This is a genomic window from Pantoea sp. FN0302 (assembly GCF_050113775.1).
Classification (GTDB): Bacteria; Pseudomonadota; Gammaproteobacteria; order Enterobacterales; family Enterobacteriaceae; genus Mixta; species Mixta alhagi.
Map to the genome: position 1 here is coordinate 115,343 of NZ_JBNJSM010000003.1, position 228,615 is coordinate 343,957.

The 228,615-nt window shown below is 52.9% G+C and carries 215 protein-coding genes, 6 tRNA genes, 1 other RNA gene, 2 pseudogenes and 1 riboswitch (2 of these 225 only partly in view); of the genes and pseudogenes, 148 read left to right on the top strand and 76 right to left on the bottom strand.

Annotation, left to right across the window (positions count from 1 at the left end; genetic code table 11):
* The 20 genes and pseudogenes from tssH to ACQE32_RS13540 all read left to right on the top strand — a co-directional run.
* Positions 1 to 1,288, top strand: a pseudogene (gene tssH / locus ACQE32_RS13445) (type VI secretion system ATPase TssH) (its annotated part extends 1,316 nt beyond the left edge of the window); the annotation flags it as partial.
* 199 nt (positions 1,289 to 1,487) lie between these two features.
* Positions 1,488 to 2,021 (top strand): fimbrial protein, encoded by a 534-nt coding sequence (locus ACQE32_RS13450; protein WP_426973195.1) that lies wholly within the window; start codon positions 1,488 to 1,490, stop codon positions 2,019 to 2,021.
* Positions 2,022 to 2,122: 101 nt separating this feature from the next.
* Positions 2,123 to 2,896 carry a fimbria/pilus periplasmic chaperone gene (locus ACQE32_RS13455; protein ID WP_427021926.1) on the top strand — a complete coding sequence of 258 codons (774 nt, stop codon included), beginning with the start codon at positions 2,123 to 2,125 and terminating at the stop codon, positions 2,894 to 2,896.
* A gap of 165 nt (positions 2,897 to 3,061) precedes the next feature.
* Positions 3,062 to 5,629, top strand: a complete 2,568-nt coding sequence (locus ACQE32_RS13460) for a fimbria/pilus outer membrane usher protein (RefSeq protein WP_426973199.1) — start codon at positions 3,062 to 3,064, stop codon at positions 5,627 to 5,629.
* A complete protein-coding gene (locus ACQE32_RS13465) occupies positions 5,620 to 6,207 on the top strand; it encodes a fimbrial protein (protein ID WP_427021927.1) in 588 nt (195 codons plus the stop codon). Before ACQE32_RS13460 ends, ACQE32_RS13465 begins: the two co-directional genes overlap by 10 nt.
* Before the next feature lie 89 nt (positions 6,208 to 6,296).
* Positions 6,297 to 6,824, top strand: a complete 528-nt coding sequence (gene tssB, locus ACQE32_RS13470; protein ID WP_426973203.1) for a type VI secretion system contractile sheath small subunit — start codon at positions 6,297 to 6,299, stop codon at positions 6,822 to 6,824.
* Between the two features lie 15 nt (positions 6,825 to 6,839).
* The gene (gene tssC / locus ACQE32_RS13475; protein ID WP_426973205.1) at positions 6,840 to 8,339 is read left to right on the top strand and encodes a type VI secretion system contractile sheath large subunit; all 1,500 of its coding nucleotides are present in this window, start codon (positions 6,840 to 6,842) and stop codon (positions 8,337 to 8,339) included.
* A gap of 186 nt (positions 8,340 to 8,525) precedes the next feature.
* Complete coding sequence (locus ACQE32_RS13480; RefSeq protein WP_426973206.1) at positions 8,526 to 9,011, top strand: Hcp family type VI secretion system effector; 486 nt, start codon at positions 8,526 to 8,528, stop codon at positions 9,009 to 9,011.
* 153 nt (positions 9,012 to 9,164) lie between these two features.
* On the top strand, positions 9,165 to 9,650 hold the full coding sequence (gene tssJ, locus ACQE32_RS13485; protein ID WP_426981900.1) for a type VI secretion system lipoprotein TssJ: 486 nt from the start codon (positions 9,165 to 9,167) through the stop codon (positions 9,648 to 9,650).
* Between the two features lie 2 nt (positions 9,651 to 9,652).
* The gene (tssK, locus tag ACQE32_RS13490; protein WP_426973208.1) at positions 9,653 to 10,999 is read left to right on the top strand and encodes a type VI secretion system baseplate subunit TssK; all 1,347 of its coding nucleotides are present in this window, start codon (positions 9,653 to 9,655) and stop codon (positions 10,997 to 10,999) included.
* The gene (tssL, locus tag ACQE32_RS13495) at positions 10,999 to 12,366 is read left to right on the top strand and encodes a type VI secretion system protein TssL, long form (RefSeq protein WP_426973210.1); all 1,368 of its coding nucleotides are present in this window, start codon (positions 10,999 to 11,001) and stop codon (positions 12,364 to 12,366) included. The genes tssK and tssL overlap by 1 nt, the downstream gene beginning before the upstream one ends.
* Positions 12,367 to 12,413: 47 nt before the next feature.
* On the top strand, positions 12,414 to 16,211 hold the full coding sequence (tssM, locus tag ACQE32_RS13500) for a type VI secretion system membrane subunit TssM (protein WP_427021928.1): 3,798 nt from the start codon (positions 12,414 to 12,416) through the stop codon (positions 16,209 to 16,211).
* 28 nt (positions 16,212 to 16,239) lie between these two features.
* A complete protein-coding gene (locus ACQE32_RS13505; RefSeq protein ID WP_426973214.1) occupies positions 16,240 to 16,929 on the top strand; it encodes a T6SS protein Cts1T in 690 nt (229 codons plus the stop codon).
* Between the two features lie 27 nt (positions 16,930 to 16,956).
* On the top strand, positions 16,957 to 19,581 hold the full coding sequence (locus ACQE32_RS13510; protein ID WP_427021929.1) for a type VI secretion system Vgr family protein: 2,625 nt from the start codon (positions 16,957 to 16,959) through the stop codon (positions 19,579 to 19,581).
* Between the two features lie 68 nt (positions 19,582 to 19,649).
* Positions 19,650 to 19,913 carry a PAAR domain-containing protein gene (locus ACQE32_RS13515; protein WP_426973218.1) on the top strand — a complete coding sequence of 88 codons (264 nt, stop codon included), beginning with the start codon at positions 19,650 to 19,652 and terminating at the stop codon, positions 19,911 to 19,913.
* 4 nt (positions 19,914 to 19,917) lie between these two features.
* Positions 19,918 to 20,760 (top strand): TagK domain-containing protein, encoded by an 843-nt coding sequence (locus ACQE32_RS13520; RefSeq protein WP_427021930.1) that lies wholly within the window; start codon positions 19,918 to 19,920, stop codon positions 20,758 to 20,760.
* A 17-nt stretch (positions 20,761 to 20,777) separates the two neighbouring features.
* Positions 20,778 to 21,575, top strand: coding sequence for a type VI secretion system accessory protein TagJ (locus ACQE32_RS13525; RefSeq protein WP_427021931.1), 798 nt, complete (start codon positions 20,778 to 20,780; stop codon positions 21,573 to 21,575).
* Entirely contained in the window at positions 21,562 to 22,053 is a 492-nt protein-coding gene (locus tag ACQE32_RS13530; protein ID WP_426973222.1) for a type VI secretion system baseplate subunit TssE, read from the top strand. The genes ACQE32_RS13525 and ACQE32_RS13530 overlap by 14 nt, the downstream gene beginning before the upstream one ends.
* Before the next feature lie 1,105 nt (positions 22,054 to 23,158).
* The gene (locus ACQE32_RS13535; RefSeq protein WP_427021932.1) at positions 23,159 to 23,767 is read left to right on the top strand and encodes a helix-turn-helix domain-containing protein; all 609 of its coding nucleotides are present in this window, start codon (positions 23,159 to 23,161) and stop codon (positions 23,765 to 23,767) included.
* A gap of 25 nt (positions 23,768 to 23,792) precedes the next feature.
* Positions 23,793 to 26,654, top strand: coding sequence for an autotransporter outer membrane beta-barrel domain-containing protein (locus tag ACQE32_RS13540; RefSeq protein ID WP_427021933.1), 2,862 nt, complete (start codon positions 23,793 to 23,795; stop codon positions 26,652 to 26,654).
* 199 nt (positions 26,655 to 26,853) lie between these two features.
* On the opposite strand, the gene ACQE32_RS13545 is transcribed toward ACQE32_RS13540, so the two are convergent.
* The 6 genes from ACQE32_RS13545 to aspA form a co-directional block, all read right to left on the bottom strand.
* A tRNA-Phe gene (locus ACQE32_RS13545) sits at positions 26,854 to 26,929 on the bottom strand.
* 109 nt (positions 26,930 to 27,038) lie between these two features.
* Positions 27,039 to 27,617, bottom strand: coding sequence for a division control transcriptional repressor DicD (gene dicD, locus ACQE32_RS13550; RefSeq protein WP_426973225.1), 579 nt, complete (start codon positions 27,615 to 27,617; stop codon positions 27,039 to 27,041).
* A 75-nt stretch (positions 27,618 to 27,692) separates the two neighbouring features.
* Positions 27,693 to 29,432 (bottom strand): protein-disulfide reductase DsbD, encoded by a 1,740-nt coding sequence (locus ACQE32_RS13555; protein ID WP_427021934.1) that lies wholly within the window; start codon positions 29,430 to 29,432, stop codon positions 27,693 to 27,695.
* On the bottom strand, positions 29,408 to 29,731 hold the full coding sequence (cutA, locus tag ACQE32_RS13560) for a divalent cation tolerance protein CutA (RefSeq protein WP_426973229.1): 324 nt from the start codon (positions 29,729 to 29,731) through the stop codon (positions 29,408 to 29,410). Before cutA ends, ACQE32_RS13555 begins: the two co-directional genes overlap by 25 nt.
* Positions 29,732 to 29,837: 106 nt before the next feature.
* On the bottom strand, positions 29,838 to 31,139 hold the full coding sequence (locus tag ACQE32_RS13565; RefSeq protein WP_426981889.1) for an anaerobic C4-dicarboxylate transporter: 1,302 nt from the start codon (positions 31,137 to 31,139) through the stop codon (positions 29,838 to 29,840).
* A gap of 123 nt (positions 31,140 to 31,262) precedes the next feature.
* A complete protein-coding gene (gene aspA / locus ACQE32_RS13570; RefSeq protein WP_250650988.1) occupies positions 31,263 to 32,699 on the bottom strand; it encodes an aspartate ammonia-lyase in 1,437 nt (478 codons plus the stop codon).
* Positions 32,700 to 33,085: 386 nt separating this feature from the next.
* Here aspA and ACQE32_RS13575 point away from each other — a divergent pair, with 386 nt between their 5' ends.
* The 4 genes from ACQE32_RS13575 to ACQE32_RS13590 all read left to right on the top strand — a co-directional run bounded on the left by ACQE32_RS13575 (position 33,086) and on the right by ACQE32_RS13590 (position 36,290).
* The gene (locus tag ACQE32_RS13575; protein ID WP_250650987.1) at positions 33,086 to 33,547 is read left to right on the top strand and encodes an FxsA family protein; all 462 of its coding nucleotides are present in this window, start codon (positions 33,086 to 33,088) and stop codon (positions 33,545 to 33,547) included.
* Positions 33,548 to 33,765: 218 nt separating this feature from the next.
* Positions 33,766 to 34,059: a co-chaperone GroES gene (locus ACQE32_RS13580; RefSeq protein ID WP_275555655.1), complete on the top strand. Its 294-nt coding sequence runs from the start codon at positions 33,766 to 33,768 to the stop codon at positions 34,057 to 34,059.
* 46 nt (positions 34,060 to 34,105) lie between these two features.
* Positions 34,106 to 35,752 carry a chaperonin GroEL gene (gene groL / locus ACQE32_RS13585; RefSeq protein WP_085069825.1) on the top strand — a complete coding sequence of 549 codons (1,647 nt, stop codon included), beginning with the start codon at positions 34,106 to 34,108 and terminating at the stop codon, positions 35,750 to 35,752.
* 190 nt (positions 35,753 to 35,942) lie between these two features.
* Positions 35,943 to 36,290: a DUF4156 domain-containing protein gene (locus ACQE32_RS13590; protein WP_085069827.1), complete on the top strand. Its 348-nt coding sequence runs from the start codon at positions 35,943 to 35,945 to the stop codon at positions 36,288 to 36,290.
* A 77-nt stretch (positions 36,291 to 36,367) separates the two neighbouring features.
* On the opposite strand, the gene ACQE32_RS13595 is transcribed toward ACQE32_RS13590, so the two are convergent.
* The 3 genes from ACQE32_RS13595 to epmB form a co-directional block, all read right to left on the bottom strand.
* A complete protein-coding gene (locus ACQE32_RS13595; protein ID WP_427021935.1) occupies positions 36,368 to 38,320 on the bottom strand; it encodes a fimbria/pilus outer membrane usher protein in 1,953 nt (650 codons plus the stop codon).
* A 70-nt stretch (positions 38,321 to 38,390) separates the two neighbouring features.
* A complete protein-coding gene (locus tag ACQE32_RS13600; RefSeq protein WP_427021936.1) occupies positions 38,391 to 38,819 on the bottom strand; it encodes a DUF1090 domain-containing protein in 429 nt (142 codons plus the stop codon).
* 437 nt (positions 38,820 to 39,256) lie between these two features.
* The gene (epmB, locus tag ACQE32_RS13605; protein ID WP_250650983.1) at positions 39,257 to 40,285 is read right to left on the bottom strand and encodes an EF-P beta-lysylation protein EpmB; all 1,029 of its coding nucleotides are present in this window, start codon (positions 40,283 to 40,285) and stop codon (positions 39,257 to 39,259) included.
* A gap of 40 nt (positions 40,286 to 40,325) precedes the next feature.
* Between epmB and efp the strand changes: the two genes are divergently transcribed.
* A complete protein-coding gene (gene efp / locus ACQE32_RS13610; protein WP_085069833.1) occupies positions 40,326 to 40,892 on the top strand; it encodes an elongation factor P in 567 nt (188 codons plus the stop codon).
* 133 nt (positions 40,893 to 41,025) lie between these two features.
* Positions 41,026 to 41,160 (top strand): entericidin A/B family lipoprotein, encoded by a 135-nt coding sequence (locus ACQE32_RS13615; RefSeq protein ID WP_085069835.1) that lies wholly within the window; start codon positions 41,026 to 41,028, stop codon positions 41,158 to 41,160.
* A gap of 89 nt (positions 41,161 to 41,249) precedes the next feature.
* Here the strand turns inward: ACQE32_RS13615 and ACQE32_RS13620 are convergent, their stop codons facing one another.
* On the bottom strand, positions 41,250 to 41,789 hold the full coding sequence (locus ACQE32_RS13620) for a lipocalin family protein (RefSeq protein WP_426973236.1): 540 nt from the start codon (positions 41,787 to 41,789) through the stop codon (positions 41,250 to 41,252).
* Positions 41,790 to 41,987: 198 nt separating this feature from the next.
* Between ACQE32_RS13620 and ACQE32_RS13625 the strand changes: the two genes are divergently transcribed.
* A complete protein-coding gene (locus tag ACQE32_RS13625; protein ID WP_427021937.1) occupies positions 41,988 to 43,436 on the top strand; it encodes a flagellin in 1,449 nt (482 codons plus the stop codon).
* Positions 43,437 to 43,440: 4 nt separating this feature from the next.
* Here ACQE32_RS13625 and frdD read toward each other — a convergent pair whose 3' ends face one another.
* The 4 genes from frdD to frdA are packed head-to-tail and all read right to left on the bottom strand — an operon-like array spanning position 43,441 to position 46,728.
* Positions 43,441 to 43,794, bottom strand: coding sequence for a fumarate reductase subunit FrdD (gene frdD, locus ACQE32_RS13630; RefSeq protein WP_426973239.1), 354 nt, complete (start codon positions 43,792 to 43,794; stop codon positions 43,441 to 43,443).
* A gap of 10 nt (positions 43,795 to 43,804) precedes the next feature.
* Positions 43,805 to 44,200, bottom strand: coding sequence for a fumarate reductase subunit FrdC (frdC, locus tag ACQE32_RS13635; protein WP_427021938.1), 396 nt, complete (start codon positions 44,198 to 44,200; stop codon positions 43,805 to 43,807).
* Positions 44,201 to 44,210: 10 nt separating this feature from the next.
* Positions 44,211 to 44,945: a succinate dehydrogenase/fumarate reductase iron-sulfur subunit gene (locus tag ACQE32_RS13640; RefSeq protein ID WP_250650978.1), complete on the bottom strand. Its 735-nt coding sequence runs from the start codon at positions 44,943 to 44,945 to the stop codon at positions 44,211 to 44,213.
* On the bottom strand, positions 44,938 to 46,728 hold the full coding sequence (gene frdA / locus ACQE32_RS13645; RefSeq protein WP_427021939.1) for a fumarate reductase (quinol) flavoprotein subunit: 1,791 nt from the start codon (positions 46,726 to 46,728) through the stop codon (positions 44,938 to 44,940). Before frdA ends, ACQE32_RS13640 begins: the two co-directional genes overlap by 8 nt.
* A gap of 210 nt (positions 46,729 to 46,938) precedes the next feature.
* Here frdA and epmA point away from each other — a divergent pair, with 210 nt between their 5' ends.
* Entirely contained in the window at positions 46,939 to 47,916 is a 978-nt protein-coding gene (gene epmA, locus ACQE32_RS13650) for an elongation factor P--(R)-beta-lysine ligase (RefSeq protein ID WP_085069850.1), read from the top strand.
* 53 nt (positions 47,917 to 47,969) lie between these two features.
* Here the strand turns inward: epmA and mscM are convergent, their stop codons facing one another.
* From mscM to rsgA, 3 genes are all read right to left on the bottom strand, one after another.
* A complete protein-coding gene (gene mscM / locus ACQE32_RS13655; protein WP_427021940.1) occupies positions 47,970 to 51,296 on the bottom strand; it encodes a miniconductance mechanosensitive channel MscM in 3,327 nt (1,108 codons plus the stop codon).
* A gap of 9 nt (positions 51,297 to 51,305) precedes the next feature.
* Entirely contained in the window at positions 51,306 to 52,205 is a 900-nt protein-coding gene (gene asd / locus ACQE32_RS13660; RefSeq protein WP_427021941.1) for an archaetidylserine decarboxylase, read from the bottom strand.
* Between the two features lie 104 nt (positions 52,206 to 52,309).
* Positions 52,310 to 53,365 (bottom strand): small ribosomal subunit biogenesis GTPase RsgA, encoded by a 1,056-nt coding sequence (gene rsgA / locus ACQE32_RS13665; protein WP_426973245.1) that lies wholly within the window; start codon positions 53,363 to 53,365, stop codon positions 52,310 to 52,312.
* A 158-nt stretch (positions 53,366 to 53,523) separates the two neighbouring features.
* Between rsgA and orn the strand changes: the two genes are divergently transcribed.
* From orn to ACQE32_RS13690, 5 genes are all read left to right on the top strand, one after another.
* Complete coding sequence (orn, locus tag ACQE32_RS13670; protein WP_250650972.1) at positions 53,524 to 54,066, top strand: oligoribonuclease; 543 nt, start codon at positions 53,524 to 53,526, stop codon at positions 54,064 to 54,066.
* A 150-nt stretch (positions 54,067 to 54,216) separates the two neighbouring features.
* Positions 54,217 to 54,292 (top strand) — tRNA-Gly (locus tag ACQE32_RS13675).
* Between the two features lie 147 nt (positions 54,293 to 54,439).
* A tRNA-Gly gene (locus ACQE32_RS13680) sits at positions 54,440 to 54,515 on the top strand.
* Between the two features lie 148 nt (positions 54,516 to 54,663).
* Positions 54,664 to 54,739 (top strand) — tRNA-Gly (locus ACQE32_RS13685).
* 149 nt (positions 54,740 to 54,888) lie between these two features.
* Positions 54,889 to 54,964: transfer RNA gene (locus ACQE32_RS13690), tRNA-Gly, on the top strand.
* Positions 54,965 to 55,276: 312 nt separating this feature from the next.
* Here the strand turns inward: ACQE32_RS13690 and ACQE32_RS13695 are convergent.
* Both ACQE32_RS13695 and queG read right to left on the bottom strand, forming a co-directional pair.
* Entirely contained in the window at positions 55,277 to 55,648 is a 372-nt protein-coding gene (locus ACQE32_RS13695; RefSeq protein ID WP_426973246.1) for a hypothetical protein, read from the bottom strand.
* A 360-nt stretch (positions 55,649 to 56,008) separates the two neighbouring features.
* Complete coding sequence (queG, locus tag ACQE32_RS13700) at positions 56,009 to 57,148, bottom strand: tRNA epoxyqueuosine(34) reductase QueG (RefSeq protein ID WP_250650971.1); 1,140 nt, start codon at positions 57,146 to 57,148, stop codon at positions 56,009 to 56,011.
* On the opposite strand from queG, the gene nnr reads away from it, so the two are divergent.
* The 15 genes from nnr (at position 57,147) to ACQE32_RS13775 (ending at position 75,425) form a co-directional block, all read left to right on the top strand.
* Positions 57,147 to 58,670, top strand: coding sequence for a bifunctional ADP-dependent NAD(P)H-hydrate dehydratase/NAD(P)H-hydrate epimerase (gene nnr / locus ACQE32_RS13705; protein ID WP_426973248.1), 1,524 nt, complete (start codon positions 57,147 to 57,149; stop codon positions 58,668 to 58,670). The genes queG and nnr overlap by 2 nt on opposite strands.
* Positions 58,667 to 59,143 carry a tRNA (adenosine(37)-N6)-threonylcarbamoyltransferase complex ATPase subunit type 1 TsaE gene (tsaE, locus tag ACQE32_RS13710; protein WP_426973249.1) on the top strand — a complete coding sequence of 159 codons (477 nt, stop codon included), beginning with the start codon at positions 58,667 to 58,669 and terminating at the stop codon, positions 59,141 to 59,143. The genes nnr and tsaE overlap by 4 nt, the downstream gene beginning before the upstream one ends.
* A complete protein-coding gene (gene amiB, locus ACQE32_RS13715; protein ID WP_426973251.1) occupies positions 59,143 to 60,798 on the top strand; it encodes an N-acetylmuramoyl-L-alanine amidase AmiB in 1,656 nt (551 codons plus the stop codon). The genes tsaE and amiB overlap by 1 nt, the downstream gene beginning before the upstream one ends.
* An 85-nt stretch (positions 60,799 to 60,883) precedes the next feature.
* Complete coding sequence (gene mutL / locus ACQE32_RS13720; RefSeq protein ID WP_426981884.1) at positions 60,884 to 62,824, top strand: DNA mismatch repair endonuclease MutL; 1,941 nt, start codon at positions 60,884 to 60,886, stop codon at positions 62,822 to 62,824.
* The gene (miaA, locus tag ACQE32_RS13725; protein ID WP_427021942.1) at positions 62,817 to 63,767 is read left to right on the top strand and encodes a tRNA (adenosine(37)-N6)-dimethylallyltransferase MiaA; all 951 of its coding nucleotides are present in this window, start codon (positions 62,817 to 62,819) and stop codon (positions 63,765 to 63,767) included. Before mutL ends, miaA begins: the two co-directional genes overlap by 8 nt.
* Positions 63,768 to 63,869: 102 nt before the next feature.
* Positions 63,870 to 64,181: an RNA chaperone Hfq gene (gene hfq / locus ACQE32_RS13730; RefSeq protein WP_103059170.1), complete on the top strand. Its 312-nt coding sequence runs from the start codon at positions 63,870 to 63,872 to the stop codon at positions 64,179 to 64,181.
* Positions 64,182 to 64,261: 80 nt separating this feature from the next.
* Positions 64,262 to 65,542 carry a ribosome rescue GTPase HflX gene (gene hflX / locus ACQE32_RS13735; protein WP_426973256.1) on the top strand — a complete coding sequence of 427 codons (1,281 nt, stop codon included), beginning with the start codon at positions 64,262 to 64,264 and terminating at the stop codon, positions 65,540 to 65,542.
* A gap of 68 nt (positions 65,543 to 65,610) precedes the next feature.
* Positions 65,611 to 66,849: an FtsH protease activity modulator HflK gene (gene hflK, locus ACQE32_RS13740; RefSeq protein ID WP_250650965.1), complete on the top strand. Its 1,239-nt coding sequence runs from the start codon at positions 65,611 to 65,613 to the stop codon at positions 66,847 to 66,849.
* Positions 66,850 to 66,852: 3 nt separating this feature from the next.
* On the top strand, positions 66,853 to 67,860 hold the full coding sequence (hflC, locus tag ACQE32_RS13745) for a protease modulator HflC (protein WP_250650964.1): 1,008 nt from the start codon (positions 66,853 to 66,855) through the stop codon (positions 67,858 to 67,860).
* Between the two features lie 228 nt (positions 67,861 to 68,088).
* Positions 68,089 to 68,289 (top strand): DUF2065 domain-containing protein, encoded by a 201-nt coding sequence (locus ACQE32_RS13750; protein WP_085069869.1) that lies wholly within the window; start codon positions 68,089 to 68,091, stop codon positions 68,287 to 68,289.
* Between the two features lie 155 nt (positions 68,290 to 68,444).
* On the top strand, positions 68,445 to 69,743 hold the full coding sequence (locus ACQE32_RS13755; RefSeq protein WP_085069870.1) for an adenylosuccinate synthase: 1,299 nt from the start codon (positions 68,445 to 68,447) through the stop codon (positions 69,741 to 69,743).
* A gap of 207 nt (positions 69,744 to 69,950) precedes the next feature.
* The gene (gene nsrR / locus ACQE32_RS13760; RefSeq protein WP_426973259.1) at positions 69,951 to 70,397 is read left to right on the top strand and encodes a nitric oxide-sensing transcriptional repressor NsrR; all 447 of its coding nucleotides are present in this window, start codon (positions 69,951 to 69,953) and stop codon (positions 70,395 to 70,397) included.
* Positions 70,398 to 70,413: 16 nt separating this feature from the next.
* Positions 70,414 to 72,846: a ribonuclease R gene (rnr, locus tag ACQE32_RS13765; RefSeq protein ID WP_426973260.1), complete on the top strand. Its 2,433-nt coding sequence runs from the start codon at positions 70,414 to 70,416 to the stop codon at positions 72,844 to 72,846.
* Positions 72,847 to 72,921: 75 nt separating this feature from the next.
* The gene (rlmB, locus tag ACQE32_RS13770; RefSeq protein WP_085069873.1) at positions 72,922 to 73,656 is read left to right on the top strand and encodes a 23S rRNA (guanosine(2251)-2'-O)-methyltransferase RlmB; all 735 of its coding nucleotides are present in this window, start codon (positions 72,922 to 72,924) and stop codon (positions 73,654 to 73,656) included.
* A gap of 143 nt (positions 73,657 to 73,799) precedes the next feature.
* On the top strand, positions 73,800 to 75,425 hold the full coding sequence (locus ACQE32_RS13775) for an isovaleryl-CoA dehydrogenase (RefSeq protein ID WP_426973261.1): 1,626 nt from the start codon (positions 73,800 to 73,802) through the stop codon (positions 75,423 to 75,425).
* Here ACQE32_RS13775 and bsmA read toward each other — a convergent pair.
* Together bsmA and ACQE32_RS13785 are read right to left on the bottom strand one after the other, a co-directional pair.
* Positions 75,399 to 75,731, bottom strand: a complete 333-nt coding sequence (bsmA, locus tag ACQE32_RS13780; RefSeq protein WP_426973262.1) for a biofilm peroxide resistance protein BsmA — start codon at positions 75,729 to 75,731, stop codon at positions 75,399 to 75,401. The two genes, ACQE32_RS13775 and bsmA, sit on opposite strands and share 27 nt — an antisense overlap.
* Positions 75,732 to 75,786: 55 nt before the next feature.
* Complete coding sequence (locus tag ACQE32_RS13785) at positions 75,787 to 77,718, bottom strand: methyl-accepting chemotaxis protein (RefSeq protein ID WP_426981882.1); 1,932 nt, start codon at positions 77,716 to 77,718, stop codon at positions 75,787 to 75,789.
* A 147-nt stretch (positions 77,719 to 77,865) separates the two neighbouring features.
* Between ACQE32_RS13785 and yjfP the strand changes: the two genes are divergently transcribed.
* The 5 genes from yjfP to rplI all read left to right on the top strand — a co-directional run bounded on the left by yjfP (position 77,866) and on the right by rplI (position 80,321).
* Entirely contained in the window at positions 77,866 to 78,669 is an 804-nt protein-coding gene (gene yjfP, locus ACQE32_RS13790; RefSeq protein ID WP_427021943.1) for an esterase, read from the top strand.
* A 210-nt stretch (positions 78,670 to 78,879) separates the two neighbouring features.
* Entirely contained in the window at positions 78,880 to 79,275 is a 396-nt protein-coding gene (gene rpsF / locus ACQE32_RS13795; RefSeq protein WP_104958681.1) for a 30S ribosomal protein S6, read from the top strand.
* 6 nt (positions 79,276 to 79,281) lie between these two features.
* On the top strand, positions 79,282 to 79,599 hold the full coding sequence (gene priB / locus ACQE32_RS13800) for a primosomal replication protein N (protein ID WP_085069878.1): 318 nt from the start codon (positions 79,282 to 79,284) through the stop codon (positions 79,597 to 79,599).
* A gap of 4 nt (positions 79,600 to 79,603) precedes the next feature.
* Entirely contained in the window at positions 79,604 to 79,831 is a 228-nt protein-coding gene (rpsR, locus tag ACQE32_RS13805) for a 30S ribosomal protein S18 (protein ID WP_000135199.1), read from the top strand.
* 40 nt (positions 79,832 to 79,871) lie between these two features.
* The gene (gene rplI / locus ACQE32_RS13810; protein ID WP_085069879.1) at positions 79,872 to 80,321 is read left to right on the top strand and encodes a 50S ribosomal protein L9; all 450 of its coding nucleotides are present in this window, start codon (positions 79,872 to 79,874) and stop codon (positions 80,319 to 80,321) included.
* Positions 80,322 to 80,403: 82 nt separating this feature from the next.
* Here the strand turns inward: rplI and ACQE32_RS13815 are convergent, their stop codons facing one another.
* On the bottom strand, positions 80,404 to 80,952 hold the full coding sequence (locus ACQE32_RS13815) for a LysM-like peptidoglycan-binding domain-containing protein (RefSeq protein WP_427021944.1): 549 nt from the start codon (positions 80,950 to 80,952) through the stop codon (positions 80,404 to 80,406).
* Between the two features lie 216 nt (positions 80,953 to 81,168).
* On the opposite strand from ACQE32_RS13815, the gene fklB reads away from it, so the two are divergent.
* Both fklB and ACQE32_RS13825 read left to right on the top strand, forming a co-directional pair.
* Positions 81,169 to 81,789 (top strand): FKBP-type peptidyl-prolyl cis-trans isomerase, encoded by a 621-nt coding sequence (gene fklB, locus ACQE32_RS13820; protein ID WP_085069883.1) that lies wholly within the window; start codon positions 81,169 to 81,171, stop codon positions 81,787 to 81,789.
* Positions 81,790 to 81,926: 137 nt separating this feature from the next.
* Positions 81,927 to 82,310 (top strand): class IIb bacteriocin, lactobin A/cerein 7B family, encoded by a 384-nt coding sequence (locus tag ACQE32_RS13825; protein WP_427021945.1) that lies wholly within the window; start codon positions 81,927 to 81,929, stop codon positions 82,308 to 82,310.
* Between the two features lie 146 nt (positions 82,311 to 82,456).
* On the opposite strand, the gene ACQE32_RS13830 is transcribed toward ACQE32_RS13825, so the two are convergent.
* Positions 82,457 to 84,397: a bifunctional 2',3'-cyclic-nucleotide 2'-phosphodiesterase/3'-nucleotidase gene (locus tag ACQE32_RS13830; RefSeq protein ID WP_426973275.1), complete on the bottom strand. Its 1,941-nt coding sequence runs from the start codon at positions 84,395 to 84,397 to the stop codon at positions 82,457 to 82,459.
* Between the two features lie 325 nt (positions 84,398 to 84,722).
* Here ACQE32_RS13830 and cysQ point away from each other — a divergent pair, with 325 nt between their 5' ends.
* Positions 84,723 to 85,466 carry a 3'(2'),5'-bisphosphate nucleotidase CysQ gene (gene cysQ / locus ACQE32_RS13835; RefSeq protein WP_426973277.1) on the top strand — a complete coding sequence of 248 codons (744 nt, stop codon included), beginning with the start codon at positions 84,723 to 84,725 and terminating at the stop codon, positions 85,464 to 85,466.
* 7 nt (positions 85,467 to 85,473) lie between these two features.
* Here cysQ and ACQE32_RS13840 read toward each other — a convergent pair whose 3' ends face one another.
* Complete coding sequence (locus tag ACQE32_RS13840; protein ID WP_427021946.1) at positions 85,474 to 86,028, bottom strand: YtfJ family protein; 555 nt, start codon at positions 86,026 to 86,028, stop codon at positions 85,474 to 85,476.
* Positions 86,029 to 86,348: 320 nt separating this feature from the next.
* Between ACQE32_RS13840 and ACQE32_RS13845 the strand changes: the two genes are divergently transcribed.
* A complete protein-coding gene (locus tag ACQE32_RS13845) occupies positions 86,349 to 86,555 on the top strand; it encodes a DUF1107 domain-containing protein (RefSeq protein ID WP_085069893.1) in 207 nt (68 codons plus the stop codon).
* 84 nt (positions 86,556 to 86,639) lie between these two features.
* Here ACQE32_RS13845 and ACQE32_RS13850 read toward each other — a convergent pair whose 3' ends face one another.
* Positions 86,640 to 87,962, bottom strand: coding sequence for a hemolysin family protein (locus tag ACQE32_RS13850; protein WP_250650954.1), 1,323 nt, complete (start codon positions 87,960 to 87,962; stop codon positions 86,640 to 86,642).
* 508 nt (positions 87,963 to 88,470) lie between these two features.
* Between ACQE32_RS13850 and tamA the strand changes: the two genes are divergently transcribed.
* The 3 genes from tamA to ACQE32_RS13865 are packed head-to-tail and all read left to right on the top strand — an operon-like array spanning position 88,471 to position 94,336.
* Complete coding sequence (tamA, locus tag ACQE32_RS13855; RefSeq protein WP_427021947.1) at positions 88,471 to 90,210, top strand: autotransporter assembly complex protein TamA; 1,740 nt, start codon at positions 88,471 to 88,473, stop codon at positions 90,208 to 90,210.
* Positions 90,207 to 93,977, top strand: a complete 3,771-nt coding sequence (tamB, locus tag ACQE32_RS13860) for an autotransporter assembly complex protein TamB (RefSeq protein WP_427021948.1) — start codon at positions 90,207 to 90,209, stop codon at positions 93,975 to 93,977. The genes tamA and tamB overlap by 4 nt, the downstream gene beginning before the upstream one ends.
* Positions 93,978 to 93,979: 2 nt before the next feature.
* Positions 93,980 to 94,336 carry a gamma-glutamylcyclotransferase family protein gene (locus tag ACQE32_RS13865; protein ID WP_426973282.1) on the top strand — a complete coding sequence of 119 codons (357 nt, stop codon included), beginning with the start codon at positions 93,980 to 93,982 and terminating at the stop codon, positions 94,334 to 94,336.
* Positions 94,337 to 94,397: 61 nt separating this feature from the next.
* On the opposite strand, the gene ppa is transcribed toward ACQE32_RS13865, so the two are convergent.
* Both ppa and ACQE32_RS13875 read right to left on the bottom strand, forming a co-directional pair.
* Positions 94,398 to 94,928, bottom strand: coding sequence for an inorganic diphosphatase (gene ppa, locus ACQE32_RS13870; protein ID WP_250650950.1), 531 nt, complete (start codon positions 94,926 to 94,928; stop codon positions 94,398 to 94,400).
* A gap of 102 nt (positions 94,929 to 95,030) precedes the next feature.
* The gene (locus ACQE32_RS13875; protein WP_426973283.1) at positions 95,031 to 95,480 is read right to left on the bottom strand and encodes a DUF441 domain-containing protein; all 450 of its coding nucleotides are present in this window, start codon (positions 95,478 to 95,480) and stop codon (positions 95,031 to 95,033) included.
* 238 nt (positions 95,481 to 95,718) lie between these two features.
* On the opposite strand from ACQE32_RS13875, the gene ACQE32_RS13880 reads away from it, so the two are divergent.
* Positions 95,719 to 97,284 carry a methyl-accepting chemotaxis protein gene (locus tag ACQE32_RS13880; protein ID WP_427021949.1) on the top strand — a complete coding sequence of 522 codons (1,566 nt, stop codon included), beginning with the start codon at positions 95,719 to 95,721 and terminating at the stop codon, positions 97,282 to 97,284.
* A 70-nt stretch (positions 97,285 to 97,354) separates the two neighbouring features.
* Here ACQE32_RS13880 and fbp read toward each other — a convergent pair whose 3' ends face one another.
* A complete protein-coding gene (gene fbp / locus ACQE32_RS13885; RefSeq protein ID WP_426973286.1) occupies positions 97,355 to 98,362 on the bottom strand; it encodes a class 1 fructose-bisphosphatase in 1,008 nt (335 codons plus the stop codon).
* A 168-nt stretch (positions 98,363 to 98,530) separates the two neighbouring features.
* On the opposite strand from fbp, the gene mpl reads away from it, so the two are divergent.
* Complete coding sequence (gene mpl / locus ACQE32_RS13890; RefSeq protein ID WP_427021950.1) at positions 98,531 to 99,886, top strand: UDP-N-acetylmuramate:L-alanyl-gamma-D-glutamyl-meso-diaminopimelate ligase; 1,356 nt, start codon at positions 98,531 to 98,533, stop codon at positions 99,884 to 99,886.
* Between the two features lie 95 nt (positions 99,887 to 99,981).
* Here mpl and yjgA read toward each other — a convergent pair whose 3' ends face one another.
* Positions 99,982 to 100,527, bottom strand: coding sequence for a ribosome biogenesis factor YjgA (yjgA, locus tag ACQE32_RS13895; protein ID WP_085069914.1), 546 nt, complete (start codon positions 100,525 to 100,527; stop codon positions 99,982 to 99,984).
* 175 nt (positions 100,528 to 100,702) lie between these two features.
* On the opposite strand from yjgA, the gene pmbA reads away from it, so the two are divergent.
* The 11 genes from pmbA to ACQE32_RS13950 all read left to right on the top strand — a co-directional run bounded on the left by pmbA (position 100,703) and on the right by ACQE32_RS13950 (position 110,281).
* A complete protein-coding gene (gene pmbA, locus ACQE32_RS13900) occupies positions 100,703 to 102,043 on the top strand; it encodes a metalloprotease PmbA (protein ID WP_426973289.1) in 1,341 nt (446 codons plus the stop codon).
* Between the two features lie 406 nt (positions 102,044 to 102,449).
* Positions 102,450 to 102,779, top strand: coding sequence for a glycine dehydrogenase (locus tag ACQE32_RS13905; RefSeq protein WP_426973291.1), 330 nt, complete (start codon positions 102,450 to 102,452; stop codon positions 102,777 to 102,779).
* A 55-nt stretch (positions 102,780 to 102,834) separates the two neighbouring features.
* Positions 102,835 to 103,191 carry an SFCGS family glycine-rich protein gene (locus ACQE32_RS13910; protein ID WP_085069919.1) on the top strand — a complete coding sequence of 119 codons (357 nt, stop codon included), beginning with the start codon at positions 102,835 to 102,837 and terminating at the stop codon, positions 103,189 to 103,191.
* A gap of 2 nt (positions 103,192 to 103,193) precedes the next feature.
* Entirely contained in the window at positions 103,194 to 103,493 is a 300-nt protein-coding gene (locus ACQE32_RS13915; RefSeq protein ID WP_250650944.1) for a DUF4312 family protein, read from the top strand.
* 33 nt (positions 103,494 to 103,526) lie between these two features.
* Positions 103,527 to 104,303, top strand: a complete 777-nt coding sequence (locus tag ACQE32_RS13920) for a DUF4311 domain-containing protein (protein ID WP_085069922.1) — start codon at positions 103,527 to 103,529, stop codon at positions 104,301 to 104,303.
* A gap of 13 nt (positions 104,304 to 104,316) precedes the next feature.
* Positions 104,317 to 104,961 (top strand): DUF4310 family protein, encoded by a 645-nt coding sequence (locus ACQE32_RS13925; RefSeq protein ID WP_426973293.1) that lies wholly within the window; start codon positions 104,317 to 104,319, stop codon positions 104,959 to 104,961.
* Positions 104,962 to 105,008: 47 nt separating this feature from the next.
* Entirely contained in the window at positions 105,009 to 106,142 is a 1,134-nt protein-coding gene (locus ACQE32_RS13930; protein ID WP_426973294.1) for an amidohydrolase/deacetylase family metallohydrolase, read from the top strand.
* On the top strand, positions 106,126 to 107,247 hold the full coding sequence (locus ACQE32_RS13935) for a DgaE family pyridoxal phosphate-dependent ammonia lyase (protein ID WP_426973296.1): 1,122 nt from the start codon (positions 106,126 to 106,128) through the stop codon (positions 107,245 to 107,247). The genes ACQE32_RS13930 and ACQE32_RS13935 overlap by 17 nt, the downstream gene beginning before the upstream one ends.
* Complete coding sequence (gene dagF, locus ACQE32_RS13940) at positions 107,244 to 107,984, top strand: 2-dehydro-3-deoxy-phosphogluconate aldolase (protein WP_426973298.1); 741 nt, start codon at positions 107,244 to 107,246, stop codon at positions 107,982 to 107,984. The genes ACQE32_RS13935 and dagF overlap by 4 nt, the downstream gene beginning before the upstream one ends.
* Before the next feature lie 46 nt (positions 107,985 to 108,030).
* A complete protein-coding gene (locus tag ACQE32_RS13945; protein ID WP_426973299.1) occupies positions 108,031 to 108,330 on the top strand; it encodes a beta-propeller fold lactonase family protein in 300 nt (99 codons plus the stop codon).
* Between the two features lie 40 nt (positions 108,331 to 108,370).
* Entirely contained in the window at positions 108,371 to 110,281 is a 1,911-nt protein-coding gene (locus ACQE32_RS13950; protein ID WP_427021951.1) for a BglG family transcription antiterminator, read from the top strand.
* Positions 110,282 to 110,349: 68 nt separating this feature from the next.
* Here the strand turns inward: ACQE32_RS13950 and rnpB are convergent.
* Positions 110,350 to 110,727, bottom strand: an RNA gene (rnpB, locus tag ACQE32_RS13955) — RNase P RNA component class A.
* A 32-nt stretch (positions 110,728 to 110,759) separates the two neighbouring features.
* A complete protein-coding gene (gene rsmI / locus ACQE32_RS13960) occupies positions 110,760 to 111,623 on the bottom strand; it encodes a 16S rRNA (cytidine(1402)-2'-O)-methyltransferase (protein ID WP_426973302.1) in 864 nt (287 codons plus the stop codon).
* A 61-nt stretch (positions 111,624 to 111,684) separates the two neighbouring features.
* Here rsmI and ACQE32_RS13965 point away from each other — a divergent pair, with 61 nt between their 5' ends.
* Genes ACQE32_RS13965 through dolP form a run of 4 tightly spaced genes read left to right on the top strand, consistent with a single transcriptional unit; the run spans position 111,685 to position 115,289 of the window.
* Positions 111,685 to 113,748, top strand: coding sequence for a penicillin-binding protein activator (locus ACQE32_RS13965; RefSeq protein WP_427021952.1), 2,064 nt, complete (start codon positions 111,685 to 111,687; stop codon positions 113,746 to 113,748).
* On the top strand, positions 113,706 to 114,101 hold the full coding sequence (locus ACQE32_RS13970) for a YraN family protein (RefSeq protein ID WP_250650936.1): 396 nt from the start codon (positions 113,706 to 113,708) through the stop codon (positions 114,099 to 114,101). The genes ACQE32_RS13965 and ACQE32_RS13970 overlap by 43 nt, the downstream gene beginning before the upstream one ends.
* A gap of 14 nt (positions 114,102 to 114,115) precedes the next feature.
* Positions 114,116 to 114,703, top strand: coding sequence for a DnaA initiator-associating protein DiaA (gene diaA, locus ACQE32_RS13975; protein WP_426973305.1), 588 nt, complete (start codon positions 114,116 to 114,118; stop codon positions 114,701 to 114,703).
* A gap of 13 nt (positions 114,704 to 114,716) precedes the next feature.
* Positions 114,717 to 115,289 carry a division/outer membrane stress-associated lipid-binding lipoprotein gene (gene dolP, locus ACQE32_RS13980; protein WP_426973306.1) on the top strand — a complete coding sequence of 191 codons (573 nt, stop codon included), beginning with the start codon at positions 114,717 to 114,719 and terminating at the stop codon, positions 115,287 to 115,289.
* A gap of 39 nt (positions 115,290 to 115,328) precedes the next feature.
* Here the strand turns inward: dolP and ACQE32_RS13985 are convergent, their stop codons facing one another.
* Positions 115,329 to 116,033 carry a pirin family protein gene (locus ACQE32_RS13985; RefSeq protein ID WP_426973308.1) on the bottom strand — a complete coding sequence of 235 codons (705 nt, stop codon included), beginning with the start codon at positions 116,031 to 116,033 and terminating at the stop codon, positions 115,329 to 115,331.
* A gap of 132 nt (positions 116,034 to 116,165) precedes the next feature.
* Here ACQE32_RS13985 and ACQE32_RS13990 point away from each other — a divergent pair, with 132 nt between their 5' ends.
* Complete coding sequence (locus ACQE32_RS13990) at positions 116,166 to 117,065, top strand: LysR family transcriptional regulator (protein ID WP_085069943.1); 900 nt, start codon at positions 116,166 to 116,168, stop codon at positions 117,063 to 117,065.
* An 80-nt stretch (positions 117,066 to 117,145) separates the two neighbouring features.
* Here the strand turns inward: ACQE32_RS13990 and ACQE32_RS13995 are convergent, their stop codons facing one another.
* From ACQE32_RS13995 to ACQE32_RS14040, 10 genes are all read right to left on the bottom strand, one after another.
* Positions 117,146 to 118,132, bottom strand: coding sequence for a glutathione S-transferase family protein (locus ACQE32_RS13995; RefSeq protein WP_426973310.1), 987 nt, complete (start codon positions 118,130 to 118,132; stop codon positions 117,146 to 117,148).
* A gap of 69 nt (positions 118,133 to 118,201) precedes the next feature.
* On the bottom strand, positions 118,202 to 118,594 hold the full coding sequence (locus tag ACQE32_RS14000) for a DoxX family protein (protein ID WP_426973312.1): 393 nt from the start codon (positions 118,592 to 118,594) through the stop codon (positions 118,202 to 118,204).
* A 204-nt stretch (positions 118,595 to 118,798) separates the two neighbouring features.
* A complete protein-coding gene (locus ACQE32_RS14005; RefSeq protein ID WP_426973313.1) occupies positions 118,799 to 119,086 on the bottom strand; it encodes a YqjK-like family protein in 288 nt (95 codons plus the stop codon).
* Positions 119,083 to 119,481, bottom strand: a complete 399-nt coding sequence (locus ACQE32_RS14010; protein WP_250650930.1) for a phage holin family protein — start codon at positions 119,479 to 119,481, stop codon at positions 119,083 to 119,085. The genes ACQE32_RS14005 and ACQE32_RS14010 overlap by 4 nt, the downstream gene beginning before the upstream one ends.
* A gap of 2 nt (positions 119,482 to 119,483) precedes the next feature.
* Positions 119,484 to 119,789: a DUF883 family protein gene (locus ACQE32_RS14015; protein ID WP_085069951.1), complete on the bottom strand. Its 306-nt coding sequence runs from the start codon at positions 119,787 to 119,789 to the stop codon at positions 119,484 to 119,486.
* A 42-nt stretch (positions 119,790 to 119,831) separates the two neighbouring features.
* Positions 119,832 to 120,203 (bottom strand): DUF1090 domain-containing protein, encoded by a 372-nt coding sequence (locus ACQE32_RS14020; protein WP_157130164.1) that lies wholly within the window; start codon positions 120,201 to 120,203, stop codon positions 119,832 to 119,834.
* Positions 120,204 to 120,388: 185 nt separating this feature from the next.
* Positions 120,389 to 120,763, bottom strand: a complete 375-nt coding sequence (gene mzrA, locus ACQE32_RS14025; RefSeq protein ID WP_085069955.1) for an EnvZ/OmpR regulon moderator MzrA — start codon at positions 120,761 to 120,763, stop codon at positions 120,389 to 120,391.
* A complete protein-coding gene (locus tag ACQE32_RS14030) occupies positions 120,763 to 121,440 on the bottom strand; it encodes a DedA family protein (protein WP_426973316.1) in 678 nt (225 codons plus the stop codon). Before ACQE32_RS14030 ends, mzrA begins: the two co-directional genes overlap by 1 nt.
* A gap of 339 nt (positions 121,441 to 121,779) precedes the next feature.
* Positions 121,780 to 122,550 (bottom strand): transcriptional regulator ExuR, encoded by a 771-nt coding sequence (exuR, locus tag ACQE32_RS14035; RefSeq protein ID WP_426973317.1) that lies wholly within the window; start codon positions 122,548 to 122,550, stop codon positions 121,780 to 121,782.
* A 161-nt stretch (positions 122,551 to 122,711) separates the two neighbouring features.
* Positions 122,712 to 124,016 (bottom strand): MFS transporter, encoded by a 1,305-nt coding sequence (locus ACQE32_RS14040; RefSeq protein WP_426973319.1) that lies wholly within the window; start codon positions 124,014 to 124,016, stop codon positions 122,712 to 122,714.
* 421 nt (positions 124,017 to 124,437) lie between these two features.
* Between ACQE32_RS14040 and uxaC the strand changes: the two genes are divergently transcribed.
* Genes uxaC through ACQE32_RS14055 form a run of 3 tightly spaced genes read left to right on the top strand, consistent with a single transcriptional unit; the run spans position 124,438 to position 128,810 of the window.
* Complete coding sequence (uxaC, locus tag ACQE32_RS14045; RefSeq protein ID WP_426973320.1) at positions 124,438 to 125,847, top strand: glucuronate isomerase; 1,410 nt, start codon at positions 124,438 to 124,440, stop codon at positions 125,845 to 125,847.
* A 14-nt stretch (positions 125,848 to 125,861) separates the two neighbouring features.
* Entirely contained in the window at positions 125,862 to 127,307 is a 1,446-nt protein-coding gene (locus ACQE32_RS14050; protein ID WP_426973322.1) for a tagaturonate reductase, read from the top strand.
* A 12-nt stretch (positions 127,308 to 127,319) separates the two neighbouring features.
* Positions 127,320 to 128,810: a UxaA family hydrolase gene (locus ACQE32_RS14055; protein ID WP_427021953.1), complete on the top strand. Its 1,491-nt coding sequence runs from the start codon at positions 127,320 to 127,322 to the stop codon at positions 128,808 to 128,810.
* Between the two features lie 60 nt (positions 128,811 to 128,870).
* On the opposite strand, the gene sstT is transcribed toward ACQE32_RS14055, so the two are convergent.
* The 3 genes from sstT to ACQE32_RS14070 form a co-directional block, all read right to left on the bottom strand.
* Complete coding sequence (gene sstT, locus ACQE32_RS14060; protein ID WP_427021954.1) at positions 128,871 to 130,109, bottom strand: serine/threonine transporter SstT; 1,239 nt, start codon at positions 130,107 to 130,109, stop codon at positions 128,871 to 128,873.
* Between the two features lie 243 nt (positions 130,110 to 130,352).
* Positions 130,353 to 131,330: a TerC family protein gene (locus tag ACQE32_RS14065; protein WP_426973328.1), complete on the bottom strand. Its 978-nt coding sequence runs from the start codon at positions 131,328 to 131,330 to the stop codon at positions 130,353 to 130,355.
* Between the two features lie 260 nt (positions 131,331 to 131,590).
* Complete coding sequence (locus ACQE32_RS14070; RefSeq protein ID WP_426973329.1) at positions 131,591 to 132,583, bottom strand: Gfo/Idh/MocA family protein; 993 nt, start codon at positions 132,581 to 132,583, stop codon at positions 131,591 to 131,593.
* 158 nt (positions 132,584 to 132,741) lie between these two features.
* Between ACQE32_RS14070 and ACQE32_RS14075 the strand changes: the two genes are divergently transcribed.
* On the top strand, positions 132,742 to 134,427 hold the full coding sequence (locus tag ACQE32_RS14075; protein WP_426981862.1) for a chloride channel protein: 1,686 nt from the start codon (positions 132,742 to 132,744) through the stop codon (positions 134,425 to 134,427).
* On the opposite strand, the gene ACQE32_RS14080 is transcribed toward ACQE32_RS14075, so the two are convergent.
* Complete coding sequence (locus ACQE32_RS14080; RefSeq protein ID WP_427021955.1) at positions 134,424 to 134,927, bottom strand: M48 family metallopeptidase; 504 nt, start codon at positions 134,925 to 134,927, stop codon at positions 134,424 to 134,426. The two genes, ACQE32_RS14075 and ACQE32_RS14080, sit on opposite strands and share 4 nt — an antisense overlap.
* Positions 134,928 to 135,012: 85 nt before the next feature.
* Between ACQE32_RS14080 and rlmG the strand changes: the two genes are divergently transcribed.
* Positions 135,013 to 136,131: a 23S rRNA (guanine(1835)-N(2))-methyltransferase RlmG gene (rlmG, locus tag ACQE32_RS14085; RefSeq protein WP_427021956.1), complete on the top strand. Its 1,119-nt coding sequence runs from the start codon at positions 135,013 to 135,015 to the stop codon at positions 136,129 to 136,131.
* Between the two features lie 15 nt (positions 136,132 to 136,146).
* Here the strand turns inward: rlmG and ACQE32_RS14090 are convergent, their stop codons facing one another.
* Entirely contained in the window at positions 136,147 to 138,162 is a 2,016-nt protein-coding gene (locus ACQE32_RS14090) for an FAD-dependent oxidoreductase (protein ID WP_427021957.1), read from the bottom strand.
* A gap of 184 nt (positions 138,163 to 138,346) precedes the next feature.
* The gene (locus ACQE32_RS14095) at positions 138,347 to 141,910 is read right to left on the bottom strand and encodes an ATP-binding protein (protein ID WP_426981858.1); all 3,564 of its coding nucleotides are present in this window, start codon (positions 141,908 to 141,910) and stop codon (positions 138,347 to 138,349) included.
* A gap of 518 nt (positions 141,911 to 142,428) precedes the next feature.
* On the opposite strand from ACQE32_RS14095, the gene ACQE32_RS14100 reads away from it, so the two are divergent.
* Complete coding sequence (locus ACQE32_RS14100) at positions 142,429 to 143,130, top strand: response regulator (protein ID WP_426973339.1); 702 nt, start codon at positions 142,429 to 142,431, stop codon at positions 143,128 to 143,130.
* Positions 143,131 to 143,205: 75 nt separating this feature from the next.
* Here ACQE32_RS14100 and ACQE32_RS14105 read toward each other — a convergent pair whose 3' ends face one another.
* The gene (locus ACQE32_RS14105; RefSeq protein ID WP_426973340.1) at positions 143,206 to 143,922 is read right to left on the bottom strand and encodes a polyphenol oxidase family protein; all 717 of its coding nucleotides are present in this window, start codon (positions 143,920 to 143,922) and stop codon (positions 143,206 to 143,208) included.
* A 665-nt stretch (positions 143,923 to 144,587) separates the two neighbouring features.
* On the opposite strand from ACQE32_RS14105, the gene ACQE32_RS14110 reads away from it, so the two are divergent.
* The 3 genes from ACQE32_RS14110 to ACQE32_RS14120 all read left to right on the top strand — a co-directional run bounded on the left by ACQE32_RS14110 (position 144,588) and on the right by ACQE32_RS14120 (position 148,367).
* A complete protein-coding gene (locus ACQE32_RS14110) occupies positions 144,588 to 145,232 on the top strand; it encodes a carbonic anhydrase (protein WP_426981856.1) in 645 nt (214 codons plus the stop codon).
* The gene (locus ACQE32_RS14115; RefSeq protein ID WP_426973342.1) at positions 145,229 to 146,704 is read left to right on the top strand and encodes a SulP family inorganic anion transporter; all 1,476 of its coding nucleotides are present in this window, start codon (positions 145,229 to 145,231) and stop codon (positions 146,702 to 146,704) included. Before ACQE32_RS14110 ends, ACQE32_RS14115 begins: the two co-directional genes overlap by 4 nt.
* A gap of 229 nt (positions 146,705 to 146,933) precedes the next feature.
* Positions 146,934 to 148,367 carry a diguanylate cyclase gene (locus ACQE32_RS14120; protein ID WP_427022041.1) on the top strand — a complete coding sequence of 478 codons (1,434 nt, stop codon included), beginning with the start codon at positions 146,934 to 146,936 and terminating at the stop codon, positions 148,365 to 148,367.
* Between the two features lie 71 nt (positions 148,368 to 148,438).
* On the opposite strand, the gene ACQE32_RS14125 is transcribed toward ACQE32_RS14120, so the two are convergent.
* Complete coding sequence (locus ACQE32_RS14125; protein ID WP_426973344.1) at positions 148,439 to 148,651, bottom strand: hypothetical protein; 213 nt, start codon at positions 148,649 to 148,651, stop codon at positions 148,439 to 148,441.
* 309 nt (positions 148,652 to 148,960) lie between these two features.
* A complete protein-coding gene (locus ACQE32_RS14130; protein WP_427021958.1) occupies positions 148,961 to 150,397 on the bottom strand; it encodes a PLP-dependent aminotransferase family protein in 1,437 nt (478 codons plus the stop codon).
* Between the two features lie 205 nt (positions 150,398 to 150,602).
* On the opposite strand from ACQE32_RS14130, the gene ACQE32_RS14135 reads away from it, so the two are divergent.
* The 9 genes from ACQE32_RS14135 (at position 150,603) to ACQE32_RS14175 (ending at position 161,792) form a co-directional block, all read left to right on the top strand.
* Positions 150,603 to 151,589 carry a hypothetical protein gene (locus ACQE32_RS14135; RefSeq protein ID WP_426981854.1) on the top strand — a complete coding sequence of 329 codons (987 nt, stop codon included), beginning with the start codon at positions 150,603 to 150,605 and terminating at the stop codon, positions 151,587 to 151,589.
* 122 nt (positions 151,590 to 151,711) lie between these two features.
* Positions 151,712 to 153,850 carry an iron-containing redox enzyme family protein gene (locus ACQE32_RS14140; RefSeq protein ID WP_427021959.1) on the top strand — a complete coding sequence of 713 codons (2,139 nt, stop codon included), beginning with the start codon at positions 151,712 to 151,714 and terminating at the stop codon, positions 153,848 to 153,850.
* 19 nt (positions 153,851 to 153,869) lie between these two features.
* A complete protein-coding gene (locus tag ACQE32_RS14145) occupies positions 153,870 to 155,702 on the top strand; it encodes a carbamoyltransferase family protein (protein WP_427021960.1) in 1,833 nt (610 codons plus the stop codon).
* Between the two features lie 11 nt (positions 155,703 to 155,713).
* Entirely contained in the window at positions 155,714 to 155,866 is a 153-nt protein-coding gene (locus tag ACQE32_RS14150) for a hypothetical protein (RefSeq protein ID WP_426981851.1), read from the top strand.
* Between the two features lie 4 nt (positions 155,867 to 155,870).
* Entirely contained in the window at positions 155,871 to 157,193 is a 1,323-nt protein-coding gene (locus tag ACQE32_RS14155) for an aspartate aminotransferase family protein (protein WP_427021961.1), read from the top strand.
* Positions 157,194 to 157,225: 32 nt separating this feature from the next.
* Positions 157,226 to 157,828 carry a formyltransferase family protein gene (locus ACQE32_RS14160; RefSeq protein ID WP_427021962.1) on the top strand — a complete coding sequence of 201 codons (603 nt, stop codon included), beginning with the start codon at positions 157,226 to 157,228 and terminating at the stop codon, positions 157,826 to 157,828.
* A gap of 33 nt (positions 157,829 to 157,861) precedes the next feature.
* Entirely contained in the window at positions 157,862 to 158,488 is a 627-nt protein-coding gene (locus ACQE32_RS14165; protein WP_426973347.1) for a LysE family translocator, read from the top strand.
* A gap of 959 nt (positions 158,489 to 159,447) precedes the next feature.
* Positions 159,448 to 160,524 (top strand): ParA family protein, encoded by a 1,077-nt coding sequence (locus ACQE32_RS14170; RefSeq protein ID WP_427021963.1) that lies wholly within the window; start codon positions 159,448 to 159,450, stop codon positions 160,522 to 160,524.
* Between the two features lie 128 nt (positions 160,525 to 160,652).
* Positions 160,653 to 161,792 (top strand): YaaC family protein, encoded by a 1,140-nt coding sequence (locus ACQE32_RS14175; protein WP_427021964.1) that lies wholly within the window; start codon positions 160,653 to 160,655, stop codon positions 161,790 to 161,792.
* 128 nt (positions 161,793 to 161,920) lie between these two features.
* Here ACQE32_RS14175 and ACQE32_RS14180 read toward each other — a convergent pair whose 3' ends face one another.
* The gene (locus ACQE32_RS14180) at positions 161,921 to 162,949 is read right to left on the bottom strand and encodes a phage integrase (protein WP_427021965.1); all 1,029 of its coding nucleotides are present in this window, start codon (positions 162,947 to 162,949) and stop codon (positions 161,921 to 161,923) included.
* A gap of 8 nt (positions 162,950 to 162,957) precedes the next feature.
* Positions 162,958 to 163,563 (bottom strand): phage repressor protein CI, encoded by a 606-nt coding sequence (locus ACQE32_RS14185; protein WP_427021966.1) that lies wholly within the window; start codon positions 163,561 to 163,563, stop codon positions 162,958 to 162,960.
* Between the two features lie 89 nt (positions 163,564 to 163,652).
* Here ACQE32_RS14185 and ACQE32_RS14190 point away from each other — a divergent pair, with 89 nt between their 5' ends.
* From ACQE32_RS14190 to ACQE32_RS14240, 11 genes are all read left to right on the top strand, one after another.
* Complete coding sequence (locus ACQE32_RS14190; RefSeq protein ID WP_239315397.1) at positions 163,653 to 163,889, top strand: regulator; 237 nt, start codon at positions 163,653 to 163,655, stop codon at positions 163,887 to 163,889.
* A gap of 35 nt (positions 163,890 to 163,924) precedes the next feature.
* The gene (locus ACQE32_RS14195) at positions 163,925 to 164,434 is read left to right on the top strand and encodes a phage regulatory CII family protein (protein ID WP_427021967.1); all 510 of its coding nucleotides are present in this window, start codon (positions 163,925 to 163,927) and stop codon (positions 164,432 to 164,434) included.
* Positions 164,435 to 164,441: 7 nt separating this feature from the next.
* Positions 164,442 to 164,633: a phage filamentation protein Fil family protein gene (locus ACQE32_RS14200; protein WP_426981838.1), complete on the top strand. Its 192-nt coding sequence runs from the start codon at positions 164,442 to 164,444 to the stop codon at positions 164,631 to 164,633.
* Positions 164,597 to 164,938, top strand: a complete 342-nt coding sequence (locus ACQE32_RS14205; RefSeq protein WP_427021968.1) for a DUF5347 domain-containing protein — start codon at positions 164,597 to 164,599, stop codon at positions 164,936 to 164,938. Before ACQE32_RS14200 ends, ACQE32_RS14205 begins: the two co-directional genes overlap by 37 nt.
* A gap of 68 nt (positions 164,939 to 165,006) precedes the next feature.
* Positions 165,007 to 165,237 carry a DUF2732 family protein gene (locus tag ACQE32_RS14210; protein ID WP_426973399.1) on the top strand — a complete coding sequence of 77 codons (231 nt, stop codon included), beginning with the start codon at positions 165,007 to 165,009 and terminating at the stop codon, positions 165,235 to 165,237.
* The gene (locus tag ACQE32_RS14215; RefSeq protein WP_427021969.1) at positions 165,237 to 165,464 is read left to right on the top strand and encodes a TraR/DksA family transcriptional regulator; all 228 of its coding nucleotides are present in this window, start codon (positions 165,237 to 165,239) and stop codon (positions 165,462 to 165,464) included. The genes ACQE32_RS14210 and ACQE32_RS14215 overlap by 1 nt, the downstream gene beginning before the upstream one ends.
* The gene (locus ACQE32_RS14220) at positions 165,461 to 165,775 is read left to right on the top strand and encodes a DUF5405 family protein (RefSeq protein WP_427021970.1); all 315 of its coding nucleotides are present in this window, start codon (positions 165,461 to 165,463) and stop codon (positions 165,773 to 165,775) included. Before ACQE32_RS14215 ends, ACQE32_RS14220 begins: the two co-directional genes overlap by 4 nt.
* A complete protein-coding gene (locus tag ACQE32_RS14225) occupies positions 165,768 to 167,771 on the top strand; it encodes a replication endonuclease (RefSeq protein ID WP_427021971.1) in 2,004 nt (667 codons plus the stop codon). The genes ACQE32_RS14220 and ACQE32_RS14225 overlap by 8 nt, the downstream gene beginning before the upstream one ends.
* A 100-nt stretch (positions 167,772 to 167,871) precedes the next feature.
* A complete protein-coding gene (locus ACQE32_RS14230) occupies positions 167,872 to 168,060 on the top strand; it encodes a hypothetical protein (protein ID WP_316551918.1) in 189 nt (62 codons plus the stop codon).
* A gap of 647 nt (positions 168,061 to 168,707) precedes the next feature.
* The gene (locus tag ACQE32_RS14235) at positions 168,708 to 168,947 is read left to right on the top strand and encodes a hypothetical protein (RefSeq protein ID WP_427021972.1); all 240 of its coding nucleotides are present in this window, start codon (positions 168,708 to 168,710) and stop codon (positions 168,945 to 168,947) included.
* A gap of 174 nt (positions 168,948 to 169,121) precedes the next feature.
* Positions 169,122 to 169,757, top strand: coding sequence for a hypothetical protein (locus ACQE32_RS14240; RefSeq protein WP_427021973.1), 636 nt, complete (start codon positions 169,122 to 169,124; stop codon positions 169,755 to 169,757).
* 36 nt (positions 169,758 to 169,793) lie between these two features.
* Here the strand turns inward: ACQE32_RS14240 and ACQE32_RS14245 are convergent, their stop codons facing one another.
* Both ACQE32_RS14245 and ACQE32_RS14250 read right to left on the bottom strand, forming a co-directional pair.
* A complete protein-coding gene (locus ACQE32_RS14245; protein ID WP_427021974.1) occupies positions 169,794 to 170,834 on the bottom strand; it encodes a phage portal protein in 1,041 nt (346 codons plus the stop codon).
* Positions 170,835 to 172,601 carry a terminase ATPase subunit family protein gene (locus ACQE32_RS14250; protein ID WP_427021975.1) on the bottom strand — a complete coding sequence of 589 codons (1,767 nt, stop codon included), beginning with the start codon at positions 172,599 to 172,601 and terminating at the stop codon, positions 170,835 to 170,837.
* Between the two features lie 142 nt (positions 172,602 to 172,743).
* On the opposite strand from ACQE32_RS14250, the gene ACQE32_RS14255 reads away from it, so the two are divergent.
* The 11 genes from ACQE32_RS14255 (at position 172,744) to ACQE32_RS14305 (ending at position 178,173) form a co-directional block, all read left to right on the top strand.
* Entirely contained in the window at positions 172,744 to 173,577 is an 834-nt protein-coding gene (locus ACQE32_RS14255; protein ID WP_427021976.1) for a GPO family capsid scaffolding protein, read from the top strand.
* Between the two features lie 16 nt (positions 173,578 to 173,593).
* Positions 173,594 to 174,649 carry a phage major capsid protein, P2 family gene (locus ACQE32_RS14260; RefSeq protein WP_427021977.1) on the top strand — a complete coding sequence of 352 codons (1,056 nt, stop codon included), beginning with the start codon at positions 173,594 to 173,596 and terminating at the stop codon, positions 174,647 to 174,649.
* A 3-nt stretch (positions 174,650 to 174,652) separates the two neighbouring features.
* Positions 174,653 to 175,303: a phage terminase small subunit gene (gpM, locus tag ACQE32_RS14265; RefSeq protein WP_427021978.1), complete on the top strand. Its 651-nt coding sequence runs from the start codon at positions 174,653 to 174,655 to the stop codon at positions 175,301 to 175,303.
* Between the two features lie 100 nt (positions 175,304 to 175,403).
* Positions 175,404 to 175,868: a head completion/stabilization protein gene (locus ACQE32_RS14270; RefSeq protein WP_427021979.1), complete on the top strand. Its 465-nt coding sequence runs from the start codon at positions 175,404 to 175,406 to the stop codon at positions 175,866 to 175,868.
* Complete coding sequence (locus ACQE32_RS14275; protein WP_427021980.1) at positions 175,868 to 176,071, top strand: tail protein X; 204 nt, start codon at positions 175,868 to 175,870, stop codon at positions 176,069 to 176,071. The genes ACQE32_RS14270 and ACQE32_RS14275 overlap by 1 nt, the downstream gene beginning before the upstream one ends.
* A gap of 4 nt (positions 176,072 to 176,075) precedes the next feature.
* A complete protein-coding gene (locus tag ACQE32_RS14280; RefSeq protein WP_427021981.1) occupies positions 176,076 to 176,291 on the top strand; it encodes an HP1 family phage holin in 216 nt (71 codons plus the stop codon).
* A complete protein-coding gene (locus ACQE32_RS14285; protein ID WP_427021982.1) occupies positions 176,272 to 176,784 on the top strand; it encodes a lysozyme in 513 nt (170 codons plus the stop codon). The genes ACQE32_RS14280 and ACQE32_RS14285 overlap by 20 nt, the downstream gene beginning before the upstream one ends.
* Positions 176,784 to 177,209: an Rz-like lysis system protein LysB gene (gene lysB, locus ACQE32_RS14290; protein WP_427022042.1), complete on the top strand. Its 426-nt coding sequence runs from the start codon at positions 176,784 to 176,786 to the stop codon at positions 177,207 to 177,209. The genes ACQE32_RS14285 and lysB overlap by 1 nt, the downstream gene beginning before the upstream one ends.
* A complete protein-coding gene (gene lysC, locus ACQE32_RS14295; RefSeq protein WP_427021983.1) occupies positions 177,100 to 177,342 on the top strand; it encodes an Rz1-like lysis system protein LysC in 243 nt (80 codons plus the stop codon). Before lysB ends, lysC begins: the two co-directional genes overlap by 110 nt.
* Positions 177,305 to 177,730 carry a phage tail protein gene (locus ACQE32_RS14300; RefSeq protein ID WP_427021984.1) on the top strand — a complete coding sequence of 142 codons (426 nt, stop codon included), beginning with the start codon at positions 177,305 to 177,307 and terminating at the stop codon, positions 177,728 to 177,730. Before lysC ends, ACQE32_RS14300 begins: the two co-directional genes overlap by 38 nt.
* A complete protein-coding gene (locus ACQE32_RS14305) occupies positions 177,730 to 178,173 on the top strand; it encodes a phage virion morphogenesis protein (RefSeq protein WP_427021985.1) in 444 nt (147 codons plus the stop codon). The genes ACQE32_RS14300 and ACQE32_RS14305 overlap by 1 nt, the downstream gene beginning before the upstream one ends.
* Positions 178,174 to 178,258: 85 nt before the next feature.
* Here the strand turns inward: ACQE32_RS14305 and ACQE32_RS14310 are convergent, their stop codons facing one another.
* Positions 178,259 to 179,098: a DUF4435 domain-containing protein gene (locus ACQE32_RS14310; RefSeq protein ID WP_427021986.1), complete on the bottom strand. Its 840-nt coding sequence runs from the start codon at positions 179,096 to 179,098 to the stop codon at positions 178,259 to 178,261.
* The gene (locus tag ACQE32_RS14315) at positions 179,091 to 180,350 is read right to left on the bottom strand and encodes an AAA family ATPase (protein WP_427021987.1); all 1,260 of its coding nucleotides are present in this window, start codon (positions 180,348 to 180,350) and stop codon (positions 179,091 to 179,093) included. The genes ACQE32_RS14310 and ACQE32_RS14315 overlap by 8 nt, the downstream gene beginning before the upstream one ends.
* A 99-nt stretch (positions 180,351 to 180,449) precedes the next feature.
* Here ACQE32_RS14315 and ACQE32_RS14320 point away from each other — a divergent pair, with 99 nt between their 5' ends.
* The 6 genes from ACQE32_RS14320 to ACQE32_RS14345 are packed head-to-tail and all read left to right on the top strand — an operon-like array spanning position 180,450 to position 184,521.
* The gene (locus ACQE32_RS14320) at positions 180,450 to 181,028 is read left to right on the top strand and encodes a phage baseplate assembly protein V (protein ID WP_427021988.1); all 579 of its coding nucleotides are present in this window, start codon (positions 180,450 to 180,452) and stop codon (positions 181,026 to 181,028) included.
* Complete coding sequence (locus ACQE32_RS14325) at positions 181,025 to 181,384, top strand: GPW/gp25 family protein (protein WP_427021989.1); 360 nt, start codon at positions 181,025 to 181,027, stop codon at positions 181,382 to 181,384. Before ACQE32_RS14320 ends, ACQE32_RS14325 begins: the two co-directional genes overlap by 4 nt.
* Positions 181,371 to 182,291, top strand: coding sequence for a baseplate J/gp47 family protein (locus ACQE32_RS14330; RefSeq protein WP_427021990.1), 921 nt, complete (start codon positions 181,371 to 181,373; stop codon positions 182,289 to 182,291). Before ACQE32_RS14325 ends, ACQE32_RS14330 begins: the two co-directional genes overlap by 14 nt.
* Positions 182,288 to 182,902 (top strand): phage tail protein I, encoded by a 615-nt coding sequence (locus ACQE32_RS14335; protein WP_427021991.1) that lies wholly within the window; start codon positions 182,288 to 182,290, stop codon positions 182,900 to 182,902. The genes ACQE32_RS14330 and ACQE32_RS14335 overlap by 4 nt, the downstream gene beginning before the upstream one ends.
* On the top strand, positions 182,899 to 184,095 hold the full coding sequence (locus ACQE32_RS14340; protein ID WP_427021992.1) for a phage tail protein: 1,197 nt from the start codon (positions 182,899 to 182,901) through the stop codon (positions 184,093 to 184,095). The genes ACQE32_RS14335 and ACQE32_RS14340 overlap by 4 nt, the downstream gene beginning before the upstream one ends.
* Positions 184,096 to 184,521 (top strand): tail fiber assembly protein, encoded by a 426-nt coding sequence (locus tag ACQE32_RS14345; RefSeq protein ID WP_427021993.1) that lies wholly within the window; start codon positions 184,096 to 184,098, stop codon positions 184,519 to 184,521.
* A gap of 83 nt (positions 184,522 to 184,604) precedes the next feature.
* On the opposite strand, the gene ACQE32_RS14350 is transcribed toward ACQE32_RS14345, so the two are convergent.
* The gene (locus ACQE32_RS14350; RefSeq protein ID WP_427021994.1) at positions 184,605 to 185,771 is read right to left on the bottom strand and encodes a hypothetical protein; all 1,167 of its coding nucleotides are present in this window, start codon (positions 185,769 to 185,771) and stop codon (positions 184,605 to 184,607) included.
* 223 nt (positions 185,772 to 185,994) lie between these two features.
* Here ACQE32_RS14350 and ACQE32_RS14355 point away from each other — a divergent pair, with 223 nt between their 5' ends.
* The 8 genes from ACQE32_RS14355 (at position 185,995) to ACQE32_RS14390 (ending at position 193,093) form a co-directional block, all read left to right on the top strand.
* Positions 185,995 to 187,167, top strand: a complete 1,173-nt coding sequence (locus tag ACQE32_RS14355; RefSeq protein WP_427021995.1) for a phage tail sheath protein — start codon at positions 185,995 to 185,997, stop codon at positions 187,165 to 187,167.
* A gap of 12 nt (positions 187,168 to 187,179) precedes the next feature.
* A complete protein-coding gene (locus ACQE32_RS14360; protein ID WP_427021996.1) occupies positions 187,180 to 187,695 on the top strand; it encodes a phage major tail tube protein in 516 nt (171 codons plus the stop codon).
* Between the two features lie 57 nt (positions 187,696 to 187,752).
* Positions 187,753 to 188,076: a phage tail assembly protein gene (locus tag ACQE32_RS14365; RefSeq protein WP_427021997.1), complete on the top strand. Its 324-nt coding sequence runs from the start codon at positions 187,753 to 187,755 to the stop codon at positions 188,074 to 188,076.
* Positions 188,077 to 188,090: 14 nt separating this feature from the next.
* Positions 188,091 to 188,213: a GpE family phage tail protein gene (locus ACQE32_RS14370; protein ID WP_084971544.1), complete on the top strand. Its 123-nt coding sequence runs from the start codon at positions 188,091 to 188,093 to the stop codon at positions 188,211 to 188,213.
* On the top strand, positions 188,206 to 191,235 hold the full coding sequence (locus ACQE32_RS14375) for a phage tail tape measure protein (protein ID WP_427021998.1): 3,030 nt from the start codon (positions 188,206 to 188,208) through the stop codon (positions 191,233 to 191,235). Before ACQE32_RS14370 ends, ACQE32_RS14375 begins: the two co-directional genes overlap by 8 nt.
* Positions 191,232 to 191,717 (top strand): phage tail protein, encoded by a 486-nt coding sequence (locus ACQE32_RS14380; protein ID WP_427021999.1) that lies wholly within the window; start codon positions 191,232 to 191,234, stop codon positions 191,715 to 191,717. The genes ACQE32_RS14375 and ACQE32_RS14380 overlap by 4 nt, the downstream gene beginning before the upstream one ends.
* Positions 191,718 to 191,722: 5 nt before the next feature.
* Positions 191,723 to 192,811 (top strand): phage late control D family protein, encoded by a 1,089-nt coding sequence (locus ACQE32_RS14385; RefSeq protein WP_427022043.1) that lies wholly within the window; start codon positions 191,723 to 191,725, stop codon positions 192,809 to 192,811.
* A 63-nt stretch (positions 192,812 to 192,874) separates the two neighbouring features.
* Positions 192,875 to 193,093 (top strand): ogr/Delta-like zinc finger family protein, encoded by a 219-nt coding sequence (locus ACQE32_RS14390; protein WP_427022000.1) that lies wholly within the window; start codon positions 192,875 to 192,877, stop codon positions 193,091 to 193,093.
* Between the two features lie 143 nt (positions 193,094 to 193,236).
* On the opposite strand, the gene ACQE32_RS14395 is transcribed toward ACQE32_RS14390, so the two are convergent.
* Positions 193,237 to 193,312 (bottom strand) — tRNA-Ile (locus ACQE32_RS14395).
* 213 nt (positions 193,313 to 193,525) lie between these two features.
* On the opposite strand from ACQE32_RS14395, the gene mug reads away from it, so the two are divergent.
* Entirely contained in the window at positions 193,526 to 194,044 is a 519-nt protein-coding gene (gene mug / locus ACQE32_RS14400) for a G/U mismatch-specific DNA glycosylase (protein WP_427022001.1), read from the top strand.
* Between the two features lie 132 nt (positions 194,045 to 194,176).
* Here mug and rpoD read toward each other — a convergent pair whose 3' ends face one another.
* The 3 genes from rpoD to rpsU all read right to left on the bottom strand — a co-directional run bounded on the left by rpoD (position 194,177) and on the right by rpsU (position 198,382).
* Positions 194,177 to 196,021 carry an RNA polymerase sigma factor RpoD gene (rpoD, locus tag ACQE32_RS14405; RefSeq protein ID WP_426973453.1) on the bottom strand — a complete coding sequence of 615 codons (1,845 nt, stop codon included), beginning with the start codon at positions 196,019 to 196,021 and terminating at the stop codon, positions 194,177 to 194,179.
* Positions 196,022 to 196,299: 278 nt separating this feature from the next.
* On the bottom strand, positions 196,300 to 198,045 hold the full coding sequence (gene dnaG / locus ACQE32_RS14410; RefSeq protein ID WP_426981955.1) for a DNA primase: 1,746 nt from the start codon (positions 198,043 to 198,045) through the stop codon (positions 196,300 to 196,302).
* Positions 198,046 to 198,166: 121 nt separating this feature from the next.
* Positions 198,167 to 198,382: a 30S ribosomal protein S21 gene (gene rpsU, locus ACQE32_RS14415; protein WP_001144069.1), complete on the bottom strand. Its 216-nt coding sequence runs from the start codon at positions 198,380 to 198,382 to the stop codon at positions 198,167 to 198,169.
* Positions 198,383 to 198,683: 301 nt separating this feature from the next.
* Between rpsU and tsaD the strand changes: the two genes are divergently transcribed.
* On the top strand, positions 198,684 to 199,700 hold the full coding sequence (gene tsaD, locus ACQE32_RS14420) for a tRNA (adenosine(37)-N6)-threonylcarbamoyltransferase complex transferase subunit TsaD (protein WP_426981956.1): 1,017 nt from the start codon (positions 198,684 to 198,686) through the stop codon (positions 199,698 to 199,700).
* A 314-nt stretch (positions 199,701 to 200,014) separates the two neighbouring features.
* Here the strand turns inward: tsaD and ACQE32_RS14425 are convergent, their stop codons facing one another.
* The 4 genes and pseudogenes from ACQE32_RS14425 to plsY all read right to left on the bottom strand — a co-directional run bounded on the left by ACQE32_RS14425 (position 200,015) and on the right by plsY (position 201,970).
* Positions 200,015 to 200,224 (bottom strand): hypothetical protein, encoded by a 210-nt coding sequence (locus tag ACQE32_RS14425; RefSeq protein WP_426973467.1) that lies wholly within the window; start codon positions 200,222 to 200,224, stop codon positions 200,015 to 200,017.
* A 392-nt stretch (positions 200,225 to 200,616) separates the two neighbouring features.
* Positions 200,617 to 200,721, bottom strand: a pseudogene (locus tag ACQE32_RS14430) (hypothetical protein); the annotation flags it as partial.
* Between the two features lie 5 nt (positions 200,722 to 200,726).
* Entirely contained in the window at positions 200,727 to 201,014 is a 288-nt protein-coding gene (locus tag ACQE32_RS14435) for a hypothetical protein (protein WP_426973469.1), read from the bottom strand.
* A 356-nt stretch (positions 201,015 to 201,370) separates the two neighbouring features.
* Positions 201,371 to 201,970, bottom strand: a complete 600-nt coding sequence (gene plsY / locus ACQE32_RS14440; protein ID WP_427022002.1) for a glycerol-3-phosphate 1-O-acyltransferase PlsY — start codon at positions 201,968 to 201,970, stop codon at positions 201,371 to 201,373.
* 107 nt (positions 201,971 to 202,077) lie between these two features.
* On the opposite strand from plsY, the gene folB reads away from it, so the two are divergent.
* Both folB and bacA read left to right on the top strand, forming a co-directional pair.
* Complete coding sequence (gene folB, locus ACQE32_RS14445; protein ID WP_085070019.1) at positions 202,078 to 202,452, top strand: bifunctional dihydroneopterin aldolase/7,8-dihydroneopterin epimerase; 375 nt, start codon at positions 202,078 to 202,080, stop codon at positions 202,450 to 202,452.
* Positions 202,453 to 202,604: 152 nt separating this feature from the next.
* Positions 202,605 to 203,423 (top strand): undecaprenyl-diphosphate phosphatase, encoded by an 819-nt coding sequence (bacA, locus tag ACQE32_RS14450; RefSeq protein WP_427022003.1) that lies wholly within the window; start codon positions 202,605 to 202,607, stop codon positions 203,421 to 203,423.
* Positions 203,424 to 203,475: 52 nt separating this feature from the next.
* Here bacA and ACQE32_RS14455 read toward each other — a convergent pair whose 3' ends face one another.
* Both ACQE32_RS14455 and ACQE32_RS14460 read right to left on the bottom strand, forming a co-directional pair.
* Positions 203,476 to 204,711 (bottom strand): multifunctional CCA addition/repair protein, encoded by a 1,236-nt coding sequence (locus tag ACQE32_RS14455; RefSeq protein WP_426973475.1) that lies wholly within the window; start codon positions 204,709 to 204,711, stop codon positions 203,476 to 203,478.
* Between the two features lie 190 nt (positions 204,712 to 204,901).
* Positions 204,902 to 205,522, bottom strand: a complete 621-nt coding sequence (locus tag ACQE32_RS14460; RefSeq protein WP_085070024.1) for a TIGR04211 family SH3 domain-containing protein — start codon at positions 205,520 to 205,522, stop codon at positions 204,902 to 204,904.
* Between the two features lie 208 nt (positions 205,523 to 205,730).
* On the opposite strand from ACQE32_RS14460, the gene ACQE32_RS14465 reads away from it, so the two are divergent.
* From ACQE32_RS14465 to hldE, 3 genes are all read left to right on the top strand, one after another.
* Positions 205,731 to 207,035 (top strand): inorganic triphosphatase, encoded by a 1,305-nt coding sequence (locus tag ACQE32_RS14465; RefSeq protein ID WP_426973477.1) that lies wholly within the window; start codon positions 205,731 to 205,733, stop codon positions 207,033 to 207,035.
* A 19-nt stretch (positions 207,036 to 207,054) separates the two neighbouring features.
* Positions 207,055 to 209,913, top strand: coding sequence for a bifunctional [glutamate--ammonia ligase]-adenylyl-L-tyrosine phosphorylase/[glutamate--ammonia-ligase] adenylyltransferase (glnE, locus tag ACQE32_RS14470; protein ID WP_426973479.1), 2,859 nt, complete (start codon positions 207,055 to 207,057; stop codon positions 209,911 to 209,913).
* An 86-nt stretch (positions 209,914 to 209,999) separates the two neighbouring features.
* Positions 210,000 to 211,421, top strand: coding sequence for a bifunctional D-glycero-beta-D-manno-heptose-7-phosphate kinase/D-glycero-beta-D-manno-heptose 1-phosphate adenylyltransferase HldE (hldE, locus tag ACQE32_RS14475; RefSeq protein WP_426973480.1), 1,422 nt, complete (start codon positions 210,000 to 210,002; stop codon positions 211,419 to 211,421).
* Between the two features lie 53 nt (positions 211,422 to 211,474).
* Here hldE and ubiK read toward each other — a convergent pair whose 3' ends face one another.
* Complete coding sequence (ubiK, locus tag ACQE32_RS14480; protein WP_426973482.1) at positions 211,475 to 211,951, bottom strand: ubiquinone biosynthesis accessory factor UbiK; 477 nt, start codon at positions 211,949 to 211,951, stop codon at positions 211,475 to 211,477.
* Between the two features lie 146 nt (positions 211,952 to 212,097).
* Positions 212,098 to 212,249: riboswitch (FMN riboswitch) on the top strand.
* Between the two features lie 96 nt (positions 212,250 to 212,345).
* Between ubiK and ribB the strand changes: the two genes are divergently transcribed.
* The gene (ribB, locus tag ACQE32_RS14485) at positions 212,346 to 213,002 is read left to right on the top strand and encodes a 3,4-dihydroxy-2-butanone-4-phosphate synthase (RefSeq protein WP_250650902.1); all 657 of its coding nucleotides are present in this window, start codon (positions 212,346 to 212,348) and stop codon (positions 213,000 to 213,002) included.
* 51 nt (positions 213,003 to 213,053) lie between these two features.
* Here ribB and ACQE32_RS14490 read toward each other — a convergent pair whose 3' ends face one another.
* The 5 genes from ACQE32_RS14490 to tolC all read right to left on the bottom strand — a co-directional run bounded on the left by ACQE32_RS14490 (position 213,054) and on the right by tolC (position 218,062).
* Positions 213,054 to 213,437: a cell wall hydrolase gene (locus ACQE32_RS14490; protein WP_426973484.1), complete on the bottom strand. Its 384-nt coding sequence runs from the start codon at positions 213,435 to 213,437 to the stop codon at positions 213,054 to 213,056.
* 142 nt (positions 213,438 to 213,579) lie between these two features.
* Positions 213,580 to 214,347 (bottom strand): zinc transporter ZupT, encoded by a 768-nt coding sequence (zupT, locus tag ACQE32_RS14495; protein WP_426973485.1) that lies wholly within the window; start codon positions 214,345 to 214,347, stop codon positions 213,580 to 213,582.
* Between the two features lie 210 nt (positions 214,348 to 214,557).
* Positions 214,558 to 215,718: a glutathionylspermidine synthase family protein gene (locus tag ACQE32_RS14500; protein WP_427022004.1), complete on the bottom strand. Its 1,161-nt coding sequence runs from the start codon at positions 215,716 to 215,718 to the stop codon at positions 214,558 to 214,560.
* Between the two features lie 8 nt (positions 215,719 to 215,726).
* Positions 215,727 to 216,386 (bottom strand): DUF1190 family protein, encoded by a 660-nt coding sequence (locus ACQE32_RS14505; protein WP_085070042.1) that lies wholly within the window; start codon positions 216,384 to 216,386, stop codon positions 215,727 to 215,729.
* A 197-nt stretch (positions 216,387 to 216,583) separates the two neighbouring features.
* Positions 216,584 to 218,062, bottom strand: coding sequence for an outer membrane channel protein TolC (gene tolC, locus ACQE32_RS14510; RefSeq protein WP_426981960.1), 1,479 nt, complete (start codon positions 218,060 to 218,062; stop codon positions 216,584 to 216,586).
* Positions 218,063 to 218,276: 214 nt separating this feature from the next.
* On the opposite strand from tolC, the gene nudF reads away from it, so the two are divergent.
* Genes nudF through parE form a run of 5 tightly spaced genes read left to right on the top strand, consistent with a single transcriptional unit; the run spans position 218,277 to position 222,735 of the window.
* A complete protein-coding gene (nudF, locus tag ACQE32_RS14515; protein ID WP_250650896.1) occupies positions 218,277 to 218,912 on the top strand; it encodes an ADP-ribose diphosphatase in 636 nt (211 codons plus the stop codon).
* Entirely contained in the window at positions 218,909 to 219,334 is a 426-nt protein-coding gene (locus ACQE32_RS14520; protein ID WP_426973488.1) for a DUF1249 family protein, read from the top strand. Before nudF ends, ACQE32_RS14520 begins: the two co-directional genes overlap by 4 nt.
* Before the next feature lie 42 nt (positions 219,335 to 219,376).
* Positions 219,377 to 220,204, top strand: coding sequence for a 3',5'-cyclic-AMP phosphodiesterase (cpdA, locus tag ACQE32_RS14525; protein ID WP_426973489.1), 828 nt, complete (start codon positions 219,377 to 219,379; stop codon positions 220,202 to 220,204).
* 2 nt (positions 220,205 to 220,206) lie between these two features.
* Positions 220,207 to 220,788 (top strand): esterase YqiA, encoded by a 582-nt coding sequence (yqiA, locus tag ACQE32_RS14530; RefSeq protein WP_250650893.1) that lies wholly within the window; start codon positions 220,207 to 220,209, stop codon positions 220,786 to 220,788.
* Between the two features lie 51 nt (positions 220,789 to 220,839).
* Positions 220,840 to 222,735 (top strand): DNA topoisomerase IV subunit B, encoded by a 1,896-nt coding sequence (gene parE, locus ACQE32_RS14535; protein WP_250650892.1) that lies wholly within the window; start codon positions 220,840 to 220,842, stop codon positions 222,733 to 222,735.
* A gap of 102 nt (positions 222,736 to 222,837) precedes the next feature.
* Here parE and ACQE32_RS14540 read toward each other — a convergent pair whose 3' ends face one another.
* A complete protein-coding gene (locus ACQE32_RS14540) occupies positions 222,838 to 223,173 on the bottom strand; it encodes a putative quinol monooxygenase (RefSeq protein WP_426973491.1) in 336 nt (111 codons plus the stop codon).
* A gap of 34 nt (positions 223,174 to 223,207) precedes the next feature.
* A complete protein-coding gene (locus tag ACQE32_RS14545; protein WP_427022005.1) occupies positions 223,208 to 223,789 on the bottom strand; it encodes an NAD(P)H-dependent oxidoreductase in 582 nt (193 codons plus the stop codon).
* A gap of 275 nt (positions 223,790 to 224,064) precedes the next feature.
* Here ACQE32_RS14545 and parC point away from each other — a divergent pair, with 275 nt between their 5' ends.
* From parC to ftsP, 3 genes are all read left to right on the top strand, one after another.
* On the top strand, positions 224,065 to 226,338 hold the full coding sequence (parC, locus tag ACQE32_RS14550) for a DNA topoisomerase IV subunit A (RefSeq protein ID WP_426973493.1): 2,274 nt from the start codon (positions 224,065 to 224,067) through the stop codon (positions 226,336 to 226,338).
* A gap of 113 nt (positions 226,339 to 226,451) precedes the next feature.
* Positions 226,452 to 227,189 (top strand): 1-acylglycerol-3-phosphate O-acyltransferase, encoded by a 738-nt coding sequence (locus ACQE32_RS14555; RefSeq protein WP_426973495.1) that lies wholly within the window; start codon positions 226,452 to 226,454, stop codon positions 227,187 to 227,189.
* 99 nt (positions 227,190 to 227,288) lie between these two features.
* Positions 227,289 to 228,615 carry the 5' portion of a cell division protein FtsP gene (ftsP, locus tag ACQE32_RS14560; protein ID WP_426973496.1) on the top strand. 98 nt of this gene lie beyond the right edge of the window, so the window shows 1,327 of its 1,425 coding nt (coding positions 1-1,327); it begins with the start codon at positions 227,289 to 227,291; the stop codon falls past the right edge of the window.

A 228,615-nucleotide genomic window follows, 5' to 3' on the forward strand; every position in this document is an offset into this window, starting at 1 on the left:
GGCACAGCACACGCCTCCGACGGAGCTGCAAATACTGAAATTCCGCAGCCAGTCCGCACAGGCTGAACTGTCGCTCCTTGAAAAGGCGATTGATTTCGGAAAAGAAGACGAGCAGCGTCTTACGCCAATCCAGAGCATGATTACGGAACATGCGGAAGAGGCGAAAATTCTCGATCGCCGTTGGACGCAAGAGTCTGAACTGGTTGCCAGCATTAACGATACGCGTCAGCAACTTCTGTCCGCTACGAAAGAAGAGTCAGGCGTACCAGAGCAAGAGACCGTGGCCTCTTTACAGGCTCGACTTAACCAACTGGAGGCGGCACTGAGCGAGATACGCGGCGAACAGCCGCTGGTTCAGGCGGAGGTGAATGCCGCAGTCGTCGCCTCAATTGTGGCTAACTGGACGGGTATACCTGTAGGGCAGGTACTGAAAGATGATGTCAGCACAGTCATGGAGCTGCCGCAGCGCCTGTCAGAACGGGTCATTGGCCAGCCGTATGCATTGACGTGCCTAAGTAAGAATATTCAGACTGCGCGTGCTGGCCTTGCCGACCCGCAAAAACCGTTTGGCGTCTTTTTGCTGGCGGGACCATCCGGCGTTGGTAAAACCGAAACCGCGCTGGCGATTGCAGGTCAGCTTTATGGCGGCGAACAGAATCTTATCACCATCAACATGAGTGAATATCAGGAAGCGCATACGGTTTCTTCACTGAAAGGTTCTCCACCGGGTTATGTAGGTTACGGTGAAGGTGGTGTTTTAACCGAGGCGGTACGCCGTAAACCTTATAGTGTGATTTTGCTGGATGAAGTGGAAAAAGCACATCCGGATGTTCATGAACTGTTTTTCCAGGTCTTTGATAAAGGAACGATGGAAGATGGCGAAGGCAGGCAGATAGACTTCCGTAATACCATTATTCTGCTTACCAGTAATACTGGCAGCGATATTATTAGCAGTGCTTGTGCCGATCCTGAAACCATGCCGGATGAAGAGAGCTTATTAACGATATTACAGCCTTCATTGTTAAAAGTATTTCCGGCAGCATTTTTAGGGCGGGTGACGGTGATACCTTATTTGCCGTTATCTATTTCTTCATTGCAACATATTGTCAATATTCATTTGAGTCGTATCGCAGCACGCGCGAAGGCCAATCATGACATTGCGTTAACGTTTAGTGATGAGTTGGTTCAGCATATTGTAGAACAATGTCCAGTAGCAGAAACAGGTGCAAGAATGCTGATTAGGTTTATTGAGAAAAATATTCTTCCTGAAATCGGCAGGGCTGTTCTCAATATGGCAGGGGAAAATTTTTCTAAAAATAAAAATTTTGCTATGCATGTAGTCCTGTCACATAGCAAGGATATCGAAATTATTAGAAACACGGAGGAAATGGCAACAGACTAACTGTTAAGAAAACAGGGCATAAATGGAGATGATAGCAGTCTCCTTTTACTTAACGTTTAATAATAAGCATATAAGGGATTATCACATGCGTAATGTAAAACTGACACTGTGCGCAATGGCGTTGGCGGCTACATCGGCTTCGGTGCTGGCTGAAACTCAGGGCACTGTAACCTTTAATGGTGAATTAATTACGGAAACCTGCTCTATCGCCAGCGACTCTATTGACCGTCAGGTACAGTTGCCGACAGTATCCGTTCAGACGTTGAAGACGGCCGGTGCGACCGCAGGTTCAAAAGGTTTCGACCTGAATGTTGAAGGTTGCCCGCAGGGTATCAGCAAAGTGGCAGCGCACTTCGAAGCGATCGGCTCAAGTGGCGTGGATAGCGTTACTGGTAACCTGACTAACCAATTCACTGGAAGCGCGACGAAGGCGACAAATGTAGAGGTTCGTCTGTACAACTCTGATGAACAGCCCCTGAAACTGGGCGAAATGGGTCAAGAGTTCACCGTCAATAGCGGCAAGGCAACCATGCGTTACTATGGAGGTTACTACGCAACAGGTGCCACCACTGCAGGGAAAGTATACGCGCAGGCGCGTTATACCCTGGTTTATCCATAACTGTTGGTTTTTAGCTTGAAGCAGGGCGAGTAATCGCCCTTTTATTAAAAAACTTTGTTGCTATTTAATGTGATGGGATGTCATACATGCAGGGTAGCGCTATGAAATATCAATATGCGATTATTTTAAAATTAATCACTGCTTTTGTTTCTCTGGTTTTTATAACACAGAGCGCTTTTGCAGGTATGACGATTTCCGGAACCCGTATTATTTTCCCAGGGAATACTCGCGAAAAAACCGTACGAACAACCAATAAAGGCTCGGTACCGTTGCTGGCGCAGGTATGGGTTGATGATGGCGGCAAAAATGACGATATCAATAGCATAAAAGTACCGTTCACTGTCACGCCTCCGATTTACCGCGTCGAGCCAGGTAAAGGGCAGAGTGTTCGCCTTATTTATAATGGTATGAGTCTTCCTCAAGACCGTGAATCAGTGTTTTGGTTTAATTTACTGGAAATTCCGCCGGAAAATGAAGCAGTGAAGGAGTTGGATCGTCTTGAACTGGCATTCAGAACGCGTATTAAAATTTTTTATCGCCCGTCAGCACTGAAAAGCGGGAGTATTCAGGAAGTTGAGCAGCTGAAATGGGAAATTATTAGTCCTGCCAGGGGAATTAAAGTCATCAATCCGACGCCTTATTATATTTCATTCGATTCGGCTTATATTACATCCGGTAGTACGAAATCTTCGCTGGCTGTCGATATGATTCCTCCTTTTGGCAGCAAAGAAATGTTAGTTAATAGTAAGGCATCTCGACCAGCAACTATTGACAGCGTCACGGTTCGCCTGATTAGCGATTATGGCAGCATTGCGGAATATCAATTGCTTCCGACGATAGCTAATGGATTAACGATAAGTAAGCTACTCAAATAAACGTATCAGAAATTTTTCTGCAGGCTGAAATAGTTTTTTATTTGAGGTCAGGGAACGGAATTTTCTGCTCAGGGAGGCGGGGAAGTGAAATCAAAAGAAACCAGGGTATACGCACAGCGAATAATACGCGAATCGAAGATTACGTATGCTATCCGACGTACCTTCATGGCTTCTTTAGTTTTAATCGCGAGATTTTCGATATTCGCTTACGGCAGCGCCAATGCTTTACCTGCCAAGACGGACCCGGACATACGTGCAAAAATTGTAAAATTCAACAGTGCTTTTATTCATGGGCAGAGTGTGGATGTTTCCCGATTCTATAAGGGCAATCCAACGCCTGTTGGCGAGTATGTGGTACAGGTTTCCGTTAACGGAGAAAGCCGTGGGCAGCACAAGGTGTTGTTCAGATCAATAGAGAATAGTATTAGCGCACAACCCTGCTTTACGAAGGATGAATTGACCAGCCTGGGTATAAAGTATTCCGTCGAACCATTATCGACGGCACCTGAACAGCAAGATCAAAATAAAGAAGAATATATTCAATGCGCCACGATCGATAAATGGATTGCGGGTGCCGGGGCTAACTATACGGTCGGAGATTTTTACCTTGACCTGACGATTCCCCAGGCCTGGCTTGTACGGTATCCGCGCGGTTATACCGATCCCAACTCCTGGGATTCAGGCGTAACAGCAGCGTTGTTCGACTATAACGGTAACTTTTATGTCCAGCAGAACTCAGGCAGCTTTGTCAGTAATGAGGGCCGCTCGGTCAATGGCAACCTTACAATGATGGCCGGGTTAAACTTTTACGACTGGCGTTTGCGTAAACGGCTTAATACTAACTGGAGCAGCGTTGGCTCAAAGCATACAGAGTCTTTCCTTACTTATCTTCAGCGGGATGTTACGGCGCTGAAAAGTCAGTTGACCCTGGGCGACAGCACAACCAACGGCGATCTCTTCGACAGCCTGCTCGTACGCGGCATTCAGTTGCAGTCAGACGATCGTATGCTGCCAGACGGGCTTCGTTATTATACTCCGCTGGTACGCGGCATCGCTGAAACGAATGCCAGGGTTCAGGTCACGCAGCGTGGGAGGATCCTTTATGAAACCACCGTTCCGGCGGGGCCATTTGAACTGAGCGATATTGGTGCGATGGGCTATGGCGGCGACTTGCAGGCAACAATTATCGAGGCGGATGGCCGCCAGCGAACGCAGATTGTGCCTTTCTCGGCGCCGCCCATGTTGCTGCATGATGGTGTTTTTCGTTTTGGCGTTGCCGTGGGTAAAGTGCAGGACAAACCGTTGTCTGAAAAGCCGAGCCTGGCGCAGCTCTTCTGGCAGTATGGTTTGGGTAATATGTACACGCTATACGGCGGTGGTCAGTTTTCCGAAAATTACACCGCCGCTGGAATGGGTAACGCTTTCAACACACCGTTAGGTGGCTTATCGATAGATGTTATCCGTGCGTATAGCGAACTGGAGAAGGGTAAATCCTCCTCAGGAAACAGTTACAACATTAGTTTCAGTAAGTATTTGGATACAACCTCGACAGATGTCACGCTTGCCGCCTGGCGTTATTCCTCTAAGGGATTTTACAGTTTGAGGGATGCAATGCTGGAGCGCTACGGCACAAGAATCGATGATTATATGGTGGACTATCGGACCCGCCAGCGCTTTACCGTCAGCGTAGGTCAGCCGCTCTGGAATGGCGGAAGAGTGAATTTTTCCGGTAATTTTTACCAGTACTGGAAAGATCGTTCGGCGACCAGCCAATATATGCTCTCCTATAGCAAATCCGAGCGCTATTTTTCGTGGTCGCTTTCCGCTTCGCGCGCCTATAACAGCAATGGGCACAATGTAAACAGCGTTATGTTTTCTATCAGCGCACCTCTTGGCCGCAGCAATATGATAGATAAACCGGTTTTTAACACGATGTATTCCACCGTCTATCATGATAACGATGGTCGCAGCACGTTACAGGTTAACGCTATTGGCAGCCAGGGTGAGCAAAATGAGCTGAGCTATGGCGTTGCTACCTCAGTGAGCAACGCGAAGAATAACGTAGCGCACAGCACCTTTAACGGTAACGTCAATTATAGCTCGCCGGTCGGGCAGTTTGGTTCGACAGCATCGGTGGGGAACAAATCGAGCCAGTTATCGTTTTCGGCAAACGGCAGTGTAGTGGCGCACAACGGCGGCATCACCGCCGGGCCGCGATTGGGGGATTATCCCTTTGCGTTAGTGGAAGCGCCAGGTGCCGAAGGTGCCAGGATGTTGAATGGTTATGGCTCGCAAATTGATGCCAATGGTTATGCCATCGTGCCGTCGCTGACGCCATATCGTAAGAATACCATTGCGGTAAACACACAGGGCCTTCCGGACACAGTTGACATTCTGGAGAGCGAAAGCTCTGTTATTCCTCGCATGGGCGCGGCGGTTAAGGTCAATGTAAAAACACAGGTGGGCGAACCTGTCGTGTTAATTATCAAAGATTCGAAGGGTAAACCGTTACCGATTGGCTCTGATATCTACGATGAACGCAATAACAGTCTTGGTATTATTGGCCAGGGTGGTATGGCCTTTATTCGGGGATGGCAGGCGGAGAAAAATAACCTGTATGTTAAAAACGCCTCCGGTCAGCGCCTCTGCACTATTTATTCTAATGCTACTGTTACCCGGAAAATTATGGAAGCAATGGGACTTGTTACTCAGGTAGGAGTGTTATGTCACTAATTACCATCACCACTGCGAACTATAAATATCTTCGCAACTTGTTATATGCAACCCTGGTCAGCGGTATATTCATTTTCTCGGCCCGGGCATGTTTAACCAATTGCTCGATAGATTTAAATTTTACCGGGATCTATATAGATGAAACCTGCGAAGTTGTGATAAATAATGACAGCAGTAATGAGATAATAACGTTACCCCGAATCTCAACCGCATCGCTGCAAAATAATGGCAGTGAAGCTGGCAGCGTACCGTTTGATATTACGCTAAAGAATTGCCCCGCAAGCCACACAGTGACTCTTTTCTTCGATAGCAGCGTCACTGCGGCGGATAATAAAACAGGTAATTTAGTGAACCGTACCGGATTAACATATAGCGACAATGTGCAGATCAGATTAAGAAAGGAAAATAGTTCGCAGGTTATTATTGATGATGCCGCTTCAGGACAGGATTATATTATTTCTTCTGCGGCTGAGCCAATAAGCCACAGATTTACAGCGAGCTATTATGCAAATGGGGACGCGGTGGTAACTGCCGGGAAGGTTTATGCGATAGCAGGCGTCGAGCTTGTTTATAAATAAAGGGAGGTTGGGCTGGCTGATTATTTTAAGTTAACCATCAAACGAACAACAATTTATCCATGAACGGTTATTGAAGAGTATTGACTACTATGAGCAAAAGCAATTCGCAGAAATTTATCGCACGTAATCGTGCTCCGCGCGTACAAATTGAGTACGACGTGGAAATTTATGGCAGTGAAAAGAAAATTGAACTGCCATTTGTAATGGGGGTTCTGGCCGATCTGTCGGGTAAACCGTTAGAGCCATTGCCGCCGATTGCCGACAGAAAATTCCTTAGCATCGATATCGATAACTTTGATGAGCGTATGAAAGCGATGCGTCCTCGCGTGGCATTTGCAGTACCAAACACGCTAACAGGAGAAGGTCAGCTAATGGTCGATATGACTTTTGAAAGTATGGATGATTTTTCTCCAGACGCTATTGCGCGCAAAGTCGATTCTTTAGCACAGATGCTGGAGGCCCGTACTCAACTGGCTAACCTCCAGACCTATATGGATGGTAAAGCTGGTGCGGAAAATCTGGTCATGAAAGTACTGAATGACAAATCGCTGCTGAATACGCTGGCTTCGGCGCCGAAGCCGAAACAGGCTGATGAAGCCACGTCCCAAAAAAATTGATGTAGAGAGAGAACTATGGCTACCCAAGTAGAAACTTCAAAACAGACAGCCACGAAGGAAGCGTCGCATAGCGATTTCAATACGCTATTAACCCGTGAGTTTAAGCCGAAATCCGAACAGGCGAAAACGGCGGTTGAACTTGCGGTTAAAACCCTGGCGGAACAGGCGTTAACCACGTCGATCACCATGGCTGACGATGCGTATAAGAACATCGCGGCGATTATCGCGGAGATCGATCTTAAGCTTTCCGAGCAAATTAACCTGATTCTGCATCACGAAGAGTTTCAGCGTCTGGAAAGTGCGTGGCGCGGTCTGCACTATCTGGTCAACAACACAGAGACTGATGAAAAGCTGAAGCTGCGCTTTATGGATATCTCCAAAGATGATCTGCGTCGCTGCATGAAGCGTTATAAAGGCATCGCCTGGGATCAGAGTCCGCTGTTTAAGCAAATTTATGAAGAAGAATATGGTCAACTCGGCGGCGAGCCTTATGGATGCCTGGTTGCGGATTACTATTTCGATCATAGCGCGCCGGATGTGGATCTGCTCTCGTCTATTGGCAAAGTCGCGGCTTCCGCTCATATGCCATTTATTACCGGAGCTGCGCCGTCCGTGATGCAGATGGATTCCTGGCAGGAGCTGGCTAATCCTCGGGATCTGACGAAAATCTTCACCCAAAACCTGGAGTATGCGGCATGGAACTCGTTGCGTCAGTCTGAAGATTCCCGTTATATCGGCCTGGCGATGCCGCGTTTCCTTGCTCGCCTGCCATATGGCATCAATACCAACCCGGTGGATGATTTTAACTTTGAGGAGACCACTGACGGTGCCGATCATAACAAATACGCCTGGGCGAATGCCGCGTATGCGATGGCAGTAAATATTAACCGTTCGTTCAAGCATTATGGCTGGTGCACCATGATTCGCGGCGTTGAAAGTGGCGGCGTGGTGGAAAACCTCCCTTGCCACACTTTCCCGACTGATGACGGCGGCGTGGATATGAAGTGTCCGACAGAGATCGCAATTTCTGACCGTCGTGAGTCCGAACTGGCGAAAAATGGTTTTATTCCGCTGGTGCATCGTAAAAATACGGATTATGCGGCGTTCATTGGTGCGCAATCGCTGCAAAAGCCAGCTGAGTACTACGATCCGGACGCCACGGCAAACGCCAATCTGTCTGCCCGTTTACCATACCTGTTCGCTTGTTCACGCTTTGCACATTATCTGAAGTGTATCGTGCGCGATAAAATTGGCTCTTTTAAAGAGCGTGAAGATATGCAGCGATGGCTGAACAACTGGATAATGAATTATGTGGATGGAGACCCTGCTAACTCTTCTCAGGAAACCAAAGCGCGTCGCCCACTGGCGGCAGCGGAAGTGGTAGTGGAAGATGTTGAAGGTAATCCGGGTTATTACCAGGCGAAATTCTTCCTGCGTCCACATTTCCAACTGGAGGGGCTGACCGTTTCTTTACGTATGGTCGCGAAATTACCTTCGCTGAAAAATGTTGCCTGATATGGGCAATTAAACCAAAGAATAATCACGTCATTATTCTTTAAAGATGCGGATGCGTCGGGGATTACTGCGCTCCGTGAAAAGTCAGGAATTAATTTTTTTATTAAATAAGTTATATTCCTGGCGAAAACTTGCTGTTACACATTGTGTAACTTTATCCAATGAGAGCTGAAAAAAGGAAATATTATGGCTCAAGATATGTTTATTAAAATCGATGGCATCGAAGGCGAATCTCTGGATGCTACCCATAAAAATGAAATCGAAGTGCTTTCATGGTATTGGGCCAGCAGTCAGCATGCTAATATGCACAGTGGCTCTGGCGGCGGTTCTGGTAAAGCGACCGTTGAAGATTTCTGCTTTGAGCATTACGTTGATAAAGCCAGTACCAACCTTCTGAGCTACTGCTTGTCTGGTAAGCATATCAAGGAAGTTCAATTTGTTATGCGTAAAGCGGGTGGCGACCCTCTGGAATACCTGACCATTAAATTCACCGATGTCATTATTACTCGAGTGGAAACCGCAGGCTCCAGTGCAGATGAAACGCGTCCGCGTGAGCGAGTAACCTTTGCGTTTACCAAAGTTACTCAGGACTATGTCATGCAGAATGCTGAAGGCGCTAAATCCGGCGTTATTTCTACAAGTTACGACGTTAAAGCTAACCAGCGCAGTTAATCCTGCCCTGGTAAGCAATGAATTTTGCCGCTTCGGCGGCAAAATTCTCATCAGCTATATCGAACAAACCGTTTCATATTATGAAAAAATAGCGTGGTCAGGGATATGTTTTGCAGAACAGACATCAACCAATATCGGCCGAGAATGCTACAGATGCTGGCAGCAATTATGTTGGCAGTGGTTCTGGTTTCCTGTAGCAGCAATAATGAGAGAAAAACAGCAGCCGGTGAAATAAAAATAAATCTAATTGCAGACAAAGATATTAACCCGAACGCCAGTGGACATCCGGCCCCGCTAAGTATTTTTATTTATAACATCAAGGAAACGGATGTTTTCAGTAACGCTGATTTTTTTGAAATTACTGATGGTAGCAGCAAACCTTTGTTGGCCGCTTCATCAAAAATCTATGAAGCGATATTACAACCAGGGGAAGCACGCAGTATTTTTATTAATCTCAATAACGATACGCGAACCCTTGGGTTTATTAGCGCATATCGCAATCTCAACGATTCGATCTGGTTAGCTACGTGGGATTTACCAAAGAAGACATCGTGGTGGGAAAAAGTCTTTAGCGACGATTCGCTTGAGTTGAATGCGCACTTTCATAAAACAGCAATGACAATTAAAAAAGTGGATTAACCATGAGAACAAATAAAGTCGTCTGGAGCGAAGGATTGTTCCTGCGCCCTCAGCTTTTTCAGCAGCAAGAACGTTACTTTGAGTATTACGCACACAAGCGAGCATCGACATTGAGTCCATTTTTCTGGGGATTCTCGCAGTACGAAATCGACCACGAAGCGCTGACTTACGGCAAACTTGTACTCCGTACCGCCCGCGGCGTTCTGCCGGACGGCACACCGTTTGACGTACCCGACCACGCCGACTTACCGGAACCGCTGACTATTCTGCCTGAACATCTTGGCAAGATGCTTTATCTGGCGGTTCCGCTGCGTCTTGATAACAGCGATGAAACCATCTTTAACCAGCACGATGCCAGTTCACTGGCGCGTTTCCGCGCCCAGGAAGCGGAGCTATGCGATACCAATGCTATTCGCCAGGGGCCGAAGCCAGTTCAACTGGCAATGCTTCGGCTGAAGTTGGTTTCGGAAACTGAGATGACAGAATCATGGATCGGTCTACCCCTGGCCCGGGTAAAGGCTATTCAGCCGGACGGCAGCATACTCTTGCATACGGATGATTATATCCCGCCTGTGACCGGATATGCCGCAAGCCTGCTGCTCAGAGAGTGGCTGACGCACCTTAACGGCCTTGTAAAAATGCGTGCTGAGATGCTGGCGAATCGCCTCTCTACCTCGGATGGCAAAGCCAGCGCCAGCGCGGAAGTCGTGGACTATCTGCTGCTACAAATTTTCAATAAATATGAGCCGATTCTGGACCATTTACGGCATATTCCTGAAATGCCGCCGATCGTTTTGTATGAAGAACTGGCAAAACTGGCGGGTGAGCTTTCAACATTTGTCCGTACCAAAACGCGTCGTCCGAAAACGGCACCCGGCTATGACCACGCCAGGCTGTATCCCTCAATTCGCCCGCTGGTGGATGACGTTCATGATTTGCTGAACCAGATCCTGGTACGGGCTGGGCAGCTTATCGACCTGCACGCTAAGGGTAATGGCGTCTGGTCCGCTTCGGTTCTGCCCAATGAACTGCAGTCGTTCTCAAACCTGGTGCTGGCGGTGCATGCTCAGCTGCCAATGGATGTCCTGCACCAGCAGTTCCAGGCTCAGACCAAAATCAGCGCTCCGCAACAACTCCATGAACTGGTTCGCTCGCACTTGCCGGGGTTGGTATTGCAGGGACTGCCGGTACCGCCGCGACAGATCCCCTACAGCACAGGTTATGTCTATTACGAACTGCTTAAAAGCGGCCCTTTTTGGGACAAAATCTCGACGACCGGAGCGCTGGCGTTACATGTTGCCGGTGACTTCCCGGGCCTGAAAATGGAACTTTGGGGTATCCGGAGCTGATGAAAGACGATATCAACCCGCAGGGAGCGAATGCTTCAGAGAATGTTCACGACGAGAATGCTTCGCCGCAGGCGATGGGGAAATTTCTGCTGGATGATCAGGGCGACTGGATTCAGGATTCTGAAGCAGCGCCCATCAGTCGTAGCGATATGGCCGGTATGCACCAGCAGCCATTTAAAGATGACCGCTCCCTGCGAAGCGAAAGCGTACAGCAACGTGTATTAAAGGTAAAAGCCGCCAGGAACTCATTACTGGAAGCCGCTCAGCCTTTGTTGCGCGCACTGAGTGATATGCCTGAACAGATTAGCGACATTTCCCAAGTTGAACTCCTGAAAAACATGCTCAAAAGCCAGATTAATCTTTTCAGCATTGTCTGCGATGAGGTCAATATCCCCTGGAAAAAAATGGCTATTGTTCGCTATTGCCTTTGTACCGCGCTTGATGAAGCCGCTCACGCAACACCGTGGGGCCTTGAGGCTGGCTGGTCACAGAGCAACCTGTTGAACTACTTTGAAGGGGACAACGACGGCGGAAATAAATTCTTCCTGTTGATTGGGCGTCTATCGATGAATCCCAATGAGTTCGCTGACGTGCTGGAGGTGCTGTTACGCATTCTCGGCCTTGGTTTTGAGGGGCGCTACAGCATTATTGAAGACGGCGATCGACAGCTGACCAAAATTCGTCAACGTTTACTGACGCTGATTCAAAGTACGCGCAATACCACGCAATCGATCTTATCACCGCATGGGCTACAGCCTCCAGGTCCGGTGTTACGTGAAAAAAACATCATCCCGGTTCGGCTGACAGCCCTGTGCGCGGGCGTGCTGATTGCATCTACTTTTATCTGGTTTAAGTACTCGCTATTGAAACGCCTCGACGGTATCACCAGTGAGATCTACGCCATGCACAATATCAAAGTCACCACACCACAGCTCAAAATACGTCTCAGACTGGCTGTCTTGCTACGCAATGAAATCAAGAAACAACTGCTCAGCGTTGATGAAACCCAGAAGCAAAGCAAAGTGGTATTCAACGGAGATTCGTTGTTCCTCTCCGGCTCCACCTCGGTGCAACCAGAGATGGCGGAGATAATTAAACGTGTCGCCCACGAAGTTCGCCGCGTGAATGGTGAAGTACTGATTGTTGGCCATACCGATGCTACGCCTATTCATCGTCCGGAATTGCCCAATAACATCGTACTGTCGCAAAAACGTGCAGCAGAAGTGGCTCGCTATTTTGTTGCCGCAGGCCTGCCAGAGGACAAAGTAAAAGTCGAAGGGGCGGGCAGCAGTCAGCCGCTGGCATCTAATGATACTGCTCAGGGACGGGCGAAGAATCGCCGCGTAGAGTTTTTTGTCACGTATTAACGAGAACAACAATGCCTTATTTTAATAGAATCTTTGCGGCACGATTTTTGAAAACGCTGCTGATTGTATGTTGTATCGGGTTATTAATCGCTGCTATCTGGTTTCTTGGACCCTTTTTTGGTTTTGGCGATTCTCGTCCGTTACAGAGTGTTGAATCGCGCGTAGTTTTTATCCTGCTGGCCGTGCTGTGTCTGGTTATTTTCTGGTTACGCTGGCCACTATTTATCGCGATAACCGCAACGCTGTGCGTGATGGTTTGGGTCTTTGGCCCGTTCCTGCTTGCGGGTGAAAACCATCCGCTGGCGCCGGTGAGCGTCAGGCTAGCGATTATTGCGATTTTTCTGGCCGGTGCACTACTGTATGGCCTGTGGTTGCTTCTGTTGGCGTTAAAAGACAATCCGGCGCTGTTGGATAAGTTTGCCCGCCGCAAGACCCCTGCTGCGGAAAGCGATACGTCCGAAATCTCTGCGGTTATTGCCAGCGCTATAGATTATGTGAATAAAAGTTGCAGCAATCTCTCTTTCTTTCAGCGTGTAATTTTAGCGCGTAAGCCCCTGGATCTTTTGCCGTGGTATATGGTTCTCGGTACACAAGGTGCAGGTAAGACTTCTGCAATTCTGGGGGCAGGGCAGAACTTCCCGCTGCCCGAGCAACTGAATCAGGTTGGAAAACCGGCGCAGCAAACACGTAACTGCGAATGCTGGTTTACTAATGACGCGGTCTATGTTGATACCTCCGGGAAATACGTTAGCGAGCCGGAAGCAAATATCAACGAATGGCACGCAATACTCAAAGCCCTGAAAAAATATCGGCCTGTGAAAGCGTTAAACGGAGCGGTAGTGACATTTACTGCCGCTGATGTGCTGGAGCGAAGCCAGGCTGAGCTGTTTGAACTGGCGGCAAGCCTGCGTGCCAGAGTGGATGAACTGCGCCAGACGCTGGGCGTACGTTTCCCTGTGTATGTCATGGTGACCAAGCTGGACCAACTGCCGGGGTTTGCTGAGTATTTCAGGATTTTAACTGAGCAGGAACGCGAGCAGGTCTGGGGAGTAACTTTTCCCTATGGCGATGCCAGAACGGCGTCAGTCGGCGAACTGAACGATCAGATAAAAGAAGAATTTTCTTTGCTTGAGGATCGTATTGAGCGGGACATGATCGTTCGCCTGCAGGAAGAGTATGACAACCGCGATCGCAAGAAGATGTATGCACTGCCGCAGGATTTCCTTCTGTTGTCAGAGCGGGTAGCCGAGGTTGTTCACAATATCTTTTTTGCTTCCCGCTACGATGAAACGCAAAGCTATACTCTGTTGCGCGGTATCTATTTTTCCAGCAGTCATCAGCCTGTAGGATTAAGTCTGCTGAATAACCAGAGCATCATACATAAATGGTCAAACTACGTTGAGGGCAAAACGCCAACGGCGGTGGCTTCGTTAACTGCCCAGCCGGAAGAGAGTAATTTTTTAATCAATAACGTGTCGTACGGTCGTCAGTATTTCCTCAAACAGCTGTTTAGCGAAGTGATCGTCAAAGATCTGGGGCTGGCGCGGTATAACCTGGCGAATGAATCGAAATATCGCCTGCAGCGTTTTTTGGGGCATACGTTCTCTATTTTGCTGGCTTTCATACTACTGAACGGTTTCTGGAATAGTTACCAGTATAACAACGATTATCTGGACGCTGTGGATACGAAAGTCAGTACGCTGGGTGGCGAAGTAAAACGTTTTGCCGATACCACAGCGGACAACTTGTTGCCGCGCCTGCTTACGCTTTCGCAATACCTTCCGGAATATCGCTCGCTGGATATATTCAATCCGCCGCTCAATTGGCGCTACGGCCTTTATACCGGTGACGAAGTTGCCAGGGCTTCTGATTCGTTATATCAGTTTTTCCTGCAACGACTATTATTGCCGCAGATTGAACACCAGGTTGCTCTGGCGCTTCAGGAGACGATTGATAACGGTAATTCCGAACAAATTTATCGTCAATTGAAAATTTATTTGCAGGTATACGGCCAGGGTGAATTCGATAAGCAGTACATGATCGCCAGTATTACCCATTTGTGGGAAATGACGAATAAGCTTCAGCCCTACGAAGAGCGTCGAATTTTTATCTCACACCTGAATAATCTTTTTGATTCTCCTGAGTGGCGACGCTTCGGGCAGGAGCCGGATGAAGGATTAGTGAAGTACGCTCGAGCCATGCTCGAACGTAAGGATCTGGCCGGCCGTTTGTACGAACGTATTAAAGACTCGGTGGCGCAGGATGTGCCTGCTGATTTGACGTTAAGTGCGATGGCTAAATCACGCGGCGGAGAGTTATTTTCGCCGCTCGACGAAAATGGAACAACGGTTATCCCCGGTCTTTTTACCCATGCCGGTTATTACGAGGCGTTTAAAAAAAAAATGGGTCCTAACCTGATTCCGCTGGTTCGTGAGGATGCCTGGGTGTTGGGTAAAACGGAACCTGACAATGCAGTCGCGCCCGTTATGCAGGTCAAAATGACTAACAGCGGCGCCTTGGTTAACCCCGTACAACAACAGATCCTGACGCTCTATTTGGATGAGTATACGCGGCACTGGCAGGATTTTCTGGGCAATATCCGCATCAAAATGCATGCGTTGTCTTTAGACTATGGTCATGCAGGTATGACGGCGGATATCTATATGCTGCGACAGTTGAGCGCATCGGACTCGCCGTTGGTTAACTTCATTACTCGCGTAGTCAGCGAAACCACGCTGATTAGTAAAGAGAATAAATCGCTGCTCGATAATGTCAGCAACAAGGGGCAAATCTTAAATGCGGCCGCCAAAGTAAATCTGGCCTATGCGGCGATGGAAAAGAAGTTGCTTCAGGAACGGGTAGATAATCATTTTGCTCCGCTGCGTGAGTTTGTGACCGGAGCCCGCGAGTCGGCGGGCGGAGCCTCTGCAATGGGGGGCGGCGCGGAGCTGAGCAAGCTGATGGGTGCGCTCAGTGAGCAATACACGTTGTTCGTTATCTATAACGATGCGCTGAAAAATGGCAATGCGATGGCACTTTCTGATTCCATGCGTCAGCTAAGTGCAGAATCGCAAACCTGGCCCGACCCGCTGCCAAACTTGATTGTGCCGTTACTGGAAGGCGTGTGGCATCGGGCGAGTGAGGGGGCTGTTGTCAGAAGTAATCGAGATATTGATGAGAAACTTGGCCGGGTATGTCGTGCTACTTTGCAGGGGCGCTATCCCTTTGCGAATAGCCAGCGAGAGGCGAAGCTCGCTGATTTCGAACGTTTCTTTGCCTCTGGCGGGCTGGTGGACGAGTACTTTAAAACTCATCTGACGAACATCGTGGATACCTCATCACGACCATGGCGCTACAAAGGCGATGTGGCGGATAGCGCAAACACCCTGGATATGTTCGAAAGAGCGGCGGAAATTCGAAATGCTTTTTTTCAGGACGAAGGAGGGCGTCGTTTTTCGCTCACTTTTGATATCTCGGTGCCTTATTTAGCGCCAGAAATTACGCAGTTGAATATGAATTTCGACGGTAAGCAGGTGAATTATGCGCACTGGCCTGTTTCTCCAGTTTCGGTTATTTGGCCTGCGTCGCGTATGACCTCAAGAGTGACGCTTAATGCCACGCCGCGTGTTGCGTCAGGAAATTCATCGTTAATGTTTACCGGTCCGTGGTCCCTGTTTCGCTGGATAGACAGCGCCAGTGATATTGTGGCGAACCATTCCGACGATATGCAGCTGGTATTTGATTTAGATTCACGACGGGCAAATATCGAAGTCACGGGGTTAACTTATAAAGACCGGCCTGTAATGGAACTGTTGAAAAATTTCCGCTGCCCCAGCGATTATTAAAAAGTGGCGACTATATATAGAGGGAACTATGTCGATACGCCTGTGTTTACTTGTCGATGAATCGTGTGCAGGTCAGTTTCGCAGGTTGAGTAAAACGCAGCGCGAAGTGCGCTCGATTATTACGCAGCAAATACTGCCAAGCATCGGATCCTCAATACTTGATAAATATTTACCGGAACATTATCCATGGTGCTTTGTTATTTCCGCTGCCTCACTTCGACAAAGGCATTCCTGCGTCGGCGCGTTTATGGTACTGCCGGATAAGCAAGGGAAAAAATTACTTGTTGTTGTTTATAGCCCGGTCTCTTATTCATGGTTGCAAAAAAATATGCATGTTGAATTTCCTCTGACATTCTGGGCTTCAAGAATTTTAAACATGGCACGGAAAAATGATCTGGTGAAAAAAGACTGGCAGCTGTTATGGCAATGGGTGAGGGCGCTCGGACGAAGTTATTCCCCCTGGTGGGAAAGGGTGCTGACACCAGCCTGGCAATTTAAAAATCAATCTCAGGTGTTACTCAGGGAGGGATCGCAGGAAGACTATTGCATTCGAAATAACGATGGTGTCGAGATTATGCCGTGGAAAAACTGGCCTGACTGTATTCAACAGGATGCAGGCATCTGGATTTGGCGGCAAAGCCGACACGGGAAAATATTAGATTCGCGGAGAATTCCGTTACAGCGCGCTGAGGCTAAATTGCCTGACGCATCATTTTAAGCTACTCACAACGCATCAGGTGATCGTATGTCACGAACCATTAAATTAAGTAGCCCGGCGATGCCACTGCTGCTTGGAGAGCCAGCGTTGATAATTTCAAAGCTGGATGGTGAAGAATCGCTTTCTTCGCTCTATTCTTACCTGATTACTGTCAGGACACCTTCTAATCCGCTTATTCCCTGGCAGGAGGCGTCGAATGTTGATTTGAAGTCATTAATCGGCAAAGAGATGACTGTTGAAATTGAGCTTGATGGTAATGGGCTTGGGGATTTTACTGGCATTGGCAAAGGTATCCGTGAAATATCCGGTATAGTGCAAAGAGCGCGATATATTGGTCGCGATGGCTACCAGGCGCTTTATGAAATTATCCTGCGGCCCTGGCTTCATCTTGCGGAATTAACTACCGACTTTAAAATATTTCAGCAGAAATCGGTGGTAAATATTATCGATGAGGTATTAGGCGATTATAACTTCCCCTTTGAGAAACGACTGTCAGGAAGCTATCCACTGCTTGATTTTCAGGTGCAGTATGGCGAGACGGACTTCGCTTTTATTGAACGACTGATGGAAGAGTGGGGGATTTACTGGTTCTTTGAACACAGTGAAAAAAGTCACAAGCTAATTCTGGTTGATAATGTCGGTGCGCATAAGCGTTTCCCAAGCGAAGCCTACCACGTTATTCAATATGCTTCCGACAATCCGAAGATGGATGAAGAATACATCAACCAATTCCATTTACAGGAAACGATTACCTCTGGAAAGTGGGTAACAAATGATTATGACTTTACTAAATCCCGAGCCGATATTATGGCGCTCGACAGTAAACCGCGGAAGACCAGTTTTAACCAGATGGAGATTTTTCACTGGCCAGGAGATTACGAGCAACCTGCTGTCGGTGAGCATCTGGCACGGGTGCGGATGGAAGAACGTGGAGCGTTAGGTTCGCGCTGCGAAGGTTCTGGCGAGTTGCGTGGTATAGCCTGTGGTTGCAGTTTTGAACTCGTGAATTACCCCGTAGAAAAAGCTAATCGTGAATATATGATAATGCGCAGTCATCTGTTGGTGGAGGAAATTAATCAGCTTTCTTCACAGGATGAATTTCGCTACAGCTGTGATTTTACCGTTCATCCAATGACCAAGATTTACCGGCATCCGGTGACGGTAGCAAAACCAAAAACCAGTGGCCCACAGACAGCAATCGTCGTTGGGCCTCCGGGTGAGGAAATTTGGACAGATAAATATGGCCGCGTCAAAGTCCGTTTTCTTTGGGATCGCTACGGTAAGAATCGTGAATCTGATTCCTGCTGGCTGCGCGTCAGCCAGGCATGGGCAGGGAATAAATTTGGCGGGATCTATATTCCTCGTATTGGTCACGAAGTGATTGTCGACTTTATTAATGGCGATCCAGACAGACCCTTAATCACAGGCAGCCTTTATAACAACGTGACGATGCCGCCGTGGGATTTGCCAGCTAACGCGACACAAAGCGGGCTTATCACTCGTACCGTTGGCGGCGGGCTCAGTAACTACAATGGCATTCGTTACGAAGATAAACCGGGGCAGGAGCATTACTGGGAGCAGGCTGAACGGGATATGTCCCGTCTGACTAAGCAAAACGAAGTACAGACCATTGGTATGAACTCTGACGTCAATGTTGGCCAGTCGCGCAATCTGTTTGTTGGCGGGGACTATAAGTCTGATGTTGTCGGTAATAGCAGCGCTATGATTGGCGCTGCGTTGGCGATTCAGGTTGGTGGAAATCAGGACGACAATGTTATAGGAGCGAAAGGGATCAATGTCGGCGGCGCCTTTATGACTGCCGTCGGAGGATATCACTCGCTTTCCGTTGGCGGCGCTCATCAGGTGAATGTGGGAGGCTATCACTCCCTTGCCGTAGGCGGCGCGAGCACCATGGTAGCAGGCGGCGCAATGACACTCACAGCGGGGGGCGAGTTGGTTATTGCGGCTAAAAAAATAAAAATCATCGGTTCCAGTCAGGTGGTTATCCAGGGAGGACAAGTTGATATTAATCCCGGTGATAACTCTGATGGCGGCGGCGGCGGTGGCGGTGGCGGTGGTGGCGGGATGATAGGTTTACCGGGATTACCGGCCGTTTCCGCGCTGTTTGGCGTAATTATCCCATTACCGCCTATACCAACACCAACGCCGACCGTGTCGCCGACCGTGACGCCAACCGTGACGCCGACCGTGACGCCAACCGTGACGCCGACCGTGACGCCAACCGTGACGCCGACCGTGACGCCAACCGTGTCGCCGACCGTGACGCCAACCGTGACGCCAACCGTGACGCCAACCGTGACGCCGACCGTGACGCCAACCGTGACGCCGACCGTGACGCCGACCGTGACGCCGACCGTGACGCCGACCGAGACGCCGACCGAGACGCCGACCGTGACGCCAACCGTGACGCCGACCGTGACGCCGACCGTGACGCCAACGGAGACGCCGACCGAAACGCCGACCGTGACGCCAACCGTGACGCCGACCGTGACGCCGACCGTGACGCCAACCGTGATGCCGACCGTGATGCCGACCGTGATGCCGACCGTGATGCCGACCGAGACGCCGACCGAGACGCCGACCGAGACGCCGACCGAGACGCCGACCGGGAGTGAAACCATCGAACCTTAATTGTTTATTGAACTTAGTGGCGAGTCGCTTGCGCCCTCGCCATATTATTCCAACAAGGAGAATTAATAATGCAAAACGCAGGACGAGTAGGTGATGCCACCTCGCATGGTGGTGCGTTATGTTCTGGATCTGGAAATGTCTATATTAATGGCCTGCCCGCCGCAGTTGCCGGAGCAAGCGTAGCACCCTGCGCGCTGGGACACGGAGCCGCGCCAGTCGCGACAGGGGCTGTCACGGTTTTTATTAATGGTTTACCGGCAGCTCGCCTTGGTGATGTCACGGGTTGCGGTGCCGTTGTTGTGTCGGGGTCTGCTAATGTTTATATAGGCTGATGTCGTGAATATTCAATTTGAATGGCCCGCGTCGCGGGAAGCGATGAGTATTTCCAGAAATCTGACTGCTGACAATGCTGTCACGTTTGATGCGGTCAATGGAAACTTTAACGATCATAATAGTCATTTGGGTCATGATGCCGTTATTTTCTACTGGCGCATGGCCAGGCCCGTAATGCTGAGTTTGTGCGCGAGTCATGTCTGTTATCTGGATGGTATTGAGGTGTCATACGGAAGTGTTCATCCGTTGCGTGAGGCAAGCAAAATTCAGGTCGGGCACTTCAAGTTAGTTATAGTCGGCGAGGGCAATGACGAGATCGATGATCAGTCGTTCTTTCGGCTCATTTATCCCAATGGCGTTTGGCAGACGAGTGATAAACTTCCTGAGGTTGAAAACATTCTTCCTAACGGCGGGAGTTACGTTAATGATCTGCGCTATTTCAATGACGTCATACTCGCTCAGAATAAAGGCGACGATATTCTGAAAATGCTGGAATTAGAATATAAGCGATTTCTGATCTGGCAGGAGCAGGATAGCGGTTGCTTTGACGGAACTTCTCATCAGACTAGTCACATTTTTAAAAAGGACTATCGGTTTGAAAGAATTAGAGAGCAGCTCAAAGACAAAACGCTGACTGAATGTGTTGTCGACAGAACTTTTCTGATGGAGAAAGTATGGCCGGAGCTGGAGCAGGGTGAACAGTGGGATGAACTTTTCGGGGAAGAAGAGAAATCCGATCTGCTTCGCTCTTTGTCTCCTGAACACATTGTTGCGAAAAGCAGATATCAAGTCCCTGAACTGGTATTTCAGGACTTCTATAAAGTGGGTCTGGACACTTATTATTAATCGAAGGAATCGATACTATGCAAAATTTTACATCTCTTACTCAAATGCTCAAAACTTCATCGTTGAATGAGCTGCAGAAACAGATACTGGAGCAAGTTAAATCGCAGCCCCAGGATCTGAAAGCACGAGAAATACTGTTCAAACTCTATTGTGTTGATGGTGCCTGGGATAAAGCGTTACTGCAGCTACAAACGCTGGCTCTGATAGATGATGGATTGAAAACACAGACTGAACTTTACAAAAACCTGGTATTCAGTGAAATGCAGCGTCAACAGGTATTAACCGGCGGGCGTCTGGCCGCAACCTTGCAGGATGATATGCCGGCGTGGATGTTGAAATTACATGAAGCGAACGCGGAGCATTATCAGGGCAACACCGAGCAGGCAGTTATATTGCGGGAAGAAGCGTTTGACCTGGCACCCGAAAGCGCCGGGAAAAGCGACACCTTAGGGAACTTTTCATGGATAGCCGACAGTGATGGTCGTCTTGGTCCGATATGTGAGTTTATTTGTGCAGGCGGATACCGTTGGCTGCCTTACTCTTCCATCCAACAATTGAGCGTATCCAAACCTGAAGATCTTCTGGATTTACTATGGCTGCCTGCAACGATAAATGCAGATGGTGAAACATACTCCGGTTATATCCCGGCACGTTATCCCGTGGAAAACGCAGATCCCCAGGATAATAAATTAGGATTAAAAACGGAGTGGCAGCAATGGTCTGAAGTACTTTCTACAGGGAGCGGTAGGAAAGTTGTCATTACCGATATCAGTGAGCACTCAATTATGGAAGTTGGCGAAATTGTTTTCGGATAATAAGCGACAATATCTTCCCATCTTACTGGAGCGTCTTCAGGATGATGAGCCCAGAAGTCCTCACGATCGTGTCAGATCAATTGATATCAGAAAGATGCGCAGCATTGTTCAAAAGGATATTACCGATCTGATTAACCATACTAATATTGAGGATACACTGAATGAACGCCAACATAAGTTAGTTATGGAGTCGGTACTCAATTATGGCGTTTCGCCTTTGATCGGTAACATGGAGAATCATCGTAACTGGAATGTAATAGAGAAAACTATTCGTGATGCAATTTTACGTTTTGAGCCTCGGATAATTCCTGAGACGTTTCTTGTTCGCTCTTTACAGGACAAAGATGGGCTGGCCCGGCATGCTGTGGTTCTTTTTGAAATCAGAGCGATGATTTATTGGCAACCCAGGCCCATTGATCTATGTATGAATGGTCATTATGACTTTGAGTCCGAAAAAGTAGATCTGAAACTGCTGTGATTATTTTTTATTTTCTCTTTTAACAGACTATTTCTGAGTTTTGGGGAATACCATTAATATTTTTCTTGATTATTTATCCCAAAATGGCTCTAAATTATATTTTAAGGAGGGGTTATATTCCGAAAGAAATTTTTTCGGAATACACCCTTAAAAATTTTTAACTAATTATATGCTTATTGTTTATTTTATTGGTTATAATTTAATATATAGTTATTTTTTTAGATATATTTTATCGTTATTTATATAAGATGTAAAAGGAGAGCCGTTGGATAAAATTCCAGGTAGTGAGAGTAAAAACAAAAATGTATTTTAAGCCTTTTCTTATAGTCTTTCTTTATCTGTTTTCTTATAATTCTCCTCCGTCTGTTATACATCGCTTCTGATCGTTCATTTTTTTGCTGGCTGGCTTTTGCTGTGCATGGAGTAATTGCAAGTGTATGGAAATCACGATGTATGGGTGTGATGTATGTTAAATATACTATTGATGGATTGAAACTTTTATCAGATATCAGGATTAATTTTCTTAATCTTTAACCAGTTCGCTGATGATCGTAAAGGGCAGGTTATTTTTTATTGTCATTAGAGGAAAAAAACGTGATATTGCGTGTGTCATTTTTAGCGATGACATAGTGACAATTTGTACTGTTAATAAAAGAACTGTCGCAATCTGAATGTTGCTTATTTTATAGACTGTAATTTTCGGGGTTTTATTTTTTCTGATATTTTCTATTACTTTCTATGCCAAATGTAAACAGAGGACTATTGGACAGGATGTCAGGTAGTGAGTGTGAAGAGGAATTTTGAGCCTTTTCTTATGATTTTTCTCTGTCTATCTCCATGTAATTTATGTCTCTGGTTTATTTAATTCAATAGGTATCTTTCTGTCTGATCTGTAGTTTGTCTTAACTATTTTAATATAGATGGTGCACCATGATGCGGGAGGGTAGCGTTTAAAAGACCATTATATTGTGACCCAAACAGGTTGCGCCTGAATGGCCTGGCTTAGTAAGCCATTTCTGTTCGTTTGTTTTGTTTGCACTGTCTGGTGTTCGCTGTACTTGAGTAATTGTAAGTGGGTTGAAATTACAACGCATGGATGTGATGTATGTTGAATATATTATTGATGGATTCAAACTTTTACCTGATGTCAGGATTGAGCGCCTTAATTTTCAACCAGTGCACCGATGTCCATAAAGAGGAAGTTCTTTTTTTATTGCCATCACAAGAAAAAAACCATGATATTGCGGATATTATTTTCCGCGATGACATGGTGACGATTCGGATTTTTAATCAAAGAAGTATCTGCACTAGCCATGGATCAGGCCGGAAAGGGGATGAAGGGATGACAATTCACGTTCCATTTATAACTAAAAACCTGACCCTGGATGAAATTTCCATAAAGATCGGCAAAATACTTTCAATAGCCAGAGCCGATTATAACGTGTTGGTCAACAGGGAAGAGGCGTACTGGAATTTTGGCTTAAAAAAATATGCTCAGCTTTCAGATACTGAAAATGATGTAATGATTTTGGTTGGACGGGGTTACGACAGCACGGACATATCAAGAATTCTGAATCGTTCACGGAAAACAATCAGTACTCATTACCGTAATGCCAGCCGCAAGATGGGAGCGGTTAATCGGGCGGAATTTTACCGATATGCCTCATTTATTGCAAATTGCCGTCGGGATGAAAGAAATACGCTTTGCCTGTAGCTGAACAACTTAAAAGGAATTGACTATGAATAAGGACTTACATAATAAACGGCATTTGTATCTTTCTTCGCATTGCCAACTGTATATTTTACCCGTTTATCTTGTTTCATGTTCATACGTATGGGCAGTGAATACTGATGCAATTATAGCTAATGGGACTGTACGCACAATTGAAAATATAACCCTTGCCAATGGCACTAACGGCAATTTTATTATTGAGGCAAAAAACGGCGCAGATTTAACTGCCACAAATGTTGAACTGAATAGTTCCAGCATTCATGGAGGCGGAGCCTGGGTTGATAATAGCAAGCTCACGGCTCAAGGGTTGCAAATTAATGTCACCGGTCATCGGGGTGCCGGATTATATCTGGCAAACAGCAGTGTTGCCGCGATTGATAATATGACCATCACAGGCCAGGGAAGCGCAAATGGATTGGTGCTTGATGGTAGCTGGTCTGGCATGGGTAGCCTGGCAAAGGCAGACGTCACTGATGGAACGATTACGATCGATTCTGGCGAAGCCATTCGAGTCAACGCGGGCGAACTGACCTTAAAGAATGTATCGGCCAGTACCCAGGGCAATAGCAGCTATGCAGTCAATGTTAACTCAAATGCAAAAGTCGTTATTGAGGGAGGAGATTATTTTACGCAGGGCGCATATAGCGATGCAGTTTGGGTCGCCTCATCGGATTCCTCCGTTACGGTGGACAACGCTACCATTACTACTCAGGGTGACCGATCTATTGCGGTTAATGCTCAGCGAGGAAGAGCAAGCGTCACGAATAGTACTCTTGAAGCGCAAGGTGAAAACGCCTACGGATTGTATACCGAAAGCCGGATCCAGGGGGATGGACTGGCGGTCACAACCACGGGAACAGGTGGCGCGGGGATGTTTACGGCGTCTGGAGGGCAAGGGAGGCTGAATAACAGCACAATTGCAACGTACGGTAAGCTGGCTCCCGGCCTGCTGGCTTACCCTGGCTCGAAAATTACCGCCAATAATGTGGAGGTCAATACCGCAGGTAATGAAAGCTTCGGGTTATGGAGCCATGCCGGCACGCTGGATATCAGCAATAGTCTTATCTCCACTTCTGGCTATGGGGCTAGTGGATTGTTTGTGAATGGCTATTCCTCATCGCTGAAAAATGATGTATCGCTGGACAATGTGATGCTTCACGCAGATCAGGCACAGGCGATTCAAGTTGATACCACCAATCTGGTGCTGGAAGTAAAAAACTCCGTACTGACAGGAGGGAATGGTCAATTGATGACAGTCAGCAATTATGAAGATGCGCTCGATCCTGCCAATAACCTCTACAGCGACGTAACGTTTAGCGCAGTAAATAGTACGCTAAATGGCGATATCTCTGTGTCAGATCCAGGTAACGCGGTAGTGGTGAATCTTGCATCTGGCTCGGTGCTGACGGGAGCGGTTACTCATACAACTTCTCTCGTGCTTGATGACAGTAGTCGCTGGAACATGAGCAACAGCTCAAACGTCGGGCAACTGATAAATAACGGCACTATTACATTTTCTGACGTAAACAAGTTCGACACCCTAACCGTAACGGGCAATTACTTGGGTGATGGTGGTCTGTTGGTGATGAATAGTGTATTAGGCGATGACGGTTCACCGTCAAACAAACTGATTGTCGGAGGGGACGTTCTCCAGGGAACAACCCGTATTTCCATTAATAATCTTGGTGGATATGGCGCAAAAACCGTTGAAGGTATTGAAATTGTTGATGTTAGCGGTACTTCCATCGGCAACTTTGTTAAGTCGGGCCGTATTGTTGCCGGGGCATATGATTACGATCTCGTTCGTAAGGGGGAAAGCTGGTATCTGACCAGCCAGTTAACGCCGGTTGACCCCGCGCCGACACCCGATTTCGGGTCGACGGCTGTTGTTCGCCCGGAAGGTGGAAGCTACATCGCAAATCTGGCGGCGGGAAATACCCTGTTTATGATGACGCTGCACGATCGACTTGGAGAGCCGCAATTTAGCGATACGCTCCTGAGTCAGAGGGAAATCACCAGCCTGTGGCTACGACAGGTCGGCGGGCATAACGTGTGGCGCGACGGTAGCGGGCAGTTAAAAACCCAAAGCAATCGTTATGTGGCACAGCTAGGAGGAGATGTCGCGCGCTGGAGTACCGATGGTACAGATCGCTGGCATGTCGGGTTTATGACAGGCTATGCCAATAGCCACAGCACGACAGATAATCGCGTAAACGGTTATCACTCGAAGGGCTCTGTTAAAGGGTATAGCGTCGGGGGTTATGCAACATGGTATGCGAACCAAGAAAACCATACCGGGGCCTGGCTGGATAGCTGGTTACAATATAGCTGGTTTAATAATGAAGTGAGCGGCGAAAAACTGGCGGCTGAAATTTATAAGTCGCACGGATTTACCGCTTCGCTGGAAGGCGGTTACACCTGGAAAACCGGCCAGTTCTGGGGCAGTCATGGCACACTTAATGAGTGGTTTGTTCAACCGCAGATTCAGGCGGTGTGGATGGGTGTACGCGCCGATGATCATCAGGAAGCAAATGGCACCCGAATACAGGGCAAGGGCGACGGGAACTGGATGACCCGAATGGGCATTAAAACCTGGCTTAACGGTCATCACATGCGCGATAACGTTAAGCAGCGTGAATTCCAGCCTTATATCGCGTTGAACTGGTTGCATAACACGCGAAATTTCGCCACGAAAATGGATGGTATACGGGTAAGCCAGAATGGCGCGACAAATCTGGCTGAAGTGAAGATCGGGCTAGAAGGAAAAATTAATCCACGCTTGAATGTCTGGGGTAATGTCGGCGTACAGATAGGCGATGCTGGCTATAACGACACTGCCGCGATAGTAGGAATGAAATATAACTTTTAACAACCAGCTCTTGTCATGCAACAATTTGATGACGATGAAGCGGATAAACATGGTCCGGGACTTGCCTTCCTGCTGACACAGCGCTTGCGCTGGCCCTGTAGGATCAGCCTCAGGAGAGGGCGAATAATCGAATGCGTTCGATGAGGAGTCCGTACGCAGGAAAGCAAAAACCCGCCTTGTGGGCGGGTTCTTTAAATAGTGGTGCCCGGACTCGGAATCGAACCAAGGACACGGGGATTTTCAATCCCCTGCTCTACCGACTGAGCTATCCGGGCAACGGGGCGCATTAAACCGTAAAGGCTAACAGGGGTCAACGGCTTTCTGTGAAAAAGTTACGGAAATGCGGCCGATCGCCTGCTTTTCGCGCAGAGTGACGAAAAATTGTCAGGTTAGCGCGCCGTTTCGACGACAAAGCGCGATATGCAATACATCTTCCGCCAGCTGACGAGCAATAGCCACATCCTGCTGATTGCGTTTCACCAGCAGCTTGCTCAGACAGCCTTCCAGCACCAGCTCCATCTGATCGGCTATCAGCGTTGGATTATCCGTGCCCAGCATTGTTAACAGCTCATGGGTGTATTGCCAGGAGGCGCGTTTTTGCTGCTCGGCCAGCTGATGCACCGGGTGATCGGCCTGCGGGTAAAAACTACAGGCGGCAATAAACAAACAGCCCGGAAAGCGACCATTGCCGACGGATTCTTCCAGCACTTTATAACGTGCCAGCAGTTTCTCCTCGGCGCTGAGGGTGTCATCCAGCAGGAGCTGACGACGCCAGCTATCGATCTGTTGACCATGATAGCGCAACGCGTCATACAGCAACGCCTCACGGTCGGGCCAGAAACGTTTTAGTTGATCATAAGGGACCGCAACCTGACCAGCCAGCTCCTCCAGCGAGACGGTGCCCGCAAGACCATTTTGTTCCAGTACGTTTAGTGCGTGGTCGAGTACCTGTTCACGTTGCACGTAAAACCTCTCCTGTAAGCGTTTTTCTGTCGGTAAATCGGCAGTCACGTTCATTGAACCAGACTCCAGTGTCGTTTACCGCGCCAGTTTCTGCAAATGCGCCTGAAACGCGGCGGCGTCCAGATAACCTGTTATACGCGAGCCAGGGATCTCTTTGCCCTGTGCATCAAAAAACAGAATAGTGGGCAGCCCCAGCACCTGTGAATGCTGCAACAGCGCGCTATCCTGCTGGCTGTTGGCAGTGACATCCGCCTGCAGCAGCACCATCGACATCAACGCCTGCCGCACTCCGGCATCGCTGAAGGTATATTTGCTGAACTCTTTGCAGGCAACGCACCAGTCGGCATAGAAATCCAGCATGGTTATTTTGCCGTGCGCCTGCTGTAGCCGGGCATCCAGCTGCGCGACGCTGCTCACGCGAGTGAAGTTCAACTCCGTATGCGCAGCGGCAGACGTCTGCGTGCCGAAGGCCCACTGCTGCAAAGGCTGTGCGCTGACCAGCGCCGCCGCCAGCAGCAGTACCTGCGCCACGCGTAACCAGCCACGCCGCGCCTGCAGGCTGATAATAAAGGCCCAGGCAAAAAAGCTGACTGCCAGCAGGCTCCAGAGCCGCAGCCCCCAGCTATCGCCAAGGATACGCTCCAGCAGAAACACCGGCAGTGCCAGAATCACAAAGCCAAATCCTTCTTTAACCGTCTGCATCCACGGGCCGCTTTTCGGCAGCAGGCGATTGCCAAACAGCGTAACGGCAATCAGCGGCAGGCCCATGCCAAAAGCGTACAGCCACAGCGTGCCAGCGCCCGCCAACATATTGCCGCTTTGGGCAATATAAAGCAGGATGGCGCTGAGCGGCGCGGTGGTGCAGGGGGAACAAATCAAGCCCGCCAGCGCGCCCATCAAAAATACGCCGGGCAGCGAACCACCGCGTTGACGGTTGCTCCAGAGCGTCAGTCGCGTTTGCAGGCTGGCAGGCAGCTGCAGAGTAAAGAGGCCGAACATTGATAACGCCAGCAGCACAAACAGCAGCGAGAGCGCGATCAGCACATACGGATGCTGCAGCGCCGCCTGAAAGCGTAAGCCTGCGGCGGCAACCACCACGCCCAACAGCGTATAGGTCAGCGCCATGCCCTGTACGTAGACCATAGACAGCGCCAGCAGGCGGCCGCTCGATAGCTGACGGTTGCCGCCAAGAATGATGCCGGAAATCAATGGATACATTGGCAATACGCAGGGCGTGAAGGCAACGCCGATACCAATCAGCAATGCCCACAAGGGTGAGAAAGGCAGCGGCGTGCTCTCCGTTAGCGGCTTCTTGGCGGCGGAAGAGGTAACCGGCGCTGCAGCGTCGAAAGCGGGGGCTGGCTTCGTGAATGCCGCCGCGACCGCCGACAGCGGGATTTCACGCGTTTCCGGCGGATAGCAAAAGCCCGCTGCGGCGCAGCCCTGATAGCGCAGCGTCACGCTGGCATTATCGCCAGCTTCCGCAATGGTTACCGGGATGGTGAGATCCTGCGGATAGATTTCACTCTTGCCGTAAAACTCATCCTCATGCGGCTGGCCTGTCGGCAACTGCAGCGGAGCCAGCTTCGCCTGCCTGGCGGTCAGGCTGATTTGCTGCCGGTAGAGGTAATAGCCGGGTTTGACCTGCCAGCGCAGCGTCAAACGATCGCCCTGCTGACTGAAATCAAAGGAGAAGGCCTCATTAACCGGCACAAAGCCGCTTTGTGAATCTTTATCAAACAGTCCGGCTTGCGCGGGCAAACAAAGAATGGCGCTAATGAATAATAATATTATCGAAGCGATGCGCTGAGCCATGACAGGTAATCACTCTCTCCATGTTGTACCGGCAGCACCAGCAGTTCGGGCGTATCGTAGGGATGTTCCGCTTTCAGCAATTCGATTAGCGCCTGCTGATGAGTGACATCGCTTTTAAGCAGCATCTGCACTTCGCTGGCGCTTTCGCGCTGCCCCTGCCAGACATAATAAGAGGTCGCGCCTGGTAAAACGGTTACGCAGCCAGCCAGCCGCGCCGAGAGCGCTTTATCAGCCAGCTGTTGGGCGGTGGCGCTGTCGGGGGCGGTACAAAGAACAATGACGGCGGTAGATAAAGTCATGGCTCGCTCCTGAGACTAAAAGTGCAATCATAGCACGGGCCGATGCGGATATTTTTGACTGGCGGTAAGCAGAGGTAACCCGGCGTGCACCGGGTTACCGGGGATGCTACAAAAACAGCTGTCCGAACAGAAAACCAAACGCCACCGACAGCACAATCGCGAGCGTGCCGGGGATCAGAAACGAGTGGTTAAAAACAAACTTGCCGATGCGCGTGGAGCCGGTGTCATCCATCTCAACCGCAGCCAGCAGCGTTGGGTAGGTAGGCAACACAAACAGCGCGGAAACGGCAGCGAAAGAGGCCACGGCAGTGATCGGCGAGACGCCCAGCATCAGCGCAGCAGGCATCAGTGCTTTCGTGGTTGCCGCCTGGGAATAGAGCAGGGTGGAAGCAAAAAACAGCACCAGCGCCAGCATCCACGGATGATTATTCAGCAGCTCTCCGGCCAGCATCTGAATATCATTGATATGCCCTTTTACAAAGGTATCCCCCAGCCAGGCGACCCCCATCACACAGATACAGGCGCTCATGCCCGATTTAAATGTGCTGGCGCTGAGGATAGCGCTGGTATCCACTTTACAGCTCAGGCAAATCAGCGTGGCGATGGTCAGCATAAACACCACAATCGCTTCGTTGCGCGGCAGCAGCGGATTCTGGATCAGACCGACATTTTCGCTGATTGCGGTGGCATAAAGCATGACGGCCACAATACCGATCAGAAACAGCAGCACCGAGCGTTTTGCGCCCGGCTTCTCTTCGAAAACCTGCGAGCCGCGCAGCGTCACTTCCCCTTTTGCCAGACGCGCCTGGTAAATTGGATCGTCCTGCAACTCTTTGCCGAGAAAGTTCGTTACCAGCGCCGCCACGAAAATCGCCGCCATGGTAGAAGGAATTGCCACGCCCAACAGCGCCAGATAGCCGATACCGCGCGGCTCAAGAATCCCGGCGAAATAGACCACGGCGGCAGAGATCGGTGAGGCGGTAATGGCAATCTGCGACGCGACAACAGCGATAGATAGCGGGCGTGACGGACGCACGCCTTGCTCTTTGGCGACTTCGGCAATAACCGGCAGCGTAGAGAACGCAGTATGGCCGGTGCCTGCCAGCAGCGTCATACAATAGGTCACCAGCGGCGCGAGGAAAGTAACGTAGCGGGGATGCTTACGCAGCAGCCGCTCAGCAAGGCTCACCAGGTAATCCATACCGCCCGCCACCTGCATAGCGGCAATAGCGGAAATCACGGCCATAATAATTTCGATAACATCGAAAGGAATGGCCCCCGGCTTCATTTGGCACAATAGCGTCAATACCAGCACGCCCAGACCGCCTGCAAAGCCGATGCCGATACCCCCCAGCCTGGCACCCAAATAGATTGCCAGCAGGACGATAACCAGCTCTACTCCCACCATAATATGACCCCTTATAAAGATGATAAAAATAATAAAAAGAAGTTAAAAATTTGTATGCTGCGGCAATAAAAAAGGCACGTTGTTCAGCGAACAGACGTGCCTGCAATGCGTTAAGAGTCGGGCTTAATTTTCATTTTCATCGGTATAGCGTTTTGCTTTATAAACAGGACGCATCAGGTTAGGAACGGAAAAGATATCGTCCAGTTCGGCTTCGGTCAGCAGACCGCGCTCCAGCACCACGTCTCTGACGCTTTTGCCGGTTTCAGCACAGATTTTTCCGACAATATCACCGTTATGGTGACCAATGTAAGGGTTGAGATAGGTCACGATACCGATAGAGTTAAACACGTACGCTTCACAAACCGCTTTATTGGCGGTAATGCCGTCAACGCATTTTTCCAGCAGGTTATAGCAGGCATTGGTCAGGATCTGAATAGATTCAAACATCGCCTGGCCGATTACCGGTTCCATCACGTTAAGCTGAAGCTGGCCTGCCTCGGAGGCCATGGTCACGGTAGTGTCATTGCCGATCACTTTAAAGCAAACCTGGTTTACTACTTCCGGCACCACTGGGTTCACTTTGGCTGGCATAATAGAAGAACCTGCCTGCAGCTCCGGCAGGTTGATTTCGTTCAGGCCGGCGCGCGGACCCGAAGAGAGCAGACGTAAATCGTTGCAGATTTTCGACAGCTTGACCGCAAGGCGTTTCAACGCGGAATGCACCATCACATAGGCGCCGCAGTCGGACGTTGCTTCGATCAGATCTTCAGCAGGCGTAACCGGCAGGTTGGTGACCTCGGCCAGTTTTTCTACCGCCAGTTGCTGATAGCCCTCCGGCGTATTCAGACGCGTGCCGATGGCCGTGGCGCCAAGGTTAACCTCCAGCAGCAGCTCGGCGGTTCGGGTAATGTTTTTAATCTCTTCTTTCAGCAGGACGTTAAAGGCGTGGAATTCCTGGCCCAACGTCATCGGCACGGCATCCTGTAGCTGCGTGCGGCCCATCTTCAGAATCGTTTCAAACTCGATGGCTTTACGCTCAAAACCATCGCCCAACTGGGCGATCGCATCCAGCAGTTTCAGAATGGAGGCGTAAACCGCGATACGAAAGCCGGTAGGATAAGCGTCGTTGGTGGACTGGCATTTATTGACATGGTCATTCGGGTTCAGAAACTGATATTCCCCTTTCTGGTGCCCCATCAGTTCAAGCCCGATATTAGCCAACACCTCATTGGTGTTCATATTTACCGAGGTGCCTGCGCCCCCCTGATAGACATCAACCGGGAACTGGTCCATGCATTTGCCGTTATTCAATACCTCATCACACGCCTGGATAATGGTATTGGCAATATGACGAGGGATGGTCTGCAGCTCTTTATTGGCCAGCGCTGCCGCTTTCTTCACCATTACCATGCCGCGCACAAACTCAGGAATGTCGCTGATTTTATGGCTGCTGATACAGAAATTCTCAATCGCACGCAAAGTATGAACGCCGTAATACGCATCCGCCGGAACTTCACGCATGCCTAGCAGGTCTTCTTCGATACGAATGTTATTTGCCATGGGAACCTTCTTGTTAGAGCTACCGGTTACATCGTTACAGGTGATGTGGTTATCGTGTCGGATTAAGCCCGGCAGATAAATTGTCCCTTATCGGCCTGGCCGCACGATCATAGGCTTAAGCGACACAAATATCTGAGTCCAGATCGCGATTCGAAGAAAAGCTGACGCAGAGCCAGCTTTAGGCTGTGATCATAATCCCAAAATCGCCGCAGGTGGGAAAAATCCAGCACCCTGGTTGAAAATTAACGTGCGCGCACCCATCTCTGTAGCTTATCTGCGCCATAGTTTGCTATGACGTTAACGCGACAACGCAGGTTGATCGCGTTTGAACTAAAGAATATCGCCGCTGCGCCGCAGGCGTGGCAGCCCGACTAAAGGAGAATACGGTGCGCTGGTTACCGTTACTAATACTGTTTTTATTCGCCTGGATTGAGATCACCCTGTTTATACAGGTGGCGCACGTAATGGGCGTTTTACTGACGATGCTGCTGGTGATCTTTACCTCCGCCATCGGCGTGTCGCTGGTAAAAAATCAGGGCGTGAAGAACTTTCTGCTGATGCAGCAGAAGCTGGCGCAGGGAGAAAGCCCGGCGGAAGAGATGATCAAAAGCGTTTCGCTGATTATCGCTGGTTTCCTGCTGCTGCTGCCGGGATTTTTTACCGACTTCCTTGGCCTGCTGTTACTGCTGCCGCCGGTACAAAAACATCTGACCCTGAAGCTGATGCCGCACCTGCGCGTCTGGCGCGGGCCAGGGGCAGGCCCGGACAGCGGCTACACCATGGAAGGCGAATACGAGCGCAAAGACAGCGATCGTATTGGCCACGATAAAGATCATCAGGATCGTTAAAATTTTCACTCTGAACATGGCGGCAATGAGCCGCCATGTTTTTTTCTGCAGCCGCTTAGCCGGGTCGGCAAATTGATCCCAAACAAAAATTTTTTTTGTGTTGCCCCTTGAAAGCGATAACGGCTGTCCCTATCTCTTGAGCCACGAGGCCGGAAGCCCATAAGCCCGGCATTCATCCCTAAAATGACTGATTGGACTTCTCAAAGGAGAGCTATCAAATGAACATTCGTCCATTGCACGATCGCGTAATCGTCAAGCGTAAAGAAGTTGAATCCAAATCTGCTGGCGGCATCGTTCTGACCGGCTCCGCTGCGGCTAAATCTACCCGTGGCGAAGTGTTGGCTGTGGGCAATGGTCGCATCCTGGAAAACGGCAGCGTGAAGCCGCTGGATGTGAAAGTGGGCGACGTTGTGATTTTTAACGAAGGTTACGGCGCGAAAACCGAGAAGATCGATAACGAAGAGGTGTTGATCATCTCTGAAAGCGACATTCTGGCAATCGTTGAAGCCTAATTAGGCAAAAACCACATCGAACATACGAATTTAAGGGAAATTTCAAATGGCAGCTAAAGACGTAAAATTCGGTAATGACGCGCGTGTAAAAATGCTGCGCGGCGTGAACATCCTGGCAGACGCAGTTAAAGTTACCCTGGGCCCGAAAGGCCGTAACGTAGTGCTGGATAAATCTTTCGGTTCGCCGACCATCACCAAAGATGGCGTCTCCGTTGCACGTGAAATCGAACTGGAAGACAAGTTCGAGAATATGGGCGCGCAGATGGTGAAAGAAGTCGCCTCTAAAGCAAATGACACTGCAGGCGACGGTACCACCACCGCAACCGTACTGGCTCAGTCTATCGTTAACGAAGGCCTGAAAGCTGTTGCTGCGGGCATGAACCCGATGGACCTGAAACGCGGTATCGATAAAGCCGTTATCGCCGCTGTGGAAGAGCTGAAAGCGCTGTCCGTACCTTGCTCTGACTCTAAAGCCATCGCTCAGGTTGGTACCATCTCTGCTAACTCCGATGAGTCTGTCGGTACCCTGATTGCTCAGGCAATGGAAAAAGTGGGTAAAGAAGGCGTTATCACCGTTGAAGAAGGCACCGGTCTGCAGGACGAGTTGGACGTGGTTGAAGGTATGCAGTTCGATCGCGGCTACCTCTCTCCTTACTTCATCAACAAGCCGGAAACGGGCGCAGTAGAACTGGACAGCCCGTTCATCCTGCTGGTTGATAAGAAAGTCTCTAACATTCGTGAACTGCTGCCGGTACTGGAAGCAGTAGCGAAAGCCAGCAAGCCGCTGCTGATCGTTGCTGAAGACGTTGAAGGCGAAGCGCTGGCTACCCTGGTAGTGAACACCATGCGCGGCATCGTGAAAGTAGCTGCGGTGAAAGCGCCGGGCTTCGGCGACCGTCGTAAGGCGATGCTGCAGGATATCGCTATCCTGACCGGCGGTACCGTTATCTCTGAAGAGATCGGTATGGAGCTGGAAAAAGCAACGCTGGAAGACCTGGGTCAGGCTAAACGCGTTGTGATCAACAAAGACACCACCACCATCATCGATGGCGTGGGTGAAGAAGGCGCTATCCAGGGCCGCGTTTCTCAGATCCGTCAGCAGATCGAAGAAGCAACCTCTGACTACGATAAAGAAAAACTGCAGGAGCGCGTAGCGAAACTGGCAGGCGGCGTAGCCGTACTGAAAGTTGGCGCAGCAACTGAAGTTGAAATGAAAGAGAAAAAAGCACGCGTTGAAGACGCCCTGCACGCGACCCGTGCTGCGGTGGAAGAAGGCGTGGTAGCTGGCGGTGGTGTTGCTCTGGTTCGCGTTGCAGCGAAACTGTCTGAGCTGACTGGCCAGAACGAAGACCAGAACGTGGGTATCAAAGTTGCGCTGCGCGCAATGGAAGCTCCGCTGCGTCAGATCGTTTCCAACGCCGGTGAAGAGCCGTCCGTTGTGGCTAACATGGTTAAAGCTGGCGACGGTAACTACGGTTACAACGCGGCTACCGAAGAGTACGGCAACATGATCGACTTCGGTATCCTGGATCCGACCAAAGTAACCCGTTCTGCGCTGCAGTACGCGGCTTCTGTCGCTGGTCTGATGATCACCACCGAATGTATGGTGACTGACCTGCCGAAAGACGACAAAGGCGACTTAGGTGCTGCTGGTGGTATGGGCGGCATGGGCGGTATGGGCGGCATGATGTAATTGCCCCCAACGGCTTAGATTGTCTTAACCCCCTGTCAGAAATGGCAGGGGGTTTTTCTTTTGCCGCTGAAAAAGGTATAAGTAAACGCGCAGGTTTATACTGAACGTTTGTGGCAAGGGATGTTTAAGAAAACGCTCTCTTTTCTGATACGCTCAGACCGGATACTGACGATAATAAATGAGGAATCACATGCGGATTAAAGTCTTGCTGGGGCTTTCTGCAGCAGCGTTGCTGCTGGCGGGTTGTAGCACCTCCAAAGATCTAAGTGCGGCTGGCCAGCGCGTCACCTTTACCGATCAGCAACCGGGCAGTACCTGCCAGCTCCTGGGTGAGCTTACCGGTAGCCAGAGCAACTGGCTGAGCGGCGCTGGTGGTGAAAACAGTTCTCTGCGCGGCGCGGCAAATGATCTACGCAACCGGGCGGCGGAGATGGGCGGCAATGTGATTTATGGCGCAACCAGTCCTACGCAAAATATCTGGTCCAGCTTCGCTCCGCTCGATAGCAAAATGACCGGCCAGGTCTATAAGTGCCCGTAAGCCTTTTTTACCAGCCATAATCTGTAGCGTTATGCCGGTGCCTGTTGTGATATTTCCGGCTTAACGCTGTTATAAACTTATCTCCCTTCACCTCTCTCCGCCGGTAAAAAAACCGCTTTTACAATTGCGCCTTTGCTCGGCATCACGCTGTATTCCGTTTCAGGTAAAGAGACATTGTCCGGTAGCTGCCAACTGTTCAGCACTAACGGGTTAGCGCGCCAGGGCACCAGATAACCCACCAGCGCTTCACCTTTGGCGTTAGTGGTTACGCCGAATTGTTGATAGTTACCGATTCCCGGAGAATTCGGCACCACGATAAGCGCCATGGTATCGCTCATTGCCTGACCGAAGGTCACACCCTCTGAATGCAGTAAAACCGAACCGCTAATATCAAGATGATATTCGCTGGCCTGATTATCCTGCACAAAGCGCAAGGTGCTTTCTCCTGCATTGTACTGGTAACCCAGAGAAGCATCATACCGGCTGGCGTTGCGCGCAAAGTGCATCGCAGTTAGCTGGTAACGCAGGCTGTAATCAGGAAACATCGCGCCGCTCAGGCCAATCTCCTGGCTGGATAGCGAACCCCGGCTACGATTATGGCTGTAACTCAGACTGGGCGAACCGCCACCGGGGAGCGCTGGCAGCGACAGGCTAAAGGTTAATCCCAGCGTGGTTTCACTGCGGCTGTATCGCTCACGGCTGTGTCCCAGCCACAAACTGATATCGAAATTATCCCGCGTCAGCAGGTAGCTCAGTGACAGCTCGCGTCGCTCTCCCGCCAGCCGCCGCCAGGTTTGTTGGGTATAGCGTAAGCTCAGGCTCTGATCTTCGTCTAGATAGCGGTTAATCCAAAATTCCTGCGTCAGCAAACGATACGGGAGGTCATCACTCCACCAGGCGCGCTCTTCTCCGACGTAGGTAATCTTTTCTTCCAGCGAACGATACTGCTGGCCGGATGGATAATAACGAAACAGGGCATTAAAGCTGGTGGCGCTGTCAAAAAACGCTTTAGCGTAGCGTAAACGCCAGACGCTGCCCTCCTGGCTTTGCGCGGAGGAACGATAACGTGCCCAGGTGACATCGGTTGAAAATGCGCCCAGTCTGTGCAAATTAACACCTGCGCCTGCGAGATAGCTGGCATATCTTTCACTATGTTGTACACCGGCATAGAGTGTGATATCTGAGGCTACTCCCCGCGCCAGGCTGGCCTGAACAAAAACAGGGCGCGGCAGCGCGCTGCCTCGCCATGGCCGGTATTGTCCGGCCACCAGTTCATAACTGCTATGGTTCTGTTGAACCAGAGCGGGCATATCAGTCCAGGGCAGATAACGGTTTGATTCGCTGCCGTCGCTCTCTTTTACCGTAAGCACCAGCGTTCCATCACGGGTGGAGGGGTAAAAATCCTGAATAACAAAGGAGCCAGGCGGAACGCGCCGCCGGTACAGGATCAGGCCATTCTGGCTAAGGGTTACTTCAGCATGATTTTTAGCGTAACCCTTTATCCAGGGAGAATAAGGACGCCATCTGTCGGGAAACATCGCCTCACTGGTCGCCAGGGTTATGCCGCGAAAAGGAAGAGAATCAAACAAGGTGTGGGTTGTTTCACTATCGCCTGCCAGCAGTTCTGCTCGCCAGGAAGTAATACTGCGCCAAAGGGTGGCCGAGCGGGTATATATGCCATGTTGGCCGGTGGGGCCCCGCCAGAGGGTATTTTGATAACGCAGTCGCCACGGACCGTAATTAAGGCCGTTATCAAGTTCTATTTCCAGCTCAGCGCCGGAGACAGTACAGCAACGTCCGCTCTGAAGATGGGCCAGCCGGGCGCGATAATCAATGAAAAATGCGTTAATGCCATCATCCCAGCGGCTGAAGCTGACCCTGCTCTGCCGTGGAGACATGGTGTTTTCAGGAATAACCCGCGTTAGCAGCCTGGCTTCTGGCTGATAGTTGTCATTTACTATTACCGGTACCGGCAGACTGGCATTGCCCTGCTGGTCAAACGCTATACCGAACAGCAAAATTAATGGCAAAAATTTCATCACAGAGGGAGGGCGGTCAGAAAACGGAAGCAGGGCGCTTCCGTTTATCAAAGCAGTAAGGTTATTTCCTCAGGGCAGCCAGTTCAGCACGGGCCTGTGCCAGTTCTTGCTCAATTTCCCGCAGGTCGGCCTGTTTTTCTTTTAGCTTGCGCTGATATTTTTTTACCTTATCCTGTCGGCCTGATGCCTGCGCTTCATGTAAATCCGCCTGTACTTCTCGCAGTTCATCCTGTTTTTTAGCCCGCTTTTTCTCCAGTTTGGCAACATCCTTTTGCGCACTGGCGATAACCCTGTCATGGGTACAGTGGGCTTTAACTTCTGCCAGCGCCTGTTTCAGGCCATTAACTTTATGGATATTGCCATGATGCTGGGCAATTTCGATCTCTCTTTCCAGTACGGCGCGCTTAGTTGCACAGTCACTGTTACTGGCATGGGCGATATTAGCTATGCCGGTGAAAATAATGGCGGAAAATAGCGCAAGCTTTATCATCGTAACTCCTTGTAAAAAAATATTATCCGAACTTTTTCTTTATATTTACCAACAGCAGTGGAGTAAACGGTAAATAAAAAAGGTAAAATCCGGCAATGCTTTCTCTTCCCCAATCACAGCGTTTACCCTGAACATCTGGCGCTATTTACATGATTATCGGCAAAGATTATTTATCTCTGGAGGGGAAAGGCCAGACTATTGTCGGGCAAAAACAGCTGTGCTGGCTATTTAATTTTCGTTATGGGTTATTTGAATGAGCTTTAGCGATTGTTGGTAACAGAAAATACTTAAAATAAATAATATTTTGTAGCTTATTTAATAAGTGAGAAAAATAGCGTTAAATGAATTTTCTGTTTCTTAAAAAATGAAGCTGGCATTGGCATAATTTTGGTCAGGGAAAATATTGTCCGGTAATAAGATCATTACCGGACGTCCAGTCAGGATTGTCTGAGCTGTAAATCGAGCGGTGTTTTGCTTGGCTCGCCACCGATTTCCCGCGCCAGTTTCGGCACCAGATAACCGGAGACCAGCGCCAGCAGCTGTCGCATGATGGCACGCGCCGTCTCGTCTGGAACATAAAAATGCGCTGCGCCCTGCACTTTATCCAGCACGTGCAGGTAATAAGGCAGTACGCCAGCATCAAACAGCGCATTGCTGAGCGCCGCCAGCGTGTGTGCGTCATCATTGATGCCGCGCAGTAAGACGCTTTGATTAAGCATGGTTACGCCAGCGCGCTTCAGCATGGCGATACCGTGGCGTAGCGCGTCATCAATCTCCTGCGCATGGTTGATATGGGTCACCATAAGCACCTGCAGACGCGAGCTTGCCAGACGCTGGCACAAACTCTCTGTGATCCGCGCCGGGATCACTACCGGCAAACGGCTGTGAATACGCAGACGCTTTAAATGCGGGATCGCTTCCAGTTCGCCGATCAGCCAGTCCAGCTCATGATCCTTTGCCATCAGGGGATCGCCGCCGGAGAAAATGATCTCATCCAGCTCCTGATGATCGCGGATATAGTCCAGCGCGCGCTGCCAGTTGCGCTTGTTGCCCTGATTATCCTGATAGGGAAAATGACGACGGAAGCAGTAGCGGCAGTTCACCGCACAGCCGCCTTTTACCAGCAGTAGCGCCCGATTTCTGTATTTATGCAGCAGCCCAGGCACAACGCTGCTCTGCTCATCCAGCGGATCGGTACTGTAGCCGGGCGCATCAATAAACTCCTGGCGATCGGTGATCACCTGCAGCAGCAGGGGATCGTTGGGATCGCCTTTTTTCATGCGTTGCGCAAAGGCACGCGGCACGCGCAGGGCAAAAAGCCGACGCGCATCCTCTCCGGCAGCCAGATGTGGATGGTGATCCAACGCTAAAAAGCGTAGTAATTCATGGGGTTCAGTGATGACGTCTGCAAGTTGTTGCAACCAATCTTCTCTGGATGGGGTATTTAGGGTTACAATGTGTGCCATTTTTTTGGCTAAGTACCAGTATTAATTGTAGAGGGCCTTTATGGCGACTTATTCTAGCAACGATTTTCGCAACGGTCTCAAAATCATGTTCGAAGGCGAACCTTACGCTATCGAATCCAGTGAGTTTGTTAAACCGGGCAAAGGCCAGGCGTTCGCACGCGTTAAGATGCGTCGTCTGCTGACCGGCAAGCTGATCGAAAAAACTTTTAAATCTACCGACTCCGCCGAAGGCGCTGACGTGGTGGATATGAACCTGACTTACCTCTATAACGACGGTGAGTTCTGGCACTTCATGAACAATGAAACCTTCGAACAGCTGGCTGCTGATGCGAAAGCCGTAGGTGAAAATGCGAAATGGCTGCTGGATCAGGCCGAGTGCATCGTGACCCTGTGGAACGGTAGCCCGATTGCCGTTACGCCGCCGAACTTTGTTGAGCTGGAAATCGTTGATACCGATCCGGGCCTGAAAGGCGATACCGCAGGTACTGGCGGCAAACCGGCCACCCTGACCACCGGCGCGGTGGTGAAAGTTCCGTTATTTGTGCAGATCGGCGAAGTGATCAAAGTCGATACGCGCTCTGGCGAATACGTATCTCGCGTAAAATAAGCTTTTATCAGGCGCATCTCCCGGATGCGCTTTTTTATTGCGAGTCATTTCCTTTGCGGTTACGGGCAAGCTGTTAATTTCCGGCTATGCTTTATTTGCTGTACTTTCAACTGTAACCAACAAGGAAATGGCTATGTCTAAGAAAAGTATTGTTGCTATCTTTTCCGCTCTGATTCTTACTACTCTGCTCTCCGCTTGTAATACTACGCGCGGCGTAGGCGAAGATGTTGAAGCTGGCGGTGAGGCGATTCAGCGCGGCGCCCAGTAAATTGAACGGTGCGGAACGCTGTTCCGTACCGGCATTTTAGCCTGCCCGCACCGTTAATACTCGCTCACCACTCTGCTTTAATTACCCGTTTACGGTGCCGTCACGCCGTCCTGTTTTACCCATATCAGCTTATCCACCGGGAAACCGGCCGTGCGCGCCTGTGCGGTGAGTTGCTGTTTAATGGACTCATCCAGTTGCGGAGTTCGCGACAGGATCCACAGATAATTATGGTTCGGCCCGCAGACCAGTGCATAGCGATAGTCGCTGTCGAGCGCAATCACGTTATAACCAGCATAAAACGGGCCAAAAAAAGAGACTTTGAGTGCCGCACGCTGCGGCGAACCGGTAAAGTAAGCTTTTCCGATGCTCTCTTTCCAGCGCTGCTTTTCAGGGCTGTAACCGCGATTAATGACCTTCAGACCGCCATCGTCCCGTTTGCTGTAAGTGGCAGTGACGTGATCAAGCCCGCGTTCGAAGCGGTGATCGAGACGGGCAATTTCATACCAATGTCCCAGATAGCGATCGGCCTCAAAGTTCTCCACTACCGTGACATTTTTGGGCGGCGTCGTACTGCAGGCGACCGAGAGCAGGGCACCTACGCTGGCAATAAAGCTTTTCCACAATGACATAATGCTTTCCTGATAAGTTTTAACGGCTTAAGTATAGGACGTCAAAACGTGACGCGCCGTTAACTCAAAAAAAATCAGTGGATCTGCAAAAAAGCCGCGCGATGCCTGGCGGTAAGCCTGTGTAAACCCGTTAAAGCCATCTGTTTCTGCGCCGATAACCTTTCTACTCTAATAACAGTCAGTGAAGAATTTCTTATCATGGCGACCATTAACACCAATCTGTTATCAGCCAATGTGCTGAAAAATCAGGCAAAGGACGCCTCACAGCTTAGTCAGACTATTGCACGACTTTCATCGGGACTACGTATTAATAACGCGAAAGATGATGCTGCCGGTCAGGCAATTGCTAATCGTATGACTGCCAATCTTGGTGCCGATAAGGTTATTGGCCGTGGGCTGGATGATGGCATCAGCCTGTCGGAAACCGCTGACGGCGGACTGGACTCTATTTCCCAGCTGTTGATCCGTGCGAAAGAGCTGGCAATCCGTTCGGTGAACGATGCGTTATCTGACAGCGATCGCCAAAGTTTGCAGGATGAGTTTCAGCAAATCAGCGACACTATCGATCAGATCGCCGGTAACACAGAAATTTTCGGTAAGTATCCGCTGGCTCCGGCGCAGGCGGAACTGCCGCTGAAGCTGGGCAATGTGTCGTCAGCAAACAGTAAATTTCCGGTGCCAGGTGCCAACTATAGTTTTACGTCCGGGATCGTTTCACTGACTTATATTCCGGCGGGCGCAACCAATATTAATTTGCGCATCGACTCTTACTCTTACGATGACGATATCCAGATTTTTACCCGTGACGGCAAACATCTGACCGGCACGGCGCTGCAGGGCAGCGATGCTGATTCCACCTGGCTCAGCAAAGGGGTTTCCAGTGCGGCCCAGGCTGACAGCAGCGTGATTACCGAAGCGAATGGCTTTTTGCCAGGCGCCAGCTATGATGACTCTCTGTTGTCGCAGGGAGGCAGCAGCTATAACATCAATGGCAGCGCCACTCAGAATTATAACGGCATGACCATTACCTATAGCGGCGATGGTGATCGTTATGAAGATGCCAGCACCGGCGGCTACAACGATGGCACCGTCTCCACCGGCAATTCACGGGAAAATATCGCGATTGATAACGTGACCGAAGACCTGCTGATCATGGTGGTGGGCAATGGCTCTTTTGCGGCGCGTATGACCTGGGGAAATATGCCAACGCCAACCTATACGCCCGCAGAACCGGTCAAGGTCAGTACCCCCACGCAAATTGTAACCAGCGCCAATTTTGGCGACGATTTGCAAACCAAAACCATCCCGCCGACGCCTTCCGATAGCGCCTCGTTAGGACTGGCAGCAACGCGCCTTAATCCAAAAGAAGAGGCGTCAAAAGCGCTGGGCGCGCTGGATACGGCGCTGCAAACCGTTAGCGGCTATCGTGGCGAATATGGCAGCACGATAAATAGTCTGGAATCAACCCGGGCAACGCTCTCCGCGCAAACGCAGGCGACCACCGCAGCGCGCAGCCGTATCATGGATGCAGACTATGCGCTGGAAGCCAGTAATCTGACGAAAGCGCAGATTATTCAGCAGGCCAGCAATGCGGTGCTGATCCAGGCGAACCAGCAGCCGCAGATGATGCTATCGTTGTTGAAATAACGGCTTACAGCGTTAAAACGCCGATAGCGGCCACCACCGTAAGGATCGCCGCCAGCCCATAGAACCACCATTTGCTGGCGGGAATAGAAAACTGAAGATCGTGCGCGCCATGATGCAGGCGATGCAGCGCGCACCATAACGGCAGGACGATCGTCAGCAAAATCAGCCCGCGACCGGGCATGGTAGCGGCAAACTGCCGAATACGCTCATAGCTTAGCGCGTCCTCCGGCCACCAGCCCAGCGGCAACAGCAGACCAATCAGCAGAACCGCAACCGGCGATACCACGGCCGCCCACATTCCTCCCGCGCTAAACAATCCCCAAAACAGCGGCTCATCCGATCGTTGTGGTTGTTGCATTGTTTCCTCCTTATTGCGCCAGAGCCAGCCACAGTGCTGTCAGCGTTACCAGCAGAGTGACGATCCACAGAGCGAAAATAATCGGCTGCGGCTTCAGCTTTTCACCTTTCACCATCACAATGGCTGCCCTGGGCGCCAGCCCAAACCAGGTTTTGCTGTGCAGCAGCGCGGCGGCCAGCGTCGCCAGGTTGAACAGCAATATCGCCGGATGCTGGAGAAAATCCACAAAGCTCGCCCAGGATTCAGGGCCTCCCTTCAGGGCATAGAGGCCGAAAATCAGCTCCAGGCTAAACCATAGCGCAGACAGAGCGGTGCCTTCACGCAGCATATAAAAGCGATAAAAAGCCAGCTGCCGCCACCAGTTGGTTGATACCGGCGCCAGATAAGGTTTGCGTTTACTTATCATTCACAGCTCCTTAGTGCGGTTTCAGTCGGGCAATCAGATAATCTTTGGCGCTAGCCACCTTGCCCTGCTGGATAGCCGCAGCCGGATCGACATGTTTAGGGCAGACTTCAGAGCAAAAGCCAACAAAGGTACAGGGCCAGACGCCATTGTCGCCGTTTAACAGCGGCATACGTTCAGCCTTGCCGCGATCGCGGCTGTCCAGATTGTAGCGATGCGCCAGGGCGATAACGGCCGGGCCGATGAACTGCGGATTAAGGGCAAACTGCGGGCAAGCGGCATAGCACAGGCCGCAATTAATACAGCCGGAAAACTGATGATAGCGCGCCATCTGCGCCGGGGTTTGCCGGTTGGCGCCCTGCGCCGGAACGCGTGGATTGCCAATAATGTACGGCTTAATCGCCTCCAGGCTGGCGATAAAGTGGCTCATATCCACCACTAAATCGCGCTCAACCGGGAAATTAGCCAGCGGTGCAATGCGCAGGCCCTCCGGGTAATCACGCAAAAAGGTTTTACAGGCGAGTTTAGGAATACCGTTAACCATCATGCCGCAGGAGCCGCAAATCGCCATGCGGCATGACCAGCGCCAGGCCAAGTCCAACGCCAGGTTATCTTTGATATAACCCAGCGCATCCAGTAACGAGGTTTGTTCATCCCATGGCACCGCAAAGTGTTCATCATGCGGTTTAACGTCCTGTTCCGGGTTATAGCGCTGGAGAGTGATATTCAGAGTCGGCTGTTTATTCATGAGGCGTCTCCTGCGCCTGCGCGGCGTCCGCCTGTGCGCCATATAAGCGCTGGGCAGGCGGCAGGCGGGTAATGGTTACCGGGGAGGTTTCGATGCGCGGCGCGCCATCGGCGTTAAAGAAGGTCAGCGTATGATGCAGATAATTTTGATCGTCGCGCTGTCGGCAGCCCTCATCCAGCCGCTGATGAGCGCCGCGGGACTCTTTGCGATGCATCGCCGCATGCGCCATACATTCGGCTACGTTCAGGCTATGCTCCAGCTCAAGGCTGTAAAGCAGTTCCGTATTGAAAACGCTGCTGCTGTCGCTGATATGCAGGCGCTGGTAGCGCGCTTTTAAATCCGCCAGCGTATCGATCGTCTGCTGCATCAGCTCAGGGGTGCGATAAATCCCGCAGCCCAGTTCCATACTGCGGCCCATCTCATCACGCAGCGCGGACCAGCGCTCTGTGCCTGGCTGATTAACACGCGCCAGCAGGCGCTGTTCCACATCTTTCGCCTGCGCGGTTAACGCCCGCTCGCTGCTGGCAGGATTCTCCAGAGCCCGTTCCGCCGCCTGTTCGCCAGCCAGACGCCCAAACACCACCAGCTCCGCCAGCGAGTTAGATCCAAGCCGGTTAGCACCATGCAGGCCGATGGCGGCACACTCTCCGGCGGCAAACAGCCCATTGATACGCGTTTCGCCGCGCGCGTCGGTTTCAATGCCGCCCATGGTGTAGTGCGCCGTCGGACGTACCGGAATCGGGGCGGTAACCGGATCCACGCCAACGTAGGCTTTGCTCAGCTCACAGATAAAAGGCAGCCGCTCATGCAGTTTCCTGGCACCGAGATGACGCAGATCGAGATGAACCACTTCGCCGCGCGGGCTGGAGAGGGTGCGGCCCGCCTGCCACTCATGCCAGAACGCCTGCGACACTTTATCGCGCGGCCCCAGCTCCATATATTTGTTTTTGGGCTGGCCGGGCGGCGTTTCCGGCCCCAGGCCGTAATCCTGCAGATAGCGATAGCCATCCTTATTCACCAGAATTCCGCCTTCGCCACGGCAGCCTTCCGTCATTAAGATGCCGGAGCCAGGCAGGCCGGTAGGGTGGTACTGCACAAACTCCATGTCGCGCAGGGGAACGCCGTGACGCAGCGCCATGCCCATGCCGTCACCGGTAACGATGCTGCCGTTGGTGTTATAGCGGTAGACACGTCCGGCACCGCCGGTGGCCAGCACTACGGCGTTGGCGCGCAGCGTGACCAGCGTGCCTTCCATCATATTCAGCGCCACCAGACCGCCGACACGCCCCTCATCCACCAGCAGATCCAGGACAAAGTGCTCATCGAAGCGGCGAATTTGAGGATATTTCAGCGAGGTCTGAAACAGCGTATGCAGCATATGAAAGCCGGTTTTATCAGCGGCAAACCAGGTACGCTCGATTTTCATGCCGCCGAAGCGACGCACGTTAACCGTACCGTCCTGTTTGCGGCTCCATGGGCAACCCCATTGTTCCAGCTGGATCATCTCCTGCGGACAGTGCTGTACAAAGTAATCCACGACATCCTGCTCGCACAGCCAGTCGCCGCCAGCAACCGTGTCGTGGAAATGGGCATCAAAACTGTCATGCTGCTGGGTAACGGCGGCGGAGCCCCCTTCGGCAGCCACGGTATGGCTACGCATAGGATAGACTTTTGACACAAGGGCAATGGACAGCTGCGGTTGCGCAACGGCAGCGGCAATCGCCGCTCGCAAACCCGCGCCGCCCGCGCCGACAACCACCAAATCGGCCTGAATGCTCTGCACGGTGACCTCCCGTCGAATGTTTGATAACTCTTTTGGGGTAGGAAGTATATGCCACCTGGAGAGGCGCAAAATTGACCTGCTCAGGTATTACGGTGGGAAAGCCGGCCTGGTCCGGCGGAATAAAGTTTGTTGGATTTATCAGCCGATATTTGTTTGATAACCATGATACGAGTAGACTGCATCCCCTTGTTTGACTGAGGAGTAAACCCCATGAGCGAGACGGCAAGCTGGCAGCCGAGCGCACCCATCTCTAACCTGTTGAAACGCGCGAAAATCCTTGCGGAAATTCGACGTTTCTTTGCCGATCGCGGCGTACTGGAGGTGGAAACCCCGGCAATGAGTCAGGCAACGGTAACCGATATTCATCTGGTCACCTTCCAGACCCGTTTTGTCGGACCCGGCGCTTCGCAGGGGTTAGATCTCTGGTTAATGACCAGCCCGGAATATCATATGAAGCGTCTGCTGGCGGCAGGCAGCGGGCCGATCTACCAGATGGGCCGCAGTTTCCGTAATGAAGAAGCGGGACGTCACCATAATCCGGAGTTCACTATGCTGGAGTGGTATCGCCCGCATTATGATATGTACCGCCTGATGAATGAGGTAGACGATCTGCTACAGCAGGTGCTGGAGTGCCAGCCGGCGGAATCGCTCTCTTATCAGCAGGCGTTTATCCGTCATCTGGAGATTGATCCGCTCTCGGCGGATAAGGCACAGCTGCGTGAAGTAGCCGAGAAGCTGGGCGTAGGCGATTTAGCGAATGCCGAAGAGGATCGCGACACGCTGCTGCAACTGCTGTTTATGTTGGGTGTGGAAACAAAGATTGGTCAGGATAAACCCACCTTTATTTATCATTTCCCGGCAACGCAGGCTGCGCTGGCGGAAATCAGCACCGAGGACCATCGTGTCGCGGAGCGGTTTGAAGTCTATTTCAAAGGGATCGAGCTGGCGAACGGCTTCCGTGAACTGACCGATGCGCGCGAACAGCGTCAGCGCTTTGAACAGGATAACCGTCGTCGCGCCGCGCGAGGCCTGCCGCAGCAGCCGATTGACAACAATCTGCTGGCCGCGCTGGAACATGGCATGCCCGCCTGTTCTGGCGTCGCGCTTGGCGTTGATCGTCTGGTAATGCTGGCGCTGAAGGCGGAATCCCTGAGCGAAGTGATCGCTTTCCCGGTTGACCGCTGTTAAACCCATCCGGCAGGCGTGCGTTTAACGCCGCCTGCCGTTAAGCCAGCGATCGACTACAGCCCGCCCGATTTAAAGGTATGCGAGGCGGGTGAGCCGTTACTGGCTGGATTCCGCTTCGCCGCCGTCTCCATACGTACCTGGAATGGCGGGAACGGCATCTCAATATCGTGCTCACGAAAGCCCTTCAGGATCAGCTGATGCAGCTCATGACGCAGCGGCATACGATGTACCATCTCCGCCGCGTGAATACGTAGCTCAAACAGCTGGATCCCCTGCTGCAAATCCACCAGAAACACTTCCGGCACGGGCGTATCCAGCACATAGGAACAGCGTTCGCAGGCGCGTTGCAAAATCGTCGTAACCTGTTCGCTGTCTACGCCCGCTGGCGCAGGCACGGTAAGCACCACGCGCGTTACCGAGTCAGAAAGCGACCAGTTAACAAATTGCTCGGTAATAAACGCCTTATTCGGCACGATAATCTCTTTGCGATCCCAGTCGGTAATGGTGGTTGCACGCGTATTAATGCGCGTAATGCTGCCGGTGAGATCGCGGATAGTCACCGTATCGCCAATGCGAATCGGCTTTTCAAACAGAATAATCAGGCCGGAAATAAAGTTGGCGAATATCTCCTGCAGGCCGAATCCCAGCCCTACGCCCAGCGCCGCCACCAGCCACTGCAGTTTCGACCACTCAATACCGATCATGGAGAAGCCCATCAGGCCGCCAATCAGCAGCAGCAGATATTTGGTCAGCGTGGTAATGGCGTAGCCGGTGCCGGGCGTCAGGTTAAGATGCTGTAACAGCGCCAGCTCCAGCAGAGCGGGCATGTTACGCACCAGCTGCGTGGTTACAATAAAGATCAGAATCGCGATCAGCACCGAGCCCAGCGTAATCGGATGCAGGCTCTCCACGCCCTGTACCGTACTACTGACGTCCCACAGGCGAATATTCTCCAGGAAAGCGAAGGCTGAATGGATTTCAGACCACAGTACTATTACCGAGAGCAGCGCTATCAGCGTCAGTATCGAACGCACCAGACGCAGCGACTGCGCGCTAATGGCATCCAGATCGATCACCGGTTCGTCAATCTCGACGGCGTCCGCCGTTTGTGCGGTGGTTTCTTCTTCACCGCGCGCGCGTTGTGCCAGCATTTCAGCACGACGCTGACGCGCGCGATCAAAGGCGATGCGGCGGCGCTGAATCAGCATCCAGCGGCGAATAATATGGTAAATCACCAGCAGCAGGAACCAGATGGCGACGGAGGTTTCCAGCCGCGCCAGCAGCGCCTGGGCCGTAGCCAGGTAGCCGGTGCAGGAGGCGAGTGCCGCCGCCAGCGGAATACAGATCAGGATATTCCAGAAGATCCGGTTAAGAACGTTATCACCGCTGCCTTCATTATCCAGCCAGAGCGGAATACCGGCGCGTTTCAGGCTGACCGTAACCAGGCTCAGCGCCCCACAGATCAGAATAAAGCACAGTCGTCCCAGCGTGGCGGAAAACTGGCGATCCTCCAGATTTGCGAAGGTGATCAGTAACATAATCAGCGGAACCATCAGACCGATAGAGAGCGAGTAGTAGCGCATCGCGCGTGCGACCCGCAGCTGCGGCCAGCGGAAATGAACGATAAATAAGCCGTTCGAACGCGCAAAGGCGGCGCTGATCATAAAGGCCCACAGCAGCGGCAGCGTGGCGGTAACGCCATCGCCAATGGCGACCGCCACCGGATAAGGCCAGGCATGTTGCAGACCAAAACCAAAGGCGGCCCACAGTACCGGCAGGGGCAGGGCAACCAGAATGGACCAGAAAACGGTGCGCAGCGTCAGGGTGAAATGATCCTGCGTTACTTTGCCCACGCGGCTGGCGGAGCGCGCCAGAAAAGCGTTGTAATGACGGCGCGAGCTGATGCTGAAGCCAACCAGCAGCACGGCGCCCAGAATCGGCAACACCGTTTCACGATTGGTTATCATCATCATCAGCGCGCCGCCCAGCTGGCCCAGCGTATCCAGCGACAGCAGCCTGGTCAGGTCACGCGCCACTTCCAGCGGGTAGCTCAGGCTCAGAGGATTGACATCGGCGGTCCAGAAAAGATAGCGGTGGGCGGCCTCTTTGATTTCACCCAGTGCATCCTCCAGCTGGCTGTTGGCGACCTTCAGCTTGGTAACTTCCAGAATCAGGGTGTCGCAGCCGGAAATCAGCGAGCCGAGCAGCTCCCGCTGGGTTTTGATCTGAGCATCAAGAATACGGTTCTGCTCACTGGTCAGCGGCTGGCCGTTTTCCTGCTTCAGCTGGCGCAACTGCTGCTGCTGACTGAGCAAGTCTTCATAATGCAGGCGCTGTACCCGTAGCTGCCCCATCTCACTATCCAGCTGCTGTGAAATCGGCATTTCCGGCAGGCGCGCCACCTGGGCGCGCAGCGCCTCGCCAAGTAAATTAGACGCGCCAAGCCACTGCGACTGCTCGCGAATAGTGCTGAGCGCCTGACGTACCTGAATGGTTTGGTTGGTGGCCTGCCGCTGTTGCGAAGCAATTAGATCAAGGCGTTGGGCCTGCTGATTGAGCGCGGCGGAAAGCTCACGGTTAACATGAAACTGCTCGGTGATAGATGCTGGCAGATCGCCGCTGTTTTCCGCCAGTTGTTCGGTACGCGCCAGCGCCAGCTCCGCTTCATGCTGGCGCAGACTGTTTAACTGATTACGCAGTGCCTGCAGGTAATCATCCAGCTGCTCCGCTTTTTTCTGATGCACTTCGGCGCGCATGCGCGCCAGCTCCTGGCGATTGTTCGCCGACAGCTGTGCCAGCTCTAATTCGTTAACGCGCGCTTTTAAGGCCGCCGACTCCGCCTGGCTTGCATAACTTTGTGCGTGAGCGAGAGCGCCCGATGCGGCAGAAGGGGCCTGCAGGGCGCGATCGCTTTCGCTTAGCGCACGCCGCGCTTCGGTTTGCTGCTGCGGTAGCTGACCAAGCGAATCACTGATCTCTCTGGCGCGATCCTGCTCCTGCTGCGCCTGACGCCCTTCCTCCAGCAGCTGGCTGCTGATTTGCAGGATCTCCTGCTCCAGCTCAGCGCTGCTCATCCCGTTGCGTAGCGAGCGCGCACTATCGTTCAGACCGGCAAGCTGCTGGCGCAGTTCACGCGCCAGTTTAGGAAAATCATCAATGACTTGCTGATATTGCTTTGCCCGCTCCAGCGACTCGTTGCGGGCTTCAAGAAAGCTCAACGCTGATTCCAGCGTTTGTATCACTTCAGCCTGAGCAGGCGTGGAGCGGGCGGATTTCGCCAGCTCCAGCTCCTGGCGCACCAGCGCCGCATCGGGTGCGCTGGCAGCGAAGGCGGACAGGGTGAAAAGCGAGAAAAAAAGAAAACAGAGAATCAGGCGCACGCTAGAGTCTTATTGGTGATGTAAAACGGTTTCCGCATCGGTACGCGCCAGAGCTATAGCCATCGGCTGGCCAAGACGCGTTTTGCTTTCAGCCTCCAGACTTTCTGCCAGCTTAATGCGACCCGGTGCGAACAGATTAATAACGGTGGAGCCAAGCTTGAAGCGACCCATTTCCTGACCTTTCAGCAGCACTACCGCGCCTTCTGCATCGGCACCCGGCCAGCTCCAGCGTTTAATCACCCCTTCACGCGGCGGCGTAATGGTGCCCGCCCACGCGGTTTCAATACTGCCGACAATGGTAGCGCCAACCAGAATCTGCACCATCGGGCCAAACTCGGTATCGAAATAGCAGACAACGCGTTCGTTACGGGCAAACAGGTTGGGAATATTACGGGCAGTAAGTGGATTTACTGAATAGAGATCGCCCGGCACGTAAATCATTTCGCGCAGGATACCGTTGCAGGGCATATGTACGCGGTGGTAATCACGCGGTGCAAGATAAATAGTGGCGAATTCGCCGTCGCGGAACTGAGCCGCCATCTGACGATCGCCTGCCAGCAGCGCTTCCAGGGAATAGTAGTGGCCTTTTGCCTGGAAAATGGTTTCGCCTTCAATATGGCCTAACTGGCTGATGGCGCCGTCGGCCGGCAACACCAGCAGGTTCGGATCGGCATCAATCGGACGCGCTTCATCGCGCAGCGGACGGACAAAAAAGTCATTGAAGGTACGATAGCTGGCGGTATCTGGCTTTTGCGCTTCGGACATATCGACCCGGTAGAACCAGACAAAGATATCGATCACTGCTTTAGTCAGCCAACCGGCACGTTTGCCAGCCGCCCAGCCAGCCAGCTCGGTGAGCCACTTTTTAGGGAGCAGATGATTCAGGCCGAGTTTAATTGAATCCAACACGTTAGCCTCCTGGCTTAATCACACGACGTTGAAGAAAAAGGGGGCGAATTGTAGCAGCGACAGCCCGTTTAGGCTAACGCGCCGATGATGCCATAATTGCAGCATTAGTCTTCGCTGTTACCAAAGTTTTTACGCGTTTTTACCTGCGCCATGCTCTCCAGAATGCGGTGATAATTTTCGAAGCGGGATGCATGAATCATCCCGTTTTCCACGGCTTCACGGATGGCGCAGCCGGGATCGTTATCATGCTTGCAGTCACGGAATTTGCAGCCGCCTAAAAATGCACGAAACTCGATAAAACCCTGAGTAATTTGTTCCGGCTCCAGATGCCACAGGCCGAACTCGCGCACGCCGGGCGAATCAATCACGTCGCCGCCATGCGGGAAATGGTACAGGCGCGCGGCGGTGGTGGTGTGCTGGCCTAATCCGGAGACGTCAGAGACATCATTGGTCAGGATCGTTTGGTCGATCAATTCCAGACCGAGCAGCGCGTTAAGCAGGCTCGATTTCCCCACGCCTGACTGACCGGCGAAAATACTTATCTGACCGGTTAACGCGGCTTCAAGATCGGCAAGACCCGATTTTTCATAGCTGGAAACCATCAGCACGCGATAGCCGATATGGCGATAAATATCCATCTGCTCATTGACAAAAGCGCGGCCTTTATCATCCAGCAGATCGGTTTTATTCAGCACCAGCACCGGTTCAATACCGAGCGTTTCACTGGCGACCAGATAGCGATCGATAATATTCAGCGACAGTTCAGGCACAATAGCGGAAACAATAATAATCTGATCAATATTGGCCGCAATGGGTTTGACGCCGTCATAAAAATCGGGACGCGTCAGCACCGTACGACGCTCATGTACCGCTTCAACAATGCCTTTTACCGTTGCGCCGCCTTCAACGCCAGGACGCCAGAGAACACGATCGCCGGTAACCAGAGAGCGAATGGTGCGGCGAATATTGCAGCGGTGAACCTCGCCCGCGCTATCTTCCACGTCCGCATGCATGCCGAAGCGGCTAATGACAATGCCGTCCTGCGCTTCACCAAACAGGCTGTCATCTGGTTCAGGCTTATCCGCACGCTGTTTTAATCGACGTTCGTGGTTGGCGTTAACGCGACGCTGCTGGCCTTTAGACAGTTTATTTTTACTCACTCTTCCTCACAGGGATTCCGACGGTTTCGCCTTGTCAGGCAAAACGTCTATGATACACCGTGGGCTGAATTACGGCGAGCGACGCGGCGCGGCTTTGCGCGGTCTCTTGCCGTTCAGCCTGATAAACCAGACTGAGACTGCCAACTGCGGGATAAAACATGGGAAATGAAAACAACCTTATCTGGATCGACCTGGAAATGACCGGGCTGGATCCGGAACGCGATCGTATTATTGAAATTGCGACGCTGGTAACGGATGCCAATTTAAATATCCTGGCGGAAGGGCCAGTGCTGGCAGTACATCAGAGCGCGGAACAACTGGCGCTGATGGATGAATGGAATGTGCGCACTCATACGCAAAGCGGGCTGGTGGAGCGCGTCAAAGCAAGTGAATATGGCGATCGCGAGGCGGAGCTGGCTACGCTTGAGTTTCTGCGTCAGTGGGTGCCAGCTAACGCTTCGCCGATTTGCGGCAACAGCATTGGGCAGGATCGTCGCTTCCTGTTTAAATATATGCCGGAGCTGGAAGCCTATTTCCACTATCGTTATCTGGATGTCAGCACGCTGAAAGAGCTGGCGCGACGCTGGAAGCCCGAAATTCTGGCGGGCTTTAAAAAAGCAGGCACCCATCAGGCGCTGGACGACATCCGTGAATCAGTAGCGGAGCTGGCCTACTACCGCAGCCATTTTTTACAGCTGTAGCGCCAGAATAGGCTAAAAAAGCGGCGTTTTGCCGCTAAAATCAGCAAATGCATCGAAAGCGCAAATTTTTGCCCTCAAGGGCTTGCAGGGCAAAAGTTTTCTCGTATAATGCGCTCCCCGTACCGATGAAGATTTTAATCGGCTACGCAGGCGGGAATAGCTCAGTTGGTAGAGCACGACCTTGCCAAGGTCGGGGTCGCGAGTTCGAGTCTCGTTTCCCGCTCCAAATTTGAAGGGTGTTGAAAAAACACAACGTATCCTGGTCAGGATTTTGGGTCGCAGCAAAACGGCAACGGAACGAACTCAGGAGCTTACTGAAGTAAGCAACCGGAGTGAGTGAAGAGAGCCAGCGCAGCCTGAAAAGAAAGATTATGCGGGAATAGCTCAGTTGGTAGAGCACGACCTTGCCAAGGTCGGGGTCGCGAGTTCGAGTCTCGTTTCCCGCTCCAAATTTGAAAGGTGTTGAAAAAACACAACGTATCCTGGTCAAGGTTTTGGATTGCAGCAAGGCGGCTACGGATCAAACCTCAGAAACTTACTGAAGTCAGCGCCTGTGGTAAGTGAAGAGAGCCGGTACAGCCTGAAGAAAAAGATTATGCGGGAATAGCTCAGTTGGTAGAGCACGACCTTGCCAAGGTCGGGGTCGCGAGTTCGAGTCTCGTTTCCCGCTCCAAATTTGAAAGGTGTTGAAAAAACACAACATATCCTGGTCAGGATTTTGGGTTGCAGCAAAACGGTAACGAAACGAACCGCCAGGAGCTTACTAAAGTAAGCAACCGGGGTGAGTGAAGAGAGCCAGCACAGCCTGAAGAAAAAGATTATGCGGGAATAGCTCAGTTGGTAGAGCACGACCTTGCCAAGGTCGGGGTCGCGAGTTCGAGTCTCGTTTCCCGCTCCAGTTTCATCATCGGTTTACCTCCTTTTATCCTTATCTTCCCTGCTATTATTTTATCTCTGTTTTGTCGTTGTGTTTCCGTCACCGTTTCTCCTGTACGATTTCATCCGTTTTAGCACATCTCACGTCTCTTTTTGCTGCCGTTGCATGGCGCTGAAAAACGTTATGCGTTAACCCGGCCGCATCCATCGCATAGAACATACCGTTTGCGCACTGATTGTCCCTTAAGCCAGCGCAGCCGTCTTCAGGCAAACCGGCTGTCACGCAGCCAGCAAGAAGGGATTCTGGACGGCTCGCCAGATCCTGACCGACGGTTCAGCCAAACACCTCTGCTGTAACCAGCATGGGATCATTCAGTCGTCCGGGGCTTTTCAACGGCAAAAAGACCACAACATCAACGGCGAATTCAGTCAGGAAAGTGGAGAACGTATCCATAGCGAAGAGGAAAAAGTAATTTTTAAAGGCTGATATTTTATTGTGATACAGGCATTTTTTTAACGGAAGTATCCTGGAGTAATAAGGGATCTCCTGCCTGGCAATGGAAAAAATGGCGGGTTGAATATTGCCAGGGAAAAGGGCTTGTATTTGCCTGGCAATACGTCCATAATCCGTGCCCTCTTCAGTGCCAGCGAAGGGCGCGGATTCAATTTCACTAGTGCCATACCGCCGCTTTTGGGTGAGATTCATTCGCAGTGAAAGGGTATCAGGCTACTCACTATCCTTGCTATAAGAATGATGGTTTTCTCGTTCATAAGGTGTAAATGTTATCCACAGCGGTAAGCGGCGTCACACAAGACACAACACCAGAAGTCAAATCTGTTTAAACAGACTTATCCACAGGATAGGTTTCTCTTCGCTTGCATGAAGCCATTATTGTTTGCTTACAATATTCTGATAACCATTTGAAATATATGAATATGATAATATTTCAATTTGTTATGCTGGCCGCTTGCGCTTCTTGTTTCAGTTGAATGACAACGACTTTTTATTTTTATACACAGCTTGTGGAAAAGTCATTGCGCTTAGCGCGGGTGATTATATAAGCAGTTATGCATCACGCGGCAATCCCTTTTCAATGGCGCGCACCAGACGTTTTTGCTGTGGTCGCTGCACCTCAATAGCGTTTTCTGCCCGTTTAATCTTTTGCTGCTCCAGCGCCCAGTGAATATGCTCATCCAGCATGGGATTTTCGCCCAGACGGCTGGAAAGCGCCGCGATATTTTCCGTATCCCAGGGCGCATTGCCCAGCGCGACGGCGATATTACGCAGCCAGCGTAAATGTCCGATACGGCGAATTGCCGAGCCTTCCGTAACACGTAAAAATTTCGCCTCATCCCAGGCAAAAAGCTCGGTTAACGGTGGCGCATGCAACGCGGCGCGCGGGCTAAAGTCATCCTCATCGCTTAACTGACCGAAACGATTCCACGGACAAATCAGCTGGCAATCATCGCAGCCGTAAATACGATTGCCGATAAGTGGGCGAAACGCCTCCGGGATCGCACCTTCCAGCTCAATTGTCAGGTAAGAGATGCAGCGGCGCGCATCCACCACATAAGGTTCAACAATCGCACCGGTTGGGCAAGTGGTGATACAGGCGACGCAGCGGCCACACTGTTCTTGCTGAGGGCGATCGACCGGCAGCGGCAAATCGATCAGCAGCTCGCCAAGGAAAAACCAGGAGCCCGCTTCGCGGTTAAGTATAAGTGAGTGCTTACCTGTCCAGCCGAGACCTGCTTTGGCCGCCAGCGGGCGTTCCAGAATTGGCGCTGAATCAACAAACGGGCGAAAATTAACCGTTTCGCAGCGCTCACGTATTAAATCGCCGAGCTTTTTCAGTCGATTGCGTAATACTTTGTGATAGTCGCGGCCTAAAGCGTAGCGGCTGACATAACCCAGGCGGGGATTTTTTAGCGTGCTGGCAAAGGCGGCTTTTGCCGGCAAATAATTCATCCGCACGCTAATTACGCGCAGGGTGCCTGGCAGCAGTTCATGCGGGCGGGCGCGCATCATGCCATGCCGCGCCATCCATTCCATCTCGCCATGATACTGCTTATCCAGCCAGGCCTGCAGACGCGGCTCTTCCAGGCTGAGATCGGTATCGCAAATGCCGACCTGCTGAAAGCCGAGCGACAGTCCCCACTGTTTTATATCCTGAGCAAGCTGTTGAAGATCGAGAGGGTGTGACATGACTGACCATACTGAGAGAGAAAACGCCCACAGTTTACCACACTCCGTGTGGCCTGCGCAGGCGCTGCGTCAGCTGGAAACCGAAGGCGCTGATCATCTTGGTATCACGCTTTATGAACTGATGCTGCGCGCCGGTCACGCTGCTTTTGATACGGTTCGCCAACGGTGGCCGCACGCCAGACACTGGCTAATATTATGCGGGCAGGGGAATAACGGCGGCGATGGCTATGTTATTGCGCGACTGGCGCAGGCGGCAGGCTGCCAGGTGACGCTGCTGGCCTGCGAAAGCAGCCGTCCGCTGCCGGAAGAGGCCCAAAGCGCGCGCGCGAGCTGGCTGGAGGCGGGCGGAGAAATTCATGCGGCGGATGCTATCTGGCCAGAGCAGGTGGATATTATCGTGGATGCGCTGCTTGGTACCGGACTAAATCGCGCGCCCGCTGTGCCTTATGATGCGTTGATTGAGAAGGCGAACCGGCATCCGGCACCGATATTTTCTGTGGATATGCCTTCCGGGCTGGTCGCGACCAATGGCAGCGCGCCGGGCGCGGTGATTGAAGCCGCCATGACGCTGGCGCTGGTGGCGCTTAAGCCTGGCCTGCTTACCGGCAAAGCGCGCGACTATGTCGGTGAGTTGCGTTATCACGCGCTGGGGCTGGAAGAGTGGCTTAGCGGCCAGCAGGCGCCAATGGCGCGCTACGATGCGCCATTCCTGCCCCACTGGCTCCAGCCGCGCCGTGCAACATCCCATAAAGGCGACCATGGACGCCTGCTCGTCGTGGGCGGCGATCGTGGAACGGCAGGAGCGATTCGCATGACCGCAGAAGCGGCTTTACGCACCGGCGCGGGTTTAGTGCGAGTGCTTACTCACAAGGACAATATTATTCCCATTCCTGGCGCACGCCCGGAGATTATGGTTGATGAATTAACCGACGAGGCGCTACAGCAACAGCTGGAATGGGCCGATGTGATTGTTATCGGACCGGGACTCGGTCAGAAAGCGTGGGGTAAAAAAGCCCTCAGCCAGGTAGAAAATTCTCAGAAACCGATGCTATGGGATGCTGACGCACTTAACCTGCTGGCATTCAATCCCGATAAACGTCAGAATCGTATCATTACGCCGCACCCCGGTGAAGCAGCGCGGTTGCTGAACCTGAAAACCAAAGAAATTGAAAGTGACCGCTTACTTGCAGCTCAGCGTCTGGTAAAACGCTATGGCGGTGTCGTGGTGCTGAAAGGCGCGGGCACCATTATTGCCAGTGAGAGCGGAGAAATGGCGTTTGCCGATGTGGGAAATGCCGGCATGGCCTCGGGCGGTATGGGCGATGTTTTGTCGGGCATTATTGGCGCACTGTGCGGCCAGCATTTGACGCTGTATGATGCTGCCTGTGCGGGCTGTGTCGTACATGGAGCGGCAGCGGATGCTGTGGCGGCGCGCGTTGGCACGCGTGGTATGTTAGCCACTGACCTGTTTTCCGAGCTGTATCAATTCGTTAATCCTGAGATGTTAAACATTAAAGCATGAATACCTGTGTTATCGCATTGCCTGACGAGGCGGCAACCCTCGCTCTGGGCGCACATCTGGCCCGCGCCTGCGACAGCGCGGCGGTCATCTATCTTTATGGCGATTTAGGGGCAGGGAAAACCACCTTTAGTCGCGGCTTTTTACAGGCGTCAGGTCATCAGGGTAATGTCAAAAGCCCTACCTATACGCTGGTTGAGCCTTATCAGCAGCTTGCCCGGCCGGTTTATCATTTCGATCTCTATCGCCTGGCCGATCCGGAAGAACTGGAGTTTATGGGCATTCGCGACTATTTTGCAGGCGATGCCATCTGTCTGGTGGAGTGGCCGCAGCAGGGCGCGGGCGTGCTGCCTGAACCCGATCTCTCTTTGACGTTAAGCTACGTTAATCAGGCGCGCGAGGCGGCGCTGGTGGCGCATTCACCGCTGGGAGAACGCCTGATTTCACAGGTGTTAAACCATAAGGATTCCGCATAATGGCACGCATCAAGGTTATGCTGTTGATGCTGCTGTGCCTGTTATCCTGTACCACGCTGGCAGCTAACCTGTCCGATATTCAGGTATCAAACGGTAACACTCAGGCCACGATAACCCTTAGCTTTAACGGGCAGCCAGTCTACGGCTTTTTCCCGCTGCATAACCCGGATCGCGTGGTGCTGGATATTCGTCAGTCCGGCGTGATCAAAGGTTTGCCGCTTAATTTTAGCGGCGATAACCTGGTCAAGCGTATCCGCACCAGCCAGCCCAAAGATAACCAGAGCATTCGGTTGGTATTTGAATTGACGCAGCGCGGCAAAACCCGCGCATCCACGCAGCGCGACGGCAATAATTATAAGGTGGTATTTACCATTACCGGCAAGCCAGCCGCCGTTACGCCTGCGCCGGTCAGCAGCGCCCCACGCTCTCGCCCTCAGCCAACCGCACCGGCGCATAATCCCTTTGACGGCAATAAAGTGACGGCGGTGTCCAACACCAACAGCCGGGTTTCGCCGGGCCGGAGCAACAGCGTTGCCAGTGATACGGTGATTGTCGCCATTGATGCCGGACATGGCGGTCAGGATCCGGGCGCGATTGGCATGAACGGCCTGAAAGAGAAAAACGTCACTATCGCTATCGCCCGTAAGCTAAAAGCGATGCTTAATGACGATCCGATGTTTAAGGGCGTGTTAACCCGCGATGGCGACTATTTTATCTCGGTTATGGGGCGTTCCGATGTGGCGCGTAAGCAAAACGCCAATCTGCTGGTATCCATTCACGCGGATGCCGCACCGAACCGCAGCGCACGCGGCGCTTCAGTTTGGGTGCTGTCAAACCGACGAGCGAACAGCGAAATGGCCAACTGGCTGGAGCAGCATGAGAAACAGTCGGAACTGTTGGGCGGAGCGGGCGATTTGCTGGCCAACAGCCAGGCAGATCCCTATCTGAGCCAGGCGGTGCTGGATCTGCAGTTCGGTCATTCGCAGCGCGTGGGTTACGATGCGGCTACCAAAGTGATTCAACAGCTACAGCAGGTAGGGGCGCTGCATAAACGCCGACCTGAGCATGCCAGCCTTGGTGTACTGCGCTCGCCGGATATTCCGTCACTGCTGGTTGAGACGGGCTTTATCAGTAACCCTTCGGAGGAACGTCTGCTGGGCAGCAGTGCGTATCAGGAGAAGATTGCCAGGTCGATTTACCGTGGCCTGCGTAATTATTTCCTGGCGCATCCGTTACAATCTGTCCCAAAGCAGGAAAACCGACCGTTGGTGTCCTCAACGGCGGTTGAAGCAGAAGCGAACAGCAGCCGCTCCTCGCTAAGCTATAGCGGCCCGGTGAAGCGTCATGTGGTAAAGCGTGGCGAGACGTTGTCTGGTATTGCGGCGCACTATGGCGTTTCGATGAGCACCCTGACGCAGCTGAACAAGCTTAAAAAACAGAGCGTTTGGGTAGGCCAACGGCTTAAAGTACCGACCAGCGGCACGGTAAGCTCAGCGGCAAACCGTGGTCCGCTGCGTCATAAAGTGGTGCGCGGTGACTCGCTGACCGCTATCGCGGTACACTATGGCGTCAGCGCGCAGGCTATTATGCAGGTCAATAATATGAAGTCGACTAACGTTATGCTGGGACAAACGCTGAAAATCCCCGCCTCCTGATAATAGCTTTGCTTGCCGCGCGTTTGTTTCTCGCCAGCCTCTACGGAGGCTGGCGCCATTTCCGCCCGATTAAGGATACTGCGCTATGCCCATTCAGATCCTGCCTCCTCAGTTGGCTAACCAGATTGCTGCCGGTGAAGTGGTTGAACGTCCAGCGTCGGTGGTGAAAGAACTGGTAGAGAACAGCCTTGATGCTGGCGCCACGCGCATTGATATTGATATCGAAAAAGGCGGCGCAAAGCTGATCCGCATCCGTGATAACGGCTGCGGCATCGATAAGGAAGAGCTGGCTATGGCGCTGGCGCGTCACGCCACCAGTAAAATTACCTCGCTGGATGATTTAGAAGCGATCATGAGCCTCGGCTTTCGCGGTGAGGCGCTGGCCAGTATTAGCTCGGTTTCACGTCTGACGCTAACCTCGCGCACCGCCGATCAAAACGAAGCCTGGCAGGCGTACGCGGAAGGGCGCGATATGACAGTAACGGTAAAACCGGCAGCGCATCCGGTCGGCACCACGCTGGAAGTGCTCGATCTCTTCTACAATACGCCCGCCCGACGCAAGTTCCTGCGTACAGAGAAAACCGAGTTCACCCATATCGATGAAGTGGTGCGCCGGATTGCGCTGGCACGCTTTGATATCGCCATTTCCCTGACGCACAACGGTAAACTGGTGCGACAGTATCGTGCGGCGACCCAGGAGAGCCAGCAGTTGCGGCGTCTGGGCGCAATCTGTGGCGCAACCTTTATGGAACATGCGCTGAAAATCGAATGGCAGCATGGCGATTTAATTCTGCGCGGCTGGGTTGCCGATCCGGCTGGCGCACGTCAGATCAGCGAGCTGCAGTACTGTTATGTAAATGGCCGCATGATGCGCGATAAGCTAATCAATCATGCGATCCGCCAGGCCTATCAGGAAAAGATAAGCGGAGAGCATCAGCCCGCCTATGTACTCTATCTGCATATCGATCCTCATCAGGTGGATGTGAATGTGCATCCTGCCAAGCATGAGGTACGTTTCCACCAGTCACGCCTGGTACATGATTTTATCTATCAGGGCGTGATTTGCGCCTTGCAGGAAAGCGGGGCGGAAAGTCTGCCGTTAACCGCAGAATCAGAGACGCAGCCGCGCTGGCAGCCGGAGAATCGCCCGGCAGCGGGCGGTAATCATTTCTCCAGCCCGCCTTCGACGCCAGAGGCAGTACGCCCGCCAACGCAGCTGTCGTCGCGTCATCTTGATTCCCCGACGGAGCACCACGCCGCGCAACCGGCAGGGGCGGCTGCGCGTGGGAACCACGGCGGCGGAACGGCGCGCGCCGCCGGCGGCCCGTCAGGCTGGCCGCAGCAGCAGCCGGGCTATCAAAAGCGCGAAGGCGCGCTTTACCAGCAACTGTTGCAAACGCCCGCACCCCGCACAGAAGAAGCCGCGCCTGTCACATCGCCTGCGGCGGGCCCGGCACCTTTACCCGCGCATAGCCAAAGCCTGGGACGACTACTCACCGTGCTGCATGATAACTATGCGGTGGTGGAGCGTCAGGGCGGACTGGCTCTGGTGGCCTTGCCCGTTGCGGCGCGCTGGCTAAGGCAGGCTCAGCTGGAGCCGGGAACGGAAGGATTGAAACCGCAGCCGCTGCTGATTCCGGTGCGGCTAAAGCTGGCTGCGCCAGAGCGTCAGGCGATGCAGCAGCGTACCGAATTGTTGCAACAGTTTGGTATTGATTTGCAAAGTGATGGACAGCATGTGACTCTGCGCGCGGTGCCTTTACCTTTGCGCCAACAAAATTTACAAAACTTGATTCCAGAACTGTTAGGCTATCTCGCCCGTCAGCAGGAAATTTCTTCGGGCCAGCTTGCACAATGGCTGGCACGACAGGCTGAGGCAGAGCTTACGCCCTGGAATCACTCGCGGGCGATTGCGCTGCTGGCGGAAGTCGAACGGCTTTGTCCGGCGCTATTAAAATCGCCGCCTCCAGGTTTATTACAACCGATCGACACAGAAACGGCGTTAAGCGCTCTGAAGCATGAGTGAAAGTGAAATGGCGGGCCGGCCTAAGGCTATTTTTCTGATGGGGCCAACGGCCTCTGGCAAGACAGCGTTAGCGATGTCGCTACGTCAACGCTTGCCGGTTGAGCTGATTAGCGTGGATTCTGCTCTGATTTACCGTGGTATGGATATTGGCACCGCCAAGCCAACTGCGGAAGAGCTGGCGTTGGCGCCTCATCGTCTGCTGGACATTCGCGATCCGTTGGAAGCCTACTCGGCTGCTGACTTTCGGCGTGATGCGCTGGCGGAAATGGCGGATATCGTTTCAAAAGGGCGAATTCCGTTGCTTGTTGGTGGAACCATGCTCTATTTCAAAGCGCTACTGGAAGGATTGTCGCCGTTGCCCTCGGCCGATCCGGAAGTACGCGAACGAATTGAGCAAACGGCGCGTGAACTGGGTTGGGACACGCTGCACCGTCAGTTATGTGACATCGATCCCGTTGCTGGTGCTCGTATTCATCCGAATGATCCCCAGAGACTCTCGCGAGCACTGGAAGTTTTTTTCATTTCGGGTAAAACTTTAACGGAACTGACGAAAACCGCGGGTGAGGCTTTGCCTTACGATGTGGTTCAGTTTGCTATCGCTCCGGCGAGCCGTGAATTATTGCATCAGCGTATTGCGTTACGTTTTGAGCAAATGCTGGCTTCAGGTTTTGAAGCGGAAGCGCGTGCGCTGTTTGCACGAGGAGATTTGCATACGGATTTGCCTTCCATTCGTTGTGTTGGCTATCGCCAGATGTGGTCATACCTTGAAGGCGACATTAATTACGACGAAATGGTTTATCGGGGAATTTGCGCCACCCGGCAACTCGCGAAGCGCCAGATTACCTGGCTTAGAGGCTGGCAGAATGTTCACTGGCTTGACAGCGAACATCCAGAGCTGGCTCTCAGCAAGGTATTACAGGTTCTTGGTGCGAACCTTGGGTGAATGTGTACAATTGAACCGTTATCGTGCGCAAATTTTTTTACGCAGTATTTAGAGCCGTAGGGTTCTCAGTAATAAACAACAAGCATATAAGGAAAAGATAGAATGGCTAAGGGGCAATCATTACAAGACCCGTTCCTGAACGCACTGCGTCGCGAGCGTGTTCCGGTTTCAATTTATTTGGTGAATGGTATCAAACTGCAAGGTCAAATCGAGTCTTTCGATCAGTTTGTTATTTTGTTGAAGAATACGGTAAGCCAGATGGTGTATAAGCACGCTATCTCCACCGTTGTCCCGTCCCGTGCAGTCTCCCATCATAGCAACAATGCAGGTGGCAGCAGCAACTATCATCACGGCGGCAATAATCAGGCAGCGCAATCGCAGCCACAACAGCAAGACGGTGACAGCGCTGAGTAAGCCTTTTCATCGTTCTGCCAAAACGGGGAATGCATTAATGACCTTCCCCGTTTTGGTCAATCTATTAGAGAGGTTTAAGCTTGTTTGACCGTTATGATGCCGGTGAGCAGGCCGTACTGGTACACATCTGGTTCTCGCAAGACAAAGAGACGGAAGACCTGCAAGAATTTGAAACGCTGGTCTCTTCCTCAGGCGTCGAAGCGCTGCGCGTGATAACCGGTAGCCGCAAAGCGCCACATCCCAAATATTTTGTCGGTGAAGGTAAAGCTGTCGAAATCGCTGAAGCGGTGAAAGAGACCGGAGCATCAGTGGTGCTGTTCGATCATGCTTTGTCACCCGCTCAGGAACGTAATCTTGAGCGTCTATGCGAATGCCGTGTGCTGGACCGCACGGGATTGATTCTGGATATTTTTGCCCAGCGCGCCCGCACTCACGAAGGTAAATTACAGGTAGAGCTGGCTCAGCTTCGCCATCTCGCTACGCGTCTGGTACGTGGCTGGACCCACCTTGAGCGTCAAAAAGGGGGGATAGGCCTGCGCGGACCGGGTGAAACCCAATTAGAAACTGACCGCCGGTTGCTGCGTAATCGTATCAGTCAGATTTTGTCGCGCCTGGAACGCGTAGAAAAACAGCGTGAACAGGGGCGTCAGGCACGTGCCAAAGCGGATATTCCAACGGTTTCGTTGGTGGGCTATACCAACGCCGGAAAATCCACGCTGTTTAATAGCGTCACCTCTGCGAATGTTTATGCCGCCGACCAGCTATTTGCTACTCTCGATCCAACGCTGCGCCGTATCGACGTCGCGGATGTGGGCGAGGTGGTTCTGGCCGATACGGTAGGCTTTATCCGTCATCTGCCGCATGACCTGGTCGCAGCCTTTAAAGCGACGCTGCAGGAAACGCGCGAAGCAACGCTACTGCTGCATGTTATCGACGCTGCCGATGTCCGGCTCGATGAAAATATCGAAGCGGTAGAGGCGGTGCTGGAAGAGATCGAAGCCGATGATATTCCCGTACTGCAGGTAATGAACAAGATCGATATGCTGGACGGCTTTGAGCCGCGCATCGATCGCAACGATGAAAACCAACCGGTTCGGGTCTGGCTCTCTGCCCAAACGGGCGTAGGTTTGCCGCTGCTGTTTCAGGCGCTAACCGAACGGCTCTCTGGTGAAATCGTACAGCAGCAGCTGCGTTTGCCTCCTGAACTGGGACGTCTGCGTAGCCGTTTTTATCAGCTGCAGGCGATTGAGAAAGAATGGAATGAAGAGGATGGCAGCGTAAGTATGATGATACGCATGCCCATTGTTGACTGGCGCCGCCTGTGCAAACAGGAACCGACGCTGGTGGATTATATTGTTTGAATGATGTTGCCTGAGAGGCGTATCCCGGACTGGGATACCACCGCACACACAATAAATGGAGTATAAACATGGCGTGGAATCAGCCCGGGAATAACGGACAAGACCGCGACCCGTGGGGAAGCAGCAATAATAAAGGCGGCAACTCTGGGGGTAATAAAGGAGGACGCGATCAGGGACCTCCCGATCTCGACGATATCTTCCGTAAGCTGAGCAAAAAGCTTGGCGGTCTGGGTGGCGGCAACAAGGGCGGCGATAGCTCGCGCAGCTCAGGTAACGGCGGTAAGCTGGTTGGTATTGTGGCCGTAGCGGCCGTGGTTATCTGGGCCGCAAGCGGCTTCTATACCATCAAAGAAGCGGAGCGAGGTGTGGTGACGCGCTTTGGTCAGTTTAGCCATCTGGTTGAGCCGGGCCTGAACTGGAAACCGACCTTTATCGATCAGGTTCGTGCCGTTAACGTTGAAGCGGTACGTGAACTGGCTGCTTCTGGCGTGATGCTGACGTCGGACGAAAACGTGGTGCGCGTCGAGATGAACGTGCAGTATCGCGTGACCGATCCGGAGCGCTATCTGTTTGCGGTCACCAGTGCTGATGACAGCCTGCGTCAGGCCACCGACAGCGCGCTACGTGGCGTTATCGGCCGCTCCAGCATGGATCGTATTTTGACTGAAGGACGTACCGTGGTGCGTAGCGAAACGCAGCGCGAAATCGATGAGACCATCCGTCCTTACGACATGGGTATTACCGTGCTGGACGTAAACTTCCAGGCGGCGCGTCCGCCAGAAGAAGTGAAGGCCGCGTTTGATGACGCGATTGCCGCCCGTGAAAACCGCGAGCAGTACGTTCGCGAAGCAGAAGCCTATGCGAATGAAGTTCAGCCGCGCGCTAACGGTCAGGCGCAGCGTATTCTGGAAGAGGCACGCGCGTATAAATCCCGCACCGTGTTAGAGGCTCAGGGTGAAGTCGCGCGCTTCGCTAAAATTCTGCCGGAATACAAAGCCGCACCGGAAATTACCAAAGAACGTTTGTATATCGAAACCATGGAGCGCGTGCTGAGCGGTACACGTAAGGTTTTGGTAAACAGCAACAACAATAATCTGATGGTGTTGCCGCTGGATCAACTGATGCGGGGCGCGGGTTCAACCAATGCCGCTGGCAGCCAGGAGAGTAGCAGCCTGATGCGTCTGCCGCCGGCGACCGGCAGCAACGATCGCGCCAACAGCGGTTCGTCCTTCTCACAGGATGACATTATGCAAAGCCGCCGTGCTAACGCACAGCGCAATGACACCCAGCGCGAAGGGAGAGAGTAAGCGATGCGTAAGCCATTAATCGTATTAATTATCGTTGTGCTGGTGGTGCTTTACGCGTCATTGTTTGTGGTTCAGGAAGGTCAGCGTGGAATCGTGCTGCGTTTCGGCAAAGTTCTGCGTGATGATGAAAACAAGCCGCAGGTTTTTGAACCGGGCCTGCATTTCAAAATTCCGTTCCTGGAGTCGGTGAAGACGCTCGACGCACGTATCCAGACCATGAATAACCAGGCCGATCGCTTTGTGACCAAAGAGAAAAAGGATCTGATTGTGGATTCTTATATCAAATGGCGCATCAGCGACTTTAGCCGTTACTACCTCGCAACCGGCGGCGGTGATATTTCACAGGCCGAAGTGCTGCTGAAGCGTAAATTCAGTGACCGTCTGCGTTCAGAAATGGGCCGTCTTGATGTTAAAGACATTGTGACCGATTCCCGTGGACGCCTGACCACTGACGTACGCGATGCGCTGAACACCGGTAGCGCCGGACGTGATGATGAAGTCCAGACCCCGGCAGCGGATGATGCTATTGCCAGTGCGGCAGCGCGCGTAGAGCGTGAAACCAACAGCAGCGGACCGGCAATTAACCCGAACAGTATGGCTGCGTTGGGTATTGAGGTGGTTGATGTGCGCATTAAGCAGATCAACCTGCCAACTGAGGTTTCCGATGCGATTTACAACCGTATGCGCGCTGAGCGTGAAGCGGTAGCGCGTAGTCAGCGTTCGCAAGGTCAGGAAGAGGCAGAAAAATTGCGTGCTCAGGCGGACTATCAGGTCACCCGCACTCTGGCAGAAGCGCAGCGTGAAGCTTTAATCACACGTGGTGAAGGCGATGCCGAAACGGCTAAGCTGTATGCCGATGCGTTTAGTCAGGATCCCGATTTCTACGCCTTTATTCGTAGCCTGCGCGCCTATGAGAAGAGCTTCAATAACAATCAGGATGTGATGGTGTTAAGCCCGGACAGTGATTTCTTCCGTTATATGAAATCGCCTTCTGGTGCCGCAACACGCTAAACCCGTGAAAAGAGCCGACAGCCTGTCGGCTCTTTTTTTGCCTCTTTTTCGGCTCCCGCTTCTTTATCGCACAACGTGATCCCCCTGTTTAGCCTGATAAAATTCAACAGATGACGTCATGATATATCCCGTCACTCTTTTTACATCCGCTTCAGCTAACCCTGTATTTACTGATTCTGTATCCGTGTGCATAATCGCCTGCTTCTGCCCGTTTGCTACTGAGAAATAATGAATACAACCATTTGGATGGCGCTGGCGTTAGTGCTGGTATTAGAAGGCCTTGGGCCAATGCTGTGGCCGCGTGTCTGGCGGCGTATGATCCTGGCCATGGCACAATTACCGGATCGTCTGCTGCATCGCTTTGGCGGTGGGATTGTGGTGGCTGGCGCGGTGGTTTACTACATGTTGAGTGTTCACGGCGGCAGTTAATGCCATATCCAGGAAAGGCTTTTCACAGAGGCAAAATGGCAGGGAACGCCTGGTGAAATCAGCCGTAAAAAACTGCGCAATCGTATGCTAAAAGTGCTGAAAGTGGAAAATCATGGTGGTAGAATCCTTTTTTAAGCAATCGGTGGTTTCAAAAAATGGGTAAGAACGTTGTCGTACTGGGCACCCAATGGGGTGACGAAGGCAAAGGTAAGATTGTTGACCTTCTGACAGAGCGCGCTAAATACGTTGTGCGCTATCAAGGCGGCCATAATGCGGGTCATACGCTTGTCATCAACGGTGAAAAAACCGTTCTCCACTTAATTCCTTCTGGCATCCTGCGTGAAAACGTCACCAGCATCATCGGCAACGGTGTAGTGCTGTCTCCGGCTGCGCTGATGAAAGAGATGAAAGGTCTGGAAGAACGCGGCGTCCCGGTACGTGAACGTCTGTTAATTTCTGAAGCTTGCCCGTTGATTCTGCAATATCATGTTGCGATGGATGTGGCGCGTGAAAAAGCGCGTGGCGCGAAGGCGATCGGCACCACCGGACGCGGCATCGGCCCCGCTTATGAAGATAAAGTTGCCCGCCGTGGCCTGCGCGTAGGCGATCTGTTTAACAAAGAAACCTTCGCCGTGAAGCTGAAAGAGATCGTTGATTTCTACAACTTCCAGCTGGTTCACTACTACAAAACAGATGCGGTCGACTATGACACCGTGTTGAAAGATGTCATGGAAGTCGCTGATATTCTGACCAGCATGGTTGTTGATGTCTCCGATCTGCTGGATAATGCGCGCAAGCGTGGCGACCTGATCATGTTTGAAGGCGCTCAGGGTACGCTGTTGGATATCGATCACGGCACCTACCCGTACGTGACTTCCTCTAATACCACCGCAGGCGGCGTAGCTACCGGCTCTGGTATTGGCCCGCGTTACGTTGATTATGTGCTGGGTATTATCAAAGCCTACTCAACCCGCGTTGGCGCCGGTCCGTTCCCGACCGAGCTGTTTGATGAAACCGGCGAGTTCCTGTGTGAAAAAGGCAATGAGTTTGGTGCCACCACCGGGCGTCGTCGTCGTACCGGCTGGCTGGATATCGTTGCCGTGCGCCGTGCGGTGCAGATTAACTCGCTGTCTGGCTTCTGCATGACCAAACTGGATGTGCTGGACGGGCTGAAAGAGGTTAAAATCTGCATTGGCTATCGTATGCCGGATGGTCGTGAAGTGACCACGACGCCGCTGGCTGCAGAAGGTTGGGAAGGCATTGAGCCGATCTATGAAACCCTGCCAGGCTGGAGCGAAAGCACGTTTGGCGCGAAGTCCGTTGATGCGCTGCCGCAAACCGCACGTGATTACATCAAGCGTGTTGAAGAACTGACGGGCGTACCGGTTGATATCATCTCTACCGGCCCGGACCGCAGCGAAACCATGATCCTGCGCCATCCATTTGACGCCTGATTATGTAAAAGGCCGGACACGCTCCGGCCTTTATCTTCTGACTTACTGCAGACGCACCGCGCTTTATTCCCATCCTTTTGCTTACCGCTTTTTCCTGAAATCCGGCTTGCTTAAAAAAATGCCCTTAATCTTATGGGCTGGTTTATCATCATTAGATAATAATTATGCTAAACGGATGAAATTCACCGGAAATTCACCGAGGTTATTGTGCAACTGACGAGCTTTACCGATTTTGGCCTGCGTGCGCTGATTTACATGGCGTCTTTACCCGCCGGGCAGATGACGAATATTACCCAGGTTACCGACACTTACGGCGTGTCGCGCAACCATATGGTCAAAATCATTAACCAACTGAGTCGTCTGGGCTATGTGGCTGCCGTTCGTGGCAAAAACGGTGGCATTCGCCTCGGAAAACCGGCATCAGAGATTGTTATTGGGCATGTTGTTCGGCAAATGGAGCCACTACAGCTGGTGAACTGTGATGCTTGCGCTATCACTTCCGCCTGCCGTCTACGTCAGGCGTTGAAAACCGCCACCGAACAATTTTTGCGTGAGCTGGACAACTACACGTTGGCCGATCTGGTGAAGGATAACCATCCGCTTTATAAAATTTTATTGCCGGAGCCTGGGATCCCCACGCTAACCGGCTACTGACAACGGAGGAACCGCTATGTCAAAAGATCCTTTTCAGGAAAGAGAAGCTGAAAAATATGAAAACCCTATTCCCAGCCGCGAATTTATCCTCGCCCATTTAGAAAAACGTGAAAAACCTGCCAGCCGGGAAGAGTTGGCTGTTGAAATGAACATTAGCGGTGAAGAGCAGCTTGAAGCGCTGCGCCGCCGACTGCGTGCCATGGAGCGTGACGGGCAACTGGTGTTCACTCGTCGTCAATGTTATGTGCTGCCTGAACGCCTGGATCTGCTGCGCGGTAAAGTAATGGGTCATCGCGATGGCTACGGCTTCCTGCGCGTGGAAGGGCAAAAAGATGATCTCTATCTCTCCGCTGAACAGATGAAGTTCTGCATGCACGGCGACGTTATCCTGGCGCAGCCGCTGGGTGCCGATCGTAAAGGCCGCCGTGAGGCTCGTGTGGTCCGTGTGCTTGAGCCGCGTAACAGCCAGATTGTTGGCCGCTATTTTACCGAAGCTGGCGTGGGCTTTGTGGTACCGGATGACAGTCGTCTGAGCTTCGATATTTTGATCCCGCCGGAAGAGATCATGAATGCGCGTATGGGCTCGGTGGTAGTGGTCGAGCTGGTGCAGCGCTCAACGCGTCGTACCAAAGCCATTGGCAAGATTACCGAAGTGCTGGGTGACAATATGGGCACCGGGCTGGCGGTGGATATGGCGCTGCGTACGCATGAAATCCCGCACGTCTGGCCGGCAGAGGTAGAAGAGCAGGTCGCTAAACTGCGTGAAGAGGTGCCGGAAGAGGCGAAGCAGGGCCGCGTGGATTTACGCCAGCTGCCGCTGGTAACCATCGACGGTGAAGATGCCCGCGACTTTGATGATGCGGTTTACTGCGAGAAAAAACGTGGCGGCGGCTGGCGTTTATGGGTTGCGATTGCAGACGTCAGCTATTACGTGCGCCCCGGCACGCCGCTGGACAACGAAGCGCATAATCGCGGCACCTCGGTTTATTTCCCGTCGCAGGTCGTCCCGATGCTGCCGGAAGTGCTCTCTAACGGCCTCTGTTCTCTGAACCCGCAGGTAGATCGTCTCTGCATGGTCTGCGAAATGACCATCTCCTCCAGCGGTAAGCTGACCGGCTATAAGCACTATGAAGCGGTGATGAATTCCCATGCGCGTCTGACCTACACCAAAGTCTGGTCGATTTTGCAGGGCAATCCGGAGCTGCGTGAACAGTATGCGCCGCTGGTGGGTCATCTCGAAGAGCTGCACCGTATGTATGAAGTGCTGGAAAAAGCGCGTGAGCAGCGCGGCGGCATCTCTTTCGAAACGGACGAAGCGAAATTTATTTTCAACGCCGAACGCCGTATTGAGCGCGTGGAGCGCACCGTACGTAACGATGCCCATAAGCTGATTGAAGAGTGCATGATCCTCGCCAACATCGCCTCGGCACGTTTCGTTGAGAAGCATAACGAGCCTGCGCTGTTCCGCGATCACGATCGTCCCAGCGATGAGAGCATCAAAAGCTTCCGCTCGGTGCTGGCCGAACTGGGCCTGTCGCTGCCTGGCGGCAACAAGCCGCAGCCGCTGGACTATGCCGAACTGCTGGAAACCATCGCTGACCGTCCCGATCACGAAATGCTGCAAACCATGCTGCTGCGCTCCATGAAGCAGGCGGTTTACGATCCGGAAAACCGTGGTCACTTCGGCCTGGCGCTCGCCTCCTATGCGCACTTTACGTCACCGATCCGCCGCTATCCCGATCTGCTGCTGCATCGGGCGATTAAGTATCTGCTGGCGCAACAGCAGGGCACGCTGCAGGGCAACAGCACGCCGACCGGCGGCTATCACTATGAAATGCAGCAGATGCTGCAGCTGGGCCTGCACTGCTCCTTAACCGAACGCCGTGCTGATGAAGCCACGCGTGACGTCGCTGACTGGCTGAAGTGTGACTTTATGCAGGATCAGGTGGGCAACACCTTTACCGGCGTGATTGCCAGCGTAACCGGCTTTGGCTTCTTTGTCCGTCTGAACGATCTGTTTATCGATGGGCTGGTGCATGTGTCGACGCTGGATAACGACTATTACCGCTTTGATGCGGTAGGGCAGCGCCTGATTGGCGAATCTGGCGGACGCACTTATCGTCTCGGCGATACCGTAGAAGTACGCGTTGAGGCGGTGCATATGGACGAGCGTAAAATCGACTTTGCGCTGATCTCCAGCCAGCGCAGCCCGCGCGGCGAAGGCAAAACCGCGCGTGAGAAGGCGAAGAAAGGCGCTTCCGGCAGCCATAACAAGCGCCGCCGCGAAATGCGGAAAACCGCGAATTTCGAGCCGGATGCAGCGTTCCGTGGCGACAAAAAACCTGCGAAGCCAAAAGGCGAGAAAAAAGCGAAAAAACCGTCGGAAAAAACGCGTAAAATCGCCGCCGCAACCAAAGCTAAGCGTGCATCGAAGAAAAAAGAGGCATAAGCGGTAACAGGCAATCCCTGTCGCGCCGCAGGCCAAAGGGCGGCAGGGCCGCCCGTAACCAGCATCGGATAACATATGAGTGAAGTAGTTTTCGGCATTCACGCCGTACAGGCGCTTTTAGAGCGCGATCCGCAACGTTTCCAGCAGGTCTGGATCCTGAAAGGCCGTGACGATCGTCGTCTGCAGTCGCTGATTACTGCGCTGGAAGCGCAGGGGATCGTGATTCAGGTTGCTACGCGCCAGTGGCTCGACAGTAAATCAGAAGGCGCTGTGCATCAGGGTATCGTGGCGCAGGTAAAACCAGGAAGGCAGTATCAGGAAGGCGATCTGCCGGATCTGCTGGCGTCGATTGAATCGCCGCTGCTGTTGATCCTGGATGGCGTCACCGATCCGCATAACCTTGGTGCCTGCCTGCGCAGTGCGGATGCCGCTGGCGTGCATGCGGTTATCGTACCGAAAGATCGTTCTGCTGCGCTGAACGCCACGGCGAAAAAAGTTGCCAGCGGCGCGGCGGAGAATGTCCCGCTGATTCGGGTGACCAACCTGGCGCGCACCATGCGTCTGCTGCAGGAGTATCATGTCTGGATTGTCGGCACTGCAGGCGAAGCGACCCATGAAATATGGGAAAGCAAAATGACCGGTCCGCTGGCACTGGTGATGGGCGCGGAAGGCGAAGGCATGCGCCGTCTGACGCGTGAGCACTGTGATGATCTGATCAAACTGCCTATGGCGGGCAGCGTCTCTTCACTGAACGTTTCGGTAGCGACCGGCATTTGCCTGTTTGAAGCGGTACGTCAGCGTCGCGGCTGATCGCTGCGGGGCGTGATGAGCGCCCCGAATATCCTCTCTGTTACGGGCATCTTCTGCGGCTTTCTGCATAATGACTCTACTGCTGGATAATTCAAAGCCCTGGCCGCTGGCTCATCGGGCTTTCCGCATGGAGATCCCCGCTTATGTCCGTTACCCATACCGTTTTTAATCAGCCTCGCCCACTCAGCAATAGCAACCTGTTTCTTTCCGATACGCCGCTGCGTGAAGCCGTGGCGCGCTTTGGTGCGAACTGGGACCAGGATCTGCTGGCATCGGTAGGGCAGCAGCTTGGCAGCAGCGAGTCGCTGGAGCTGGGAAGGCTGGCTAACGCTTTTCCCCCTGAGCTGCTGCGCTACGACGCGCGCGGCGAACGGCTGGATGATTTACGCTTTCATCCTGCCTGGCACCTGTTGATGCAGGGGCTGTGCGCTAACCGCGTGCATAACCTGCCCTGGCAGGCCGGGGCGCGCTCAGGCGCGTTTGTGGCCCGCGCTGCGCGTTTTATCCTGCACGGGCAGGTAGAAGCTGGCACGCTTTGCCCTGTTACCATGACTTTTGGCGCGACGCCGCTGTTGCAGACCAGCCTGCCGTCCCTGTTTGCCGACTGGCTGCCGCCGTTATTAAGCGATCGTTACGATGCACACCTCCACGCTGCGCCGCAAAAGCGCGGGCTGCTGATCGGCATGGGCATGACGGAAAAGCAGGGCGGTACCGATGTCCTGAGCAATACCACGCGCGCAGAACCTGTTGCAGCGCGCGGTAACGGCGAGAGTTATCGTCTTACCGGCCATAAATGGTTCTTTTCTGTGCCGCAGAGTGATGCGCATCTGGTGCTGGCGCAGGCGCCGGGCGGCATCAGCTGTTTTTTCTTGCCGCGCCTGCTGCCGGACGGTACGCGCAACGCGGTACGCATTGAACGCCTGAAAGATAAGTTGGGCAATCGCTCTAACGCCAGCAGTGAAGTAGAGTTTGACGGCGCAACAGGCTGGCTGTTAGGCGACGAAGGCGACGGCGTGCGTCAAATTTTAAGAATGGGCGGCTATACCCGTTTCGACTGTGCGCTGGGCAGCCATAGCCTGATGCGGCGCGCCTTCTCAGTGGCGCTCTATCATGCGCATCAGCGTCAGATGATGGGAAAAACGCTGGTTGAGCAACCGCTGATGCGTCAGCAGCTCTGTCAGCAGGCGCTGCAGCTGGAAGGGCAGACCGCCCTGTTAATGCGTATCGCTCATGCCTTTTCGCAACCGGCGGATGAACAGCAGCGTGCTTATGTGCGTCTGTTTACGCCTGCCGCGAAGTTTGCAGTGTGTAAAAACGCGACGCCTTTCATCGCTCAGGCGATGGAGATATTAGGCGGCATCGGCTATTGCGAAGAGAGTGAGCTACCGCGTCTTTATCGCGAAGCGCCGGTAAACAGCATCTGGGAAGGCGCAGGTAATGTTATGTGTCTGGATGTGCTGCGGGTGTTGAGAAAGCAGCCAGCGGTAACAGAGATGCTGGCTGCTCAGTTTGATGAGGTTAAAGGCCTTAACCGCCATTTCGATAGCTGCTGGCGTCAGCTCAAACTGCGGCTGCGGAAGCCGCAGGAGGCGCAGGCGCGCGCGATAACCAGTCAGCTGGTGTTATTAGCGACTGGCCAACAGCTTTTGACCACCCTGGAACCACCGTTGGCGGATGCCTGGTGTCAGCACTTTTTAGATACGCGCGGCGCGGTATCTGTTGCAAACGCTGTTGGCGAACGTTTATTGCTGCGTGCCAGCGGTGGATGAGCCCGCCGGGCCATACAGCACCGCTGAGGCGTACCACATTCCCGGCATCACCGTTTCGCTGAGCGCCACTATCTGATAATAGGTGGCGCCAGCCTGATTGGCCTTTCGCGCAATTTCGCGCTGGGCATCGTCCGGCGAGCCGCGCGTAGTGCTGGTAATGCTGCCCAGCCTTGGCAGGTTAGCGGTCTGCGCCCGGTGAATCTCTTGGGCCTGCGGCAACGGCGGCGGCGGCGCTTCCGGCGTCGAACGCAGCGTACTGCAGGCGCTTAAGGTCAGAGTTAACAGCAGTAAAGGCCAGTAACGCATCGTAAACTCCTCACGGTAGGGGATCGCTAAAGTGTATGCGATCCCCACTGTTCCGTTAGCCTTTCAGGGTAAAAACACTCACCAGCTCGGTCAGATGATGACCTTTTTTGCTAAGCTCATGCGCTGTTTCTTCTGACTGGGCCACCAGCTCGGTATTTTGATGCGTTGCCTGGCCGATCTGCGTCATCGCGATATTGACCTGACCGATCCCGGCGGACTGCTCCTGAGAGGCGATATTAATTTCGCCCATCAGCGCTTTAACCTGCTCAATGCGGGTAACAATATTTTCCATCGCGCTGCGCGTTTGTTCGGACAGGATATGGCCCTGATTCACGCTGCTAATAGAGTTACTGATCAGCCCATCGATCTCCTTCGCTGCCTGCGCGCTACGGCTCGCCAGCGCGCGGACTTCAGCCGCAACAACCGCGAACCCTTTACCATGCTCGCCTGCGCGTGCTGCTTCTACCGCTGCGTTCAGTGCGAGGATATTGGTCTGAAAGGCAATGGATTCAATGACGTGGGTGATATCAGCAATGCTCTGTGAGGAGACCTTGATCGCCGACATGGTATTGACCGAGTGCGCGACCGTTTCGCCGCCTTGCTGCACGGCGCTTGCGGCTTCCGCTACCAGCTGTAGCGCCTGCGCAACGTTCTCCGCATTCTGTCCAACGGTAGCGCCCAACTGCTCCATACTGGCGGAGGTTTCTTCTACGCTGCTGGCCTGGCGGGTAATTTGCTCGCTGATATTTTCACTGCTGACGGCAATCGCGTCGGTGCCCTGACTAATATCCTGCGCGGCGGTGCGCACCTGGGAAACGATTCGTTCCAGCCCGTCACCGATGCCGTTGATGGCGGTAATCAGCTGGCCTACCTCATCTTTACGCTGCGTTTGCAACGTTGCCTGCAGGTTGCCGTCCGCATACTGTTCAGCCAGATGGATCACCTTCTGTAGCGGAACGCTAACCCAGCGGCGCGTGATAACGACAAAACCTACGGCAAACAGGATCACCAGTCCCATCCCAAGCAGCAGGAAAGTATTGCGGGCCGAAGTAATGGGCGCCAGCAGGCTGTCTTTATCCACATCACCAAGAATGATCCAGTTCCAGCCAGGCAGATGCTGCCAGGCAACGATACGCGGTTCGCCATCCTGTACCGTTTCCAGCGTGCCGCTCTGCTGGGTGGTGAGCTGCTGCATGGTTTCCGGCGACCAGTGCGCCATTTTCCCCTCTTCTTGCGGATGGAACAGCCAGGTACCGCGAGAAGTTCCTGCCGCGCCGTTCATCACCATAAAGCGGCCGGTATCGCTGAAGGACTTATCCAGCACTTTATCGCGCATCAGCGCGATCTGCTTACCGATCTCCACGCCGACAAACAGGATGCCAACAACCGTCCCGCTGGCATCTTTTACCGGCTGGTACTGGGTGATGTAGCGTTTGCCGAACAGGGAGGCCAGGCCGCGATACGCTTCACCTTTACTTACCTGGGCGAAGGCCGGGCTTTGGCGATCGAGCTGAGTTCCCATCGCACGCGAACCGTCTTCCTTCAGCAGTGAGGTGGCAACACGCACGTAGTTATCGCCGTCACGGACAAAAATCGTTGAAATAGCGCCGGTACGCGCTAAAAAGTCATCAACAACGGTTTCATCCAGATTCAGGGTTTTTAACCCGGCGCGTAAAGTTGGCGTAGAGAAGTCGCCTACCGTAATACGAGCGCTTTCATCACGGCTAAACTCTTTCGGCAGGAAGCTTTGGAACAGCCTGGTATAATTGGCTACTTCTTCGCTTAGCGTGGCGTTAAACATGCCCGCCATGTCGCCAATCCCTGCCACCTGGTTTTGCATATTTTCCAGCGTTAATGCCTGCAGCTGTTTGGCTGCATTATTGCTTAAAGCGAGCGTGAGGATAAAAAACAGCACGGCCACGCTCAACGAGGTCATGACAGACAGCTTGACGCCCAAACTGGCGCGGCTGAGTGAGAGACGCTTCATGAGTTCTACCTTTTGGTAATATTATGGGATCTCGTTAAACGGCAAAAAATGATGAATTTTTACCCTACAAACTGCAGGGAGAAGGATCTTTTTTTCTGCAGCTGATTGAGAAATCGCGCAATCCCTTATAATCAAAGGCTATTTTCCATGCATAGTGAACGGATCATGACGGCAATGACGCAGAAAAAAATCCCCACAGGTAGGGCGATCGATATTGTTACCGAATCTTTTAGCGGCATTGAGTGCCTGCATGCCGCGCCGGCTGGTCAGCGCGCTACCGCTCTGCCTGTGGTGATTTTCTGGCATGGTTACCTCTCATCCAAAGAAGTCTATGCCTGGGCTGCCGTCGCGCTGGCGCAGGCAGGCTGTCGCGTGATTATGCCGGATGCCGATCAGCATGGTTCCCGTTATGGCGGCAACAGCGCATACCGGCTGGCCCATTTCTGGGATATTTTGCGCAGCAGTATCGATGAGCTGCCGCAGCTGGAAGCCGCGTTGCGAACGCAAGGCTTAATAGCCGAAGGCCGCTTCGGCGTGGCGGGCGCCTCAATGGGCGGCATGACCGCGTTAGGGGCCATGGCGCGCTATCCGCATATTAACCGCGTCGCCTGCCTGATGGGATCGGGCTATTTTATGTCGTTAAGTCAGACGCTCTTTCCGCCCATGCAGGCAGAAACGCCGGAAGAGCAGGCGGAACGGGCGCGCCTGCTGGCACCGCTCGCCGGATACGATCCCAGCCGTCAGCTGGAGCGGCTGGCGGATCGTCCGCTGCTGCTGTGGCATGGCGAAGCGGATGACGTTGTTCCGGCAGCGGAAACTCAACGGTTGGTTCAGGCGCTGACCAGCGCGCAGCTTGACCAGCAGCTTAGCTGGCTAACTGAACCAGGAGTAGGGCATAAAATAACGCCGCAGGCGTTAGAGGCGCTGGTCAATTTTTTCGCATCTCTTTGATAGTTGAGATGAAGGGCGCAGGCGGGAGAGCATAATGCGCTGCCGCCCCGACCCGGCGCTTTTTTTCCGTGATTCCCGCTTGAGTTTCCCCCGCCATGCCAGTATGATTACGCGTCAATTTTTTCAGCCGTACACTTAAAACGTTCCTTGCTTCCATGGGCCGCGGTTGACCCTGACAGGAGGCTGAATAATCCGTAAGGAGCAAATTCGATGCGTCATTACGAAATCGTCTTTATGGTTCATCCTGACCAGAGCGAACAAGTTCCGGGCATGATCGAGCGCTACACTGGTGCCATCACTGGTGCAGAAGGTAAGATTCACCGTCTGGAAGACTGGGGTCGCCGTCAGCTGGCTTACCCGATCAACAAACTGCACAAAGCGCATTACGTTCTGCTGAACGTAGAAGCACCGCAGGAAGTGATCGATGAGCTGGAAACTAACTTCCGCTTCAACGACGCCGTTATCCGCAGCATGGTTATGCGTACCAAAAACGCAGTAACCGAAGCATCTCCGATGGTTAAAGCGAAAGACGAGCGCCGTGAGCGTCGTGAAGATTTCGCTAACGAAACCTCTGACGATGCAGATGCCGGGGATTCTGAAGAGTAATCGACCGTGACGGCGAACCGGCTGCGTTTGTCTGGCACTGTGTGTCGGGCACCGTTGCAAAAAATAAGTCCGTCAGGGATTCCACACTGCCAGCTGGTGCTTGAGCATCGCTCGCAGCAGGAAGAGGCCGGATTCTTCCGGCAGGCCTGGTGTCGTATGCCCGTGATTATTAGCGGTAAGACGCATCAGGTGATTACTCAACATATAACGGTCGGCACGCAGCTTACCATTGAAGGCTTTATTTGCAGTCATCAAGGGCGCAATGGCCTCAGTAAAATTGTGCTGCATGCCGAGCAGATTGAATTGATAGATTCTGGAGACTAGCCAAATGGCACGTTATTTCCGTCGTCGCAAGTTCTGCCGTTTCACCGCGGAAGGCGTTCAAGAGATCGACTACAAAGATATCGCTACGCTGAAAAACTACATCACTGAAAGCGGTAAGATTGTACCGAGCCGTATCACCGGTACTCGCGCCAAATACCAGCGTCAGCTGGCTCGTGCTATCAAGCGCGCGCGCTACCTGTCTTTGCTGCCGTACACTGATCGTCATCAGTAATCGGCCACTGTCCAATTATCGACTTTGAGAGGATAAGGTAATGCAAGTTATTCTGCTTGATAAAGTAGCAAACCTGGGCGGCCTGGGCGATCAGGTTAACGTTAAAGCGGGCTATGCTCGTAACTTCCTGGTTCCGCAGGGCAAAGCTGTGCCGGCAACCAAGAAAAACGTTGAGTTCTTCGAAACTCGCCGTGCTGAACTGGAAGCCAAACTGGCTGACGTTCTGGCAGCAGCCAACGCTCGTGCTGAAAGCATCAATGCACTGGGCACCGTAACCATCGCTTCTAAAGCGGGTGACGAAGGCAAACTGTTCGGTTCTATCGGTACCCGTGACATCGCTGACGCTGTAACTGCAGCTGGCGTTGAAGTGGCTAAGAGCGAAGTTCGCCTGCCGAACGGCGTTCTGCGTACCACTGGTGAGCACGAAGTGAGCTTCCAGGTTCACAGCGAAGTGTTTGCTAAGCTGAACGTGAACGTAGTTGCTGAATAAGTTATTTCAGTAACATGAAAATGCCGGCCCTGGGCCGGCATTTTTGTTTTTGCATCTAACCACTGCTTGTTTCTGCTGCGTTTTATTGTGCTCGCAAAAAAGAGCCGTCCGGCTGGCGGGTAAACAGCACCGGGCCGTTCTCGCCCTCTACCGTAAGCCCGGTCACCACGCCATTGCTGTCCTGACGAATTTTCACCTGCTGTCCACTTTGCAGGCTGCTTAGCGGCTTATCATCGCCTTCAACGCGCGCCATCGCGAAAACATCGTTCACCTGGAGATTATTATCCCGGAATAGCTGCGCCAGCGTTTGACCAGAGGCGATCTGATAGCTGCGCCACTGACCATTATCCTGGGTGGGTTGCGCAGGCTGAGCGGGCGGCGTCGCAGGTGGGTTATCATAAATTTCCGCCTGCAGCGGCACCTCTTTACTGCCATTGTCGCTGGCCGGGCGCGGCGCACTGTCACGCGGCGCTGAGACTGGCCAGAGAAAAGCCAACAGCACCACGATAAGCACCAGAATAATGCCACGCCGATGCGCTGGCGGCAGTGGCTGCATCCAGCTAATACCATCCGGCAGATGCCAGAGGCGGGTCAGCCATAAGCGAATGCCAGAATGGGAGTCCTTGAGCATAATATTACCTCCGGCACCTTGTGCGCGTCGCGGTTGCTTTCCTCGATGCAGTATGGGCAAAAAAGACGCAAAGTGCCTGTCTGGGTTATAAAAATTGCGATGGCGTTATTGTTTCCTTTTCATTACAAAAAGTCATCGAAAGAATGCAGATTTTACCCCTGCAACGCAGGCTGTTATGCTGCGTCTTCTTTTGATTGATTGGTGAAAGGATAAAATATGACAACCCCTTCTTTTGACAGCCTTGAAGCGCAGGCAAGCTACGGTATTGGTTTGCAGGTAGGGCAGCAGTTGCTGGATTCTGGCCTGCAGGGATTACTGCCGGAAGCGATGGTAGCGGGCCTGCGTGATGCGCTGGAAGGGAATGCGCCAGCGGTACCGGTTGATGTAGTGCATCGCGCGCTGCGCGAAGTACATGAGCGTGCGGATGCCGTACGTCGTGAGCGTCAGCAGGCGATGGCGGCAGAAGGTCAAACCTGGCTGCAGGAAAACGCCCAGCGTGAAGGGGTAAACAGCACCGAATCCGGGCTGCAGTTCCGTGTCATCAATCAGGGTACCGGCCCGATTCCTTCTCGTCAGGACCACGTGCGCGTTCACTACACCGGTAAGCTGATCGACGGCACGGTATTTGACAGCTCGGTCGCGCGTGGCGAGCCAGCAGAGTTTCCGGTAAGCGGCGTGATTGCTGGCTGGATTGAAGCCCTGACGCTGATGCCGGTGGGTTCTAAATGGGAGCTGACGATTCCACACAATCTGGCCTATGGCGAGCGTGGCGCAGGCGCATCGATTCCACCGTTCAGTACGCTGATATTTGAAGTGGAATTATTAGACATTATCTAACCACTCTTATTTAATAATATAAAGGCAAAAAGGATAAACTTTTTGCCTTTATTATAATGTAGTAAAATTGCCTGTTGTTTCCCCTGCTTTGATTTTATTTATCCTTATTTATATATTTCCTAATTCGATGTATCCGAATGTTGCTTTATGAAATTGATTTTCACTATACTTTGCTTGCCTTAATAATAAGGAATTTAGTAAATCAACCTACACATAAAAGAGGGACTATTATGCGTCAGCTAAACGAAAAGGAAATGGAGCAAATCTCCGGTGGCCTGCTTGGTGTATTCGATAAAATCGGTTTGAATATTGGGGCCGCTATTGGCAGCATTGTAGATAAAGGGACTGCACTGGGCGGTCTGGTCACAAACGCAACAGAAGCAGGTACCCTGTTAGGCTCAGGCATTGGCAAACTGCTGGATTTGAACATCACAGGCGCAATCACCGATATCGGTAATGGTGTAGTCAGTATTGTCGATAACGGTTTGAGCGCTATCAAACAACTGTTCGGAAAAAAATAATGCTGTTTTACTCCAGATAATATTTTATAGCTTCCTTGATTATGTAAAACGGGTCATTTGTTTTCACGCTATGGGAGCTAATGGGATATTATTGCCTGGTGTTAATTCAGGAATCATAAAAAGCCAGCCGAAGCTGGCTTTTTATATTATTTTTGCAGGTCGATGCGATAAATAGCAAAGCCATTTTCGTCCTGGCTGATATAGCTTAGCGGATAACGACCATAGCGGGAAATAAAATCTGCGGCTTTCGCTGAGGGCGAGGTTTCAAAACGAATATCCAGCGGTACAGCGCTCTGAACAGGAGCCAGACGCCAGTTATTATCCGCCTGCGGATGCACTTCCCCCTGCGCTTTGGTTTGCGCGCTAATCCAGGCTGAAACGATCGCGCGGTTCTCATCAGGTGAAGAGAAAGCAATATATTTTTCTCCGGTCCCGGCAAACTTGCCGCCCCAGGCACGATAGTTATTGGTTGCGATCAGGAAGGTGGCGCTGGCCTCGATGGGTTTACCCTGCCAGGTGAGATTTTTAATGCGTGACGCTTGCGGATGAATTAACTGACATTCCTCATCATAACGAGCTGGTTGCGTCACATCTATCTGATAGTTCACGCCATCAATCACATCAAAATTATAGGTGCGGTAGTTCCAGTTAATCAGCGCCTGCGGCTGCCGCTGTTGCGGGTCGATCTGATTAAACTGTCCGGCAGAACATTCCAGCCATTGCTTTACCTGCTCGCCGTTAACTTTCATCACCACCAGCGTATTGGGATAGAGGTAAAGGTCTGCAGCGTTACGAAACGTGAGTTCGCCCTTTTCCACTTCCACATAGCTGGCCGGATCGTTTTTACGCCCTCCCGCTTTAAAAGGCGCGGCGGCGGAAAGCACCGGAATATTGGCCAGATCGGGGTCGCCCTGAATAAAATGCTCAACGTAAGCGCGCTGCGCGTTATTCACGATTTGCACCGTAGGATCGTCCTGCACCAGCGACAGATAGCTGTACATCACGTCTGAAGATTTACCGATCGGCTGTGCGACAAAATCACGCGTGGCGCGATGAGCGTCAGCCAGCACCTGCACCAGGGCGCGATCTTCCTGCGCCAGCGATTTTTTCGCCGCCTTATCATAAATTGGGCGCGCCTCGGCACGTGCCTGGGTCACTTTCCATTGTCCTTCGTCATTATTTAGCGTCAGATCCACTATGCCAAGGTGATCGCCCCACATGCCCGGCATGACCGCCGGTATTCCGTTGAGCGTGCCCTGTTTGATATCCGCACCGGGAATAGCGGCAAAATCGGCGCTGGGGAAGACGGCGTGCGCATGGCCAAACATAATGGCGTCAATGCCCGGCACTTTGCTGAGATACCACACGGAATTTTCAGCCAGCGCATGATAAGGTTCGCTCGATAAACCAGAGTGCGCGACGGCGATGATCACGTCCGCGCCCTGTTGACGCATCACAGGCACCCAACGTCTGGCGCTTTCAGTTATATCATCAACCGTTATTTTTCCCTGCAGGTTCGCCCGGTCCCAGACCATAATTTGTGGCGGTACAAAACCGATATAGCCCACGTTCAATGTGTAGCTTTTTCCGTCCCGCCCGATCACTTTCTCTGGTTTAATCAGCCAGGGAGTAAAGCGTGGTTTGCCCGTAGCGGTATCGATAATGTTGGCGTTGATATAGGGGAAATGTGCTCCTGCCAGCGCCTTCTGCAGATAGTCCAGACCATAGTTAAATTCATGATTACCCAGATTGCCGACGCTGTAGCCCAGCGTATTCATCGCCTGATAGACCGGATGCGTTTCTCCCGCCTTTAGTCCCTTTGCGGCCATGTAATCACCAAGCGGGCTGCCCTGGATAACGTCGCCGTTATCTACCAGCACGCTATTTTTAACTTCCGCACGCGCGCCAGCGATCAGCGTGGCGGTGCGCACCAGGCCAAATTTATCGCTGGGTTTGTCTTTGTAATAATCGAAATCCATCATGTTGCTGTGCAGATCGGTGGTTTCCATAATGCGAAAATCCACCGTGGCAGCGGAAAGCGGAATCGAAACCGTGGCCATCACCAGAAGCGCAGTACCCTTAACCATTTTTTCCTCCTGAAAGTAATCGCTACAAACTTCTCAAATTAATCTGCAAAGGTTACGTTTCATCGCACGAATTTGTGATAGCGAACAGATAAATAACCCTTATTAAGGTCTGTGACCGTTATGCGCGAAATGGCCCAGGGAAAGGGTAATGCAGTAATGCGTGAATTATGCTATTGATAACTAAACGATCTACAAATACGACTGGCTGGCAGCCGCTGACTGTGGCATCTGAATGCCAGCTGCTATGCTTAAACAGCATGATCAATCATCGTAAGTCCCGGCACTGTCGTCAGGCTTACTTCGGTCATCGACAAAGAGGTGAAAAATGTTAGAGCAAATCTGCCAGCTGGCGCGTGAAGCGGGCGACGCCATCATGAATATTTACGATGGTCAGGCGCCGCTCGACGTTTCTCACAAATCTGACGATTCGCCCGTGACCACTGCCGATATTGCGGCGCACCGCGTGATTATCCGGGGGCTGCAGCAGCTTACGCCCGAGGTGCCGATTGTTTCCGAAGAGGATCCGCCTGCTTTTGAGGTACGTCAGCACTGGCAGCGTTATTGGCTGGTCGATCCGCTGGATGGCACCAAAGAATTTATTAAACGTAACGGTGAGTTTACGGTAAATATCGCGCTGATCGATCAGGGCAAACCGGTACTTGGCGTTGTCTATGCGCCGGTGCTGGGCGTGATGTATTCCGCTGCGGAAGGTAAAGCCTGGAAAGAAGAGAACGGGCAAAAAACGCAGATTAAAATCCGTGATGCGCGACCGCCGCTGGTGGTTGTCAGCCGTTCTCATCAGGATGGCGATGAGCTGACGGAATATCTCAAGCAGCTGGGCGAACATCAAACGGTGGTCATTGGCTCCTCGCTTAAATTTTGCCTGGTTGCGGAAGGTAAGGCTCAGCTCTATCCGCGCTTTGGGCCGACCAACAGCTGGGACACCGCTGCTGGTCACGCGGTAGCGCTGGCCGCAGGCGCGCATGTTCATGACTGGAAAGGGCGCTCGCTGGACTATACGCCGCGCGAGTCCTTCCTCAACCCTGGCTTTCGCGTCTCTATTTTCTGAGGTGCATCTATTTAAGCAGCTGATGCAGCAGGGAGATAACCTGCTGCGTTTCTTGCGCCGTCAGCGCACCATCTTTTGCAAAGCGCACCCTGCCATATTTATCTAACACCACTACCGCAGAGCCGCCATCCTCCAGCTGCCAGGCCCGTTTCGCCGCACCGTTGCTGTCGACGATAAACTGTGACCAGGGATACTGTTTCTTATTGCTCTCAATGCTGCTGCGCACAAACATACCGGTACCGGGGATAGCGTCGTCAGTATTGATAATGGTGGTAGTTTGATAGCGATCCTGCGGCAGATGCGCCTGTTTTATCGCTTCCACCAGCGCAGCATTTTTCTCTTTAGCGGATGAGCGTCCGGCCATATGTTGCACCACGCGCACTTTACCGATCAGCTGCGCGCTATTCCACGGCTGATAGCTAAAATTATCCTGTTGATAGTTAAGCTCTCCTTTATCACTGATGCCTACCGGCGCAACGCGCTGGCCGTTGACAAAATCATGAGCATGGCTGCTAAAAGGCAGCAACAGGCTAAATACGAGGGCGAGCGGGGCGTGTCTCATTATTATCTCCATGTTGGAAGGTGATCCGACCAGTTGGTCATGTTTTTGAAATAATAAGCAGCCATTATGCTGCTGTCGCATCAACTTGCCAGCTTTGCGGCTGACTGCACAAATTGGCTCAGGCAGGGGGTTTATACTGCTTTATACGAGTGCATTAACAGAGTCTCCTGTAATGATGTGTCAATACAGTAAAAAAAGTTAATTTTAGGAACACAGGAAGCGGACGATGTTCTATAGTTTACCGGCACTTTGCGCTTCAAGGGCTCGTACCGATTTTGGCAACGGCGGAGCGTATTAATTTTTCAGGAGTTGAAAGCAACATGAAGATTTTTCAGCGTTATAATCCTTTCCAGATCGCCAAATACGTTAAAACACTGTTTAAAGGAAGGATTTACATCAAGGATGTAGGCGCGTTCGAGTTCGATAAAGGCAAAATCCTCGTTCCACGCGTTAAAGACAAGCAGCATTTTAGCGTAATGTCGGAAGTCAACCGTCAGGTGCTTCGGCTGCAGGCAGAGTATCAGTAATAAAACAGGGCGCGATTAACGCGCCCTTGTGCTGTCTGGCGGCAAACAATTGGCTGAGCCGCCTGAAAAATCCTGCAAACCTTCCTATTCTTCCATATCTTTGTTTATCGTCAGGGTTGCCGGACGTTCATCAATACGCGTAACCAGTAGCTGATCGATACGATAGCTATCAATATCCACCACTTCGAACTTATAGCCTGCAAACTTAACAAAATCGGTACGCTTGGGGATTTTGCGCAGCATGTACATCATGAAGCCGCCGATGGTTTCATAGTTGCCCGACTGCGGAAACTCGTTGATATCCAGCACGCGCATCACATCATCAATCGGTGTGCCGCCTTCTACCAGCCAGGAGTTTTCATCACGGGCGACAATCTGTTCTTCCAGCCCTTGCCCTACCAGATCGCCCATCAGCGTGGTCATTACGTCGTTCAGCGTAATAATGCCCACTACCAGCGCGTACTCGTTCATGATAACCGCAAAATCTTCACCGGCGGTTTTGAAGCTTTCCAGCGCTTCGGAAAGCGTCAGGGTATCAGGAACAATCAGCGCAGAACGGATTTGCAGGCCGCTGTTGAGCGCCATGCTTTGATTACCCAGCACGCGCAGCAGCAGCTCTTTGGAATCGACATAACCGACGATATGGTCGATATCGCCGTTACAGACTAAAAACTTGGAGTGGGGATGCAGCGCAATCTTCTCTTTCAGGCTGCTTTCTTCTTCATGCAGATCGAACCAGATAATGTTCTCACGCGAGGTCATTGAAGAAGGGACCGTGCGCGATTCCAGCTCAAACACATTCTCAATCAACTCATGCTCCTGCTTGCGCAGCACGCCCGCCAGCGCGCCCGCTTCCACAACGGCATAAATATCGTCAGAGGTGATGTCGTCTTTACGCACCATGGGAATTTTAAACAGGCGGAAAATCATGTTCGCCATACCGTTGAAGAACCACACCATCGGGCGGAACATCAGCAAACAGAAACGCATGGGATTAATAATGCGCAGCGCGATAGCTTCCGGCGAGATCATCCCGATACGCTTTGGCGTCAAATCGGCGAACAGAATAAACAGGCTGGTCACCAGGGTAAAGGAACAGATAAAACTGAGCTGTTCCGCCAGTTCAGGCGAAACCAGACCATCGAACAGTTTCTGGAAAGAAGGAGAAAAAGCGGAGTCGCCAACGATACCGCCAAGAATAGCCACGGCGTTCAGGCCAATTTGCACCACGGTAAAGAACATCCCCGGCGTTTCCTGCATTTTCAGCACGCGCTGCGCGTTGATATTGCCATCATCGGCCAGCAGTTTGAGTTTAATTTTACGCGCGGCGGCCAGCGATATTTCTGACAGAGAAAAGAAGGCGCTGATCGCAATCAACACGAGTATGACAAGCAAGCTATCTAACATAAAGATTCCGTTGGTTTTTGATACTTGTCATTTTTGGCCTGGGCAGCGCGCGTTGCGGCATCACTGCAGCTTTCCATTTATGCTGGGCTATCCGTGCCAAAAATGTCTGCGCCGGTTCGACACACAGGTCGGGGCAGAAAGGGATGATAACAGCCGCATAAGCGGCCGCTGTGGATTATAGCAGTAGCTCTGCTCAGCCCGCCAGCGCTGTTGCTGCGCCATCTTGTTTAATAAACAAGCGGACATTCACGGGGCATTAAAACAACCATATTCGCCGTTATTGCGCGAACAAGCAGCATTGTTGGTTGTAACGCGGCGCAGCTTTGCCGACAATAACGGCAAAATTTGCTTTTGGGGCGCTTTTTTATTTGCTGTGCGCATAGTCGCAACGGCAAGAGGAAAGCTATGCTGTTAACCAAACTCGACATCGACATTAGCGCCTGTTGGTTCGCAATGTTATTTGTCCCCTGGGAAAAAGGGGGATTCGGCAACATTAACAGGAGTAAGCGTGCCACGATTTCATCTCTATTGCATAGCCTGTTTGCTGATAGCAGCGCCTGGCGCTCAGGCCGCGAACATTCGCTTACAGCTCGAGGGATTAACCGGAGATTTGCAGAAAAACGTCAGGGCACAGCTTTCCACAATCGATACCGATGAAGTGAGTGCTGACGGCCGTTTTCGTGCGCGGGTTAAAAAAGCCATTGAAGAAGGGCTGCGCGCGCTGGGCTACTACGAACCTGATATCAATTTTGAAAGCCGTCCGGCTCCGGCAAAAGGCGGCAGACCGGTACTGATTGCACGCGTTTCAGCAGGCGAGCCGGTAAAGATCGCCGGTAGCACCATTATTCTGCGCGGCGATGCGCGTAATGATGCGGAGTATCAGCAGTGGGTAAGAGAGGGACGTCCTGAAAACGGCACCATTCTTAATCACGGCAAGTATGAAAGTTTCAAAAAAGGCTTTACCAATCTGGCGCTGCGCAACGGCTATTTTGACGGTGATTTCAAGAAAAGTCAGCTGGGCGTATCCGTAGAGCGCCGCGAAGCGTTCTGGGATCTCGATTACGACAGCGGCAAGCGCTATCGCTTTGGCGACGTGACCTTTGAAGGATCGCAGATCCGCGATGAGTATCTGCAAAACCTGGTGCCGTTTCACGAAGGCGATTATTACAGCTCACGCGATCTGGCTGAGCTAAACCGTCGCCTGTCGGCGACCGGCTGGTTTAATTCAGTGGTGGTCGCGCCGGAATTCGATAAAACCACGGCGGATAAAGTTTTACCGCTGAGCGGCGTGGTCTCGCCGCGCACCGAAAACACCATTGAAACCGGCATCGGCTACGCTACTGACGTCGGGCCGCGGCTGAAAACCACCTGGCGTAAGCCGTGGGTGAATTCACGCGGACACAGCCTGTCGACCAGTGCCAACCTATCAGCACCTGAGCAGCAGCTTGATTTTAGCTATAAGGTGCCGCTGCTGAAAAATCCGCTGGAACAATATTATTTGGTTCAGGGCGGCCTGAAGCGCACCGACCTGAACGATACCAAAGCAGATTCCAGCACGCTGGCGCTGTCGCGCTACTGGGATAACAGCTCCGGCTGGCAAAAAGCCATCAATTTGCGCTGGAGTCTGGATCACTTTACCCAGGCGAACGTCACCAACACCACCATGCTGATCTATCCCGGCGTCAGCGTTAACCGCACCCGCTCGCGCGGCGGGCTGATGCCAGACTGGGGCGACTCCCAACGCTATTCTGTCGATATTTCTGATACCACCTGGGGATCGGATGTCGATTTTCTTGTTTTACAGGCGCAAAACGTCTGGATCCGTACGCTGGCGGAGCGGCATCGCTTTGTGGCGCGCGGCAACCTCGGCTGGATTGAAACCAACGACTTTGAAAAAGTGCCGCCCGATCTGCGTTTCTTCGCCGGAGGCGACCGCAGTATTCGCGGCTACAAATATAAAGGCATCTCTCCACGCAATGATGACGGCAAGCTGACCGGGGCGTCGAAACTGGCGATCGGCTCGCTGGAGTATCAATACAACGTGACCGGCAAATGGTGGGGCGCGGTATTTGTGGATTCCGGCGAAGCGGTGAACGATATCAAGCGAAGCAACTTTAAAACCGGCGTCGGTATAGGCGTACGCTGGGCCTCGCCGGTAGGGCCGATTAAGTTCGACCTGGCGCGGCCTGTGGGTGATAAAGAGGAACACGGTTTGCAGTTTTACATCGGACTGGGGCCTGAACTATGAAGCTATGGAAAAAGGTCCTGATTGGGATTCTGATTTTTTTAGCAGTGCTGGCAGGCGGCGGGCTGCTGCTGGTGGGCACTACGCCCGGCCTGCATCTGCTGTTGAACGGCGCAGCGCGCTGGGTGCCAGGTTTATCTATTCAGCAGGTGAATGGCGGCTGGCGTAACCTGACGTTGAAAGGGGTGCGCTATGAAATGCCGGGCGTAACGCTGAACGCTGGCGAATTCCACCTGGCCGTACAGCTGGGCTGTCTGAAAAACTCCGCGTTCTGCGTTAACGATCTTGGGCTGAAAGATCTCAATGTTGTGGTGGACAGCAGCAAAATGACGCCATCCAACGCACCGCCGCCGGAAGAAGAGAGCGGCAGCGGTGAGATCAGTACGCCTTATCCCATTACGCTGCGTCATCTCAGCCTGCACAATATCAATCTTAAAATTGATAATACCGCAATTTCCCTGCTCGATTTTTCTACCGGCCTGCACTGGCAGGAGCGTGCGCTTACCTTAACGCCAACGCGTATTCAGAGCCTGCTTATCGCGCTGCCGAAAGCGGCGCAGGTGGCTAATGAACAGGTGGTACAACCCAAGATCCAGCAGCCTCAGGCGCAGGAGAAACCGCTGGGCGAAACGCTGAAAGCAATGTTCGAGCAGCCGCTGCTGCCAGCGATGCCTGATTTCCGCCTGCCGCTTGATATTGAGGTACAGGAGATCGTGGGCGAACAGCTGCGGATCACCGGCGATACCGAGCTGGCAGTCAATCGTTTACTGCTGAAAGCGAAAACGCAGGATCGTCTGTTACAGTTGCAAACGCTGGATATTGATTCGCCGCAGGGGCAGCTTAAGGCCAGTGGACAGGCGCAGCTTGCCGGTAACTGGCCGGTAGCTTTCAACCTCAACGGCGCGCTGAACGTCGAGCCACTGAAAGGCGAGAAGATCAAAATGACGCTTGGCGGCGCTATGCGTCAGCAGCTTCAGCTGGGAGTGAATCTCTCCGGCCCGCTGAATGCACAGCTTACCGGCCAAACCGAGCTGGCCACCGTTGGTCTGCCGCTGCAGCTAAAATTAACCAGTCCACAGCTGCGCTGGCCGCTCAGTGGCGCAACGCAGTATCAGGCGGATAATCTGGATTTCAGCTTTAGCGGCAAGGCAACCGACTATGTGATGTCGTTGCGCACCGCTTTGCAGGGCGAAGCCATTCCGCCAGCCGATCTGGCGCTGGACGGCAAGGGCAATGTTGAACAGTTCAGCCTTGATAAATTGCGGCTGTCGACGTTACAAGGCCATGCCGATCTTAGCGGTCTGGTGGACTGGAGCAAAGCGATCAGCTGGCGCAGCGAACTCACGCTGAACGGGATTAATACTGCCCGGCACTATCCTGACTGGCCCGCCACGCTGGAGGGTAAAGTCACCACGCGCGGCAGCCTGTATGGCGGGAGCTGGCAGATGCGCGTGCCGGAACTCCGGCTGCGCGGCAAAGTGCGGCAGAACGCAGTTTCGGCAGATGGCTCGCTGTATGGCAACAGCTACAACCAGTGGAATATTCCCGGGATTAAACTGGTGCTGGGACGCAACAATATCGATCTGAAGGGGGAACTGGGCGATGCGCTTAACCTGGATGCCAATATTGACGCGCCGCATCTGGACAACGCGCTGCCTGGTCTGGGCGGCGTGGCGAAAGGCACCATCAAAGCGCGCGGAACGCTACAGGCGCCGCAACTGCTGGCAGATATTACCGCCACCGGCCTGCGCTGGCAGGAGCTGACCATTGCCCGCGTGCGGCTGGATGGTGATGTGAAATCAAGCGAACAGGTGGCAGGCAAGCTACATCTGCGCGTTGAACAGCTGAAGCAGGCATCGCTGGCGATTAATCAGCTAACGCTGAACGCAGACGGCAATGAGCAGAAACACCAGGTGAAGCTTAACGTCAACGGCGATCCGGTTTCGGGCCAGCTGGCGCTGAACGGCAGTTTCGATCGTCAGCAGCAACGCTGGCAGGGGACGCTGAATAACACCTTCTTTGATACGCCGGTAGGCGAGTGGCGACTCACCCGCGCCATCTCAATTGATTATCAGAACGCGCGACAAACCGCGACCATTGGCGCGCACTGCTGGCGCAATCCCAATGCGCAGCTCTGCGTGCCGCAGCCGATTGAGGCGGGGCCGGACGGTCATGCACGCGTAACGCTAAACCGCTTCGACCTGGCGATGATTAAGCCTTTCCTGCCGCAAGAGACGCAGCTGGTAGGCGTGTTCAGCGGCGATGCCGATGTTAGCTGGCATAGCGACGGCTCGCTGCCTACCGGACGGGTAGCGCTGAAAGGCAACGGCGTTAAAGTCACGCAGGATGTGCAGGGTAATGCGCTGCCGATCGCCTTCGATACCCTGAATCTTAACGCTGCCATGCGTAACGGCCAGGCGCAGCTAGAGTGGCTGCTGCGCATTGCCAATAACGGGCAGTTTGACGGCAAGGTTCAGATTAGCGATCCACAAAACCGCCGTAATCTCTCCGGCAATATCAATATCAACAACATGTCGCTGGCGCTGTTTAATCCGGCGCTGATGCGCGGCGAACAGGTGGCAGGTATGCTCAACAGCAATCTGCGCCTTGGCGGTAACCTGCAAAAGCCGCTGGTTTATGGGCAGCTGGGGCTGCGTGATGTGGACGTGGAAGGCAGTTTTATGCCGGTTGATCTGACCAGCGCTAACCTGACGATGGCATTTAACGGCATGAGCTCAACGCTGGCGGGGTTAATCCAGACTGCGCACGGACAGATTAACCTGGACGGCAATGCCGACTGGAGCCAGCTGGATAACTGGCGCGCTCATATTGCCGCACGCGGCGATCGCGTGCGGGTGACCGTTCCGCCGATGGTGCGCATGGATGTTTCGCCAGATCTGACGTTCGATGCTTCGCCCATCGCCTTTACGCTTGACGGTAAGGTGGATGTGCCCTGGGCGCGAATTACGGTTCAGGAGGTGCCAGAGAGCGCCGCCGGCGTCTCTTCCGATGAGGTGCTGCTGGATGAAAATCTACAGCCAGTAACCCCACAAACGGCGGCAATCCCAATTAACAGTAATCTGATTATTCACGTGGGCGATGATGTCCGTCTCAGCGCCTTTGGCCTGAAAGCGAAGCTGAATGGCGATCTCAAGCTGGTACAGGATAAACGCGGGCTGGGACTGAATGGTCAGATCAATATCCCCTCCGGTCGTTTCCATGCTTATGGACAGGATCTGCTGGTGCGTAAAGGCGAACTGCAGTTTGCCGGGCCGCCGGATCAGCCTTATATCAATCTGGAAGCCATTCGTAATCCCGAGGCAACCGAGGATGATGTGACCGCCGGGTTGCGTGTGACCGGGCTGGCGGATGAGCCAAAAGCGGAGATTTTCTCCGATCCGGCGATGTCGCAGCAGGAAGCGCTTTCTTACCTGTTGCGCGGGCAGGGACTGGATGCGGATGGCGACAGCAACGCCCTGACTTCCGCCCTTGTTGGTTTAGGGGTTGCGCAAAGTGGTCAAATTGTGGGTAAAATCGGCGAGACCTTCGGCGTTAGCAATCTTGCCCTTGATACTGCCGGTGTCGGTGACAGCCAGCAGGTTCAGGTCAGCGGTTATGTCCTGCCGGGTCTACAAGTAAAATATGGAGTGGGTATCTTTGATTCACTGGCGACTTTGACATTGCGTTATCGCCTGATGCCTAAGCTCTATTTGGAAGCAGTGTCCGGCGTCGACCAGGCACTCGATTTGCTCTATCAGTTTGAGTTTTAGCAATGCGAATAATTGTCTACGGCAGTTTACGGCGCAAACAGGGAAATAGTCACTGGATGACAAACGCGCAGTGGCTCGGCGATCATCAGATCGAGGGCTACGATCTTTACAATATTGGTCTCTATCCCGGCGTCGTGCCGGGAGAGGGCACCGTATATGGTGAAGTTTACCGAATTGATGCCAGTACGTTAGGTGAACTGGACGCGCTTCGAACCCGCGGCGGCGAGTATAAGCGTCAGCTGATTCAGACGCCGTACGGCAGCGCCTGGCTATACGTGTATCAACGATCGGTAGCAGGATTGACGCATATCCCAAGCGGCGACTGGCTGCAACGGGATAATATTTCATCAGGTGAATAAAAAGCCACCTCCTTTGGAGGTGGCTTTACATAGTGGTAAGAGGGCTCTCACCCGATGGGCATTACTTCTTCGCAGCGCGTTCGAAAGAGGTACGGATCTCTTCTTTGGCCGCTTCCGCGTTATCCCAACCTTCAACTTTAACCCACTTGCCTTTTTCCAGATCTTTGTAATGTTCAAAGAAATGGGTAATCTGGGCACGCAGCAGTTCCGGCAGATCGTTCACATCTTTAATGTGATCGTATTCTTTGGAGAGCTTGGTGTGCGGTACGGCAACCAGCTTCGCATCTTCACCTGATTCGTCGGTCATTTTCAGCACGCCAACCGGACGGCAGCGAATGACTGAACCCGGCTGCAGCGGATACGGTGTCGGCACCAGTACGTCAACCGGGTCGCCATCCAGAGACAGCGTGTGGTTGATATAACCGTAGTTGCACGGATAGAACATAGCAGTCGACATAAAGCGGTCAACAAACAGCGCGCCAGACTCTTTATCTACTTCATATTTGATCGGATCGGCATTAGCCGGGATCTCGATAATGACATAAATATCTTCTGGCAGGTCTTTACCGGCAGGAACCTGGTTCAAACTCATCTCGCTTTCCTTCATTCGTCATAAGTTGAGTGACGGCTATTATAGCCAACTGACAATGAAAGTATGCCCCCTTTTTCCGCTTTCGGAATGCTCCAGCCAGGGTTATTTATTGAAAATAAACAGCGAAACCAGTCCGGCCGCGATCAGCGGGCCCACCGGCACGCCGCGAAACAGGGAAACGCCGATAATCGTACCGATCAGCAGGCCGCCGACAATGGTTGGCTGGCTGCTCATCAGCGTGACGCCGCGCCCGCCGAGCCAGGAAACCAGGATCCCTACCGCAATCGCCAGCAATGATTTCCAGTCGAGAAAAGATTTCAATAGCGTATTAAGCGGCAGAGAGCCACTGACCAGCGGCGAAAGCACGCCAATAGTAAGAATGATGATCCCCAGGGTCAGCCCCTGCTTTTCGATATAGGGGAAAAATTGTGACAGCGGCGTTAATTTAATCACCAATAACGCCGCGACGGAGAGCGTCACGGCGGTATTGTGAACCAACAAACTCAAACCACCGAGAACCAGCAAAATACATATTGAGGCAAAGGCCGTCATGTAACGCTCCATGACCCGACAGGAAACAAAAAAATACTATAACAACGGATACCGGCGGAGGCGAGCAGTGGCTGCGCCAGAAGTATTAACGCGCAGAAATATCATTAGTACGCAAATTAGTAAGTTATGTCCGTTATAGAGTTTGTTAATTATGCCGATATTTATAGAGAACAATAAGAATTCACCATGATCTTCAGACGAAGGAACGCAGAATGTATTATTTTATGGAAACTATCTTATGTTGAAAAATATATCGTTGCGTACAGCATTAATTTTCCTGCTAACAACAGTCACGCTGCTGTTGCTTATCGTCAGCGTTATTGGGCTTAGCGCGGTGCAAAAATCAAATGATTTTCTTGAGGAAATTGATTATATCGACAGCGAGATCATCAGTCCGCTTTATCAGCATAACAGTAATCTGTTTCGCGCACGTGCCACGGCGGCGACGGCGTTTTACCAACTCAGCAATAATCAACGGGCGGAAGCAGAAAAAAATATTACCCGCGTGATCGGTTATATCCAACAAGCGCAAAAAGCGATGGACAGGGTCATTGCCAGTCATATCGATACAGAAAACGGCAAAGAGCTATTTACGTCGCTTGAAGCCAGCTATCAACGTTACAGACAACAAGGCATCGACCCTTTATTACAGGCGCTGGAAAATAAAGACGCCAGTGCTTATTACCAGCTGGTAGGAAATGTGCTTACCTCTTCTACCGGCGGCTATCAACAGGCGTTTGATGCCTTCGCGCAGGACGCTAATCAAATCAGCAATATGCGCCTGGAGCAGGCGAAACTGAATGAGCAGGTAATGCAGATCAGTATTATCGTCTGCTGCCTGTTAACCCTGACGCTGCTGGTTATCGCATGGATGACATTAAAAGCGGTGCTGCTTAAACCATTGAATCAGGCGGTTGAACAGCTGGAACATATCGCCATCGGCGATCTGACGCAGCCGATACCGGATGCGGGCCGCAATGAACTGGGGCGCTTACTTGAAGCGATGAGAAAAATGCAACAGGGACTGCTTGATTCCGTTAGCCAGGTGATGGAAGCCTCGTTACAAATCGATGTGGGTAGTCGTGAACTTTCGTTAGGCAATCTCAACCTGTCACAGCGCACAGAAGAGTCGGCGGCCTCGCTGAAGCAAACGGCGGACAGCATTGAAAAATTAACCCTGACGGTGAAACAGAACGCTGACAATGCCTTGCAGGCGCATCAGCTGGCGCGCAATGTTTCCACTACTGCCGAAACGGGTGCTGAAGAGGTCAGCAGCGTTACCGGCAAGATGCAGGAAATAGCTGAAAGCGCCAACCATATCGCTGATATTTTGGGCGTTATTGACGGCATTGCTTTCCAGACCAATATTTTGGCATTGAACGCCTCGGTGGAGGCGGCGCGCGCTGGGGAGCAGGGGCGCGGCTTCGCCGTGGTGGCGAGTGAAGTGCGCAACCTGGCGCAGCGCAGCGCAGGAGCGGCAAAAGAGATCCGTCAGTTAATTGGCGAGTCGCAAGGTCGGGTGAAAGAGGGGAGCGACATGGCGCAGCGCGCCGGCGCAACCATAAATGCTATCGCGACCGAAGTGAAACATGTTACCGCCCTGATGAGAGAGATTTCTGACGCATCGCTGGAGCAAAGCCACGATATCGAGCAGATCAATCAGGCGGTGAGTCAGATGGATGAAGTGGCGCAGCAAAATGCCGCATTAGTCGAGCAGGCCACAGCGGCCACGCAGTCGCTGGAAGAGCAGTCGCGTCAGCTGGTAAGTAGCATGTCGCAGTTTCGGGTAAGTATAGCGAAATAAGCGCAGCAGGCAGGCGCATCGGGCCATAATGAAAAAGGCCGCCCGAATCATGGGCGGCCTTGTTTATCTTTTAAGCCTGATGATCGTCTGGATATTCACGCATAAAGCGCTCGACATCTTCAACCATCGCATCGTTACCGACAAAGAAGGGGCAACGCTGATGCAACGCTTCCGGCTGTAGATCAAGGATACGGTTTTTACCGTCGCTGGCTTTACCGCCTGCCTGTTCGGCGAGGAAGGCCATCGGGTTGCACTCGTACAGCAGGCGCAGCTTACCGCTGGGGTGGCTGGCGGTGCTGGGATAGAGATAGATGCCGCCCTTCAGCAGATTGCGGTGAAAATCCGCTACCAAAGAGCCGATATAACGCGAGGTATAAGGACGATGTGTCGCTTTATCCTCTTCCTGACAGAACTTCAGGTACTTCTTCACGCCCTGCGGGAAGCGAATATAGTTGCCTTCGTTAATGGAGTAGGTATAGCCCTTCTCCGGGAAGGTCATACGCTCCTGACTCAGACAAAATACGCCCAACGACGGATCGTAGGTAAAGGCATGTACGCCACAGCCCGTGGTATAAACCAGCATGGTTGAGGAGCCGTAAACCACGTAACCCGCAGCCACCTGTTTATTGCCCGGCTGCATAAAGTCCGCTTCGGTCACTGGCGTACCGGGTGGCGTCACGCGACGATAAATAGAGAAAATCGTACCGACCGACACGTTGACATCGATGTTTGACGAGCCATCCAGCGGGTCCATTAAAACCACATATTTACCATTTTCCACGCCTTCGAAAATAACGATTTCGTCCTCTTCTTCAGACGCGATACCGGCTACGATGCCGCGCGCTTTTAACGCCGCCTTGAGTTTTTCGTTGGCGAACAGGTCGAGCTTCATCTGCTGCTCGCCCTGAACGTTTTCAACGCCGCTGGCGCCCAGAATATCAACCAGCCCGGCTTTATTAATATCGCGATGGATAATTTTAGCACCGAGCTTAATAGCGGAGATCAGCGCCGTCAGTTCACCTGTGGCATGCGGAAAGTCGTGTTGCTTCTCGACGATGAATTCGCCTAATGTTTTCATAACACAATCCCTGAATCTACGATGGAGTAGCAGCATAGGGTACAAAGCTGCAACGTATGCCATCGCAGTTTAACGGAATGAACCGCAAAGACCATAGGTCAAATCCGTTTCTTCCCGCGCTGCTCGGCGCTACACTGTGCCCCGAACTTTTTCGAAAACGGATCTTTTATGCGTATTCATATCCTGGGTATCTGTGGCACTTTTATGGGCGGGCTGGCGATGCTGGCGCGTGCGATGGGCCATGAAGTCACCGGCTCTGACGCCAACGTTTATCCGCCCATGAGCGTGCTGCTGGAGAATCAAGGCATTGATTTGATTCAGGGTTACGACGCCAGTCAGCTCGATCCCGCGCCCGATTTAGTCATTATCGGCAACGCAATGACGCGGGGCAACGCCTGCGTTGAAGCGGTGCTTGAGCGCAATATTCCCTATATGTCCGGACCGCAGTGGCTGCATGATTTTGTGCTGCGCGACCGCTGGGTGATCGCCGTTGCGGGAACCCATGGGAAAACCACCACCGCAGGCATGACAGCGTGGATTTTACAGGCTTGCGGGCTGGAACCGGGGTTTGTTATTGGCGGCGTGCCGGGAAATTTCTCGGTATCGGCAACTTTAGGAAAAAGCCCATTCTTCGTGATTGAGGCTGACGAATATGACTGCGCCTTTTTTGATAAGCGCTCCAAGTTTGTTCATTACTGCCCGCGCACGCTGATTTTGAACAACCTCGAATTCGATCACGCCGATATTTTTGACGATCTGCGCGCAATTCAGAAGCAGTTCCATCACTTAGTCCGTATCGTGCCGGGTCAGGGCAAAATTTTGCTGCCGGAGCACGATACCAACCTGAAACAGGTAATGGCGATGGGATGCTGGAGCGAGCAGGAAACGGTGGGTGAGAACGGCCGCTGGCAGGCGAAAAAAGTGACGGCGGACGCTTCATGTTGGGAAGCCTGGCTGGATGGCGAACGCGTTGCGGAAGTGAACTGGTCGCTGGTGGGCGAACACAACATGCATAACGGTCTGATGGCCATTGCCGCTGCGCGACACGTTGGCGTGAAGCCGGAAGATGCCGGACGCGCGCTGGATGAATTTATCAACGCGCGTCGGCGTCTGGAGCTGCGTGGTGAAGTCAACGGCATTAAAGTCTATGACGACTTCGCTCATCATCCTACGGCGATTCTGGCGACGCTGGCTGCGCTGCGCAGCAAAGTAGGTGGCACCGCCCGTATCCTTGCCGTGCTGGAGCCACGCTCGAACACCATGAAGCTGGGGGTCAGCAAAGATGACCTCGCGCCTGCTCTGGGGCGTGCCGATGAAGTCTTTCTTTTCCAGCCGCATCATATTCCCTGGCAGGTAGCAGAAGTGGCGGATGCCTGCATCCAGCCCGCTTTCTGGAGCGCTGATGTTGATGCCCTGGTAGAGATGATCGCCAAACATGCGCATCCGGGCGATACCATTCTGGTAATGAGCAACGGCGGCTTTGGCGGTATTCATCAGAAACTGCTGGATCGCTTAGCAAAATAACGGAACGTTAAGCGCAAACCGCATCATTAACGGTGGGAAGTCAGCGTTACGCTCAGTGTAGAGAGCGTAACGCTGTTGCTGCGGGGCACGACAACTTACGCGCTTTCAGCCAGTTCGCGCAGATACTGGAAGATCTGACGATACGACTTTGGCGGTTTGTTGGCGGCCTTTTCTTTTTGCGCGTTGCGGATCATGCTGCGCAGCTGCTGGCGATCGGCATGTGGATAGAGGTTAAGCACCTCAGGCATTGCGTCATCGCCCTGTTCGACTAAACGGTCGCGCATCGCTTCCAGCTTATGGAACAGTGCAATCTGCTGGTTATGCCGGTTCTTCAGCTTATCCAGCGCCTGGTAGATCGGATCGGGATCGCGCGCGCGCAGCAGCTTGCCAATCAGCTGCATTTGACGGCGTCGGCCCTCTTTCTTGATGCGTTGCGCCAGCTCGATCGCGTCGCGCAACTCTTCATCCAGCGGCAGGCGATCAAGAGAGTTTTTCCCCAGATCGACCATCTCCGCACCGAGTCGCTTTAGCTCCTCAGCATCACGTTTAATCTCACTCTTACTGACCCAGATAATCTCTTCATCTTCTTCTTCTTGATTATCCGGTACGTCGTCGAGCCACTCTTCGGGGTGTTTCGTCATTATCAGGCTCCTGAAAAAGAGGCTAATGCTATCAGGTTACGCGGCTACTGCGAAATTGTTCTCTGACTCTGTTAGACTCCAGATAAGGATACAACTCACGCGTTGCCTTGCAATGTCTGGCTCAGCAGGACCCGCCGGCGCAGGCAGACCGTACTCATCATATTATGGTAGATCAATGAAAATACTCACTCAGGTTGCAGAACAACGTAAAGTGCTGGAGCAGGCGGTAGCCCAGGCGCTGGAGCTGGCGAAAGCAGGTACCGACGGCGCTGAGGTAGCGGTCAGTAAAACCACGGGTATTGGCGTCAGTACCCGTTATGGTGAGGTAGAAAACGTTGAGTTTAACAGCGATGGCGCGCTGGGCATTACTGTCTACTACCAAAACCGCAAGGGAAGCGCCTCTTCCACCGATCTCAGCAGTGACGCAATCAAACGCACCGTACAGGCAGCGGTAGATATCGCCCGTTACACCTCGCCCGATCCCTATGCCGGGATGGCCGATCGCGAGCTGCTGGCCTTTGACGCGCCGGATCTCGATCTTTTCCACCCGTGGGAGATCGATCCTGACAAAGCGATCGAGCTGGCGGCGCGTGCGGAGCAGGCTTCGCTGCAGGCGGATAAACGTATTACCAATACCGAAGGCGGCAGCTTCAACAGTCACGTCGGGATTAAAGTCTTTGGCAACAGTCACGGTATGCTGCAAAGCTATTGCTCCAGCCGCCACTCGCTCTCCAGCTGCGTGATCGCCGAAGCGGAAGGGGATATGGAACGTGATTACGCCTATACCATTGGCCGCGCATTAGACGATCTTCAGTCGCCAGAGTGGGTTGGGCAAGAGTGCGCACGCCGTACTCTGTCACGCCTGGCACCGCGCAAGCTGCCAACCATGAAGGCACCGGTCATTTTCGCCCCGGAAGTCGCAACTGGCCTGTTTGGTCACCTGGTTGGCGCAATCAGCGGCAGCAGCGTCTATCGTAAATCCACCTTCCTGCTTGATGCGCTGGGCACCCAGATCCTGCCGGAATGGCTGACCATTGAAGAAAAGCCGCATCTGTTAAAAGGGCTGGCTTCCACGCCGTTTGATAGCGAGGGCGTACGCACTCAGGATCGTGAGATCGTCAAGGCGGGCGTGCTACAAACCTGGCTGCTGACCAGCTACGCGGCGCGTAAGCTGGGGCTGCAAAGCACCGGTCATGCGGGCGGCATCCATAACTGGCGTATCGCGGGTCAGGGCAGCAGCTTTGACGATCTGCTTAAACAGATGGGCAAGGGTTTGGTTGTCACTGAGCTGATGGGGCAGGGCGTAAGCGGCATCACCGGTGACTATTCACGCGGCGCAGCGGGATTCTGGGTTGAGAATGGCGAAATTCAGTATCCGGTAAGCGAGATTACCATTGCCGGCAACCTGAAAGATATGTGGCGTAATATTGTGACCGTAGGCAACGATATTGAAGCACGTAGTAATATCCAGTGCGGCTCCGTGCTGCTGCCGGAAATGAGCATCGCCGGACAATAATGGAATAAATATAAAAACCGGGTGCGCTGGCGTATCCGGTTTTTGTAATCAGCACCATAAAATGCCTCTTTTTAACCTATTACTAAATAATGGGTGCCAACTCACATTTCCTCACCATTTTTTATTCATAACTTTTTCTTATTTATAAAAAAATAGGGCGTTTCCCTCTTTTTCGTTCCCGCTGTTTATTTCTGACTGTTGCGTAAATTCGCGCTATTCCCTGCATGAAATGGGTTTCTTTTCCCCTTATTTTGCACAGAATAACTTTTTTGCGACTTTGCGCAGCGGATGCGCTGTTATTTCCACTTCGTGGCGGAAAAATTCGGGCTACAAACCCACCGGCGATAGCGCTACTTTGTTTTCAACGCGAAACAAATGGACCTTCAGGCAATCAGGAGTGGGAAAGGTGAATAACAGTGCGGTGCAAAAGCCGGTCAGCGATGCAGAAATAGATGCGCTTGCCGAACAGGTAAAAAAACAAATAGACCAGATCTTTGCCGCAGAGGCTATTCATGCCAATGCGGTACAGCAACAGATGCTGGCTTCCCACGTACGCGCTATGGCGCTGCGCTCATTAACCGGTGAGCCGCTGCCAGAAGTTGAAGCGGAACTGTTTGAGGATATCTCTCCTGAATCAATGCGGCTGGCACAGCAGGTCGTGGATCTGTTTGGCAACCTGCCACGTGAAGAGACGTGGCTGCTTTCGGTTCATTTCGAAGTAGCGAAATCAAATTAATCAACGGCAGGCCGAGGCCAGCCAGCAGTTAGCAACCCAACAGAAGGAACGCAATATGGTAACCGTAGTGATTGGCGATCGTTTAGGTAAAGGACAAAAAGTTGCGGCCGGGATCGAAAAAGCGGGCGGGCGTGCGGTAGTGGTGCCTGGCGTCGCGGCGGATATGAAACTGGGCGATGTGATGAAGGCGGAAAACGCCGACTTCGGCATCTCTTTTTGCGGCAGCGGCGGTGCAGGCGCGATCACGGCGCAAAACAAATATGGCTATAAGGCCAAACACGGCATGCGCTCGATAGATGAAGGCGTGACGGCGATTAACGAAGGCGCCAACGTACTGGGATTTGGCTTTATGGATAAAGAGGAACTGGGCGAGAAGCTGGTGCTGGCCTGGAATAAAAAATACGGCAGCTAAACATGAAACAGCAATTCACCACTTCGGTTCTGGTCAGCGGCAAAGGCGATACGCAAAGCAGAGCTTTTGCCGATGCGCTCAGCCATGTGCAGCACAAGGTGCTGCAGTCCACCCAGAAAGTTTTGCTGCGCATCGAGCCACAGGACGTAAAGGTTATTCGTGCGCAGCAAAGCGTCAGAAAAGAGAAGTTTCTGTTCTTTTTTCTGCCGCGTGAACGACGGAGCTACAGCGTGGAGCTGGAAATTACCGTCAACGTGACCGTGATTGATACCGACAAGGTGGAATTTACGATCGCGCAATAAAAACGTTAGGCGATAAGACATAAGGAAAAACTGATGTTTTTAATTATTTTGCTTAAGTCGCTGGTGATTGGGGGGCTGGTCGGCGTGGGCGTCGGCGCAGGTGCCGCGCGCATGTTCCATGCGCCAACCTCTCAGGGCATGGGCGCATTTCGAACACTGGGCGAACTTAACTCCTGTGAAGGCGATCCTGCCTCTCACTTCTCCTTTGGCCTCGGCTTCTTCTTTAACGCATGGGCCTCCTCGGTGGCCGCCGGTTCTTTTACGCAGGATGTTGATCATCGCATTATCCCTAACTGGGGCGCGGCCGCGCTCATGATCAAAAACCGCAACGTCGCTGAAACGCTACACGACCCGAAAAAAATGGCGATTGCCTGCGGCCTTATCGGCATGTTTGTGGTGGCCTTCCTGAACTCAACCGCTTCGGCGGTGCCGGAAGCGCTACAGGTCACGGCAGTTAAGGTATTGGTTCCGGCCGCTAATTTGCTGGTGAATACGGTCATGCCGGTGATCTTCTGGCTGGCAGCGATTGATGCCGGAAAAAAATCAGGCTTTTGGGCCACGATTTTCGGCGGGCTGGCACAGCTGATTATGGGCAACGCCGTGCCAGGCCTGGTGCTGGGCATTCTGATTGGCAAAGGCGTGGAAGAAAGCGGCTGGAACAAAGTCACCAAAGTCATGATGGTCTCGATTGTTCTGCTGTTTGTGCTGAGCGGTTTCTTCCGCGGCTTCGATATCAAACTGCTGGAATCATTCCATGCGGGCGTGCCGGGCTGGCTTGAGATGATCCATAACAGCCTGAGCGGCAAATAACCGGGAGCATACGATGAACGAGACTAAAAGTGGATTTTGGTACGCCGACTGGTCCTTCCCGATCTTTGTTGGCCTGCTTTCCGCCGGTGTATTCGCCGGTACCCATATGTATTACCTGTATGGCATCGGCGCCTTTAACGAAGTTGCCTTTGTTTCCATGCTGCGCGCCGGGATGGAAACCGGCGCCTATGGCGCGGTAGCCGCCTTTGGCGCCAGCTTTCTGTTTGCACGCATTATCGAAGGCTCGCTGGTGGGCATTCTGGATATCGGCGGTGCGATTCAGACCGGCGTTGGGCTGGGCGTTCCGGCACTGTTGCTGGGCGCAGGCATTATCTTTCCGGTGGCGAACTTTGCCGCTTCGCTGGCGACCGGCCTGATTATCGGTGTGGCGATTGGCTACGTCATTATTCTGGCGCGTAAATTCACCATCAACCAGAGCGACTCTACTTACGGTGCAGATGTGATGATGGGAGCAGGCAACACCTCCGGGCGCTTCCTCGGGCCGTTAATTATCCTCTCTGCGATGGGTGCCTCTATTCCTATCGGTCTCGGTTCGCTGATCGGCGCGCTGCTGTTTTACCTGTGGAATAAGCCGATTACCGGCGGCGCGATCCTTGGCGCAATGGTGCTGGGCGCTATTTTTCCGGTGGCGCTGTAAACCACAGCGGGCTTGCTGCCCAGGCCGGCCCGCCAGAAGGAGTTGTTATGTTCGATTTGATTATTCGTCGCGCCCGTCTGGTGGATGAGCGGCTGGTCGATATCGCTATCCAGGACGGGAAAATTGCCGCCATTGGTGAGGTAACCGCGCCAGCAAAAGATGAGCGGCTACTGGATGGCAGTGTTTATCTCAGCGCAGGCTGGATTGATTCGCACGTTCACTGTTATCCCAAATCACCGATTTATTATGATGAGGCGGACAGCATCGGCGTCGCGACTGGCGTGACCACCGTGGTGGATGCGGGCAGCACCGGCGCGGATGATGTCGACGATCTCCGGCAGCTAACCCGTGAAGCGCGAACGCAGGTCTATGCGCTGCTTAATATCGCCCGTACCGGCATCGTCACGCAAAACGAGCTGGCCGATCTTAGCCAGATCGATAAGCCCGCCGTGCACGCTGCGCTACAGCGCCTGCCTGGTTTTATTGTCGGCATCAAGGCGCGTATCAGCAGCAGCGTGGTGGGAGAAAACGGCATCCGGCCGCTGCAGCTGGCAAAAGAGATCCAGCAGGAGAATGGTGATCTGCCGCTGATGGTGCATATCGGCAATAACCCGCCGAATCTGGACGATATCGCCGGGCTGCTGACCGCAGGGGACATTATTACCCACTGCTATAACGGCAAGCCGAACCGCATTTTGACGCCAGAAGGCGAGCTGCGACAGGCGGTGAAAAAAGCGCTGCAGCGTGGCGTACGGCTGGATGTCGGCCACGGCAGCGCCAGCTTCAGCTTTGAAGTAGCGCGGCGCGCCATCGCGCAGGGCATTCTGCCCGATACCATCAGCTCTGATATTTATTGCCGTAATCGGATCGAGGGACCGGTGAAGAGCCTGGCGCACGTTATGTCGAAGTTTCTCAGTATTGGCATGACGCTGCCGCAGATAATCGACTGTGTGACCTGGAAAGCGGCAGAGGGGCTGCGTCTGGCGCATAAAGGGCGACTGGAACCCGGTTTCGATGCCGATCTTACCCTGTTTACGCTGAGCCACGAGGCGCGCCCGCTGCAGGATTCAGAAGGCGAAACCGTACAGGGAGCGCAGCATTTCACCCCGCTGGCGGCGGTCGTTGCTGGTCAGTGGATGGTTACCGATGAAGGGAAAGCAAAAAATGTCTTCAATTTATGAGAAATATCATCTGAAACAGGTGATCAACGCCTCCGGGCGTATGACGATTCTTGGCGTCTCCACGCCATCGGCAGACGTAGTGGATACAGTGAAATATGGCCTGAACCACTATTTTGAAATGAAGGATCTGGTGGATAAAACCGGTGCCTGGATCGCCAGACTACTCGGTGCGGAAAATGCGCTGGTGGTCTCCTGTGCTTCTGCGGGGATCGCCCAGTCGGTAGCGGCGGTGATTGTGAAGGATAACGCCTGGCTACTGGAGAATTTGCACGCCGCGCCGCTTACGGTGCCGCACGATATCGTGTTGCCAAAAGGACATAACGTTAACTTTGGCGCGCCGGTGGGCACCATGGTGGCGCTGGGCGGCGGTCGTCTGGTAGAGGCAGGATATGCCAATGAATGCTCCGCAGAGCAGCTTTCTGCGGCGATAACGCCCCAAACGGCAGCCATTTTGTATATCAAATCACATCACTGCGTGCAGAAAAGCCATCTGAGCGTGGAGCAGGCGGCAGTGGTGGCGCGTAAACATAATGTCCCGCTGATTGTTGATGCGGCAGCGGAAGAAGATCTCCAGCGCTACTACCAGTGCGGTGCGGATCTGGTGATCTACAGCGGCGCAAAAGCGATCGAAGGGCCGACCAGCGGCCTGGTGGTCGGGAAACAGCAGTATGTTGAGTGGGTTAAGCGCCAGTCATCAGGCATTGGTCGGGCGATGAAAGTGGGAAAAGAGGGCATTCTTGGCCTGACGCAGGCCATCGAAAACTATCTGACGCAGGAAAAAGAGAGCGGTGCGCAGATGGTGGAAAAAATGACGCCTTTTATCGACAACCTGAACACGCTGAATGGCGTTAACGCCCGGGTGGTCTGGGATGCCGCCGGACGCGATATTGCCCGTGCCGAGATCCATTTTGACGAGGCGGCTATCGGACAGACCACCGGCGAGCTGGTACAGGCGCTGAAAAATGGCGCGGTCGCAATCTATTTTCGTGGCTACAAGGCCAATGAAGGCATCGTTGAAGCTGACGTACGCAGCGTAACGCCGGCGCAGCTGAACACCATTTATCTGAGCATTAAAGCTTTACTTACAGGAGAGAAACAAGCATGACGCTGACGCCAAACTTTTATCACCACCGGGTTTGCCTGAACGTTCTGGCAGGATCAAAAGATAACGCCCGGGCCATTTGGCAGGCGGCCGAAGGCCATGTGCTGGTTGGCGTATTATCGAAAAATTACGCCAGCGTGGAGCGTGCCGTCGACGATATGCGTCAGTATGCCGCGCTGATTGATAATGCGCTTTCCGTTGGGCTGGGCGCGGGCGACCCGCGTCAGTCGGCGATGGTCAGCGAGATCTCTGGTGAAGTACAGCCGCAGCATGTTAATCAGGTATTTACCGGCGTAGCAACCAGCCGCGCGCTGCTGGGGCAGCAACAAACCGTGGTCAACGGCCTGGTATCGCCCACCGGAACGCCGGGGAAAGTTAAAATTTCCACCGGACCACTCAGCGCCCAGGCGCCAGATGCGATCGTGCCGGTTGAAACCGCCATCGCCATGCTGAAAGATATGGGCGGCAGCTCGATAAAATATTTCCCTATGGGCGGCCTGAAGGCGAGAGATGAGTTTACTGCAGTGGCGCAGGCCTGTGCCGAGCACGATTTCTGGCTGGAGCCGACCGGCGGTATCGATCTGGACAACTATGAGGCGATTTTACAGATTGCGCTGGATGCGGGCGTCAGCAAAATTATTCCGCATATTTACAGTTCTATTATCGATCAAGGCTCTGGCGATACGCGACCTGAAGATGTCAAAACGCTACTGGCGATAACCAAAAGGCTGGTGGGCTAACGCCCGGCAGGAGCAGCGCAACGGCATACTGATTCAGGATAATCTTATGCGAAAACAGCTGATTGTCGCCTTATCTGTGGCATTGTTTGGCGTTGCGCCGCTGGCTGCGGCAACCCCTTTTGCGTTTACAGGAACTTATCAGCCGCACGGGACGCTGACCCTGATCGAGCGTCTCCGGACGCGTAGCGACTTGACGCTGTCCGAAGATGGCAAAACGCGCTATGTGCTTAACCAGCACAGCGACAACCTTACGCGTTTTTATATTGATAGCAGCAGCGGAATGCTGCGTTTTAGTGATGACTACACTGCCATTGGTGCGCCGTTCCAGATGGTGATTGTGCCATGATGATACGTTAATTTACGTAGCCAACAGGGGGAGAGCTGCCGTGAGATTTCCGAACCAGCGACTGGCTCAATTATTTGATACGTTGCAAAAAGAGACGCTGCCGCAGGATGAGCTGGCGCGCCGTTTTGCGGTTTCCACGCGCACGGTGCGTACCGATATTAATATGCTTAACGAGATGCTGGCCGATCACGGTGCGCTGTTTGTGCTCTGTCGCGGCGAAGGCTATCAGCTGCGTATTCTCGATCCGGTGCGCTATCAGCGCCTGACGCAGCAGTCGCCGGCGCATTTGCGCATTCCCCGTACCTCAACAGAGCGCATTCATTATCTGCTGACGCGTTTTCTGACGTCGGCCTGGGCGATCAAGCTCGAAGATCTGGCGGAAGAGTGGTTTGTCAGCCGCGCCACGCTGCAAAGCGATATGGCGGAAGTCAGGGAGTGGCTCAGCCGCTATCAGCTTACCATTGAGGCGCGCCCGCGCTACGGCATGAAGCTGTTCGGCAGTGAGATGGCGATTCGTACCTGCCTGACCGATCTGCTCTATCAGATTGCACAGGAAAATAGTGAAAACCCGCTTTTGCAGATGGAAGCGCTCAACAGCGGTATGCTGCTGACGCTTCAGCCGCTGCTGTTGCAGTGCTTTGCGCGTTTTAATATCCGTATGACCGACGAGGGCGAACTTTACCTGCGTCTTTACTGTGCCGTTGCGGTACGCCGCATCAGCGAAGGCTATCCGCTTTCCGATTTCAGCGCCGATGAGGTGGAGAGCGATGTGCAGGCGGCGGCGCGCCATATCATTAACCTGATGCGCCCGATTACCGGTAAAGTTATTGCGCCAGCGGAAGAGGCCTGGCTGCGTCTGAATATCGCCGCCCGACGGGTAGAAGAGATCGCGCCCAGCGCTATCAGCGCCGACGATGGCGATTCGCTGGTGAACTACATCCTTAGCTATATCAACACCCACTACAACTATAACCTGCAAAACGACCAGCAGCTGCGTGCCGATCTGCTTACGCATATCAAAACCATGATCACCCGCGTCCGCTATCAAATCACCATTCCCAATCCGCTGTTAACCAATATCAAGCAGCACTATCCAATGGCGTATGACGTGACGCTGGCGGCGGTTTCCAGCTGGAGTAAATATACGCCGTATGTGATCAGTGAAAACGAGATCGGTTTTCTGGTGCTGCATATCGGCGTTGGCCTGGAGCGTCACTATAACGTGGGCTATCAGCGTCATCCTCAAGTCATGCTGGTATGCGATACCGGCAATTCAACCGTACGCATGATTCAGGCGATGCTGCTGCGTAAATATCCCCAAATCGTTGTCACGCGCATCATTTCGCTGCGTGAATATGAGATGCAGGAGAGTATTGAAGAGGATTTTGTTATCTCCACCGTGCGGTTAAGCGAGAAGGGCAAGCCAATAGTGGTGATGTCACCTTTCCCCACCGACTATCAACTGGAGCAGCTGGGAAAACAGGTGCTGGTGGATCGCACGAAACCTTACATGCTGGAGCGATTTTTCGACGCGCGTCACTTTTGCATTATCGATCGGCCGATGGAGCAGGCGCAGCTGTTTCGCCAGCTGTGCCAGCAGCTGGAGCAGGAGGGCTTCGTGGACGCGAGCTTTTATCCTTCCGTTGAGGAGCGCGAAGCGATTCTCAGCACCATGCTGGGCGAGGGGATTGCGCTGCCGCACTCGCTGGGCCTGCTGGCGAAAAAAAGCGTGGTCTATACCGTATTAGCGCCGCAGGGCATCATCTGGGGAGAAGAAACTGCCTATGTGATTTTCCTGTTAGCCATCAGCAAGGATGACTATGAAGAGGCGATGGCGATCTACGATCTGTTTGTGACCTTTATGCGCGAGCGCGCCATGACGCGCCTGCGCGACAGCAGCGACTTCGCCAGCTTTAAAAGCGTGGCGCTGGACTGTTTAAGTCGCCTGTAAGCGATACCTGTTCAGCCCTGTTTGCCGAGATATAAAGCAAAAACCCCGCCGAAGCGGGGTTTTGTAAAGAGTGAAGCTGACCGGTAAGCCGGGTTCTGTCTTGGACAGTCATTCATCTAGGCCAGCAATCGCTCACTGGCTCAAGCAGCCTACCCGGGTTCAGTACGGGCCGTACCTTGTGAACCCCTATTTGGCCTTGCTCCGGGTGGAGTTTACCGTGCCACGAACTGTTGCCAGACGCGCGGTGCGCTCTTACCGCACCCTTTCACCCTTACCTGTGCTCACGAATGAGCCATCGGCGGTTTGCTCTCTGTTGCACTGGTCGTAGGCTTGCGCCTCCCAGGCGTTACCTGGCACCCTGCCCTATGGAGCCCGGACTTTCCTCCCCTCTGCCCGTCTCCCCCGAAAGGGGACGGCGACAAAGCGGCGACTGTCTGGTCAGCTTCGGCGCGGATAATAGGGCATTCTGAACGTTTTGTCATCCTTCTTGCTGTTCGAGTGCATATTTATACAGCGCGTTCTTTTTCACGCCGTGAATTTCCGCCGTCAGCGCCGCCGCTTTTTTTAACGGCAGCTCTTTTTGCAGCAGCGCCAGGGTGCGCAATGCTTCGATCGGCAGCGCCTCTTCATCGGCATGATGCCCTTCGACAACCAGCACCATTTCGCCTTTACGCCGGTTCTCATCCTCTTCAATCCACGCCAGCAGCTCCGCTACCGGCGCACCGTGAATCGATTCCCAGGTTTTGGTGATCTCACGCGCCAGCACCACATAGCGATCTGCCCCCAGTTCGCTGATCATATCGCGCAGGCTATCAAGCAGACGATGGGTTGATTCATAAAAAATCAGCGTACGTGGTTCCTGAGCCAGAGCGCGTAGCGTATCGCAACGCGCTTTGCTTTTGGCCGGTAAAAAGCCTTCATAACAAAAGCGGTCGGAGGGCAAACCGGCAGCGCTCAGCGCGGCGATCGCGGCGCAGGCACCCGGCAGCGGTACCACGCGGATACCGGCTTCGCGACAGCGGCGCACCAGATGATAGCCGGGATCGTTGATTAATGGCGTACCGGCGTCGGAGACCAGCGCTATGCTCTGGCCTTCCTGCAGTTTCGTCAGCAGCAGCTCCGCTTTTTGCTGCTCATTATGATCGTGTAATGCGAACAGTCGCGCATTGATGGCGAAATGTTGTAGCAACAGTCCGGTATGACGTGTATCTTCCGCAGCCACCAGATCGACGCTTGTAAGCACCGCCAGCGCCCGCTGGGTGATGTCGCCCAGATTGCCTATTGGGGTGGGTACAATATAGAGCGTGCTGGCAGAAATCTCTGCCCGATCGTGTTGTTTCATTGTTTCATCCGAATTGCCGATTTAATATTGAGCATCCTGAAAAAAACTTACTGGATACAGTATGCTTCCTTCAAAAGTCGTTCGAAAAAAAGCAGGGCGCTTTGTGCCTGTTCTCCTGGCTGGGCTGATCTTAGCAGCCTGTACCGGCCAGACGCCGCAGGCTCCCTCGGTAAATATTCAGGGACCGGCAACGGGCACATCCAGCTACTACCTGCAGCAGGTGCAGCAAAGCCCAGATGATAACAAGGCTGACTGGCAATTACTTGCGATACGTGCACTGCTTAACGAAGGGAAGTATCCCCAGGCATACCAGCAAATTAATCAGCTGCCGCAGCAGCTGAGCGACACGCAGCGTCAGGAGCTACAGTTGCTTACCGCCCAGCTGCGTCTTGGCAATCAGGATATCCCCAGCGCGCAGGCGATACTGGCGAAGCTTGATCCCTCAATCCTGTCGAAAGATCAGCAGCAACGCTACTACGGCCTGAAAATTGCCGCTAACCAGGGACGACCGTCGTTGGATCTGGTGCGCATGCTGATTGCGCAGGAGCCGCTGTTAACCGACAAAGCGCATCAGGATAATATCGATGCCACCTGGCAGACGCTGACGCAGCTGCCGCCAGAGGAGATGAACAGCTTGGCGATTAACGCGGATGAAAATACGCTGCAGGGCTGGCTCGATCTGCTCAACGTGTACAAGGCGAATCGTACCGAGCCCGATATGCTGAAAGCGGGGATTAGCGACTGGCAGATACGCTACCCGCAAAACCCGGCGGCAAAAACGCTGCCTACGGCGCTCGGCCAGGTGCAGAACTTCCAGCCCGCCTCCACTAATAAAATCGCGCTGCTGCTGCCGCTGAGCGGCCAGGCGCAGGTTTTTGCCAGCGCAATCCAGAAAGGTTTTAACGATGCGAAAAACGGCCTGCTGAATGCACCACCGGCGCCTGCCGTTGGCAGTGCGCAAAATCCGGTTGCGTTATCCAACGATGGCGCGCAGAGCGCTGAACCGGCAGCCGGCGATGCTGCAACGCAGAACGCAGATGCGGTTGTCAGTCCCTCCGCCGCGCCTGGCGACAGCGCAGCCAGCACCGAAACAGCACCGCCTGCCGCGCAGCCTGCGGCCAGCGTCACCACCGCCCCGGCCAGCAACGCCGAGGTAAAAGTGTATGACACCAGCTCGCAGCCGATTCAGCAGGTATTGGCGCAGGCGCAGCAGGATGGCGCGACACTGGTGATTGGGCCGTTGCTGAAGGATAAGGTGCAGCAGCTGGCGGATTCCTCCACGCCGTTGAATGTGCTGGCGCTTAATGAGCCGGAAAAAATCCAGAACCATCCGAATCTTTGCTACTTTGCGCTTTCTCCTGAAGACGAGGCGCGAGATGCTGCGCATCATATCTGGCAACAGGGCAAACGCATGCCTTTATTGCTGGTGCCGCGTAGCTCGCTGGGCGATCGCGTCAGCAAAGCATTTGCACAGGAGTGGCAAACGCTGGGCGGCGGTACGGTGCAGCAGCAGGGGTTCGGCTCCTCAGCTGAGCTGAAGCAGGGCATCAACAGCGGCGCAGGCATCAGCCTGAGCGGTACGCCGGTGACGCCAGCGGCAAGCGAACCGCAGGGCATTACTATTGCTGGCCTGACGATCCCGGCACCACAGAGCAGCACGCCGCCTGAGGCTACAGCCAGCGGCGGCGCGGTGGATGCGGTTTATATCGTGGCCACTCAGAGCGAACTGCAACTGATTAAGCCGATGATCGCCATGCGCATCAGCAGCCGCAACAATGTTGCGCTCTATGCCAGCTCGCGCAGCTTCCAGGCCGGTGCCGGTCCTGATTTCCGTCTGGAAATGGAAGGGCTACAGTTTAGCGACATTCCGCTGCTGTCGGGCGCGAATCCAGGGCTGATGCAGCAGGCAGCGCGCAGCTTTAATAATGATTACTCGCTGGTTCGCCTGTATGCGATGGGCATTGATGCCTGGACGCTGGCTAACCACTTTAGCGAAATGCGTCAGATGCCCGGTTTCCGTATTGATGGCAACACCGGTCAATTGAGCGCCACGGATGATTGCGTTATCAACAGGAAGTTGACATGGAGCCAGTATCGTCAGGGGCAGGTGGTCCCGGCCAGCTAAGCCGTCAGCAACAAGGCGCGCGCTATGAACGCATAGCGCGCCGTTATCTGGAGCAGGCGGGGTTGGTATTTGTCGCCGCCAACGTGCGATATCGTGTTGGCGAGCTGGATTTAATTATGCGTGACGGGCGACAGTGGGTGTTTGTCGAGGTACGCTATCGTCGCGACGCGCATTTTGGCGGCGCAGCCGTCAGCGTAACCTGGCGCAAGCAGCAAAAACTGTTACGCAGTGCCGCCCTGTGGCTGGCGGCGCGCAACGCCAGTTTTGATACGGTAGAGTGTCGTTTCGACATCGTCGCCATTACCGGGCAGCAGCTAACCTGGCTGCCCGATGCGTTTCAAGCCCACATTTAGAACCAGGTGGTAGTGTGCTGGAAAGAATAAAAGCCTGTTTTACGGAAAGTATACAGACCCAGATAGCCGCTGCGGAGGCGTTACCCGATGCCATTTCCCGTGCGGCAATGACCATAGTGCAATCGCTGTTGAACGGCAACAAGATCCTCTGCTGCGGCAACGGCACTTCGGCGGCAAATGCCCAGCATTTTGCCGCCAGCATGATTAACCGTTATGAAGCAGAGCGTCCCAGCCTGCCGGCGCTGGCACTAAGCGCGGACAATATCCTGCTGACGGCGATTGGCGACGATCGTCTGCACGTCGAGGTTTATGCTAAACAGGTCCGGGCGTTAGGCCAGACGGGGGACGTGCTGCTGGCGATCTCTACGCGTGGCAACAGTCGCGATATCGTTAAGGCGGTAGAAGCGGCGGTCACACGCGATATGACCATCATTGCCCTGACCGGCTATGATGGCGGCGAGCTGGCTGGACTGCTGGGCCCGCAGGATGTGGAGATCCGCATTCCATCACACAGAAGCGCCAGGATTCATGAAATGCATATGCTTACCGTGAACTGCCTGTGTGATTTGATCGATAACACTCTGTTTCCTCATCAGGAATAAACAAGGAGATGTAATGAAGGCATTATCTGCACTGGCAGTGATCTTTGCTGCCCTGTTATTACAGGGCTGTGCCGCCGTTGTGGTGGGCAGCGCGGCGGTAGCGACCAAAAGCGCAACCGATCCGCGTACCGTAGGAACCCAGGTAGATGACAGTACGCTGGAGCTGCGCGTCAGCAACGCGCTGGCGAAAGATCAGCAAATCAAGAAAGAGGCGCATATCGTGGCCACCGCTTATCAGGGCAAAGTGCTGCTGACCGGTCAGGCGCCGAGCGCGGAATTAGCCGATCGCGCGAAGCAGATCACCATGGGGGTTGATGGCGCAGCGGAAGTGTATAACGAAATTCGTCAGGGGCCGAAAGTGACGCTGGGTACCGCCTCTTCCGATACCTGGATCACCACCAAAGTACGTTCACAGCTGCTGGGCAGCGATCAGGTGAAATCTTCCAATGTGAAGGTCACCACTGAAAATGGCGAAGTGTTCCTGCTGGGTCTGGTAACCCAGAGAGAAGCCAGCGCGGCGGCGGATATCGCCAGCCGGGTAAGTGGCGTGAAGCATGTCACTACCGCTTTTACCATTCTGAAATAATCTTGCCGGGGCGGTGTTAGCGTCGCCCCAACTTTCTGCTTAACTCATCAAATCCACTATCAGCGCGCGCAGTGGCGTTTGCGCCTTCAGGCGAATGCTGGTTTCATCGCAGATAAAAGCGCCATCGCCGCAGCCCAACGCTTCCTGTTCGCCATTTGCCGACATCGCCTGAAATTCACCATGAATCGACTGTAGCCAGGCGCGCGAGCCTTGCAGCGGCTGATGCCATTCCTGACCAGGTTCCAGCGTGATCTGATGGATCCAGACCTGCTGGCGCACCTGCAGGCTGCTGTTCTCGCCATCGGGCGAGGCGAGTAGCTGGTGGGGTTGATTTAACGCCAGCGGCAGCTGCTGCACCACGGGATTTTCACGTTGCGGACAAGCGTCCAGCCAGAGCTGAATCCGGGTCAGCGGCGCATCGCGGTTCACGTTTTGCTCGCTCCAGGTGACGCCAGGCTGCGTCGCCAGCAGCAGAGCATCGCCTGCGCTGGCGCGGCAATAATTGCCTTCACTATCGCGATATTCCGCTTCGCCCTGCAGGATCAGGTTAAGGATATCCACGCGTGGATAAGTGCGCGGCTGGAAGGCGGCGCCGGGCGCGAGGACTTCCTGATTCAGTACCCGCAACGAGGCATAACCCAGAAGTTTTGGATCAAAATAGTGGCCAAAGGAAAATGTATAACGCGCCTGCAGCCAGCCGTAATCGGCCTGACCGCACTGTTTCGCAGTACGTGGTTTCATCATTGTAGATTACCTCTCCAGCGCTGGTTTATATCGCCAGGTCATCTGTCAGGTTTCTATGGTAAATATCTGGACGGCGGATTGTTAGCCAGTTAATCTGCCAGGCATATTCAAAATTACTGACAGAGACGTGTTATGGCAAAAGATCGGGCCCTGACTTTGGAAGCACTACGCGTGATGGACGCTATCGATCGGCGCGGCAGCTTTGCTGCAGCGGCTGACGAACTGGGCCGCGTACCTTCCGCCCTCAGCTACACCATGCAAAAACTGGAAGAAGAGTTAGATGTGGTGTTGTTCGATCGCTCTGGCCACCGCACTAAATTCACTAACGTAGGGCGTATGCTACTGGAGCGCGGGCGGGTGTTGCTGGAAGCAGCCGATAAACTCACCACCGATGCGGAAGCGCTGGCGCGTGGCTGGGAAACTCATCTCACCATCGTTACCGAGGCGCTGGTGCCTACTGAAACGTTATTTCCGCTGGTGGAAAAGCTATCGGAAAAAGCGAATACGCAAATGTCGTTAATTACCGAGGTGCTGGCAGGTGCCTGGGAACGGCTGGAGCAGGGACGGGCCGATATTGTTGTGGCGCCGGATCTGCACTTTCGTGCCTCCGCCGAGATCAACACCCGCAAACTCTATAGCATTATGAGCGTGATTGTCGCCAGCCCGGATCATCCGATTCATCAGGAACCGGAGCCGCTTTCTGAAACAACACGCGTGAAATATCGCGGGATAGCGGTAGCGGATACCGCCCGTGAAAGGCCGGTGCTGACGGTACAGCTGCTGGATAAGCAGCAGCGCCTGACGCTCAGCAGCATGGATGATAAGCGCCGCGCCTTGCTGGCGGGCTTAGGTGTGGCAAGCATGCCTTATCCGCTGGTGGAGCAGGATATCGCCGAAGGCCGTCTGCGCGTGGTTAGCCCTGAAACCACCAGTGAAATTGATATTATCATGGCCTGGCGGCGCGACAGCATGGGCGAGGCTAAAGCCTGGTGCCTGCGTGAAATCCCGCGCCTGCTGGCCAAAAAAGGGTAACCAGAGCGCCTCGCGAAATAGTTACCCCGAAAATCGCCATCTGGCAGGCGAGCGGTCATTAACCTTACCCCAGTTGCCAGTCAGGAAAAGCGTTCGTCGCGCCCGTGCGGCTCATCCCAGTCAAAAGCGGGCCCTGTGGAGATCACGCCGCTGGGGTTAATGGTTTTATGACTGCAATAGTAGTGATGGCGGATATGTTGCAGGTTAACCGTCCCGGCAATGCCCGGCATCTGCCAGATATCGCGTAAAAAGCCGTTCAGATTGAGATAGTCGCCGATACGATGCCTGTCGCATTTAAAATGGGTAACGTACACCGGATCGAAGCGCACCAGCGTGGTCCACAACCGAAGATCCGCTTCGGTAAGCTGATTTCCGGTCAGCCAGCGATGCTGACCCAGGATCTGCTCCAGACGATTTAACGAGCGAAACAGCGCCTCTACAGCTTCGTCATACGCTGCCTGTGAAGTGGCAAAACCCGATTTATAGACGCCATTATTCACCGTATCGTAGATCCAGCCGTTCAGCTCATCGATCTCCGCACGCAGTTCAACGGGATAGTAATCCCCGGCGCGTGCGCCGACAGCGTCAAAAGCGGTGTTAAACATACGGATAATATCGGCAGATTCATTGCTGACAATGGTCTGCTGCTGTTTATCCCACAGCACGGGCACCGTTACCCGACCGCTATAGTCTGCATCGGCATGCTGATAAAGCTGATAAAGAAAGTCATGCTGATAAAGCGTATCGCCGGTGGCCGCCGGGAAATCGGTAGCGAACGTCCAGCCATTTTCCAGCATCAGCGGATGTACCACCGAAACGGAAATCATCTGCTCCAGCCCTTTTAACTGACGCATCAACAGCGTGCGATGCGCCCACGGGCAGGCAAGGGATACATAGAGATGATAGCGATCGCGCTCGGCAGTAAATCCCGCTTTTCCCGTTGGTCCCGCGCTACCATCAGCGGTAACCCAGTTACGAAACGCGGACTCGGAGCGCTTAAAGCGGCCGCCGTTTGATTTAGTGTCGTACCAGGTATCCTGCCAGACGCCATCAACCAGTTGTCCCATAAAGCCTCCAAAATCAAAGGGGCGAGAATGCACCATTCTCGCCCGTTGAGAGTTAAGTATAGCCAGCGCTTACCACTTTTTACCAGGCAGGCGGTCGATGCTGTAAGCGCCCGGACCGCTGAGCCCCAGCAGCAGGAAGCCACCCGCGATCGACAGGTTTTTCATGAACATAATTGCATTAACGCCCTCAGCGAAATTGCTGTGGAACAGGAAAGCGGTCAACACCGTAAAAACTGCGGTAAACAGTGCGGTAAAGCGCGTGAGAAAACCGATCAGAATTGCCAGCCCACCGCCCAGCTCAAGCAGGATAACCAACGGCAGAATAAACGCCGGTACGCCCATCGCCTGCATATACTGCGCGGTACCATCATAGCCAGTGACTTTACCCCAGCCAGACACGATAAACAGGATCGGCAGTAGAATCCGTGCTACCAGCAGGCCAATATCTTCGAATTTTTTCATGATGTTCCCCAGCGTTGTTTTTTCTCAGGCCAAAAGCGCCTGAGCAAGTATTTAGTGTGATTGCAGGCGATTACGCGCTGCTCTCGGTAACTGAGGAGGATAATAAGTGGGCGGGGAAAGATTTGTAAGCAAGATAAACTGTCAAAGAGGTTCAATAAAATTGATATTGATTGCCTGCGGGTCGGCAGGCAATCAAAGGAAGCGCTATTTCTTACGCGGCAGATTGGATTTTATCAGTCGCAAGGTGCTCCATAAGCCCAGACCACGCTTCGCCCAACGCATCAAAAAGTTGGGGTTACGTACCGACCAGATCGCTAATGCACTGCTACCGATAGCCAGATAGCTACGCAGACTAAGCAGCGTCATCCAACCGCGATCGTAACGGGCGGTTTCCAACAGCCATTCACGGCGCGCCAGACTAAGATCGAGGCGCTGCTGGTGAATAGTTATTAGCAGATCCGCTTTACGTCGTTCACGGTCAGCACGCGTCATGGGTGGCGGTCCTCCAACATTTGACGGTCAGAAGAGAGCTCTTTCCGTGTATGGTGAAGCAGCGTGGATTTACGTGACTTACGTAGCGTCCAGAGGCCAAAAAACAGCGCCAGCACAAACAGAACGCAAGTTGTAATACCAATGACCATCAGGCGATACTGTGCGTCAACCGCCCAGATAATCAACACCATCAGGCTCATCAGACCAAACGCGGTAAACAGCATAGTCAGGCCAATCATCAACAGCATCTGTATCAGATTAGCCTTTTCCTCTTCCAGCTCGACCACAGCAAGGCGTACACGGGTTTCTACCATGCTAACCAGCGTAGTGACGAGACGCTGTCCGATGTTTATGACCCCTTTGCCCGGGCCGTGGCTCTGCTGAGAATCGGCCATAATTAACGACGCGAAATCAGCATGCCGATGGCCAGCCCGATGGCTGCGCCAATCCCTACGCCGTGCCAGGGATTTTCACGCACGTAATCATCAGCGTGGCTCACCGCTTCACGGGTCGTCTGCGACAGGCGGTCGCCGGTTTCACCGAGACGCAGGCGCGACTCATCCAGCGCGGCACGCGCTTTGCTACGCAGTTTATCCATTTCTGATTTTGATTTATCGGTGGAATGGCTAAGCACTTCTTCCAGCGTATCCGCCAGATTCTTTAGCTCGGCGCGCAGGTGTTCTGACGTAGTATCTTTTGACATGAAACACTCCTTTATTCTCAGGCAATGTACGCTGTAAATGGGTTACCAGGGAGCAGACTGAAGCGCTTTAAGCTCTTCGCGTTCTTCCTGTAATTTTCGTTGGCGTTTAGCGATTTTTTCCTTATCGCCATCTTCTTCGGCATCTTTTAAATCTTGCTCTCGCTCTGCCACTTCCCGCTTTTTCGCGTTGATGTTTTCCTGATGAGCCGCTTTGAGCTTTTCATCAGTGCAGCTGGCGCGGACTTCCGTCAGAGCGCGCTCAAGACCGTTCACCCGGCGTTGATTATCATGTTGTTTAGCAACTGCGATCTCATGCTCAATGTTTTTCTCTTTCTGCAAACAGAGTACGCCAGCGGCGTGGGTAAAGCCGGAAAGGGAAAAAAGAGCCAGAAAAAGCGAGGTACGAAATTTCATCCGATCATGACCTTCCATTGTTAAATTCAGCCGTTTCCTGTGAACGGTAAAGATGCAGCAGCTATAAGGCTGGCAGCCATGCCGCCTCATAACCTTTTGTAAGAATAGACACTCTTTCCGGAAAGCTCAAAAGTGTTGAGGAAGAAAGCCTGTTTTGGGAACAGGAATGACGCTGTGGAACGGGGTTAACCTACAGATTGCGGGCGCAGCGAGATCTTATTCAGCCAGCCACCGCTGTTTTCCATCTGAGCGATATCAAACCCATGCGGCAGAATTTTAAGCAGGGCACGCTGTGCCGCCAGGCTCTGTTCCTGCGACTCAAAGCGCAAAACCAGCGAATCCTGGGCGGGCGTAATGCTTTTTACCTGAATCCCCTGGGCGTTAAGCCGCTGCCAGACATAAAATCCATCCGGCAAGGTCACGCCCTGTTCGGCAGCGCGAATTTGCAGGGCGTTCTCATGGCGAAACAGGGCCGGTACCAGCGCAAAGGTAATGATCGCCAGTAATCCAACCAGCAGCCAGCGCAGCGGCTGGCGTAAAAGAGGCTGTAACCATTGCATTATGGTTGACCTTTTTGCTTGCCGTTACTGTTCCGTTTACGCCACAGTACCACCAGCGAGCCTACCAGCCCAAACACCAGCAGCACCAGCGGCAACAGCATCAGGCAGAACATCAGTTCATCTTCATAGCGGCGGAAGATCGGCGTTTTACCCAGCGCAAAGCCCATCACCGTCAGGATCAACACCCACAAAAAGCCGCTCATCCAGTTAAAGAACTGAAAGCGCGCGTTGCTCAGACCGGAAAGGCCGGCGATGGTGGGCAGCAGCGTACGAACGAAAGCGATAAAGCGACCAATTAACAGCGCAGAGAGGCCGTGGCGGTGAAACAGCTGATGGGCGCGCTGATGATATTGCGCAGGCAAATGGGATAGCCAGTTTTGCACCGTAGGCGTATTGCCCAGCCATCGCCCCTGAATATAGCTAACCCAGCAGCCAAGGCTGGCTGCGGTGGTAAGGATAAACAGGGTAAGCGGAAAATTCATTGTGCCTTTGGCTATCAGCACGCCCACCAGAATAAGCAGGCTGTCGCCGGGAAGAAAGGCTGCGGGAAGCAGGCCATTCTCCAGAAACAGAATCATAAACAGTACGCCATAAATTGCCCAGACCAGCGTCGGATCGGCCAGGGTCTCAAAATCTTGTTGCCATAATGCTTGCAACAGCGCTTTTAAAATATCCATTCATTGTTCCTGAACTTCATTGTTAACACTGGCTCATCGATAAAGAGGCCGGGAGGGCGGATGGGTCGTTTTTGTTAATTGTAGTCGCCGCTACCGCAGGCCAGGTAATCGCCTTTTTGCCTGGATGGCTGATAAAAAACGATACATTCTTCTTTCCCGCCGCGAAAGGGTAAGAAAAGGTGGATAACTGTAACAAAATCCACCCTGACGAGACAGGGAAAGTTACCACTGACTAAAAGTTTTACCGTTGAAAATCACTGGCTGAAAGGAGCTTTACACTGGCTGACACTAAAGTAAATTAGCTGACTTTAGACGCTTTGTTAGCCAAAGCGTCTGTTTTTAGCGGGAAGAGGAGGTATCGGGCAGGATAACCGGGTTTTCGGCAAACATATAACGGTCAACGTTGAACTCAAAATCGTCGGTTGTGGCGTTAAATAACATCTGGCGGGTATTTTCCAGATGCTGCCACATCGCCAGCTTGGCGGCGGCCGGATCTTTACGCATTAACGCTTTCAGAATCATATCGTGGTCGTTGCACCAGCTGCCAATAGCGCGTTCATCTATATGTTCATGCAGCTTTAGCCAGTAAGGATTATGCGTGCGGTGCAGCCACATTTTTTCCACAATCGCCGCCAGCGCGCTATTTTGCGTCGCCATGGCGATTTGTACATGAAAACGCATATCCCATTCGGAATCGCGAAAGCGATCTTCTTTGCGCGCCTCCTGCTGGATCTCCATAAGCTGCACAATGTCCTGCCTGGTCACACGCGTCGCGGCGAATTCCGCCACGTTACTTTCAATAAGCTGACGCGCCTGTAGCAGTTCAAAAGGGCCGAAATTCGCAAACTCCAGCTGGCTGTTGGTGATAATGCGCGGGTTCTGCTGGCTGGAAATAACATGAATGCCGGAACCCTTGCGCACTTCCACGTAGCCTTCCACCTCCAGCATAATGATCGCCTCACGCACCACGGTGCGGCTGACCTGCATCTCTTCAGCGATTAAACGTTCTGCTGGTAGCTTATCGCCAACCTGATACTGCCCCGATTCAATGCGATTTTTTAGCTCTGAGGCCAGCTGTTGATAAAGACGACGCGGTTCGCTGATTTCCATAATCCATTTCCTGCTGGTGTGTTCTGTAAGTTGTTATACCACTTAGCGGCATGAAGGCCAATCACTCCAGAGGGTAAGAAGAGGGAAATGCGTTGTTGGTCAACCAAGAAAGAAGGGGGGAACAGAGAGGCGCGCATCTGGCGATGCACGCCCTGAAGCAACTAACTACGTACCGGCTCGGCAGCAGGCGCGGCAGGCGTCTGCGCCAGTTCGGCGGCCGGTTTGTTTTTCAGCACTGTCCAAATCACTAACGCACCCAGCAGATCGAATACCGCCAGCGCAGCAAACAGCGGGCTGAAGCCCAGCGTATCGGCCAGCGCGCCAACCACCAGCGCAAACATGGTGCTGGCGGTCCAGGCGGCCATGCCGGTCAGCCCGTTGGCTGTAGCCACCTCATTACGACCAAACACATCAGAAGAGAGCGTAATCAGCGCGCCGGAAAGCGCCTGATGTGCAAAGCCGCCGACGCACAGCAGGGCAATCGCCACGTAGGGACTGGTAAACAGGCCAATGGTGCCGGGCGCTATCATCAATACCGCGCCCATTGTTACTACCAGCTTGCGTGAAACAATCAGGTTAACGCCAAACAGCCGTTGAAATAGCGGAGGCAGGTAGCCGCCAACAATGCAGCCGAGATCGGCAAACAGCATCGGCATCCAGGCAAACATGGCGATCTCTTTCAGATTAAAGCCGTAGGTTTTGAACATAAACAGCGGGATCCAGGCATTGAAGGTGCCCCAGGCGGGTTCCGCCAGGAAGCGAGGCAGGGCAATGCCCCAGAACTGGCGGTTACGCAGGATCTGGCCGGCGCTCATTTTTTTGCCGTTGTCGAGCTGATGGTGCGATTCCTGACCGGAAAGAATATAGTCGCGCTCGCTATCACTGAGTTTTTTCTGCTGCCTGGGATGTTTATAAAATACCAGCCAGCAAAGCGCCCAGATCAGGCTGAGGACGCCGGTAATAATAAACGCCATTTGCCAGCTATGGGCGACGATAGCCCATACCACCAGCGGCGGCGCAACCATTGCGCCAATCGAGGAGCCAACATTGAAATAGCCCACCGCAATAGAGCGCTCTTTTGCCGGAAACCATTCGCTGCTGGCTTTCAGGCCGGCGGGGATCATGGCCGCTTCGGCGGCACCCACGGCGGCACGCGCAATCGCCAGACCGCCCCAGCTGTTTGCCAGTGCGGTTGCGGCGCAGAAGATTGCCCACATAATCGCAAACACGGCATAGCCGACCTTGGTGCCAAGGATATCGAGAATGTAACCGGCCACCGGCTGCATAACGGTATAGCAGGCAGAGTAGGCGGCTACGATATAAGAGTATTGCTGCGTGGTGATATGAAGCTGTGCCTCAAGCGTTGGCGCTGCTACGGCAATGGCGTTACGTGTCAGGTAACCCAGCACGGTACCGATGGTCACCAGACCGATCATATACCAGCGTAGCCCTTTTATTTTACGCATGTCATACCTCTTCCAGTTCTGTTTGCGGCTGTGCCGCTGTTGTTTTTTATTGCGGGTCTGCCGCGGTCAACTGCGTACAGAAAGCATCCGTGAGCAAGACCTTGCCTTTGCCCTTTTCCATTCCTTACCTGTGAGAGAAATTTCTGCTCATCAAAATCTGACCGGCAGACGATAACTTGTCATACCGATTTAAAAGTTGAATGCCATCACAAAACCCATTTTTGCAATGTGGGATACTCAAACCCAAGAAATGTCAGGTGATTACTGGCTTGCAAGGCAGTTGGCCGTCAACCAACGGGCGCGACGTTGTCTGATATGTGAGCTGTATCGCAAAATAATCGCTGCTATCGCTTTAATTGGTATGATAACTTTTTGTCATCAGGTGAACGCATCGATAACGTTCATGTAAAAGGAGATCGGAATGTCCCGTTTTATGACCGAAGATTTTTTGCTGGATAGTGAGTTTGCCCGCCGTCTGTATCATGACTACGCGGCCGATCAACCGATCTTTGATTACCACTGTCACCTGCCGCCGCAGCAGATCGCTGATAACTATCGCTTTAACAACCTGTACGACATCTGGCTTAAGGGCGATCACTATAAATGGCGCGCCATGCGCGCTAACGGCGTGCCGGAAGCGCTTTGCACCGGCGATGCCAGCGATCGTGAAAAATTTAACGCCTGGGCACGCACCGTTCCGCATACCATCGGCAATCCTCTTTACCACTGGACGCACCTTGAGCTGCGCCGTCCGTTTGGCATTACCAATGTGCTGTTGTCAGAAAAAACCGCCGATCGCATCTGGGACGAGTGCAACGCATTGTTGGCGCAGGATGACTTTAGCGCACGCGGCATCATGCAGCAAATGAACGTACGAATGGTGGGGACCACCGATGATCCGGTAGACGATTTACAGCATCATCATCGCCTGGCGCAGGACGAAAGCTTCACCATTAAGGTGTTGCCGAGCTGGCGTCCTGATAAAGCATTCAATATCGAAGCCGAAGGCTTTGCTGACTATATGCATAAGCTTGGCGCCGTCGCGGATACCGATATCCGCCGCTTTGAGGATTTACGCCGTGCGTTAAGCAAGCGCCTCGATCATTTTGCCGCGCACGGCTGCAAGGTTTCCGATCATGCGCTGGATGTGGTGCTGTTTGCCGAAGCGGACGATGCCACGCTGGATGAGATTCTGGCGCGTCGCCTGCAGGGAGCGCAGCCTTCGGAACAGGAGATAGCGCAATTTAAAACCGCAGTGCTGGTATGGCTGGGCGCAGAGTACGCCCGTCGCGGCTGGGTGCAGCAATATCATATCGGTGCGCTGCGCAATAATAACCGCCGTCAGCTGCAGCTGCTGGGGCCGGACGTCGGTTTCGACTCCATCAATGATCGTCCGCTGGCTGAGCCGCTGGCGCGTCTGCTTGATGCGCAAAACCGCAATAACGCCTTACCGAAAACCATTCTTTACTGCCTCAACCCGCGCGACAACGAGGTGCTGGCGACGATGGCCGGCAATTTCCAGGGTGAGGGCGAGCCAGGCAAGATGCAGTTTGGTTCCGCGTGGTGGTTTAACGATCAGCTGGATGGCATGCAGCGTCAAATGACGCAGCTGGCGCAGATGGGTCTGCTGAGCCGCTTTGTCGGCATGTTAACCGATAGCCGTAGCTTCCTTTCTTACACGCGTCATGAATATTTCCGTCGTCTGCTCTGCCAGATGATTGGGCGCTGGGTAGAAAACGGCGAAGCGCCGGCGGATATCGATCTGTTGGGCAACATGGTGAAAAACATCTGCTTCAACAATGCCCGCGACTATTTTGGCATTGAGCTTTAATCCGGGGAAATGTCATGCAAACACTGAATCGCAAAAATTTTCCTGGAGCGCAATATCCAACCCGCATCATCCAGTTTGGCGAGGGTAACTTTCTGCGCGCCTTTATCGACTGGCAGATCGATCTGCTTAACGCCCACAGCGATCTGGCTGCGGGCGTAACGGTCGTCAGGCCGATCGATCGTCAGGTCGACTATACGCTTAACCATCAGGACGGACTTTATACCGCCCTGATCCGTGGGCTGAATGCGCAGGGGGAGGTGGTGAGCGAGCCGCGCCTGATCCGCTCGATAAACCGCGAGATCCAGCCGTATCGGCAGTTTGATGAATTTATCGCGCTGGCGCAGGACGCGCATATTCGCTTTATGTTTTCCAATACCACCGAAGCGGGCATCGCTTTTAACGCCGACGATCGGTTGGAAGATCGCCCGGCGCGCTCGTTCCCTGGCAAGGTTGCCCAGCTATTGTGGGCGCGCTGGCGGCATTTCTCCGGCGCGGCGGATAAGGGCTGGATCATCCTGCCCTGCGAGCTGATCGATAATAACGGCGACGCGCTGCGCGAACTGGTGCTGCGCTATGCCGAGTGCTGGCAACTGCCAGCGGATTTCAGCGCCTGGGTGAAGCAGCACAATATTTTCTGCAACACGCTGGTGGATCGCATCGTTCCCGGCTATCCGGCGGCAGAGGCTGAAGCGCTGTTTGTGGAGCTTGGCTACCGCGATCCGATGCTGGTGGCGGGTGAGGTGTTTTACCAGTTTGTGATTCAGGGCCCACAGCAGGTAGCCGATGAACTGCGGCTGTCGGCGCTGCCGCTTAATGTCCGGCTGGTGGAAGATATCAAGCCGTGGAAAGAGCAGAAAGTGGCGATCCTTAACGGTGCGCATACGGCGATGGTGCCGGTAGCCTGGCTTTCCGGGTTGGGTACCGTCGGCGAGGCGATGAGCGATAATGGCATTGCACATTTTATCGATGCCATGCTGCGCGAAGAGGTGATCCCAACGCTGGATCTGCCTGCGGAGGATCTTCACCGCTTTGCGGATGCGGTGCAGGGCCGTTTCCGCAATCCTTTTATTCACCATCAGCTTTCGTCGATTGCCTTAAACAGCATGACTAAATTCCGCACGCGTCTGTTACCGCAGCTGCTGACCAGCTATCAGCAAAACAACCGCTGGCCAACGCGCATCACATTTGCGCTGGCGGCGCTGCTCGCTTATTACCGTGGCGAACGCGACGGCGAGCGTTATCCACTACAGGATGATGCGCGCTGGCTGGATCGCTTTGCCACGCTTTGGTCGCAGCAGGCGCAGGGCACTATCTCGCTGCCGCAGCTGGTTGCAACGGTGCTGAGCGATGAGCAGCACTGGGGAAGCGATCTCAGTGAGCAGCCTGGCCTGGTGGAGGCCGTTACCCAACACCTGCAAAACATCACCGCTCACGGCATGCGGGCGGCATTACCACAATGAGGAATACCGGCTATGCAACAAGCGATTAAAATAGCGCCGCGCGATAATGTCGCCGTTGCGCTCAGCGATCTGGACGAAGGTAGCGTGCTGACGCTGGAGCAAGTGACCGTCACGTTGCGTCAGCCGGTAGCCCGCGGACATAAGTTTGCGCTGCGGTCGATCGCCGTCGATGAACACATTATTAAGTATGGATTGCCAATCGGGCACGCCACGCAGCCGATCGCGGCGGGTGAGCATGTCCATGCGCAAAATGCGCGAACCAACCTCAGCGATCTGGACGAATATCAATATCAGCCCGATTTTATAACGCTGCCGCCGCAGGCCGCCGATCGCGACGTGCAGGTTTACCGGCGCGCTAACGGTGAAGTGGGGATTCGTAATGAGTTGTGGATCCTGCCGACCGTTGGCTGCGTCAACGGCATCGCCCGTCAGATCCTGCAGCGCTTTTTGCGTGAAAGCGACGACGCTGCCGGTATCGATGGCGTTCATCTGTTCAGTCATCCTTTTGGCTGCTCACAGCTCGGTCAGGATCATGAGAATACCCGCACCATGCTGCAAAATATGGTGCGCCATCCCAATGCCGGCGCGGTGCTGGTGATTGGTCTGGGCTGCGAGAACAATCAGGTTGATGCGTTTCGCGATACGCTGGGCGGCTATGATAGCGATCGCGTCAGCTTTATGATCTGCCAGCAGCAGGAAGATGAAGTCGAGGCGGGGCTGGAACGCCTGCATCAGCTTTATCAAACCATGCGCCACGATCGACGCGAGCCGGGAAAGCTAAGCGAGCTAAAATTCGGACTGGAATGCGGCGGCTCAGATGGTTTCTCCGGCATTACCGCCAACCCGCTGCTGGGACGTTTTTCCGATCGCATGATCGCTAACGGCGGAACCACGGTGCTGACCGAGGTGCCGGAGATGTTTGGCGCAGAACGTATTCTAATGAGCCGCTGTCGCGACGAGGCGACGTTTGAAAAAACGGTCGCGATGATCAACGACTTCAAACGTTATTTTATTGCGCATCAGCAGCCAATCTATGAAAACCCGTCGCCGGGCAATAAAGCGGGCGGCATTACCACGCTGGAAGAGAAATCGCTGGGCTGTACGCAAAAGGCCGGTCAAAGCCAGGTGGTGGATGTGTTGAAATATGGCGAACGTCTGCGTCAACCCGGGCTTAATCTGCTTAGCGCGCCGGGCAATGACGCGGTTGCTACCAGCGCGCTGGCGGGCGCGGGCTGTCATATGGTGCTGTTTACCACCGGGCGCGGTACGCCTTACGGCGGCTTTGTGCCAACGGTAAAAATCGCCACCAATAGTGAGCTGGCAGAACGTAAGCCGCACTGGATTGATTTCAACGCCGGTCCTCTGGTGCTGGACACGCCAATGGAAACGCTGCTGGAGCACTTTGTTGATTATATCGTTGAGGTGGCGAACGGCAGGCAGACCAACAATGAACGCAACGATTTCCGCGAGCTGGCGATCTTTAAAAGCGGGGTCACGCTGTAAAAGAGGCGGCCTGATGGCCGCCTCTGTAATTGCGCTTTTTTGCTCAGAAACCCTCAGCGGTCAGCTAAGGCTCTTTGATGCAGTGCGCTGTTCTTCCGCCTGACAAACGGCAGCGGTAAACAGAATATCGGTGGATGAGTTCAGTGCGGTTTCCGCTGAATCCTGTAATACGCCGATAATAAAGCCAACCGCCACTACCTGCATGGCGATGTCATTAGGAATGCCAAACATATTACAGGCCACCGGAATCAGCAGCAGCGAGCCGCCAGCCACGCCGGATGCGCCACAGGCACACAGTGAAGCGACCAGGCTGAGCAGTACGGCTGTGAGCACATCAACCTGAATGCCCAGCGTATTTACCGCCGCCAGCGTCAACACGGTAATGGTAATGGAAGCGCCCGCCATACTAATGGTTGCACCCAGCGGGATGGAGACCGAATAGGTATCTTCATCCAGATTCAGCCTCTTCGCCAACGCCATATTCACCGGAATATTGGCTGCCGAGCTGCGGGTGAAGAAAGCGGTCACGCCACTTTCACGCAGGCAGGTAAACACCAGCGGATAGGGGTTGCGGCGGATTTTCCACCATACCAGCAGCGGGTTAAACACCAGCGCCATCAGCAGCATACAGCCAATCAGCAGGGTAAGCAGATGCGCATAATTCCACAGCGCGGAGAAGCCAGTTGACGCCAGAATCGAGGCAACCAGACCAAAGATGCCCAGCGGCGCGCAGCGGATCACCATGCGTACCACCCAGGTCACTGCATGGGAGGCATCACTAAGCAGTTGCCGGGTATTGTCGCTGCTGTGGCGAAATGCAATGCCCAAGCCAATTGCCCAAACCAGGATGCCAATATAGTTAGCGTTCATTAAAGCAGTAAATGGATTCGCAACCATGCTCATTAGCAGGCCGTTTAATACCTCAGCGATGCCGGATGGCGGGGTAATTTCCGTTTGCACCGCGCTCAGGGTCAGCATCTGCGGATAGAAATGACTGCAAACCACCGCGACTACTGCCGCAAAGAAAGTGCTTAACAGATACAGCAGGATGATCGGGCGGATATTACTTTTTTGCCCATGTCGGTGATTAGCAATTGAGGAGATGACCAGCACCAGCACCAGCAACGGCGCTACGGCTTTCAGGGCGTTAACAAAAAGCGAGCCGAGTAAGCCCACCGCCAGCGCTGCATCTTTGGAGAACCAGGCAAGCGCAATACCGGCCACCAGGCCTACCATAATTTGTTTTACCAGACTGCCGCCGAACAGACGCGCAATCAGCGTGGAAGAACTTTTTTCCATCGTGAGAACCAGTAATAGTTATTGTGGCCGTCGCCGCCTTATCAGACCACGAGCGGCATGAGTGTTTGCCTGGAGGAGTATAAGGAAATGCGTTGGCAGGAAAAGCAGAAATTATGGCTATCAGGGCGGGATCAACTTTTTTTGTTTCTGTTTATTGGAATTGTGACAGTGATTCCAATTGCTCGATGTTGTTTGAGCGGAATAATTAACGGGGCGCTAAGCGCCCCGCAGCATATTAATTTGTTACTCTGCTTTGCTTATTTTATTGCGATCGTTTCGGTGATTAACCCAGGCGTTGATCAACAGCGTCAGGCCAAGGATGGACCCAACCACAGTCAGTGAAACTGAAACCGGAATATGCCAGATATCAACAATCAGCATCTTAATACCGATAAATACCAGCACAATCGCCAGGCCATACTTCAGCATAGAGAAGCGTTCTGCCACGCCCGCCAGCAGAAAATACATGGCGCGCAGGCCAAGGATCGCAAACAGGTTAGAGGTCAGCACAATAAAGGGATCGGTGGTAACGGCAAAAATGGCCGGGATACTGTCGACGGCAAAAATCACGTCGCTCAGCTCTACCATAATCAGTACCAGCAGCAGCGGCGTGGCATACAGCAGGCCGTTGCGACGAACGAAAAACTTCTCGCCTTCCAGATTATCCGTCATACGTAAATGACTGCGCAGCCAGCGCACCACCGGTTTATCACCCACGGAATTTTCATCTTCCTCTTTGCTGAACGCCATTTTGATGCCGGTAAGCAGCAGAAAGGCACCGAACAGATAGAGGATCCAGCTAAACTGAGTGACCAGCCAGCTACCGGCGAAAATCATAATGGTACGCAGGACAATGGCGCCCAGCACGCCGTAAATCAGCACCCGACGCTGATAGGCAGCCGGTACGGCGAAATAACCGAACAGCATCAGCCAGACAAAAACGTTATCCACGGCCAGCGCTTTTTCCAGTACATAACCGGTCAAAAAAGCCATGGTTTGGGTATTCGCCATTTCACGGCCGGCAGAGCCATCGAGATACCACCAAAAAGCGGCGGAGAAGAGCAGGGAAACAGAAACCCAGACCAGCGACCAGACTGCCGCTTGTTTAAGCGTCATGGCTTGTGCGCCGCGCCGTCCCTGTAAAAAGAGATCGATCGCCAGCATGATTAGCACGACAACGGCAAAGCTGCCCCAGAGTAACGGTGTGCCAACGGTTTGCATAAATAATATCCTGTCAGTAAACAAAAACGGCCAACGTCGGAAGACGTCAGCCGCGCTGTTTATCGCAAGCAAAACCCCGCCTTCCGGCAAGGTCTCACTTACAACGCAGAAATAATTCCGGGTTGCCCGATGACCGGATGCATAACGCATCGTAATGACGATCGATCGGCTAACAAGTTACTCCCCTTTGCTGCAAAGAAAGATAGAAGAGCACCAGTCAATAAGCAACGTATCTAAAGTAATATTTTGAAATATTTACACTAAGTGGATCTGATCGCTTTATCAGCCGGAAAAACCACACCGGTTTGCCGACGGATCTCTGACAACAGGCGCGCTGTGCTGCACGCCAACGACAATCCTGCATGCTCGACGTGCCGCTTAGCGACCAGCTCTGCGAAATGCTCAGCTTCATAACGCATCGTGTTACTGTGCTGCGCTGGCGTCAGATCCTGCGCTGCGCCGCCGCGAGGGATAAAGGTAATGCGTTGGACTTCAGAGAGTTTTTCTATCACCAGCGAGCCCGCCTCGCCCTGAATTTCGCTGGGAATATGCGAGTCGCTGACTTTGGAATGCAGCAGCGTGACATCGAAATCGCCGTAATGCATCAGCACCGCACCGTGCGCATCAACGCCGCTTGCCAGTAGTGCGGCCTGCGCCTGTACCCGTTGCGGCTCGCCCCATAGCGCCAGCGCGCTGGCCAGGCAGTAATAGCCAATATCCATAATGGAGCCGTTAGACCAGCGCGGATCGAAAGTATTGGGATGCTCGCCGTTCAGGTAACGCGGATAGCGGGAAGAGTACTGACAATAGTTGAACAGCGCCTTACGCAGCCTGCCAAGCTGCGGCAGGGCCTGTTGGATCACCTGAAAACCCGGCAGGCAGGCAGTTTTAAACGCTTCAAACAGCACCACCTGATTTTCAGCGGCGCAGGCGATCATCTGTTCAGCTTCCTGAAGAGTAGAGGCGAGCGGCTTTTCACAAATCACATGCTTGTTATGACGCATGAACAGCAGCGCCTGCTCACAATGCAGGGCATTAGGGCTGGCGATATAAACCGCGTCAATCTCAGCGCAGGCTGCCATCTGCTCCAGTGAGATAAAGAGGTGATCGGCCGGACAATCTTTAGCGAACGCCAATGCCTGTTCCAGCGTGCGCGAGTAAATGGCGGTCAGCTTCATGTTGCCGGTTTCATGGGCAGCCTTCACAAACTGCCGGGTAATCCAGTTAGTGCCTACAATAGCGAAGCGAATCATAAAAATTCTAACTCCTGAGCTTGAGTGCAGAAGGGCAGAGTAGCATGCGCGTTGGGTTGCGCTACGGCAAAGCGCTACTGCTGATTTGATCCTGCGATCCGCCTTCCAATATCATGGCTTCTTTCCTGGATGCAGGAACCGTAACAGAAGGATGCGATGTGAGCGTTAAACATGTTCTTAACTGGACCACTATTCTGGTCGCGATCCCGGTAGGCTGCGCGGCATCGCTGGTAACGCTGGGCTTCCGTCATCTGATTGAATGGATTAATCAATTGCTGTTTCATAGCGATCGCGATATTACCGTGGCGATGACCGTCTGGCCCTGGTACTGCTGGCCGCTGATTGTTGGGGCAGGCGGCGTTATTGCCGGTTTTTTTCTGCGCTATGCCGTCAGTCTCGAACAGCAGCAAATCAGTAAAACCGACTATCTGGATGTCATCAACGCCCGGCTGGATGCGGTGCCGACCAGAACTTCATTGTTTCGCGCGCTCTCATCAATTGCCAGTATTGGCAGCGGTGCCTCTATTGGTAAAGAAGGGCCGATGGTGCAGCTTTCGGCGCTGTGCGGCAGCCTGATGGGGCGTTTTTGCTTTAAATCGGTCGCTATCAATAACAGTGAAATTGTTGCGATGGCCGCCGCCGCCGGGCTGGCCTCGGTTTATCATGCTCCGCTGGCCTCGGCAATTTTCGTGGCGGAGATCGCTTTTGGCATCACGGCGCTGCAGCGGCTGATCCCGCTGATTATCGCGGCCGCCACGGCGGTCATGACCATGTGGTCGCTGGGGCTGCGCAATGCGCTTTATCCCTTTGCCGAGGTCGCGTTTCAGCTGGATCCGACCACGCTGCTGTTGACGGTTGCCGTTGGCCTGTTATCCGGCCTGCTTGGCTGGCTGCTGATTAAAATGATCGGCCACAGCAGGCAGCTTTTTTCTCATGTTCGGTCGCTGCCGCTGCGTCTTGGATTAGGGGGAGTGCTGGTGGGCACGCTGGCGCTGGTTTCCACCGATATCCTTGGCAACGGCTATGAAGTGATCGTGAAGATTATGGCCGGACACTATCTGCTGCCCGCGCTGCTGCTGCTGCTGGCATTGAAGATGAGCGCAACGGCGTTGTCGGTGGGCTCAAATGCGGTAGGCGGATTATTTACGCCCTCGCTATTGGTAGGGGCGCTATTGGGCGTAATCATCGCTACGCTGGCGCGACAGGCCGGGCTGCCGGTAAGCAACACGCTGCTGTTTGCAGTGGTGGGCATGGGGGCAGTGCTGGCTGCGGTCAGTCAGGCCCCCCTGATGGCGATGCTGATGGTGCTGGAAATGACTTTAAACAGCAGCCTGCTGTTTCCGGTAATGATCGCTACCGTGCTGGCGGCAATGGTCGCCTGGCAGCTGCAGGCGACCAGTACCTATCCCGTGGTAACGCAGCATTTTAATCGCGCTGATGCCAAGCTCGATTTTGATAACAGTATCATCGAGCAGCTGATTGTACCCGGCGCCGCGCTACAGCCGCATGAATCGGTAGGGCGCGCGCTGGCGGTCAGCTCGCTGAAAAAAGAGCGCTATGTCTATGTAATTAACGACCTGGAGCATTTTCTTGGCGTGGTTTCGATTCACGATATTTCGCGCAAAATTCTCGATCATGAAATTACGCTCGATTCGCCGGTGATTCTGGTGATGGATGCACAGTTTCCCTGTGTGTTCCGCAATCAAACGGTGCGCGAGGGATGGGAAGCTTTTGCACAGGTCACGCTGGAGCGTCTGCCGGTATTAAATAATCCACAGGATCGTAAATATCTTGGCGTATTGACCAAAACCAGCCTGATTAGAAAGGCGAAAGCGTTTATTTAATCGGCGTTGCCCAACTGAGCCTGATGAGTTAGCCACAGTCGGGTATCGAACTCCAGTTGATGATAATCTGGCTCCATGTGGCAGCAGAGCTGGTAAAACGCTTTGTTGTGCTCTTTCTCTTTGATATGCGCCAGCTCATGCACCACGATCATGCGCAGAAAGGCTTCCGGTGCCTGGCGGAACAGCGTGGCAACACGAATTTCCGCCCGCGCTTTCAGCTTGCTGCCCTGCACCTGTGAGACGGCGGTATGCAGGCCAAGCGCATGTTTTATGACGCGGATTTTACTGTCATAGATCACTTTATTCAGCGGCGCGGCGTTGCGTAAATAGCGGTTTTTAAGCGCCTGCGTATAGTCATACAGCGCTTTGTCACTGGTGATATTGTGCATGGCGGGATAGCGCTGTTGTAGCACTTCGCCAAGGCGCTGCTGATCAATAAGGGTCTGGACCTGGCGCAGCAGCGTTTCAGGATAGCCCTGCAGATAAATTAACGACGACATGACGCGGCTCGAATAAAAAGGCAGTATACTGCGCCCCCCGCTTTCGGGGCGAAAAGATGCGCAATAGTACCACGCCGAGGAATCCATGAGCCAATTAGAACTGAGCCAACGCACGCTGACCTTACACCGCTTCCCGCGTATGCAGGAAGAAAACCCACTCCAGGCGTGGGATTCGGCCGATGAGTATCTGTTGCAGCAAACGCTGCCGGAGCAGGGACCACTGCTGGTATTTAACGACAGCTTTGGCGCACTCGCCTGCGCGCTGGATCGCCCACTCTACAGCATTAATGATTCATGGATTAGCCAGCAGGCGACGCGTCAAAATCTGCGTGACAACCTGCTGGATGAGGATCGGGTGACCCTGCTTGACAGCATGGCACCGCTGCCTGCTGCCCCCGCCTGCGTGCTGATTAAAATCCCCCGCACGCTGGCACTGCTGGAGCATCAGCTGCGTCAGCTGCGTGAAGTGGTGACGCCGGAAACCGTTATTATTGCCGGTGCGCGCGCGAAAGATATCCATACCTCTACGCTGCAGCTGTTTGAACGTATTCTTGGCCCAACGAAAACCTCGCTGGCGTGGAAAAAAGCGCGCCTGGTTTACAGCACTTTTGCCGCGCCGGAACTCAAGCCGCAGGCGGAGACGCTGAGCTGGCCGCTGGATGGCACCGCGTATCAGATTCATAATCATGCCAACGTCTTTTCCCGCAGCGGGCTGGATATTGGCGCGCGTTTCTTTATGCAGCATCTGCCGGATAATATCACCGGCGAGATTGCTGATCTTGGCTGCGGAAACGGCGTGATTGGCCTGCTGGCGCTGGAGATGAATCCACAGGCGGAAGTGCATTTCATTGATGAATCCTGGATGGCGATCGCTTCCAGCCGCATGAACGTTGAGCTTAACCGTCCGCAGGATATGGCGCGCAGCCATTTTCAGGTCAATAACGCGCTGAGCGGTTTTCCGGCCGATCGTCTGCATGCGGTGCTCTGTAATCCTCCTTTCCATCAGCAGAGCGCAGTGACCGATCATATCGCCTGGCAGATGTTCCGGGACGCGCGCCGCTGCCTGCAGTATGGCGGCGAACTGCGTATCGTTGGCAACCGCCATCTGGATTATTATCGCAAAATGAAAAAGCTGTTTGGCAACTGCACCACCGTGGCGTCAAATAACAAGTTTGTGGTGCTGCGCTCGGTAAAGCTGCGTTGAGATTGCCAGCGTGGATCAGATGGCCAGCGCCAGTTCCGTTCCCTGGGCGATAGCGCGGCGCGCATCCAGCTCCAGCGCCACATCCGCGCCACCGATAATATGCACTGGCTTACCTGCCGCCTGCAAGGGAACCGCCAGCGTCCGGTCAGGCTCCTGACCGGCGCAGATAATCACGTTATCCACCGCCAGCGTGAGCGGTTGGCCGTCGCGCAGGATATGCAGCCCCTCATCGTCAATGCGCTGATACTGCACATTGCCCCACATCTCTACGCCGCGCGCCAGCAGAGTGCTGCGGTGGATCCAGCCGGTGGTTTTCCCCAGCCCGGTGCCCGGCTTGCCCGCTTTGCGCTGCAGCAACCAAATCTGACGCGGGCTGCCGACGGGCTGCGGCGTGGTTAACCCGCCGCGCTGCTGCAGACTTTTATCGATCCCCCACTCCTGGCAGAAGGCATCAATATTCAGGCTGCTGGCATTATCGCTGTGGCTGAGATAGCTGGCGGTATCGAAGCCGATGCCGCCAGCGCCAATAATCGCAACGCGTGCACCCACCGGTTTTTTATCGCGCAGCACCTGCAGATAGTTCAGCACCTTGCTGTGCGATATGCCTTCAATCGCTGGCGTACGCGGCACGATGCCGCTGGCCAGGATCACCTCGTCAAAATCGTGCAGCATTTCCGCGTCGGCACGGCAGTTCAGGCGGGTCTCCACGTTGTAGCGCTGTAGCTGGGTACGGTAGTAACGCAGCGTTTCATTAAATTCTTCTTTGCCAGGGATCTGGCGCGCCACGTTAAACTGACCACCGATAGCGCTGGCGGCATCGAACAGTGTGACCTGATGGCCGCGCATGGCGGCATTTACCGCAAACGCCAGACCAGCGGGGCCTGCGCCAACTACCGCCAGCTTTTTCTGCTGGCGGGCGGGCGTCACCGGCATCAGTGTTTCATGACAGGCGCGTGGGTTAACCAGACAGGAAGTCACTTTGCCCGCAAAAATTTGATCGAGGCAGGCCTGATTGCAGCCGATGCAGGTATTGATCTCGGCAGCGCGGTTGGCCTGCGCCTTAGCGACAAAAGCAGCATCCGCAAGGAAAGGCCGTGCCATTGAGATCATATCCGCACAGCCCTCATCCAGCAGTTGCTGCGCTACCTCCGGCTGGTTGATGCGGTTGGTGGCGATCAGCGGCAGCGTCACATGCTGTCGCAGAAGGCGCGTGACCCAGCCGAAAGCAGCGCGTGGAACCGAGGTAGCGATGGTAGGAATACGCGCCTCATGCCAGCCGATACCGCTATTGATCAGCGTGGCTCCCGCCGCTTCGATAGCCTGCGCCAGCGCGATTGTTTCTTCCAGCGTATTGCCCTCCGGCACCAGGTCGAGCATCGACAGTCGATAAATAATAATGAAGTCAGGTCCGGTCGCAGCGCGTACCGCCTGCACAATGCGTACCGCAAAACGCATACGATGCGCAAAATCGCCTCCCCATTCGTCGCTACGTTGATTAGTGCGTAGCGTCAGGAACTGATTGATCAGATAGCCTTCCGAACCCATGATTTCCACGCCGTCATAGCCCGCCTGCTGGGCCAGCGTCGCACAGCGCGCAAAGTCCTCAATCAACTGCAAAATGGCCTCATGGCTCAGGGCCTGCGGCATAAAAGGATTAACAGGCGCCTGTAGCGGCGAAGGTGCTACCAGCGCAGGCTGATAGCTGTAGCGACCGGCATGCAGGATCTGTAAGGCGATTTTCCCATCGTGCTGATGCACCGCGTCGGTAATGATGCGGTGATGCGCCAGCTGCGTTTCAGCGTTCAGTACCGAACCGCCAGCAACCACCACCCCTTCCGGGGAAGGGGCTATGCCGCCGGTAACGATCAACGCTACGCCGCCCGCGGCGCGATCGGCATAAAAGGCGGCAAGCCGCGCTGCGCCGTCAGACCGCTCTTCCAGACCGGTATGCATCGATCCCATTAGCACACGGTTTTTTAGTTGGGTAAAGCCAAGATCGAGCGGATCGAAAAGCGATGGCGTGATCGACATAAAGCTACTCACCTGAATGTTAAATTATTATTAAGTGGTCGGATGAGTTGACTGTAGCGCTCAGGTTAAGAAAGAAAAGCGGCAGCGGGTCAGCCTGTGAGATACATCAAAAAAGTAGCGGGCCTGAAGCAAAACGCCTGCCCGACAAGCGGGGCAGACGTTTAAGACAGAGCCTGAGATCGGGTCAGTCGCGGTTTAACGATCGCAGCCGGGTAAGCAGCATGGCCTCCAGTACCTGCACTTCATTAATCACTTCCTGACACAGTTCATCAAGATGGACATCATCGCTTTCGCTGTCTTCTAACTGCTGGCACAGCTTTTCCAGCCGCACCGCATTAAGCAGGCGCGCTCCGCCTTTTAATGTATGGGCCAGGGTAATGATCTCAGCATGCTGATGACATTGCTGTAGCTGAATGATCAGCTGGCGATGGCTATCAATTGCGCTGGTAATTAGCCTGGCGCAGGCATCAGGATCAACATCGATCAGTTGCTCAAGCAGCCCGTTGCCCGGTACTGCGGGCGCGTTCACGTAAACAGAGGTAGAGATAAAGCTATGCAGGGTGTCGATATTCGCTGGTTTAAACAGGCAGCAATTCATACCGGCATCGATGCAGCGTTGCTGGATCGTCTTTTCTGCAGCGGCAGTCAGGCCAACGATCGGTACCGGCTGCAGCCCCAGTTCCGCTTCACGCTGGCGCAAAGTTTGGGCAAAGATAAAACCATCCATATCAGGAAGATTGCAGTCGGTAATGATTAAATCGATGGCGTTTCTCTGCTGCTCCCAACAAACCAGCGCCTCGCTGGCCCGCTCTGTTTCAATAACCTGATGGCCCAGATAGATCAGCTGCTGGGCCAGCAGCAGCCGGTTCGGGGCGTGATCTTCCACGATCAAAATGCGCATAACGCCGTCGCCCTGATGCTGTCCGTGGTTCTCGTTGACTGGCATATTTTCTTCGCATAGCGGCACACAAAAGCTAAAAATAAACACGGAGCCTGTACCCGACTCGCTCTCTACGCTGATTTCTCCGCCCAACAGATGTGCCAGATGGCGGCAGATACTCAGGCCGAGACCGGTTCCCGCCTGTTGGCTATGTCGATCGCCTACCTGAACAAAGGGATCGAAAATTTTATGCAACTCATGAGGGCTAATACCGCAGCCGGTGTCACTCACTTTCAGGATATAGCGGCCGCGCTTATTTGCCAGCTCGGCGGCGTCCGGTTGCTGATACAGCGTAATTTCTACCTTACCCGCATGGGTAAATTTCAGCGCGTTGCTCAGCAAATTAGCGACGATTTGATTAAACATGGTGGCATCAATCAGCACGCAGGGATGTACCACGCTGAGCGCTTTGCGAAAGAGCAGGCCGCGCGCTTCAGCTTTGCTGTGGAACAGAGCAAACAGCTGTTCCACAACCGTCACCAGGTTGGTGGGCATCGGTTCAGGCTCTAAAATCCCCGATTCAATTTTCGATAAGTCCAGTACATTACCGATCAGATTTTGCAGCGTAGTGGCAGCGTCATAAGCGGCTGTGATGTTCGGCCCAAGCGGTTGCGGCGAGCGCCGCATTTCCAGCTCCAGCAGGCCAATAATCGCATGTAACTGGGTGCGAATATCATGGCTGGTATTTGCCAGAAAGCGGCTTTTAAATTCGTTGGCGCGGTCGGCTTCCTCTTTGGCTTTTTCCAGGGCGGTAAGCAACTCATAGCGCTCGGTAATATCCAGCCAACCGCCAATAACGCCCACGATATTATCTGCATGATCGCGATAGGGCAGCGCCCAGTGCAACGCGTAATAGTCGCGCCCCTCATAATGCATGTTGAGATCCTGCACCAGAGGTTTTCCTTCTTCAAAGGTCTGTTGATAAATTTCCTGAAACCGTTGCCTGATAACAGACTCTGTTGGCAGCACATCAAGCGCTGTACCCAACAGCTGTTCACGTGGAATATGCAGGAAATCGACGTAGGCCTTGTTGCAATGCAGCAGGCGCATCTGTCGATCGCGGACATACATCACTACCGGCGACTCATCAAACAGCGTATTGGTAAAGGTTAACTGGTTTTTTAAGGTCTGTTCTGCACGGGTGCGCTCGCGGATAATGTGCTGCAGATGCCGGTTCCAGAGCAGGATCAGTAGGGCGAGCAGGCCGATCCCCAGCGTAATTTTAATAATGGTGCTGCGGTAATATTGCCAGTAATTATAAGTATCGACGTGACGGGCGTTTTGCCAGCGCAGCACGATTCTTTCCCGCGTGTCACGCGAAATGTCCAGCAGGGCTTTATCAATAATATGCATTAACTCCAGATTTTCAGTCTGGGTGGCCATAACGAAACGCGCAGGCTTGCTGTTCAGGGTGCGGCTGATCCGCAGATGACCGGCATACTGATTATTTAACTGATAATCGGCGATAATTTTGGGTTGAATAATGGCATCAACTTCGCCTCTCGCTAACAATTCAAAAGCCTGCTGCGCATTCTCCACGATACGTATTTTAGTGCCGGGATACTGTTGCTGTAGCCATTTGCGCACAGGACTACGTGCTTCTATCGCCAGCTTCCTGCCTGGCGACGCCGAAAGGGACCAGGCTGGATCGTTATTGTTTTTCTGCACCATTACCCATGGCGTAACGATATACGGGCGTGAATAAACAAGATGAGGATCGGGATGTTCCGGCTCCAGTTCTGCCAGCCGCAGCGCCAGAATATTATTATCCCTGGCGGCGAAAGGCTCAGGATAAACAAACTTCACGCCGGTGCGTTCACTAATCAGTTGCAGAAGCTCTGCTTCAATCCCGGCAGGCTGGTTATCATAATTGACCATTGAAAGCGGGGCGATGTTCCAGTTTGGCACCACGGGAATCACTGGATGTTGACGCAGCCAGATCTCATCCTCTGCATTGAGCTGTAACGGATTGGCTTTAAGCACAAACGTCGAGTCCAGCCCCCAGTTGGTGGCGATGCGCAGGCGGCCCGCCAGGGGTATCTGCTGCAGCGCGATATTAATTGCTTTAGCCAGCTGTGGCTGTGCTGCGGACACGCCAAAAGAGAGATTCATATCAGGAACCGAGCGGCTGGCGCTCAGGTTAATTCGACCGCTGTAGCCATAGCGCCGAATGAATTCGATGCTGGCAGCGCTGCCCCACATGGCATCTGCCTGACCGAAGGCAACGGCAGCCAGCGCCATTTCTGCATCGCGATAGTGCTTCAGGCGCGCGTTTGGAAAGTAGTGTTGCAGTTGCTGGCTAAAGCCAGGGGCTTCAGCCCAGGCCAGCACCGGCTGCATGGCGCTATTGAAGTTAACCGGGGCGCGCTCATTTTGGGCAATAATCGGACGATCCAGCAGCCAGGGTGGGGTAGCGATAATGCCGTCTTCGCCATAGAGATAGGGATTATAAAAAGCCAACATATCCAACTGCTGTTTTCTGAGCGCCTGGATTGCTTCCGCTGGCTTAGCGTAGGAGACGATCTGCAATTCAACATCCAGCATCTTTTGCAGGGCGCCAAGATAATCTGCAGCGATACCAGCGAATTTTCCTGGTTCCATATTGTTGTAAATAGGGGGATGCGGGGAACCCGGTACGCCAACGCGCAGCCGTTGTGGATAATTAAGCGTTTTTAATTCATTAAGCTGTTCTTTCGGCGGCAATACAATGTCGGTATGTACCTGTAGTTCTAATTGCGGCAATTGAGCGAGGGCAGGAAAATTAACAATAAATAAAACCAGGTAAAAATATAAAGTCCTTTTTATCATTAGCGTTATCCTGAGATTTTTATGTTGCAAAAATAAAACCTGGCGGGGAGTAACTTCTTATCTTGGTGTAGTTTTTATATGCGACTTTACTGAGTATAATAGGTTTTTTCCTGCGTAAAAAATAGATGATTTATCGTTTCGTTATTATTTTGAGACGTTTCTTGTATTAAGAAAAATTTTTTGTCATTCATTGAGTGCCGCGTCAGCACGAGAGAAACAGGCTATCAGTATGTTTTTTTTTATGCTAAAAATATCAGGAATTGTCTCAGGTCTCCATGCCTTGTTTAGGCCTCACGCCTACACGGCAAGCTGAGGATAGGGGCCTGGCATTAATCAGTTCCGTTATTTTTATGCGCGTCTGCTCAATCAAGGAAGGGTTAGAAAAGGCGTTTAATAACCAAGACGATAACGACAGATATTAATAACAATCAGGCCAAAACATTACGCCCGTTCTACAACAGCGCGTAACAAATTAATTTATGCGCTTATTCATCGATAATGATTCAAGGAGTGAAGAGATGACGAAAACGATCGCCCGGCCTTTACGGGTAGCGTTACTGGACGATCATCCCATGATTCGCACGGCATTTGAGATCTGCATAAACGCCGAGCCGGATATGATGTTGATCAAGGCTTTTGGCTCCAGTCAGCAACTGTTTACCGAACTGCCGGATTTACAGCTTGATGTATTAGTACTTGATTTCTTATTAGGCGAAAAAGAACTGGATGGCCTTGCCCTGGTCAAGCAGTTGCGTAATCACTATCCACGCTTAAATATTCTTATTTCTTCAGCGATGGAAAGCCCGGCGGTTGTAAAAATGGTGCTTAACGCAGGCGTGAAAGGCTTTATTGGTAAAAGCCAGGATATGAGTGAAATGATTCAGGCGATTCGGCAGGTCGGCTACGGGCGTCACTGGCTGTCACGTGATATGGCTTATGAGATTGAAGATTTATATGTGATCCACGAGGAACTGAGAAACCCGCTGGCAGGGAATAATCAAAAAGGCAGCCTGTATGAAAAGGTCAAGCTACTCAGCCCGCGTGAGGTGGAAGTTATCCGTTGTTTCCTTAACGGCATGAGCGTTTCTCAAATCGCCATTAAATTTAAACGCAGCCGTAAAACCGTTAGCGGGCAGAAACAGTCGGCCTTAAGAAAGCTGGGGCTGCGCTCTGACAATGAACTGTTTAAATACAGTAGTGATTTGCTGTCACGTTCCTGAGCCCGTTTTTCTGCGTTTACTTCTGGCGCTTAACAAACGACCACAACGCCAGTTTTACGCTTTACAAGGCTGCCGTTATGTCCGGCGCTGGATCCAGGAGTAACGCAAAGCGTATCCGTCAGAAAAATGCGCGTTTCGTCGATAGCTGGATTGCGGCTCAGCGCTGCAGTAAGTACATACCGGCAGCACCTCTATTTGGGCTGCCGGGATTTTCATATCCAGCAGCATTTGTCGTCCCAGCGCCGGAAGATCAAACCAGATCCCCTGGTTCTTTGCCTCTGCCTGAGGTCGTACCGCATGCGGATTTATGGGCTGGGTAGAAAACCATTGCGGCGCGGTAACACGCGGGTCGGAGGTTATCGTCCCCAGTACATCCTGTCCAAGCTCATAACAGCAGGGCGCAATGGCTGGACCAATCGCCACAAACAGGCTTTCAGGCGTAGCACCCAAAGCCAATAACCGATTCACCGCCGCAGGCAGCACGCCAGCCAACGCCCCTTTTAGCCCTGCGTGTACAGCTGCAACATGATACTGGCGCGTATCGGCAATCAGCACCGGCAGGCAATCTGCAGTATATACGGCCACAGGGCGTGAATCCGTAGCGATCACGCCGTCTGCTTCGCACTGCTTGCGCGGGAAAGCCTCTTCAGACATTACGATAGTAGGGCTATGTCGCTGATGACCACAGGCAGTCTCTTCTGGCGGTGCTATTCCCGCCGGCAAAAAAGCATGGTCCAGCCAGCCAAGCGAAGTGAGCAGAGCAGAGGTACGAACCGGAGCGGCGTTTTGCATAGAGCATCCTTACAGGGAATCAGCGACTGACCAGCGATATCCGTCATTAAACAGGATGAGGCTGGCCATGACTACCAGCAGCCTGATAAATTTTTTTCACTCTGTTAAGTAAATAAACGCAAATTCTTTACGGCAACAATGAATGTAATGATGCACCATAATAATGTTTGCCAACGCCGGTCTGATAAACGATTTATTAATTGCGTGCGTTATTATTTATCGCGCCTCAGACCAACAGGACCGGCGTTTATTAGGCTGTCATCGTTTTTTCTTATGATAAATAACCGGTGGTATGCTCCATAAAAATTGAGATGCCATGCTAATAATGAGATTGACGTCTATTTTATTATAACCTTTTAAAATGCATGGTTTTATTATTATCGTTTAAAATAAAGGGATTTTTATTATTTAACTAATTGTTTTTAATTGGTTTTTAAATTTTTTATATTTTATTGCCATTACAAGTGTCCATAATCCTATTTACTCATTTTATACATTGCCTTTAGATAAAATTACACTCCCACCCTTTCTGGAATAATTGTTTTTTCACAATCTGCACTTAATATAAAAAGTGGTACTACTTATTTGCCGGAGGCTTTATTTGGCTCTTCCGGTATTTCCTGATGAAGTTTAACTGTCGCCCAGGCTTGCCTGTATTTATCCGAATGGAGACGACGACTTTGACGACCCTGAAACCCCTGTTAGCAAAAAACCGTAGCTGGGCCTTACAAAAAACACAGCGTAACCCGCGCTATTTTGAACGCTATTTGCATCAGCAAAAGCCACACTCGCTGTGGATTGGCTGTTCTGATAGCCGTGTACCGGCAGAGGTATTGACCGGTGCCGATCCGGGAGAACTGTTTGTGCATCGCAATATCGCCAATATGGTGTTAACCGATGACGATAACTTTATGAGCGTGCTGCAATATGCGCTGGAGTACCTTGAGGTAAAACGCATCGTACTGTGCGGACACTATGGCTGTGGAGGCGTACAGGCCGCCGTCGCGCTGCCGGACAGTCCGCTGGCGCAGGAGAACTCCCCGCTGTCACGGCGTATTGCTGCCCTGCGCATGGCGCTTACGGATGGGCTGGCAGCGTTTCATGCCGCCGGCGAGGCGGACACTGCGCGCCATAATCGCCTGGTTGAGGCCAATGTACTGGCGCAGTTTGCTAACCTGGCGGTCAGCGCCCCGGTGCTGCAAGCCTGGCGTAGCGGTAAAGAACTGGATTTGTTCGGCTGCGTTTACGATCTGCAGTCAGGACATTTAACCGAGTTAATTCAGCAATCTGCAGAGGAAACATCGCCATGATTCCAAAGACGCTTCGGCAGGATCTGCCTGCCGGCCTTGTCGTGTTTCTGGTGGCGCTGCCCCTGTGTCTGGGCATTGCTCAGGCCAGCGGCTTGCCGCCGTTCGTTGGCCTGCTGACCGGCGTGATCGGCGGGCTGGTCGTCACCTCTTTTAGCCCATCACGCTTTGCCGTCAGCGGCCCGGCGGCTGGCCTGGTCACAATTGTCGTATCATCTGTTGCTTCATTAGGATCGTTTTCCGCCTTCTTGCTGGCGCTGGTGCTGGCGGGCGTGATTCAGGTCGTACTTGGCCTGCTGCGGGCCGGGCGCTTTATCGCGCTGGTGCCTGGCAGCGTGATCAAAGGGATGCTGGCGGCTATTGGTATTCTTTTGATTATGCAGCAGATCCCGGTTGCGCTGGGAGCCAGCGGCGATAGTGAACTGAGCGCGCTGTTTAGCGGTGAGTTTAGCTTCTCTGTGTCGGCCATCATTGTCGCTGCGGTCGGTCTGCTGATTTTGTGGATATGGACGACGCCGGTGGTGAAAAAAGTGAAGGCGCTAAGCTGGATCCCCGGGCCGCTTATCGCCGTACTGTTTGGCGGGCTGGCTACTCTGTTTGGCGAGCGGTTGCAGCCGGAATTTATCACTAACCTGCCGCGTATTTCCTTGCCGAAATTTGATAGCCTCAGCGCGCTCACTGCCGAGCTGGAAAGGCCTGACTGGCAGGCGTGGCGTAATCCGTCGGTGTATGTTGTTGCCGTTACGCTGGCACTGGTGGCCAGCCTGGAAACGCTGCTTAGCCAGCAGGCGCTGAACAAGCTGCGCCCGCAGAATCCGTCACCTTCGCCAAATAAAGAGATGGTGGCGCAGGGCATCGGTAATACCCTGGCTGGTTTTCTTGGCGCTTTGCCCATTACCGCGGTTATTGTCCGCAGTTCGGTGAACGTCAGCGTAGGCGCGCAGAGTAAAATCTCTATTCTGCTGCATGGCGTACTGCTACTGATCTGCGGCCTGTGGTTCAGCGAGTTGCTGAATGTGATCCCGCTGGCAAGCCTGGCGGCAGTACTGCTGTATACCGGTTATAAACTGGCTACGCCGCGTCTGTTTATCGATCAAATCCGCATGGGCGCGCAGCAGTTTGTACCTTTTATCACCACTATTGTAGGCATTATCGCTTTTGGGATGCTGGCCGGTATTGGATTAGGGATTGCTACCCAGATTCTGTACAGCATTTATAAAAGCCATCGTAACGCGATGCATCTTACTCGTTACGATGACCATTATGTTTTACGCCTGCAGCAGAATCTGACATTTATGCATAATCCGCGTTTGCAGAACCTGCTGGATGAGATCCCGGAAAACAGTGTGGTGATTGTCGATCATGATAATGTGGATTATCTCGATCCCGACGTAAAAGCGGTGCTGAAAGATTTTGGCGAAAAAGCGCCGCGACGCGGCATACGCCTCAATCAATGGCCGGTGGCGGTAAAATAATCTGCCAGCTCTTGCCGCATTGTAAGCGGGTTAGTCTCCTCAGGCACTCAATGAGTGCCTGTTTTATTTTTACCGGCTGAAGAAGATTCATCCTGCCGATGGAACACACCATGATAAGATGCGCCGCTTCGCCAGAATGACATTGGCGCTCCAGATAATATGCCGCCTTAATGAATTTGCGATGGAGACTCTGAAGACGGCAAGAGCAACGCAACAGGTACGCCCGGTTATGCAATTTACGCTTTTTGATAAAAACGGACCGCTCAAAAATGCCCTCATTCTGTTTGTTTTCACTCTGTTCTTTTGTTTTGTTGGCGGACATTTACGTCTGCCCGCTGAGCTGTCGCTGTTCTGGCCGATTAATGCGTTGTTGACCGCTATTTTTGTGCGTTTCTCCTGGCTGCATCGACCGCACTACTATCTGGTGTGTTATAGCGCGATGGTTCTGAACGACACCCTTTTTTCCGGCTGGGCGATACCCGCCTTTACCCTGAACGGCGCTAATCTGCTGTTTATCCTGGTGGCTGTCTCCATGCTGATCCAGAGACCGGGGCTGCTTAACGCCTCGGGTAGAGTAAAAAGCGCGTTGAACATTTTCCCTGCCTGTCTGTTGGCTTCGATTGCCTGCGCCACCTGGGGGGCGCTTGCTCAGGGGCTGCTTATTAGCGAGCGCTTCCTGCCTGCCTGGAGCGACTGGCTAAGCGAACAGTTTTCTACCGGCGTCCTGCTGCTGCCGTTTCTGCTGACGTTGCCGCGAAGGCCATCATTGCTTTCAACGCTGCGGCGCTGGCGGAACTGTCTGCCGATAGCATCGTTAATACTGTCGCTGAGTGCGGCGGTGGTGATTGGCGGCGGCGGCAGTCTCTCGTTTCCCGTACCGGCGCTGATTTGGTGCGCCATCAGCTATCCGCTCTGGCTGACCAGCGGCCTTACGCTGATAACCGGCATCAGCGAAATTGTTTTGGTTATGCATGGCTTGATGAATATTCAGGGGGACGATAGCCTGTTGCCGCTGGGACATCTGGCTTCAGCGAGGCTGGGCGTGGCGACGGTCGCGATCAGCCCGCTGATCGTTGCCGTCAGTATGGATGCCATCCGGCAGCTTAATCATCAGCTGGCGCTGCGCGCTAACCATGATTTCCTTACCCGCCAACTGTCACGTTCAGGCCTGTACGAACAACTGCATCAGCTGGAAAAAACCAGCGATCTGCGCGCGCGCGTAGCCGGTGTGCTGTTGATCGATGTCGATTATTTTAAATCCATTAATGACAACTACGGACATGATGCAGGCGATGCGGTGCTGTTTGAGGTTGCGCAGCGTATGCAACAGGCGGTAGGGCAGGAGGGGCTGGTTTGTCGTTTTGGCGGAGAAGAGTTTTTGGTACTGCTTTTCGGGCTAAGCGATGGACAACTGCTGGAGAAAGCGGAGGCGATTCGTCACCGCATTATGCAGGAAAAAATTATGCTGCGCGGCAGTGGTGTTGCCGTTACCGTCAGTATCGGCGTAGCCAGCGGCGCTCTTGAAACTAATAACGTAAGCGAGTCGTTTAACCGGCTGGTTTCTGCCGCCGATAAACAGCTGTTTATCTCAAAACGCAACGGGCGCAATCAGACAACGTCCTCGCTAACAAGCGAAAACGCGGTATCCCACACTCTTGCATAGCTTGCATCAGAAAAAACCGCAGCAGCTAACCTGCACTGTTGCGGGGTCAGAATTAAGTATGGGTTTGGGCATTAAGAACGGATATAGCTACGAATCACATCGGCGATGGCTTTGTTCGCTTCCCGGCCATTACGGTGTTCAACTTCACTTGCCAGGTTTTCCAGATATTTATTCAGCTTGCCGCCGGTGGGGACATTGCCGAAGGTAATCAGCATCTGGACGATTTGACGCAGAGCCAGCAGCTCCAGCGACAGGCGTTCAACAACAGGATCTTTCTCAGACATACAAACTCCGGCGGATACGTTTCTTTTCTGGGAAGCATCATACGGTGTTGTGCATTTTTCAATCGGCTAAACAGAGGTGATAAGCGGTGGTATTTTGCGCCACCCTCATAACGGATTTCCCTGCGGAAGCGTTATTTTGCTAAGGTTTCGACATTTATCGATCGCGGGCAAATGGAGGTGCGATTTCTGTTAAGCGCTGCCTTTCATGGCCAAGGCTACGGCAGAATCGCAGGAGACCATCTGCCAGGCTAAGCCTACCGCAACGGTTAACACTGGCACCTGGCATCGAAAGCGGTGCTTTATTTGATGTCACAGACCAAATGTAGAACTTTTTACCTCGGTAAGACACTGCCTGACTGATTGCGCCAGCGATTCAATCATCTCGTCAGCATCGTACAGATGCAGCGAGGAATAACTCAACCGTAGTGATGAAGTGAAACGCTTTTGTGGTGAAAATAGAGTGCCTGGCAAGATTTTAATTTTCTTCAGTTCCAACTGAGCGCATAGTTCGCTTATCTGAATTTCATTTGGTAAGTTAATCCATAAATGATAGCCGCCCTGCGGCGATATAAAATGTGTTCCCTTGGGGAAATACGCTAACACTTTCTCTTGTGCTATCGCCAGGTGTTTTCGATAGAGTAGGCGCATTTTACGAATATGCCTGGCATAATGTCCCTGCTCAATAAAATCAGCGATAGCCATCTGCGGCGTTATTGCTGTTACACCGGAAGTCATTAGTTTTAAATTAAGTAGTTTTTTCTGCTGGCGATTAGCAAATATCCATCCGGTTTTCATGTCAGGCGTTAAGGTTTTAGAGAAAGAACTGCATAATATAACGCGGTTTTCGCTATCCCAGGATTTTATGGGCCTTGGCCGCGGCAACAGATAGCTAAGTTCACTATAGATATCATCCTCAATTAAAGTGATATCATATTTATTCGCTATATTAAGTAACTGGCGCTTGCGTACATCTGACATGGTATACCCTTGCGGATTGTTGCAGTTTGGTGAAAGGTAAACCGCTTTAATCGGCAACGTTTCCAGCGCAACAACAAGAGCCTCAAGGCTTAAGCCATGCACCGGATCGGCAGGTATTTCCACTGGTGTAACACCAGCAATTTTAAGTAGCTCAAGAATACCAAAGTAGCAGGGGGATTCTATAGCCACTAAATCGCCAGGCTCACAGCTGGCTTTCAAAGCAATGAACAGCGCTTCTTTGCATCCGTTAGTGATAATGACATCGTCTGTCCGACTCTGACAGCCGGCATCCAACATCAAATGTGAAATATGCTCGCGCAAAGCCAATAAGCCTGAGGGATGCCGCCGGGTCTGTGGGGACTGCACGTAATTTTGTGCCTGACGATGTAAAGCGGTAAACAGCGGAGCCATAGAAGGCGCATTCATACAGGGATAACCTGTTCCCAGTAGCAGTCCGGGGTGCTCCATGTAGTACTCAAACTCCACGCTGTTTTGTGACTCCACAGGCTCTGTTGAGAAAGCCTTGATATCATTTGCTGCCATAGGGCGAGGCAATACCGGTATCGTTTTAACATAATAGCCAGACTGGGGTTTAGATTCGATTAAACCATCACTTTCGAGTTGGCGGTAAGCCAGCTGGACCGTAGTTACGCTTACCCCATGATCGCTGCTCAAGGTTCGTACTGAAGGCAAACGCATACCGCTGGAAAAAATGCCCTTTTCAATCCTTTCGCGCAGATGCGCTGCTACGCTCATATAAAGTTTCATGATGAATGAGGTGAACCTGAAAGTGGATGGCTGTAATATTACTGTACTGAAAAAAAACACAGTTTGACATCGTTTATCCAGCTTTAAATGTTAATCCCCGCAGCAAAATCATGAAAATAATTAATATTTGTATCTTTTGTCTTGTAGACTGACGTGGTTAACTAATTCACGGTTATTAACTAAGTGAGCGAGTGTAGCGGTAACCATGAATCGTCAAAGCCTTATTCCTTATATGAAAGAATATGAAGAAAAATTTACCGATAGTGGGCTGGTAAGATGGCTGCCTTACTTGATGTATTTTCATCCAACCTCACATGTTTCCCCTGTTGTTAATACCGATAGATTTGGCTTCAGGTATACCGAAAAAAATAAAAGAGCTTTCTCAGTTGCTGAACATAATGGCGAAAAGGGATACAAACTGTTAGCGGGAAGTTCGACCGTATTTGGTATTGGTGCCAGCCACGATCGCTGGACATTATCCTCCTGTATGAGCGAGCGCGATCCGGATGGCGGGCGATGGCTCAACTTTGGCGGGCGCAGTTTCAATTCCACGCAGGAACTGCTGTTACTGACGCTTTACCATCAACATTTACCAAAGATCGATGAAATCGTCCTGTTCTCTGGTTTCAATAACCTGGGTCTGGCGCGTCAACCTGCTGCGATGCGTGGAGATAATGGCGCGTTCTTTAACTGCCATACTTTTTTTGATGCGCTGGAGAGTAAGAATAGTCGGGGGCTTCGCTGGCCTTTTCAAAATAAGCCGCAAGCGGTAAGCGAATCCGTGCCGGGCATGGAACAACAGATCGCTTTCGCCAGCCAGCTCACTTTGAATCATCTTACCGTCTGGCAAGCCATGGCCAAATTACTGGGCGCGAAGCTCACCTATATTCTTCAGCCACTTTCCGGCTGGGTCAGAGAAAAAGGTTCAGCAGAAGAAGAAATCATTTTCGCGGAGCTGGATGAATTGGGTGGCTTCTCACAACAGTATGGTGACATTCTTAAATATGAAGTTTGTGAAGAATATGCGCGTCAGCTACAACATGGTTCAGCTGAATTAGGCCTGAACTTTATAAACAGTACGCCATTAATCCGTGACGCGATTAAAGATGATGACTGGATATTTGTGGATCGCATTCATTTTACTGACTACGGTCACAGAAAAGTATCACAAATTATCCTTGATGCCATTTAACAGAAGGAAATAAAGATGCGTCTTTTAAAGAAAATATTCTCTATTTTCTCGCGTAAAAAGAAGAAGAAAAAGAACGATTCTTCGATTTATCCCATGTTTTAAAAGCCTAAAGGGAAAATAACGTGTGGCGTAAAAAATTCAAAGACGCACAAGATCCAGAAATATGGATCGATGATGATGTGCTGACTGATACGATCAGAATAAGCCGACATTCTGCTATTCCTTCCGTTGAGTCACTGGCGGCTGAGATTAATGCATGGTGCGATGAAGCTAAAAAGGCCTGGCAGATATTGCATTCGCAAGCATCAATACGTTCACATTTATTTTCCTTTCAAGAGAAAATTGCAGCCCAGTTGCTTCCCATGATGTCCATTCAGGGGGCATGGCTTCAGGGGCTCTCTGCTCCTGGTGTATTCGAAGACAGCCATCAGCTGGCATTAATGGCGATTCTTGCTGACGATATCGGCGGGGGAGCGATTCATGCTACGCGGTTTGATACATTTCGCGCCTGGCTACTCAGAACAGGGCATCACCATTTAACTGTCAGCTATGCCGATATTGCAGAAACTGAATTGACTACAGATAACGCTTTCAGGTTACCTGCATTGTTGCTGTCTTTGAGTCGTCGAAGCGATCGCTTTAACGACGAACTCATTGGCATTGACTGGGTCTTCCGCCAAATTGATTTGATGCCGGTGCTTTCCGGATTAGGCCTGGAGCAGGATACACAGCACGCCCTTGCCATGAATTCAACGTTCATGCTGGGCGAGCAAACTGTTCAGCCACTGGCGTTAACTACCGCCATAATAGCGGATTTTAAAACGCATGCCCCTGAACGCCTGACACGTATGCTGCGCGGCGCGATCTGGGCGCTGGAAAACCTGTATTTATGGGATCAAGACCTGCGTGAAGAAGCGGAGCGCTGTCTTGATCCTCTCTCTGAAGCTGCAGGCGTGATTCAGCGACTGGCACGTGCTGGTGCAATTTATCACCAGCAGTTCAGGCTACAGGGAAAATCGCTCTCAACGTGGCTGCAGGATGCCAGAGTGGATCCTTATCCTCTGATGGCAGCGATTGCGCAGAGCAAGCTTGTTGCACCGGGTAAACCTGAGCGCAGCCCGTTAGTCACCAGCCTGATCTCTTTGAAAGGGCGAATGTTTCGCGTTTTTAGCGACGACGATGTGGCTGTACTGAAGCGCTGGATTGCCGGACTGCCTGATTCAAACATGCCGCAGCGCCGGGCCATTCAACGCGTACCATTAACAGAAAGCGTGGCGCTCAATCAACCGCAGCCACAGAAAACACACTATCCTTCCTCGTTGCGACACGCGTATTTCCTGCTGCAGGGACGAGCGATAAGCGGAAGGACGCGACAGTTTGCCGATGATTACATTCAGTTTTGGTTAAAAAATGCCGAACACTCGTTGCGTACCAGTCAACGTCGCTTACCGCTGGCATGGCGCAATGGAGACCTAAAGCAGTGGCTTATGGCACAACACGATGCGCACGGAGAGGCGTTTAGCAACAGCGATCCTGGGGCGCTGCCAGCGCGTGACGAGGTGATTCATTCTACATTGCAGTTAGCTCCATTAACGCTGATTGATGGCGGATGGCTGCAAGGCTTCACTGATATTCGTCTGGCAAGCTCAATCATTGGATTTTCTCTGTTCAGAACCTATTGGGATGAACTGGGTAATGGCCTCTGGGAGCTAAATCATCCCAAGATTTATCGTGATGTGTTGCAGCAAATGGATATTCAACTTCCCCCTACCGGAAGCTGGGAGTTTGCGTTTGATGCGCGGCTGGAAGAGGCATCATTCGCACTGCCGGTGTACTGGTTGTCGATTGGCAAATTCCCGGTGCGCTATCAGGCTGAAATTTTGGGTATGAATCTGGCCATGGAACTTTCTGGCGTTGGCGGCGGCTATCTTTCGGCACGGCGTTTTCTAAAGCATTACGGCTTCAGCACCGCTTTTGTCGATTTACATAACACAATAGACAATGTGCAGACAGGTCATTCCGCGTGGGCAGCAGAGGCCATCGAAGCCATGATGCGTCGGACGCCAATGCATCAGCATGAGGCTGTGTGGCGGCGCGTGTGTATCGGATATGAATCACTTGCCCCGCGATATACCACATTAAAACGCCTGTTAAAGCAGGATCGTTTTTCATTCCCACGCAATGAAAGCATTAATCAGGATGCCCGACATCACGCTTATATTAGTCAGCCTGTTGCTGATAATTCTCTTTTGACAGTGTAATCAAAACAGGAAGGTATCAATGGCAAGTTATGTGCTTGGTCTGTCAGCCTATTATCATGACAGTGCTGCAACGTTAATTAAGGATGGTGTGATTGTCGCGGCTGCTCAGGAAGAGCGTTTTAGTCGAATACGTCATGATCCGGCATTTCCTGAAAAAGCTATTCGTTATTGTCTGGATGAACAGGGTATTCAGCTAAATGATCTTGTCGCTGTTGTGTATTATGAAGATCCAAAAATAAAATTTTCGCGCGTCATCTCATCTTTTTCCAGTGGTGGATTAAAATGTGGCCGCGTTTTTTTGCGCACGCTGCCCGAATGGCTGGACTGGAAAATTAATGTCCTGCTGCATATCGATGAGGCTTTACAGGCATTAGGGCTGGGCGTCGCCCCAAAAGTGACCCATTCACAACATCATCGTGCACATGCGGCATCCGCTTTTTTTCCGTCGCCTTTTGAAAATGCGGCAGTGATCTGTATTGATGGCATTGGTGAATGGCAATCAACCACTGTCTGGCACGGTACAGGAAATAAACTTAAATTAGTGAACTCAATATCCTATCCGCACTCAATTGGCTTGCTTTACTCCGCCTTCACCTATTACTGCGGCTTTAAAGTTGATTCTGGCGAATATAAATTAATGGGGCTGGCTCCTTACGGAAATCCTGTTTATGCCGATCTTATCCGTCAGCATCTCGTTAATATCCGTTCGGATGGTTCTTACACACTGAATATGGATTATTTCGAATATCTGTATGGTGAAAGAATGGTGGGTAAGGCGTTCGAAAAATTATTTAACGGTAAAATACGCCAGCCTGAAAGCCCGCTGACTCAGCGTGAATGTGATTTGGCTGCCTCTGTTCAAAAAGTCACGGAAGAGATTGTCCTGGGCATTGCACGCTATGCCGCGAAAGTTACTGGCGAAACCAACCTCTGCATGGCAGGTGGCGTGGCGCTTAATTGCGTCGCCAATGGCGTATTAAGCCAGTCAAAGATTTTTGAGCGTTTATGGATTCAACCCGCAGCCGGTGATGCCGGATGCGCCCTTGGTGCTGCGCTGGATTATGCCGTAGAGCGCTTCGGCAGACCGCATTTGCGTACGGATGCTGAAGATGCGATGCAGGGAAGCCTGCTTGGGCCTGCGTGGAGTAATGACTATATCGCCGCTTTTCTGCAGAAAAAAGGTTATCAGGCACATTATGAAACGGACGATCAACTTTATAATCGCGTTGCGCAGCATTTGAATAACGGTGCTGTGGTGGGCTGGTTTCAGGGTCGCATGGAGTTTGGGCCACGGGCTCTGGGGGCGCGTTCAATTATTGGCGATCCGCGCAATATTGAAATGCAGCGAACCATGAACCTTAAAATAAAGCACCGTGAATCTTTCCGGCCTTTTGCACCCGCAGTTCTGGAAGAGGATGCAAAGCACTATTTTAATCTGCGTGAATATAATCCTTATATGCTAATTGTCTCGGAAGTGAACGACAGTATTAAAAATCCTCAGCTAAAGGGAAGAAAACAGAATTTAGGCAGCATCAATGAAGTGAGATCTCAGCTTCCGGCTATCACGCACGTGGATTATTCAGCCCGCGTTCAGACGGTATCAGAAAAAAGTAATGTACCTTTTACCCGGTTATTACGTAGCTTCAGGAAACTGACGGGCTGTTCTGTTTTGGTCAATACATCTTTCAACGTACGCGGCGAACCTATTGTCTGTAAACCTGAAGAAGCCTATGCCTGCTTTATGAGAACGGAAATGGATGTTCTGGTACTGGGCAATTATGTGTTGTTACGGCATGAGCAACCCGTGTTTAGCGAAAAAACTGACTGGCGTGAAGCTATTCCGCTCGATTAATGGTGAGGTTAATGATGAAAACAATGCTTGCTGTGATGTTATTCATTTTTGCGCTATTTCCGCTTTATCTGATTCGCCGTGTTTTTAATATTTCTCGTTTTAGTAAGCGCTTCCATCAAGGGGCTACGGGATGGGATAACACAACAGGTTTCAGTGGAGAATAGTGCTGTGTCATCTGTGATTTATAAAAATCTTAATCAGCCACCGGTTGAGGTCACTGGCGGCGAAGGCGTCTGGTTGCATGACAGGCAAGGCAAGCGCTGGCTGGATACATGTGGTGGCGTCGCGGTGTCATCATTGGGCCACTGCCATCCACGTATTATCGCAGCAATGCAGCGAGAATCTGGCGCGTTAAGTTGGGCGCATGCCGGAAGCTTCACCACGCCGGCCGCCGAAGCACTGGCAGACTGGCTGGTTATGCGTTCTGGCGGCATGGCGAAAGCGCAGTTCCTGTCTGGTGGTTCAGAAGCGATGGAGCTTGCGCTTAAAGTGGCCTGGCAATATCAACATGAACGAGGCAAGTTTCAAAAGACTCATATCATCGCACGTCGGCAAAATTATCACGGCAGCACGTTCAACATGCTCGCCATTTCCGGAAACAGTCAACGCAGAGGAATTTACGATCCTTTGCTTCCTGCGGTGACGTTTGTCTCGCCTTGTTATGCCTTTCGCGACCAGCGAGGCGAAGAAACGGATGAGGCATACACCGACCGCCTGGCTCAGGAGTTAGACGAGCACATCACGGCTCTCGGCAGTGACAATGTGTGTGCGTTTGTCGCGGAGACAGTCATCGGTTCCACTGCCGGTGCGGTACCTCCTGTCGTCGGATATTTCAGGAAGATACAACAGGTTTGCCAACGGCATGATGTGTTACTGATTCTGGATGAAGTGATGGCCGGGATGGGGCGAACTGGTAGCTATTTCGCCTATCAGGATGACGGGATTGTGCCAGACATGGTGGCGGTGGGTAAAGGACTGGCTGCGGGTTATCAGCCGATTTCAGCCTTATTAATCAATGCCAATATTCATCAGGCTATTGCTGATGGTACCGGTGTTTTAGCCAATGGTCAGACGCATGTAAATCATCCTTTTGCTTGCGCGATTGCGCTGGAAGTGCAGCGAACGCTTGAAGAGGAACAGTTACTTCCCCGCGTTGTTCGGGCCGGAGAGTTTTTCCGAACCATGCTGAAAGAGTCGCTGTCTGGCCTTGATTATGTGGGCGATATTCGGGGGAGGGGGTTGTTTTGTGGCGTTGAATTTGTCACCGACCGATACAGCATGAACCCATTAGCACCTCATCAACAGTTCGCGGCACGTTTAAAAACGGCAGGACTTGAGCAGGGGCTGCTGCTCTACCCCGGTACCGGTACGGTCGATGGTATTAACGGACAACATATCTTGTTTGCTCCACCTTTTATTGCCGGTGACGACGAACTGGCGCAGATGGTCGAACGGTTCACCGCAATACTTTCAACCTTAAAGATGAAATGAAAAGTCGAAATTTAACAAAAAGAGGATGAATAATGTCTGAAGATTTACGCTGTAAAGATAAGGTATTACTTTCAGTTTGTACGATGGACTGGTGTGACCTTGGCGTTGAATTTGCCAAAACGATTTTTTCTGATGTCGAGGTATTTTGCTGGGATCCAGGTGATGCCTGGCCAGAGCATTTAGAGAATTGGGAAGGCGACTGGATTATTTCGTATCGCGGTGATTTTATCTTCCCAGAGCGTATTTACAAAAAAGCGCGTAAAGGGGCGATTAACCTTCATCCAGCTCCACCTCGTTACCGTGGCCTGGGTAGCCAACACTATGCGATTTATTATGGCGATGAGACCTATGGTTCAACCTGCCACCATATGGCTTCATCAGTAGACAGTGGGCAGATTATCGATGTTGCCAATTTTGCTATTGCACCGGGCGCCACGGCCTCTTCACTGCGCATGCATGTTGGTATCTCCTGCCTGCAACAATTCGCACGACTCATGAGCGATTATATTGTTCAGGGTAAACCGCTGCCGGTTTCTGAGTATCGCTGGGGAGATAGACTGTACAAACAATCAGAACTGAAAGACTGGATGTTAACCATGCGGGAAAACGAACCGGATCACCGTTGCTTCAAGTGATACGCTCAGACATGTTTTTGGTCAGGTGAATGTATGTGGGATATGTCTTCGTTTTTAGCGGCATTGCTGGTTTACAGCATTGGTACGGCGTCGCCGGGGCCGGGTAATCTTTCCATCGCCAATGCCGCGATGAATTATGGTCGTAAAGCGGGTCTGGTTCTGGCAACCGGTGTGATTTCAGGCTCTATCTGCTGGGGTATGTTAACGGCGCTTGGTGTATCAGCCATTTTGATCTCTTCACAGAGTTTTATGATCTGGCTGAAGCTGTTAGGGGCTGCCTATTTACTCTGGCTGACGTATAAAGCGTTACGCAGTGCGTTTCGCCCCGGCGATCTTTCTGCACGAACAACGCAACAGCATCAGAATTTACGAGGCTATTACCTTCAGGGCTTAGGGTTACACTTAAGCAATCCTAAAGCCGCATTAACCTGGTTTACCGTCACCAGTGTGGGAATAACAGGTAGCGCCCCGCAATGGGAGAGCTATTTCCTGGTGGCGACTTGTGCGCTTTTAGGTGTAATGATATTTGGTCTGTATGCGCTGATTTTCGCCTCGCGTACCGCAGAAAAATATCTGAACCGCGCCCGTCGTAGTTTTGATCTGATCTGTGCGGGTTTCTATGCCCTGGTAGCGATTGGGTTTCTGGTTTCACTTTGGTAACCAAAGCCCCTCTTTTGAACTGATCCCCTAAAGTTGGACAGTTAGATCACAGGGTTGGTTAAAACGTGAATCCGGTATTCTACCGGGCTCACGCCATTGAGTCTCAGACTAATTCGTTCTGGCTGTTATTACCGTTTCTGTTACAGGCAAAATGTATCGAGTGCTATCAAGGCCTAAGGGAAATTGAAGCTTTTTAATAGTGATGGTCAACTTCTTCAAAGCTATGCATACATAGAACGCATACTTTTGCTTGCGTTCTCCATCCCTGGTTTGATGTTACTGGCCTGTACTGGCACGGTTTTGATGCTATCACCAATCTGATGCCACTTGTTAAAGCCCAACAAAAAAGCCACTCCGAAGAGTGGCTCTAGATTGCTGATTTAACAGCTAAAATTTGGTGGCCCCTGCTGGACTTGAACCAGCGACCAAGCGATTATGAGTCCCAATCCAAAGTGAATGAAAACAGTAACTTACTGATTTACTTATCTTTGCAATGCCGAATAGAACTGGAAAGTGTTGAATACCGTTAGGCTCTGCTGCCATTTTGCTGCCAAACTATCTCTTTCAAATAGCTTATTGTTGCGTATGTAGGGTTAAGCATTGGAGTGGCCAACATCAATATGAGATATTATTGTTCAATTATATGAGGCATTATAAATATTATCTAAAAATATGCTCAATACCGTTGTTTTTAACGCTAAAATAAATAAGTTTAAATAGCCTGCTTATAAGTAGCTTATGCAGATACTTTGAAAAAATCATACAAGAGTTAATTTTGGTAATGCTTTGACGTTTTAATAATCACTAATTGACTAATGATAGTTGTTTAACCAATTGAAAATATTAGAATATTTTTTCATTAAAAAAATTCATTGTTGTATTCCATAAAAAATATTTAAGTGATAAGATCACTCCATGCAGAGTTGTCAATCAGAATTGTCTATCTTTACGAGGGATTTATGTCAGTCAAAATTTATGCTATGTACAACAACAAAGGCGGTGTTGGTAAAACGACATTAGGATTTAATATTGCAACACAATATGCTGATGAAAATCCCAGTACTCAGGTTCTTGTAATTGATTTATGTCCTCAAGCCAACATTTCACAATATCTTTTGGGCGGTGGTAACAAAGGATATGATACTAACCAAGAGTTACAATCTTCAAGAACTCGTAGAAATGTAGTTGGTTTCCTTGACTGGGTATTAGACGGAAATTCTGATTTTACGAGTATTAGGAGATCTTTCAAAGTACCAGTGCATAATTATAATGAAGAAATTAGTGATAATCTTTATCTTATAGCTGGCGATTCATTTTTGGAATCTTTGACTTTAGCCCTTAACTATGCGGTGATTAACCCTGCCAATAGATTTGCTTGGCGGGAGTATATGACTGCAATTAGAAGATTATGTCAATTAGAACATAATACAACAGAGTACGAAGATTTAGTTGTATTTATTGATTGCAACCCTAGTTTTTCAATTTATACACAAATGGCCTTGCTTTCCGCTGATAAACTAATTGTTCCAATGATGGCGGATTACAGCTCTTTAGAAGGGATGAAAGGTATAATGATGCTTTTATATGGGCATTATCCTTCTGCAGCCGCACAGAACTATGCACAGAAGTTTGTAACTTTTCATAGTCAAGTAACCAGCAACAGCCTTGAACTGCCAAAGTTAGAAAGATTCATCTTTAATAATTATACATCAAATCTTGGTGTTGCAAGAGCATATGATTCAATAAAAGAATCTTTATGCTCATTTGCTTATCAGCAATATAAAAGCTTTCCAGAATTATTTAGTGGGCGCAATGCGCAGATTAGTAATTTGGACGAATGGGCTGATGAATATCTTTCTGAAGTTAAGGACTTCCATACGTCAGGTAAAGTTTCAGCTAGTCTAGGCATTCCACTATTTAAACTCCCTGCGCAGACTCATTACGAAATGCCTAATGGCGAAATAATTAATGTTGTAAAAGAGAGATATAGAGAAGCTCGTGAGCATATTGATGATTTAGTAAGTAAATTCTATTGACTTACCATGAATATGACTTATTTTACATTAAAATAGAACGGTTCCCCTCAGTCAAGATTATAATCTAACTGTTAGCTATATTTTTGATTTGAAATGAAGAATTATTCTAATTATTTTATAGGGTGCATATGACGCGTAAAGCAACAGCTAGAACTGGCACAGTTCTCAAAATAAAAGGACGCCCCATTCCTTTCTCTTTCCACCCGGTCGTTAAAACCACTCGCCGGTGGGGGCTACAGTCAAGGATATTTTCTACAAGCCCTTGGGGCATAATTCGACAGAGTGTTGAAGATACTTTAACTGGTTCCTCTCGAGATCAAGCTATTGCTTTCATTGCTCAAGCAGAAGATTTCTTTCGCTCGGCTTCTACTTCGACATTAGTAACTGCAAAACCATTACTCATTTATTATTGCTTCCTTAATCTTGTTAAAGCTTTTGTTCTTCATAAAAAAGTGAAAACCGAATATTTACGCGCTCAGCATGGCCTTCAGGAGGCTATACATCCTGGTGGTGATGAGTTTACTGATTCTTTTTTGAAAGCTTTTCGCTCTAAATCTTCAGATGTAAATGTTTTCGACGATTTTCAGATAGCAATTAATGGAAAAAGTTTCCCCAGTGCAGGAAAGGTATTTGACCTACAACGTTTAACTCCTCAGCTTTTACAGGGGCATAGGGTCTGGTGTGAAGCAGCTGACGCTGACGAAAGATTTGTTGAAGCGTGTAGGATAGATTACATTAATGACGAGGTCTCAAAATCAACGTGGTTAGTAATTAATATCTTTGCTGACGACCTGTCTCGATTTGGTATAACCAGAAAAAGGTTTCTAACCGATTCTGGACTTGGTGAAAATTTTAGGGAAGTAATCTCAGATGAGGTTATAGATGGTAGAACGGTATTAAAGTTTGAGCAGGTATCTCCTTTGAAATACACTGGAAGACCTGCCGATAAAATTGCAGATTTAGTAGCTATTGTTCGTCCATTAATCTGGACCACGGCAATGAAAATACCTCCATATAGAAAGAACTACTTTTATCTGTGTCCACCAGAAGATAAGCCGAACCTAATGGAGCAAATACTGTCAATTTATGCCTGCTTTTACTATTTTGGTTCAATTACTCGTTATCGCCCACACTTGTTTGAAGACGTATTAAAAGGTAAGTTCGGTGGGCATATTCAAGAAGTTGTTTCAAATATTCCACAGCAATTTATCTATTTATTGGCAAGTGAGTTTGCAGGTAGAGAGATAGCTCACGCACCACTTGTGTAGCCATTTTTAATATTAAACGATTACGGCCAAATATTTTTTATGGCTTAAGTTTTGTAAGAGTTTTTCATAAATCAAATTTGTAAAAATAAAATGTTTAACACTAAAATAAAAGCCTATTAGTTAATTGTTTAATCTAAACCTATTTGTATTTTATTTAAAGGGTTTAACAATGTTGCATCAAATAAATGATCCGGCGCAAAGTGTGCATACCGCATAGTCACCTTAATATCTGTATGCCCCAGTATGCGCTGAAGCACAAGGATATTGCCACCATTCATCATAAAGTGAGATGCAAAGGTGTGACGTAATATATGCGTAAGCTGCCCTGCGGGCGTTTCGATACCGGCGCGCTGCATTGCTTTTCTAAAGGCCGAATAACAAGGAGTAAATAGCGGCTGCGCTTTCCTGCTTTTTGGCAATTCTGCCTGTAATGTCTCTGTTATCGGAACGGCTCTGTTTTTCTTGCCCTTAGTTTTGACATAAATAATTTGACCGGCGCGGATTTGATTTCCCTTCAAGCCTTCGGCTTCACTCCAGCGCGCACCAGTAGCCAGACAAATTTTAACAATGGTTGTCAGATCTTTCGAACGGCTTTTCTCACATTCCGAGAGAAGAGTGCGAATCTCGTCAAGCGTGAGGTAAGCCATTTCAGACTCACCAATTTTAAATTCGCGAACGTTTTCTAATGGATTAGGCGCGGTCCATTCATCCAACCGGCGCAGCTCATTGAACATCGCCCTGAAATACGCCAGCTCTAAATTTACTGTGCGAGGCGTAACTGTCTTCACTCTGCTTGAACGCGTAATCTTTCCACTCAACCGCTGTTCACGATAAGCAGCAAAGATTTTCGCGTTAAATTCGGTAGCAAGTGGATTACCCATCGCTTCACAGGCAAATGCCATCGTCGTTAGTCGCTTTTCACCATCGGCTAACGTAATGCCATGCGTATTGAACCAGAGTTCAACCAGATCAATTACTCGCCGCTTATCCGTCTTTTCTCCCAACCACGGTTTATCTTGAGCCTGTTCTTTAATAAACTTCTCAAAAGAAAGTGCTTCGCCCTTTGTCGCAAATTGGCGGCGAATCCTTTTGCCGTCTCGGCCATTCGGAAAGACCTGCGCCTGCCATTTGCCGTTGGATAATTTGTTAACCGCCATGCTTTGCCTTACAGGTACTCAGTGCGAGAAACGACTTTGCCAAGTATTTTGATTTCATCGGCTTTGCACTCAAACGAGGCTTTACCGTTCTCAACACGAATGCGTCCGCCGGGGAAGCGATAAAGCTCTTTTACACTAACCAAGCCATCAATTTCTATCAACCAAAGCCCATCCGTGATCTCAACTTCAGTTACATCCACGAGGTAGTTTTGTTTCTCAAAAATGATCAGCAATGGCGATTTAACTTCACTGGGTAAGAGCCGAGAGTCATACTCAACCCAATCTGATGATGAGAAGTTCCCATTTGTGATTTTTTTGAGTTCAATTTTAGTTGAAGACTCATCTTGTTTTGTGAAGGTAGGTTCGCCTTTTCCATAGGTTAACCATTCCAAAGATGTGCCAGTTTCCATAGCGCAAATCAGTACCCAGTCAGCGGGAAAATTACCACGCATTATGCGGTTAGCCATAGTGCTTTGGGATACGTTCAGATGACGACATAGCGCCTGACGGGATGAAAAACCATATGCTTGAACGATACGCTCAATAGGATCCTTACCACCCTCTGGTAACGTTGGTGCTTTACGACTCGTAAAATCTTTAGTTGACCTTTCCAATTTGTGATCCTAATATTCACTCGTCGTATGATGACGTGTTTAATAGTGATAAATAGAGTTGGCTAGAACTCAACAGAGGATAGTGCATCATGACCCGTAAACTTTCAATGCGCCCATCAATCAATCTCGTGATTTCAGAACCATACATAACAGTAGAAGAGTTTTGCCGCCGTACCGGTTACAAAGAAGGAACTGTCCGCCAGATGTACCGTGAAAACCGCCTGCCGATCAGAAAGAAAGAAGGGGTTAACGGGCTTATCGAAATCAACATGGTGGCCTTAACGATAGAGGCGGCCGCTGGCTGCGAAATCACAATGCAAGGCTAATGGATTCCATATTGGGATATCAAAAGGGATTAATCATGTTTGATTTTCAGGTTTCCACACATAGTCACTTTGATGAAGCCTGCCGGGAGTTTGCGGTAAAGCACAACATTATCCAGCTGGCTAAAAAAGCGGGCCTTAACCCTCAAACCATCAGGAACAAGCTGAACCCGGAACAGGTGCATCAGCTTACGGTTCGGGAAATGCTAATCCTTACCGATCTGACTGAAGATGCCACGCTGGTTGACGGAATGCTGGCGCAACTGCAGTGCCTGCCTTGTGTACCAGTGAATGAGGTGGCGCAGGAAAAGTTATCCTCATATGTCCTCAAGGCCACGGCAGAAGTAGGGCAGCTGGCCGCAACTGCGGTCGTTCAGGACAAGATCACCACATCCTGCCGACGTGGCTTAATTCAGAACGTAAACAGCGGCATTCGCTGTCTGACGCTGGCCGCAATGGCCGTACAAACGCGCATCCATTCAAACCCGACGCTTGCCAATACTGTTGACGCTATCAGCGGCCTTGGCGCCTCGATCGGTATCAGCTGAGGTAAGCATGGCATTTTCAGTGGCCCCTCTGCTGAAGCGGCAGAGTCCGTCATCGGCCTACGGGCACGGTTGGATCATGGGGCAGGGCGGCAGGCGCTGGCATCCGTCAAATAACCAGGCGGAACTGCTGGCAGGTTTAACCGGAAACGGGAGTAATAAAAAATGGCAATTGAAAGTGAAAACATTGCTGCGCAGTTAAGCGCTGGTCAGCGTGTTAATGGCCTGAATCATATTGCGGCTATCCGTGCGCAATTATGGGGTGACAATTGTGGCAATGAGTTAAAGCGTTTTATGGCTGATATGCGTGACAAACGCGATGCACAGTATGAGCAGAACAAAAGAGCATTAAGCGCAATTTTCTTCCTGGCAAATATGCGGTCAGAACGTCATGACGTTGAATTTGATGAACTGACGAGTGATGAAAAATACGCGCTGATAAGTGCAATGAATCATTTTCGTGCAGTCGTGAGTTTATTCCCCAAAAAGCTGACGTTACCTAATTAATTAACCTGACGAAATTAAATGGCGTAAACCCGCCGGGCATTCCTTTGCCTGAAATCTGGAGACAAATAATGAATAACCTTTTTGAAGAAAAGAAAACTGAAGACTACGAACTGCCATTAAATGTAATGCTGCAGGACGCACGTATGGAAGAGCGTCGTGCCCGAGCTGAAGTTATGGTGTCTCGCCTTATTGTTTTGGCATGGAAGATCCGAAGCAGTCAGTTAAGCCATGTGGAAGCCGCTGAGTTACTTACCCAGGAAGCTGAAAAGTTTCAAAATCAGGCAGAGGAGCTGCACTGATGGCAGACGCAATGGACCGCGTGCAGGAGCGTGTACAGGAGGAACTGGCGCGTCATCTTCATAACGCCCTTAAGCGACCCATGCAGATTAGCGAGTTTTTCTGTGTCGCATGTGGTGAAGCAATCCCGGAGGCCCGCCGCCGTGCCGTACAAGGCGTGACCCGCTGCGTGACCTGTCAGGACATCAGCGAGCTGAAGCGCACCCATTACAAAGGCGGTGCGGTATGACCACAAAACCGGTTATCGATGGCCGCTACGCCATTTTCGTAAAACAGCAGAAGCAGCCGGGCAAGCCCCGGCTTATTGCGCTGGAGAAATTCACCTGGCGGGAAGAGGACGGGGTGCGTATGCAGTACCCGGAAGTCATGGCCCTTTACAGCAGCCCGGTGCTGCTGGTGCGTGACCTGGTATCGGATGCGATCGGGTATCAGGTGCTGCGTAAAGGGATGGAAACGGTCAGCAGCTATGTGGCTGAAACCCGCAGGCTGGCGGAGCTGGCGGAAATGGCGCTGGCTGAGCTGCGGGCCGCACATGACTGAAGCCGTAATGGAAATTCTTCAGGGAAGCTATCACGCCGTTAATCAGATGCGGCGTGAGTTCTTTGCGCCGGGCGCGCCGAAGGACATCACCCTGACGGAGCTGAGGCTGTGGCACCAGGACGCCACGGATCACGACTGGCGCAGTCAGTATCTGCACGATATGCCAGATTTTCTTGCTGGTTATTTTGGTGAGCGCTATGCCAGATTGCTGACAGACGGAAAACAGGGCCGTCGCCGTGCCAATACGTTTTTACGCCAGACTATCGGCCAGAACGTATTGCCACGCCTGCAGCTTGTCCGCAGCCGCTACAGCTTGCCCGAAACGGCCGCAAGTGAGCTGCCGTTTATCAAACAGCTGGAGCGCCTGCCCACGCTGGACCGTCAGGACGTCCGCGATCTTGCCTATAAGGTCGGCACCTTCATGGCGCAGAGTCTGGCTGATTTCACGACCGCCGTGACCCTGCCGGATGACGCCGACGAAGAGGCGATCACGCTGGTTGCCTACCGCTACCTTTCCGAACTGGCCGCGCTTACCGGTACCACGCCGCCTTACCAGGCTGAATATCAGACTGGCCGGGGCACGCTGCCGCTGCGTAAGGCGCAGTCTGGTCTGTTGCGTATGATGGCTCCGGAGTGGTGGCGCGGACGCCTGAAGAAAATGCGCGATCTGCAGCGTGAGCATATGGCTATCGCCGTCGGGCAGGTGCAGAAAACCGCTTCGCCGTATGTGTCCCGTGGGACCCTGGGCGAATGGGTGGAGCAGAAAAAACGCAATCGGGAATTTTTCAAACGCTTCGATCTTATTAACGAAGAGGGCGATCGCATTGCCCTTGAGGATATGGTTAACCGCAGCAACGCAAATCCGGCCGTTCGCCGGTGCGAGCTGATGGTGCGCATGCGTGGCTTTGAGGACATAGCCAATGAAACCGGATGCGTTGGCGAATTCTATACCCTTACCGCGCCGTCAAAGTATCACGCTGTATACAGCAAAGGCGGCTTCGTGTCGCAGTGGAACGGTGCCAGCCCCAAAGACACGCAGCGCTATCTCTGCAAGGTCTGGTCAAAAATCCGGGCCGCGCTCTCACGTGAAGAAATTCACGTTTTTGGCTTCCGCGTAGTGGAGCCGCATCACGATGGCACACCGCACTGGCACATGCTGCTGTTTATGCTGCCGGAACATCGGGAGCGGGTGCAGGAGATTATGCGTTATTACGCTTATCAGGAAGAAAGCGCGGAGTTGAAAACGCCGGAGGCGCGCCGGGCGCGATTCCATGCCGAAAGCATCGATCCGGCCAAGGGCAGCGCTACGGGTTATATCGCCAAATATATCTCCAAAAACATCGACGGCTACGCGCTGGACGGCGAAAAGGACGACGAAACGGGAGAAAGCCTGCGCGATATGTCGAAGGCCGTTTCCGCTTGGGCGTCCCGCTGGTCCATTCGTCAGTTCCAGCAGATTGGTGGCGCACCGGTTACGGTATGGCGTGAGCTGCGCCGGTTGCGTGATAAGCAGCTGCCTGATCCGAAGATGGACGCCGTGCTGGCCGCTGCGGACCTAGGTTGCTGGGCATCCTATACGCAGGCGCAGGGCGGGCCGCTGGTATCTCGTGAAGATTTGGTTATACGCCTTTGCTATGAAATCACTGAGCAAGGTAACGAGTATGCGGAAGACGTGCAGCGCATCCAGGGTATCTATTCACCTCAAATCTACGGCTCTGAAATTCCCACGCGTCTGGTTAAGTGGGAAAAGGTTGCCAAAGCCGAAGCGCCAGCGGAGGCTGGTTTTTCTGGCGGCATCGCCGCCCCTTGGAGTTCTGTCAATAACTGTACGGGGCCGCAGCGCCGACGATTAGAGCTGGAGTTAAAAAGCCGGGGGTTCGATGGCAGTGATGAGGAAATAGCGCTGCTTTTGAGGGGCGCCAACCTCGATAGTGGGGCAAAAATGAAGCTTTTCTATCAGAACGGCAGGTTACAGGAGAAGCGTATCGGCAGCTGAGAGCATCAGATCAATCCCATTGAAAGTTAAAAAAAGTTTCAGATCATCTGAAATTTTTTATACTGTATATATATCCAGTAAGTAGAGTGAAGGAGGCGACATGCAGGACTATCTTTTGGAGTCAGTAAAACTCCAGCGTATTGATTTCTTTTTAAAACTTGTTTCTGTCAGTGACTGTAGCGATCAGGAGAAACGTCTGGCAATAGAATGGGTATCAGAACTAACAGACGAACTGATGGCACGCCTGCGTAATCATGAATACAACCGTTCAATGCAGGTTTCTGAGTAATTGCTGGTAGTGCGGCGGTGGGAATCTGGCGTGCATGACTATGCCGCATGAATTCGCATGATCCCCAAAGGATCGCCAGCGTCGAAGCCCGCCAGTCCCGGCGGGCTTTTGCTTATGTCATGCAGGTGCATGAAAACCGCTACATAAAGCGGGCAGGCGTGGCGGGGATACGAGCGCGCGCTAAAGGAGGCACAGGATCAAAATCTAGCGCACTTTGCAGGGCATAGACATTACATTGAATACGGGGTGAGGCTTAACAAGAGCCAATCTTATTGCGGCCTGCAGCGTAGCATTGAAGTGCAAAGCATAATTGAAGAGTATGGTTGGATATGATGCAGTTTGAGTTTATTGTAAGTGCTCCTAAAAACTTTAAGCAGTAAATTTTATCGTATTGGGCACATTTTGAACTTGATTAAATGCCCTACCAGAACTTAAGTTAAGTTAGCTTTTGAACACAATATGATGTGAATTAGTACTAAACCGTAAGTTATCCCAAATGGAACTATGATGGATGGGTTCTGTCTAAACTGTACAGAAAAGCGCTTCGAACGGTAGCGCATCTGTGCTAGACTTCGCCGCCCCTTGGGGCAGTACCTGTGACCGTCAAGAAGTACCGCGGTTCACGTGGGAAGGTTAAGGAGGTTTGTATGCCAGAATTAGTGATGAGAATGCTGGGTCTGAACGGTTATGTGGCTGGCGGTAAAGCTATGGCTGATCGTTTGAAAAAGTCAGGTGTTAAAGACATTAGTGTTGTTGGGCGCGGAGCAGTCGTTGTGCGTAACGAGAATGGTGAAAAGATGTCTCATTATCGCGCGGCAGCTAAGCGATTTGTCGAGCAGGACGCTCAGGCTGTTGCAGCCGGGAGCAAGGACAATGACGACGACTAAATGTTTGCATTACTTATAATTCCGTTGCTCGCTAGCGGACAGATAATAATTTCCTCTCCCTACCGAATCAGAACCTACTTTCGCTTACACCGATATGATGGCCAGCTTCTCTACATGAAGGTGGCCACATATGGCATATGGTGTCTGATAATATCTATCTTCGCTGCTTATCTTATGAAGTGGTTGATACCTGGTTTCACCTTAGCTACTTGGCTAACGACTTGGATGGACCTTAGTAATGATCCCAAAGAGAACCGGCTGGCTTCATGGCTAATACTTTTGTCTTTAAGTATGGTCATTACAGCTGTGGCTTGGACTCAGGCGGCAAGGTTCGGCATTCATCTTGCTGCTAACATACTGAGCGGCTTTAAGAACGATCAAGGCCAAGTAGAGTTTTTTAAACAAGTGATTAGGCTATCGGCATTAAAGGATTTGCTTTCGGATGGTTCTCTGGGGCAGCTATTTTTCGACTCAGCAACTAATGACCGACCAGTATTAGTGAGCTTGAAAAGTAGAAAAGTTTACGTGGGCACTGTGAACATGATTAGCGAACCAAATGAAAAACAGGGGCCTAATCTAGAGGTGTCAATTAACCCGATAATGTCCGGATACAGAGAAAAGGACAATCTTAGAGTCCTTTTTTCAAATGATTACAGCGAGTTAAAAGACGTGGATACAAGCGTAATTTTCCCGATGAGTGAAGTGGCTCAAGCGTCTTGGTTCGATATGGATACCCATGAAAAGGTAGACAACAACCGTGAACAGAAACCTGTGTCTAACAGGAAAAGTAAGCGTCAGAATCGACGCTAAATTAAAGCCCGGCTTAGCCGGGCTTTTTTATGCCTGTCATTCAGCATCCAGCACGTACGGACTGAACCGGATCACTTCTTCACCCAGCCAGCTGTTTAATTCCTCCAGGCGTTTCTGCAGGGGAATAAGTTCATTGCGAACGAACACGCGACTGGCCTTCTCCACGTCGCCAAATCCGCCGGTGTTGTTCGGGATAATCCCCATCATCTGCGGCGGTACGCGGTGCGCGGCCATCATGTCATCCCGTGACACGTTCTTGATATTCAGAAACTCATCCTTTGCCGCCACCTCTGACAGCGGGATTATTTGAATCCCATCCTTTTTCCCGCTCGGTGAGTACATAAACAGGTTACGGAAATTGCCCGGCCCCTTCGCGCTTCGCATCGCCTTGCGCATACTGTCCACGTCCTCCTGGCTCTGCGCCGGATCGGTTACGTACATGATGAAGCCCGCATGGCTGCCGTTAAGGTAATACTTCCGGCGGAACAGGGTGGCCGACTCATTCAGCAGGGTGGACGGAATGGCGGACAGGTATTCCGGCAGGCCGTAAATTTCCTGGTTTAAATCCGGCTCCATCAGGTGAAAAACGCTGCCTGGCGTGAACTGGTATGGCTGCGTGGTCAGGCCGTACTGCACAAACCAGTAGGTGTCCAAATCGGTGCCGCGCCGGGTGTACTTCGCCAGCGCAGGCTCCAGCGACAGCAGACCACCCAGGCGGTTGGTGCGCTTCTCCAGATAGGCATTACCAAACACCAGATAATCCTGCACGAAGCGGCTGAAAGCCTGCTGACTGAGCAGCGGATGCGGGATAAAGGTGCTGGTCAGAATGTTACGCTTCACGTTAATCGGTGAGCTGTGATGCACGGCGGCGCGGAACGTGCGTGCCAGCCCGTCAAAACTCACCGGCGGCTCATACCAGCGGTCCATTACCACGCATTCCACATAGTCCAGCAGTTCGCGGCGATCGAGAACCGGCACCGGGTCGCCAAAGGTGAACGCTTCTGCCGCCGGTGCGCCGGTCATTTTTCCCGGCTGGCTGACCGGCTGCGTGCGGGCGCGGCTTTTTCGTTTGCTCATTTAACAGATCTCCATAATGTTGCGGGTATGGGCCGCTTCGCCCTGCAGGGGTTCGTTTGCCAGCGCGTGCATGGTCGCCCAGGCGAGGTCCGCATGGCTGGCTTCCTCGCTGCGGCTGGCTTCATAGGTGGGACGGTTACCGCTGGCCGTGACGGCTTTGCGGATCGCCATGAATGACTGCGCGATGTCGAGGTGCCCGGCGTCAAACTCCAGCCGCTGATGGCTGATAATGTCGTACGCCTTCAGCACCAGGGCGTTTTTCACGTTCGGGTTGTAGACGAACTCCTTCACCGCCGGGAAAAACATCTTCACGTTTTCATACACGCCCAGGCCGACGCCGGTGGAGTCGATGCCGATATAGGTCACGTTGTACTGCTGCGTCAGCTTTCTGATGGCTTCCGCCTGGGCGCGGAAGTCCATGCCGCGCCACTGATGGCGCTCCAGAATGCGAAATTTGCCGCCCGGCACGGCAGGCGGGGCGATCACCACGCACCCGGCGCTGTCGCCGTTCTGCGTGCCTTTGGCCGGGTCGTAGCCTATCCAGACTTCCCGGAAGCCGAACGGGCGCAGGGCCAGCGCCTCAAAATCAGTCCAGACTTCCCAGCTGTCCACCATGCACGCCTGCAGCAGCGTGAGCGGGAACACGGACGCCAGGTCGTCCACAAACTCACACATCAGCAGGTTCTGGTATTCCGGCGGGCTGTACTCCAGGCGCAGCTGGTCAAGGTCGAACAGGTTACAGCCGCCGCGCACCGCGTCCTCCACGGTGACAATCTGGCGGAACTGGCCGTCATCGCAGAAACGGCCCGGCGACAGGTTCGGGTGCGTCAGGTCAATGTCCACGCGATCGGCTTTGGCGCGGCCCCGGTTGAACAGAGCGCCGGACCAGAACGGATAGGCGCTGTGGGTCAGGCTGGACGGCGTGGAAAAGTAGGTCTGTCGCCATTTTTTGTGCAGCGCCATACCGGACGCCACCTTGCGCAGTTCCTGAAATTTCGGTATCCAGAAATATTCATCCAGATACAGGTTGCCGTGATAGCTCTGCGCGGTGCGGGCGTTGGTGCCCAGAAAGTACAGGCACGCGCCATTGCTGAGCGTCATCGGGTCGCCTTTCAGTTCCACGTCCACTTCTTTGACAAACTCAATGATGTACTGCTTAAAGACGTGCGCCTGCGCCTTACTGGCCGACAGGAAAATCTGGTTGCGCCCGGTGGTCAGCGCATCAATCAGCGCCTCGCGGGCAAAGTAGAAGGTGGCGCCAATCTGGCGCGACTTCAGCACGTTGCGGATACGATGCTTGTTACCCGCGTCCCACCACTGGCGCTGATATCCGAACATCGAGCCGTGAAAAATCTCCTGCAGTTTCTCGATCTGTTCGTCTGAAAACACATTTTTCTCCGGCGGCTTACGCGGTCCGCTGTTGCGGTTCGCCACCTTCGGGTTCAGGTCCGCTTCGTTCCCGCCGTTGCTGAATTTGCCGATGCGGGCATGGCGCTCGGACTGGCGCGCCAGCAGGTCAATTTCCTTGAAGTCTTTCCCTTCTTTCTGCTCCTTCATGATGAGCTGGCAGTAACGCGCAGCCGTGGTGAGCTGCATCTGGTCAAGCGGGCCATAGTCGCCCCACTTGTCGCGCTTCTTCCAGCTGTGAACGGTCGCAGGCTTCTCTCCCAGCATTTCAGCAATGCGGGCGATACGATATCCCTGAAAGTACAGGAGCATGGCCTGCCTGCGGGGATCGAGGTCGTCGGGCGTCATCATCGTAGTCATGGGCACAAAATACGGTCCCGCCGCCTGCTTTTCTGCCGCCGTGCTTTGTGTGGTTTTTCACACAATGTTCCCGCGTTGTTTCAGGCACCCTTCCGCCGCAAACATAGGGCCTCACGAGATTTGCCTCAACGGAGCCTGACCTATGGCAGTGAAAGCAAAGCGTTTCCGGATCGGGGTGGAAGGTGCCACCACGGACGGACGCGAAATCCAGCGCGACTGGCTGGAAGAGATGGCGGCGAACTATGACCCGAAGGTCTACACCGCCGTGATCAACATGGAACACATCAAGGGCTACACGCCTGACAGCCCGTTCCGCCGCTTTGGCGTGGTGGATGCGCTGGACACGGAAGAAATCCAGGGTGGTCTGCTGGACGGCAAGCTGGGCCTGTTTGCCACCATTTCCCCGACCGACGAGCTGGTCACCATGACCGGGAAAATGCAGAAGCTGTTTACCTCAATGGAAGTCGCGCCGAAGTTTGCCGACACCGGCAAAGCCTACCTGATTGGCCTGGCGGTGACCGACGACCCGGCGAGCCTCGGCACCGAAATGCTGGCCTTCAGCGCCAGCGCCGCGCAGAACCCGCTGGCGAACCGCAAAAAGCACCCGGACAACCTGTTTACCGTCGCTACCGAAGCCAATATCGAGCTGGAAGAGGTGCCGGACGACAGGCCGGGCCTGTTTGCCAGCGTCACCGCGCTGTTCCGTAAAAAGCAGCAGTCTGACGATGCGCGCTTTTCGGACGTGCATCAGGCGGTGGAGCTGATCGCCACCGAACACCAGGACTACAGCGCCCGCACTGATGCCGCCCTGCAGGAGCAGGCAGCACGCACCGGCGAGCTGGAAGCCGAACTGAATGAATACAAAGCCGCGTTTGATGCGTTGCAGGAACAGCTGAGCCGTCAGGACAGCCGCAACGACTATCGCCAGCGCGCACCGGGCGGCGACGCACCGGCAGGCACCCTGACCAATTGCTGATGGAGCAACAGATCCAATGAAAAAGAATACCCGCTTTGCCTTTAACGCCTACCTGACGCAGCTGGCCCGCCTGAACGGCGTGGAGATTGCCGAGCTGTCCAGCAAGTTCAGCGTGGAGCCGTCCGTGGCGCAGACGCTGGAGGACCAGATCCAGCAATCCACCGCGTTCCTGACCCTGATTAACGTCATGGGCGTGGCGGAGCAGTCCGGCCAGCTGCTGGGCCTCGGCGTGGGCAGCACCATTGCAGGCACCACCGACACCACGACGAAAGAGCGTGAGCCGACCGACCCGACGCTGATGGCGGACGTGGAATACAAATGCGAGCAGACCAACTTTGACACCGTGCTGACCTACGCGAAGCTGGATCTGTGGGCCAAGTTTCAGGACTTCCAGGTGCGCATCCGTGACGCCATCGTGAAGCGCCAGGCGCTGGACCGCATCATGATCGGCTTTAACGGTGTGAAGCGCGCCAAAACCTCTGACCGTGCCGCAAACCCGCTGCTGCAGGACGTTAACAAGGGCTGGCTACAGAAAATCCGCGAGGATGCGCCGGATAACGTCATAGGCAGTAGCACCCAGGACGGCGTGACCACGGCGGACCCGGTGAAAGTGGGCAGGGGCGGCACCTACGCCAACCTGGACGCGCTGGTGATGGATGCGGTGAACGAACTGATTGACCCAATTTTCCAGGACGATGACGGACTGGTGGGGGTCTGCGGGCGTGAACTGCTGTCCGATAAGTATTTCCCGCTGGTTAACAGCGACCAGGCCAACACGGAGAAACTGGCCGCCGACCTCATTATCAGCCAGAAGCGCATGGGCGGCCTGCAGGCAGTACGTGCGCCGTTCTTCCCGGCGAATGCCGTGCTGATTACCCGTCTGGATAACCTGTCGATTTACTGGCAGGAGGAGACCCGCCGCCGCTCGGTTATCGACAATCCGAAACGCGATCGCATCGAAAACTTTGAGTCGGTTAACGAGGCGTACGTGGTGGAGGACTACCGCTGCGCCGCGCTGGTTGAAAACATCACCACCGGCGACTTCAGCGCGCCAGATGATACCGGAGCGTAACGCATGAGCCTGAGTCCCGCACGGCAGCACCGCCTGCGCATTCAGGCCGAACAGGCCGCCCGTCAGGGCGGCAGCGTTCGCCATGCAAAGGGCTATGACCTGATGCTGATGCAGCTGGGTGAAGACCGCCGCCGCCTCAAGGGCGTCCAGTCCACGGTCAAGAAAGCCGAAATCAAGCAGGAAGTGCTGCCCAAATATGCCCACTGGGTGGACGGCGTGCTGGCCGCCAACGGCGCGCAGCAGGATGACGTGCTGATGTACGTGATGCTCTGGCGCATCGATGCCGGGGACTATGCCGGGGCGCTGCTGATTGGCCGCCATGCGCTGAAGCACGGCTGGGTGATGCCGCAGGGCTTTAACCGCAACGTGCAGACGCTGTTGGCAGAGGAAATGGCCGACGCGGCAAAGGCGGCGCTGCTGGCTGATGCCCCGTTTGACGCCGGGCTGCTGATGCAGACGCTGGACGCCGTGGGAACGCTGGATATGCCGGACCAGTCCCGCGCCCGCCTGCACAAGTCGCTGGGCTGGCTGCTGCGTGAACGCGATCCCGAACCTGCCCTTAACCACTTAAAAACCGCCCTGCAGCTGGACGAGCGCTGCGGAGTGAAAAAAGACATTGAACAGCTGGAGCGCCGACTGCGCAACGCCAGCTGATAACCGGACGTGCCCACGCGCGGGGCGGCACGGGATGGCGACAGGCATGGCCTTATCAAAACCCCGTCCACCGCCCAACTAATTCAGGAGAACCACGGCAATGAACTTTGTAGCGCCGGAGCAGGCACCGGACACGCCGGAAATTATCGAAAACACGCCGTTCTGGCCGGACCTTAACCTGGCGGATTTTCGCAGCGCCATGCGAACGGACGGCACCGTAACCGCGCCCCGTCTGCGTCAGGTGGTGCTGACCGCCATTTCTGAAGTGAACGCGGAGCTGTACGACTACCGCAGCCGCCAGCAACAGCTGGGCTATGCGTCGCTGGCAGCGGTTCCGGCAGAAAAGCTGGCCGGACAGAGCCAGCGCGTTCATCACTACCGCAACGCGGTGTGGTGCTGGACGCGGGCGGTGCTGAACGAGCGTTATCAGGACTATGACGCCACGGCGGCAGGCGTGAAGCGCGGGGAGGCGCTGGAGGATGCCTCGGGCGACCTGTGGCGGGATGCGCGCTGGGCCATCAGCCGCGTGCAGGACCGGCCGCACAGCATCGTGGAGCTTATCTGATGAAAGTGCGTGCGCAGCAATATGACACGGTGGATGCACTTTGCTGGCGTCACTACGGGCGCACGCAGGGGCTGACGGAGCTGGTGCTGCAGGCGAATCCGGGGCTGGCTTCACACGGCCCCTTTTTACCCCACGGGCTGGAGGTGGAGCTACCGGACGTTACGCCTGCAACCACTGCGCAGACCGTACAGCTTTGGGACTGAAACCATGACAACAGAACGAGTCAGCGCGTTTATCACCTGGTGCATCGCGGTGGCGATGGCCTGGCTGGGTGAGATGTCGCTGAAAGATATTTCCACGATTGTGGGGCTGGCGCTGGGCGTGCTGATGACGCTTATCAGCTGGTACTACAAGCGCAAAACCTACCAGCTGCTGGAAAGCGGACGCATCAGCCGGAGCGACTATGAATCTACAAACCGTTAAGCGCTGCACGATGGGCGTGGTGCTGGCGCTCGCCGCCACGCTGCCGGGCTTTCAGCAGCTGCACACCTCGGTGGAGGGGCTGAAGCTGATTGCCGATTTTGAGGGCTGCAGACTGCAGCCGTACCAGTGCAGCGCGGGGAAGTGGACGGACGGGATCGGCAATACCCACGGCGTGGTGCCGGGCAGCGCCATCACGGAGCGGCAGGCGGCGGAAAGCCTGATTACCAATGTGCTGCGCACGGAGGCGGCGCTGAGCCGGTGCATCGTCACGCAGCTGCCGCAGCACGTTTATGATGCTGTGGTGTCGTTTGCGTTCAACGTGGGCACCGGCAACGCCTGCGGATCCACGCTGGTGAAGCTGCTGAATCAGCGCCGCTGGGCGGATGCCTGCCGTCAGCTGCCGCGCTGGGTTTACGTGAACGGCGTGTTCAATCGGGGGCTGGATAACCGCCGTGGGCGGGAAATGGCCTGGTGCCTGAAGGGGGCGGTGTGATGCGCGTACTGGTGGCCGTGCTGCTGATGGCGATCGCGGCAATGTGTGTGCAGACGTGGCGGCTGGACAGGGCTGAGCAGCAAAGCCGCAGCCAGAAAAATGCGCTGACTGCGCTGGAAGCGAAGCTGAACCAGAAAAACAGCCAGCTGATTGCCCTGAATATCCTGACGCAGATCAACAGCCGAGAGCAGACCCGGCTTTATGCGGCAGCCGAAGAAACCCGTGCGCTGCTGCAGACGCGCCAGCGCCATATCGAGGACCTGACCCTTGAAAATGAAGCCTATCGCCGCTGGGATGCTGCCCCTTTGCCTGCTGTTGCTGTCCGGCTGCGCCAGCGACCGGCCATCACCGGAGGTCAGTCTTACCGTGACTGGCTGTCCCAGAATAACGCGCTGCCACCTGCCGGAAGCCGCCCCGCGCAGTAACGGCGATCTGATGCGCCTGCTGGATGAGACGGAAGCCGCCTGGGCAAACTGCGCGGACAAGGTGGACACCATAGTGAACTGTCAGGAAAAAGACGATGAACAAACCGCAGTCCTTACGCCACGCCCTGAATAAGTCGGTGCCCTACGTGCGGGAAAACCCGGACCGGCTGCACCTGTTTGTGGATAACGGTTCGCTGGTCGCCACTTCTGCTGCGTCGATTTCATGGGAGTACCGCTACACCCTGAACGTGGTGGTGACGGATTTCACCGGTGACCAGAACCTGCTGATGGCACCCATTCTGTACTGGCTGCGGGATAATCAGCCGGATGCGCTGCAGAACCCTGACGAGCGGGAAAAGCTGTTTACCTTTGAAGTGGACATTCTGGGCAACGGTGCCTGTGACCTCAGTCTGAACCTGAAGCTGACGGAGCGGGTGCTGGCGCGGGAAGTTGACGGACAGATGCAGGTTAAAGCCGTGCCGGAGCCAGACGAGCCGGAAGAATACTGGACGGGCCGCTGATGGACGAACTGCAAAAGATTGACGACTGGCTGGCCGCGCTGCTGGCAAATCTGGAACCGGCAGCACGTACCCGAATGCTGCGCGAAGTGGCGCGGGACGTGCGTCGCATTCAGCAGCAAAATATCACCGCGCAAAGGGCGCCGGACGGAACGGCATGGGAACCACGCCGCATGACCGCCAGGACGAAGCAGGGCCGCATCCGGCGCAAGATGTTCACGAAGCTGAAAACGGCGAAATATCTGAAGGCGAAGGCAAATGCAGAATGCGCCGAAATTAGTTTTATATCTAATGTGCAACGGATCGCCAGAGTTCACCATTTTGGCTTGCGTGAAAAAATAAATAATAGCGGTATAAAGGTAAAATACAATAAACGGACGCTTTTAGGTATTAATGAAGAGGTTAAGCTAAACATCGTGCAAAGTCTTTTGATGTGGTTTGATTGATCTTTTTTGTTAATCATGATCTGTTTCTTGGTTTTATAATGGACTTTAGGGAAAGAAGCACTACATTGTCTGTAGTGCTGGTTTTTTATAATTGTATGTTATTGGTTATTGAATGATAGTATTCATATTCTCGATGAGTAGCGTTGAATTTGCTTTCAAAAATGGTTATGAAATTAGAATAAAGGGATTCGGTTGAAATAGATGGCTTCTTCCCAAAACGCGCAGCCTGAATGCTTATTAACTTAGCTGCTGCTGAGAAAAAGAAATGCCCTCTTAACCAGAGGAAATGTTTTAATCCATGGGAGTTTATTTCGTTTTCAATGGCTGCGTCATCATAACCTACTAGGTTAGGTTTTATTTGATTAATAAAAGATTCAATTTTTTCCTCACATAAATAACATGATGCTGAGTTTTTCATGAATCTTGTTGCATTATCACCAACCACAGATATCCCACATCTATGTTTTTGGTTGAAGATATCTAACTGGACAAGTTTACGGGTTTTTTGGTCAATGTCAGTTAACCATTCCATAATTTTTAAGCTTTCAGCTTGCTGCGATTTTAACTTTGCAATGTTTTTAATTATTAATTTAATGCTTGCTTGATCAATGTAAGTGTTTTCTATGGCGTAGCCATATGTTCTTAATATACGCGGGTGTTTCTTTTGATTACTATCAAATAATGTTAAATCTGAATCACATGCTACAATGACTTTTAAATCATCGTTGATTATAGAATCCATATAGCTAAAAAGTCGTGTACTTCCACCAACATCTTGAACTTCAAATGTAAGGTCTGTCGTTTCCTTAAGTACTTTCTCCCAGAAACAAATGTCATCTGGACCTTCAACATAAACGATATAATCACTTTGGTAAAATAAATTTAAGATATTCTCAGCTTCAAGAGAATGGTTTAGCTCATCCATGGACTAATTTCTCCATATCGAAAATAGATCCTCGGTATTTCGATGCTACTTCAGGTGAATGTGTTGCTGCGATAACTTGTGCGTTTGGATTTAATTTTTTTATTGCAGGTATGATGTTTTTTTGCCATGCAATGTGAAGCGATAGTTCGGGTTCGTCAGTCAGATATATATATGTCTGACTTTGTTGTAATAACGTCTCGATAAAAAGTATAAGTAACTGCTTTTCACCCGATGATAAATTATGGTGAGTGATCTTTCCATGCGCGTTGTTTATTGATAATTCACCGCTGGTGAAAGTGAATTTTTTATCAATAATGAATTCCTGTAGTGTTTCGAGGAAAAGTACTATCGGCGAAAATATTTCACGGGTTTTATCCTCTGCCTTGAGAGACATAGTGATTATTCGCTGGGTCTTCCTTAAAGCCTCAAGGGAACTGTAATCAATGGCTATTGTATCATTCTTTTTTGTTTTATTATTTATTTCTTGAAAGGTTTTATCAATAGTTTCAACGTGGTAATTTATTTTCTTTTTTATTTCATTATCAATGGCATTAAGTTGCGTGTACGCTGATATTAGATTTTTTCTTTCTTCGTCTTTATTAAAGCGCCATTTGAAATGTCGGTCCTCACTATCTTCCTGTGAGTATAGAATAGAGGCTAAAACTTCTTTTTGAAGATCTAAAGCAACTTCTCTTGCCTTTTGTGTAAGATCTAATTGATATTTAGTTAAATTTAGGAGTAACTGATTTAATCTATAATCAACAGGATTTATGAACTTAACTCCTGATATATCTCTAATTTCCAAATCTTCTCCGCTTCTGAGTCTATACACAGAAAGCGAAGATAATGATACAAGTTTATTTAACTCAGCTTTGAGAACTTCAACTTCTTGTTGATATCTCCTTTTCATAGAGTACGGGTAGCGTCTGTCATCACCAATGGCATGAACTGAATATTTTTTGTTTGAGATTTGATATTCAAAAGAAGGAAAAGATTTTAGAACATTGTCATGTTTATTGACCTTTATTGTTTTTATCTTATTTTTTTCTTTCAGTTTAATTTCCACTGAGCTGAAATCGTTATCATTTATATTTTCAAGTTCAACTGCTAATACAGCATGCAATATATTCATGAAGGTGGTTTTGCCCGTGCCATTCCGACCGATTACGATAGTGACATCATTATTAAATGAGCACTCGGCCTTTAGCCTTTTCCAAAAACCATTGATGGTAACACTTTGTAAAGTATACATATTATCCCTTTTGATATGTAGCAGGCAGCTTTGATTGTGCTACCGCTCTTACAAGGCATACATTATTACAAATTCAATCATTAAGTCCATGATGAGTGAATGGAACATAAAATTACTGAAATCATGCGCCTTATCACCAACCTGATCCGCACCGGCATTGTTTCGGACGTGGACCGGGACAACTGGCTGTGCCGGGTGAAAACGGGCGACCTCGAAACTAACTGGATTAACTGGCTGACTCTGCGCGCCGGCAGCACCCGCACATGGTGGGCACCGACCGTGGGGGAACAGGTTGTACTGCTGAGCCTCGGCGGCAATCTGGAAACCGCCTTTGCACTGCCCGCCATTTATTCCGATACCTTCCCGCCGCCATCAGATTCCGAAGAGGCCAGCGTGACCGAATACCCGGACGGCGGCTGGTTTGAATATGACCCGGCCAGACATCGCTGGCTGATTAAGGGCGTGCGGAACGTGGTGATAGAGGGTGCCGAAAATATGGAGCTGAACACGAAGCGCTTTGCGCTTAACGCTGAGCAGGCAGAAATCAACGCGGACATGACCATTAATGGTGGCGTGATGCAGAGCGGCGGCGCCATGAGTTCTAACGGCGTCATTGTGGACGATCATGATCACGGTGGCGTTGAACGTGGCAGCAGCAGAACGGACGGGCCGAAATGACAATGTATCTCGGCATGAACCAGCAGACCGGCAGGGCGCTGACGGACACCGACCATATCCGGCAGTCGGTCCGCGACATTCTGGTGACCCCGCAGGGTAGCCGTATCGCCCGGCGTGAATATGGCTCGATGCTGTTTGCCCTGATGGACCAGCCGCAGAACGATGCGCTGAACCTGCAGCTGATGGCCGCCATCTACGCCGCGCTGAGCCGCTGGGAACCGCGTATCAGGCTCAGTGCCCTGCAGGTCAGCCGCAACTATGACGGCTCCCTGCAGGTGGAATTAACCGGGCAGCGTGCGGACGGTTCGCCGCTGGCCATGAACGTCTCAACGGGAGGAAACCGTGGCGGTAATTGACCTTTCACAGCTGCCCGCGCCGGAAGTGGTGGAGGTGCCGGACTTTGAGACGCTGCTGGCGGAACGCAAGGCGGCATTTATTGCCCTGTACCCGGCTGATGAGCAGGAGGCGGTGCGCCGCACGCTGGCGCTGGAGTCTGAACCGGTGGTTAAGCTACTGCAGGAAAATGCCTACCGGGAAATCCTGCTGCGCCAGCGTATCAACGAAGCCGCGCAGGCGGTGATGGTGGCTTACGCGCTCGGCAGCGATCTGGACCAGCTGGCGGCGAATTACAACCTGAAGCGCCTGACCATTACCCCGGCGGACCCGGAGGCTATCCCGCCGGTTGAAGCGGAGATGGAAACGGACGATGACCTGCGCCTGCGCGTGCCGGATGCCTTTGAAGGGCTGAGCGTGGCCGGACCGAAAGCGGCCTATGAGTTTTACGCCAAGAGTGCGGACGGGCGTGTGGCGGACGTATCGGCAACCAGCCCGGCCCCGGCGGAGGTGTTAATTACCGTACTGAGCCGGGAAGGGGACGGCACGGCACCGGCTGACCTGCTGACTGTCGTGGACAGCGCGCTGAATGACGAAAGCGTGCGCCCGGTGGCGGACCGCGTGACGGTGCAGGGCGCTGAGATATTCCCGTACCGCGTGGAGGCCAGGCTGCACCTTTATGACGGTGTGGTGGCCGGTCCCTGTCTGGACGCCGCTAACGCGGCGCTGGCCGCCTACCTGAAAGAGCAGGCGAAGCTGGGGCGCAGCGTACGCCAGGACTCTTACGGGGCAGTGCTGCGCGTGGCTGGCGTGGACTGGGTGGAAATGGTCGAACCGGCCCGCGACATCATCATGGACCGCACGCAGGCAGGTTACTGCACCGGCACGCTGATAACGGTGGCGGGTGACGCTGCAGGGGGAACGGTATGAGCCTGAATAACAGTCTGCTACCGCCGGGTTCGTCTGCCACTGAGCGCAGGCTGGCCGCTGCCTGCAGCGATCTGTCCGGGCTGAAGGTGCCGCTGCGTGAACTGTGGAACCCGGCAACCTGCCCGGTAAAGTTTTTGCCGTACCTCGCCTGGGCATTTTCGGTGGACCGCTGGGATGAGAGCTGGGCGGAGAGCGTCAAGCGCAAGGTGGTACAGGATGCGTTTTACATCCATCAGCACAAGGGAACCATCAGCGCGGTGCGCCGTGTGGTTGAGCCGTTCGGCTTTCTTATCCGCGTTATTGAATGGTGGCAGAACGGCGAGGCACCCGGCACCTTCCGGCTGGATATTGGCGTGCAGGAGCAGGGCATCACGGAGGAAACCTATCAGGAGCTGGAGCGCCTGATAAGCGATGCCCGCCCGTGCAGCCGTCACCTGCTGGGCATGTCTATCAACCTGCAGGTAAGCGGCGAAACCGTTATGGCTGCAGGCAGTTATGACGGTGACGATCTCACCGTTTACCCGTACACACCTGAACTGATTACCGTCAGCGGACCGCTTTATGGCGGCGCGGCGATCCATGTTATTGACCTGATGGAAGTGGGACCATGACACAAAAATATTATGCAATCGTGACCAACCTCGGCGCCGCAAAGATTGCCAACGCCGCCGCGCTGGGCACAAAGCTGAACATTACCCAGATGGCTGTAGGTGACGGCGGCGGCTCATTGCCCACGCCGGACGCCAGCCAGACACGCCTGGTTAACGAAGTGCGCCGCGCTGCGATTAACTCCCTGAGCGTGGACACGGCCAACGCCAGCCAGATTATTGCTGAGCAGGTTATCCCGGAAACAGAGGGGGGCTTCTGGATCAGGGAAATGGGGCTGTTCGATGCAGAGGGGACGCTGATTGCGGTCTGTAACACGCCGGAAACCTACAAGCCCGCGCTGCAGGAGGGAAGCGGCCGCACGCAGACCGTGCGTATGATTTTAATCGTGAACAGTACCGACGCTATTACGCTGAAGATTGACCCGTCCGTGGTGCTGGCAACGCGGAAGTATGTGGATGATAAAGCGATCGAGGTGCGCGCCTATGCTGACAGCCTGATGGCGAAACATCTTGCTGCCGCCGATCCGCATTCGCAGTATGCGCCAAAGGTCAGCCCGACCTTTACCGGTACGCCGAAAGCGCCGACTGCGGCGGCTGGTAATAACTCCACGCAGCTGGCAAACACAGCGTTTGTGGCCGCCGCGCTTTCTGCGCTGGCCGGTGCGGCACCTGCCACGCTGGACACGCTGAAAGAACTGGCCGATGCGCTGGGCAATGACCCGAATTTCTCCGCTACGGTGCTGAACAAGCTGGCCGGGAAAATGGATATTACGAAGAACGGCAGCGATATTGCCGACGTGGCGGCGTTTCTTAAAAACTTAGGCCTGGGCGATGCGGCAAAAAGAAACGTGGGCACAGGGCTGAATCAAATCCCGGATATGTCTGCCTTTGACTTCACAAAAGGCAATCCGCTGAGTTACCAGTTACCGGGCGGGCTGATTCTCAAGGCAGGATACAGCCCGATCCCTGCAACAGAATACACAAAATCCGTTACCTTTCCGGTGGCGTTCCCGAATGCCTGTATTGCCGCCGGGGCGCTGAGCGTGGAAGAAAGCACCAGTATTTACGCATTTCCTCAGTGTGTGGCGCGTGCAGCAGGCGGCATAATGATTGCCGTTTACGGTGCAAATGCAGGAACTACGCCAAACGTTAACACAACAGCGGTCACGGTATCGTGGATCGCAGTGGGGTACTAAATGGCTATTTATTTCAGCGCAACGACGCTGTGGTTTTACGACGACAGCGACAAAGAAAAATACGCCGCCGGTATTGGCTGGCCTGATGACGCAACCAGAATCAGTGATAAGGAATGGAAGCAGTACAGCCAGCCCGCGCCGGCAGGGTTAAGGCTGGGTGCCAGCGATGCGGGCAGGCCGGAATGGCAGGAAATACCGCCACCGACTGCCGCGCAGATTATCGCCTCTGCGGAAGCCAAAAAGGCGGCATTACGAGCTGAGGCTGATGCGGTCATCATGCCGCTGGATGATGCGGTTTCACTCGGCATAGCAACGGATGACGAGACAGACACCTATAATCGCTGGCGTAAATACCGCGTTTTGCTTAACCGTGTTGATACCGGCGCCGGGCTGAATATCAGCTGGCCGGACAAGCCTCTAAAATAAAAGGTGATTCTGCGCTTTTTTAGTTTTAAGATGAAAGGCCGTTTTCCAAAATCTACGGCCTTATTATTTGGTGCCCTTTTATCTTATCGTTGCCATTTTAATAAAGAATCCTTGTTTAAGATAATGCATTTTTTCGTTGAGCTTTGAAGTTTTTTACGCAATCCATCATCAAATTCTTTATCTCCTAGCTGATAATTCATACTTTCTTTTAAAATGGCAGGTATATTTTTAGGGCAGATAAGGCTGATGTCCCCCAATGTAAAGAGATTGACTCCTTCAAATGTGTGAAATTTTTTATCTTTACTTTCTGAAAATTCCCATGCTTTCCCTGAAAACATTTCAGTAGGATATTTCTCAACTGGGACAGCATAGCGATAAATCGTAAGATCCATAACGCCAGACAATTTCATTGTCATGTTAATTATCATTACAGGTATAATCGGTAAGAGACTGGATGTCAGGGCTAAGGTTATTAATATTGATGAAAGGAATGCGGTTAACCTTTTTAGTAATCCAGTTTTTACTCCTGAAAATACCATGAGCGGGATAAGGGTTAACATAATAATAAGAGATGTCAGGCCGAATAACCAAAAGGCTTCCTTTAGGTTTCCTGTTCCATCAGGAAATTTCAGTGTTTTCATTATTAAACCTAATGGGAAAATAAATAAGCAAGATACCAATCCAAGCAGTGCTGGTTTAAAGAAATTAATAATGGTGATGAATGATAGCTTGTCATAACCTGATAAAAGACCCGATCGAAGTGATACAGTCTTTCTATTAAATAAATAAGTTAACGCAACGCAAACGACGATATTGATTATAAAAAATACAGGCGCAACAGACTGTTTTCCAATTGCCATTTCTATTTTTGTAAGGTGGTAAGCGCCTCCCCAAAAAATAGCAGCTGCAATCAACGAGCTTAGCGCCAAAGCCAATGTATATCCGCGCTCTATTTTTTTATAATCACTATAATTTTTTAATTCTGTATGAAAAATAAGTGGTGGAATAATTGAGGGGATATAAAAAACAGAGCAAAAAAGCAAGATGCTTATTATTGAATAAAAGGCAACGAAATTTAATATTTCTTTAAAGCTGATTATTTGTAAGAATATATCTTGTCTTCCTATGCGATAAAGGAAAACCCATATAAAGAAAGTAGATATAGCTATAATTATAAATGACGGTGTCAATATAGATATAAGAGCTGTTTTTATAGCGTTTGATTTGGAAACCTGAGAAATTTCTGCCATATGTATTTTCCTATACCATAAAAATATTGTTCGCGTGTTATTTCTCCTTTAAAAGGATATGCATTAATAACTCTAATGATATTTTGAATCAATGTTTATTTTGCAACTCTACATTTTTTATTTTTTTCAATACGTTGTCTCATCATTCACACAATAGCAAATGTGTGACTATGGTCCTGTAAGCCGTGAACATAGCAAAACCCCTTAACAGGAGATTTGCTACATGGCAGACGATTATCATCACGGCGTGCGCGTTACGGAAATTAACGAAGGCACCCGCACCATTTCAACGGTAAGTACCGCGATTGTGGGCATGGTCTGTACCGCAGACGATGCCGACGCGGCAACCTTCCCGCTGAATACCCCCGTTTTACTCACCGACGTGCTGACCGCCAGCGGCAAAGCCGGGGAGTCCGGCACGCTGGCGCGTTCGCTTGATGCGATCGGTGGCCAGGCCAAACCCGTGACTGTGGTTGTGCGCGTGGCGCAGGGCGAAACCGAAGCGGAAACCACGTCCAACATCATCGGCGGCGTGACCGCAGACGGCAAACGCACCGGCATGAAAGCGCTGCTGACCGCACAGGCCAAATGCGGCGTTAAACCGCGCATCCTCGGCGTACCCGGCCATGATACGCAGGCGGTGGCAACGGAGCTGCTGAGCGTGGCGCAGAGCCTGCGCGGCTTTGCCTACCTGTCCGCCTACGGTTGTAAGACCGTGGAAGAGGCGATCGCGTATCGCGCCAACTTCAGCCAGCGCGAAGGGATGCTTATCTGGCCGGATTTCATCAACTTTGACACCGTGCTGAACGCGGACGCCACGGCTTATGCCACTGCCCGTGCGCTCGGCCTGCGTGCTCAAATTGACCAGCAGACCGGCTGGCACAAAACCCTGTCCAACGTGGGCGTGAACGGCGTCACCGGCATTTCCGCAGACGTCTTCTGGGACCTGCAGGACCCGGCAACGGATGCGGGCCTGCTGAACCAGAACGACATTACCACGCTGATCCGCCAGGACGGCTTCCGCTTCTGGGGTTCCCGCTGCCTGAGTGACGATCCGCTGTTTGCCTTTGAGAACTATACCCGCACGGCGCAGGTGCTGAAAGACACGATGGCGGAGGCGCAGATGTGGTCGGTGGACGGCACGCTGAACCCGTCGCTGGCCCGCGACATTATCGAAAGCATTCGCGCCAAACTGCGCAGCCTGGTCAGCCAAGGCTATCTCATCGGCGCCGACTGCTGGCTGGATGAGAGCGTGAACGACAAGGACACGCTCAAGGCGGGCAAACTCACCATTGACTATGACTACACGCCGGTGCCGCCGCTGGAAAACCTGATGCTGCGCCAGCGCATCACGGACCAGTATCTGGTGAATTTTGCCAGCCAGGTCAGCGCGTAAGGAGAAAAACAGATGGCATTACCCCGCAAGCTGAAACACCTGAACCTGTTTAACGACGGGAACAACTGGATGGGCATCGTGGAATCGCTGACCCTGCCGAAATTTACCCGCAAGTTTGAAAAATACCGTGGCGGCGGGATGCCGGGCGCGGTGGACATTGATATGGGGCTGGATGACGGCGCGCTGGATACGGAATTTACCATCGGCGGCACGGAGCTGCTGCTGTTCAAACAGATGGGCGCCGCTACGGCGGACGGCATTCAGCTGCGCTTTACCGGCTCCATTCAGACGGACAGCACCGGTGAGGTGCAGGCGGTGGAGCTGGTCGTACGCGGTCGCCATAAGGAGGTGGATTCCGGCGAGTGGAAAACCGGCGAGAGCAACAGCACCAAAGTGTCCGGCACCAACAGCTACGCGAAGCTGACCATTAACGGCGAGGTGCTGTACGAAGTTGACCTGGTGAACATGGTCGAAATCGTGGGCGGCACGGACCTGATGGAAAAACACAAAAGCGCCCTTGGCCTCTGATAACCCCGGCAGGGGAAGCCCTGCCGCTGCATAACTTATTTTTCAGGACATAAAACGATGACAGAGATTAAAAACGACGCCGTACCGCAGCCGCAGCAGAAAACCCTCACCCTGGACACGCCGGTGACGCGTGGCAAAGAGCAGATTACCAGCGTGACCCTGCGTAAGCCGCAGTCCGGCGCACTGCGCGGCACCCGCCTGCAGGCGCTGATGGATATGGACGTGAACGCGATGATGACGGTTATCCCGCGCATCAGCCAGCCCGCGCTGCAGCCGCATGAGATTGCCGAAATGGACCCTGCCGACCTGCTTTCGCTGTCGGTGGAGGTGGTCACTTTTTTGTTGCCGAAGTCGGTGCTGTCGGATTTCCCGACGAACTGACGGTGGATGACCTGGTGGCGGACATCGCTACCATTTTTCACTGGCCGCCGTCCGTCACTGACGTGATGCCGCTTACCGAAGTGCTGGAGTGGCGGCATAAAGCGATATTGCGAAGCGGAGCCGGTGACGATGAGTGACACAAACCTGCGGCTGCAGGTGGTTTTAAACGCGGTGGATAAAATCACCCGTCCTTTCCGAAACGCGCAGGCCGGTTCCAAGGAGCTGGCCGCCGCGCTGAAAGCCAGTAAAGACACCCTGAAATCCCTGAACGAGCAGGCCGGAAAAATCGATGGGTTCCGCAAAACCCGTTCACAGCTTGCCATCACCGAAAAGAATCTGGCTGGTGCCCGGCAGGAGGCGGCGGCGCTGGCAACGCAGTTTGCCGCCACCAACCGCCCCACGGCACAGCAGGCCCGGCTGCTGGAGCAGGCAAAGAACCGCGCCAGCGAGCTGCAGCAGAAATATAACGGGCTGCGCCTGTCGGTGCAGCGCCAGCGTGAGGCCCTGAACGCCGCCGGTATCGATACAAAACAGCTGAGCGCCGCGCAGCGTCGCCTGAAAACCGACGCGGAAGCCGCCAGCGGTGCCCTCGAACGCCAGCAGGCGGCGCTGAAAAAGCTGGGGGAACGCCAGAAAAAACTGAACGCCATCCGGGCGCAGCGGGACAGGGGAATGGCCGCCCGGGACCGGCTGGCCGGAGGCGGTACCACGATAGCCGCCACGGGTGTGGCGATGGGCGCACCGGTGCTGGCCGCCGTAAAAGGCTATGCGGACATGGAAGATGCGATGAAAGGCGTGGCAAAACAGGTCAGCGGCCTGCGCGACAACAACGGCAACCGCACCGCGCAGTTTTATGACATGCAGAAGGCCATCAAGGCAGCCAGTGAGCAGTTGCCGATGGAAAACGGGGCCGTGGATTATGCCGCGCTGGTTGAGGGCGGCGCACGTATGGGCGTGACAAACCCGGCGGATTCCTACGAGAACCAGAAGCGCGATCTGCTGGCGTTCGCCTCCACGGCGGCCAAAGCCTCAACCGCCTTCGAGCTGCCTGCGGATGAGCTGGCGGAGGGGCTCGGGAAAATTGCCGGGCTGTATAAAATCCCCACGCGCAACATCGAGCAGCTGGGCGACGCGCTGAACTACCTGGACGATAACGCCATGTCCAAAGGCGCGGACATTATCGACGTCCTGCAGCGCATGGGCGGTGTGGCGGACCGGCTGGACTATCGCAAGGCCGCCGCGCTCGGCTCCACGTTCCTGTCGCTGGGTGCCGCGCCGGAAGTAGCCGCCAGCGCCGCCAACGCTATGGTGCGCGAGCTGTCGATCGCCACCATGCAGGGCAAGTCGTTCATGGCAGGCATGGACCTGCTGAAGCTTGACCCGAAAAAGATTGAAAAGCAGATGACCACGGACGCGATGGGCACTATTCAGCGCGTGCTGGAAAAAGTGAATGCCCTGCCACAGGACAAGCGCCTGTCTGCCATGACCATGCTGTTTGGTAAGGAGTTTGGCGACGATGGCGCGAAGCTTGCCAACAACCTGCCGGAGCTGCGCCGCCAGTTACAACTGACGGCAGGCAGTGCTGCCTACGGCTCCATGCAGAAAGAATCGGACATTAACAAGGATTCGGTTTCTGCGCAGTGGATGCTGGTAAAGGCCGGAATGGCTAACACCCTGAGTGGCCTGGGCGAAACGCTGCGCCCGCAGCTGATGGAAATGATGGATATGTTCAAGAAGGTGACCGGCAGCGTGCGGCGCTGGGTGGAGGAAAACCCGCAGCTTGCAGGCACCACCATGAAAATCGCCGCCGTGGCCGCGATCGTGACCACGGCGCTGGGCGTCCTCGGCGTGGCAATGGCCGCCGTGCTGGGGCCGTTCGTGATGTTCCGGTTCGGCGTCAGAATGCTGGGCGGCAGCGCCGGGTCAAAAATGGGCGCGGTGCTGGGCGGGCTGGGTAAGGCGTTTGAAAAGCTGGCACCGGGGATCGGCCTGTCCGCCGGTGGTCTGAAAAAGCTGTTCGGTGTTTTCACCGGCGGCGAGGCAGGCGAATCGCTGGACGTTATCGGCAAAATCCGCGAGGCGCTGGGGTCGCTGGGCGGCGGTGACGATGACGACGAGGGCGGCGTGCTGGATGCCTTCCGCGAAGGGGCAATGGAAAAGGTGAAAGAGAAGGCGCAGGAAGCAGGCGGCGCGCTGGTCAGCAATTTCCGTCATCCGGTGCAGGCGGTTAAGGCGCTGGGGTCACACATCCGGGGGCTGGCAACGGCACCGTTTGCCGCGCTGGGGTCGGCCCTTGCCGGTGTGCGTACCGCGCTCGGCGTGGTCGGCAACGGAATAGTGTGGCTGGGGCGGCTGATGCTGGCAAACCCGATTCTGGCCGTGGTGGGGCTAATTGCGATGGCGGCGCTGTATATCTGGCAGAACTGGGAAACACTGGGGCCAAAATTTGCGGCGCTGTGGGTCACCATCCGCGATGGTGCGGTTGGTGCATGGAATACCATCACCACCTGGATAAGCACCAAATGGAATGAAATCACGGCAGACCTCAAGGCGCTGCCCGCCCGCTTTCAGGAAGCCGGTGCGCAGATGATTGATGCCCTGATGGCGGGCATCAGCCAGAAATGGGAGGCACTGAAAAGTAAGCTGACGTCGCTGAACAGCTACCTGCCGGACTGGATGAAGCCGGATACCGCAAGCGGCAATGGCACAGCGGGTAAACCTGAGGCCCTGCAGAAAAGCGGCTTTGCCGGGCTGTATGACAGCGGCGGGTTTATTCCGTCCGGGCAGTTCGGCATCGTCGGCGAGAACGGGCCGGAAATCGTGAACGGTCCTGCCCGTATTACCAGCCGCAGGCGCACCGCCGCGCTGGCCGCCACGGCAGCGCTGGTTATGGGAAGTGCCGCTATGCCTGTCGCTGCGCGTCCGCTGCATCCGATGAGCCTGCCGGTAAAGCCCGGGGCAACGGTAAAAACAGTCAGTGCCGGAAGCAGCCCGGCACCCGCCGTGAATATTCATGCCCCGATTACCATTGTGCAGCAGCCGGGGCAGAGCGCACAGGACGTGGTGGCAGAGGTGATGCGCCAGCTGGAGGCAAAAGAGCGGCAGGCGCAGGCCCGCGCCCGCAGCAGTTACCGTGACCGGGGAGGATTTGACGAATGATGATGACGCTGGGTTTGTTTGTTTTCATGCTGAAAACGGTGCCGTATCAGGAGCTGCAGTATCAGCGCAGCTGGCGCTTTCCCACCAACAGCCGCGTGGGTCTGCGCCCGTCCGCGCAGTTTCTGGGACCGGACACCGACACGCTGACGCTGACCGGCACGCTGCTGCCGGAAATTACCGGCGGCAGGCTGTCGCTGTTTGCGCTGGAGCAGATGGCGGAGCTGGGCAAGGCGTGGCCGCTGATTGAGGGCAGCGGCACCATCTTTGGCATGTTCGTGATCGAGAGCCTGAACCAGACGCGGGCGGAGTTTTTCAGCAACGGGGCCTGTAGGCGCATTGAGTTCACGCTGACGCTAAAACGGGTGGATGAGTCGCTGGGCGAGATGTTCGGCAGCCTGAGTGACCAGCTTGCAACCATGCAGAAAGCCGCGACCGGCGCGGCAGGAAAAGCGTCTGCCGCCGTGGGAGGGCTGTTCCAGTGAGCGCAATGCAATGGATAACCGGCACGGCCAGCGCGCCAGCCTTTCGCCTGAAGATGGACGGCGCCGACATCACGCAGCGCATTGAAAAGCGGCTGATTAGCCTGACGCTGACGGATAATCGGGGCTTTGAGGCGGACCAGCTGGACATCGAGCTGGATGACGCGGACGGCCAGCTGCAGCTGCCACGCCGGGGCGTTCAGCTTAATCTGGCGCTGGGCTGGCAGGGCGAGCCGCTTATTTCCAAAGGTTCTTACACCGTGGACGAAATCGAACACACCGGCACGCCGGACCGGCTGATACTGCGCGCCCGCAGCGCGGATTTCCGCGACACGCTCAATACCCGGCGCGAAAAGTCATGGCACAAAACCACCGTGGGCGACATGGTGAAAGAGATCGCCGCCAGGCATAAGCTGGACCCGGCGCTGGGTGAAGATATGGCAAAGATGACGATCGATCACCTGGACCAGACCAACGAGTCAGATGCCAGTTTTCTGATGCGCCTGGCGCGCCAGTGCGGGGCGCTGGCCTGCGTGAAGAACGGAAAACTGCTGTTTATCCGGCAGGGGCAGGGCAGGACGGCCAGCGGTAAACCCCTGCCGGTTATCACGCTGACCCGTTCGGCGGGCGACAGTCACCGCTTTACCCTGGCGGACCGTGACGCCTACACCGGCGTGATTGCCAGCTGGCTGCATACCCGTGAACCGGCCAAAAAGGAAACCACGAAAGTTAAGCGGAAGCGGAAAAGCACCACTAAGAAAAAGGAGCCGGAGGCAAAGCAGGGAGATTATCTTATCGGCACGGATGAGAACGTGCTGGTACTGAGCCGGACCTATGCCAGCCGCAACAATGCAGAGCGGGCGGCAAAGATGCAGTGGGAGCGGCTGCAGCGCGGCGTGGCAACGTTCTCGATACAGCTGGCACGGGGTCGCGCAGATCTCTACACGGAAATGCCGGTGAAGGTCAGCGGCTTCAAAAAGCAGGTGGACGGCAGCAGCTGGATTATTACCACACTGACGCACAGCCTGAGCAGCGACGGCGGTTTTACCACCAGTCTGGAACTGGAAGTGAAGATTGATAGCCTCGAAATGAGATGATGACTATCTCAATATGGTTGATTTGTGTATTATTCATCTCAATTGTGTTTAAGGAGCATTGTTATGATGAATTGTCCGTTGTGTGGTAATGCTGCACATACACGCAGCAGCTTTCAAGTATCAAAGACGACAAAAGAACGTTATAACCAGTGTCAAAACATCAATTGCGGTTGTACGTTTAAATCTCATGAAACGGTTGCTGAAATTATTATGAAACCAGGAACTATAAAGCCGGTTCCACCACACCCAGATCGCAGCTTACAAGGCTCGCTCTGGATGTAAAAACCTTAACCAGACCCGCTAAGGCGGGTTTTTTTATGCCATTAGAAAAAAATCTGCTGCCATTTTGCTGCCAATAAGGTTTTAGCCAACAAAAAAGCCACTCCGAAGAGTGGCTCTAGGTTGCTGATTTAACAGCTAAAATTTGGTGGCCCCTGCTGGACTTGAACCAGCGACCAAGCGATTATGAGTCGCCTGCTCTAACCACTGAGCTAAGGGGCCTGTGGAGCGGGATTATAAAGGAACTTGGCGGGGCAATCCAGCAATCGCTAATCGGTTGGCGCTTTTTGCAGCAATTCAATCGATTGAAATATCTTCATTTCTTCTCTTGTCAATCATGCTACAAGATGCGTCGCAAAAGAGTACCTGTTACAGGCCTTGTTGATAATAATGAGCCACAATAAGCGGGTACTAATGAACTACAGGAGAGCAGGGATGAGTGAACACACCATTACCGATATTATTGCGCCCGGCCTGCGGGTGGTCTTCTGCGGCATCAATCCAGGCAAATCTTCGGCTCATACCGGTTATCACTTTGCTTATCCCGGTAACCGTTTCTGGAAAACGCTCTGGCTGGCCGGTTTTACCGAGCGTCAGTTAAAACCGGAAGAAGAGCTTAAGCTGCTGGATACCCGCTGCGGTATTACCATGCTGGTAGAAAGGCCAACTAAAGAGGCCAGCGAGCTTTCGTCGGAAGAGCTGCGGGAAGGCGGCAAATCATTGATTGAGAAAATTCAGCACTATCAGCCTGACGCGCTGGCGGTACTGGGCAAGGAGGCGTTTAAAAAGGCGTTCCGCCAAAGCAAGGTAGAGTGGGGCAAGCAGGAGATCACCGTGGGTGAAACAGAAATATGGGTGCTACCGAATCCCAGCGGGCTTAATCGTGCAACCCAGGAGAAACTCACGGAAGCCTATAAGGATCTGGAGCAAGCGCTGGCAGTACGTGGGCAGTAATTATATGCTGACAGGTACAGGGCGTCAGGCACACTGTCAGCTCTGTTTAAACGCGTTGGTTTACCCGCTGGCTGCAATGCCGCCCAATAAAAAAGGCCTCCCGTTGGGAAGCCTTTTTTGCCATCAGCGTGCTTAGTCGTCCAGGAAGCTACGCAGCACTTCAGAACGGCTTGGATGACGCAGCTTACGCAGCGCTTTCGCCTCAATCTGACGAATACGCTCACGGGTAACGTCAAACTGTTTACCCACTTCTTCCAGCGTGTGGTCAGTGTTCATATCGATACCGAAACGCATACGCAGCACCTTCGCTTCACGCGCGGTCAGGCCAGCCAGAACGTCATGCGTTGCTGAACGCAGGCTTTCTGAGGTGGCGGAGTCCAGCGGCAGCTCCAGCGTGGTATCTTCGATAAAATCACCCAGATGCGAATCTTCATCATCACCAATCGGCGTCTCCATAGAGATCGGCTCTTTAGCGATTTTCAGCACCTTACGGATTTTATCTTCCGGCATCAGCATACGCTCGGCCAGCTCTTCCGGCGTCGGTTCGCGGCCCATCTCCTGCAGCATCTGGCGAGAAATACGGTTGAGCTTGTTAATGGTCTCAATCATATGCACCGGAATACGGATGGTGCGCGCCTGATCCGCGATAGAGCGGGTAATTGCCTGACGGATCCACCAGGTGGCGTAAGTTGAGAACTTATAGCCACGGCGATATTCAAACTTATCTACTGCTTTCATCAGGCCGATGTTGCCTTCCTGAATCAGATCCAGGAACTGCAGGCCACGGTTGGTATATTTTTTAGCGATGGAGATAACCAGACGCAGGTTAGCCTCGACCATCTCTTTCTTCGCACGACGCGCTTTCGCTTCGCCGATCGACATACGACGGTTGATATCTTTCACCTGCTCAATCGTCAGGCCGGTCTCTTCCTCAATCTGCATCAGCTTTTGCATGCTGCGCTGCACATCGTCTTCAACGTCGCGCAGTTTTTCAGACCAGGGTTTGTTCATCGCCAGCGCCGCCTGGAACCAGGTTGGGCTGGTTTCATTACCGGTAAACAGCGTAATGAAGTTTTTCTTCGGCATTTTGCACAGTTCAACACACAGCTTCATGATGATGCGCTCTTGCGTACGCACGCGCTCCATCATTTCACGCATGTTGTTGACCAGATAGTCAAACTGCTTCGGCACCAGACGGAACTGTTTAAAGACTTCTGACAGCTTCTGGATCTCTTCAACCGCATCCGCGTGGCTGCGACCTTTCGCTTTGATGGTCAGACGCGTCGCTTCATACTGATCGCGTAGCTCGATGAATTTTTCACGCGCCAGTTCAGGATCGATGCTGTTGTCATCATCGCTGCTGTCGCTGTCATCATCTTCATCTTCGTCATCTTCATCGGCGCGCTCTTCTTCAGACAGCTCAGAGCCAACATGCGTCGCGGTAGGCGCCAGATCTTCTTCTGCGTTAGGATCGACAAAGCCAGTGATCAGGTCGGAGAGGCGTGATTCTCCCGCTTCGACGCGATCGTACTGTTCCAGCAAATAGGTGATCGCTTCCGGATATTCAGCTACGGAACACTGCACCTGGTTGATACCGTCTTCAATACGTTTGGCGATGTCAATTTCGCCTTCACGCGTCAGAAGTTCTACGGTACCCATTTCACGCATATACATGCGGACAGGATCGGTGGTGCGTCCGATTTCAGATTCTACGCTGGATAACACTTGAGCTGCCGCTTCAGCCGCATCTTCGTCCGTGTCGGCGCTGTTTTCGTTCAGCATCAGATCATCGGCATCAGGCGCTTCTTCTACCACCTGGATGCCCATGTCGTTGATCATCTGGATGATGTCTTCGATCTGATCGGAGTCGACGATATCTTCCGGCAGATGGTCATTGACCTCGGCATAGGTCAGATAGCCTTGCTCCTTACCACGGGTGACAAGTAGCTTAAGCTGTGACTGCGGGTTTTGCTCCATAAGACGGTATCCACACTTCTGTTAATTTGATTGGTGTCGGGTCGGCTATAAGAGCCAACAATAACAGTGAGGGCGTTTGGATTATTGCCGCTGCCCTCGTAGCGGCTGTCAGGGTCTGCCTGAGTATAAATCGGCACTTAAGCCGCTGAATTTACTGTTGAGACTGTCATGCTTGTCCTTTTGCATTCCGACCTGAGTAATACATTCTCGCCGCATCGGGCAGAATGAAATGCGTCGGCTGCACCAGCACGTCTCTTAATACTGGCGCGATCGCTTAACTATTTTTTTGCCAGCGCCTGGCTTAATGAGCGAACTTCTTCCCGCTCCTCAGGGCTAAGGCCATGCGTTCTGGAGCGCGCGATCAGGATTTCCAGACGCTGCTCCAGCGCAGAGTCATACATTTTTGCCAGGGAATCCTGGAACATTGCCTCTACTTCTTCATCAACGATCATGTGGTTCCATGTCGCCAGAGTTTCAAGGTGCTGGCTAAAATTTGTTCCGCGATATAACTCTAGTAGCTGGCCAGTGGTCAGGCCAGGATTTGCCATGCAACTCTTTACCAGCTCCATAAAAAGCGATAATCCCGGCATATTGAGCTGTTCCAGCCCCTGCAGCGAGGGAACCATCGCCGCCAGCCTGGGATTCTGTACCAGCAACCCCACAAGTATACGCATAGTTGTGCGTTTTAGCTGTGGAGCCGCAGGCTGGGCGCTGCTTTCGGCCTGTTTAGGCAGCAGCTTTTCCAGCTGGCTGTCATCTAAAATGCCGAGCATGTTACCTAACTCCTGACGCAGATAAATCCGCAGCGTTTCGCCCGGGATCTGACCAATCAATGGCAGCGCCAGGGTGCTTAAACGCGTCCGACCGTCACGGGTGCTCAAATCGACCTGCGGCAGCAACGTATCGAACAGGAAGCTGGAGAGCGGCATGGCCTGCTCCATCCGCGCTTCAAACGCCGCTTTGCCCTCTTTACGTATCAGCGTATCGGGATCTTCACCGTCAGGCAGAAACATAAAGCGTAGCTGACGCCCGTCATTCATGTAAGGCAGCGCGGTTTCTAATGCGCGCCAGGCCGCTTCACGACCAGCTCGATCGCCGTCATAGCAACAAACCACGGTATCGGTGCTGCGAAACAGCAGCTGGATATGGTCCGCGGTTGTTGAGGTGCCTAATGAGGCAACGGCATAGTCAATGCCAAACTGCGCCAGCGCCACCACATCCATATAGCCTTCGACAACCAACAGCTTTGCCGGTTCAGGATGCTGTCTTTGCGCTTCATACAGGCCATACAGCTGGCGGCCCTTATGAAAAATATCGGTTTCCGGCGAGTTCAGATACTTTGGCGTGCCGTCACCTAACACACGTCCGCCGAAACCGATAACGCGGCCACGTTTATCGCGGATGGGAAACATCACGCGATCGCGGAAGCGATCGTAGCTGCGACCCTGATCGTTAGTGACCAGCATGCCTGCATCCGTCAACGACTGACGATCGTCAGGATTGCGGCCAAAGCGCTTCAGGGCATTATCCCAGCCGGGCGGTGCGAAACCGATAGCAAAATGCGCAATAACCTCATCGCTTAATCCGCGCTGATTGAGATACGTGCGTGCTGCGACTGCCTGTGGCTGAGTTAGCGCCTGTTGGTAGAATTCGGCCAGACCCGTCATGAGCTGATATAAACTTTGGCGCTGATGACGTTCCAGCTGACTGGGACCGCTGCCCGCTTCATAGGGCACTTCCAGTCCATGTTGCGTCGCCAACTCTTCAATGCTTTCGACAAATTCCAGACGATCGTAATTCATCAGGAAATCGATAGCGTTGCCGTGGGCGCCACAGCCAAAGCAGTGATAAAATTGTTTCTCACCGTTTACGGTGAAAGAAGGGGTTTTTTCGTTATGGAAAGGACAGCACGCATGGAAATTCTTACCCTGTTTTTTCAACTTAACGCGGGCATCAATAAGATCCACAATGTCCGTGCGGGCAAGTAAGTCATTAATAAAAACGCGTGGAATTCGTCCGGCCATAAGCCCCGTTTTCTTCGCTCATAAACGAAAATAAGCCGCGCTTCCTTCCGGAAAGCACGGCCTCTAACTTGACTCTGTCTGCGTTTAACACGCGGTGGAAGCGCGAAGCCTCCGAAGGAAATTAGTACAGACGAGTGCGGCGTGCGTTTTCGCGAGCCAGTTTCTTGGCATGACGCTTAACAGCAGACGCTTTAGCGCGCTTACGTTCGGTAGTCGGTTTTTCATAAAACTCACGACGACGAACTTCAGCCAGAACGCCTGCTTTCTCGCAGGAACGCTTGAAGCGACGCAGTGCTACGTCGAACGGCTCGTTTTCACGTACTTTAATTACCGGCATGTAACTCTCACCTCGATAAATTCGGTCTTTTGCTGACGTCAGCGTCAGCTCATTTCAAAATGGTGCGGAATTTTACAACAATCGCGGCTGCGTTGTAAAGCAACATTGCGCTTTTCAAACCAACAGAGCCCCAGGCGGCTGCCGGTTTTTTGCAGGCGAAGGAGTATACCGTATAGCACAGAGCTGCGTTTACTCTTTTTTGATTTCCTGCTCATAAAACCGGCGCTCGTTCCAGAAAATCGCCCCGGAGTGCTGGCTGGCTATGGTACACTGCGCGCCGCAACTGAGAGGTAAAGCAACCATGCGCGTTCTGGGTATTGAAACATCCTGTGATGAAACCGGTATTGCCATTTATGACGATGAAGCCGGTTTGCTCGCTAATCAACTCTATAGTCAGGTGAAAGTCCATGCCGATTATGGCGGGGTGGTGCCGGAACTGGCTTCGCGCGATCATGTGCGTAAAACGGTGCCGTTAATTCAGGCAGCGCTGAAAGAGGCCGGTCTGCAGGGCAAAGATATAGATGCGGTAGCCTATACCGCCGGGCCAGGTCTGGTGGGGGCTCTGTTAGTGGGCGCAACGATTGGCCGCTCGCTGGCGTTCGCCTGGCAGGTGCCTGCCGTGCCGGTACACCATATGGAAGGGCATCTGCTTGCGCCGATGCTGGAAGATAATCCGCCAGAGTTTCCTTTTGTTGCGCTGCTGGTTTCAGGCGGCCATACGCAGCTGATCGGCGTAACCGGCATTGGTGAATACACGCTATTGGGCGAATCGATTGATGATGCCGCCGGTGAGGCGTTTGATAAAACCGCGAAGCTGCTTGGTCTGGATTATCCCGGCGGCCCAATGCTGTCGCGTATGGCGCAGCAGGGCATTGCTGGCCGCTTCACCTTCCCGCGTCCCATGACCGATCGCCCCGGGCTGGATTTTAGCTTTTCAGGTTTAAAAACCTTTGCAGCGAACACCATCCGTGAAAACAGCAATGATGCGCAGACGCAGGCTGATATTGCGCGCGCTTTTGAGGATGCGGTGGTTGATACGCTGGCGATTAAATGCAAGCGGGCCCTGGATCAAACCGGATTTAAGCGTCTGGTCATGGCTGGCGGCGTCAGTGCTAACCGTACGCTGCGTGCGAAGCTGGCTGAAGTGATGCAGGCGCGTGGCGGCGAAGTGTTTTATGCGCGACCTGAGTTTTGTACCGATAACGGGGCGATGATCGCCTATGCCGGTATGGTGCGTTTAAAAGGGGGAACGCGCGGAGAGCTTGGCGTTAGCGTGCGCCCTCGCTGGCCGCTGGCTGAGCTGCCGGCCATTGCCTGAGAAGAGTGTTTCTGTCACGACGGAGTCATTTTGATCTAGAGGGCTGGCTGATTCAGGAAAGTAAGCGTTTATTAGTGCTGGTTCGATTACCGGAGCGTATAAGTCGCTCCGGTTAACAAGGCCATTTCCTCATAACGTTGCTTAGTAATATCAGACGAGTGACCATTCGTATCGCTTGATTTAATCAGTTGTCGGCGTCAGTCCGATTAATTTCTGTTCTAACCATCTTTTTAAAGGATGGAATATATAACCGTATCGGCCTCGTATATAGTGGTAATAAACGAGGCCGTGTAAAAAATACCAATACGTTGGCTTTAAGGTTTGCCGATGCCTACCATGTAGCCAGGATGTGTCAGTTCGACGCCAAACAATTTAGCTATTGGGTTTAGAAATTGATAAACCGCGTTTTTAACGTTATCTAAAACTTGTTGCCATTCAGGTACTGCATTATGTAATTCCCCATCTTCGCCCAAGTAAAGACCGCCGCTGACATGGTTGATTTCACGTATAGTAAGATTTCTCATTTTTAAGTCCCTTATAAAATGGTAGTGAATTGCTTATAAAGCAAGGTTACTTTATACAATGAACGGTAGAACAGGGATGCGACGTAGCGCGCTCACGTTGCTCGATTTTGCCATTGTATAATCCTACTTTAAAACGAAAATAAATTAAACGTCAATCTAATAGCCTGATCTTATGAGAAATAACTAGTTTCCTTTGTGTTTTTTATCCTTTTCCAGTTACCGGTTGAAGCTGATTAATAAAATTCAGAAGATATTTTATACGTTAATTTATCGTGGCCTGGTGCAGATTTCCGGCCAACTTATCTGCCAACTGAAATGACATATGCCAGAAGGTAAAATTAACTTCGTGATTTATGCTTTCTCTTCCAGATGTTCGTCTTTTGCCCACGCCACAGCTGCTGAATATTAGTGGCGTTGGGATTTCCTGAGCCGTTATGTCGCGGAGCGGGAAGGCCAGCGAGTCGGCAAACCAATATAAGAGACGCTCCGTCCAGCATACGGATTAATTGCCGAGCACTTTACCCAAGATGCCACCGATCACCGGAATTCTACTGAGTACATTTTCAATGCCGTTGCCAATTTGTTTTCCCAGGTTTTTACCCACATTACCACCGAGTTCAGGAAAGTATTCTTTAAAATTAAGCTTACCGATAATCGGTAACTGCACCGGTAGTTCCGGTAAAAAGGAGTAGATCGCTTCGCCAATAAAGTTGCCAATCGAACCGCCGATTTGAGAAATATAGCCTGCACCGCTTATCGCGCTATATTCAACTTGCGTTAACTCTCTCATTAGTTAATCCTTTAATATTTTGTAGAGTATTTTCCCACGAGTGGAAGCAATAAATTGCCACGTGATGTTATAAAAAATTGATGAATAGCACAATGGTGGTTAACCCCGAGCACGAAGGGAAATAACATGCCTGGCTTCCGAAATGAATATTGTTTGCCGCATGCGAGATTTTTCCTTTCACCGGTTAGATGTTAACAATCATAGAAAAAGCGTTGTTGTCTTTTTGGTTAAAGATAAAATGATGAATATGAAAGTAATAAAATTACCAGGAGAATGACGTAACGTGGCAGCATTTAATTTATTAAACTGGGATCTCACTTGAAACAGGAATAGTTAACCTCCTAATAATTAATTTATTAAGAACGTTTTTTCTTTTTCCATATTTTCTTCTCCTGTCCACGCCATAACCGTTGGATATTATCGTGATGACGTAACAGGATCAGGCAGGAAAGCATGGCGACCGGGAAGGTAAACTGGGGTTTAAACCACCAGACATAGAAAGGTGCGATAAGCGCGCTGACTATCGCGCCTAATGAAGAGTAGCCGCTCAGCAACACGGTGAGCAGCCAGGTGCCGGTCATCAAACCGGTCAAATCCCAGCCGATGGGCGCAATGGCACCAAAGGCGGTGGCGACGCCTTTACCGCCGCGAAAACGGAAAAACACCGGATAGATATGCCCAAGGCAGGCGGCAATGGCGGTCAGGCCAAGATAGATAGGCGAAATGCCCAGCGCCCAGGCAAGCCAGACGGGCAACATGCCTTTGAGAACGTCGAAAACCAGTACGGTTGCCGCAGCGCCTTTACCGCCTATCCTCAGCACATTTGTGGCACCAGGATTACCGGAGCCGTTATGGCGTGGATCGGGCAGGCCCGCGAGGCGACAAACTAAAATAGCGCTGGAAATGGAGCCGCACAGATACGCGAAAATAATCATACCAAGCGCGATTGCACTCATAACACCGTTCCGTTTCGTAAGGGTCGTTTTATTCTCATCATCTGTGGATAATACGCATAATTCGCCGGAAGTGGTATCCGGTTAACGCAAAAACAGAGAGTGCCCTCATGGATATCGTATTTATTGAACAGCTGTCGGTGATTACCACGATTGGCGTTTATGACTGGGAACAGACCATCCAGCAGAAGCTGGTTTTCGATGTCGAGCTGGCCTGGGATAACCGCAAAGCGGCAGCCAGTGATGATGTTAATGATTGTCTGAGCTATGCGGATGTGGCTACGGCAATTATCGAGCATGTCGGGCAGGGGCGTTTTGCGCTGGTGGAAAGGGTGGCAGAAGAAGTCGCCACGCTGCTGATGGCCCGCTTTGCTTCGCCGTGGGTGCGCATTAAGCTCAGCAAGCCTGGTGCCGTAGCGCAGGCGGCTCAGGTTGGCGTGATCATCGAGCGCGGAACGCGTCAGCACCAGCGGGGACAATTCTGAAATAGATCCAATGTGATTGCTATCACAATGAAACCGAACCACATTATGGCTGTCAAAAACGCGGCGTTACGCTGAGTTGGCGCATTTTCTGGCGGCTACGTTCCCGACGTCCGCTTTTTTAATGGTTTAAACATTAGGGTAGAGGACATTTGATGGCAGATATTCATCAGCTTTGGGTGGCTGCAATCCTTGGCATTGTTGAAGGATTGACGGAGTTTCTCCCAGTTTCATCCACGGGACATATGATCATTGTTGGGCATCTGCTGGGCTTTGAGGGAGATAAAGCAGAAACGTTTGAAGTGGTGATTCAGCTTGGCTCTATTCTCGCCGTGGTCTTTATGTTCTGGCGTCGGCTGTTCGGCTTAATCGGAATCCATTTCGGCGAAGTTAAGCATGAAGGCGTGGGAACCGGGCATCTCACTTTGATCCACATCCTGCTGGGTATGATTCCGGCGGTTGCTGTCGGCCTGCTCTTTCACGATCAAATCAAAACGCTGTTTAACCCTATCAACGTAATGTATGCGTTAATCGTCGGCGGCGTGCTGCTGCTGGTGGCGGAGTTCTTTAAGCCAAAACAGCCAAAAGCGCCGGGTATCGATGATATTACCTATCTGCAGGCATTTATGATTGGCTGCTTTCAATGTCTTGCTCTCTGGCCTGGCTTTTCCCGTTCGGGCGCGACCATTTCCGGTGGGATGCTGATGGGCGTAAGTCGCTATGCGGCTTCTGAATTCTCTTTTATCCTGGCCGTACCGATGATGATGGGCGCCACCGTGCTGGATCTCTATAAAAGCAGAGGGTTCCTGACGATGGATGATCTGCCGATGTTTGCGGTGGGGTTTGTCACCGCCTTTATCGTGGCGTTGATCGCCATCAAACTGTTCCTGCATCTCATCAAACGTATCTCTTTCGTGCCTTTCGCCATCTACCGTTTTATCGTAGCGGCAGCTGTTTATATGGTGTTTGTATAACGCCATCACTAGCACGAAAAAAAGGAGGCGCCTGCGCCTCCTTTTTTATTGCTTAAGCCGGGTGGGCCTGATCCATTTGCCACTGCTGAAGCGCTGCAATGCGACGGCGAGTCAGCTCTTCACGAACCTGCACGCCTTTGAAACCGGACTCTACCACAGCTTTAGTGGGAACAGCCTGTACGATGCGAAACGCCTGATTCAGATACTCTCCCTGCGGATAGGGATTGCTTTCCCATCCGGCACGGCCACGCGCATCCGCCTCGCTGGTTTGCGCCAGCTGGTTAATGCGCTGCGGTTTACGCCAGGCGTCCATGCGATCGAACAGGGCCACCAGCCGCTCCGCCGTCTGGTTTTCAATGGTATGTACTACATCATGAAACTCCGCCACCAGCACGGCCAGATCGCGGATATGATTTGGCACGCGCAAACGACGGCAAATATTCTCTACCAGCGGCACGCCAGCAGGACCGTGGCCCGGATGGCTGGGCCATTTTTCCGGCGGCGTCAGGCCCTTCCCGACATCATGACAAAGCGTGGAAAAACGCACATCCACTTCTGGCGTCAGCTGAGCCGCGATAGCGACAGTCATCAGCGTATGAATGCCGGTATCGATTTCCGGATGCCATTTGGCCGGCGCGGGTACGCCGAAAAGATTGTCGATTTCCGGGAACAAAACCGCCAGCGCGCCGCAGTCACGAAGCACCTGAAAGTAGACGTGCGGATTGGGCGTGGATAACGCATTTTCTGTCTCTTTCCAGACACGCTCGGCGGTCAGGTGGGCCAGCTCGCCGCTGGCGGCCATCGCCCGCATCAACGCCATGGTTTCATCGGCAATGCGAAAGCTTAAGTGTGCGTAGCGGGCGGCGAAGCGCGCTACGCGCAGCACGCGTAGCGGATCTTCAATAAAGGCAGCGGAGACGTGGCGCAGCAGGCGTTTCTCCAGATCTAACCGGCCCTGGTAAGGGTCGATATAATTGCCAGCCTCATCCTGTGCGATCGCATTAATGGTCAGATCGCGCCGTTGCAGATCCTGCTCCAGCGTCACGTCCGGCGCAAACCAGGTGACAAAACCGGTATAGCCGCTGCCCGATTTACGTTCGGTGCGAGCTAAAGCATATTCTTCGCGGCTTGCCGGATGCAAAAAGACCGGAAAATCGCGCCCGACCTGTTGGTAACCCTGCTCCAGCATCATGTCAGGCGTGGCGCCTACTACTACCCAATCTTTGTCTTTGACCGGCAGCTTCAGCAAACCATCGCGAACCGCGCCACCGACAAGGTATGTTTTCACTACGGGGTTTCTCCAGAGTTCAGAAAATTAATTATCAGGCGTGCCGGTATCAACCATTCAGACCGGCAAAAAGAGATGTCCAGCAGGAATATTCTGGCACAACAATAGCAAAATTACGGACACGACAGCAGCAGGGCGCGTTATTCACCCTGCTGCGGTTATGGCTGGCAAAAGAAAGCGCGGCGGCTTGCTAGTTCATCCAGCGATTATTTTGTTTGCGACGTGGGATCATATGCGGCAACAGCAGACCCAGCAGCAGGCCTACGCCCGCTACGCCACCGCCATACATAAACCACTGCATAATGATGGTGCGCTGTTTGTCATCAAGCTGCACGTTGGCGGCGTTAACCTTTTTCTGCGCCACGATCAGCTGGTTGCGCAGCTGCTGATTTTCTTCCTTCAGACCGTTAATTACGGTATCGCTGGCCGCTACTTTTTTTTGCATATCCGCCGTGCGCTGGTTCCAGCTTCCGTCGATGTTAGCCAGCTTATCGGTAAGATCTTTTACCTGTTGTTCCAGCTGCGGCACGCGCGTACGCAGGCTGGGTTCGATGCTTAGCTGCGCCAGCGGGATCCAGTTGGTTTTACCCTCTGCGTCGCGAATCTGGCCATACTGAGTCGCGTTATTGGTTTGCAGTAGAGTGACCTGCTCACCCGCGTTGAGTTTGCCAACCAGGCGATATTGATCGCCCGGACCGCTACGAACCCAGGTCGATAATTCATCAGAAATATACCGTTTTTCTTCGGCGTGGGCGGGAGCTGTAACGCTGAAAGCCAGCAAAGTCAGGCCAATAAAGTGTGATTTTTTCATTCGATGTCGTTTTTTCATCTGTTCCGGAAAAATTTTAGGGCACAGTCTGGATAGGCTGCGCAAAAATCTGAATGAGAACTATCCTGGTCTCAGACTGATGCGGCCAGGCTCGCGAAAGCATAATAAAGCAGAGACAGCAGCAGGTTATCTGCATTACTCTTCGGTTTATACCTGATATCTGTGCCAGTGAAAGATTGAATGAAAAATTATGACCATTGAAATCGAGTTAAAGTTCATTGCCACGCCGCAGGCGGCGGATCGCCTGGGTAGCCAGCTGGCTGCCTGGCCTCACCAATACAGTGCCCCGTTGGCCTTGACCAACATCTATTATGAAACGCCGGATAACCAGTTAAGGCGCTGGGATATGGGCCTGCGCATCCGCGGCATCGGCGAAAAATATGAAATGACGCTGAAAGCGGCTGGAAAGACAATCGGCGGTCTGCATCAGCGCCCGGAATACAACGTTGAGCTAACCCAACCCGAACTGGATATCGCACGTCTTCCGGCAGAGATCTGGCCCGAAGAGTGCGATCTCAGTGCCTTGCAGCAGCAACTTAAACCGTTGTTTACCACCCATTTCAACCGCGAACGTTGGCTGGTTACCTATGGAAACAGCCAAATTGAGGTCGCTCTCGATCGCGGCGAGGTGAGCGCAGGTGACCTCAGCGAACCGTTACAAGAGATCGAACTGGAGCTGAAACAGGGCGATCTGGCTGATGTGCTGGCGCTGGCCGCTGAGCTGGGTAAGGCTGAAGGGTTACGGCTCGGCAGCCTGAGCAAAGCGGCGCGCGGCTACTGGCTGGCGCAGGGGAAACCGCAGCAGCCAGTGCGCTCGCTGCCGATCCTGCAGGTGAAACCCAAAGCCACGGTTGAAGAGGGCATGCAGGCAGCATTAACGTTGGCGCTAAAGCAATGGCAGTATCATGAGGAGCTATGGCTGCGCGATGAGCCAGCGGCGCGTGATGCGATTCTGGAAGCGCTGGAAACTGTCCGCCAGGCCTTGTCGCTATTCGGCGCGCTGGTGCCGCGTAAGGCCAGCAATGCGCTGCGTCAAAAACTGACCAGTCTGATTGAAACGCTGGAAAATGAGCAGCCAACAGCGCAAGCCTTTTGTTACCGCCCGCAATGGCTGGATGCCCAATTGACTTTTTCCGGCTGGTTGATTAACGCCGGCTGGCGTCCCTTTATTGAGCCGAAAAACGCCGCGCGCCTTCAGGGTTCTTTTAAGCGCTTCGCTGATATTATGCTGGGACGCGTGACAGCCGATCTGAAAGAAACCTTCATCACGATCCGCCAGCATAACGAGTATCTGGATAAACTGGCGCGTCTGTCGCGCCAGATGCTGGCCGTTCGCCTGCTGGCAGGGGCTTACCCGCAGCATGAGGTAGAAAACTGGCTACAGCCCTGGCAACAGCTGGCGCAGGCGATTCATGCAGATCGCTATCACGAACTGGATATGCTGTGCCGCCAGGCGCTAAGACAGCCCGCATTTTGGCTTAACGGCAACGTCTGATTATTTTCAGGGAGAAGCTATGCTGCCAACCTTAACCGGACCGCTGCCCGAGCTGCTGCAGCAACAGGCAGAGAAAACGGCGGAGCGGCTGGAACGCCCGCTGACCTCACTCACTTTGCAACAGCAGGCGGTGCTGGCCTTCAGCGATTTTATCGTGGATAGCCTGCAACAGCATCCGGAGTGGTGGCAGCAGCTAACGCAGCAGCCCCCGCAGCCGGATGAATGGCAACACTATGCCGACTGGCTCAATGAGCAGTTGCAAACGGTAACGGATGAAGCAGCGCTAATGCGCCAGCTACGTCTGTTCCGACGCTGGATGATGGTCCGTATCGCCTGGATGCAGACCACGGGGGAAAGCGCTACGGAAGCCACGCTTCAACAGTTAAGCGTACTGGCTGAAACGCTGATTGTTGCCGCGCGAGACTGGCTGTGGCAGGCCTGCTGCAAAGATTTCGGCACCCCATGCAACGCGGCGGGTGAACCGCAGCCGCTGCTGATTTTGGGCATGGGGAAATTGGGCGGCGGCGAGCTGAATTTCTCTTCCGATATCGATCTGATTTTTGTCTGGCCGGAAAATGGATCGACCCGTGGCGGACGGCGTGAGCTGGACAACGCACAATTTTTTACCCGTCTGGGCCAGCGCTTAATTAAAGTGCTCGATCAGCCCACGGCGGATGGCTTTGTTTATCGGGTCGATATGCGGCTGCGGCCTTTCGGCGACAGTGGACCGCTGGTGCTTAGCTTCGCGGCGCTGGAGGATTATTACCAGGAACAGGGACGCGACTGGGAACGTTATGCGATGGTGAAGGCGCGGCTGATGGGCAACAGTGAGGATCGCTGGAGCCAGGAGCTGCAGCAGATGCTGCGGCCTTTTATCTATCGCCGCTACATCGATTTCAGCGTTATTCAGTCGTTGCGTAATATGAAAGGCATGATTGCCCGTGAAGTGCGTCGACGCGGCCTGAAAGACAATATCAAACTGGGAGCCGGTGGAATTCGGGAAAGCGAGTTTATCGTACAGGTATTCCAGCTGATTCGCGGCGGACGTGAGCGCACGCTTCAACAACGTTCGCTACTGCCAACGCTTTGCGCCATTGAAGAACTGCATCTATTGACGCAGCCGCAGGTTAGCGCGCTACGTGAAGCCTATCTGTTTTTACGCCGCTTAGAGAACCTGTTACAGAGCATCGCCGATGAGCAAACGCAAACGCTGCCGACAGATGCGTTAAATCAGGCGCGGCTTGCCTGGGCAATGGGCTTTGAATCCTGGACGGCGTTGCATCAGGCGCTGGAAGAGCAGATGGCGCAGGTGCGGCTTATTTTTAATGAGCTGATCGGTGAGGATACGCCGGACAGTGCGGAAGAAAGTGAAAACCAGGGCATGACCGAGCTTTGGCTTGATAAGCTCGAGCAAAGCGATCTGGAAGCTTTGCTGGCCCATCTTGATGAGCCTGGCCGCCAGCATCTTTCACGCACGCTGAATGCGTTTCGTCAGGATGTGGATAAACGCACTATTGGCCCGCGTGGCCGCCTGGCGCTCGATCAGTTGATGCCGCGTTTGCTGCATGAAGTTTGCGCCCGTGCCGATGCGGATATGACTCTGCAGCGGTTGATTCCATTGCTGCTGGGCGTGGTGACGCGAACCACCTATCTTGAATTGCTGACAGAGTCGCCTGGCGCGCTCAAGCAGCTTATCCGGTTGTGCGCCGCCTCGCCAATGATTGCCAGCAAACTGGCTCGCTATCCGCTTCTGCTGGATGAACTGCTCGATCCCGCCACGCTTTATCAGCCCACCGCAACGGATGCCTATCGTGATGAGCTGCGGCAGTATCTGCTGCGTATCCCGGAAGATGATGAAGAGCAGCAACTGGAAGCGCTGCGTCAGTTTAAACAGGTACAGCATCTGCGTATTGCCGCAGCGGATATAGCTGGAACGCTGCCGGTAATGAAAGTAAGCGATCACCTGACCTGGCTGGCCGAGGCGATTATTCAGGCGGTCGTACAGCAGGCGTGGAATATGATGGAGCAGCGCTACGGACGCCCCTCACATTTACAACAGGGCGATCGCGGCTTCGCCGTGGTTGGTTACGGCAAGCTGGGCGGCTGGGAACTGGGCTACAGCTCCGATCTTGATCTGGTGTTTTTGCATGACTGTCCGGCTGATGCGGTTACCGATGGCGAACGCGCTATTGATGGTCGCCAGTTTTACTTACGTCTGGCGCAGCGGATCATGCATCTTTTCAGTACCCGCACCGCATCCGGAATATTGTATGAAGTGGATGCGCGTCTGCGGCCTTCCGGCTCGGCTGGCATGCTGGTAAGCACGCTGGACGCGTTTGAAGAGTATCAGCGTAACGATGCCTGGACGTGGGAGCATCAGGCGCTGGTCAGGGCCCGAATCGTCTATGGCGAACCGGGACTAAGCCAGCGCTTTGAGACAATCCGCCGGGAAACGCTCTGTTTACCGCGCGATGCCGCAACGTTACAAACCGAAGTACGCGAAATGCGTGAAAAAATGTATGCTCACCTGAGTCATAAGCACAAAGGCCGATGGGACATTAAAGCGGATGAGGGCGGCATTACTGATATTGAATTTATTACACAATATCTGGTGCTGCGCTATGCGGCGCAGGAGCCTAAGCTGACCGGATGGTCTGATAATGTACGCATCCTGGAACTGCTGGCGCGGCATAACAAAGTAACGCCACAGGAAGCGCAAGCGCTTACCCTGGCTTACGTTACGTTGCGTGATGAGCTGCATCATCTGGCGCTGCAGGAGCAGGCGGGGCACGTCGCGATGGAATCTTTTATGCGCGAGCGGCAGACGGTTCAGGAGAGCTGGCAGCGCTGGCTGCAAACCTTGCCAGCTGAGAGCTGAAAGAGGCGCCACTGGCGGCGCAGCGTTTTAACCGAGCTGTGTTATTATCGCGCGCAATATTTTTACTGCAGTCTGGAGTCTCTGTAATGAAAGTGACACTGCCCGAATTTAACCGTGCAGAAGTGCTGGTCGTCGGCGATGTGATGCTGGATCGCTACTGGTATGGTCCTACCAGCCGTATTTCACCGGAAGCGCCGGTGCCGGTAGTGAAAGTGGACAACGTCGAAGAGCGTCCTGGCGGGGCGGCTAACGTAGCGATGAACATCGCCGCGCTGGGCGCGTCGTCGCGTCTTATCGGCCTGACGGGCATTGATGATGCCGCCCGTGCTCTGGGCGTCAGCCTGCAAAACGTCAATGTAAAATGCGATTTTGTGGCGCTGCCAACGCATCCTACTATTACCAAACTGCGTGTTCTTTCCCGGAACCAGCAGCTAATTCGCCTTGATTTTGAAGAGGGATTTGCCGATATCGATCCTGAGCCGCTTCATCAGCGTATTGCTGCGGCGCTGCCACGTTCCGGGGCGCTGGTGCTCTCCGATTACGCTAAAGGGGCGCTGGCCAGCGTGCAGCAGATGATCCAGCTGGCGCGTGCGGCAAACGTGCCGGTGCTGGTGGATCCCAAAGGCACCGATTTTGAACGCTACCGTGGCGCGACGCTGCTGACGCCGAACCTCTCTGAGTTCGAAGCCGTGGTGGGTAAATGTCAGAATGAGGCGCAGATTGTTGAGCGCGGCATGCAGCTGGTGGCGGACTATGAGCTGTCGGCGCTACTGGTAACCCGCTCTGAAAACGGCATGACGCTGTTACAGCCGGGCAAAGCCCCGCTGCATTTACCAACGCAGGCGCAGGAAGTTTATGATGTGACCGGCGCAGGCGATACCGTGATTGGCGTGCTGGCCGCCTCGCTGGCGTCAGGTGACGATCTTGAGGCCGCCTGTTTCCTGGCTAACGCTGCGGCTGGTGTGGTGGTAGGCAAATTGGGTACCTCAACCGTATCGCCCGTTGAGCTGGAAAACGCCATTCATGCACGTCCGGAAAGCGGCTTCGGTATTATGAATGAAGCCCAGCTCAGAGAAGCGGTTGCGTTGGCTCGTCAGCGCGGTGAAAAAGTGGTTATGACCAACGGCGTATTTGACATTCTGCATGCCGGTCACGTCTCCTATTTATCAAATGCGCGTAAGCTGGGCGATCGGCTGATTGTGGCGGTTAACAGCGATGCGTCGACCCGACGCCTGAAAGGCGACAGCCGCCCGGTCAATCCGCTGGAAAATCGCATGATTGTGCTGGGAGCACTGGAGTCGGTCGACTGGGTAGTCTCTTTTGAAGAGGATACGCCGCAACGGCTGATTGCGGGCATTCTGCCCGATCTGCTGGTGAAAGGCGGCGACTATAAACCAGAAGAGATCGCCGGTAGCGAAGAGGTTTGGGCTAACGGAGGCGAAGTACGCGTGCTGAACTTTGAGGACGGTATTTCAACTACCAATATCATTAAGCGGATTCGTTCCTGAGCACGGGCAACAAACAGAACGGCAGGCTAAGAAAGTTTAACCTGCCGGGCTTATTAGCTTTTCGGATCTTCCGTTTTAACCACATCCTCTGACACAGGCGTTGCGGCGGTTGATGTCGGTGTTGCTGCAGGCGTTGCAGCTGATGCCGGCGTTGCAGCAGGGGAAGTTGGCGGCGCAGTAACGGTATTTGTCTGCGTTGCCGGTGTGGAGAACGTATTAGCTGCCGTTGACGGTGTGGCCTGTGCAGGCGTGACCGAAGCGCTGGACGTGGCTGGCGTTGAGGCATTCCCGCTCTGGCTTTCCAGCGCAGCCAGGCGCTGCTCCAGCACCGCCAGCTTTTCACGGGTACGTAGCAGTACCTGCGTCTGCACATCAAACTCTTCGCGGTTTACCAGATCCATACGCGTCAGCTGCGCCTGCAGGACCTGGCGGATTTTCTTCTCAACGTCATCGCCAAATTCGCGAATACCTTTCGGCATTGCTTCATGTACCTGACGAGCAAGTTGTTCAATTTTTTTCGGGTCAATCATGGCCGTTTCCTGGTCGCAACAAAGTTAACTTAAGTGTAATCCCTGTCTGGAAAAGGATAAACCTAAAATGGCATTTGCCTGCACAGCATAAGCATATGCTGCTATTGTGCGTTGCCGGAGAAGATGTTTGGCGCTATAGTAAATTCGCTTATTCTCAGGGCGGGGCGAAATTCCCCACCGGCGGTAAATCAGCATTCGCTGAAAGCCCGCGAGCGCTTCCCGTTTTGCGACGGAAAGGTCAGCAGATCCGGTGTAATTCCGGGGCCGACGGTTAAAGTCCGGATGGGAGAGGATAACGGTTCTGTCGAGCCCAGGCTCGCCGCGCGTTATTTTTATGCACTCCTCAAGCACGCCCTGATTCTGGTAACCACAATATTGATAAGGTTTATTTACCATGAATCAGACGCTACTTTCTGAATTTGGCACGCCGGAACAGCGTGTAGAACGCGCCATCGCCGCTTTGCGCGAAGGGCGCGGTGTAATGGTGCTGGATGACGAAAATCGTGAAAATGAAGCTGACATGATTTTCGCCGCTGAAACCATGACCGTTGAGCAAATGGCTTTAACCATTCGTCACGGCAGCGGCATTGTCTGCCTGTGCATCACTGAGCAGCAACGCCAGCAGCTGGATCTGCCGATGATGGTAGAGAACAATACCAGCTCTTTTGGCACCGGCTTTACCGTTACCATCGAGGCTGCTCAGGGCGTAACCACTGGCGTTTCTGCCCAGGATCGCCTGACCACCATCCGTACCGCTATCGCCGATAATGCCCGTCCCAGCGATTTAAATCGTCCGGGCCATGTCTTCCCTCTGCGCGCGCGCGACGGCGGCGTATTGACCCGTGGCGGTCATACTGAGGCGACGATCGATTTGGTTTCACTGGCAGGGTTTAAACCGGCCGGCGTGCTGTGTGAGCTGACCAACGACGATGGCACCATGGCTCATGCGCCAGAGGCTATTGTCTTCGCCAAACAGCATAATATGCCACTGGTAACGATTGAAGATCTGATCGCTTATCGACGCAATCAGGAAACGCGCCAGGCAAGCTAAAATGCGCTGCTGCTGATAACAATAAAAAAGCCGGGATAATCCCGGCTTTTTTTATCGCTTTGCATAGAAGATATGATTGCCAATGGCTGCCGTTTGCGCGAATGCGCTGCTCCAGGCGGGCGTTACCGTTTGATTATGATAGTAGGTTGCGCCATTAGTCACATCAGAAAGCTCGCCGTTAACAATCTGGTGAGCTATCTGTTGTGCCCGCTGCCAGCTTTTATCTTCTTTGGCTGGATAGCTGAACGCGTTATTTTTTAAGTGAGTCCATGAAAACTGTTTTGGTGCGTAAACAACCGGACAGATTTGCGTAACGTCCCAGTTAGCCCGATTCATCGTTACCGATGCGACGGCTATTTGTCCTTTTAGCGGTTCCCCGCGTGCTTCGTGATATATATTCATAGCCAGACAAAGAATGGCACCCTGAACCAGCATAGTAATTCCGTCATTAAGCAGAGATGACGGGAGTTTACGAAGCGGTAAAAAGTAAAAACAGCAGACAGGTCTTGAAAATCCCCTGTTTGCGATAAGTTATTGATATATAGATGCCTGTATGAATATTTTCAGATAAATAGCATTAGCCAATCCCGCTGCTTTGTAGCAATGTCAGGCTAAAACCCATCACCGTCATGCCGCATAAAACGCCATAGCTTGGGTTACTGTGTGGATCAATATCACGCGCCAGCGGCATGAGTTCATCAACAGAAAGCGCAACCATAATACCGGCCACGGCAGCCATAATTGCCGCAATCAACACCGGTGAAATCGCCGGGCCGAGCAGCAAGAATGCCAGTACGCCGCCAAGAATTTCCGCCATACCGGAAATACAGGCCCAGAAGAGGGCGCGCGCTTTCGAACCGGTGGCGGCATACATGGGACCGGCAACCGCCAGACCTTCCGGAATATTGTGAATGGCTACCGCTAAGGCAATGCCCAGCCCCAGTTCTAAATCACTGCTGGCAGTAACAAAAGTAGCAATCCCCTCAGGGAAGTTATGTAAACTGATCCCCAGCGTCAGTAAAATCGCCGTACGTCGCAGGCTGCGTGGCGGCTGGTTAGGCACCATTAAATCCTGCGGATGCTGATGGGGCAGCAGGCGATCGAGAGCAAAGTAACCGAGCAGGCCCAGCAGAAACATTCCGTAGCCTAATAGCGGCGACATACCTGGCGTATGCAGGGCGGCAGGCAGCATTTCCATCAGAGAAATTAACAACATAATGCCTGCGGCAAATCCCAGCGCAAATGCCAGCATACGGTTGGATGGTTTCTGGCCTATTACGCCTAAAAACGCGCCGACAAAAGTCGCAGCGCCAGCCAAAATAGTCAGAAGTAACGGAACCGACATTACAGACCCTCGAATGATAATAATTCTTATTAAGACTATTTAAATTTAGACAAAAAGCGAGAGGGGATTAGGTAAAGTTTTGTCTGACTGACGCTCAAAAAATTTGAATGTTGATTAAAGGACATCGTTATGGGTGTGCTGAGCATGTTATCCGTACAGATAGAGTAAACCCGAAGAGTAATAAGAGCAGCCGTGGGCTGCCCGTTTCCGTTAATCGATAAAAGCGTGCGGATAGAAACGCGACAGATCCTGCGTGATTAACGCTCGATCCTCACGTATACCAATACCCGCTGCCTGATCGTCCACCAGCCAGCTGCCGATCAACGCGTAGCTGTCGCCAAACTGCGCCAGCGGATGGAACTGCTGCACGATCATGCCTTCTTCGCCATAAGGACCATCAACGCGTGCGATTTCCTGTCCTTTTTCCACAATACGGATATTCGCGCCTTCACGAGAAAACAGCGGCTTCACCACATATTTTTCCATGGCGGGCACATTGTCTTCAGCAAAGTAGGCTGGCAGCAGGTTAGGGTGATTGGGGAACATCTGCCAGAGCATAGGCAGCAGCGCTTTATTCGAAAGAATGCTCTTCCAGGCTGGTTCCAGCCAACGCACGCCAGCATCATTCAGCTTGGTTGAGAAGATCTCGCGCAGCATAAATTCCCACGGATAGAGCTTAAACAGGTTACTGATGACCTGATCGTTGAGATCGGTAAACTGACCCCGCTCGCCCAGCCCAATATCATCAATAAACAAGAATTCGCTCGGCAATCCCGCCTCGCTGGCGCAATCCTGCAGATACTGTACCGTGCCGCGATCTTCAATGCTGTCCCGATAGCAGGTAAAGTGCAGCAGACTAAAACCATGCTGCTGATGCAGTGCGGCGAAACGCGCAATCAATTTTTCCTGCAGGCTGTTGAACTGATCGCTGCCTGCCGGCAAATTGCCCGCTTTCAGCTGATCTTCCAGCCAGAGCCACTGAAAGAAAGCGGCTTCATACAGCGATGTTGGCGTATCGGCATTGTTTTCTAATAGCATGGCGTCGCCGCTGCCGTCCCAGGCCAAATCGAGACGTGAATAGAGCGAAGGCTGCGACGTTTTCCACGAAGTGCGAACAAAATCCCACGTATGTTTAGGAATACGGAATTTAGCCAGCAGCTCTTCGCTGTTAACCACTTTATCCACCACCTGCAAACACATCTGATGCAGTTCAGCGGTGGTTTCTTCCAGATAATCAACCTGCGCCAACGTAAACTGGTAATAAGCATCCTCGCACCAGTACGGCTCGTCATACATGGTATGAAAACCAAAGCCGTATTCGGTGGCGCGGGCGCGCCAGTCAGGACGTTCGGCAATAGCAATACGTTTCATAGGGCGCGTTAGCCCCCCAGCGAGCGGTTGCTGGTGCCGGTCGCGCTGCTGCGCTGCATGCTGGTCTGCTTCGCTACGGTCTCACCAAAGCCGCCGCGCGTAACGGTGCTGGTGGTGGCTGGTTTCGGCGCCAGCGCCGTTTTCGGCACGGTCATGGTGCGGCCTGGCGTCGCGGTGCCATAGTTTCGGCCGCTGGCGTCAACGAACTTACCGTTCATCGGGCTGGCGGGATTTTTCGAGCTAAACAGCGGCTGCGCGGCAAACCCTGCGCCGCCGCCCATCATGCGGCCCATCATATAACCTGCCATCAACGGCATCCAGAAACTGCCGCTTTGATGCGCTTCTGCATTGGTGCCAGCCTGAGCCGGAGCCTGCTGGCACTGAGCTTCGCCAAATTCGGCTACGCAATCTTCACGCGAGGCATATTTAGGCGCGGTTTTTTCCGCCTCTTTCAGCGCGTTATTGTAAGCGGTGGTGCACTGTTCGCTCTGGCCCGGATTGGCTTTAGTACAGTCGTCGGCGTTTTGATAAAGCGAAACCGTTTCGTCTGCTTGTTCACAGCCGGCCAGCATAAAAACGGCGGTGACAGCCAACGCCACCGGCGTCAGGTGACGAGCGCGCCAACTCTTACGGAAAGCGTCGCGATTGATATTTTTTGTCCGTTTCATGGGGATAGTCCTCTGCCCAAAGGTAGCGCAAAGGATAGGTGAAACCGGTCTAAAAATGAAGCAACACACAGCGCTGTGTCTGTATATTTACTTAGCTATACGTTCAAATGCGAGAAAGGATTAAAAGCGGAAGGAAACAGCTGCAAACGCGGTGTTACGGCCACGAAATTCATGAACTTCGTGGCCTGGTTTTTAACTTAATGGCTAAACGGATTACCGTTCTGACGCGCTGCGGCAGGGCGCGCTGCAGCAGCGGCGTTGGTGCCGCTCTGGCTGGCTGCTGCCTGCATCCCGGTTCCCCGATCGGCGGCTGCATCCTGCTGTGCATTTTCTGGCGCTACCGTTTCAGGCGACGTTGGAATTTCTTTGCCCAGGCTGGCATTAAGCTCAGACAGATCCTGTTCGTTCAGCGTACCCAGCGCAGATTTGATGTTCAGCTGATTGATCAGGTAATCGTAACGGGCATCAGAAAGCTGCTGTTTGGCGTTGTACAGCGTCGTGGTGGCATTCAGCACGTCAACAATAGTACGTGTACCAACCTGATAGCCCGCTTCCATCGCATCCAGAGAGCTTTGAGCGGAAACCACTGCCTGCTTGTAAGCTTCAATGCTGCTGATAGAGGCGTTCACGTTATTAAAGGAGGAGCGCACGGTTTGTACCGTAGAGCGATGCGCACTTTCCAGCTGCTCGCTGGCGCTGACGAAGGCGTACTGCGCCTGTTTCACCTGCGAAGTCACCGCGCCGCCGCTATACAACGGTAGATTAAAGCTCAGGCCAACCTGATTACTGCCGGTGATATTGTCGTTTTGTGTGGCGCGGCTGCCGCCATATTTATTGTTGGACAGGCCGGTAGAAGCGTTTAAACCCAGCGTCGGCATATGTCCCGATTCACTATAGCGGATCTGCTCACGCGCCAGATCCTGCGACAGGCGTGCGGATAACAGGCTCAGGTTGCGGCTTTCCGCCTCTTTCAGCAGCACGCTGACCGGCTGCGGCCTATTCGTACGGAAACGATCGATATTCAGCGAGGCCAGAGTTGGATAGTAGTTGCCCGTCACCTGACGCAGGGTTTCTACCGCGTTATCCAGCTCGTTGCGTGCCGAAACTTCATTCGCCAGCACGTTGTCATACTGCGCACGGGCGTTTTGTACGTCAGTGATAGCGACCAGCCCCACATTAAAGCGCTGCGTGGTCTGATCAAGCTGACGATAAATAGACTGTTTCTGCGCTTCAATATAGGAAAGCGCATCGATTGCGCGCAGTACATTGAAATAGGCCGTTGCCGTGTTCAGCATCAGATTCTGCTGTGCCGTCTGATAGGTAACGTCCTGCACGCCCGCTGTTTTTTCCTGGATTGTCAGCAAACGCCATTTACCCATATCAAAGAGGATTTGCGTTAACTGCAAAGATCCGCTGGTGGTATTGGAATGAGTATCACGCGCGTCGCGGTAGCCGCTGTTATAGGTATAATCAACGCCAAGCCCTAACTGAGGCAGCAACGGACTACGGGCTTCGTTAATCTTTTCAAATGCCGCATCACGGTCCGCCGCAGAGCTGCGCAAATCAGGGTTAGTCAGACGAGCCTGTTGGTAAATCTGCAGCAGGTTCTCCGCCTGACTCGCCACGCTGAAGCCGCCCAGGCTCAGGCCAATAAGTAAAGAGAGCAGTTTCTTCATTTGCATTCCTTGTAGTGCAGCAAAGTTGCTATGGTAGCGCTGACATAAGCTAAAAAATATGCGCTGATTCTAGCAGAGTGTGCCAGAGTGGTAAGTTGGCTGAACGTGCCATCTTCCGTTAATTTACGTAAATAATTCAGAAAGAACCACCCTTGCGGACGGCGTCTGGTTGAAACCGTTTACCGCATCCCCCACTGTAAAGGACACCGGTTTTATGGTTAAAAACACAAAATCCCCTGTGACTTTCAGCAAAAAAGATGTAGAAATTATTGCACGCGAGCCACTGTATGAAGGTTTTTTTTCTTTAGTTCGCTATCGCTTCCGTCACCGCCTGTTTAACGGTGAAATGAGCAAAGAAGTCGTGCGCGAAGTTTTTGAGCGCGGACATGCCGCAGTCCTGCTACCCTATGATCCCCAGCGTGATGAAGTAGTGCTGATCGAACAGATCCGCATTCCCGCTTATGATACCAGCTCAACGCCCTGGCTACTGGAATTAGTGGCCGGCATTATTGAGCCTGGCGAAAACGTTGAGCAGGTCGTGCGTCGCGAGGCGATGGAAGAAGCGGGTCTGACGGTTAAACGCGTAGAGCCGGTGATTAACTACCTGGCCAGTCCGGGCGGTACCAGCGAGCGCCTGTCGGTGCTGGTGGGAGAAGTGGATGCCAGCGTGGCGCAAGGATGCCACGGTCTGGAGGAAGAGAATGAGGATATTCTTGTTCATGTGGTAAGCCGCGAACAGGCTTACCGCTGGGTGGAAGAGGGGAAAATTGATAACGCGGCCTCCGTCATCGCCCTGCAATGGCTGATGCTGCACTATGAGAAATTGCGAAAAGAGTGGAATCCAACATGATCAAGCGCTACGTCCCTGATTTTCCCGAAATGATGCGGTTGAGCGAAACCAACTTCGCCCAGTTGCGTCGTCTGCTGCCGCGTGATGACGAAGCGGGGGCCTCGGTGACCTATCAGGTAAACGGCGCCAGCTACAGCATTACCATTAGTGAATCTACGCGCTACACCACACTGGTTGAGATTCGTCAGACCGCGCCTGCCGTTAGCTACTGGAGTCTGCCTTCAATGTCTGTCAGGCTATATCACGATGCGATGGTTGCTGAAGTGTGTTCAACGCAGCAGATCTATCGTTTCAAAGCGCGTTATGATTACCCAAATAAAAAATTGCACCAGCGTGATGAAAAGCATCAAATCAACCAGTTTCTTGCAGACTGGCTGCGTTATTGTCTGTCGCACGGAGCCATGGCCGTCCCGGCCTGGTAAGCCGCAATAACCTTGATATGGCGTGGAGATTAAGGACATTTTTTGGATAGCCTGCTAAAACTTCCTGTGGTGAGTGGGGCCAATATCAGGATATTACAAATCACGGATACCCACCTTTTTTCAGGCAAAAATGAAACGCTGCTGGGCGTTAATACCTGGGCCAGTTTTAATGCGGTGCTGGAAGCCATTGAGGCCGAGCAGCAGCCGATCGACCTGATCATCGCCACCGGCGATCTGGCGCAGGATCACTCGCCTGAAGCCTATCAGCACTTTGCTGAGGGTATCGCGCGCCTGCCTGCTCCTTGCGTCTGGCTGCCGGGCAATCACGATTTTCAGCCCACCATGTACGATACGCTGGCACAATCAGGCATTGCTGAAGCGAAGCAGGTGTTGCTGGGCGAGCACTGGCAACTGGTGCTGCTCGACAGCCAGGTCGCAGGCGTGCCGCACGGTATGCTCAGCGACTATCAGCTTGAATGGCTGGATAAAACCCTGGCGCAGACGCCTGAACGCCATACGCTGGTGCTGCTGCATCACCATCCGCTGCCGTCGGGCTGCACCTGGCTGGATCAGCATAGCCTGCGGAATTCGCACGCTCTTGATGCCGTTCTTCAGCACTGGCCGCTGGCAAAGACACTGATTTGCGGCCATATTCATCAGGAGATGGATGTGGAGTGGCATGGCAGGCGCCTGTTAGCCACGCCTTCAACCTGCGTGCAGTTCAAGCCGCACTGCACCAACTTTACCATTGATGCCGTCGCGCCGGGCTGGCGCTGGCTGGAGCTGGGCGACAGCGGCGTGGTGCAAACGCAGGTTCAGCGTCTCTCAACGCGCGCTTTTACGCCCGATCTCGATTCCGAAGGTTACTAAGCATGGCGACGCTGCTCTATCTGCATGGGTTTAATAGCTCTCCCGCTTCAGCGAAAGCGACGCAGCTGCAACGCTGGCTGACAATGCATCATCCGCAGATAACCATGCTGGTGCCGCAGCTGCCTGCCTTTCCGGGCGAGGCGGCGCAGATGCTGGAAGAGATGGTGATGGCGCGCGCCGGCGAACCGCTGGGTATTGTTGGCTCATCGCTTGGTGGTTATTACGCCACCTGGCTGTCGCAGTGTTTTACCTTGCCGGCAGTGGTGATCAACCCGGCGGTGCGTCCTTACGAGCTATTGCTCAATTATCTTGGTGCCAACGAGAATCCATACACCGGTCAAAAATATGTGTTAGAGTCTCGCCACATTTACGATCTGAAGGTCATGCAGATTGACCCGCTTGAGTCGCCAGATTTGCTTTGGCTACTGCAGCAGACGGGTGATGAGGTGCTCGATTATCGTCAGGCACTGGATTACTACCAGGCCTGTCGCCAGACGGTCGAAGAGGGCGGTAATCACGCCTTCACTGGATTCGAACGCTTTTTCCCTTCGATTCTTGACTTTATCGGTCTGAATCGCGCCTGATGCCGCAGGATCGTATAACTCTTTTTTCACCCACCAATTCAGAACGATACGATGACTCAATCCAGCTATAACGCTAAAGACATTGAGGTACTCAGCGGCCTCGAACCCGTTCGTCGTCGTCCGGGAATGTACACCGATACCTCGCGCCCTAACCATCTGGGTCAGGAAGTTATCGATAACAGTGTTGATGAAGCGTTGGCCGGCCATGCAAAACGCGTGGAAGTAATCCTGCACGCCGATCAGTCACTGGAAGTGATCGATGACGGACGCGGTATGCCGGTTGATATTCACCCCGAAGAGGGCGTTCCGGCGGTTGAGCTGATCTTCTGCCGCCTGCATGCTGGCGGTAAATTCTCCAACAAAAACTACCAGTTTTCCGGTGGTCTGCACGGCGTCGGGATTTCCGTGGTCAATGCCCTGTCGACACGTGTCGAAGTCACAGTACGACGCAACGGCGAAGTGTACGAAATGGCCTTTGAAAACGGCGATAAAGTACAGGAACTGACCGTTACCGGTACGGTCGCCAAGCGCAATACCGGGACGCGCGTGCATTTCTGGCCCGACGGCAGTTTCTTTGACAGTCCGCGCTTTTCCGTTTCGCGTCTGTCGCATCTGCTGAAAGCGAAAGCGGTGCTTTGCCCGGGCGTTGAGATCGTTTTCAAAGATAAGGTCAATAATACCGAGCAGAGCTGGTGCTATCAGGATGGCCTCACCGATTATCTGAGCGAGGCGGTAAACGGCCTGATTACGCTACCGGAAGCGCCGTTTGTCGGCAGTTTTTCGGGCGATGTCGAAGCGGTGGACTGGGCGTTGCTGTGGCTGCCGGAAGGCGGCGAGCTATTAACGGAAAGCTATGTCAACCTGATCCCCACCATGCAGGGCGGCACGCACGTTAACGGTTTGCGTCAGGGACTGCTTGATGCGATGCGCGATTTTTGCGAATACCGCAATATTCTGCCGCGCGGCGTGAAGCTGTCGGCGGAAGATATCTGGGATCGCTGCGCTTACGTGCTGTCAGTGAAAATGCAGGATCCGCAATTTGCCGGTCAGACCAAAGAGCGCCTCTCTTCACGTCAGTGCGCTGCGTTTGTTTCCGGCGTGGTTAAGGATGCTTTCAGCCTGTGGCTGAACCAGAACGTGCAGGCGGCAGAGCAGCTGGCAGAGCTGGCGATCTCCAGCGCCCAGCGCCGTATGCGCGCCGCCAAAAAAGTGGTGCGTAAAAAACTGACCAGTGGCCCGGCGTTGCCCGGTAAGCTGGCCGACTGTACCGCGCAGGATTTAAGTAAAACCGAGCTGTTTCTGGTGGAAGGGGATTCCGCAGGCGGATCCGCCAAGCAGGCGCGCGATCGCGAATATCAGGCGATTATGCCGCTGAAAGGGAAGATCCTGAATACCTGGGAAGTCTCCTCGGATGAAGTGTTAGCCTCACAGGAAGTGCATGATATTTCTGTTGCCATCGGTATCGATCCGGACAGCGAAGATCTCACCCAATTGCGCTACGGCAAAATTTGTATCCTTGCGGATGCGGACTCCGACGGCCTGCATATCGCCACGCTGCTGTGCGCGCTGTTTGTTAAACACTTCCGCTCGCTGGTGAAAGGCGGCCACGTTTATGTGGCGATGCCGCCGCTATACCGCATCGATTTGGGTAAAGAGGTGTGGTACGCGCTGGATGAGGAAGAGAAGGATGGCATTCTCGAACAGCTGAAGCGTAAAAAGGGCAAGCCAAACGTCCAGCGCTTTAAAGGGTTGGGCGAAATGAACCCGATGCAGCTGCGCGAAACCACGCTCGATCCCAATACGCGTCGCCTGGTTCAGCTTACGATAGATGAAGAGGACATTGAACAGACGCTGGCGATGATGGATATGCTGCTGGCGAAAAAGCGTTCTGAAGATCGTCGTAACTGGCTGCAGGAGAAAGGCGATAAGGCAGAGATCGAAGTGTAACTTCGCGCTGTTCACTGCTGCCAGCCGGCGATAAAAACCCGCCCGGGCATCTTGCGATGGCCGGGCGGGTTTCATTTGGGCTGGGCTATTTTTATATCCTGCTTACAGAACGTCAGGCTCTGTCACAGCGCCCGCCGGTTTTTCCATCACAAAGATCTTCACATCCAGTACATCGTCTTTAATACGTTCGCGATGGGCTTCCATATGCGCCTGCTGCTGATGCTGCTCCAGATGGCGCAGCGACTCCCAATATTCCAGCATAAAAATGGAGTTGGGCAGATTCTGCTTCCACGGCACCTGCGCCTGATGATCGACCAGCGCCTGATATTTACGACAGCCTTCTTCCCCTAAAACGATCGGCGTCAGATCATCAATGGCCGCCAGTACCGCTTCCCGACGGCCCGGCTTAACGCAAATTTCAGCTACAACTGTCAGCATAATAGATCCCTGGTAAGTGTTTCAGAGCTTTAAGTTAAGCAAAGATCTTAGCGAGGTGCTCACGATAGCGTTCAATATCACGCGGCACGTCAGGTTGTTTGATCACGTCATTACAGATAAAGGTTGGCAGGCCTTCCATCCCCAGGAACTGGTTAGCCTTATGGAAATGGAGGTAAAGCCCGTCCACGCCAACGCCTTCAAAGAACTGCTGCGGATCGGTAAAGGCTTCCAGCGGCGCGTTCCAGGTTAACGACAGCATATATTTCTTGCCCTGCAGCAAGCCGCCGGAACCATATTTTTTGCTGGCGTCAGAGCGGGTGCGGCCATCGCTGGCATAAAGCGAACCATGACCTTCGGTAAAGACTTCATCGATATATTTTTTCAGGATCCAAGGCTCGCCCATCCACCAGCCCGGCATCTGATAAATCACCACATCATTAGCAAGGTACTTCTGCACTTCCTGCTGAATATCGTAGCCATCATCAATGCGCGTTACCTGCACTTCGTGGCCCTGATCGCGTAAGAAGGTCTCTGCCACTTCAGTCATGGTATGGTTCAGTTCACCCCTGGAATGGGCAAATTCTTTACCCGCATCAAGAATCAAAATCTTGCTCATTATCGTTGTCGCTCCGTTGAAATTTCTGGAGCCAGTTTACGTGCGGCACAGGCAAAGAAAAATGTACGATTGATCATAACACTTTTGCGTATAGCGCAATAATCCGCAAAGAATGTGAAACAAAATTGGCTGAATCCCGCTGGCGGTTCGCGCTCCAGAATGCGCTGTTGCAGCCGCGACTAAACTGTGACATCGCCGCATCAGATAAGGTACTATCCTCGCCAAACAGATCGCCACGCGGCGCGCTGATGCCCGCCGCAACGTGAGGAATCATAATGAGTGACTTGACGCAGGATGGTGCAGAGCGTCTTGCCCTGCATAAATTTACTGAGAATGCATACCTGAACTATTCCATGTACGTCATCATGGACAGGGCGCTTCCCTATATTGGCGATGGCCTGAAGCCGGTGCAGCGCCGTATCGTCTATGCGATGTCGGAGCTGGGCCTGAACGCCAGCGCAAAATTCAAAAAATCGGCGCGTACCGTGGGTGACGTGCTGGGTAAATACCATCCGCACGGCGACAGCGCCTGTTACGAAGCGATGGTATTGATGGCACAACCGTTCTCCTATCGCTATCCGCTGGTGGATGGACAGGGTAACTGGGGTGCGCCGGATGACCCGAAATCCTTCGCCGCCATGCGTTACACCGAATCACGCCTGTCGCGCTACGCTGAAGTACTCCTGGGCGAGCTGGGGCAGGGCACGGTTGATTTTGTGCCTAACTTCGACGGCACGTTAAACGAGCCGAAAATGCTGCCGGCGCGTCTGCCAAATATTCTGCTGAACGGCACCACCGGTATTGCCGTGGGTATGGCGACCGATATTCCGCCGCATAACCTGCGTGAAGTGGCGCAGGCCACCATTGCGCTGATTGATAATCCCAAAACCAGTCTCGACGATCTGCTGGATATCGTACAGGGCCCCGATTTTCCGACCGAAGCGGAGATTATCACGCCACGCGCCGAGATCCGTAAGATCTACCAGAACGGGCGCGGATCGGTACGCCAGCGTGCGGTATGGAAAAAAGAAGATGGCGAAGTGGTGATCACCGCGCTGCCGCATCAGGTTTCCGGCGCGCGCGTGCTGGAGCAGATCGCCGCGCAGATGCGCAATAAAAAGCTGCCGATGGTCGAGGATCTGCGTGATGAGTCCGATCACGAGAACCCAACGCGTCTGGTGCTGGTGCCGCGCTCAAACCGTGTCGATCTTGAGCAGGTCATGAACCATCTGTTCGCCACCACCGATCTGGAAAAAAGCTACCGCATCAACCTGAACATGATCGGGCTGGATAACCGTCCGGCGGTGAAAAACCTGCTGGAGATCCTCAGCGAATGGCTGGTGTTCCGACGCGATACGGTACGCCGCCGTCTGCAGTATCGCCTTGATAAAGTGATGAAACGGCTGCATATCCTTGAAGGTCTGCTGGTCGCTTTCCTTAATATTGACGAAGTGATCGAGATCATCCGCAGCGAAGATCAGCCGAAGCCGGTGCTGATGTCGCGTTTCGATATCAGTGAAACCCAGGCGGAAGCGATCCTTGAATTAAAGCTGCGCCATCTGGCGAAGCTGGAAGAGATGAAAATTCGCGGCGAGCAGAGCGAGCTGGAAAAAGAGCGCGATCAGCTCCAGGCCACGCTGGCTTCAGAACGCCGTATGAATACGCTGCTGAAGAAAGAACTGCAGGCCGATAGCGAAGCCTATGGCGATGAACGCCGTTCGCCGCTGCATGAGCGTGAAGAGGCGAAAGCGATCAGTGAGAACGAGCTGGTGCCTTCCGAGCCGGTAACCGTTGTGCTGTCGCAAATGGGCTGGGTACGTAGCGCCAAAGGGCATGACATCGATCCTGCTGGACTAAGCTATAAGGCTGGCGACAGCTATCTGGCCGCCGCCCGTGGTAAAAGCAATCAGCCGGTGGCCTTTATCGATTCCACTGGCCGCAGCTATACGTTGGATCCCTCTACGCTGCCTTCAGCGCGCAGCCAGGGCGAACCGCTCACCGGCAAGCTCACGCCGCCACCGGGTGCGGTAATGGAACAGGTGCTGATGGAGGCGGACGATCAGCGACTGCTGATGGCCTCTGATGCGGGCTATGGTTTTGTCTGCACCTTTGCCGATCTGGTATCGCGCAACCGCGCCGGTAAAGCGCTGCTGACGCTGCCGGAAAACGCTAAAGTGATGACGCCAATGGCGATTTACAGCGATGACGATATGCTGCTGGCGATCACTGCGGCTGGCCGTATGCTGATGTTCCCGGTCGGCGATCTGCCGCAGCTGTCCAAAGGCAAGGGGAATAAGATCATCTCTATTCCGTCGGCGCAGGCCAGCAGCGGCGAAGACCGTCTTGCCTGGCTCTACCTGTTACCGCCAGGCAGCGCCATCACGCTCTATGTCGGCAAACGTAAGCTGACGCTGCGTCCGGAAGAGCTACAGAAATTCCGCGCCGAGCGCGGGCGTCGCGGCACGCTGCTGCCGCGTGGCCTGCAGCGTATCGACCGCGTTGAAGTGGATGCGCCAGCTCGCGTCGTTTCGGACGATAGCGAAGCCTGATAGCGCAGGGAAACCGGAGGCGACGCCCGTTAATCATGCGGCGCTCCGGTGTAATACCGGTGTGTTTTCATATAAAGCCGGTATACTTAGGCGGGAGCCACAATGAGGTCGTTATGCTGCTAATTTTACGTGTCTTTTTGGTTGTTATTTATTCAATTCTGGTTTGTGTATTTGGCTGCATCTGGTGCCTGTTTTCTCCGCGTAATCCGCGCCATGTCGCCACGTTTGGCCATCTGTTTGGCGCGCTGGCGCCGCTGTTTGGCGTCAAGGTTGAGATGCGTAAGCCTGAAGGGGCTGAAAATTACGGCAATGCAATCTACATTGCCAACCATCAGAACAACTACGACATGATTACCGCGGCGAATATCGTGCAGCCATCTACAGTTACCGTAGGCAAAAAAAGTCTGCTCTGGATCCCTTTCTTTGGCCTGCTTTACTGGCTGACGGGGAACCTGCTGATTGACCGCGATAATCGCGCCAGGGCGCATACCACCATTGGCAAGGTGGTGAATGAGTTTAAAAGAAAGCGCATCTCTTTTTGGATGTTCCCGGAAGGGACCCGCAGTCGTGGACGCGGGCTGTTGCCGTTTAAAACCGGTGCTTTCCATGCCGCCGTTGCCGCAGGCGTACCGATTATCCCGATTGTGGTCTCGACAACGCATAACAAGATTAAACTCAACCGCTGGAAAAACGGCCTGGTGATTATCGAAATGCTGCCACCGGTAGATGTTGCCGCCTTTGAGAAAGAGTCGGTGCGTAAGCTGGCTACACACTGTCGTGAACTGATGCAGGCCAAGCTTAACGAGCTGGATGCTGAAGTTGCCGAGCGGGAAGCCAGCGGCAAGATATAATTCATACGGGCCACAGCCGTGGCCCCACAGCAATTCCTGAACAACAATAAAAAACGGACCGCGTCAGCCAGGCACCGCGCGCACCGCTATGGAGTCGTTATGTCTTTCAGTCGACGTCAATTTCTACAGGCTTCGGGCATAGCCCTGTGCGCGGGCGCGTTGCCGGTTAGCGCGCGAGCAGCAGGCAATGAAACGCCATTACCGATCCCGCCGCTGCTGGAATCACGCCGGGGGCAGCCGCTGTTTCTTACGGCGCAGCGAAGCCACTGGTCTTTTTCCGGCGATAATAACAAGGTGCCGGTATGGGGTATCAATGGTCTCTATCTGGGGCCAACGGTGCGCGTCTGGAGCGGTGATGACGTTAAGCTGATTTACAATAATCGGCTAAATGAGCCGGTCGCGATGAGCGTCAGCGGCCTGCTGGTGCCGGGCGCGCTGAGCGGCGGAGCGCCGCGGATGATATCGCCGGGCGTGGACTGGGCACCGGTGCTGCCGGTGCGCCAGCGCGCCGCCACCTGCTGGTATCATGCCAGCACGCCGAACCGGATGGCACAGCATGTCTATAACGGTCTGGCGGGCATGTGGCTGATTGAGGACGAGGTGAGCAAATCGCTCCCTATTCCCAAACACTACGGCGTGGATGATTTTCCGCTGATTATTCAGGACAAACGCCTCGATAACTTTGGCGCGCCGGTCTATAACCCACCGGAAAACGGCGGGCTGATGGGCGATACGCTGCTGGTTAACGGCGTCCAGAACCCATTTGTTGAAGTATCGCGCGGCTGGGTGCGTCTGCGGTTGCTGAACGCCTCTAACGCCCGCCGTTATGAGATGGTCCTCAGTGATAATCGTCCTTTCCATGTGATTGCCAGCGATCAGGGCTTTTTGCCAGCGCCGGTGGCGGTGCAACAGCTTTCACTGGCACCCGGTGAGCGACGTGAAGTGCTGCTGGATATGTCGCAGGGTGAGGAAGTTTCCATCACCGCAGGCGTGGCGGCGGGCGTTATGGATCGGTTGCGCGGCCTGTTTGAACCCTCCAGTATTTTAACCTCCACGCTGATTTTAACCCTGCGGCCTACCGGCCTGTTGCCGCTGGTAACGGATAATCTGCCTATGCGTCTGCTGGCCGATCAACTGCTCGACGGTACGCCGATTCGCACCCGAGAACTGCGTCTGGGCGATGCGCAGCCGGGTATTAACGGCGCGCTGTGGGATATGTCGCGTATTGATATTCAGGCGCAGCAGGGCAGCTACGAACGCTGGATCGTCCATGCCGATACGCCGCAGGCGTTCCATATTCAGGGCGTAACCTTCTTAGTGAAAAGCGTCAATGGCGCGCAGCCGTTCGGCGAAGATCGCGGCTGGAAAGATACCGTTTGGGTGGATGGCGAAGTAGAACTGCTGGTGGCTTATAATCAACCTTCGT

Excerpts from the sequence above, each read along its gene's own strand:
- ACQE32_RS14065 (WP_426973328.1), bottom strand. The coding sequence starts at position 131,330 with ATGCAAACCGTTGGCACACCGTTACTCTGGGGCAGCTTTGCCGTTGTC.
- dagF (WP_426973298.1), top strand. The coding sequence starts at position 107,244 with ATGACGCTGACGCCAAACTTTTATCACCACCGGGTTTGCCTGAACGTT.
- ACQE32_RS14235 (WP_427021972.1), top strand. The coding sequence starts at position 168,708 with ATGCCAGAATTAGTGATGAGAATGCTGGGTCTGAACGGTTATGTGGCT.
- ACQE32_RS13505 (WP_426973214.1), top strand. The coding sequence starts at position 16,240 with ATGTCGATACGCCTGTGTTTACTTGTCGATGAATCGTGTGCAGGTCAG.
- ACQE32_RS14490 (WP_426973484.1), bottom strand. The coding sequence starts at position 213,437 with ATGCTGGTTCAGGGTGCCATTCTTTGTCTGGCTATGAATATATATCAC.
- ACQE32_RS13590 (WP_085069827.1), top strand. The coding sequence starts at position 35,943 with ATGCGGATTAAAGTCTTGCTGGGGCTTTCTGCAGCAGCGTTGCTGCTG.
- ACQE32_RS14130 (WP_427021958.1), bottom strand. The coding sequence starts at position 150,397 with ATGAAACTTTATATGAGCGTAGCAGCGCATCTGCGCGAAAGGATTGAA.
- ACQE32_RS13450 (WP_426973195.1), top strand. The coding sequence starts at position 1,488 with ATGCGTAATGTAAAACTGACACTGTGCGCAATGGCGTTGGCGGCTACA.
- ACQE32_RS14005 (WP_426973313.1), bottom strand. The coding sequence starts at position 119,086 with ATGACGCGTGCTGACCGTGAACGACGTAAAGCGGATCTGCTAATAACT.
- tsaE (WP_426973249.1), top strand. The coding sequence starts at position 58,667 with ATGAATACCTGTGTTATCGCATTGCCTGACGAGGCGGCAACCCTCGCT.
- rlmG (WP_427021956.1), top strand. The coding sequence starts at position 135,013 with ATGAGCCAATTAGAACTGAGCCAACGCACGCTGACCTTACACCGCTTC.
- ACQE32_RS14190 (WP_239315397.1), top strand. The coding sequence starts at position 163,653 with ATGACCCGTAAACTTTCAATGCGCCCATCAATCAATCTCGTGATTTCA.
- ACQE32_RS14355 (WP_427021995.1), top strand. The coding sequence starts at position 185,995 with ATGGCAGACGATTATCATCACGGCGTGCGCGTTACGGAAATTAACGAA.
- ACQE32_RS14200 (WP_426981838.1), top strand. The coding sequence starts at position 164,442 with ATGGCATTTTCAGTGGCCCCTCTGCTGAAGCGGCAGAGTCCGTCATCG.
- ACQE32_RS13525 (WP_427021931.1), top strand. The coding sequence starts at position 20,778 with ATGCAAAATTTTACATCTCTTACTCAAATGCTCAAAACTTCATCGTTG.
- ACQE32_RS14145 (WP_427021960.1), top strand. The coding sequence starts at position 153,870 with ATGGCAAGTTATGTGCTTGGTCTGTCAGCCTATTATCATGACAGTGCT.
- ACQE32_RS14105 (WP_426973340.1), bottom strand. The coding sequence starts at position 143,922 with ATGCAAAACGCCGCTCCGGTTCGTACCTCTGCTCTGCTCACTTCGCTT.
- parC (WP_426973493.1), top strand. The coding sequence starts at position 224,065 with ATGAGTGACTTGACGCAGGATGGTGCAGAGCGTCTTGCCCTGCATAAA.
- rlmB (WP_085069873.1), top strand. The coding sequence starts at position 72,922 with ATGAGTGAAGTAGTTTTCGGCATTCACGCCGTACAGGCGCTTTTAGAG.
- mug (WP_427022001.1), top strand. The coding sequence starts at position 193,526 with ATGAGTGAACACACCATTACCGATATTATTGCGCCCGGCCTGCGGGTG.
- ACQE32_RS14215 (WP_427021969.1), top strand. The coding sequence starts at position 165,237 with ATGGCAGACGCAATGGACCGCGTGCAGGAGCGTGTACAGGAGGAACTG.
- ACQE32_RS14135 (WP_426981854.1), top strand. The coding sequence starts at position 150,603 with ATGAATCGTCAAAGCCTTATTCCTTATATGAAAGAATATGAAGAAAAA.
- ACQE32_RS13460 (WP_426973199.1), top strand. The coding sequence starts at position 3,062 with ATGGCTTCTTTAGTTTTAATCGCGAGATTTTCGATATTCGCTTACGGC.
- groL (WP_085069825.1), top strand. The coding sequence starts at position 34,106 with ATGGCAGCTAAAGACGTAAAATTCGGTAATGACGCGCGTGTAAAAATG.
- ACQE32_RS13540 (WP_427021933.1), top strand. The coding sequence starts at position 23,793 with ATGAATAAGGACTTACATAATAAACGGCATTTGTATCTTTCTTCGCAT.
- ACQE32_RS14245 (WP_427021974.1), bottom strand. The coding sequence starts at position 170,834 with ATGAGCAAACGAAAAAGCCGCGCCCGCACGCAGCCGGTCAGCCAGCCG.
- ACQE32_RS14160 (WP_427021962.1), top strand. The coding sequence starts at position 157,226 with ATGTCTGAAGATTTACGCTGTAAAGATAAGGTATTACTTTCAGTTTGT.
- exuR (WP_426973317.1), bottom strand. The coding sequence starts at position 122,550 with ATGGAAATCAGCGAACCGCGTCGTCTTTATCAACAGCTGGCCTCAGAG.
- ACQE32_RS14270 (WP_427021979.1), top strand. The coding sequence starts at position 175,404 with ATGAACTTTGTAGCGCCGGAGCAGGCACCGGACACGCCGGAAATTATC.
- ACQE32_RS14390 (WP_427022000.1), top strand. The coding sequence starts at position 192,875 with ATGATGAATTGTCCGTTGTGTGGTAATGCTGCACATACACGCAGCAGC.
- ACQE32_RS13845 (WP_085069893.1), top strand. The coding sequence starts at position 86,349 with ATGAAGATTTTTCAGCGTTATAATCCTTTCCAGATCGCCAAATACGTT.
- ACQE32_RS13825 (WP_427021945.1), top strand. The coding sequence starts at position 81,927 with ATGTTGCTTTATGAAATTGATTTTCACTATACTTTGCTTGCCTTAATA.
- ACQE32_RS14015 (WP_085069951.1), bottom strand. The coding sequence starts at position 119,789 with ATGTCAAAAGATACTACGTCAGAACACCTGCGCGCCGAGCTAAAGAAT.
- ACQE32_RS13925 (WP_426973293.1), top strand. The coding sequence starts at position 104,317 with ATGAACGAGACTAAAAGTGGATTTTGGTACGCCGACTGGTCCTTCCCG.
- ACQE32_RS13865 (WP_426973282.1), top strand. The coding sequence starts at position 93,980 with ATGCGAATAATTGTCTACGGCAGTTTACGGCGCAAACAGGGAAATAGT.
- tssJ (WP_426981900.1), top strand. The coding sequence starts at position 9,165 with ATGCTGGCAGCAATTATGTTGGCAGTGGTTCTGGTTTCCTGTAGCAGC.
- tsaD (WP_426981956.1), top strand. The coding sequence starts at position 198,684 with ATGCGCGTTCTGGGTATTGAAACATCCTGTGATGAAACCGGTATTGCC.
- ACQE32_RS13465 (WP_427021927.1), top strand. The coding sequence starts at position 5,620 with ATGTCACTAATTACCATCACCACTGCGAACTATAAATATCTTCGCAAC.
- ACQE32_RS13995 (WP_426973310.1), bottom strand. The coding sequence starts at position 118,132 with ATGGGACAACTGGTTGATGGCGTCTGGCAGGATACCTGGTACGACACT.
- nudF (WP_250650896.1), top strand. The coding sequence starts at position 218,277 with ATGGTTAAAAACACAAAATCCCCTGTGACTTTCAGCAAAAAAGATGTA.
- mutL (WP_426981884.1), top strand. The coding sequence starts at position 60,884 with ATGCCCATTCAGATCCTGCCTCCTCAGTTGGCTAACCAGATTGCTGCC.
- ACQE32_RS14465 (WP_426973477.1), top strand. The coding sequence starts at position 205,731 with ATGACCATTGAAATCGAGTTAAAGTTCATTGCCACGCCGCAGGCGGCG.
- ACQE32_RS14225 (WP_427021971.1), top strand. The coding sequence starts at position 165,768 with ATGACTGAAGCCGTAATGGAAATTCTTCAGGGAAGCTATCACGCCGTT.
- lysB (WP_427022042.1), top strand. The coding sequence starts at position 176,784 with ATGCGCGTACTGGTGGCCGTGCTGCTGATGGCGATCGCGGCAATGTGT.
- ACQE32_RS14070 (WP_426973329.1), bottom strand. The coding sequence starts at position 132,583 with ATGATTCGCTTCGCTATTGTAGGCACTAACTGGATTACCCGGCAGTTT.
- ACQE32_RS14000 (WP_426973312.1), bottom strand. The coding sequence starts at position 118,594 with ATGAAAAAATTCGAAGATATTGGCCTGCTGGTAGCACGGATTCTACTG.
- ACQE32_RS14120 (WP_427022041.1), top strand. The coding sequence starts at position 146,934 with ATGCAATTTACGCTTTTTGATAAAAACGGACCGCTCAAAAATGCCCTC.
- ACQE32_RS13910 (WP_085069919.1), top strand. The coding sequence starts at position 102,835 with ATGGTAACCGTAGTGATTGGCGATCGTTTAGGTAAAGGACAAAAAGTT.
- miaA (WP_427021942.1), top strand. The coding sequence starts at position 62,817 with ATGAGTGAAAGTGAAATGGCGGGCCGGCCTAAGGCTATTTTTCTGATG.
- ACQE32_RS13750 (WP_085069869.1), top strand. The coding sequence starts at position 68,089 with ATGAATACAACCATTTGGATGGCGCTGGCGTTAGTGCTGGTATTAGAA.
- ACQE32_RS14300 (WP_427021984.1), top strand. The coding sequence starts at position 177,305 with ATGAACAAACCGCAGTCCTTACGCCACGCCCTGAATAAGTCGGTGCCC.
- ACQE32_RS14260 (WP_427021977.1), top strand. The coding sequence starts at position 173,594 with ATGAAAAAGAATACCCGCTTTGCCTTTAACGCCTACCTGACGCAGCTG.
- ACQE32_RS13640 (WP_250650978.1), bottom strand. The coding sequence starts at position 44,945 with ATGAATAAACAGCCGACTCTGAATATCACTCTCCAGCGCTATAACCCG.
- ACQE32_RS14385 (WP_427022043.1), top strand. The coding sequence starts at position 191,723 with ATGCAATGGATAACCGGCACGGCCAGCGCGCCAGCCTTTCGCCTGAAG.
- ACQE32_RS13600 (WP_427021936.1), bottom strand. The coding sequence starts at position 38,819 with ATGATAAAGCTTGCGCTATTTTCCGCCATTATTTTCACCGGCATAGCT.
- ACQE32_RS14210 (WP_426973399.1), top strand. The coding sequence starts at position 165,007 with ATGAATAACCTTTTTGAAGAAAAGAAAACTGAAGACTACGAACTGCCA.
- ACQE32_RS14505 (WP_085070042.1), bottom strand. The coding sequence starts at position 216,386 with ATGAAACGGACAAAAAATATCAATCGCGACGCTTTCCGTAAGAGTTGG.
- ACQE32_RS14175 (WP_427021964.1), top strand. The coding sequence starts at position 160,653 with ATGACGCGTAAAGCAACAGCTAGAACTGGCACAGTTCTCAAAATAAAA.
- mzrA (WP_085069955.1), bottom strand. The coding sequence starts at position 120,763 with ATGCAATGGTTACAGCCTCTTTTACGCCAGCCGCTGCGCTGGCTGCTG.
- ppa (WP_250650950.1), bottom strand. The coding sequence starts at position 94,928 with ATGAGTTTGAACCAGGTTCCTGCCGGTAAAGACCTGCCAGAAGATATT.
- ACQE32_RS14310 (WP_427021986.1), bottom strand. The coding sequence starts at position 179,098 with ATGGATGAGCTAAACCATTCTCTTGAAGCTGAGAATATCTTAAATTTA.
- ACQE32_RS14345 (WP_427021993.1), top strand. The coding sequence starts at position 184,096 with ATGGCTATTTATTTCAGCGCAACGACGCTGTGGTTTTACGACGACAGC.
- ACQE32_RS13920 (WP_085069922.1), top strand. The coding sequence starts at position 103,527 with ATGTTTTTAATTATTTTGCTTAAGTCGCTGGTGATTGGGGGGCTGGTC.
- ACQE32_RS14305 (WP_427021985.1), top strand. The coding sequence starts at position 177,730 with ATGGACGAACTGCAAAAGATTGACGACTGGCTGGCCGCGCTGCTGGCA.
- frdC (WP_427021938.1), bottom strand. The coding sequence starts at position 44,200 with ATGATAAGTAAACGCAAACCTTATCTGGCGCCGGTATCAACCAACTGG.
- ACQE32_RS13510 (WP_427021929.1), top strand. The coding sequence starts at position 16,957 with ATGTCACGAACCATTAAATTAAGTAGCCCGGCGATGCCACTGCTGCTT.
- nnr (WP_426973248.1), top strand. The coding sequence starts at position 57,147 with ATGACTGACCATACTGAGAGAGAAAACGCCCACAGTTTACCACACTCC.
- ACQE32_RS13990 (WP_085069943.1), top strand. The coding sequence starts at position 116,166 with ATGGCAAAAGATCGGGCCCTGACTTTGGAAGCACTACGCGTGATGGAC.
- ACQE32_RS14365 (WP_427021997.1), top strand. The coding sequence starts at position 187,753 with ATGACAGAGATTAAAAACGACGCCGTACCGCAGCCGCAGCAGAAAACC.
- tolC (WP_426981960.1), bottom strand. The coding sequence starts at position 218,062 with ATGAAGAAACTGCTCTCTTTACTTATTGGCCTGAGCCTGGGCGGCTTC.
- ACQE32_RS13535 (WP_427021932.1), top strand. The coding sequence starts at position 23,159 with ATGTTGAATATATTATTGATGGATTCAAACTTTTACCTGATGTCAGGA.
- ACQE32_RS14325 (WP_427021989.1), top strand. The coding sequence starts at position 181,025 with ATGACAATGTATCTCGGCATGAACCAGCAGACCGGCAGGGCGCTGACG.
- uxaC (WP_426973320.1), top strand. The coding sequence starts at position 124,438 with ATGTCCCGTTTTATGACCGAAGATTTTTTGCTGGATAGTGAGTTTGCC.
- frdD (WP_426973239.1), bottom strand. The coding sequence starts at position 43,794 with ATGCAACAACCACAACGATCGGATGAGCCGCTGTTTTGGGGATTGTTT.
- tssL (WP_426973210.1), top strand. The coding sequence starts at position 10,999 with ATGAAAGACGATATCAACCCGCAGGGAGCGAATGCTTCAGAGAATGTT.
- ACQE32_RS13555 (WP_427021934.1), bottom strand. The coding sequence starts at position 29,432 with ATGGCTCAGCGCATCGCTTCGATAATATTATTATTCATTAGCGCCATT.
- ACQE32_RS14125 (WP_426973344.1), bottom strand. The coding sequence starts at position 148,651 with ATGTCTGAGAAAGATCCTGTTGTTGAACGCCTGTCGCTGGAGCTGCTG.
- ACQE32_RS14380 (WP_427021999.1), top strand. The coding sequence starts at position 191,232 with ATGATGATGACGCTGGGTTTGTTTGTTTTCATGCTGAAAACGGTGCCG.
- rsmI (WP_426973302.1), bottom strand. The coding sequence starts at position 111,623 with ATGAAACAACACGATCGGGCAGAGATTTCTGCCAGCACGCTCTATATT.
- ACQE32_RS14335 (WP_427021991.1), top strand. The coding sequence starts at position 182,288 with ATGAGCCTGAATAACAGTCTGCTACCGCCGGGTTCGTCTGCCACTGAG.
- ACQE32_RS14350 (WP_427021994.1), bottom strand. The coding sequence starts at position 185,771 with ATGGCAGAAATTTCTCAGGTTTCCAAATCAAACGCTATAAAAACAGCT.
- tssK (WP_426973208.1), top strand. The coding sequence starts at position 9,653 with ATGAGAACAAATAAAGTCGTCTGGAGCGAAGGATTGTTCCTGCGCCCT.
- ACQE32_RS14050 (WP_426973322.1), top strand. The coding sequence starts at position 125,862 with ATGCAAACACTGAATCGCAAAAATTTTCCTGGAGCGCAATATCCAACC.
- ACQE32_RS13970 (WP_250650936.1), top strand. The coding sequence starts at position 113,706 with ATGGAGCCAGTATCGTCAGGGGCAGGTGGTCCCGGCCAGCTAAGCCGT.
- ACQE32_RS14020 (WP_157130164.1), bottom strand. The coding sequence starts at position 120,203 with ATGAAATTTCGTACCTCGCTTTTTCTGGCTCTTTTTTCCCTTTCCGGC.
- ACQE32_RS14030 (WP_426973316.1), bottom strand. The coding sequence starts at position 121,440 with ATGGATATTTTAAAAGCGCTGTTGCAAGCATTATGGCAACAAGATTTT.
- ACQE32_RS14540 (WP_426973491.1), bottom strand. The coding sequence starts at position 223,173 with ATGCTGACAGTTGTAGCTGAAATTTGCGTTAAGCCGGGCCGTCGGGAA.
- ACQE32_RS13875 (WP_426973283.1), bottom strand. The coding sequence starts at position 95,480 with ATGACGGCCTTTGCCTCAATATGTATTTTGCTGGTTCTCGGTGGTTTG.
- ACQE32_RS13480 (WP_426973206.1), top strand. The coding sequence starts at position 8,526 with ATGGCTCAAGATATGTTTATTAAAATCGATGGCATCGAAGGCGAATCT.
- ACQE32_RS14285 (WP_427021982.1), top strand. The coding sequence starts at position 176,272 with ATGAATCTACAAACCGTTAAGCGCTGCACGATGGGCGTGGTGCTGGCG.
- ACQE32_RS13620 (WP_426973236.1), bottom strand. The coding sequence starts at position 41,789 with ATGTCATTGTGGAAAAGCTTTATTGCCAGCGTAGGTGCCCTGCTCTCG.
- ACQE32_RS13880 (WP_427021949.1), top strand. The coding sequence starts at position 95,719 with ATGTTGAAAAATATATCGTTGCGTACAGCATTAATTTTCCTGCTAACA.
- yqiA (WP_250650893.1), top strand. The coding sequence starts at position 220,207 with ATGGCGACGCTGCTCTATCTGCATGGGTTTAATAGCTCTCCCGCTTCA.
- zupT (WP_426973485.1), bottom strand. The coding sequence starts at position 214,347 with ATGTCGGTTCCGTTACTTCTGACTATTTTGGCTGGCGCTGCGACTTTT.
- ACQE32_RS14230 (WP_316551918.1), top strand. The coding sequence starts at position 167,872 with ATGCAGGACTATCTTTTGGAGTCAGTAAAACTCCAGCGTATTGATTTC.
- ACQE32_RS13915 (WP_250650944.1), top strand. The coding sequence starts at position 103,194 with ATGAAACAGCAATTCACCACTTCGGTTCTGGTCAGCGGCAAAGGCGAT.
- rpoD (WP_426973453.1), bottom strand. The coding sequence starts at position 196,021 with ATGGAGCAAAACCCGCAGTCACAGCTTAAGCTACTTGTCACCCGTGGT.
- bacA (WP_427022003.1), top strand. The coding sequence starts at position 202,605 with ATGGCAGATATTCATCAGCTTTGGGTGGCTGCAATCCTTGGCATTGTT.
- ACQE32_RS14360 (WP_427021996.1), top strand. The coding sequence starts at position 187,180 with ATGGCATTACCCCGCAAGCTGAAACACCTGAACCTGTTTAACGACGGG.
- cysQ (WP_426973277.1), top strand. The coding sequence starts at position 84,723 with ATGTTAGAGCAAATCTGCCAGCTGGCGCGTGAAGCGGGCGACGCCATC.
- tamB (WP_427021948.1), top strand. The coding sequence starts at position 90,207 with ATGAAGCTATGGAAAAAGGTCCTGATTGGGATTCTGATTTTTTTAGCA.
- ACQE32_RS13455 (WP_427021926.1), top strand. The coding sequence starts at position 2,123 with ATGAAATATCAATATGCGATTATTTTAAAATTAATCACTGCTTTTGTT.
- ACQE32_RS13580 (WP_275555655.1), top strand. The coding sequence starts at position 33,766 with ATGAACATTCGTCCATTGCACGATCGCGTAATCGTCAAGCGTAAAGAA.
- ACQE32_RS13850 (WP_250650954.1), bottom strand. The coding sequence starts at position 87,962 with ATGTTAGATAGCTTGCTTGTCATACTCGTGTTGATTGCGATCAGCGCC.
- ACQE32_RS14240 (WP_427021973.1), top strand. The coding sequence starts at position 169,122 with ATGAAGTGGTTGATACCTGGTTTCACCTTAGCTACTTGGCTAACGACT.
- dolP (WP_426973306.1), top strand. The coding sequence starts at position 114,717 with ATGAAGGCATTATCTGCACTGGCAGTGATCTTTGCTGCCCTGTTATTA.
- ACQE32_RS13935 (WP_426973296.1), top strand. The coding sequence starts at position 106,126 with ATGTCTTCAATTTATGAGAAATATCATCTGAAACAGGTGATCAACGCC.
- ACQE32_RS13965 (WP_427021952.1), top strand. The coding sequence starts at position 111,685 with ATGCTTCCTTCAAAAGTCGTTCGAAAAAAAGCAGGGCGCTTTGTGCCT.
- ACQE32_RS13985 (WP_426973308.1), bottom strand. The coding sequence starts at position 116,033 with ATGATGAAACCACGTACTGCGAAACAGTGCGGTCAGGCCGATTACGGC.
- ACQE32_RS13695 (WP_426973246.1), bottom strand. The coding sequence starts at position 55,648 with ATGAATCTCACCCAAAAGCGGCGGTATGGCACTAGTGAAATTGAATCC.
- gpM (WP_427021978.1), top strand. The coding sequence starts at position 174,653 with ATGAGCCTGAGTCCCGCACGGCAGCACCGCCTGCGCATTCAGGCCGAA.
- ACQE32_RS13615 (WP_085069835.1), top strand. The coding sequence starts at position 41,026 with ATGTCTAAGAAAAGTATTGTTGCTATCTTTTCCGCTCTGATTCTTACT.
- ACQE32_RS14460 (WP_085070024.1), bottom strand. The coding sequence starts at position 205,522 with ATGAAAAAATCACACTTTATTGGCCTGACTTTGCTGGCTTTCAGCGTT.
- ACQE32_RS14150 (WP_426981851.1), top strand. The coding sequence starts at position 155,714 with ATGATGAAAACAATGCTTGCTGTGATGTTATTCATTTTTGCGCTATTT.
- folB (WP_085070019.1), top strand. The coding sequence starts at position 202,078 with ATGGATATCGTATTTATTGAACAGCTGTCGGTGATTACCACGATTGGC.
- rnr (WP_426973260.1), top strand. The coding sequence starts at position 70,414 with ATGTCAAAAGATCCTTTTCAGGAAAGAGAAGCTGAAAAATATGAAAAC.
- ACQE32_RS13785 (WP_426981882.1), bottom strand. The coding sequence starts at position 77,718 with ATGAAGCGTCTCTCACTCAGCCGCGCCAGTTTGGGCGTCAAGCTGTCT.
- tssB (WP_426973203.1), top strand. The coding sequence starts at position 6,297 with ATGAGCAAAAGCAATTCGCAGAAATTTATCGCACGTAATCGTGCTCCG.
- amiB (WP_426973251.1), top strand. The coding sequence starts at position 59,143 with ATGGCACGCATCAAGGTTATGCTGTTGATGCTGCTGTGCCTGTTATCC.
- bsmA (WP_426973262.1), bottom strand. The coding sequence starts at position 75,731 with ATGCGTTACTGGCCTTTACTGCTGTTAACTCTGACCTTAAGCGCCTGC.
- ACQE32_RS14195 (WP_427021967.1), top strand. The coding sequence starts at position 163,925 with ATGTTTGATTTTCAGGTTTCCACACATAGTCACTTTGATGAAGCCTGC.
- ACQE32_RS14205 (WP_427021968.1), top strand. The coding sequence starts at position 164,597 with ATGGCAATTGAAAGTGAAAACATTGCTGCGCAGTTAAGCGCTGGTCAG.
- tssC (WP_426973205.1), top strand. The coding sequence starts at position 6,840 with ATGGCTACCCAAGTAGAAACTTCAAAACAGACAGCCACGAAGGAAGCG.
- ACQE32_RS14275 (WP_427021980.1), top strand. The coding sequence starts at position 175,868 with ATGAAAGTGCGTGCGCAGCAATATGACACGGTGGATGCACTTTGCTGG.
- fbp (WP_426973286.1), bottom strand. The coding sequence starts at position 98,362 with ATGAAAACATTAGGCGAATTCATCGTCGAGAAGCAACACGACTTTCCG.
- ACQE32_RS14250 (WP_427021975.1), bottom strand. The coding sequence starts at position 172,601 with ATGACTACGATGATGACGCCCGACGACCTCGATCCCCGCAGGCAGGCC.
- ACQE32_RS14340 (WP_427021992.1), top strand. The coding sequence starts at position 182,899 with ATGACACAAAAATATTATGCAATCGTGACCAACCTCGGCGCCGCAAAG.
- sstT (WP_427021954.1), bottom strand. The coding sequence starts at position 130,109 with ATGGAAAAAAGTTCTTCCACGCTGATTGCGCGTCTGTTCGGCGGCAGT.
- fklB (WP_085069883.1), top strand. The coding sequence starts at position 81,169 with ATGACAACCCCTTCTTTTGACAGCCTTGAAGCGCAGGCAAGCTACGGT.
- epmA (WP_085069850.1), top strand. The coding sequence starts at position 46,939 with ATGAGCGAGACGGCAAGCTGGCAGCCGAGCGCACCCATCTCTAACCTG.
- ACQE32_RS14180 (WP_427021965.1), bottom strand. The coding sequence starts at position 162,949 with ATGGCGGTTAACAAATTATCCAACGGCAAATGGCAGGCGCAGGTCTTT.
- ACQE32_RS14255 (WP_427021976.1), top strand. The coding sequence starts at position 172,744 with ATGGCAGTGAAAGCAAAGCGTTTCCGGATCGGGGTGGAAGGTGCCACC.
- ACQE32_RS14220 (WP_427021970.1), top strand. The coding sequence starts at position 165,461 with ATGACCACAAAACCGGTTATCGATGGCCGCTACGCCATTTTCGTAAAA.
- ACQE32_RS13945 (WP_426973299.1), top strand. The coding sequence starts at position 108,031 with ATGCGAAAACAGCTGATTGTCGCCTTATCTGTGGCATTGTTTGGCGTT.
- ACQE32_RS13625 (WP_427021937.1), top strand. The coding sequence starts at position 41,988 with ATGGCGACCATTAACACCAATCTGTTATCAGCCAATGTGCTGAAAAAT.
- yjgA (WP_085069914.1), bottom strand. The coding sequence starts at position 100,527 with ATGACGAAACACCCCGAAGAGTGGCTCGACGACGTACCGGATAATCAA.
- ACQE32_RS14100 (WP_426973339.1), top strand. The coding sequence starts at position 142,429 with ATGACGAAAACGATCGCCCGGCCTTTACGGGTAGCGTTACTGGACGAT.
- hldE (WP_426973480.1), top strand. The coding sequence starts at position 210,000 with ATGAAAGTGACACTGCCCGAATTTAACCGTGCAGAAGTGCTGGTCGTC.
- ACQE32_RS14280 (WP_427021981.1), top strand. The coding sequence starts at position 176,076 with ATGACAACAGAACGAGTCAGCGCGTTTATCACCTGGTGCATCGCGGTG.
- ACQE32_RS14320 (WP_427021988.1), top strand. The coding sequence starts at position 180,450 with ATGGAACATAAAATTACTGAAATCATGCGCCTTATCACCAACCTGATC.
- orn (WP_250650972.1), top strand. The coding sequence starts at position 53,524 with ATGGGAAATGAAAACAACCTTATCTGGATCGACCTGGAAATGACCGGG.
- ACQE32_RS13930 (WP_426973294.1), top strand. The coding sequence starts at position 105,009 with ATGTTCGATTTGATTATTCGTCGCGCCCGTCTGGTGGATGAGCGGCTG.
- ACQE32_RS14545 (WP_427022005.1), bottom strand. The coding sequence starts at position 223,789 with ATGAGCAAGATTTTGATTCTTGATGCGGGTAAAGAATTTGCCCATTCC.
- ACQE32_RS14040 (WP_426973319.1), bottom strand. The coding sequence starts at position 124,016 with ATGCGTAAAATAAAAGGGCTACGCTGGTATATGATCGGTCTGGTGACC.
- efp (WP_085069833.1), top strand. The coding sequence starts at position 40,326 with ATGGCGACTTATTCTAGCAACGATTTTCGCAACGGTCTCAAAATCATG.
- yjfP (WP_427021943.1), top strand. The coding sequence starts at position 77,866 with ATGCATAGTGAACGGATCATGACGGCAATGACGCAGAAAAAAATCCCC.
- parE (WP_250650892.1), top strand. The coding sequence starts at position 220,840 with ATGACTCAATCCAGCTATAACGCTAAAGACATTGAGGTACTCAGCGGC.
- ACQE32_RS14055 (WP_427021953.1), top strand. The coding sequence starts at position 127,320 with ATGCAACAAGCGATTAAAATAGCGCCGCGCGATAATGTCGCCGTTGCG.
- ACQE32_RS13515 (WP_426973218.1), top strand. The coding sequence starts at position 19,650 with ATGCAAAACGCAGGACGAGTAGGTGATGCCACCTCGCATGGTGGTGCG.
- glnE (WP_426973479.1), top strand. The coding sequence starts at position 207,055 with ATGCTGCCAACCTTAACCGGACCGCTGCCCGAGCTGCTGCAGCAACAG.
- ACQE32_RS14315 (WP_427021987.1), bottom strand. The coding sequence starts at position 180,350 with ATGTATACTTTACAAAGTGTTACCATCAATGGTTTTTGGAAAAGGCTA.
- ACQE32_RS13775 (WP_426973261.1), top strand. The coding sequence starts at position 73,800 with ATGTCCGTTACCCATACCGTTTTTAATCAGCCTCGCCCACTCAGCAAT.
- plsY (WP_427022002.1), bottom strand. The coding sequence starts at position 201,970 with ATGAGTGCAATCGCGCTTGGTATGATTATTTTCGCGTATCTGTGCGGC.
- ACQE32_RS14165 (WP_426973347.1), top strand. The coding sequence starts at position 157,862 with ATGTGGGATATGTCTTCGTTTTTAGCGGCATTGCTGGTTTACAGCATT.
- cutA (WP_426973229.1), bottom strand. The coding sequence starts at position 29,731 with ATGACTTTATCTACCGCCGTCATTGTTCTTTGTACCGCCCCCGACAGC.
- ACQE32_RS13830 (WP_426973275.1), bottom strand. The coding sequence starts at position 84,397 with ATGGTTAAGGGTACTGCGCTTCTGGTGATGGCCACGGTTTCGATTCCG.
- ACQE32_RS14555 (WP_426973495.1), top strand. The coding sequence starts at position 226,452 with ATGCTGCTAATTTTACGTGTCTTTTTGGTTGTTATTTATTCAATTCTG.
- rpsR (WP_000135199.1), top strand. The coding sequence starts at position 79,604 with ATGGCACGTTATTTCCGTCGTCGCAAGTTCTGCCGTTTCACCGCGGAA.
- ACQE32_RS14435 (WP_426973469.1), bottom strand. The coding sequence starts at position 201,014 with ATGAGAGAGTTAACGCAAGTTGAATATAGCGCGATAAGCGGTGCAGGC.
- rpsU (WP_001144069.1), bottom strand. The coding sequence starts at position 198,382 with ATGCCGGTAATTAAAGTACGTGAAAACGAGCCGTTCGACGTAGCACTG.
- ribB (WP_250650902.1), top strand. The coding sequence starts at position 212,346 with ATGAATCAGACGCTACTTTCTGAATTTGGCACGCCGGAACAGCGTGTA.
- queG (WP_250650971.1), bottom strand. The coding sequence starts at position 57,148 with ATGTCACACCCTCTCGATCTTCAACAGCTTGCTCAGGATATAAAACAG.
- hfq (WP_103059170.1), top strand. The coding sequence starts at position 63,870 with ATGGCTAAGGGGCAATCATTACAAGACCCGTTCCTGAACGCACTGCGT.
- rpsF (WP_104958681.1), top strand. The coding sequence starts at position 78,880 with ATGCGTCATTACGAAATCGTCTTTATGGTTCATCCTGACCAGAGCGAA.
- pmbA (WP_426973289.1), top strand. The coding sequence starts at position 100,703 with ATGAAAATACTCACTCAGGTTGCAGAACAACGTAAAGTGCTGGAGCAG.
- hflC (WP_250650964.1), top strand. The coding sequence starts at position 66,853 with ATGCGTAAGCCATTAATCGTATTAATTATCGTTGTGCTGGTGGTGCTT.
- ubiK (WP_426973482.1), bottom strand. The coding sequence starts at position 211,951 with ATGATTGACCCGAAAAAAATTGAACAACTTGCTCGTCAGGTACATGAA.
- hflK (WP_250650965.1), top strand. The coding sequence starts at position 65,611 with ATGGCGTGGAATCAGCCCGGGAATAACGGACAAGACCGCGACCCGTGG.
- ACQE32_RS14080 (WP_427021955.1), bottom strand. The coding sequence starts at position 134,927 with ATGTCGTCGTTAATTTATCTGCAGGGCTATCCTGAAACGCTGCTGCGC.
- mpl (WP_427021950.1), top strand. The coding sequence starts at position 98,531 with ATGCGTATTCATATCCTGGGTATCTGTGGCACTTTTATGGGCGGGCTG.
- epmB (WP_250650983.1), bottom strand. The coding sequence starts at position 40,285 with ATGGCACACATTGTAACCCTAAATACCCCATCCAGAGAAGATTGGTTG.
- ACQE32_RS13565 (WP_426981889.1), bottom strand. The coding sequence starts at position 31,139 with ATGGTGGGAGTAGAGCTGGTTATCGTCCTGCTGGCAATCTATTTGGGT.
- dnaG (WP_426981955.1), bottom strand. The coding sequence starts at position 198,045 with ATGGCCGGACGAATTCCACGCGTTTTTATTAATGACTTACTTGCCCGC.
- ACQE32_RS14110 (WP_426981856.1), top strand. The coding sequence starts at position 144,588 with ATGGAGACGACGACTTTGACGACCCTGAAACCCCTGTTAGCAAAAAAC.
- ACQE32_RS13840 (WP_427021946.1), bottom strand. The coding sequence starts at position 86,028 with ATGAGACACGCCCCGCTCGCCCTCGTATTTAGCCTGTTGCTGCCTTTT.
- ACQE32_RS13815 (WP_427021944.1), bottom strand. The coding sequence starts at position 80,952 with ATGCTCAAGGACTCCCATTCTGGCATTCGCTTATGGCTGACCCGCCTC.
- ACQE32_RS14170 (WP_427021963.1), top strand. The coding sequence starts at position 159,448 with ATGTCAGTCAAAATTTATGCTATGTACAACAACAAAGGCGGTGTTGGT.
- ACQE32_RS14010 (WP_250650930.1), bottom strand. The coding sequence starts at position 119,481 with ATGGCCGATTCTCAGCAGAGCCACGGCCCGGGCAAAGGGGTCATAAAC.
- ACQE32_RS14425 (WP_426973467.1), bottom strand. The coding sequence starts at position 200,224 with ATGAGAAATCTTACTATACGTGAAATCAACCATGTCAGCGGCGGTCTT.
- ACQE32_RS14520 (WP_426973488.1), top strand. The coding sequence starts at position 218,909 with ATGATCAAGCGCTACGTCCCTGATTTTCCCGAAATGATGCGGTTGAGC.
- ACQE32_RS14500 (WP_427022004.1), bottom strand. The coding sequence starts at position 215,718 with ATGAAACGTATTGCTATTGCCGAACGTCCTGACTGGCGCGCCCGCGCC.
- ACQE32_RS14095 (WP_426981858.1), bottom strand. The coding sequence starts at position 141,910 with ATGATAAAAAGGACTTTATATTTTTACCTGGTTTTATTTATTGTTAAT.
- ACQE32_RS13755 (WP_085069870.1), top strand. The coding sequence starts at position 68,445 with ATGGGTAAGAACGTTGTCGTACTGGGCACCCAATGGGGTGACGAAGGC.
- ACQE32_RS14375 (WP_427021998.1), top strand. The coding sequence starts at position 188,206 with ATGAGTGACACAAACCTGCGGCTGCAGGTGGTTTTAAACGCGGTGGAT.
- aspA (WP_250650988.1), bottom strand. The coding sequence starts at position 32,699 with ATGGCAAATAACATTCGTATCGAAGAAGACCTGCTAGGCATGCGTGAA.
- ACQE32_RS14115 (WP_426973342.1), top strand. The coding sequence starts at position 145,229 with ATGATTCCAAAGACGCTTCGGCAGGATCTGCCTGCCGGCCTTGTCGTG.
- rplI (WP_085069879.1), top strand. The coding sequence starts at position 79,872 with ATGCAAGTTATTCTGCTTGATAAAGTAGCAAACCTGGGCGGCCTGGGC.
- ACQE32_RS14090 (WP_427021957.1), bottom strand. The coding sequence starts at position 138,162 with ATGTCGATCACGCCATCGCTTTTCGATCCGCTCGATCTTGGCTTTACC.